Source organism: Streptomyces sp. NPDC058257 (genome assembly GCF_042881845.1).
Classification (GTDB): domain Bacteria; phylum Actinomycetota; class Actinomycetes; order Streptomycetales; family Streptomycetaceae; genus Streptomyces.
Genome location: NZ_JBHVXJ010000007.1, coordinates 106935 through 287604, shown reverse-complemented (window position 1 = coordinate 287604; position 180670 = coordinate 106935). Strand labels below are relative to the sequence as shown.

General features: G+C 70.2%; 164 protein-coding genes, 7 pseudogenes and 2 riboswitches (1 of these 173 running past the window's edge). Of the genes and pseudogenes, 82 read left to right on the top strand and 89 right to left on the bottom strand.

From position 1 onward, the window contains the following. The 4 genes from ACFVXC_RS19945 to ACFVXC_RS19930 all read right to left on the bottom strand — a co-directional run. On the bottom strand, positions 1-310 hold a 310-nt coding region (locus ACFVXC_RS19945; protein ID WP_389906939.1), incomplete at its 3' end, for an SDR family NAD(P)-dependent oxidoreductase. 121 nt (positions 311-431) lie between these two features. After that, positions 432-1910 (bottom strand): esterase, encoded by a 1479-nt coding sequence (locus ACFVXC_RS19940; protein WP_389906789.1) that lies wholly within the window; start codon positions 1908-1910, stop codon positions 432-434. Between the two features lie 435 nt (positions 1911-2345). Continuing rightward, positions 2346-3881: an alpha/beta hydrolase gene (locus tag ACFVXC_RS19935; protein ID WP_389906787.1), complete on the bottom strand. Its 1536-nt coding sequence runs from the start codon at positions 3879-3881 to the stop codon at positions 2346-2348. Positions 3882-4076: 195 nt separating this feature from the next. Continuing rightward, positions 4077-4754, bottom strand: coding sequence for a DUF4232 domain-containing protein (locus ACFVXC_RS19930; protein ID WP_389906785.1), 678 nt, complete (start codon positions 4752-4754; stop codon positions 4077-4079). Positions 4755-5025: 271 nt separating this feature from the next. Between ACFVXC_RS19930 and ACFVXC_RS19925 the strand changes: the two genes are divergently transcribed. Then, complete coding sequence (locus ACFVXC_RS19925) at positions 5026-5316, top strand: hypothetical protein (RefSeq protein WP_389906783.1); 291 nt, start codon at positions 5026-5028, stop codon at positions 5314-5316. A 493-nt stretch (positions 5317-5809) separates the two neighbouring features. On the opposite strand, the gene ACFVXC_RS19920 is transcribed toward ACFVXC_RS19925, so the two are convergent. From ACFVXC_RS19920 to ACFVXC_RS19905, 4 genes are all read right to left on the bottom strand, one after another. Beyond that, positions 5810-8212 (bottom strand): ATP-binding cassette domain-containing protein, encoded by a 2403-nt coding sequence (locus ACFVXC_RS19920; protein WP_389906781.1) that lies wholly within the window; start codon positions 8210-8212, stop codon positions 5810-5812. A 213-nt stretch (positions 8213-8425) separates the two neighbouring features. After that, the gene (locus ACFVXC_RS19915; protein ID WP_389906779.1) at positions 8426-8848 is read right to left on the bottom strand and encodes a VOC family protein; all 423 of its coding nucleotides are present in this window, start codon (positions 8846-8848) and stop codon (positions 8426-8428) included. 435 nt (positions 8849-9283) lie between these two features. After that, positions 9284-9361, bottom strand: coding sequence for a 50S ribosomal protein bL37 (locus tag ACFVXC_RS19910; protein ID WP_370443954.1), 78 nt, complete (start codon positions 9359-9361; stop codon positions 9284-9286). Between the two features lie 109 nt (positions 9362-9470). Further along, positions 9471-9710: a hypothetical protein gene (locus tag ACFVXC_RS19905; RefSeq protein ID WP_389906777.1), complete on the bottom strand. Its 240-nt coding sequence runs from the start codon at positions 9708-9710 to the stop codon at positions 9471-9473. 108 nt (positions 9711-9818) lie between these two features. On the opposite strand from ACFVXC_RS19905, the gene ACFVXC_RS19900 reads away from it, so the two are divergent. The 3 genes from ACFVXC_RS19900 to ACFVXC_RS19890 all read left to right on the top strand — a co-directional run bounded on the left by ACFVXC_RS19900 (position 9819) and on the right by ACFVXC_RS19890 (position 12529). After that, positions 9819-10472 carry a hypothetical protein gene (locus ACFVXC_RS19900; protein WP_389906775.1) on the top strand — a complete coding sequence of 218 codons (654 nt, stop codon included), beginning with the start codon at positions 9819-9821 and terminating at the stop codon, positions 10470-10472. A gap of 41 nt (positions 10473-10513) precedes the next feature. Continuing rightward, positions 10514-12196, top strand: a complete 1683-nt coding sequence (gene murJ / locus ACFVXC_RS19895; protein WP_389906773.1) for a murein biosynthesis integral membrane protein MurJ — start codon at positions 10514-10516, stop codon at positions 12194-12196. Between the two features lie 90 nt (positions 12197-12286). Beyond that, positions 12287-12529: a DUF6411 family protein gene (locus tag ACFVXC_RS19890; protein WP_389906771.1), complete on the top strand. Its 243-nt coding sequence runs from the start codon at positions 12287-12289 to the stop codon at positions 12527-12529. A 34-nt stretch (positions 12530-12563) separates the two neighbouring features. On the opposite strand, the gene ACFVXC_RS19885 is transcribed toward ACFVXC_RS19890, so the two are convergent. Then, positions 12564-13256: a TetR/AcrR family transcriptional regulator gene (locus ACFVXC_RS19885; RefSeq protein ID WP_389906769.1), complete on the bottom strand. Its 693-nt coding sequence runs from the start codon at positions 13254-13256 to the stop codon at positions 12564-12566. Positions 13257-13326: 70 nt separating this feature from the next. Between ACFVXC_RS19885 and ACFVXC_RS19880 the strand changes: the two genes are divergently transcribed. Further along, positions 13327-14793 (top strand): FAD-dependent monooxygenase, encoded by a 1467-nt coding sequence (locus tag ACFVXC_RS19880; protein ID WP_389906767.1) that lies wholly within the window; start codon positions 13327-13329, stop codon positions 14791-14793. Here the strand turns inward: ACFVXC_RS19880 and ACFVXC_RS19875 are convergent. Beyond that, entirely contained in the window at positions 14774-15397 is a 624-nt protein-coding gene (locus tag ACFVXC_RS19875) for a TOPRIM nucleotidyl transferase/hydrolase domain-containing protein (protein WP_389906765.1), read from the bottom strand. The two genes, ACFVXC_RS19880 and ACFVXC_RS19875, sit on opposite strands and share 20 nt — an antisense overlap. A 46-nt stretch (positions 15398-15443) precedes the next feature. Then, complete coding sequence (locus tag ACFVXC_RS19870) at positions 15444-16295, bottom strand: LysR substrate-binding domain-containing protein (RefSeq protein WP_389906763.1); 852 nt, start codon at positions 16293-16295, stop codon at positions 15444-15446. Positions 16296-16375: 80 nt separating this feature from the next. Here ACFVXC_RS19870 and ACFVXC_RS19865 point away from each other — a divergent pair, with 80 nt between their 5' ends. Together ACFVXC_RS19865 and ACFVXC_RS19860 are read left to right on the top strand one after the other, a co-directional pair. After that, entirely contained in the window at positions 16376-16885 is a 510-nt protein-coding gene (locus ACFVXC_RS19865; protein WP_389906761.1) for a cupin domain-containing protein, read from the top strand. Then, positions 16882-17244: a DoxX family protein gene (locus tag ACFVXC_RS19860; RefSeq protein ID WP_389906759.1), complete on the top strand. Its 363-nt coding sequence runs from the start codon at positions 16882-16884 to the stop codon at positions 17242-17244. The genes ACFVXC_RS19865 and ACFVXC_RS19860 overlap by 4 nt, the downstream gene beginning before the upstream one ends. Before the next feature lie 324 nt (positions 17245-17568). Here ACFVXC_RS19860 and ACFVXC_RS19855 read toward each other — a convergent pair whose 3' ends face one another. From ACFVXC_RS19855 to ACFVXC_RS19820, 8 genes are all read right to left on the bottom strand, one after another. Beyond that, positions 17569-18237, bottom strand: a complete 669-nt coding sequence (locus ACFVXC_RS19855; protein ID WP_389906757.1) for a class F sortase — start codon at positions 18235-18237, stop codon at positions 17569-17571. A gap of 98 nt (positions 18238-18335) precedes the next feature. Next, positions 18336-18725 (bottom strand): hypothetical protein, encoded by a 390-nt coding sequence (locus ACFVXC_RS19850; RefSeq protein WP_389906755.1) that lies wholly within the window; start codon positions 18723-18725, stop codon positions 18336-18338. A 182-nt stretch (positions 18726-18907) separates the two neighbouring features. Continuing rightward, a complete protein-coding gene (locus ACFVXC_RS19845; protein WP_389906753.1) occupies positions 18908-21319 on the bottom strand; it encodes a phosphoketolase in 2412 nt (803 codons plus the stop codon). A 41-nt stretch (positions 21320-21360) separates the two neighbouring features. Continuing rightward, positions 21361-22914, bottom strand: a complete 1554-nt coding sequence (locus tag ACFVXC_RS19840) for an MFS transporter (protein WP_389906751.1) — start codon at positions 22912-22914, stop codon at positions 21361-21363. Between the two features lie 75 nt (positions 22915-22989). Beyond that, the gene (locus tag ACFVXC_RS19835) at positions 22990-24486 is read right to left on the bottom strand and encodes a sialate:H+ symport family MFS transporter (protein ID WP_389906749.1); all 1497 of its coding nucleotides are present in this window, start codon (positions 24484-24486) and stop codon (positions 22990-22992) included. 61 nt (positions 24487-24547) lie between these two features. Then, a complete protein-coding gene (locus ACFVXC_RS19830) occupies positions 24548-25246 on the bottom strand; it encodes an N-acetylmannosamine-6-phosphate 2-epimerase (protein ID WP_389906747.1) in 699 nt (232 codons plus the stop codon). A gap of 19 nt (positions 25247-25265) precedes the next feature. Further along, positions 25266-26222: an ROK family protein gene (locus tag ACFVXC_RS19825; RefSeq protein ID WP_389906745.1), complete on the bottom strand. Its 957-nt coding sequence runs from the start codon at positions 26220-26222 to the stop codon at positions 25266-25268. Continuing rightward, positions 26219-27178 (bottom strand): dihydrodipicolinate synthase family protein, encoded by a 960-nt coding sequence (locus tag ACFVXC_RS19820; RefSeq protein WP_389906743.1) that lies wholly within the window; start codon positions 27176-27178, stop codon positions 26219-26221. Before ACFVXC_RS19820 ends, ACFVXC_RS19825 begins: the two co-directional genes overlap by 4 nt. Positions 27179-27363: 185 nt before the next feature. Between ACFVXC_RS19820 and ACFVXC_RS19815 the strand changes: the two genes are divergently transcribed. Then, a complete protein-coding gene (locus tag ACFVXC_RS19815) occupies positions 27364-28053 on the top strand; it encodes a FadR/GntR family transcriptional regulator (protein ID WP_389906741.1) in 690 nt (229 codons plus the stop codon). Here ACFVXC_RS19815 and ACFVXC_RS19810 read toward each other — a convergent pair. Further along, positions 28043-29482 (bottom strand): exo-alpha-sialidase, encoded by a 1440-nt coding sequence (locus ACFVXC_RS19810; RefSeq protein WP_389906739.1) that lies wholly within the window; start codon positions 29480-29482, stop codon positions 28043-28045. The two genes, ACFVXC_RS19815 and ACFVXC_RS19810, sit on opposite strands and share 11 nt — an antisense overlap. A gap of 435 nt (positions 29483-29917) precedes the next feature. Further along, entirely contained in the window at positions 29918-30649 is a 732-nt protein-coding gene (locus tag ACFVXC_RS19805; RefSeq protein WP_389906937.1) for a FadR/GntR family transcriptional regulator, read from the bottom strand. A gap of 108 nt (positions 30650-30757) precedes the next feature. Here ACFVXC_RS19805 and ACFVXC_RS19800 point away from each other — a divergent pair. Beyond that, positions 30758-30971 (top strand): annotated as a pseudogene (locus tag ACFVXC_RS19800) (dihydrodipicolinate synthase family protein); the annotation flags it as partial. Between the two features lie 3 nt (positions 30972-30974). Here the strand turns inward: ACFVXC_RS19800 and ACFVXC_RS19795 are convergent. Continuing rightward, positions 30975-31331: a hypothetical protein gene (locus ACFVXC_RS19795; protein WP_389906737.1), complete on the bottom strand. Its 357-nt coding sequence runs from the start codon at positions 31329-31331 to the stop codon at positions 30975-30977. A gap of 497 nt (positions 31332-31828) precedes the next feature. Between ACFVXC_RS19795 and ACFVXC_RS19790 the strand changes: the two genes are divergently transcribed. Beyond that, a complete protein-coding gene (locus tag ACFVXC_RS19790; RefSeq protein WP_389906735.1) occupies positions 31829-32326 on the top strand; it encodes a MarR family winged helix-turn-helix transcriptional regulator in 498 nt (165 codons plus the stop codon). A 69-nt stretch (positions 32327-32395) separates the two neighbouring features. Here ACFVXC_RS19790 and ACFVXC_RS19785 read toward each other — a convergent pair whose 3' ends face one another. Next, the gene (locus ACFVXC_RS19785) at positions 32396-33559 is read right to left on the bottom strand and encodes a PP2C family protein-serine/threonine phosphatase (protein ID WP_389906733.1); all 1164 of its coding nucleotides are present in this window, start codon (positions 33557-33559) and stop codon (positions 32396-32398) included. A gap of 307 nt (positions 33560-33866) precedes the next feature. Here ACFVXC_RS19785 and ACFVXC_RS19780 point away from each other — a divergent pair, with 307 nt between their 5' ends. After that, entirely contained in the window at positions 33867-34763 is an 897-nt protein-coding gene (locus ACFVXC_RS19780) for a SigB/SigF/SigG family RNA polymerase sigma factor (RefSeq protein WP_389906731.1), read from the top strand. 13 nt (positions 34764-34776) lie between these two features. Here ACFVXC_RS19780 and ACFVXC_RS19775 read toward each other — a convergent pair whose 3' ends face one another. Continuing rightward, positions 34777-35634, bottom strand: coding sequence for a DMT family transporter (locus ACFVXC_RS19775; protein ID WP_389906729.1), 858 nt, complete (start codon positions 35632-35634; stop codon positions 34777-34779). 73 nt (positions 35635-35707) lie between these two features. Here ACFVXC_RS19775 and ACFVXC_RS19770 point away from each other — a divergent pair, with 73 nt between their 5' ends. Next, positions 35708-36631: a LysR family transcriptional regulator gene (locus tag ACFVXC_RS19770; RefSeq protein ID WP_389906727.1), complete on the top strand. Its 924-nt coding sequence runs from the start codon at positions 35708-35710 to the stop codon at positions 36629-36631. 184 nt (positions 36632-36815) lie between these two features. Here the strand turns inward: ACFVXC_RS19770 and ACFVXC_RS19765 are convergent, their stop codons facing one another. Beyond that, a complete protein-coding gene (locus ACFVXC_RS19765) occupies positions 36816-37142 on the bottom strand; it encodes a plasmid stabilization protein (RefSeq protein ID WP_389906726.1) in 327 nt (108 codons plus the stop codon). 476 nt (positions 37143-37618) lie between these two features. Here ACFVXC_RS19765 and ACFVXC_RS19760 point away from each other — a divergent pair, with 476 nt between their 5' ends. The 4 genes from ACFVXC_RS19760 to ACFVXC_RS19745 all read left to right on the top strand — a co-directional run bounded on the left by ACFVXC_RS19760 (position 37619) and on the right by ACFVXC_RS19745 (position 40610). Further along, complete coding sequence (locus ACFVXC_RS19760; RefSeq protein ID WP_389906724.1) at positions 37619-38461, top strand: SigB/SigF/SigG family RNA polymerase sigma factor; 843 nt, start codon at positions 37619-37621, stop codon at positions 38459-38461. 310 nt (positions 38462-38771) lie between these two features. Next, positions 38772-39236, top strand: a complete 465-nt coding sequence (locus tag ACFVXC_RS19755; protein ID WP_389906722.1) for a peroxiredoxin — start codon at positions 38772-38774, stop codon at positions 39234-39236. A gap of 271 nt (positions 39237-39507) precedes the next feature. After that, positions 39508-39981, top strand: a complete 474-nt coding sequence (locus ACFVXC_RS19750; protein ID WP_389906720.1) for an ATP-binding protein — start codon at positions 39508-39510, stop codon at positions 39979-39981. A 32-nt stretch (positions 39982-40013) separates the two neighbouring features. Next, entirely contained in the window at positions 40014-40610 is a 597-nt protein-coding gene (locus tag ACFVXC_RS19745; protein WP_389906718.1) for a TetR/AcrR family transcriptional regulator, read from the top strand. A 66-nt stretch (positions 40611-40676) separates the two neighbouring features. Here the strand turns inward: ACFVXC_RS19745 and ACFVXC_RS19740 are convergent, their stop codons facing one another. Next, positions 40677-41696: an SMP-30/gluconolactonase/LRE family protein gene (locus ACFVXC_RS19740; RefSeq protein ID WP_389906716.1), complete on the bottom strand. Its 1020-nt coding sequence runs from the start codon at positions 41694-41696 to the stop codon at positions 40677-40679. A 133-nt stretch (positions 41697-41829) separates the two neighbouring features. Here ACFVXC_RS19740 and ACFVXC_RS19735 point away from each other — a divergent pair, with 133 nt between their 5' ends. Both ACFVXC_RS19735 and uvrA read left to right on the top strand, forming a co-directional pair. After that, positions 41830-43671 carry a flavin-containing monooxygenase gene (locus ACFVXC_RS19735; RefSeq protein ID WP_389906714.1) on the top strand — a complete coding sequence of 614 codons (1842 nt, stop codon included), beginning with the start codon at positions 41830-41832 and terminating at the stop codon, positions 43669-43671. Positions 43672-43680: 9 nt separating this feature from the next. Continuing rightward, entirely contained in the window at positions 43681-46149 is a 2469-nt protein-coding gene (gene uvrA / locus ACFVXC_RS19730) for an excinuclease ABC subunit UvrA (protein ID WP_389906712.1), read from the top strand. Positions 46150-46232: 83 nt separating this feature from the next. On the opposite strand, the gene ACFVXC_RS19725 is transcribed toward uvrA, so the two are convergent. The 3 genes from ACFVXC_RS19725 to ACFVXC_RS19715 all read right to left on the bottom strand — a co-directional run bounded on the left by ACFVXC_RS19725 (position 46233) and on the right by ACFVXC_RS19715 (position 51220). Further along, entirely contained in the window at positions 46233-47369 is a 1137-nt protein-coding gene (locus ACFVXC_RS19725; RefSeq protein ID WP_389906710.1) for a PQQ-dependent sugar dehydrogenase, read from the bottom strand. Between the two features lie 183 nt (positions 47370-47552). Continuing rightward, complete coding sequence (locus ACFVXC_RS19720; RefSeq protein WP_389906708.1) at positions 47553-50399, bottom strand: molybdopterin-dependent oxidoreductase; 2847 nt, start codon at positions 50397-50399, stop codon at positions 47553-47555. Beyond that, positions 50396-51220 carry an FAD binding domain-containing protein gene (locus ACFVXC_RS19715; protein ID WP_389906706.1) on the bottom strand — a complete coding sequence of 275 codons (825 nt, stop codon included), beginning with the start codon at positions 51218-51220 and terminating at the stop codon, positions 50396-50398. The genes ACFVXC_RS19720 and ACFVXC_RS19715 overlap by 4 nt, the downstream gene beginning before the upstream one ends. Before the next feature lie 231 nt (positions 51221-51451). Between ACFVXC_RS19715 and ACFVXC_RS19710 the strand changes: the two genes are divergently transcribed. Beyond that, the gene (locus ACFVXC_RS19710; protein ID WP_389906704.1) at positions 51452-52990 is read left to right on the top strand and encodes a PucR family transcriptional regulator; all 1539 of its coding nucleotides are present in this window, start codon (positions 51452-51454) and stop codon (positions 52988-52990) included. 83 nt (positions 52991-53073) lie between these two features. On the opposite strand, the gene ACFVXC_RS19705 is transcribed toward ACFVXC_RS19710, so the two are convergent. From ACFVXC_RS19705 to ACFVXC_RS19685, 5 genes and pseudogenes are all read right to left on the bottom strand, one after another. Beyond that, on the bottom strand, positions 53074-53472 hold the full coding sequence (locus tag ACFVXC_RS19705; RefSeq protein ID WP_389906702.1) for a molybdopterin-binding protein: 399 nt from the start codon (positions 53470-53472) through the stop codon (positions 53074-53076). Positions 53473-53526: 54 nt separating this feature from the next. Further along, positions 53527-54699: an NAD-dependent formate dehydrogenase gene (locus ACFVXC_RS19700; protein WP_389906700.1), complete on the bottom strand. Its 1173-nt coding sequence runs from the start codon at positions 54697-54699 to the stop codon at positions 53527-53529. Between the two features lie 107 nt (positions 54700-54806). After that, positions 54807-55730, bottom strand: coding sequence for a LysR family transcriptional regulator (locus tag ACFVXC_RS19695; RefSeq protein ID WP_389906698.1), 924 nt, complete (start codon positions 55728-55730; stop codon positions 54807-54809). A 114-nt stretch (positions 55731-55844) separates the two neighbouring features. Beyond that, positions 55845-56085, bottom strand: a pseudogene (locus tag ACFVXC_RS19690) (AraC family transcriptional regulator); the annotation flags it as partial. Positions 56086-56179: 94 nt separating this feature from the next. Further along, positions 56180-56398 carry a hypothetical protein gene (locus ACFVXC_RS19685; RefSeq protein ID WP_389906696.1) on the bottom strand — a complete coding sequence of 73 codons (219 nt, stop codon included), beginning with the start codon at positions 56396-56398 and terminating at the stop codon, positions 56180-56182. A gap of 361 nt (positions 56399-56759) precedes the next feature. Here ACFVXC_RS19685 and ACFVXC_RS19680 point away from each other — a divergent pair, with 361 nt between their 5' ends. From ACFVXC_RS19680 to ACFVXC_RS19650, 7 genes are all read left to right on the top strand, one after another. After that, a complete protein-coding gene (locus ACFVXC_RS19680) occupies positions 56760-57767 on the top strand; it encodes an Lrp/AsnC family transcriptional regulator (RefSeq protein WP_389906694.1) in 1008 nt (335 codons plus the stop codon). Positions 57768-57859: 92 nt separating this feature from the next. Beyond that, a complete protein-coding gene (locus ACFVXC_RS19675; RefSeq protein WP_389906692.1) occupies positions 57860-58816 on the top strand; it encodes a polysaccharide deacetylase in 957 nt (318 codons plus the stop codon). Further along, positions 58813-60141 (top strand): MFS transporter, encoded by a 1329-nt coding sequence (locus tag ACFVXC_RS19670; protein ID WP_389906690.1) that lies wholly within the window; start codon positions 58813-58815, stop codon positions 60139-60141. Before ACFVXC_RS19675 ends, ACFVXC_RS19670 begins: the two co-directional genes overlap by 4 nt. After that, positions 60141-60962, top strand: coding sequence for an SDR family NAD(P)-dependent oxidoreductase (locus ACFVXC_RS19665; RefSeq protein WP_389906688.1), 822 nt, complete (start codon positions 60141-60143; stop codon positions 60960-60962). Before ACFVXC_RS19670 ends, ACFVXC_RS19665 begins: the two co-directional genes overlap by 1 nt. Beyond that, a complete protein-coding gene (locus tag ACFVXC_RS19660) occupies positions 60959-63178 on the top strand; it encodes a M20/M25/M40 family metallo-hydrolase (RefSeq protein ID WP_389906686.1) in 2220 nt (739 codons plus the stop codon). Before ACFVXC_RS19665 ends, ACFVXC_RS19660 begins: the two co-directional genes overlap by 4 nt. 130 nt (positions 63179-63308) lie before the next feature. Beyond that, positions 63309-63989 carry a hypothetical protein gene (locus tag ACFVXC_RS19655; RefSeq protein WP_389906684.1) on the top strand — a complete coding sequence of 227 codons (681 nt, stop codon included), beginning with the start codon at positions 63309-63311 and terminating at the stop codon, positions 63987-63989. Positions 63990-65362: 1373 nt separating this feature from the next. Continuing rightward, entirely contained in the window at positions 65363-66097 is a 735-nt protein-coding gene (locus tag ACFVXC_RS19650) for an ankyrin repeat domain-containing protein (protein ID WP_389906682.1), read from the top strand. Between the two features lie 45 nt (positions 66098-66142). Here the strand turns inward: ACFVXC_RS19650 and ACFVXC_RS19645 are convergent, their stop codons facing one another. The 7 genes from ACFVXC_RS19645 to ACFVXC_RS19615 form a co-directional block, all read right to left on the bottom strand. Beyond that, positions 66143-67330 (bottom strand): GDSL-type esterase/lipase family protein, encoded by a 1188-nt coding sequence (locus ACFVXC_RS19645; protein ID WP_389906680.1) that lies wholly within the window; start codon positions 67328-67330, stop codon positions 66143-66145. Positions 67331-67439: 109 nt separating this feature from the next. Next, positions 67440-68009: a TetR/AcrR family transcriptional regulator gene (locus tag ACFVXC_RS19640; RefSeq protein WP_389906679.1), complete on the bottom strand. Its 570-nt coding sequence runs from the start codon at positions 68007-68009 to the stop codon at positions 67440-67442. 97 nt (positions 68010-68106) lie between these two features. After that, positions 68107-68889 carry an oxidoreductase gene (locus ACFVXC_RS19635; RefSeq protein ID WP_389906678.1) on the bottom strand — a complete coding sequence of 261 codons (783 nt, stop codon included), beginning with the start codon at positions 68887-68889 and terminating at the stop codon, positions 68107-68109. 218 nt (positions 68890-69107) lie between these two features. Beyond that, complete coding sequence (locus tag ACFVXC_RS19630; RefSeq protein ID WP_389906677.1) at positions 69108-69686, bottom strand: TetR/AcrR family transcriptional regulator; 579 nt, start codon at positions 69684-69686, stop codon at positions 69108-69110. Between the two features lie 46 nt (positions 69687-69732). Continuing rightward, positions 69733-71262 carry a DEAD/DEAH box helicase gene (locus tag ACFVXC_RS19625; protein WP_389906676.1) on the bottom strand — a complete coding sequence of 510 codons (1530 nt, stop codon included), beginning with the start codon at positions 71260-71262 and terminating at the stop codon, positions 69733-69735. 162 nt (positions 71263-71424) lie between these two features. Then, positions 71425-71628, bottom strand: coding sequence for a cold-shock protein (locus ACFVXC_RS19620; protein ID WP_100598391.1), 204 nt, complete (start codon positions 71626-71628; stop codon positions 71425-71427). 275 nt (positions 71629-71903) lie between these two features. Further along, complete coding sequence (locus tag ACFVXC_RS19615; RefSeq protein ID WP_389906675.1) at positions 71904-72332, bottom strand: MarR family winged helix-turn-helix transcriptional regulator; 429 nt, start codon at positions 72330-72332, stop codon at positions 71904-71906. 80 nt (positions 72333-72412) lie between these two features. On the opposite strand from ACFVXC_RS19615, the gene ACFVXC_RS19610 reads away from it, so the two are divergent. The 3 genes from ACFVXC_RS19610 (at position 72413) to ACFVXC_RS19600 (ending at position 75459) form a co-directional block, all read left to right on the top strand. Beyond that, entirely contained in the window at positions 72413-73411 is a 999-nt protein-coding gene (locus ACFVXC_RS19610) for an MBL fold metallo-hydrolase (RefSeq protein WP_389906674.1), read from the top strand. A gap of 199 nt (positions 73412-73610) precedes the next feature. Further along, positions 73611-74732, top strand: a complete 1122-nt coding sequence (locus ACFVXC_RS19605) for a sugar ABC transporter substrate-binding protein (RefSeq protein ID WP_389906673.1) — start codon at positions 73611-73613, stop codon at positions 74730-74732. A 235-nt stretch (positions 74733-74967) separates the two neighbouring features. After that, positions 74968-75459: a molybdopterin-dependent oxidoreductase gene (locus ACFVXC_RS19600; RefSeq protein WP_389906672.1), complete on the top strand. Its 492-nt coding sequence runs from the start codon at positions 74968-74970 to the stop codon at positions 75457-75459. A gap of 98 nt (positions 75460-75557) precedes the next feature. On the opposite strand, the gene ACFVXC_RS19595 is transcribed toward ACFVXC_RS19600, so the two are convergent. Next, entirely contained in the window at positions 75558-76490 is a 933-nt protein-coding gene (locus ACFVXC_RS19595) for a LysR substrate-binding domain-containing protein (RefSeq protein ID WP_389906671.1), read from the bottom strand. A 270-nt stretch (positions 76491-76760) separates the two neighbouring features. On the opposite strand from ACFVXC_RS19595, the gene ACFVXC_RS19590 reads away from it, so the two are divergent. Both ACFVXC_RS19590 and ACFVXC_RS19585 read left to right on the top strand, forming a co-directional pair. Next, positions 76761-77513, top strand: coding sequence for a sulfite exporter TauE/SafE family protein (locus tag ACFVXC_RS19590; protein ID WP_389906670.1), 753 nt, complete (start codon positions 76761-76763; stop codon positions 77511-77513). Between the two features lie 106 nt (positions 77514-77619). Continuing rightward, complete coding sequence (locus ACFVXC_RS19585; protein ID WP_389906669.1) at positions 77620-78096, top strand: carboxymuconolactone decarboxylase family protein; 477 nt, start codon at positions 77620-77622, stop codon at positions 78094-78096. A gap of 10 nt (positions 78097-78106) precedes the next feature. Here the strand turns inward: ACFVXC_RS19585 and ACFVXC_RS19580 are convergent, their stop codons facing one another. Further along, positions 78107-79045: a cupin domain-containing protein gene (locus tag ACFVXC_RS19580; RefSeq protein ID WP_389906668.1), complete on the bottom strand. Its 939-nt coding sequence runs from the start codon at positions 79043-79045 to the stop codon at positions 78107-78109. A gap of 49 nt (positions 79046-79094) precedes the next feature. Next, positions 79095-80018, bottom strand: a complete 924-nt coding sequence (locus ACFVXC_RS19575; RefSeq protein ID WP_389906667.1) for an NADP-dependent oxidoreductase — start codon at positions 80016-80018, stop codon at positions 79095-79097. A gap of 301 nt (positions 80019-80319) precedes the next feature. On the opposite strand from ACFVXC_RS19575, the gene ACFVXC_RS19570 reads away from it, so the two are divergent. The 3 genes from ACFVXC_RS19570 to ACFVXC_RS19560 all read left to right on the top strand — a co-directional run bounded on the left by ACFVXC_RS19570 (position 80320) and on the right by ACFVXC_RS19560 (position 82696). Continuing rightward, positions 80320-80667, top strand: a complete 348-nt coding sequence (locus tag ACFVXC_RS19570; protein ID WP_389906666.1) for a DoxX family protein — start codon at positions 80320-80322, stop codon at positions 80665-80667. A gap of 143 nt (positions 80668-80810) precedes the next feature. Next, positions 80811-81326 (top strand): lytic polysaccharide monooxygenase auxiliary activity family 9 protein, encoded by a 516-nt coding sequence (locus tag ACFVXC_RS19565; protein ID WP_389906665.1) that lies wholly within the window; start codon positions 80811-80813, stop codon positions 81324-81326. A 191-nt stretch (positions 81327-81517) separates the two neighbouring features. After that, entirely contained in the window at positions 81518-82696 is a 1179-nt protein-coding gene (locus ACFVXC_RS19560; RefSeq protein ID WP_389906664.1) for a serine hydrolase domain-containing protein, read from the top strand. Between the two features lie 30 nt (positions 82697-82726). Here the strand turns inward: ACFVXC_RS19560 and ACFVXC_RS19555 are convergent. The 7 genes and pseudogenes from ACFVXC_RS19555 to ACFVXC_RS19525 all read right to left on the bottom strand — a co-directional run. Then, positions 82727-83090 (bottom strand): annotated as a pseudogene (locus ACFVXC_RS19555) (DUF6745 domain-containing protein); the annotation flags it as partial. A 111-nt stretch (positions 83091-83201) separates the two neighbouring features. Continuing rightward, entirely contained in the window at positions 83202-86060 is a 2859-nt protein-coding gene (locus ACFVXC_RS19550; RefSeq protein WP_389906663.1) for an NHLP bacteriocin export ABC transporter permease/ATPase subunit, read from the bottom strand. Position 86061: 1 nt separating this feature from the next. Then, complete coding sequence (locus ACFVXC_RS19545; RefSeq protein WP_389906662.1) at positions 86062-88347, bottom strand: NHLP family bacteriocin export ABC transporter peptidase/permease/ATPase subunit; 2286 nt, start codon at positions 88345-88347, stop codon at positions 86062-86064. Continuing rightward, the gene (locus ACFVXC_RS19540) at positions 88344-89150 is read right to left on the bottom strand and encodes an HlyD family efflux transporter periplasmic adaptor subunit (RefSeq protein WP_389906661.1); all 807 of its coding nucleotides are present in this window, start codon (positions 89148-89150) and stop codon (positions 88344-88346) included. Before ACFVXC_RS19540 ends, ACFVXC_RS19545 begins: the two co-directional genes overlap by 4 nt. Before the next feature lie 110 nt (positions 89151-89260). Beyond that, a complete protein-coding gene (locus ACFVXC_RS19535) occupies positions 89261-89488 on the bottom strand; it encodes a type A2 lantipeptide (protein WP_383278155.1) in 228 nt (75 codons plus the stop codon). A 354-nt stretch (positions 89489-89842) separates the two neighbouring features. Beyond that, positions 89843-90850, bottom strand: a complete 1008-nt coding sequence (locus ACFVXC_RS19530) for a TauD/TfdA dioxygenase family protein (RefSeq protein WP_389906660.1) — start codon at positions 90848-90850, stop codon at positions 89843-89845. A gap of 153 nt (positions 90851-91003) precedes the next feature. Continuing rightward, positions 91004-91081: a putative leader peptide gene (locus ACFVXC_RS19525; protein WP_389906935.1), complete on the bottom strand. Its 78-nt coding sequence runs from the start codon at positions 91079-91081 to the stop codon at positions 91004-91006. Between the two features lie 249 nt (positions 91082-91330). Between ACFVXC_RS19525 and ACFVXC_RS19520 the strand changes: the two genes are divergently transcribed. Beyond that, positions 91331-91789: an RrF2 family transcriptional regulator gene (locus tag ACFVXC_RS19520; protein WP_389906659.1), complete on the top strand. Its 459-nt coding sequence runs from the start codon at positions 91331-91333 to the stop codon at positions 91787-91789. A gap of 142 nt (positions 91790-91931) precedes the next feature. Here ACFVXC_RS19520 and ACFVXC_RS19515 read toward each other — a convergent pair whose 3' ends face one another. Further along, entirely contained in the window at positions 91932-92153 is a 222-nt protein-coding gene (locus ACFVXC_RS19515) for a hypothetical protein (protein ID WP_389906658.1), read from the bottom strand. A gap of 217 nt (positions 92154-92370) precedes the next feature. Here ACFVXC_RS19515 and ACFVXC_RS19510 point away from each other — a divergent pair, with 217 nt between their 5' ends. The 3 genes from ACFVXC_RS19510 (at position 92371) to ACFVXC_RS19500 (ending at position 95462) form a co-directional block, all read left to right on the top strand. Further along, entirely contained in the window at positions 92371-93576 is a 1206-nt protein-coding gene (locus ACFVXC_RS19510) for an acyl-CoA dehydrogenase (RefSeq protein ID WP_389906657.1), read from the top strand. Positions 93577-93671: 95 nt separating this feature from the next. Continuing rightward, positions 93672-94454 carry a thioesterase family protein gene (locus ACFVXC_RS19505; RefSeq protein ID WP_389906656.1) on the top strand — a complete coding sequence of 261 codons (783 nt, stop codon included), beginning with the start codon at positions 93672-93674 and terminating at the stop codon, positions 94452-94454. Between the two features lie 186 nt (positions 94455-94640). Further along, positions 94641-95462, top strand: coding sequence for an endonuclease I family protein (locus ACFVXC_RS19500; RefSeq protein WP_389906655.1), 822 nt, complete (start codon positions 94641-94643; stop codon positions 95460-95462). A 100-nt stretch (positions 95463-95562) separates the two neighbouring features. On the opposite strand, the gene ACFVXC_RS19495 is transcribed toward ACFVXC_RS19500, so the two are convergent. The 10 genes from ACFVXC_RS19495 to ACFVXC_RS19450 form a co-directional block, all read right to left on the bottom strand. Beyond that, complete coding sequence (locus ACFVXC_RS19495; RefSeq protein ID WP_389906654.1) at positions 95563-96540, bottom strand: 2-hydroxyacid dehydrogenase; 978 nt, start codon at positions 96538-96540, stop codon at positions 95563-95565. Continuing rightward, the gene (locus tag ACFVXC_RS19490; protein WP_389906653.1) at positions 96537-97709 is read right to left on the bottom strand and encodes a lactate 2-monooxygenase; all 1173 of its coding nucleotides are present in this window, start codon (positions 97707-97709) and stop codon (positions 96537-96539) included. Before ACFVXC_RS19490 ends, ACFVXC_RS19495 begins: the two co-directional genes overlap by 4 nt. 281 nt (positions 97710-97990) lie before the next feature. Then, positions 97991-98755, bottom strand: a complete 765-nt coding sequence (locus ACFVXC_RS19485; RefSeq protein ID WP_389906933.1) for an ABC transporter ATP-binding protein — start codon at positions 98753-98755, stop codon at positions 97991-97993. 58 nt (positions 98756-98813) lie between these two features. Continuing rightward, a complete protein-coding gene (locus ACFVXC_RS19480) occupies positions 98814-99854 on the bottom strand; it encodes an ABC transporter substrate-binding protein (protein WP_389906652.1) in 1041 nt (346 codons plus the stop codon). Between the two features lie 78 nt (positions 99855-99932). Then, positions 99933-100802, bottom strand: coding sequence for an ABC transporter permease (locus tag ACFVXC_RS19475; RefSeq protein ID WP_389906651.1), 870 nt, complete (start codon positions 100800-100802; stop codon positions 99933-99935). After that, the gene (locus tag ACFVXC_RS19470) at positions 100799-101905 is read right to left on the bottom strand and encodes an LLM class flavin-dependent oxidoreductase (RefSeq protein ID WP_389906650.1); all 1107 of its coding nucleotides are present in this window, start codon (positions 101903-101905) and stop codon (positions 100799-100801) included. The genes ACFVXC_RS19475 and ACFVXC_RS19470 overlap by 4 nt, the downstream gene beginning before the upstream one ends. A gap of 390 nt (positions 101906-102295) precedes the next feature. Next, entirely contained in the window at positions 102296-103423 is a 1128-nt protein-coding gene (locus ACFVXC_RS19465; RefSeq protein WP_389906649.1) for an LLM class flavin-dependent oxidoreductase, read from the bottom strand. A 15-nt stretch (positions 103424-103438) separates the two neighbouring features. Further along, a complete protein-coding gene (locus ACFVXC_RS19460; protein WP_389906648.1) occupies positions 103439-104872 on the bottom strand; it encodes an NtaA/DmoA family FMN-dependent monooxygenase in 1434 nt (477 codons plus the stop codon). Between the two features lie 17 nt (positions 104873-104889). Continuing rightward, positions 104890-106155, bottom strand: coding sequence for an LLM class flavin-dependent oxidoreductase (locus ACFVXC_RS19455; RefSeq protein WP_389906647.1), 1266 nt, complete (start codon positions 106153-106155; stop codon positions 104890-104892). Between the two features lie 85 nt (positions 106156-106240). Then, positions 106241-106330: a putative leader peptide gene (locus ACFVXC_RS19450; protein ID WP_344519751.1), complete on the bottom strand. Its 90-nt coding sequence runs from the start codon at positions 106328-106330 to the stop codon at positions 106241-106243. Between the two features lie 110 nt (positions 106331-106440). Beyond that, positions 106441-106554: riboswitch (SAM riboswitch) on the bottom strand. A gap of 180 nt (positions 106555-106734) precedes the next feature. Beyond that, positions 106735-106879: riboswitch (SAM riboswitch) on the top strand. 324 nt (positions 106880-107203) lie between these two features. Between ACFVXC_RS19450 and ACFVXC_RS19445 the strand changes: the two genes are divergently transcribed. Then, positions 107204-107959: a cell envelope biogenesis protein OmpA gene (locus ACFVXC_RS19445; protein ID WP_389906646.1), complete on the top strand. Its 756-nt coding sequence runs from the start codon at positions 107204-107206 to the stop codon at positions 107957-107959. A 34-nt stretch (positions 107960-107993) separates the two neighbouring features. Here the strand turns inward: ACFVXC_RS19445 and ACFVXC_RS19440 are convergent. Together ACFVXC_RS19440 and ACFVXC_RS19435 are read right to left on the bottom strand one after the other, a co-directional pair. Beyond that, a pseudogene (locus ACFVXC_RS19440) lies at positions 107994-108255 on the bottom strand (beta-L-arabinofuranosidase domain-containing protein); the annotation flags it as partial. 183 nt (positions 108256-108438) lie between these two features. Beyond that, complete coding sequence (locus tag ACFVXC_RS19435; RefSeq protein WP_389906645.1) at positions 108439-110391, bottom strand: M13 family metallopeptidase; 1953 nt, start codon at positions 110389-110391, stop codon at positions 108439-108441. Positions 110392-110887: 496 nt separating this feature from the next. Between ACFVXC_RS19435 and ACFVXC_RS19430 the strand changes: the two genes are divergently transcribed. The 5 genes from ACFVXC_RS19430 (at position 110888) to ACFVXC_RS19410 (ending at position 116578) form a co-directional block, all read left to right on the top strand. After that, positions 110888-111712, top strand: a complete 825-nt coding sequence (locus tag ACFVXC_RS19430) for a hypothetical protein (protein WP_389906644.1) — start codon at positions 110888-110890, stop codon at positions 111710-111712. Further along, entirely contained in the window at positions 111709-112641 is a 933-nt protein-coding gene (locus ACFVXC_RS19425; protein WP_389906643.1) for a DUF6895 family protein, read from the top strand. The genes ACFVXC_RS19430 and ACFVXC_RS19425 overlap by 4 nt, the downstream gene beginning before the upstream one ends. Next, entirely contained in the window at positions 112638-113753 is a 1116-nt protein-coding gene (locus ACFVXC_RS19420; RefSeq protein WP_389906642.1) for a serine hydrolase domain-containing protein, read from the top strand. The genes ACFVXC_RS19425 and ACFVXC_RS19420 overlap by 4 nt, the downstream gene beginning before the upstream one ends. 272 nt (positions 113754-114025) lie before the next feature. Beyond that, on the top strand, positions 114026-115171 hold the full coding sequence (locus ACFVXC_RS19415; RefSeq protein ID WP_389906641.1) for a S1 family peptidase: 1146 nt from the start codon (positions 114026-114028) through the stop codon (positions 115169-115171). Between the two features lie 354 nt (positions 115172-115525). Continuing rightward, positions 115526-116578, top strand: coding sequence for a DUF3048 domain-containing protein (locus ACFVXC_RS19410; RefSeq protein ID WP_389906640.1), 1053 nt, complete (start codon positions 115526-115528; stop codon positions 116576-116578). A 104-nt stretch (positions 116579-116682) separates the two neighbouring features. Here ACFVXC_RS19410 and ACFVXC_RS19405 read toward each other — a convergent pair whose 3' ends face one another. Beyond that, positions 116683-118917 carry an MMPL family transporter gene (locus ACFVXC_RS19405; protein ID WP_389906639.1) on the bottom strand — a complete coding sequence of 745 codons (2235 nt, stop codon included), beginning with the start codon at positions 118915-118917 and terminating at the stop codon, positions 116683-116685. 369 nt (positions 118918-119286) lie between these two features. Here ACFVXC_RS19405 and ACFVXC_RS19400 point away from each other — a divergent pair, with 369 nt between their 5' ends. Beyond that, positions 119287-120477, top strand: coding sequence for a hypothetical protein (locus ACFVXC_RS19400; RefSeq protein WP_389906638.1), 1191 nt, complete (start codon positions 119287-119289; stop codon positions 120475-120477). A gap of 194 nt (positions 120478-120671) precedes the next feature. Then, positions 120672-121700 (top strand): tetratricopeptide repeat protein, encoded by a 1029-nt coding sequence (locus tag ACFVXC_RS19395; protein WP_389906637.1) that lies wholly within the window; start codon positions 120672-120674, stop codon positions 121698-121700. 9 nt (positions 121701-121709) lie between these two features. Here ACFVXC_RS19395 and ACFVXC_RS19390 read toward each other — a convergent pair whose 3' ends face one another. The 3 genes from ACFVXC_RS19390 to ACFVXC_RS19380 all read right to left on the bottom strand — a co-directional run bounded on the left by ACFVXC_RS19390 (position 121710) and on the right by ACFVXC_RS19380 (position 124385). After that, the gene (locus ACFVXC_RS19390; RefSeq protein WP_389906636.1) at positions 121710-122096 is read right to left on the bottom strand and encodes a PPOX class F420-dependent oxidoreductase; all 387 of its coding nucleotides are present in this window, start codon (positions 122094-122096) and stop codon (positions 121710-121712) included. A gap of 160 nt (positions 122097-122256) precedes the next feature. Then, positions 122257-122757: a hypothetical protein gene (locus ACFVXC_RS19385; protein ID WP_389906635.1), complete on the bottom strand. Its 501-nt coding sequence runs from the start codon at positions 122755-122757 to the stop codon at positions 122257-122259. Positions 122758-122963: 206 nt separating this feature from the next. Then, positions 122964-124385 carry a helix-turn-helix domain-containing protein gene (locus ACFVXC_RS19380; protein ID WP_389906634.1) on the bottom strand — a complete coding sequence of 474 codons (1422 nt, stop codon included), beginning with the start codon at positions 124383-124385 and terminating at the stop codon, positions 122964-122966. Positions 124386-124614: 229 nt separating this feature from the next. Here ACFVXC_RS19380 and ACFVXC_RS19375 point away from each other — a divergent pair, with 229 nt between their 5' ends. The 4 genes from ACFVXC_RS19375 (at position 124615) to ACFVXC_RS19360 (ending at position 128848) form a co-directional block, all read left to right on the top strand. Continuing rightward, positions 124615-125940 carry a M64 family metallopeptidase gene (locus ACFVXC_RS19375; protein WP_389906633.1) on the top strand — a complete coding sequence of 442 codons (1326 nt, stop codon included), beginning with the start codon at positions 124615-124617 and terminating at the stop codon, positions 125938-125940. A 45-nt stretch (positions 125941-125985) separates the two neighbouring features. After that, complete coding sequence (locus ACFVXC_RS19370; RefSeq protein WP_389906632.1) at positions 125986-126477, top strand: GNAT family N-acetyltransferase; 492 nt, start codon at positions 125986-125988, stop codon at positions 126475-126477. Positions 126478-126676: 199 nt separating this feature from the next. Beyond that, entirely contained in the window at positions 126677-127936 is a 1260-nt protein-coding gene (locus ACFVXC_RS19365; RefSeq protein ID WP_389906631.1) for an MFS transporter, read from the top strand. Positions 127937-127954: 18 nt separating this feature from the next. Next, positions 127955-128848, top strand: coding sequence for an aminoglycoside phosphotransferase family protein (locus tag ACFVXC_RS19360; protein ID WP_389906630.1), 894 nt, complete (start codon positions 127955-127957; stop codon positions 128846-128848). A 25-nt stretch (positions 128849-128873) separates the two neighbouring features. On the opposite strand, the gene ACFVXC_RS19355 is transcribed toward ACFVXC_RS19360, so the two are convergent. Further along, entirely contained in the window at positions 128874-129860 is a 987-nt protein-coding gene (locus tag ACFVXC_RS19355) for a GlxA family transcriptional regulator (RefSeq protein ID WP_389906629.1), read from the bottom strand. A gap of 161 nt (positions 129861-130021) precedes the next feature. On the opposite strand from ACFVXC_RS19355, the gene ACFVXC_RS19350 reads away from it, so the two are divergent. The 3 genes and pseudogenes from ACFVXC_RS19350 (at position 130022) to ACFVXC_RS19340 (ending at position 131536) form a co-directional block, all read left to right on the top strand. Further along, the gene (locus tag ACFVXC_RS19350; RefSeq protein ID WP_389906628.1) at positions 130022-130669 is read left to right on the top strand and encodes an HD domain-containing protein; all 648 of its coding nucleotides are present in this window, start codon (positions 130022-130024) and stop codon (positions 130667-130669) included. Between the two features lie 126 nt (positions 130670-130795). Then, positions 130796-131272: pseudogene (locus ACFVXC_RS19345) on the top strand (Clp protease N-terminal domain-containing protein); the annotation flags it as partial. Between the two features lie 42 nt (positions 131273-131314). Further along, entirely contained in the window at positions 131315-131536 is a 222-nt protein-coding gene (locus ACFVXC_RS19340) for a Clp protease N-terminal domain-containing protein (RefSeq protein WP_389906931.1), read from the top strand. A gap of 223 nt (positions 131537-131759) precedes the next feature. Here ACFVXC_RS19340 and ACFVXC_RS19335 read toward each other — a convergent pair whose 3' ends face one another. Further along, a complete protein-coding gene (locus ACFVXC_RS19335; RefSeq protein WP_389906929.1) occupies positions 131760-132662 on the bottom strand; it encodes a (2Fe-2S)-binding protein in 903 nt (300 codons plus the stop codon). A gap of 441 nt (positions 132663-133103) precedes the next feature. On the opposite strand from ACFVXC_RS19335, the gene ACFVXC_RS19330 reads away from it, so the two are divergent. Genes ACFVXC_RS19330 through ACFVXC_RS19310 form a run of 5 tightly spaced genes read left to right on the top strand, consistent with a single transcriptional unit; the run spans position 133104 to position 139414 of the window. Further along, positions 133104-134309, top strand: a complete 1206-nt coding sequence (locus tag ACFVXC_RS19330; protein ID WP_389906927.1) for an acetyl-CoA carboxylase biotin carboxylase subunit family protein — start codon at positions 133104-133106, stop codon at positions 134307-134309. Next, on the top strand, positions 134309-136195 hold the full coding sequence (locus tag ACFVXC_RS19325; RefSeq protein ID WP_389906925.1) for an IucA/IucC family protein: 1887 nt from the start codon (positions 134309-134311) through the stop codon (positions 136193-136195). Before ACFVXC_RS19330 ends, ACFVXC_RS19325 begins: the two co-directional genes overlap by 1 nt. Then, entirely contained in the window at positions 136177-136359 is a 183-nt protein-coding gene (locus ACFVXC_RS19320) for a hypothetical protein (RefSeq protein WP_389906627.1), read from the top strand. Before ACFVXC_RS19325 ends, ACFVXC_RS19320 begins: the two co-directional genes overlap by 19 nt. Continuing rightward, positions 136359-138212 carry an IucA/IucC family protein gene (locus tag ACFVXC_RS19315; RefSeq protein WP_389906626.1) on the top strand — a complete coding sequence of 618 codons (1854 nt, stop codon included), beginning with the start codon at positions 136359-136361 and terminating at the stop codon, positions 138210-138212. Before ACFVXC_RS19320 ends, ACFVXC_RS19315 begins: the two co-directional genes overlap by 1 nt. Continuing rightward, positions 138209-139414: a type III PLP-dependent enzyme gene (locus ACFVXC_RS19310; RefSeq protein ID WP_389906625.1), complete on the top strand. Its 1206-nt coding sequence runs from the start codon at positions 138209-138211 to the stop codon at positions 139412-139414. Before ACFVXC_RS19315 ends, ACFVXC_RS19310 begins: the two co-directional genes overlap by 4 nt. Before the next feature lie 27 nt (positions 139415-139441). Here ACFVXC_RS19310 and ACFVXC_RS19305 read toward each other — a convergent pair whose 3' ends face one another. Together ACFVXC_RS19305 and ACFVXC_RS19300 are read right to left on the bottom strand one after the other, a co-directional pair. Beyond that, entirely contained in the window at positions 139442-140440 is a 999-nt protein-coding gene (locus ACFVXC_RS19305) for a D-2-hydroxyacid dehydrogenase (RefSeq protein WP_389906624.1), read from the bottom strand. Between the two features lie 95 nt (positions 140441-140535). After that, complete coding sequence (locus tag ACFVXC_RS19300) at positions 140536-141045, bottom strand: hypothetical protein (protein ID WP_389906623.1); 510 nt, start codon at positions 141043-141045, stop codon at positions 140536-140538. Positions 141046-141326: 281 nt separating this feature from the next. Between ACFVXC_RS19300 and ACFVXC_RS19295 the strand changes: the two genes are divergently transcribed. Then, positions 141327-142265, top strand: a complete 939-nt coding sequence (locus ACFVXC_RS19295) for a GlxA family transcriptional regulator (RefSeq protein ID WP_389906622.1) — start codon at positions 141327-141329, stop codon at positions 142263-142265. A gap of 45 nt (positions 142266-142310) precedes the next feature. Here the strand turns inward: ACFVXC_RS19295 and ACFVXC_RS19290 are convergent, their stop codons facing one another. Continuing rightward, complete coding sequence (locus ACFVXC_RS19290; RefSeq protein ID WP_389906621.1) at positions 142311-143057, bottom strand: class I SAM-dependent methyltransferase; 747 nt, start codon at positions 143055-143057, stop codon at positions 142311-142313. Between the two features lie 78 nt (positions 143058-143135). Beyond that, positions 143136-143819 (bottom strand): alpha/beta fold hydrolase, encoded by a 684-nt coding sequence (locus tag ACFVXC_RS19285; protein WP_389906620.1) that lies wholly within the window; start codon positions 143817-143819, stop codon positions 143136-143138. A gap of 145 nt (positions 143820-143964) precedes the next feature. Here ACFVXC_RS19285 and ACFVXC_RS19280 point away from each other — a divergent pair, with 145 nt between their 5' ends. The 5 genes from ACFVXC_RS19280 to ACFVXC_RS19260 all read left to right on the top strand — a co-directional run bounded on the left by ACFVXC_RS19280 (position 143965) and on the right by ACFVXC_RS19260 (position 149449). Beyond that, positions 143965-146412, top strand: coding sequence for a polysaccharide lyase 8 family protein (locus ACFVXC_RS19280; protein ID WP_389906619.1), 2448 nt, complete (start codon positions 143965-143967; stop codon positions 146410-146412). A gap of 354 nt (positions 146413-146766) precedes the next feature. Continuing rightward, positions 146767-147156 carry a subtilase-type protease inhibitor gene (locus ACFVXC_RS19275; protein WP_389906923.1) on the top strand — a complete coding sequence of 130 codons (390 nt, stop codon included), beginning with the start codon at positions 146767-146769 and terminating at the stop codon, positions 147154-147156. 327 nt (positions 147157-147483) lie between these two features. Continuing rightward, positions 147484-147774, top strand: a complete 291-nt coding sequence (locus ACFVXC_RS19270; RefSeq protein WP_389906618.1) for a hypothetical protein — start codon at positions 147484-147486, stop codon at positions 147772-147774. Positions 147775-147863: 89 nt separating this feature from the next. Then, the gene (locus ACFVXC_RS19265) at positions 147864-148217 is read left to right on the top strand and encodes a YciI family protein (protein WP_389906617.1); all 354 of its coding nucleotides are present in this window, start codon (positions 147864-147866) and stop codon (positions 148215-148217) included. Continuing rightward, the gene (locus ACFVXC_RS19260) at positions 148214-149449 is read left to right on the top strand and encodes an RNA polymerase sigma factor (RefSeq protein ID WP_389906616.1); all 1236 of its coding nucleotides are present in this window, start codon (positions 148214-148216) and stop codon (positions 149447-149449) included. The genes ACFVXC_RS19265 and ACFVXC_RS19260 overlap by 4 nt, the downstream gene beginning before the upstream one ends. A 39-nt stretch (positions 149450-149488) precedes the next feature. Here the strand turns inward: ACFVXC_RS19260 and ACFVXC_RS19255 are convergent, their stop codons facing one another. Next, a complete protein-coding gene (locus ACFVXC_RS19255; protein ID WP_389906615.1) occupies positions 149489-149875 on the bottom strand; it encodes a hypothetical protein in 387 nt (128 codons plus the stop codon). Positions 149876-149966: 91 nt separating this feature from the next. On the opposite strand from ACFVXC_RS19255, the gene ACFVXC_RS19250 reads away from it, so the two are divergent. Beyond that, a complete protein-coding gene (locus ACFVXC_RS19250) occupies positions 149967-150497 on the top strand; it encodes a GNAT family N-acetyltransferase (protein ID WP_389906614.1) in 531 nt (176 codons plus the stop codon). 21 nt (positions 150498-150518) lie between these two features. On the opposite strand, the gene ACFVXC_RS19245 is transcribed toward ACFVXC_RS19250, so the two are convergent. The 3 genes from ACFVXC_RS19245 to ACFVXC_RS19235 all read right to left on the bottom strand — a co-directional run bounded on the left by ACFVXC_RS19245 (position 150519) and on the right by ACFVXC_RS19235 (position 153790). Beyond that, the gene (locus ACFVXC_RS19245) at positions 150519-151751 is read right to left on the bottom strand and encodes an epoxide hydrolase family protein (protein ID WP_389906613.1); all 1233 of its coding nucleotides are present in this window, start codon (positions 151749-151751) and stop codon (positions 150519-150521) included. A gap of 58 nt (positions 151752-151809) precedes the next feature. After that, the gene (locus ACFVXC_RS19240) at positions 151810-152685 is read right to left on the bottom strand and encodes a TauD/TfdA dioxygenase family protein (RefSeq protein ID WP_389906921.1); all 876 of its coding nucleotides are present in this window, start codon (positions 152683-152685) and stop codon (positions 151810-151812) included. A gap of 256 nt (positions 152686-152941) precedes the next feature. Continuing rightward, on the bottom strand, positions 152942-153790 hold the full coding sequence (locus ACFVXC_RS19235; protein ID WP_389906612.1) for an SAM-dependent methyltransferase: 849 nt from the start codon (positions 153788-153790) through the stop codon (positions 152942-152944). A 293-nt stretch (positions 153791-154083) separates the two neighbouring features. Between ACFVXC_RS19235 and lpdA the strand changes: the two genes are divergently transcribed. Continuing rightward, positions 154084-155487 carry a dihydrolipoyl dehydrogenase gene (gene lpdA, locus ACFVXC_RS19230; RefSeq protein ID WP_389906611.1) on the top strand — a complete coding sequence of 468 codons (1404 nt, stop codon included), beginning with the start codon at positions 154084-154086 and terminating at the stop codon, positions 155485-155487. 174 nt (positions 155488-155661) lie between these two features. Beyond that, positions 155662-157785, top strand: a complete 2124-nt coding sequence (locus ACFVXC_RS19225; protein ID WP_389906610.1) for an MMPL family transporter — start codon at positions 155662-155664, stop codon at positions 157783-157785. Here ACFVXC_RS19225 and ACFVXC_RS19220 read toward each other — a convergent pair. After that, a complete protein-coding gene (locus ACFVXC_RS19220; protein ID WP_389906609.1) occupies positions 157782-158588 on the bottom strand; it encodes an isocitrate lyase/phosphoenolpyruvate mutase family protein in 807 nt (268 codons plus the stop codon). The genes ACFVXC_RS19225 and ACFVXC_RS19220 overlap by 4 nt on opposite strands. Before the next feature lie 200 nt (positions 158589-158788). Here ACFVXC_RS19220 and ACFVXC_RS19215 point away from each other — a divergent pair, with 200 nt between their 5' ends. From ACFVXC_RS19215 to ACFVXC_RS19200, 4 genes are all read left to right on the top strand, one after another. Next, a complete protein-coding gene (locus ACFVXC_RS19215) occupies positions 158789-159205 on the top strand; it encodes a YciI family protein (RefSeq protein WP_389906608.1) in 417 nt (138 codons plus the stop codon). Between the two features lie 11 nt (positions 159206-159216). Then, a complete protein-coding gene (locus ACFVXC_RS19210; RefSeq protein WP_389906607.1) occupies positions 159217-160437 on the top strand; it encodes an RNA polymerase sigma factor in 1221 nt (406 codons plus the stop codon). A 14-nt stretch (positions 160438-160451) separates the two neighbouring features. After that, positions 160452-161135 (top strand): formylglycine-generating enzyme family protein, encoded by a 684-nt coding sequence (locus ACFVXC_RS19205; protein ID WP_389906606.1) that lies wholly within the window; start codon positions 160452-160454, stop codon positions 161133-161135. Between the two features lie 240 nt (positions 161136-161375). Then, positions 161376-161702, top strand: coding sequence for a hypothetical protein (locus ACFVXC_RS19200; protein WP_389906605.1), 327 nt, complete (start codon positions 161376-161378; stop codon positions 161700-161702). Positions 161703-161735: 33 nt separating this feature from the next. Here the strand turns inward: ACFVXC_RS19200 and asnB are convergent, their stop codons facing one another. Further along, on the bottom strand, positions 161736-163577 hold the full coding sequence (gene asnB, locus ACFVXC_RS19195) for an asparagine synthase (glutamine-hydrolyzing) (protein ID WP_389906604.1): 1842 nt from the start codon (positions 163575-163577) through the stop codon (positions 161736-161738). A gap of 165 nt (positions 163578-163742) precedes the next feature. Continuing rightward, positions 163743-164024 (bottom strand): hypothetical protein, encoded by a 282-nt coding sequence (locus tag ACFVXC_RS19190; RefSeq protein ID WP_389906953.1) that lies wholly within the window; start codon positions 164022-164024, stop codon positions 163743-163745. Here ACFVXC_RS19190 and ACFVXC_RS19185 point away from each other — a divergent pair. After that, a pseudogene (locus ACFVXC_RS19185) lies at positions 163996-164362 on the top strand (EamA family transporter); the annotation flags it as partial. The gene ACFVXC_RS19190 and the pseudogene ACFVXC_RS19185 overlap by 29 nt on opposite strands. Position 164363: 1 nt before the next feature. Here the strand turns inward: ACFVXC_RS19185 and ACFVXC_RS19180 are convergent. The 3 genes from ACFVXC_RS19180 to ACFVXC_RS19170 form a co-directional block, all read right to left on the bottom strand. Beyond that, positions 164364-164765 (bottom strand): cupin domain-containing protein, encoded by a 402-nt coding sequence (locus ACFVXC_RS19180; RefSeq protein ID WP_389906603.1) that lies wholly within the window; start codon positions 164763-164765, stop codon positions 164364-164366. Positions 164766-164870: 105 nt separating this feature from the next. Continuing rightward, positions 164871-165452, bottom strand: a complete 582-nt coding sequence (locus ACFVXC_RS19175) for a TetR family transcriptional regulator (protein ID WP_389906919.1) — start codon at positions 165450-165452, stop codon at positions 164871-164873. Between the two features lie 43 nt (positions 165453-165495). Next, positions 165496-166974 carry an MFS transporter gene (locus ACFVXC_RS19170; protein ID WP_389906602.1) on the bottom strand — a complete coding sequence of 493 codons (1479 nt, stop codon included), beginning with the start codon at positions 166972-166974 and terminating at the stop codon, positions 165496-165498. 222 nt (positions 166975-167196) lie between these two features. Between ACFVXC_RS19170 and ACFVXC_RS19165 the strand changes: the two genes are divergently transcribed. From ACFVXC_RS19165 to ACFVXC_RS19130, 8 genes and pseudogenes are all read left to right on the top strand, one after another. Then, positions 167197-168084: a Gfo/Idh/MocA family protein gene (locus tag ACFVXC_RS19165; RefSeq protein WP_389906601.1), complete on the top strand. Its 888-nt coding sequence runs from the start codon at positions 167197-167199 to the stop codon at positions 168082-168084. A gap of 332 nt (positions 168085-168416) precedes the next feature. Beyond that, positions 168417-168800: pseudogene (locus tag ACFVXC_RS19160) on the top strand (helix-turn-helix domain-containing protein); the annotation flags it as partial. Positions 168801-168923: 123 nt separating this feature from the next. Further along, on the top strand, positions 168924-169385 hold the full coding sequence (locus tag ACFVXC_RS19155; protein ID WP_389906917.1) for a hypothetical protein: 462 nt from the start codon (positions 168924-168926) through the stop codon (positions 169383-169385). Between the two features lie 109 nt (positions 169386-169494). Continuing rightward, on the top strand, positions 169495-170538 hold the full coding sequence (locus ACFVXC_RS19150) for a PhlD (protein WP_389906600.1): 1044 nt from the start codon (positions 169495-169497) through the stop codon (positions 170536-170538). Between the two features lie 85 nt (positions 170539-170623). Beyond that, positions 170624-171412 (top strand): GNAT family N-acetyltransferase, encoded by a 789-nt coding sequence (locus ACFVXC_RS19145; protein WP_389906599.1) that lies wholly within the window; start codon positions 170624-170626, stop codon positions 171410-171412. 103 nt (positions 171413-171515) lie between these two features. Next, positions 171516-172568: an ABC transporter substrate-binding protein gene (locus tag ACFVXC_RS19140; protein ID WP_389906598.1), complete on the top strand. Its 1053-nt coding sequence runs from the start codon at positions 171516-171518 to the stop codon at positions 172566-172568. Then, positions 172565-173563 (top strand): FecCD family ABC transporter permease, encoded by a 999-nt coding sequence (locus tag ACFVXC_RS19135; protein WP_389906597.1) that lies wholly within the window; start codon positions 172565-172567, stop codon positions 173561-173563. Before ACFVXC_RS19140 ends, ACFVXC_RS19135 begins: the two co-directional genes overlap by 4 nt. A 17-nt stretch (positions 173564-173580) precedes the next feature. Then, positions 173581-174639: a FecCD family ABC transporter permease gene (locus ACFVXC_RS19130; protein WP_389906596.1), complete on the top strand. Its 1059-nt coding sequence runs from the start codon at positions 173581-173583 to the stop codon at positions 174637-174639. Between the two features lie 15 nt (positions 174640-174654). Here the strand turns inward: ACFVXC_RS19130 and ACFVXC_RS19125 are convergent, their stop codons facing one another. The 4 genes from ACFVXC_RS19125 to ACFVXC_RS19110 form a co-directional block, all read right to left on the bottom strand. Next, positions 174655-175203 (bottom strand): isochorismatase family protein, encoded by a 549-nt coding sequence (locus tag ACFVXC_RS19125; protein WP_389906595.1) that lies wholly within the window; start codon positions 175201-175203, stop codon positions 174655-174657. A 52-nt stretch (positions 175204-175255) separates the two neighbouring features. Then, on the bottom strand, positions 175256-176653 hold the full coding sequence (locus ACFVXC_RS19120; protein ID WP_389906594.1) for an MFS transporter: 1398 nt from the start codon (positions 176651-176653) through the stop codon (positions 175256-175258). After that, positions 176650-177096: a MarR family winged helix-turn-helix transcriptional regulator gene (locus ACFVXC_RS19115; RefSeq protein WP_389906593.1), complete on the bottom strand. Its 447-nt coding sequence runs from the start codon at positions 177094-177096 to the stop codon at positions 176650-176652. The genes ACFVXC_RS19120 and ACFVXC_RS19115 overlap by 4 nt, the downstream gene beginning before the upstream one ends. A gap of 81 nt (positions 177097-177177) precedes the next feature. Further along, positions 177178-178404, bottom strand: a complete 1227-nt coding sequence (locus tag ACFVXC_RS19110; protein ID WP_389906592.1) for an acyl-CoA dehydrogenase family protein — start codon at positions 178402-178404, stop codon at positions 177178-177180. A 167-nt stretch (positions 178405-178571) separates the two neighbouring features. Between ACFVXC_RS19110 and ACFVXC_RS19105 the strand changes: the two genes are divergently transcribed. Next, positions 178572-179219 (top strand): TetR family transcriptional regulator, encoded by a 648-nt coding sequence (locus tag ACFVXC_RS19105; protein WP_389906591.1) that lies wholly within the window; start codon positions 178572-178574, stop codon positions 179217-179219. 21 nt (positions 179220-179240) lie between these two features. On the opposite strand, the gene def is transcribed toward ACFVXC_RS19105, so the two are convergent. After that, a complete protein-coding gene (def, locus tag ACFVXC_RS19100; RefSeq protein ID WP_389906590.1) occupies positions 179241-179780 on the bottom strand; it encodes a peptide deformylase in 540 nt (179 codons plus the stop codon). Positions 179781-179922: 142 nt separating this feature from the next. Here def and ACFVXC_RS19095 point away from each other — a divergent pair, with 142 nt between their 5' ends. After that, positions 179923-180670, top strand: the 5' portion of a protein-coding gene (locus ACFVXC_RS19095) for a MurT ligase domain-containing protein (protein WP_389906589.1). Its footprint extends 491 nt past the window's final position; 748 of the gene's 1239 nt are visible here — the first part of the coding sequence; the start codon lies at positions 179923-179925; its stop codon lies beyond the right edge, outside the window.

Sequence of the window (180670 nt, the reverse complement as noted above, 5' to 3'; positions counted from 1 at the left end):
GCGGGGGGCCCCCTCCTCGTGGGCTGGGGCCCCCGCGGCCCCCCCCGCCCCGCCCCCGGGGTTTCTTACCCCGCCGGCGGTGGGGGCCTGGGGTTCCCGGGCCCCCATCGACGAGCCCGGCGACCTCCGCGGGATCCCCCGCGTCGGCGGGATGGGCCAGCGCCCCGGTCTCCCCGGCGACGCGGCGCAGCGGCTCGGGGCGCCGCCCGGAGATGACGACATGGTGCCCGCTCGTACTCAGTTGCCGGGCCGTGGCGGCGCCGATGCCCGTTCCGCCGCCCGTCACGATGACAACTCGGCTCTCTGTCATGCCTGTTCGGCCTCCGAACGCAGTCGTGAGCACATCGCCGCGATCATACGTAGACAACCGCGGGCCGCTCACGACCACGTCCGGACGGCCTGCCGGAGGACCCGCCAAGGGCCGCCGGTTCCTACTCGTCGATCGCCGCGCCGAACGCCGCGGCCCTGCCCGGCGCGCCGAGCGACTCCGCGCCGTACGTCCAGGACCCCGACGCGGTGATACCGCTCGCCCCCGCGGACAGGACCCACACCGCTCCGTCACCGGCGTTCTCGCCGGGCGCCGCGGCCAGGAGGCCGAAGCGGCCGTCGCGGTTAGGGTCCGCCAGGCGCACCTGGGCGCCCCACTTGTCGCCCTTCTCGGGCACACCGGGGATGTCCGCGGAGTCCTGGTCCCAGGACTTGGCGCCGGTCGCCGTGAGGCCGGTGCCCGCGCCGCGCAGCACCCAGACCGCTCCGGCGTCCGCGACCGTCCCGATGTCCTCGCCGGGCGCCCCGACGGCGACGTCCGCATAGCCGTCGCCGTTCGTGTCCGCCACGGAGAGATCCGCGCCCCAGCCGTCACCGCGCTCGGCGGCGCCGGGCACGCCGGCACTGTCCTGCGTCCACCACTTGGCCTCGTCCTTGAGGCCGTCCGGGTCGCCGTAGCGGACGCCCACCAGGCCACCGGTCTGCGTTTCGCCCCCGTCGTCCGGGGAGTTGGGCTCGCCGGTCACCAGGTCGTCGTATCCGTCGTGGTCGATGTCGCCGGACGCCGCGACAGGGCCGCCGCGCAGATCGTGCTCGTACGCGAGGCCGTCGGCGTTCCCCGAGAAGTACGCGGACCAGCCGTGCCCCGGCTCATCCCCCACGGTCACGCCGGACACCACGAGATCGGCGAATCCGTTGTCGTCGTAGTCGCCGGTGGTGAGCGACTTCGGCATGATGTCGCGTCCGTCGGCCGCCGCGGAGAGACGCTCGGTGGCCTGCCGCCGCAGCGGTGCCTGCCCGGCCGCCTTCGGTGCGGCGTCGTACGCGAAGAGTTCCAGGTCGTCACGGTCCAGTACGGCCAGGACGTCTCCCGGCGTCTCACCGGTGAAGTGCGCCGCTGCGAGACCCAGGCCGAACTTCTCGTCCTTGGTGGGCTCCTGGGTTTCCAGCCAGTCGCTGTTGGCGCCGCTGAGGCCCTGCTTGGAGCCCCACAGGATCGCGACACCACCGGCGTCCGCCGTGTCGGCGATGTCCTCGCCGGGGATGCCGACGATCGCGTCGTCGTAGCCGTCGCCGTCCAGGTCACCGGTGGCGACGGCCGTCCCGAAGCCGTCGCCCGCCTCCGCGGCGCCCGCGACGCCCGCCGTCGACTGGCTGAACCTGTCCACAGAAGTGGTGCCGATGCCTCTGGATGAGCCGTACTGGGCCGTGACGAGACCGGCGCCCTTCTGGCCGCTGACCGTCGCCCCGGGGGCTCCGACCAGCACATCCTCGTATCCGTCGCCGTTGAAGTCGCTGTTGCGGTCGTCGGCGTGCGTCCCCCCAGGGGTGCCTGCGGCAGCGGAGGGGGCGGCGGCGATGCACGCCCCGGCCAGAAGGAGGAATGAGGCCGCGGTGAGGGCGGCCGAACGGTTCTTGCGCACGAGCGGCTCCTGTGAAGGAAGGTGGCCGGGCAAGCGCGAGGGTGTCCGGAAAGGGCCCGTTCCTTGTCCGGCGCCCTGTTCGACACCGGATGGGGCACAAGGGTTGTACGCGTCCTTCGTTTCCGTGGTTCCCTCTGTCCGGAATTGCCGCCTCCGTTGACTCGGCGGCCCTTCTTGGTGACCACGAGCCGGTCGATGACCAGATGCGCGGATGTTGGTGATGCCCTGGTGTCCTGGTGCCCTGGTGCCCTGGTGTCCTGATGTCAGGGAAGGCAGGGGCCAACAGGGGCCATTTGACACCGCATATACAAGATGAGGCAGGAAGAGCGCAGCGGTGCGGGCGCAACGGAGCGGATGGCGGTCGCCGCCACCCGCTCCGGGCAGCCGTCGGCTGTCAGCTGTCAGCTGTCAGCTGTCAGGACGTGGTTCCGGTCGTCAGCTCAGGAGCCCCGGTGCCGGGAGCGTGGACGCCACCCGCCGCTTGCCAGGGGTCGCACGGCACGTCGTATCGGAGGCCGGGAGTTTGCCGGTGGCCAGGTAGGAGTTGGCCGCGGAGTCCGCGCAGGGGTTCGTGCCGTAGACGCCGTGGCCCTCGCCCTCGTCGACCGTCACCATGCGCGAGCCCTTCAACTGACGGTGCATGGCCTGTCCGGTGAGCAGCGGGGTCTGCGAGTCCCACTCGTTCTGCACGATGAGCGTCGGGACCTTGTTGTTCACCTCGGTGGTGGGCTCAACAGGCTTGTCCCAGAAGGCGCAGGGCAAGATGCCTGCGGCGAAGTCCCCGTACAACGGATACTTCGCCGCGTCGCGGATCGAGTCCCTGCGGTAGATCTCGGGGTCACGCGGGAAGGAGGCGTCACCGCACACCACGGTGACGGTGGCCGAGATGTCGGGATCCGGCGAGGGCTCGGCGAGATCCAGGCCCCTGGCGCTCCCCCCGGCGGCGTCCTTCAGGCTCACCACCCGCTCGGCCGCCTCGCGGACGGTGAAGAACTCCCGGCGTAGCAGGTCGCGCACCCCGGCCCCGTCGAGCGGCTCCCCTTCGACGACGATGGGATCGCGGTCGGCCCTGGCGACCACATCCCAGAAGCTCTTGCTCACCGCCGCCGGTGTGTCACCGAGTCGGTACGTCGCGTCGTGCGCGGCGGTCCACTTCGTCCAGCGCTGGAACGCACGCTCGGCCTCCGGGCCCCAGATCCGGACCATCTCGCGCCACAGCCGCTTCGGATCGACGGCACTGTCGAGGACGAAGCGGTCGGCGCGCTTGGGGAACATCTGCGTGTAGACGGCGCCGAGGGCGGTGCCGTACGAGACGCCGTAGTACGAGATCTTCCGCTCACCCAGGACCGCCCGCAGGACGTCCATGTCACGTGCCGTGTTGCGGGTGGTGATGTGAGCGATGGTGCCCCCCGCCTTCGTACGGCACTTGTCGGCCACGCCCTTGGCCCAGACGACGTTCTTCTCGAACGTCCGCAGGGGGCGCAGCAGCGTGTTGTCCTCGGCGCTGAGGCCGCACCGGACGGGCGTGCTCCGGCCGATTCCCCGCGGGTCGAACCCGATGAGGTCGTACCGGTCCCGCACTTCCCTGGGCAGCTGCTGGTCCAGTTCGAGGGGTAAATCCAGACCCGGCCCTCCCGGGCCTCCCGGATTCGAGAGCAGCACGCCGTGGCGTTCGCCGGGAGCGCTGGTCCTGAGCCGGGATATCGCGACGTCGATCTTCTTGCCGCGGGGGTGGCGGTAGTCCAGCGGAACCTTCAGGGTCGCGCACTGGAAGGCGGCGGGGGTGTCGGTGCCGCACCGCTCCCAGGCCAACTTCTGCTGGGTGTAGGGGCGCAGGGCGTCGGTTGCGGTGGAGGTGGGTGCGGTCGAGCGGGCCGAGGGGCTCGCGGCGGCCGGAGCGGCGGCCAGGCCAGGGGCCAGTGCCGCCATCACGCTCACTGCGAGCAGTGGGACGAGCGGTCTTCTTTGCATGCGGATGGTCCTTCCGGTGGACATGCGGGACATGAGTGATGTTGTCCCGTCGGGCGTCCGAGCGACTCATCCCTAAAGTCCGAACTCCTCCGACTTGCGTGCCACACAAGGGCGTTGTGTCTACTCCGCTGGTATGAGCCGAGACCCTGGTGCGGGGCCCTGGCCGTGGGCAACGGGCACCGAACAACGGGTGACTCAGAACTCGTCGGCGCCGTCACGCAGTTGGGGCGTCCAGTAGCCGGTCTTCGCGACGGCGTCGTGGACCGCGATACCGCCCTTGGACGCGGAGACCCTCTTGCTGCCCTCGGCGGGCCCGTCGGCGGCGAAGAGGTTGACGTGGAGGGTGGTGACGGCGCGGTTCCTCTCGTCGATGCCGCCCTTGTTGATCCGCACGGCCGCATAGGCCGGGGCCCCGGCGTTCAGCACGACGGGAGCACCCGGCTTGCTCTTGGCGACGGCCGGAACGTCCTTGGCGGTCGGGATATCGCCGAACGCGATGAGCGGGTACCGCAGCAGCGTGCAGGAGTGACCCGAGATATTCGTCGCGGTCAGCGTGATGTGCGTGGTGGGTACGCCGTCCTGCTTGGCCGCAGAGATCTCCACGTCGTCAGCGGCACAAGTCGGGGCCTTGTTGGTGCCGATCTTCTTCTCGGTATCGGTCCGTGCGGCGGAGTTCCGCGGACCGGAGGCGGCCTCGCCCATCTCGCTGGACTCGCCACCGCTTCCGGTGCCGGCCTGCTTCGGGACCCAAGCGGCTCCCTCGTCCTGCACGCCCTCACCGCCGCCGCACGCGGTGAGCGTCAGGCTCAGCACGACGCAGGTGGCGCAGGCGACCGCGGCGAATGCGGCAGGACGTCGGATGGAGGTGCGCATGTGGGGGCTCCCCGTGAGGTGTGCTCGATGCCGATGGGTCGTCGACGCCGGTGTCGTCGACGCTGATGTGCCGTGTGCGGTCAACTGGTCCGCTCACAGCTTCGGTCCTCGCGCTGGCGCCCCGCTCACGTGTCGCTGATGCCTCGCCGCCGTCTCGCTGACGCTCCGATTACCGCGTTCGGGTGTCTTGGCGGGCACAGTGCAACCGGACGGCCACCGGACTGCTTCCTGACCGGCACAGGCATTGCCCACCCGTCGTGAGGAAGCCGCCATGACCGCACCTGCCACCATCCTGCCGACCGTCAGCTGGGACGCAAAGACCGAACTCCCGCTGCCCCCGCCCGACCCGACGCAGCGTCTGGACATGACGGCCCCGACCCTGCTGACGGCCCGTGACCAGCACCGTCTGACCCTGCACGCCACGCTCACGACGGCCGGAATCCCACCTCACCCCGACGACACCAAGGCCATCGACGCGCTGAGCACCCTCGACGACACGGTCGCTCTCGCGATCTGCCGTTGGCTCAACACCCATGCCCACCCCGCGACCCCGCTCACGTGACACGGGGAGGCACGGCATGGCGTGGCAAGGCACGGCGCGCAAGCCCACCGAACTCCCGTCAGTGCCTTCAGCCCCTGTGGAACAGGTCCTGCGGATCGACACGCTCCCAGCGCGATCGCGGGGCGGGCACGCGCGGCACCTCCCGGGCTTCAGCACGCCACTCACGCACCAGCGCGTCGTAGATGGGGGATTGCGAAGGAACTTCCCCGCCACCGGCCCTTGTATCGGCACGGGGCGGCCGCGGCGAAGGAATCTCATTCCCCGCATCGCTCATGCCCAGTACAACGATCCTCTCTGATCTCGGCAACGCCGCGAACAACTCCAGGAATTACTCAGTCGATAAGCCCGTGGCATGCGCATGCCACGGGCTTAATGGAGTATCAATCGCACGTTACTGACTTCGTGGATCGTCTGCCTGCGGTCTTCGAATTCGTACCCGAACGAGAGAAATCGAGCGGCGAGTGTTCACAACGGGTGCCCGCAGAGGGCTCGCTCAGGTGCCGACGTACGCCGAGAGGTGTTCGCCGGTGAGAGTGGAGTGGTCGGCGACGAGGTCGGCGGGGGTGCCCTCGAAGACGATCTTTCCGCCGTCGTGACCGGCGCCGGGGCCGAGGTCGATGATCCAGTCGGCGTGAGCCATGACCGCCTGATGGTGCTCGATGACGATGACCGACTTGCCGGAGTCGACGAGCCGGTCGAGCAGGCCGAGCAGCTGCTCGACATCGGCGAGGTGCAGGCCGGTGGTCGGCTCGTCGAGTACGAGGACGGGCTGGTCGCCGCTCTTCTCCGCCATGCGGGTGGCCAGCTTGAGCCGCTGCCGCTCGCCGCCGGACAGGGTGGTGAGCGGCTGGCCGAGGCTGATGTAGCCGAGCCCGACGTCGGCGAGCCGGTCGAGGATCTTGTGCGCGGCCGGCGTGTGCGCGTCCCCCGCACCGAAGAACTCCTCGGCTTCGGTCACGGACATCGCGAGAACTTCGCTGATATCCCGGCCACCGAAGGTGTATTCGAGGACCGAGGACTGGAACCGCTTCCCCTCGCAGTCCTCGCAGGTGGTCTCGACTCCGGCCATCACCGCCAGATCGGTGTAGATGACCCCGGCGCCGTTGCAATTGGGGCAGGCGCCCTCGGAGTTGGCACTGAACAGCGCCGGCTTCACGTCGTTGGCCTTGGCGAACGCCTTGCGGATCGGCTCTAGCAGTCCGGTGTACGTCGCCGGGTTGCTGCGCCGCGAACCCTTGATCGGCGCCTGGTCGACCGAGATCGCCCCGGCGGAGGCGGGGACGGAGCCGTGGATCAGTGAACTCTTGCCGGAGCCCGCGACGCCGGTGACGACACACAGCACGCCGAGCGGGATGTCGACGTCGACGCCCTGAAGGTTGTGGCGGGTGGCTCCACGGATCTCCAGCGTGCCGGTGGGCTCGCGCACCGGGTCCTTGAGTGCGGCCCGGTCGTCGAGGTGGCGGCCGGTGACGGTGTCGCTGGCCCGCAGCTCGTCGACGGTGCCCTCGAAGCAGACGGCGCCGCCCCCCGTGCCGGCGCCGGGGCCGAGGTCGACGACGTGGTCGGCGATCGCGATGGCCTCAGGCTTGTGTTCGACGACGAGGACCGTGTTCCCCTTGTCCCGCAGCCGCAGCAGCAGCTTGTTCATCCGCTCGATGTCGTGGGGGTGCAGACCGATGGTGGGCTCGTCGAAGACGTACGTGACGTCGGTGAGCGAGGATCCGAGGTGGCGGATCATCTTGACGCGCTGCGCCTCACCGCCCGACAGCGTGCCCGCGGGGCGGTCGAGCGAGAGGTAGCCGAGGCCGATCTCCACGAATGAGTCGAGGGTCTGCTGCACCGCGGTGAGCAGCGGCGCGACCGACTGCTCCTTGAGTCCGCGGACCCACTCGGCCAGATCGCGGATCTCCATGGCACAGGCGTCGGCGATGCTGATTTTCTTGATCTTCGAGGTGCGGGCCCCTTCGCTGAGCCGGGTGCCTTCGCACTCGGGACAGGTGGTGAAGGTGACCGCACGCTCCACGAACGCACGGATGTGCGGCTGCATCGCTTCCTTGTCCTTGGACAGGAACGACTTCTGGATCTTGGGGATCAGCCCCTCGTAGGTGAGGTTGACGCCGTTCACCTTGACCTTGACCGGCTCTCCGTAGAGGAAGGCCTGCAGTTCCTTCTTGGTGTACGCGCGGATCGGCTTGTCCGGGTCGACGAAGCCGGACTGGGCGTAGACCTGCACGGTCCATTGGCTGTCCGACTTCCAGCCCGGGATGGTGAACGCGCCGTCGGCGAGCGACTTGGAGTCGTCGTAGAGCTGGGTGAGATCGATGTCGGAGACCGAGCCCCGGCCTTCGCAGCGCGTACACATGCCGCCGGTGCGGTTGAAGGTCGCCTTCTGCGCCTTGGTCTGGTTGCCGCGCTCGACGGTGATCGCGCCGCTCGCCCGGACCGACGCGGTGTTGAAGGAGTACGCGCTCGGCGGGCCGATGTGCGGCTCGCCGAGCCTGCTGAAGAGGATGCGCAGCATCGCGTTGGCGTCGGTGGCGGTGCCGACCGTGGAACGGGGATCGGCTCCCATCCGCTGCTGGTCGACGATGATCGCGGTCGTCAGACCGTCGAGTACGTCGACTTCGGGCCGGGCGAGCGTCGGCATGAAGCCCTGCACGAAGGAGCTGTAGGTCTCATTGATCATCCGCTGCGACTCCGCGGCGATCGTGCTGAACACCAGCGAGCTCTTGCCCGAGCCGGAGACTCCGGTGAACACCGTCAGGCGGCGCTTGGGGATCTCGATGCTGACGTCCTTGAGATTGTTCACGCGCGCGCCGTGCACGCGGATCAAGTCGTGGCTGTCGGCAGCGTGGAGCGCAGGCGACTGCGTGTTCTTCCTCTTGGCGGGGCTCATGGTCTCTCCATCTGTCGGCCGGAGCCGCCTGCACGGTCTCCGTCGGTGTCGCCCGGCTCGATCTGATCAGCGTCGAGCAGTACGTCAGGTTTTACTTCTTCGGTGTGATCGCGGCAACGGTTCGCCGTTCAGCTGACCGGCTGACCGGCTGACCGGCTGACCGGCTCATCAGCGGTGCCGGTCCGGTCGCGGCCGCTCTCGCATCGGGTCGGCTCAGCGCAGTTCCTGGATGCGGAGCAGGTTGCCCGCGGGATCGCGGACGGCGCAGTCGCGGACGCCGTCCGGCTGCTCGGTCGGATTCTGGACGATCTCGGCGTCCCGGTCCCGCAGCAGCGCGTAGGCGCCGTCGAGATCGGCGGTGGCCAGGAGGATACCGGTGTAGGTGCCCTTGGCCATCATCTCGGCGATGGTGCGGCGCTCGGCGTCGGTGATGCCGGGGGCGGCGGCCGGTGGGCGCAGGACGATGGAGACGCGGGGCTGGTCGGCGGGGCCGACGGTGATCCAGCGCAGCCCGTCGTATCCGACGTCGTCGCGGACCTCGAAGCCGAGGGTGTCGCGGTAGAAGGCCAGGGAGGCGTCGGGGTCGTCGTGCGGGAGGAAGCTCGCGTGAAGGGTGACGGTGACGTTGGCGTCCATGGGCATCACGCTAGATCCGGCCCGGGGACCTGCGCTTCTCGATTCCTGACCGGTCTGGTCCGTACGGCACGCCACGCACGCGAGCGAGGCCGCCCATGGCACCGGCCGTCACGTCACCTCCGAGGCTGGTCAGTCTCGGAGAAGGGATTGTTGCGGGCCGCGAACGAGCTGTATGAAGCACGGTCGGCACGAGCTTGTTCCCGGCGGCTCTGCCCGAGGAGGAGACCGTCGGCGTTCTCCGTCGGTATGGGCCTCCTGCGCAGCAGCACGACGATCAGGAGCAGGGCCGTCAGCCCCATCAGACCGAGCACCGTCAAGATCGTTGCCCTGTCCGCCCCCTGCTGTTGCCTGAATTCCACAGTGTGGCGTTCCCGCCCTGGGAACGCCGCGAGGGCGGCACCACATTGGTGCCGCCCCCGGTGGCCGTCCCCGCCGTCAGGACTGGGGACGGCTGCCGTGGTTCGCGCCGTTCTTGCGGCGGGCCTTCTTCTTACGACGTCGCTTCGAGGACATGGATACCTCCGTGGTTCCTGTGGTGCTTCCCGGGCACGAGCCCGGGCGATCATGCGCCCCCTACCCAGATCGACGCCTGGTGATGACGTGACCTACGTCACTAGGACACTCAGGCCGGAATCGCGTCGACGGTGGGGACGACGGTGCCGAACAGGTCGGTGACGGCGGTCGGGGCGGCTGTCTGGAACGCGGCGGCGGCAGGACGACCGCGATGACGACACGGGGCGGCGGTGGGCATGAGCCCATCCCCACCGCCGCCCCGGCGCTCAGCACTCCCGGCCACCCGGCCACCCGGCCACCCGGCCACCCGGCCACCCGGCCAGGACATCACGCATCGCGCGTCACTCATCACGACATGATCACACCCTGCACGATTCAACCGCATGTGACGTACCGTATTCCGGCTAGCTCAACTCCGGGGGGACATATGCGCGTTCGCGCTGGTACGGCTACGGCTGTGGCTACGGCCGCCATGCTTCTGGCCGCTCTGACCGCATGCGGCGGCAGCGGCAGCGGCAGCGGCAGCGACGATGGCAGCGACAGGGCCGATGCGAAGTCGCAGGACGGCTCGAAGGCCTCGCCCTCGAAGAAGGTCGACTGCGCGGACGAGGACATCAGCCAGGCCGACTGGATGAAGCACTGCTCCGACGAAGGCGCCGGTGCCGGTACCGGCGGCGACGGAACCGAGGGGCAGGCGACGGGCCTGAAGTTCGGCGAGTCCTACACATGGCCGGACGGTCTGAAGGCGTCCGTCACCGAGGCGAAGGTGTTCGAGGACTACGACGCCGAGCTGCTGGAGTCCGCCAAGCCCGGCAACACCGACTTCCGCGTGAAATTGAAGGTGACGAACTCCGGCAAGTCCGCGGTAGCCCTCAACGACCTGTCCCTCATCATCGAGGGCGCCACGAACGGCGGCGAGGCCGCCTCGACCTCGTTCGAGAACGGCTCCGAGCCGCTGGAGGGGCGCCTGGCTCCCGGAGTGTCCGCGACGAAGACCGATGACAACGCGCTCGAGACGAAGTACGGCAAGAAGATCGTCGTCACCGTGCAGCGCGGCAGCGACGACTTCGACCTGGACTTCCCGGAGTTCACCGGATCCATCACCGGATGACCTGCCGGAGGCGCGGAACCCCGACAGCGTAAGTTGACCACATGGTGGAGGGGGCGAGCCCTGCGGCGAAGACGATGCCGCGGGAGCAGCGAACGGGAGGGCGGCATGCCGCCGGACCGAAGAAGGACCGGGGCGGACTGGCTCGTTCGTCGTTGCTGATGGCCGTCGGCACGGTGGTGTCGCGGGCCACGGGTCTGATCCGGCAGGTGCTGCAAGCCGCGGCGCTGGGAACGGGCCTGCTGGCCAGCACGTACAACACGGCGAACACAGTGCCGACGAGCCTGTACACCCTGTTGATCGGCGGCGCGCTCAACGCCGTCCTGGTTCCGCAGTTGGTGCGCGCCAGGGCAACGCAGCCCGACGGCGGCCGTGCTTACGAGCAGCGTCTGGTCACGCTCGTGGTGTGTGTCCTCGGTGTCGGGACGGCGCTGGCGGTATGGGCGGCCCCGCAGATCGTGGGCCTGTACATGCGCGACACCCCCGACAGCCACGAGGCCTTCGAGCTGACGGTGACGTTCGCCAGGTTCCTGCTGCCGCAGATCTTCTTCTACGGCCTGTTCAGCATCTACGGACAAGTCCTCAACGCCCGCGAGAAGTTCGGCGCGATGATGTGGACGCCTGTGCTGAACAACGTGGTGCTGGTCGGCATGTTCGCCACCTACCTGACGCTGATGACAGTTCCCGACCGGGTGGAGGACATCACCACCGACCAGGTGCGGTTGCTCGGGCTGGGCACGACGGCGGGCATCGCCGTACAGGCCCTGGCGCTGATCCCGTTCGCGCGGGCAGCGGGTTTCCGGTTCCGGCCGCGCTTCGACTGGCGAGGCACCGGCCTGGGCAAGAGCGTCCACGCGGCGAAGTGGACGCTGTTGTTCGTCCTGGCCAACCAGGCCGCCCTGACAGTGGTCACGAACTACGCCAACGCCGCCGACCAGAAGCTGCCGCACGCCGGCGCCGGCTACTCGGCCTACACCTACGCGCAGACCATCTGGTTGCTGCCGCAGTCGATCGTGACGGTGTCCCTGGTGACGGCGCTGCTGCCGCGCATGAGCCGGGCCGTCGCGGAGGGGCGTCTGCGGGACCTGCGCGGAGATCTGTCCCGGGCGCTGCGGATCAGCGGCGTGATCATCGTGCCTGCCGCCTTCCTCTTCCTCGCCCAGGGGCCGCAGATCGCATCACTGCTGTTCGCCCACGGAGCGGCGGACGCCGCATCGGCCCGCCCGCTGGGGTACATGCTGCAGGCCTTCGGGCTCGGCCTCATCCCGTTCTCCGCCCAGTACCTATTGCTTCGCGGCTTCTACGCGCTGGAGGACACGCGCACTCCCTTCTACATGGCGGCCTGGATCGCGGGGGTGAACATCGCCCTTGCCACAGCCTGTCACCTGCTGCTTCCCGTCCGCTGGGCGGTCGTCGGCATGGCGGGGGCCTACACCCTGTCCTACCTGGCGGGCCTGGCGCTCACCGCGTCCTTGCTGCGCAGGAGACTCGGAGGCCGCATCGACGACGGCGGCCTGCGCCGCACGTACATGAAGCTGCTGTGCGCTGCGGGCCCCGCCGCAGGACTCGGCTGGGCCGCAACACGGGCGTGCGCCGGGCTGGGAGGCGGAACGTGGCCGACCGCCGCCGCGCTCGCGGCCGGAGTGTTCACGACTGCGTCGGCATACGTCCTCCTCGCGCGGCTGATGAACGTCGGCGAGCTCCGACGTCTGCCCGCAATGCGCTAGTCCGACGAGGTGCCGGGACCGACGGGCCCGGCGCATACGCCTCACTCGACAGGGCACCCGGCAGACACGCCTCGACACAGGGAGTCCCTCGTGATCATTGTCGGCATAGTCGCTGTCTGTCTCGTCCTGGCCGTCCTCGCCTTCTTCGTGCCTCGCCTTTCCCGGCACCCCGAGCGCGGAACCCAGCGCACCCTGGGGGCCGGATCGCGCGTCGGCGGCAAGGCCCCCGGCATCCTGGGCCGGATCTTCAGCAAGCCCTTCCGCAGCAGCTCCAAGGCCGTGGGCCGCAGCGGCTCGGCCGGTCGGCGCACCCGAAGCCGTATGCCCTTCTGACGACCCATCGGCTCCCGGCCCGGGACGCCATCGCTCAGGGCGCGACCTCGCGACCCCCCTCGCCCGCGCGGGCCCGTACGCCGTCCATGAGGAGTTGGAGCCCCAGGGCGAAGTGCTGTTCGAAATCCGGGTCGGTGAGCGCGGGCAGGACCAGGGCGAGGTGCGCGTAGTCACCCTCGTGAACGGCACGGCCCAGCGCCTGCACCCCCTCGATCCCGTCGTCCTGTGAGGGGGTTGAGGCCTGCTCCTCCAGGGTGTGGCCGACGGTGTAGTTCACCACGGCCAGGAAGGCGCGACCGCTGTCCTGGACGGTGAGGCCGGTGCGCAGGAGAGCCGCCACCAGGCGGTCGCCGTAGGCCAGGGTGTTGGGTCCCACGGGGTGCGTTCCGGCGTAGACACGTGCCCCGTCCCGTCTGGCGAGCAACGCGTGGCGGAGCGCACGGGCCAGGTCGTCGACGGTTTCCGGCTCCTCTTGCGAGCCTGCCGCCCGGATGTCGTCGAGCATGCGCTCGGCCATGGCCGTGAGCAGGTCGTGCTTGGTGGCGAAGTGGCGGTAGAGGGCGCCGGCCTGAACGCCGACCCGTTCCGCCAGGCGCCTCATGGTGAGGTCTTCCACTCCCACGGCGTCAAGAAGGTCGAGCGCGGCCGTGGTCACGGCTGCGCGGTCCAGGCGTGCGGGGCGTCCGCGCCGCGGTGGTGCCGACGGATTCCTTGACTGCTTCATCATGCGTCCCAGTATAGTGAACATCGTTCACGTGAACACTGTTCACTAAATGGAGGTCGTTATGAACGTCGTCATGGACACAGACGTAGTCGTCGCCGGAGCCGGGCCCACGGGGCTGATGCTCGCCTGCGAACTCGCCCTGGCAGGCGTGAATGTGCGCGTGGTCGAGCAGAGGCTTGAGCGCCAGCTGAACTCCCGGGCCCTGACGCTGCACCCGCGGAGCCTGGAGATCCTGGACCTGCGCGGGCTGACCCCACGCTTCCTCGCCGCGGGGCGCACCGTGCCGGGCTGGCACTTTGCGGGCCTTGCCACGCCGCTCGACTTCGCCCGCCTCGACACACGTCAGGCGCACACGTTGTTCCTCGCCCAGGCCCGGACGGAGGCGCTCCTTGAGGAGCGGGCCCTGGAGTTGGGGGTCGCCGTCGAGCGGGGCAGCGAACTGATCACCGCGCGAGAAGGGGCCGACGGCCTCGTCGTCGGGGTTCGCGACGGGCAAGGGGGCGAGCGAAGCGTGCGCTGCGCCTACCTCGTCGGGTGCGACGGTGCGCGCAGCCGCGTGCGTTCGATCGCCGGCATTCCGTTTCCGGGCAGCGAGGAATCCCTGACCGGCGTCCTGGGCGATTTCCTGACGGTGGATACCGAGGCGCTCGTCGCGGCACGCGCCCAGGGGATCCTGGTGGCGCCGCTGGACGGCGGCGTGACCCGCCTGGTGTACATCGACCCCGAGCGGATGAGGGTCTCCTCGCGGGAGCCGGTGACCGTCGAGGAGTTCCGCGGCGCTCTGGTACGACTGTGCGGCAGCGACCTGGGGATCGACGAACCGGTGTGGATGTCCCGCTTCGGGAACGCGACCCGCGTGGCCGACCGGTACAGGGCCGGGCGCGTCTTCCTGGCCGGCGATGCCGCACACATCCACTTCCCGGCCGCGGGGCAGGGTCTCAACACCGGACTGCAGGACGCGATGAACCTGGGCTGGAAGCTCGCCGGAGCGGTGAAGGGGTGGGCGGGCGATGAGCTCCTCGACACCTATGACGCCGAGCGCAGGCCGGTCGGCCATTCCGTCGCACAGGACACCGAGGTGCAGGCGCTCCTCGGCGAACTCCCCCTTCTGGAGGGTCGTTCAGGGCCCGCGCACTCCTTGCGTTCGCTCCTGGACGAGCTCCTGGAGATTCCCGAGGTGAACCGCAAGCTGGCACGGCGGGTCTCGGCGCTCTCGACCGTGTACGCGGCTTCGGAGAACGAACACCCCTTGGTGGGCCACCGGATGCCGGATGTCGAGGTGCGCACGGGCGATGTGGTGAGCCATGTCAGCGGCCTGCTGACGGACGGCCGTTTCCTGCTGCTCACCCGCGAGGACTCGGGGGTGGCACCGGTCCCCCACGCACCGGCGGAGCGCGTACGCGTGGCCCCGGTGCGGGACTGGCCGGACCACCCCGGCCTCAAGGGCGTGGCCGCGGTCCTGGTCCGCCCGGACGGGCATGTCGCCTGGGCAGAGCGATCCGACGTGCCGGACGCCGCGCTCACGCTCGCAGGCTCGTAAGGAGGTCGTCGAGCGGGGCCGGTGTCAGTTCGGGGTCGAGGGCCTCGACCAGCAGGCGGCCGTAGCGGATCTTGCGGCCTTTCTTCGTGCCCAGGAAGCGTCGCAACTGCTGCTGGCGGAGCCTGCCGTGCTGTGCGGGCTGGCGCAGGAAGGTCTGCCAGGCCCGCAGGTCGCCCTCGGCCCGGACGGTCTCCTCGACCCTGGCCGCGCCAAGGGCGCGGATGAGCTCGTCCTCCAGGTCCGATACGCACACGAAGAAGCCCTGCCGCGGCGCTCCGGCCCGCTCCAGGCCACGGTCGTAGAAGCCTCGTTCGTTCTCGTCGCACAGTCCTGCAAGGCGCAGCCCGAGGCCGGGCGGCCCGAGGAGTTCGGTGTAGCGGCCGATGCTCATCGCCCCGCCCATCGACACGACGCACACCCCCTCGGCGGCCAGGTCGCGGCCCCGCGCCGCGGCCAGCGCCTCAACGGCCGCGAGGTCACTGGGTCCTTCGAGCAGCACAGCCGTCCGCACCCCCACTCGTACAGCCAGCTCGCTCGCAGGACCGCCGGGGCCACCGGCCGCCCAGTCACCGACCGCGTCCCGGAACGCCCGCATGTCCGCCATGGGGCGAGTCTGCCTCTTCGCCGTCGGCACGGCACGGGAATATCCGTCAGCCTCGATAGGCCGCGATGGCGATCCGCTCGAACGAGCGGATCAGCGGATTCGTGTCGCCCTCGTTCCATGCCGCCACCACACGGCTCGGAGGCATGTCGGTCAACGGCACCACCTCGAGCCCCTCCCCCGGCTCATGATCCAGGAGCGTCATGCCGACGGTGCCGTTCCAGAGCACGGCTTGTCGGCACTCCGCGACGGCGCGCACCACCGGGCCCTCGCGAGGCTCTCCGCCGTTCCAGTACGACTGCCAGAGGGGGTCGGTGCCCTCCGGGAAGACGAACCAGCGGCGGTCGGCCAGGTCCGCCACCTTCAGGCTGTCGCGGCGGGCCAGCGGGTCGTCGGCGCGCAGCAGAGCGCCCACCGGATCCGCGCGCAGCTCGTGCGTGGTCAGGCCCGTCCCGTCGAACGGCCCCCGGGTCAGGGCGACATCCACAAGTCCGGCGTGCAGCCCGCAGGTCGGATCGGTCAGGTCTGTCTCACGGATACGCACCTCGACCCGCGGGTGCCGTTGCCGGTAGGCGTCGGCGAGACGGATCGCGCCCGGATCGGCACTGTCCCCCAGGATGCCGACGGTGATGGTCGCGACGCCCGCGGCGGCGGCTACGCGCACCCGCAGCCGGCCGGCCTGGTCGAGCAGGGCGCGCGCTTCGTCGAACAGCACCGCGCCCACCGCGGTGAGCGTGACACCGGTGGACGATCGGTCGAAAAGCGCGGCCCCGACCTCGGACTCCAACCGCATGATGGCTCGGCTCAGCGGCGGCTGGCTCATGTGCAGCCGGACGGCGGCCCTGCCGAAGTGGAGTTCCTCGGCGACGGCCACGAAATAGCGCAGCGTACGAAGCTCCATGCTGGGACGATACCCGCTCGGTATCGAGGTCACAGAACAGGTCTTGGACGGTGACGGCGCCCTGGCGGTGGAATCGAAGCATGACCGACGAACCGAGAACGAGTGAGCCCCTTGCCGACCCCACCGTGTCGGTGGTCGGTCCGGATGACGGCGAGATGATCGTCCTGGGCACCACACGACTACGCGTCCTCGAAGACGGCAGCAACACCGAGCACCGTGTCGGACTCGCCGAATCGTTCCTCGCGCCCCACACCCCCGGGCCGCCGCAACACCGGCACGCCCAGCACGACGAAGGTTTCTACGTCATCTCAGGCTCGGTGCGGTTCACGGTCGGGGCGGAGGACTACGACGCGACTTCGGGGACGCTCGTGATGGTCCCGCCCGGCGCACCGCACACCTTCGCCAACGTGACCGACCAACCGGCCGTCATGCTCAGCGTCTTCACACCGGACCTGTACGTGCAGTACTTCCGAGACCTCCAGGCGATGATCGCCGACGGCCGGGCGCTGACTCCCCGGGCGAACATCCAAGTGATGAGCCGTTACGCCACCGAGCCCGCCACCGACTTCACCGTTGGGCGGGAATCATGAACGTCGCCTATTGGATCGTCGCGGGCCTGTTCTCCCTGTTCTACCTCTACGGGGGCGGGGTGAAGCTGGTGCGCAGCCGTGAGCAGCTCCGGCCGATGATGGCCTGGGTGGACAGCACGCCGATGCCCGCCGTCAGGGCCATCGGGCTGATCGAAGTGCTCGGCGCGATCGGTCTGATACTCCCGCCGCTGACCGGCATCGCGCCCTGGCTCGCCCTGGCCGCGGCCGCCGGGTTCGTCGTCCTGCAGATCGCCGCGACCAGGGTCCACCTGCGCGGCGGAGACCGTCAGATCGCCCTCAACCTCGCGCTCGTCGGCACCGCGGGCGTGACCAGCTGGCTGGCGACGACGTGGCTCTGAGCCCTCTCACCCTTGAGGACACCGCTCCGCCCTGAGAACACCGCGCTACTTTCCGTTGGCCGAGACGACCGTCGAAGCCCCAGTGGTTCATGCGGATGAGCCGAAGGTGTCCCGGTGGGACCGGGCATCCGGGGCAAGGGCCCGAGCTGGGGCGGAGGCACTGCGGGAGAGCGGGGCAGCGAGGCCACGCGCGCGTGCACCGCACCGCCTTCCACGCCGCCGATGAGAATCAGGGCCATGGCCACGGGAATCACGGGAGGTAGTATTTGCACTTTTCACCCTAAGTGCGCGCTACCTCGTTCCGGCGTAGGCCACAACAACGGTCTACTGAGGGCCGACCCCGGTCAGGTGTGCGTAGACGACGACGTTGCCGGAGTAGCCGTCGGTCTTGTTGTAGGTGCCACTACAGGTGATGAGGCGCAGTTCGGGGCGCGCCCGTGGTGCGTAGACCTTGCTGCTGGGGAAGTCGTCCTTCTCGTACTCCTCGACGCCGTCGACGGTGAACACCGCGGTGCGGCCGTCCTCGCGGGTCACCTGTACCTTGGCGCCCTTCTTCAGGGAGCCGAGTCCGAAGAACACGGCGGGACCCTCGTTGGTGTCGACGTGTCCGGCGATCACAGCGGTGCCGGTGCTGCCGGGCAGCGTGCCGGCCGCGTCCCAGCCCGCGAGGTTGGCGTCGTCGGGTGGTGGCGCGTTCAGTCCGCCGTCCTTGGTCCTGGACAGGGCGGTGAGGGCGGCGTCCACGCCTATGACAGGGATCTTGACGCGGACCGGGGGCGACTCGGACAAGGAGGTCACCGCGGGCACGGCTGCTTCGGCCGGGCGGCCGGCTTCGAAGGTCCTGGCCTGGGCGGCGGAGGGCTTGGGCGGCGTTCCGGTCTCCTCGGCGTCGGCTGTCCAGGACCACACGCCCACGGCGAGGGCCGCGAGCACACTCCAGGACCATATGTGGCGCCACGGGGAACGGGCCGACGATGCGTGGGGGTAGGTCATGGTGTCGCAGTTCCTGCTCAGATGGAGGGGGAAGTTCCGCGGCCCCGCCGGGCGAGTACGGGCTCGGTCGGCGGGGCCGGTTGACCGGTGACGGAAGGTCAGCGCTGTCCGGCGGTCTTGCGGCGGTGCATGTACACCGCGCCCGCACCGACGGCAAGGACCGCGGCCCCCGCGGCCAGCTCGGTCGGATTGGCGCTGCCCTGGGAGCCGCCCGAACCGGCGTGCACGCCGCCCCTGACGGCCGGGTCGGTGGAGTCGCAGAACCGCTGCGCGGTGGAGGCGGCCATGTTGGCCTCGTCCTCGGCGGCCTTCTTCTCCTCCTGGGATGCGTTCGGGTCGGCCTGCACCGTGTCGGAGTTCTTCTGCGTGATCTCCGCGTCGTCCAGCGCCTTCTGGCAACTCGGCGACACCGCCTGCGCGTTGGGGGCGGTGATCACCAGCGCGGCGCCCGCAACAGCCAGACCGGTCAGCACTCGGATGGAACGCATTTCTGTACCTCCAGTACGGACGCGGCCCCCGGAAGCTCTCGTGCCCCGGAACGTATTGCTGGCGTCGACCGCGCCTCTACCAAGAGCCATCCCGCCTCACGGCGTGTCGCTACCGGCAACACGCCGCAAGTCCCCCGCTCGGCCCATACACACCCACCCGTCTGGCCGGACGGCGAAGTCGGTCAGTCCTGCCAGGTCCAGTCCCGCACCTCCGGCAGGTCGACGCCGTGCGCCCGCACATAGGCATGGTGGCGCAGCCGCGTGTCCTGCATCTGCTGGCGCACCTCGACCGCGCGGACGCCGAGGCCCGGCACACGGTCGATGACGTCCATCACCAGGCAGAAACGGTCCAGGTCGTTGGCCACCACCATGTCGAAGGGCGTGGTGGTCGTGCCGCGTTCCTTGTATCCGCGGACATGCAGGTGCGGGTGGACCGCGCGCCGGTAGGCGAGGCGGTGCACGAGCCACGGGTAGCCGTGGAATCCGAAGATCACCGGCTTGTCGCGGGTGAACAGCGTGTCGAACTCCGCGTCCGGCATGCCGTGCGGGTGCTCCCCCTCCGGCATCAGCCGCGCGATGTCCACCACGTTGACCACGCGCACCACGAGCTCCGGCAGGTGGGTGCGCAGCAGGCTCGCGGCGGCGAGGACCTCCAGGGTGGGCACGTCCCCGGCGCAGGCGAGGACGACGTCCGGCTCCCGCTCGGGGGTCTCGCTGCCCGCCCAGGTCCATACCCCGGCGCCCCGCGCGCAGTGCGCCCGTGCCTCGTCCAGGCTCAGCCAGTCGAAGCCGGGCTGTTTGCCGGCCACGATCACATTCACGTAGTCGCGTGAGGTGAGGCAGTGCTCGGCGGTGGAAAGGAGCGTGTTGGCGTCCGGCGGCAGGTAGACCCGTACTGCCTCGGGGCTCTTGTTGAGGACGTGTCCGATGAATCCGGGGTCCTGGTGCGAGAAGCCGTTGAGGTCCTGCCGCCACACGTGGGAGGTCAGCAGGTAGTTCAGCGAGGCGATCGGCGCCCGCCAGGCCAGCTCGCGGGTGGTGCGCAGCCACTTGATGTGCTGGTTGACCATCGAGTCGACGATGTGCACGAACGCCTCGTAGCAGGAGAAGAGCCCGTGGCGCCCCGTCAGCAAGTATCCCTCGAGCCACCCCTGGCAGGTGTGCTCGGAGAGGATCTCCATCACCCGTCCGTGCCGGGAGAGGTGTTCGTCGACGCCGAGGATCTCCTCCTGCCAGGCCTTTCCGGACGCGTCGTAGACCGCGTCGAGCCGGTTGGAGGCGGTCTCGTCCGGGCCGACAAGGCGGAAATCGCGCCGCTCGGCGGTGTCGGCCATCACCTGGCGCAGGTAGCCGCCGAGGATCCGGGTCGGCTCGTTCATGGTGACGCCTGGCTTGTCCACGTCGACCGCGAACTCCTCGAGCGGCTTCAGCGGCAGCGAGCGCAGGAGCAGCCCGCCGTTGGCGTGCGGGTTGGCGCCGAGGCGCAGCGTGCCCCGCGGGGCGATGTCGACGAGTCCGGGCACCGGGCGTCCCGCGGCGTCGAACAGTTCCTCCGGCCGGTAGGAGCGCAGCCACTCCTCCAGTTGGTGGCGGTGTTCGGCGCTCTCCCTGACGTTGGCCAAGGGCACCTGGTGGGCCCGCCACGTTCCCTCGACCGGCTTGCCGTCCACCGTCTTGGGGCCGGTCCAGCCCTTCGGGGTACGGAGCACGATCATGGGCCAGCGCGGGGCGGTGGCGTCCGTGCGGCGGTCGGCGTCTCCGTCGGCTCTGGCCGTCCGCTGAATCGCGGTGATGCGGTCGAGACAGCGGTCCATGGCGACCGCGAAATCCCGGTGCACCGTCATGGGGTCGTCGCCGGTGACGTGCACGGGCTCGTATCCGTATCCGCGCATCAGGTCGTCGAGTTGGTTCTCGGGGAGCCTGGCCGGGATCGTCGGGTTGGCGATCTTGTAGCCGTTCAGGTGCAGGATGGGCAGTACCGCGCCGTCGTGCACCGGGTCCAGGAAGGTGTTGGAGTGCCAGGAGGCGGCCAGCGGTCCGGTCTCGGACTCTCCGTCGCCGATGACGCACACCGACAGCAGGTCCGGGTTGTCGAACGCGGCGCCGTAGGCGTGCGAGAGGGAGTAGCCGAGCTCGCCGCCCTCGTGGATGGAGCCGGGCGTCTCGGGGGCGACATGGCTCGGCACTCCACCGGGGAACGAGAACTGGCGGAACAGCCGGGCCATTCCCTCTCCGTCGCGGGTGACGTCGGGATAGGTCTCGGTGTACGTACCGTCCAGCCAGGAGTTGGCAAGGACCGCGGGCCCGCCGTGCCCGGGGCCCCAGACGCAGACGGTCTCCAGCCGCCGCGCCTTGATGGCCCTGTTGAGGTGCACGTGCACCAGGTTGAGCCCGGGCGAGGTGCCGAAGTGGCCGAGAAGCCGCGGCTTGATGTCCTCGGCTGCCAGAGGCCGCCGCAGCAGGGCGTTGTCCATCAGGTAGATCTGCCCCACCGAGAGGTAGTTGGCCGCCCTCCAATACCGTTCCAGCCCCTGGAGTTCAGCATCGGAGGGCGGTTCGGCGGACAGGGCCGGGTTCACCGAGGGATCGCCCATGGCTGCTCCTTACAAGGGGGACGGCTGGCAGGGAGGCGGCCTCAGACCGAGGTCACGTCAGGCGCTCCGGCACCTTCCTGGCGGTGGCGCGGCGCGGGGGCGTTGACGAGCAGGAAGGCGACCGCGGAGGCCGCGAGCATGATCAGGGCCGCCCACCCGATGGCCACGGTGAAACCGTGCACGACACCGGAGTCGACGATCTGGGCCTTGCGCTCCGGCGTCAGCCGTCCTGTACGGGCAACGTCGGCCAGGTGGGACGAGAGATACGTGGCGGTACTCGTCGTCGCGATGGTGTTGAGCAGGGCCGTGCCGATCGAACCGCCCACCTGCTGGGCGGTGTTGACCGTCGCCGACGTGACGCCCGCGTCCTTGGGGGCCACCCCGGCGGTCGCGGTCGCCATCACCGGCATGAAGGTGAGACCGAGCCCGAGACCCAGCATCAGCAGGCCGGGCAGGATGTGGCCGGCGTAGCTGGATTCCGTACCGAGGAAAGTCAGCGTGAACAGACCCGCCGCCCCGAGCAGCAGCCCCGGCCCCATCAGCAGCCGTGGGGGGACGTGATGCAGCAGCCGGGCCGAGATCTGCGTCGAGCCGATGATGATGGCCAGCGACATAGGGAAGAAGGCGAATCCGGTCTTCACCGGTGAATAGCCGAGGATGCTCTGCAGGTAGTACGTCATGAAGAGGAAAACGCCGAACATGCCGATCGTGGCGAGTCCCATGGTCAGCATCGAGCCGCCACGGTTGCGGTCCTTCACGATGTGCAGCGGCAGCAGAGGACGCGCCGTCCGTGTCTGCCACCACGTGAACACGGCAAGCAGGACGATGCCACCGACCAGCAGTGCGAGGACCATCGCGGAGGTCCAGCCGCGGGATTCGGCCTCGCTCAGCCCGTACACGACGGCGATGAGCCCTCCGCATCCCAGGATCACGCCGGGGACGTCCAGGCGGGCTTCCTTGTGTCCCACGCGGTCCTCGAGTAGGGAGAGCCCGCCGAAGACGGCGAGCACCGCGATGGGGACGTTGACGTACAGGCACCAGCGCCAGTCCAGGTACTCCGTCAGGATGCCGCCGAGCAGAAGGCCGAGCGCACCGCCCGCGCCTGCGATGGCGCCGTAGATCCCGAACGCCTTGGCGCGTTCCTTGCCGTCGGTGAAGGTGGTCGTCAGCAGGGACAGGGCGGACGGGGCGAGGACCGCGGCGAAGATGCCCTGCAGGGCGCGCGATGCGAACAGCATGGCAGGTCCGGTGGCGGCGCCGCCGAGCGCCGAGGCCGCGGCGAAGCCGACGAGTCCGATGATGAAGGTGCGTTTGCGGCCCAACAGGTCGGCGATGCGGCCGCCGAGCAGCAGCAGTCCGCCGAAGGCCAGCGTGTACGCGGTGATGACCCACTGGCGGTTGCCGTTGGTGAGGCCGAGTTCGCGCTGCGCGGACGGCAGTGCGATGTTCACGATGGTCGCGTCCAGGACCACCATGAGCTGGGCGAGCGCGATCACGGCCAGGGCCCACCAGCGGCGGCTGGAGGGAGGATCCGCCGCCGTGGGGACGTCGCGGCTCGCCCGGCCCAGGTTTGTCTGCTCCTCTGGACTGCTCATAGGTTCCAGAACACCACGCATCACGTACTCCTGCCGCTGGAGCGGGCCGCGATGCGGGTGCCCGGGCGGCCGGTGTCAGGTGCGGGCGGAGTCACCGGCCGTCGGCGCCTGCTCTTCCGCCTTCGGTGACGGCTGGGACAGCTGGGCCGCCTCCTCCGCCAGGTGGTCCCTCGCCCCCTCCGGATCCATGAGCCGGTTCAGCCTGGCCGGGACGTCGAAGCCCACCAGAAGCACCACGATCACCGTGCCCGCGAACGTCAGCACGGCGAGCGCCTGCCCCAGATCCATGCCGGACGCGAGATGCGCGCCGAGGACCGGTGCCACCGCGCCGCCGAGGGCGCCCACGTTGTAGGTGAAGCCGAGCGCCGCACCCCGGCTCTCCGTCGGGAAGTGACCGCCGATGTAGCGCGGGAGCAGACCGGAGATGCCGAAGCTGGTCGCCTGGAGCAGGAACAGCAGGGTGCCGAGCAGCAGCAGGTTGTCGTCCACGGCGAACACGGGATAGACGAAGGCGAGTGAGGCGAGGAGGGTGAGCGCGTACGCCTTCTTCGCGCCGATCCGGTCGCCCAGGAAACCCGCGGTCCAGCAGCCCACCATGGTGCCGAAGCCCGCGAAGTAGAGGACATCGGTGACCTGGTCCGTGCTGTAGCCCAGATCGGTCTTGAGATAGGTGGGCAGCAGCGCCTGGATGGGCCAGGAGTAGAGGAACGCGAAGAACAGCGTGACGATCATCGAGAGGTACAGCGCCCAGCCGCGCTTGCCGCCGAGCTGGACGGCGAAGGCCGCGAGCGAGAGACCGGCGACCACGGAGAGGACGGCCACCATGCCCGCACCGCCCGGCGTGAAGACCAGGAAGAGGGCGAGGGTGGCGACGACGGTCAGGACCACGTTGGCGGTGGCCCTGCCACGGGTCGCGAACAGCGGACGGAACGGATTGGGCTTGGCGCCCTTCTCGGCGACCGACTCGCTCCACTCCGCGGCCTCCGGCAGCGCGCGCCGCATCCACAGCGCGACGGCGATCGGGATCAGGCCGAGGTAGAACATCCACCGCCAGCCGAGCGAGGGCACCACCCAGTTGTAGACCTGCGCGGCGAGCACGGAGCCGACCGAGAAGCCGGAGATGAGGAACCCGCTCGCCCGGCTGCGCAGCTTGGCGGGCCAGCTCTCCATGACGTACGTGGCGCTCGCACTGTACTCCCCGGCCATGCCCATGCCGATGGCGAGCCGCGCGGCGAAGAGGCTGTGGTAGTTCCAGGCGAATCCGCAGGCGAACGTGCCCAGGGAGTAGAGCAGGATGCTCAGCACCATGGATGCCTTGCGGCCGTACCGGTCGCCCAGCGCGCCGAGGACCGCGCCGCCGAGCCAGCGGGTGATGAACGCGCCGGAGATCAGGCTGGCCGCCTGAACGGTACTGAGGCCGAACTCGTCACTGATCTCGGTGAGGACCAGCGTGATCAGGACGAAGTCGAAGCCGTCGAGGACATAACCGATCCAGGCGGCGAAGAACGACTTCCACTGGGTACGGCTGACTTCGCGGTACCAGCGGGGCTTGGCGGGTGATGAGGTCTGCACGGTGACTCCATGATGCGGGGCGGCGCTCGTCCTTGAGCGGCCGGTCGCTTGAAGGGGCAGGTCAGTGCTTGGTGAGGCCCGCGACGAAGCGGGCGGTCAGGGCCGTGGGTGCGGTGATGGCCGTTCCGACGACGACGCTGTGGGCGCCGCGGGCCAGGGCCGCCGCGGCGTCCTGCGGGGTGTTGACGCGGCCCTCGGCGACGACCGGGACATCGGTCGCGGCGGCGAGCTCGGCGACCAGCGTGAGGTCGGGGCCGGTCTGCTCGGGCGTCCCCGGGACGTAGCCGGACAGGGTGGTGGAGACGAAGTCGGCGCCCTGCTCGGCCGCGGTGACGCCCTCGGCGAGTGTGGAGACGTCGGCCATGACGAGCGCGCCCGCCGCGTGGACCGCGGTGACGAGGTCGGCGAACGTGGAGCCGTCGGCGCGCGGCCGGTCGGTGGCGTCGGCGGCGACGACGGCCGCTCCGGCCTCCACGATCGCCAGGGCGTGCCGGACGGTCGGAGTGATGTAGACGCCGGTGTCACCGTCCTTCCACAGGCCGATGACCGGCAGGTCGACGGCGGCGACGATGGCGGCGACGACGTCGGGTTCGTTGGCGCGGATGGCCGCGCCGCCTCCGGCCGCCCCCGACCGTGCGAGCCGTACGAGGGTGTCGGTCTCCCGCATCGGATCGCCGGGCGGTGCCTGGCAGGAGACGATCAGGCTGCCCCGGAGCTCGGCGGCGAGTCCGGCCGCGGTCCAGGTCTGCCGCGTGGTCATCGCAGGGCTCCTTGTGTGGTCATCGGAGGGCTCCAGGGTGGTGAAGGGGCAGGCTTGCGGTGAGGGCGGCGGCGCCGAGCACCGCCGCGTCGGCGCCGAACAAGGGGGCCCGCGGTACGAGGCCGCGCAGCGGCGGCATCAGTTCCGCGGCGAGGGCGGTGGCCAGGGCGTCCCCGTACAGGGCGCCGATCCGGGGGACGCCGCCCCCGACGACGATCCGGTCGGGGCCCAGCGCGTTGGCGAGCCCGCCGAGCGCCTGTCCGGCGGCGGCGGCACCGGTGGTGATCGCTTGGACGGCGTCCGCGTCGCCCTGCGCGGCGCGGGCCGCGACGGTCTCCAGGCGGTCCACCGTGGTGCCGGTGAGCCGCTGGTAGTGGGCGGTGATCGCGGGCCCCGACGCGATGACTTCCAGGTGTCCGGTGGCGCCGCAGGTGCAGGGCAGCCCGGCCGCCTGGGGGCTCGGCACATGACCGAGGTGTCCTGCGATGCCCGCCGCGCCGTGCAGCATCCGCCCGTCGACGGCGACGGCGCCCCCGACTCCGGTCCCGATCGCGGCGAACAGCAGCGAACCGTGCTCTGTATCCAGTGCCGCGAGCTCGGGACCGGCCGTGGCCCGTACGTCGTTGTCGCAGGCCACCGGAAGGCCGGTACGGTCCGCGAGACCGGCGCCGAGGACTGTGCCCGCCCAGCCGCTGATGGAGTCGGTGGCACTGGTGACCCGGCCGGTTCGGGGGTCGATGACCCCGGCGGCGGCGATGCCGAGCGCCGATGCGCCGCGGCCCGGGTCGACCTCGGCGGCGGCCGTCGCGAGGGCGTCGAGCACGGCGGCGGCGCCGCTGCCGGCCGGGGTGGGCCGGGTGTGCCGGGCAAGGACGGTGCCGTCCGCGCCGATGAGCGCGGCGGCGATCTTCGTACCGCCGAGGTCGAGGCCTATGAGCGCGGCGTTGTCGGAGCCCGGCAGGGAGCCGGAGCTCATCGGACCGGCGGCAGCCCGGCGGCGCGCAGCCGCCGCGCGACAAGAGCGACCGACTCCGCGGACAGCTGGATCTGGGGGAAGGCGGTGTCGCCGCACTCGATGATGCCGAGCAGCTGGAGCGCCGCCTTGAACGAGCCGAGCGCGGACGAGCTGCGGCCCATGTCCGCCTCCGGCCCCACGTCGACCATGCCGAAGAGTTCGACGAGCTGCTCCTGCTCCTTGGCGGCGAGCGCCCAGTCCCCGGCCCGCGCTGCCTCGTACAGCCGCACGTATCCGGCCGGGTCCACGTTGCCGATGCCCGGCACGACACCGTCGACACCGGCCAGCAGGGCCGCGTCCACGGTCAGTTCGGATCCGGTGAGCACGCTGAAGTCAGGGGCCGAGCCCTGGGCGCGGCCGTCGCGGCCGCCCAGTTCGACGATCAGACGGCGCAGTCCGCCCTCGTCGCCGCTGCTGTCCTTGAGCCCGGCGAGCGTGCCGTCCTCGGCCAGGGCGCGCACGAGGCCGGACCCCAGCTTGCTGTGGACGGCTACCGGGATGTCGTACGCGAACAGCGGGAGGTCCACGCTCGCGCGCAGGCGGCGGAAGTGCCCGGCGATCTCCTTCTCATGGGTGCGCGTGTAGAAGGGCGCGGTCGCGACCAGGGCGTCGGCCCCGAGGGCGGCGGCGGCCGTGGCGTGCTCGACGACGCGTGCGGTCGTCGTGTCGATCACTCCGGCGAGGACAGGGACCCGGCCGTCGGCGGCGTTGACCACGGTCTCCAGGACCGTGGCCCGCTGCTCGTCGGTGAGGTAGGCGACCTCGCTGGTGGAGCCGAGGGCGAAAAGGCCGTGCACTCCCCCGTCCACGAGGTGGTCGACGAGCCGGGCGAGGGACGCGGTGTCGACCTCTCCACGGGAGTCGAGCGGGGTGCAGACCGGCGGGACGACGCCGCGCAGCGGTGCGGACAGAGACATGGTGAAGGGCTCCAGCTCAGGTGGGTACGTCCGGCCGCCGTGCGATCCGCGGTTCGAAGCGGTTACGCGGTTCGAACCGCTGACGCGACCGAGAACATGGGACGTAAGATGTCCTACGTCTTGCCTCACCTTAAACAGATGCTCCCGCCACCGGTCAAGGGGCAATCGCACCTCAGGAGGATGTTGTGGCTCGCCCGACCATGGCCCAGGACACCGAGCGCCAGCTGAAGGAGTTGATCCTGGAGCGCAGGCTTGCACCCGGTGACCCGCTGCCCACGGAGACCGAGTTGTCCGAGCTCTTCGGAGTCGGCCGGGTGTCGGTGCGCGAGGCGCTCAAGGCGCTCCAGGCCGTCAACGTCGTCGAGATCCGCCGTGGCTTCGGCACGTTCGTCGGCTCGCTCTCGCTGTCCCCCTTCGCCGAAGGCCTCGCCTTCCGGGCCGCCGTACGTCACCGCCTCGGCGAGCCGGGGCTCTTCGAGCTGATGAAGGTGCGGGAGGCGCTTGAGGCGGGCCTTGTCGGCGCCGTCACCGCCGGGATCCCCGCCGAGGACCTCGCCGTGCTGCGCGCGCTCGTCGCCGAGATGGAGACAGAGGCGCGCGACGGCCGGGTGGCGCGCGCCACCGACCGCGCTTTCCATCTCGCGCTCTACGCCTCGCTCGACAGCCATCTGCTCAGCGAGGTCCTCGACGCGTTCTGGGCCGCCATGGACCGCGTACGCGAAGATCTCGACGACGGTCATCAGGATCCGGCCGTCACCTGCTCGCAGCATCGCGAGATCGTCGACGCGGTCGCGGCGGGGGACGGCGAACGCGCGGTGCGCGCCATGCGGACCCACTTCGACGGCATCCGCGCCCGCCTGGAACCTACGGAGTGATCGCCACCGTCGAGCGGCCCGAGGCCTGCTTGCCCCCGGTCCGGTAAGTGGCGGTGAGCTCGGCGCTGCCCGAGGCGTCCGCCGCGACGGTGACCGGGACCCTGACGGTGGCCCCCTCGCCCGGCTTGAGCGCGGGGACGGTGACCTGACGCGTGGTCCATCCACCGGGCACGGTGAGATCGAGGGTGCCCCGGTCGCGACGCGTGTCCATCCGGTTGACCACCCGGACCTCGACTTCCGCGCTCGCGTCCGCCTTCAGGGCCGTGGGCGGGGCGATCGTGATGTCCGCGCAGGTGCCGCCGAGCCAGTCCAGGTCGAAGGACGAGTAGGTGATGTGCGCGTAGTCGCCGCGCTCGTAGAGCATCCCGACGCGCCCGTTCGGCAGCCTGGTCAGCGTCGAGTAGGCCGCGGCGCCCGCATCGACGACCTTCCTGATCGGCCAGGTCCTGCCGTTGTCGCAGGACATCTTCACGGTGAGGTTGCGCCGCGCCGACGCGTCATCGGTGTTGCTGAACAGCAGCCACGACGACTGCGGGTCCGACGCCGCGGCCCCCGCGTCGTACCGCATGATCGAGGCGTTGTTCGCCGGGTCGGTGAGCTGTGTGTCCTGCTGGAACGGCGTGTAGTCGACCCCTCCGTCGGTCGAGTACGCGATCGTCCGGTACGGCTTCGAGCGGTTGTTGAGCATGATCCTGCCGTCGGAGAGCTCGACGGTCTTGTTCTCGTCCCCGCCGGGGCCGACCGGATTGCCCATCTTCCAGGTGGCTCCGTGGTCGTCGCTGTACGCGCTGGCCGCGTAGTTGGCGCCGTTGATCCGCACGGCGTACTGCTGGATCAACCGGCCCTTGTGCGCGCCGTGCCGCAGCTGGATGCCCTCGCCCGACGCCGCGAACATGCCTGCCCACGCGGGGTTCTTGAGCTGCTTGGTGATGCGGCGGTGGGTCCAGGAGAGACCGTCGTCGTCCGAGTAGCTGTAGTCGGCCTGGAGGATGTCCGGGTCGCTCTCGTCGTTGCCGGTGCCCGAGTCGGCGAAGCCCTGGTTCACCGAAGAGGCGTAGAACACGAAGATCCGGCCTGTCGTGCGGTCGACGAGCAGACTCGGATCGCCGTGGCCCTTGGGCGCGGCGTCCTTGCGCACCACCTGCTGCGCCTTCCATGTCGCGCCCCCGTCGGTGCTCCGGCGCAGCACGATGCCGAGGTTGCCCGGCAGGTCGCCCAGGGTGGGCCTGGCGTCGTAGGCCGCGAGGAGCGTGCCCTTGACCGATGTGGTCAGGGCGGGGATGCGGTAGTGGGGCGATCCCACTCCGTTGGCGGTCAGGTCCTGGGAGGTCAGCTCACCGGAGGCGGCGGGCGCGCCGTGTGCGGTGCCGGTCGCGGTGACGAGGAGCGCTGCGGCGGACAGCAGGGCGAGGAGGACTCTTCGCTGCATGGACGATCTCTCTTCTCGGAGGGGCTTGACCGGAGGGGGCTTGACCGGAGAGGGCTTGGCCGGAGGGCGCTTGATCATTTTCAGTACGAGGCGGTGACCACGCGGTGGTGACGGCCCCGCGCATCGGGGTGGAGGGAGCGCACCCGGGCGAGTTGCTCCCGCTGCTGGTACACCCCGCCGTGGTACGCCGTGGTATGCCCCGCCGCCCTCGTGCCCGTTGAAGGCGTGGATCTGCTTGCCCTGGGGATCCGCGTAGTGGTTGTCGGCGGTGAAGCAGGTGGAGGGCGGGCGGACTACGACGCCGGACCTTCAGACAGAAGACGTCTGATGTCCTGGTGGCAGACGGGACCCTAGGCAGCGCTCTCAGGGGTCGTCAAGGCTCCGCTCCGCCGGGCACTTGCCCCGACCGAGCCTCCAGGAGAACGAGTGTCCAGGTCAGACCTGGGCGGCGTCCCGGGCGCGGGCCTCAAAGATCCGTCGCCGCACCGGCGCGTAGTGCTCGCCGAGCGACTTCATGAAACCGGCGACGTCACCGGCCCGCGCGGCGTCCACGATGCTCTGGTGCGCGGCGATGGTCTCGGTCTCGTCGGCGTGCGTGAAGCCGTCCAGATGCGGCGCGACGATCGCGTACACGTCCCAGAAGGCCATCGAGAGCTGCTCGATGAGTTCATTGCCGAGCGGCTCGACGAGCAGCGCGTGGAACGCCCGATCCGCCTCCACGAAGCCGCGCCCCTCCCCCGCGCCCTGGTCGCGCATGGCGGCCACGAGGCGATCGAGTGCGTCGAGTTGGCCGACGCTGAGCGTCGTGACGATCCGGTCGGCCATCCCGCGCTCGACGAGTTCGCGTACGTCGACGAGGTCGGCGAGGACCTGGAAGTCGTCGCCCGGCGAGAGGAGACCACGGAAGGTCAGGCTCTCCACCAGGGCCGACAGACTCAGTCGGCCGACATAGGTGCCGTGGCCGTGGCGGACCTCGACGATGTCCAGGGCGTTGAGGATCTTGACGGCCTCGCGCACGCTGGAGCGGCTCGCGCCAAGCGCCTCGCACAGGGCAGGCTCAGTGGGCAGCGGGTCCCCGGGGCGCAGCCGCTCCTCCAGGATGTAGCGCTTGATGCCCTCGACGACTTCCTGCCGGAGCAGTTGCCGACCAGGCTTCGCACCGGACACGGGATTCGCACCGGACATGCGTGAACTCCCCACCTCTTGACCCCTTTCGATTATCAAGCTAAATTCCCACGCTATCAAGGCATCAGACATCTGACGTCTTACGCCTGCGATCCGCACGGCCATGTGCGTCTGCACGAGGCATCGGTGCGCGGCGACTGGGCGGCCGCGAAGCCCCAGCAGGACCGCCTGGTCGCGCTCTTCGACATCGTCCGCGCGGCATCATCGGCGCGCGGATGATGAGCCCCCGATGCCGACTCCGGACCAGGCGGAGACAGCGGCTATCGCCGACTGCCTGGTACGTGCGAGGTGGTCGCGAGGGTAGCGGTCAGCTGCGGCAGACCCAGCTGCGTACGAGGCGTCGCGTCACGCCCCAGGCGATCAAGAGGGAGAGGAAGAGGAGAACGACGTCCGCACCCGCGTGCACGAGACCGGCGGGGGCGGACCGGTCGACCAGGATCGAACCGGTCAGGCTGGTGAACCAGCCCACCACGGCCATCACGGTCGCCGCCGCGGCGACCGGCACGCCGCCCAGGCCCATCGCGCCGGCGTCCACGTCCGAGTCGAAGCTGTCGGCATCGGCGCCGCCGAGTGCGACGAGCAGCCAGAAGCACAGGACCACGGGGAGAGCGGCGCTGAAGAGGATGGCCGGGAACCCGGCAAGGGCGTGCAGGAATTCCCCCACCGCCCCACCCCGTTCGCGCTCGCTGCGGCCCCGGTCCCGGTGCCGGATCCCGCTTACGCGACCCGGCACCGGAACTCGCCCCCCGTTCCTGCCGTGGTCATCCTGGCCCGGAGGACAGTTCGGGCGCATTGCCGTGTTCCGGCAGTCTTCACGCCGTGTTGATGCCGGGCACCTGATCTCCGACGGGACGGAGTCGCGTCCTGGATGGGCGTGATCCTGCGATGCCCAGGCCGGTTTCCACTATGCTTCCCCGGGCGACCGCCGACGCCGAGATGCGGTCCGGTGCCGCGTGCACCACCAGCGCCTCCCATCGTGCCCCGTCCACTGCGAGAAGTTCGCCGGGGTCGACGCGTTTTCTCGGGGCTGTCACACCTCGCACGCACGGTCTTCGGCCTCCGCGACCCGGGTGTCCTTGTCAGCCGATCGGGACGATGTGTGGACCGTGCCCCGGTGGCAAGATGTACAAGAGAGACAACGCCGATCGGAGTGTCATCGCTATGGGTCTGAGTCCCGAACCGGATCGCAGGTCCCGGGATGCGGCTCATGCGGGTTCCGAGTTCGTCGAACTGCTCGAAGTCATGTGGGAGCAGGGACGTGAGGCCGTTCCGACCGGGCCTGTGTCTCCGTCCCAGTTGCGCGTGCTGTACGCGCTGGACCGCGAGGACGGCATCAATCTGCGGATGCTCGCCGAGGCCCTGGGGTCCGCTCCGCCGTCGGTGAGCCGGCTGTGCGACCGGCTGCAGGCCACAGGTCTCATCGAACGCACGCCGAGCCCGGTCAGCCGACGGGAACTGGAACTCCGGCTGACCAGCCTGGGCAGGGCCTACCTCACCGACCTGCGAAAACGCCGGGAAGGCATCCTGATGGCCACCATCGACGCGATGTCGCCCAAGGCTCGGCGTGCGCTGCTCGAAGGGCTCAGGGCTTTCCGTGACGTGGCGACCGCGCCGGAGCAGGGCGACGAGGGAGCCGGCGCCTGGCGCTCGGTCGGCTAGTCACGCCGCTGAGCGCCCAGGCCGGCCGTCGACCCGCACGCGCGATTCCCGTCGGCCACGCACGCGCGACTACCGTCCGAACCAGTCGAGGCAGACCACGAGAGCATCGTCGTCCAGAGGCAGCGCGCCCCGGTAGTCCGCGAGATCGCGCAGCACCGCCTGCGGCACCTGTGAAGCCGGCAGCAGACGGTGCGCGGACAGGGACCGTGCCAGCGCCCGCTCCCCGTAAGGCTCCCCCATCTTCGAGACGCTGTCGTAGACCCCGTCGCTGCCCACCAGAACGCGGTCACCCGGTTCCAGTCGCAGGCGCTCCGTGACATAGGCCGTCTCCTCGAACATCCCGAGGGGAAGCTGCGCGTCGAAGTCGACGCACGTGACCGCCCGTCCTCGGAGCCTCCACATGCGGGGGGATCCGGCGTCGACGGCTTCGACCTCGCCGGTGGCGAGATCGAAGCGCAGAAGCAGGACGGAGGCGTGCAGTTCACCCCGGTACTGCGCGTAGACGGCCTGGTCGGCGAGGCTCGCCTGGCCCGCCAGATCGAGTCCTGCCCGACGGGCGTTGCGCAGCGCGTTCACCACGAGGTTGGTGAGCAGCGCCGCTTCCATCCCCTGCCCCATTCCGTTGGTCACGGTGAGCGTGAGGTGGTGCGCCGAGACCGACCAGTCGAAGTTGTCCCCGAAGATCGCGTACGCGGGCTCCAGGTGGGCGCCCAACGCGAACTCGGGACGCGCCACCGAGTGACCGGGCAACAACTGCCACTGCATCTCGGCGGCGAGAGTGAGGCGGGCGGCCCGGCGTGCGAGGAGGTACAGATCGGTATCGCGTTCGGCGACCAGGATCTCGTGACCGAGCGCCTCGCAGATGCGCTGCATCTCCGTCAGGTCGTCCGGGGCACAGCGCTCTTCGGGAACGGTCAGAGTGAGTACGCCCATCCGGTCGCCCCGGACGGTCACCGGCAGATGTACGGTCGCCGCGCCCCGCACGGCCCTTGACTCGACATAAGGCTCCTGGGCACCGAAAGCCCTGCCCTGCGGACTGTTCCGCAGGGACACCGACTCGGTGGTGAACGGCACGTCCTCCACCATCTGGAGGGTGGTCAAGCCGTAGTCGGCGAGCCGCAGTTCCACCCGCTCGACCCCGTACTCCTCCCGCAACGCCCCCGTCACGACATCGAGCAACAAGTGGGGTGCCGCGTCGCGCAGCGCCCGCTCGACGGCAGCGAATCTGTCCACGTGATCCTGCTTCTCGTTAAGCCACGCCGAAGTAAGAGCCGCCTGACAGCGCCCCCGGTCCGTCGGCCTTCGGCGTAGGGGGACATGCACTCAGTCCAACACGGCACGCCCGAAGAGTCACTCCGGTGGCTGGGGCCGTCAGGTTCGGGCGAATGCCTGGCCGAAGCCGGGCAACCTCGCACATCGTACGATGCATGCAGACAACTATTTCCCCACAGCAAGAAAAATTGGGCCAACGCACATGCCTCCCGGATGCCGGGGCAGGGGCCGTACGAGGAAGCGTCATACGGCTAGGGGAGGTAGGGATATGTCACTGATCTCGGAACAGGTTGCCGGGACCGCACGGGAGCCCGAGGACGAGCTCTCGGCCCCGGGCGGGACGCCCGCCACCGAGGTCGCGCTGCCGTGGATCGAGGACACGGACAAGGTGGCCCCGAAGGATGCTCGAGCACTGTCGAAGATGTTCTTCGACCGCCTGCAGACCTTGGAGGAGGGCACGCACGAATACCAATACGCGCGCAACACCCTCATCGAGATGAACCTGACCCTCGTCCAGTTCGTGGCCCGGCGCTTCCGCAATCGGGGCAGCGGCGACATGGAGGAGATCATTCAGGTCGGCACGATCGGCCTCATCAAGGCCATCGACCGGTTCGACCTCACCCGCGAAGTCGAGTTCGCCACCTTTGCCGTCCCTTACATCCTCGGGGAGATCAAGCGGTTCTTCCGGGACACCACCTGGGCCGTGCATGTACCGCGCCGGCTCCAGGAGTTGCGCGTGGAACTCGCCAAGGCGAAGGAAGAGCTCTCCACCCGTCTCGACCATGACCCGACCGTCAAGGAACTCGCTGACCACTTGTCCATCACCGAGGAAGAGGTCATCGACGGCATCGTCGCCGCGAACGGTTACACCGCCGGTTCCCTGGAGGCGCCCAGCGACGGCGGTGACAGCGCGGCCACACCGACGCGCACCCTGGCCGATGTGATGGGCGAATCCGACCCGGCCATGGAGGCGGTGGAGAACATGCACACCCTTGCACCGCTCCTCGACGATCTCGACGACCGGGAGCGCCGCATCCTTGAACTGCGCTTCGGCCAGGAGATGACCCAGTCGCAGATCGGCGCCGAACTCGGCGTCTCCCAGATGCACATCTCCCGCCTTCTCACCGGCACGCTCAACAAGCTCCGCACCGGAATGCTGGCCTGACGCCGGCACACCATCACCCGGTATCGCGCGAAGGCCGCCTCCTCCGGCTCGCGCGGGGGGCCACCACCCCGGCGCTCGCCGCGCCCACGCACGCCAGGGCCGCCCACTGCACGAGGCCCAGGTCCTCGCCCAGGACCAGGACGCCCGCCAGTCCCGCGCTCGCGGGTTCCAGGCTGGTCAGAACGCTCACCGTCCGTACCGGAAGGCGCCTCAGGGCCGCCAGCTCCAGTGAGTACGGGATGACCGCCGAAAGCACGGCGAGCGCGGTGCCGAGCAGCAGAATCCGAGGATCGAGCAGTTCGGCACCCGCGCCCGCCATGCCCAGTGGCAGCGTCAGCACAGCCGCCCAGGTCACCGCGAGGGCCAGCGGGCCGCCTCCCGCGCTCCGGGCTCCCGCCTTCTTGCTCAGCAGCAGATAGGCGGCCATGGATGCCCCCGCGGCCAGGGCGAACAGGACTCCCAGGAGGGAGGAGCCCGTGCCGTGCGGGACGTGGAAGAGATACACCCCGCATCCGGCCAGGACGGCCCAGCACGCGTCGCGCGGGCGGCGCGAGGTCAGCACGGCCAGAGTGATCGGGCCAAGGAGCTGGAGGGCGCTGGCAAGTCCCAGGGGCAGCAGGAGAAGTGCCGGGTAGATCAGGTTCATCCCGGCGATGGCGGTCCCGAAGGCGAGGACCAGGCCTATGTCCGTGCGGCTGCGCGGCAGCGCGGGCCGGTACAGGAGCAGCAGGAACACCGCGGCCAGACCGAGGCGCAGGGTGACGGCCCCCGGCGCACCTGTCGCGCCCGCGAGTTGCTTGCCAAGGGCCTGCCCGAACTGGAGGCTCAGCACGCTGCCGAGCATCAGCGCGGGAGCGGGAAGTGTCGTCATGTGTCCAGGCTCAGCACCGGAAACGTACACGTCCAGCAAATGAATATGTACGTAACTGTTTAGGCTTGCCTGCATGATTGACCATCGGCTGCATGTCCTCCAGGCGCTCGCCGAGCACGGCACCGTCACCGCGACGGCCGGGGCGTTGCACCTGACGCCCTCGGCCGTCTCTCAGCAACTGCGGCTGCTGGCCCGTGATCTGGGGGCGGAGCTGTTGCGGCCAGAGGGGCGGCGCGTGCGCCTGACACCGGCGGCGCACATCGTGCTCCGGCATGCCGACGCGCTGAGGGAGCAATGGGAGGTGGCTCAGGCGGAGCTCGCGCGACAGGGCTCAAGCACCCAGGGCGCGCTGCGCGTGTGCGGGGTGTCGTCGGCGCTTGCCGCACTCGGCACTCCGGCCGCGGCCCGGCTGCGTGAGACACACCCACTGGTGGAGTCGCTGATCGTCGAGGAGGAGAGCGCCGAGTGCTACCGGATGCTCCTCGCGGGCGACACGGACGTGGCCCTGGTGCTGCCGGGGCCCGACGCGCCACCCGTCACGGACGCCCGCTTCGAGCAGACGCCGCTGCTGACCGACCGGCAGGACCTACTGGTCCCTGACGGGCACCGGCTCGCGCGGCCGGAGGGAGTCGAACTCGCGGAAGCCGCCGGGGAGTCGTGGATCGTGAAGAAGGCGAACAACGACACCTACCCGCTGGTGATGGCGGCGTGCACGGCGGCCGGCTTCACTCCCCTCATCACCCATCAGGTCAAGGAGTGGTACGCGGTCTCCTCGCTGGTCGCTGAAGGATTCGGCATCTGTCTCATGCCGCGGATCGTGCCGCTTCCCCGGCACGCGGTCACGCGGGTCCCGCTGCGGGGCACGCCCGTTCCCACGCGTCGATTCCTGACCGCGGTGCGGCGCGGCAGCGCGGCGCATCCTCTGGTGGCGGCGGGGCTGCACGCTCTGCGCGAGGCGGCGGCTGCCCATAGCGCGCCGTCGGCGGAGACGGCCTGACGCACTCCTGCGCGCCGGGGAAGGCCGCCGATCGGCCGCACCCCAATGCGGCCGATCGGCGAAGCCAAGCGTCCGAGGCCGTTCCGACGCTTCGCACCCCGCGTCCCGGGTGCCCCATGCGTTCCTCCGCATGCCCCCGGACCGGTGAAGATCCCCCGATCGGCGGCAACGCGCGTTGGCAACGTCACCGGCCGAGAGCCTGCTTGAGTTCCTTCTTGTTCATGGACGAGCGGCCCTCGATGTTCTTCTTCCTGGCCTCCGCGTACAGCTGGTCCTTGGTCGGACCCTGCGCACCGCTGTGTGAGCGCTCCCCGCCTCGTTCGTACGCCGATTTCTTGTCCTGCGTCGACGTCTTGCTGGCCGTCTTCGACTCCCCCGAGCGTGCCCGTTCCTTGTTGACCGTCCGGGAAGCGATCTCCTTCGCCCGCTTGGCCGAGGTCCCGCGGTCCTCGACGCTCTCCTTGATGTGCTCGTACTGGCGTTCACGCTTCTTGTTCGATCCGGCAGGCATGTGATGCCCCTCTCTCATATGTGTGTTGATCGCGGACGATTCGTCCTCATGATTCTTGGTGGTGGTGCGGGCCGCACGCCGACGGATCGGCCGGCCACGGCTCCGGCCCGGCTACGACCGCCCGGCGCGACGGCACCGGCGGCACCGGCGGCACCCGCGGTGAACTGCCGGTATGCGGGCCATCGGCTGATTCGCCGCGCACGCCCATGGCACATCCTTCCCCGCGTCCGCGGTGCTCGCACCCGGCGACGGGCACCTTCTCCGGGCTCGCCCAGACGGGCAACGGCAGCCGGCCGGGCGGCATGTCGGGGCGTGCGACTTGTTTCCCCTCCGAGTCGCGGGGCAGGCGTACTTCGTGCTTCGGACCGGAGGCGCATCCGCGGGGAGCGGTCTGTCCAATCCCGCTGGATGTCCGGCTCCGGGTCATCCCGTTCCTCGCGGTCACTTGTCGGCCCACCGTTGAGGAGCGATTCCTGATGCTTACCGATCTCAATGCACCCTCAGCACGTCGTCGTACGGGGACGCGACGCCCCCATGACGACGCTCCTGACACCAAGGCGGCCTCCGCCCACCTCGCCGCGCTCGATGAAGGACCCGAGCACGACCTGCTGTGCGAGGAGATCGTGACGGCCTGGCTGCCCATGGCGAACCGTCTTGCGGGCCGGTTCCGCAACAAGGGCGAGAACCTCGAAGACCTGCGACAGGTCGCGGCGATGGGCCTGATAAAGGCGGTCAACCGGTACGAGCCGGAGCGCGGGGCCTTTGAGAGCTACGCCGTGCCCACCATCACCGGGGAGCTGCGACGGCACTTCCGCGATCGCATGTGGGACGTACGGGTACCCCGTCGCGTCCAGGAACTGCGCAACAAGGTCCGTGTCGCGCGCCGCGACCTGCTGGACCAGCCGGGTCGCGACGCCGAGCCCCGCATCTCGGACATAGCCGAGCATGCCGGTCTGACCGAGGCCGAGGTCCGTGACGGTCTTGAGGCGATGACGAGCTACAGCGCCCTGTCCCTCGACGCCGAGATCTCCTCCGATCCCGACGGATTCAGCCTGGCCGACACCCTGGGCGCGTCCGATCCCGCCTACGACTTCATCACCGACCGCGAGGCCGCCAAGGAAGGTCTGCGGCGGCTGCCGGAGCGTGAGCGGACCATTCTGTACCTGCGCTTCTTCGAGGACATGACGCAGAGCAAGATCGCCGAGGAGCTCGGCATCTCGCAGATGCACGTCTCCCGCCTCATCACCACCAGCTGTGCCCGTGTACGCGCGGAGGCCGTCCGCGGGGACGAGGGCACCGGGCAGGCTCAAGCGGCCTGACGACGGGGCCCGCATGCGCATCGCGCGCATCGCCTGATCGGCCCCTGGGGCACCAGGGCGGCCCCAGGGGCTCAGGCAGGCCGGACGCACACCGCGAGGTGTGCGATGAACCAGGCCGACGACACCCTTCCTTACCGCCGAGTAGTATCGCGTGCCACCTGCCTTGTGCTGCCGTGCCGTGAGGAGACCTCGTGTCCGTCCACCCCCCTCGTCCACCGCTTGCTCCTGCTCCTGCTCCTTCCCCTGCTCCTTCTCCTGCTGCCACGCTTGTTCCGCCCGCCCGCGTCCACCACGGCAAAGGAGCGCAGCGATGACCCGGATCCAAGTCGGCTCCCTGGTGGAGGACTTCACGCTGCCCGACGAGACGGGTACGCCCACGACCCTCTCCTCGCTCCTGTCCGAAGGCCCGGTGGTGGTGTTCTTCTACCCGGCGGCGATGACACCCGGTTGCACCGCGGAGGCCTGTCATTTCCGTGATCTGGCGGCCGAGTTCGCGGCGGCGGGCGCGCGGCCGGTGGGCATCAGTTCGGACGCCGTCGAGCGCCAGCGCGAGTTCGCGGGGCTGCACACGCTCGGCTTCCCGCTGCTGTCCGATCCGGAGGGGGTGGTGCGCGGGCAGTTCGGCGTGGCACGCGGCTTCGGCCCCCTGCCGACCAAGCGGGCCACCTTCGTCATCGGACCCGACCGCCGCGTTCTCGAGGTGGTGCGCAGCGAGTTCCGGATGAGCGCCCACGCGGACCGGGCCCTGGCGGCTCTGCGCTCCGCCGTCGGCTAGGGCGCCGGACGGGACAGGCCCTCTTCAGCGGGCCTGTCCCGTGCATGCTTCAGGGGCCCTTTCCGCACATGGACGGGTCGCCCCCGCGACGGTCTGCCACCATGTTCTCGACTGCACTCGCCCAAGCGTCGCGGGCCGGGCGAACACCGGAGAACCGCCGGACGCAACACGCAGGCTCACTCGAACGGATTATCGATCCGGGGCGGAACAGTATGCGAAGCGTCGGACAGGGTAGGTGAGCGCAGACAACGGGGACGAAGGTGGCGAGGACATGGACTCAGCCGGCAGTGACGGCGAGGGGCCGACGGGAGCTCACACCATGGGGGTCGCCGTCCCTCTGAACGGCGGGGACGCCTCCATCGCCGAGGCACGTCACCTCGCGCTCGACTTCCTCACCCGCGCCCGGACGGGCCAGGACGTCGCCGTCTCCGCCCGCGCGATGGACCTCACTCAACTGGTCGTCAGCGAACTGGTCACCAACGCCCGCAAATACGCCCCCGGGCCGCTGTTCATGGAACTGATCATCGTGGACGCCGCAGTCGTGGTGACCGTGCACGACAGCGTTCCCGCCCAGCCTGTCGCCCGCCCCGAAGACCCGCGCAGAATAGGCGGGCACGGCCTGGAGATCGTCATGGCCGTCGCCCGGGAGTTCCATGTCCAACTCGAACCGGCCGGCAAACGCATCACCGCCCACATCGCCCTGACCGACGAACCGGCCACCGAAGCCTCCGCACAGCAGGCGTGAGCCGCCCCCGTCGCCGCCGGTAGGCTTCCGGCGTGACGCAGCATCCCAAGCCCGAGCCGGACGAACGGCGACCCGCGAACGACGGGCCGAAGGCTGCCGCACGCAACCGCTCCGCCCTGATCACCGCCGCCAGGGAGATCTACGCGACGTACGGTCTGGACGCTCCGCTCTCCGCGATCGCGCGTCGGGCCGGGGTCGGACAAGGCGTCCTCTACCGGCACTTTCCCGACCGGGCCGCCGTGGCGACCGCGGTTCTTGAGGAGAACGTACGGCAGGTCGAACAGGCCGCCGCAGCCGAGGACGCGACCTTGGCCGACGTTCTCGGTGTGATGACGTGGCATCTGACGGAGTCGGCAGCTTTCATCGGCCTGTTGCACGCCGAGGGAGCAGGCGGCCACTCCGACATCAGCGCGTACGCCGTGGACCTCTCCGAGCGAGTGGAGCGCGGCCTGCGCGGACACCTGCCGGAGGGGCACCGACTGGGCGCGGCCGACGACCTCATGCTCGCTGTCGCCATGGTCTCCGGCGCCGTCACCGGTCCCACTCGTGAGGAGCGGGAACGCCGGGCGATGGCTGCCTGGCGGCTGCTCGGCGTCGAGGTGGGACCGGTGCGGCCCTTCGAGGGGTGAACGCGGGGCGGTGCCACCACCGTTGGACTGCCGGGCGGTGTCACCGCTGTCGGACCGCCGGGCGGTTCAGCCGCCGTTGGACTGCCGGATGCCTGCCGCCAGGGCGTCGAAGGTGTACAGATACCCCCCGGCGGGCCCGCTGACGGTCATGTACGCCTTGTTCCCGCCGGGCGCTATCGCCACGTTCGTCGCCGATTCGAGTCCCGCCGCGCTGCCGGGAATCTCGACCGTCGCCAGGCGCTCACCGTACTTGTCGTACACGGCCATCGCGGGTCGGCCGTGCAGCCCCTGGTAGAGGTTGCCGTCCGCGTCCACGGCGATCGAGTCGGTCTGGGCGATCCCGCCGTCGACGCGGATGGCGGTGTGCCGGGACGCCACCCCTCCCTCTCCGTCGAGCTGAAGGTAGGAGATCCGGTTCTGGGTGAGCTCGCTGATCCACAGCCCGCGGTGGTCCACGTCGAACGAGATCCCGTTCGTCGATGCCAGGTCCTTGGCCAGGACCGTGGCCTTCTTGCCGTCGCGGTCGATCCGCACCACGCGCCCGTGCTCCTTCCCTTCGGCGAGACCACGTGAGTCACTGACGTACAGATCACCCTCCTCGCCGAAGGCGATGTCGTCGGGGTTCATCCGCGCGCCGTCGACCTCGCCGGAGAAGAAGGTCCGCGGATCGCTGCCGTCCGGAGCCAGGCTCACGACCTCGCCGTGCGCGTAGTCGGTCAGGTAGAGCCGTCCGTCCTTCGGGCCGAACTGCGCCGAGGTGTAGACCCCGCGCTCATCGGTATGGACCGCACGGGAGGTCTTCTTCTCCACGTCGACGCGCATCACCTTGGGCTTGCCCGCGGGCGCGGTGACGTCGACGACGTACAGATCGCCGTCCTCGCCGAAGGTCGGGCCCTCCAAGAGGGTCGTACCGGTCTCCTGGTGCACCTTCGTCAACCGCATGACCTTGTGCGCGCGGACCGTCTTGCCCGCGCCGACGGAGGCCGCCTGGTCACCGGAGTCACGTGTGTCCGTACCGCATCCGGTGAGGGCCAGCGTGCCGATGGCGGCAAGGACCGCGAGGGATCGGATCGGGATTCGCCGCATGAGGAGTCACTCTTCCTGTCCGCTGTGTGTGGGTGCCCGCCATCCAACCGGACAACGCTGTCCGGTTATTGCTACCGTAGCGGACGGCCGTTCACTCCGGGACGGCCCGACAGGCAGGATCGGGGTCCCCCACATGACCACCCCTCAAGCTCCGTCTTCTGACGAGCTCACCGACCTCAGGCAGCGTTACCGCCTCGAACGCGAGCGGCGCGTACGGCCCGACGGCGCCCTCCAATACCGCGCCACCGAAGCCGAGTTCGGCTACTACGCCGCCGATCCCTACGCGGGAGAGCCCACCGAGCGCGTTCCGCTGCACGACACCGTCGACGTCGCCGTGGTCGGTGGCGGGTTCGGCGGCATCCTCGCCGGGGCGCGGATGCGGCAGCAGGGCGTACGGCGCGTCCGTATCGTCGAGAAGGGCGGCGATTTCGGGGGCACGTGGTACTGGAACCGGTACCCGGGCATCCACTGCGACATCGAGTCGCACGTGTACCTGCCGCTGCTCGACGAGACCGGATACGTGCCGGAGTGGAAGTACGCTCCCGGCGAGGAGATCCGCCGCCACGCGGTGCGGATCGCAGAGAAGTTCGACCTCTACCCCGACGCCCTCTTCTCCACCGGGGTCACCTCCCTGACCTGGGAAGAGACCTCCGAGACGTGGATGGTCACCACCGACCGCGGCGACGCGTTCCGGGCCACGTACGTCGTCACGGCCACCGGCACCCTTTCCGAGCCGAAGCTGCCCGGGATCCCCGGCATCGAGGACTTCACGGGCCACACCTTCCACACGTCGCGGTGGGACTACGCCTACACCGGCGGCACCCCGGACGGCGGCATGACAGGCCTTGCGCAGAAGCGGGTGGGCATCGTCGGCACCGGGGCGACCGGCATCCAGGTCATTCCGATGCTGGCCGAGGACGCCGGACACGTCCTCGTCTTCCAGCGCACCCCCTCGACCGTGGACGTGCGCGCCAACCGCCGCACCACCGCACGGGATGTCGGCGCCGATCAGGACGGCTGGGCACGCGAGCGCCGCGAGAACTACCTCCGTATCGTCTCGGGCGAGAGCACCGAGCAGGATCTCGTGGCGGACCGCTGGACCATGTCGGCAGGCCTCCTGGAGAAGCTCCTGCCGAGCTTCCGCCGTCAGGGCGACCGGGCGGACTTCGAGGCCGCGTACGAGGCCGCGGACGCCGCCAAGATGAACGAGCTCCGCACCCGCGTCGAGCGGACCGTCACCGATCAGGACACCGCGGAGAAGCTCAAGCCCTGGTACCGGTACGCCTGTAAGCGGCCCACCTTCTCCGACAAGTACTACCCGGCGTTCAACCGGGACAACGTCACCCTCGTCGACACCGCGGACACCCACGGCATCGAGCGCGTCACCGAACACGGTGTCGTGGTCGGCGACACCGCGTATGAACTCGACTGTCTGATCTTCGCGACGGGATTCTCCGTCGGAACCTCCGGCATCCACTCCGGCAAGCTCCCCGTCCACGGCCGCTCAGGCACCCAACTGCTGCACGCGTGGGCGCGACAGGGCCCGCGCACACTGCACGGCTTCACCAGCAACGGCTTCCCGAACCTGGTCCAGATGGGCTCCCTCCAGAACGCCAGCAGCGTCAACTTCACCCACGTACTGGACGAGCAGGCCGTCCACGCCGCCGCCCTCGTAGCGGCCGCCGAGGCCAAGGGCGCCCTCTTCGAGCCGACCCGCGAGGCCGAGGACGCCTGGATCGCCGCCCTGGCGGAGGACTCCCCCGACCACGAGTGGTTCCACGCCGAGTGCACCCCCGGCTACTACAACCGCGAAGGGCGCGGCAGGCCGAACGGCCCGATCGCCTACCCCCACGGCGCATCCGCCTTCCACGAACTCCTGAAGCAATGGCGCGAGGAGTCCATGGGCGGAATCCTCCAGGCCAGGTCGACCACCCCACCCGCATGGCGGCCAACCTCGGTGGCTCCGAACGGTTAAAGACATGCCATGGAAGACAATTCGGCTGACCACTGCGTGCGTGTCCTGGGTGCCAATGAACACAATCTGAGAAACGTGGACGTGGACATTCCGCGGAACGCGATGGTCGCCTTCACCGGCGTCTCCGGTTCTGGCAAGTCCTCGCTCGCCTTCGGCACGCTCTACGCCGAGGCGCAGCGCCGGTACTTCGAGTCCGTCGCGCCGTACGCCCGTCGGCTGCTGCAGCAGGTCGGCGCTCCGCACGTGCAGGAGATCACCGGCCTGCCTCCCGCGGTGGCCCTGCAGCAGCGCCGCGGGGCGCCCGGTTCACGGTCGACGGTCGGCACCCTCACCACGCTGTCCAACCTGCTGCGCATCCTCTACTCACGTGCCGGGACCTACCCGCCGGACGCCGAGCGTCTTGAGGCCGAGGCGTTCTCGCCCAACACGTCGGCCGGTGCCTGCCCGCGGTGCCACGGCCTGGGCGCCGTGCACGACGTCACCGAGCAGCTACTCGTCCCGGACCCCTCGCTCAGCATCCGGGACGGCGCGATCGCGGCCTGGCCGGGCGCCTGGCAGGGTGCGAACCTGCGCAGCGTCGTGAGCGGTCTCGGCATCGACATCGACCGGCCCTGGCGCAGGCTCAGGAAGAAGGACAGGGAGTGGCTGCTCCATACCGACGAACAGCCGTCCGTGCTCATCGAACCCGAGCCGGGCCGTGTCGACTACGGCTATCACGGGAAGTTCTGGAGCGCCCGCAAGCACGTGATGCATGTCCTCGCCGACTCCAAGAGCGAGCGGATGCGAGAGCGCGCGATGCGGTTCGTCCAGAGTGTTCCCTGCCCGGCGTGCGACGGCAGCGGCTTGCGGCCCGAGGCACTCGCCGTGACCTTCGCAGGGCGCTCGGTCGCCGAGGTGAACGCGATGCCGCTGACGAAGGTCGCCACCCTGCTGCGGCCCGTCGCACAGCTGCGGGAAGCCTCGGCGGCCACGTCGACCGCCCGGTCCGGGGAGAGGACCGAGGCGGCGGTGCGGATCTGCGCCGACGTCGTCGCACGCGTCGAGGTGCTACTCGGCCTGGGCCTCGGCTACCTCAGCCTCGGTCGCCGCTCGACGACGCTCTCGCCCGGCGAGGCACAGCGCCTGCGAATCGCCACCCAGCTGCGCTCCGGCCTGTTCGGCGTCGTCTACGTGCTCGACGAACCGTCCGCAGGGCTGCACCCCGCCGACGCGGAGCCACTCCTTGACGTGCTCGACCGGCTGAAGGCCTCGGGCAACTCACTGTTCGTCGTGGAGCACGACATGGATGTCGTACGGCGGGCGGACTGGGTCGTCGACATCGGGCCCGGCGCCGGTGAGGCGGGTGGCCGGGTGTTGTACAGCGGTCCTGTCCCCGGGCTCGAAGAGGTGGCGGAGTCGGCCACCGGCCGCTACCTGTTCGGACGTGCCGAGCCGCTCGGACATCGCCCCCGCACACCGCGGGGCTGGCTGCGCCTGAGCGGCGTCTCCCGCCACAACCTGCGCGACGTGTCCGTCGACGTACCGCTGCGCGTGCTGACAGCCGTGACCGGCGTATCCGGCTCCGGGAAGTCGACGCTGGTCACGCAGGTGCTCGCCGAGGTCGTGCGCAGCCACCTCGGCCTCGCGCCCGATGAACCCGACGAAGCGCAGTTCGAGATCGACGTGCGGGACTCGGCCGGGGTCGAATCGTTCGACCGGCTCGTCCGGGTCGACCAGCGGCCCATCGGCCGCACACCCCGCTCCAACCTGGCGACGTACACGGGGATGTTCGACGCGGTACGCAAGCTCTACGCGGCGACGGACGAGGCCGAGGCGCGCGGCTACACGCCCGGCCGCTTCTCCTTCAACGTCGCCGAGGGGCGGTGCGAGACGTGCCAGGGCGAGGGGTTCGTCGCGGTCGAACTGCTCTTCCTGCCCGGAACCTATGCCCCGTGCCCGACGTGCCACGGCGCGCGGTACAACGCCGAGACACTCGAAGTGACGTATCACGGCAAACACATCGCGGACGTCCTGGCGATGTCCGTGGACGACGCCGCCACATTCCTGTCGGATGTTCCCGCTGCCTCCCGAAGCCTCGAAACGCTCCGGGAAGTGGGCCTCGGGTACCTGCGACTCGGCCAGCCCGCGACAGAACTCAGCGGCGGGGAGGCCCAACGCATCAAGCTCGCCACCGAATTGCAGAAAGCCCGCCGCGGCCACGCGCTCTACCTTCTCGACGAGCCGACGGCGGGCCTGCACCCCGCGGACATCGCCCTGCTGCTCCGGCAGCTCCACCGGCTCGTCGACGCCGACAACACGGTCGTCCTGGTCGAACACGACCTCGACACGATCGCCACCGCCGACTGGGTCATCGACCTCGGCCCGGGCGGCGGCGACGCGGGCGGCAGGGTCGTCGCCACAGGCACACCCTCGAAGGTCGCCAGATCAAAACGCAGCGCCACCGCGCCCTATCTCGCGCCGCGGCTGGTGCGCTCCTGAGCGCACCAGCCGGACAACGCAGTCGACAACGCAGTCGCCGGAGCAGCCGATGAAGCAGTCGATTAACCCGTCCTTGCGAATCCCTACGCAGGGTCGATACGGGAGATGCCGCCGCCGATGTCGAGCACGTACAGCTCGCCCTTACCGCCCTGCACGAAGGAGATGACCTCGCCACCGTTGACCCCGAGGTCGCTCGCGCCGGTCACCTTGCCGTCCTTCATCCGCAGGGCGCGGATGGCGCCGTCGCAGTAGTCGCTGAACACGTACTGGCCCTTGAGGGCCGGGATCGCCCCGCCCCGGTAGACGTATCCGCCGGTCACCGAGCAGCCGAGGCCGGTGCGGTCGTACTCGTGGACCGGCGGCACGTGGTTCGCGGGCTCGGTGCCGCCCCGGAAGGGATGGGTGCCCTCCATCTGGGACCAGCCGTAGTTCTCGCCGCCCTCGCTGTCGGCCGGGGCCCAGTCGATCTCCTCCCAGTCGCTCTGGCCTACGTCACCGATGAGCAGGTCCCCCGTTCCCGCGTCGAAGGAGAACCGCCACGGATTGCGCAGCCCGTACGCCCAGATCTCGCCCCTCGCGTTCGGGTCGCCCACGAAGGGGTTGTCCGCCGGGATCGCGTACGGCTTGCCGCCCCTCGGGTCGATCCGCAGGAGCTTGCCGAGCAGCGTGTCGAGCTTCTGCCCGTTGCCGTGCGGGTCACCTCCCGAACCGCCGTCGCCGAGCGCGATGTAGAGGTAACCGTCGGGGCCGAACTTGATGTCGCCGCCGTTGTGGTTGGAATAGGGCTGCGTCTGTGTGATGACGGTGCGCCGGGTCTCGGGCCAGATCTTGCCCTTCCGCACGGCGAACTCGTCCACGGTGCTTGTGCCTTCGAGGTTCGTGAACGAGATGTACAAGTGCGCGAACTTCTTGTCGAACGCGATCCCGAGGAGCCCGCGTTCGCCGTCGGTGGTGGCCTCCTTGGATATGTCGAGCACGGGGTCACTGAGCCCCTTATGGCTCAAGGTCCTTACGGTGCCCGCACGTTCGGCTATCCAGACCGTCCCACCGGGACCGGCGGTGCCCGCGGTCGGATTCGCGGCCGTCGTCACTTTCGTGAGCGCGACCTTCGGGGCCTGCTGTGCCGTGGCGGGCTCGTCCGCGGACGCCGTGGTCAGGGCGAGGGAAGCGACGAGACAGAGGGTGCCGAAGATCGCCGTGCTTCTGGTGCGAACTTTCACCGTGATCCTCCTGGAGGCGGCGAATGGGGAGGTCACCCAGTTGCGTGGGGGAAGAGTCAGGCGAGTGCCGCGCGCGCCGGCACGCAACCTGGGTGGGGGGATGGTGTGCTACTGGCCACGGATGAGGATACTGGGACAGGGATTGCTGGTATAGACCAAGACAGCGGTCATCTGCCGCCGTCGTTACCCTCCGACAGCTTCGTCGCCTCCGACACTTCCGTTGCTTCCGTTGCTTCCGTTGATCGCCGCCCAGACACGGTCCCGGGTCACCGGCATCTCCGTGAAGCGGATACCGGTGGCGTCGAACAGCGCGTTGGCGAACGCGGGGGCCACCGGGTTGAAGGGGCTCTCGCTCATCGACTTGGCACCGAGGGGGCCGATCGCGTCGGTCGTCTCCATGAAGTGGACCTCGGTGCGCGGCACGTCGGCGTACTGCGGGAGGCGATAGCGTCGGAAGGCCGCCGTGGTCACCTCGCCGCGCTCGTCGAGTCGTACGGTCTCGAAGAGAGTGGCGCCGAGCGCCTGGGCGACCCCGCCCTCGATCTGGCCGCGGCACTGCAGAGGATTCATGACCTTGCCCGCGTCGGCGGCGTGGACGCTGCGCAGGATCTTCATCTCGCCCGTGTCCGGGTCGACGGCGATCCGGAACCACTGGGCGTTGAAGGCGACCGAGCGCGGGCTGCCGCCCCAGTGCCCCTCCGCGGTGATCTCGTCCTGCGCCCCTTCCGCGTGGGCCGCCTCGTAGAGCTCTTTGAGCGTGACGGTCCGGCCCGCGCAGTCGAACACCTCCGCCTCCAGGGCGCACAGGTGACGGGCGACTCCCGTATGCCTGGCCGCGAAGGTCTTCAGACGCCCGGCCAGCGATTCCGCGGCGAGCAGCACCGCTTTCCCGGCCACGACCGTACCGGCCGAACCGAAGGCTCCGGTGTCGTGGCGGACGACGTCGGTGTCCGACTGACGGATGGCGATCCGGTCCACGGTGGTGTTGAGGGCCCCCGCGGTGATCTGCCGGTGGACGGTGGTGGTGCCGTTGCCGAACTCCGCCGTGCCGACCGCGATGTCGTACGTCCCGTCGCCGAGGAGACTGACGGTCGCGTCGGCGTAGTGGCCGCCGGGCGGTCCTGTGGCGATCATCGCCATGGCCGTGCCCTGTCCGGTCAGCCATCCCTCCGGCACGTCGTCGGTGCTCCGGTCCTCCGCGATGGCCGTGCGGACGATTCCCAGGCACTGGGCGAGACCGTACGAGGCGATGTGCAGATCCTCCTCCTCGCCGATCGGGCCGACCATGTGGTCGCCGGGCCCGATGATGTTCTTCTCCCGGAAGGCGAGCGGGTCCATGTCCAGGCGGCGGGCCATCTCGTCCATGGCGGATTCGACGGCGAAGGTGACCTGGCCGAGGCCGTAGCCCCGAAAGGCGCCCGCGGGGACGCCGTTGGTGTAGACGGAGTAGGCCTCGACCTTCTTGTTCGGGGCCCGGTAGAGGGCGAAGGACTCCCCGACGCTGTGGAACATCACGGCCGGTCCGTGGTTGCCGTACGCGCCGGTGTTGGACACCACCCGCATCTGGATCGCGGTCAGCGTGCCGTCGGCGCGGGCGCCCAGCTTGATGCGGATCGTGAACGGGTGGCGGGTGGTGGCGCCGTAGAACTGCTCGGCGCGGGTGTATTCGAGCTTGACCGGGCGGCGCAGTTTGAGCGCGGCGAGGACGACGATGTCCTCGGTCAGCATCTCCTGCTTGCCGCCGAAGCCGCCGCCGACCCGGCCGGCGACGACACGTACCTCGTCCTCGGGAAGGCCGTAGAGGGCACACAGCGCGCGGCGGGTGAGGAACGGAGTCTGAGTACTTGACCGCACGGTGAGCCGCTCGCCGGTGCCACCGTCGGAGTTGTCGCCGGAGTTGTCGCCGGAGTCGCCGTCCTTCGGCTCGAAGTAGGCGACGCAGCCGTGCGTCTCCAGGCTGGCGTGCTGGACGCGCTGGGTGCGGAAGGTCTCCTCGTGGACGACCGCGGCTTCGGCGAATCCGTCGTCGACGGAGCCGACCTCGCCGTGCGCCTCGCCTGCCACGTTGTTCTCGACGCGGGCGATCCGTACCTCCGGCCCCTTGCCTTCGTGGATGACGGGCGCGCCGGTGCGCATGGCCTCCTCGGGATCGGTGACGTAGGGAAGTTCCTCGTAGGTCACTTCGATCCGTCGGCACCCTTCCTCGGCCGCCTGCTCGCTGTCGGCGACGACTGCCGCGACGCGCTGGCCGATGTGGCGGACGGTGTCGTCCAGGACGCGGGTGTCGTCGGGGTCCTCGGTGGGGTGCTCGTGCCGGGCGCTGGAGTAGAGCGTGGCCGGGGCGTCCTCGTGGGTGAGGACGGCGTGGACGCCGGGGACCCGCAGGGCCGCGGAGGTGTCGATGGCGACGATGCGGGCGTGCGGGTGCGGGGAGCGCAGCAGCTTCATGTGGAGGAGCCCGGGGACCTCGACGTCGAAGGTGTACCGGGCGGCGCCCGTCACGACCTGCGGTCCGGCCGGCGCGCCAAGACTCTTACCCACCGCCTTCCCGGCGCAGGGACGTTCGGTGTGCTTCACGCCGCGGATGGCGTCCTCGATGGCGCGATATCCCGTGCAGCGGCAGATGTTGCCCTTGAGGGCCCGAGGCAGGTCATCCAGTTTGCCGTCGTCGTGCGGACCGCCCTTCTCCTGTTCGAGGGCGGCCGTCGTCATCAGGAACCCCGCCGTGCAGAACCCGCACTGGAAGCCCTGGGCGTCCAGGAACTTCTGCTGTACGGGGTGGAGTTCGCCGCCCTTCCCGGCAAGCCCCTCCACCGTGGTGACGGACCGGCCCTGCGCCCGCACCGCCGGATAGAGACAACTGTGCACCGGCTCCCCGTCCACGTGCACGGTGCACGCCCCGCAGTCGCCCGCGTCGCAGCCCTTCTTCACCCCGAACCAGCCGCGCTCACGCAGATACGTGCGCAGACACTGACCGGCGCGGGGCTCGGAGTCGAAGGGCTGCTCATTGACCTGGATGCTGAAGCTCATCGCACACCGTCCCGGGTGAGTTCGTGGCGGACCTGCTCCGCGAGGTGGAAGGCCATGTGCCGCCGCCACGCGGGCAGCCCGTGGATGTCGTCGAACCAGTCGGAGTCGTCCACGGCCGACCTGATCGCCGCGCGCAGCTCGGCCCGGTGCGGCGGCAGGGAGAACCAGAGACGGAACGGCCGACGGGTCGCGGCCGTGATGGTGACGGCGAGCGAACCGTCCAACGGATCCAGCGTCCCGATCACCAGAGCACCGGAGCGTCCGAGGCCGTAGAGCGACGCCTGCCGGAATGCCGTACGACACCGCAGCGACCGGGCGGGGACCGTCACCGAGCGCAGCAGTTCGCCCTCGGCGAGATTCTTGCGCCCGGCTCCGGTGACGAAGGAAGCAGCCTTCACCCGCCGGACCGAACCGTCCTGGGCCTGGAGCAGACACTCGCCGTCGAGGGCGGCGGTGAGGGAGATCATCGGTCCCGCGGGCAGGGCGTTGCACAGGTTCCCGCCGACGGTCGCCATGTTCCAGATCTTGAACGAGGCGAGGAAGGCCCGGCAGCACTGCTCGAAGAGAGGGGCGGCCGCCGCGTCGAGGGTCCGCCCGAACCGGGACAGCTGCGCGATGGTGCACGTGGCGGCGATCTCCACCGATCCGTCGGGCAGCGTGTGCAGCGGCTCCCAGCCCATCCGGCTCAGATCCACGAGGCGTCGCAGCTGCGGCTGGGGTTCGGAGAAGAGGTACGTTCCGCCGCCGAGCCAGGCGTCGCCGGGCCGCCAGGGCTCGTGACGGCGTGCGTCGCGCACGTCGAGAACCGTGTTCAGATCCATGTCTCCCCCGTCTTCGGTCTCTGCCTCCTCCGTCAGTGAAGCCCGGCGGCAGGCTGAAAACGACTGGTGCGCGGCACGGAAAACATCCCTCACGACCGGCCCTGCCCTGGTGAATCCTCCAAGGGGACCGCTGCCATCAGTACCTTGCATTTACGATGGCTCGACTCGCACCCACCTGGTGGATGTGAGAAGCCGGGGCGATGACCCGGTAGCCATGCAAGGAGTCAGCACATGCACGTCGGAGACCTCCTCCAGATCGAGGAGCTCGATCTCACCCTCATCTGGGGTGGCGAGAATCTGCTCAGCCAGGCGATCAGCGGAGTGACCGCGACCGACCTGGAGGACCCCACCCGCTTCCTCCAGGTCGGAGAGATCGTGCTCAGTGGCCTGGTGTGGTGGCACGAGGCGGACCGGCGGGCCAGAACCGAGCGCTTCGTCTCCGCACTCGCGGAGTCCGGTGCCACGGCACTCCTCGCCGGCGAAGAGACCCATGGCTCCGTCCCGGCCGACATCGTCGACTCCTGCCGCGAACACGGCATCGCGCTCCTTGCCGTACCGGCGCACACCAGCTTCCGGGCGATCACCGAGGCCGTGTACCGGCGCCAGTGGGGCGACCTCGACCGCCGCCCCGCGGACCACTTCGCCCTGCCCGAGAACGTACGGGGCGAGCTCGGCCGTCTCCTCGATCACGGCGCCGACGCCGGCGAACTGCTCAAGTGCGCGCTCGCTCCGTTCGGTACGCCGTCGTGTTACGTGCTCACCAGCAGCGGGCGCACGGTCGCCCGCACCCCGTCTGCCCTCGAACTCCCGGCCGAGCGGGCCGTGGAGCAGTTGCGCGGCCTCAGCGGTGAGACGCTGCGCGTCCAGGCCGAGACCTCGCCGTACGACGCCTGGTACCTCCATGTGCCGCAGGCCGGTGGAACACCACCCCGGGCCCTGCACGAGATAGCCGAGGTCGTGGGCCAGCATCGCCACCACTACGATCGCGCGGACGCTGCCCGGCGCCGGGCCGGTCAGGAGCTGATCGCCCTCATCGACAGAGGCGCCGCCGACGCCGGAGCTCTGACGAACGCCCTTGAGTCCTGCGGGCCGCTCGCGAAGGGGCCCTGGCAGGTCGTGGTCACGGCCACCGGCGGGCAGCTCACGGACAGTGTCGCCAGGGAAGTGCTCACCCCAGCTCTCACGGAAGCGCTCAGCCACCTCTCCTCCGCAGTCTTCGCGGTCGGCACAACCCTGGAAGCGGAATCCGTCGCAATCGTACGAAGCGACGGCGACGGCGACGACGGGGCCTCATCGCTCCGCGCGCTCTGGCCCCTCCTGAACGGCTGCCGGCCCGAGGCGCCGCTGCACGCAGGCGTCAGTGCGCTCACCGCCGAGCCCGCCGGCCTCCGCGCCGCCCTCGCCCAGGCCCGATACGCTCTCGCGGCGGCACGGCACGACTCCCCGACGACCGGCCGGGTGACCTCCGTCGAGGAACTCTCCTCCCTGGATTCACTCCTGGCCGGTGTCCCCGCCGACGTACGAAGCATCTTCAGCGCCACGACGCTCGGACCACTGGCCCGCGGCGAACCGGCCTCGCACCACAGGCTTCTGGAGACCCTGGAGGTCTTCCTCGCCCACAACTGCTCCTGGGCCCGCACCGCCGAAGCCATGCACCTGCACGTCAACACCGTCCACTACCGCATCGAACGGGTTCAGGACCTCACCGGACGGGACCTCTCACGGCTCGACCACAAGCTCGACCTGCGCGCCGCGCTCCTGTGCCGCTGAGAAGCCGAGACGGACGCCGAGACAGACGCCGAGACGGACGCTGGGTCGCTCGCCGGGGCGGTGTCGGTTCAAGGGGTGTCGCTTCAAGGGGTGTCGATGTGCACGTTGGTCGACTTCACGCGTGCGGTGACCGTGACACCGACCTCGATGCCGAGCTCCTCGACGGACTCCCGCGTCACCAGCGACACGATCCGATGCGCCCCCGACTGGATCTCGACCTGGGCGGCGACGTCGTCGAGCGCGACCCGGGTCACGATCCCGACGAACGCGTTCCGTACGGAGGTGGCGACGGTGCTCTCCGGCAGCGGATGCATCCCTTGGGCCCGCTCCTTCGCGAACGCCGCCAGACTCACCCGGTCGATCGCACGGTTCCCCGGCCCTTCCCTGTCCATGCCGAGCCGTCCGGAGTCCGCCCACCTCCGGACGGTCTCCGAACTCACGCCAAGGAGCCTCGCTGCCTGCCCAATGCTGTACGACGACACACAGCGCACTCTAGGGCCCCTGGCGCGCTCCGCCCGTACCGAGGCGGCAGGGTCTCAGCCCTGGCCGGTGGGGTTCACGGCGTACGAACGGGCACCCGTGCCGGCGAGGGCGCCGCCGGAGACGATGAGGTATTCGTCGCGTATGGGGGCCCCGTCGAGCCAGGACTCCAGGATCTCGCGGGTGCCCGCGGCATAGCGGGTCTGTGCCGAGAGGGAGGATCCGGAGATGTGAGGGGTCATGCCGTGGTGCGGCATGGTGCGCCAGGGGTGGTCGGCGGGCGCGGGTTGCGGGTACCAGACGTCGCCCGCATACCCGGCCAACTGGCCGCTCTCCAGGGCGCGTTGCACGGCCCCTTCGTCTACGATCTTCGCGCGGGCGGTGTTGATGAGGTACGCGCCGCGCTTCATGGTGGCGAGCAGCTTGTCGTCGAAGAGGTGCTCTGTCTCCGGGTGGAGCGGCGCGTTGATGGTGACGACGTCGCAGTGCGGGACCATGTCGGCCGCCGACTCGTGGAATTCCAGACCAAGTTCCTCCTCGACTCCGGCGGGCAGCCGGTGCCGGTCGGTGTAGTGCAGCTTCACGTCGAAGGGGGCCAGCCGGCGCAGGACCGCGAGGCCGATGCGTCCGGCCGCGACGGTGCCGACGTGCATGCCCTCCAGGTCGTAGGAGCGGGCGACGCAGTCGGCGACGTTCCAACCGCGGTCAAGGACCACCTGGTGGGCGGGCAGGTAGTCGCGTACGAGCGAGAGCGTCATCATGACCACGTGCTCGGCGACGCTGATGCTGTTGCTGTACGTCACTTCGGCGACGGTCACACCGTGCGCGATGGCGGCGTCCAGGTCGACGTGGTCGGAGCCGATACCGGCGGTGACGGCCAGCTTGAGGTTCTTGGCGGCGGCGATGCGCTCCGCGGTCAGGTAGGCGGGCCAGAACGGCTGCGAGACGACGACGTCCGCGTCGGCGAGCTCACGGTCGAAGACCGAGCCGCCGCCGTCCTTGTCGGAGGTGACCACAAGGGTGTGGCCCCGGCTCTCCAGGAAGGCCCGCAGGCCCAGTTCGCCGGAGACGCTGCCGAGAAGGTGTCCGGGCGTGAACCCGGTGTCCTTGGGCGTGGGCGCCGACTGACCGTCGGGGTAGGACTCGATGCGCGGCAGATCGTCGCGTGCGTAGTCGGTGGGATATCCGGTGGCGGGGTCGTCGTACAGGACGCAGAGCACCTTGGCCATGGTCACGGCTCCTCGTTGGGGAGGGCGGACGTGCGGGATGTCTCTCACGGTCCGCGCCTGACCCGCCGTGGTCAAAACGAAGTTTTCTATCCGCGGTGAGCCATGGGCTATGAGCCCAGGTGGGAGCTGAGCAAGTCGTCCAGGGCGTCACGCACCCCGGCATCGCGCGAGACGGCCAACAGGGCGCGCACCATCGGCGGTTGGGTGTCCTGCGCGACGACGGCCAGGCCTACCCGGGGGCCGCGGGCGGGTCCGGAGAGCCGCACCACGCGCATGCCGGGCGGGGTCGGGAACATGTGCAGCCAGGCATGCGAGATGACGCTCGACCAGCGGCCGGTGACGAGGTGCGCGTACAGGCCCGCGACGGTGTCGGACTCGACCGCGGGCGTCGCCGTCGCGTTGTCGGCGGCGAAGTTCTCGTCCAGGATGCGGCGGTTGCGCATGCGCGGCGAGAGGAGACACAACGGCAGCGCCGCCGCCTGGGCCCAGCTCACCTCGGTGTCCTTGGCATAGGGTCCGTCGGCCGGCGTGAGCAGCACGTACCGCTCCTCGTACAGCGGCAGACACCGCATGTCGCGCAGGGAGCTGTCGTCGAGGTAGGTGAGGGCCGCGTCGATGTCGAAGTCGGTCAGGCGGCGAGTGATGTCGCGCGAGGAGAGGGACTCCAGGCTCACCTTCACGCCCGGGTGGCGCTCGCAGAACGGCGTAGTGAGCAGGGAGGTGACGGTCAGGGCGGTGGGGATGGCACCCAGGCGCAGCGTTCCGGTCAACTCGCCCTGGAGAGCGGCAAGTTCCTGCCTCAGTGCGTCGCGTTCGGCGAGCGCGTGGTGTGCCCAGGCCAGGACGTGCTCCCCCTCGGGCGTCAGCCCCTGGAATCGGCTTCCGCGCCGGATGAGGGGGACCCCGAGCTCGGCCTCCAGCTTGCGGATCCCGGCCGAGAGCGATGGCTGCGACACGAAGCACGCGGCGGCTGCGCGTGCGAAGTGCCGCTCCCTGGCGAGCGCGACCAGGTACTCCAACTGTCGCAGCACTGTTCCCCCAAGGGTCTGCTCAGCGGGGCTTCACCCCCACGGACTGACGACTCCCGGGAACCGTACTGGCTGTCTCCCGGACGTGGTGGCGCCCGATCGGCAGCATCAGTGGTTTCCCGTCCCGGCGTGGAACGCCCGGGTCACCGTGCGCGTGCTCACCCCCAGCTCGGCGGCCCAGTCCGCCAGCGTCCTTGGATCACCGGGGTTCTCCCGTACGGCCGCGGCCACCGGATGCGGCAGGGTCGACGTCGGCACCGGGACCCGCAGCTCACGCGGGGAGGAATCGCAGTACGCCGAGCACCATCGCCTCGGTCACGGCCCGTGAGGCGGGCGGGAGTTGAGAGTCGCCCAGGCGGAGGTCAGTCAGGCACGGCCGGAACCGGCGAGGTTGTCCCACTTGCCGCCCCGGCCGTCGGCGTCCAGGTCGTTGCGGATGCGGCTGTCGCCTCTCAGCGGGCGTGGGCGATCTCCCAGCTCGTCGCCGCCACGTCCAGTCCCGTTCGCACCCCGTCGACGACCTCTCCGGGACTCTCGGGGATGTTGATCCCTCCATGGCCGTCGTTGCCATCGCTCGCATGAGCGGATCCGGTGGCGGCAAGGGCTGCGGTCGCAAGGGTCAGGGCAATGACGGCCCGCTTGGCGTTCTTCATGCCCACTTGAACGATCATGAGGTGCTCAGGTTGCGCTCATCCCGCAACTCAGGCGGCCCCGAGCCGGACAAGTACCCGTGTGCCGCAACGCCCGGCCACCCCTCTCGCGTCAGCGCAGCAGGCCAGGGTCGTTCCGGCCCGGCGCCGGATCGCGCGGGGATCACACCCCCCCATTCCCCGGGGCCGTAGATGCCAGAGGAACTTTTTCGGACACACGCTTGACGTAATCCGTCACGTTCCAGCCGCCGGTGTACGCGGGGCCGAGCTGCGTTGTTTATCCTTCCACAACGCTGCGGTTGCGGGATGGTAATGATCTGACCAGCGATTATGCAGGATTCCTTCATTGACGGTGGTCAGGGCACTCGATACCTTCGCCACCATGACGCACACAGCCCCCACGGACACCATCGACGAGCTGGACCAGCGCATCATCGCCGCGCTCCAGCTCAACGGTCGTGCCCCGTGGAGCGCTCTGGCGCGCTGGGTGGGTGCCAGCGAGACGACCGCCCAGCGGCGGTACCGCTCCCTGCGTGAGCGGGGGCTGCTTCGGGTCGTCGGCACCCTGGAGCTGGACCGGACGAGGGAGGGGTCCTCCATGCTCGTCCGGGTCCAGGCCAGGCCGGGCCAGGGTCTGGCCGCCGCCGACCGGCTCACCGAGAGTCCGGACGTCCGCTTCGTGGCCGTGGTCACCGGTGCCGCCGATTTGATCGTCGACTTCGTTGCCCGCGACAACGAGGAGATGATGCGGATTCTCTTCACCGACCTGCCCGCGGCCGACCTCATCACCAGCACCGAGGCCGTACCTGTCATCCGCGCCTTCGTCTCGGCGTCCATGTGGGACACCGGGCTGCTGTCCGCCGAGGCGGCGGCCGATCTGCGCCCCGCATCCCTGGCGTCCTCGTGCGACCGGGAGGACTGGGACATGACGCCACAAGCGCTCATGCCCCTGGAGCAGGATCTCGTCGCGGCGCTCAAGGAGGACGGCCGTACCCAGGTCAGCGCGCTGGCCCGGCGACTGGGTCACACCGAGTCCGGCGTCGCACGGGCCATGGAACGGCTCATCGCCCGCGGCGTCCTGCAGTTCCGCACCCTGGCCGATCCCTCGTTGCTCGGATACGACGCGGAGTTCATGGTCTGGCTCTCGATCGAGCCCGACCGGCTCGACGCGGCGGGACGGCAGCTCGCACGGCATCCGGGAACCAAGTTTCTGGGCGCGGCGACCGGGCGCTTCAACCTCGTCGGGCACATGGTGCTACCTCGCCGTGCCGACCTCTACCGCTACACCAGCGACGTCATCGGCAGACTGCCCGGCCTGCTCGCCTCCGACGTGACCCTGCATCTCGTCACCATGAAGTACTCCTGGCACCGGATGGTCCGCCCCCTCTGAGCGGGCTCCCCGCCCCGTATCGCGTCGGCTCACGCCTTCGCGCACTTCCTCTTCTCTCCCCCTGTACCTTCCCCGACCCTCGTGGAGTCACCATGCCCACAGACGACTCCGGCCTGCCCGCAGAGAGCTGGCGCTGGACCGAACAGACCTGGCGCGGCCACGTGGACGCCGTGCGCGCCGGACGGCGGCTGGTCCCCGACCGCTGGCCCGGCAACGCCCGGGTCGCGGTCGCCCTGTCCTTCGACTCCGACCACGAGACGATCCCGCTGCGCGACGGAGAGACAAGTCCTGGCCGACTCGCCCAGGGCGAGTACGGGGCACGCGTCGGCGCGGCGCGGATCCTGAAGCTACTCGCCCATCACCGTGTGCCCGCGACGTTCTTCATGCCGGCGGTCTCCGCCTTGATCCACCCCGAGGAAGCGCGCTCGTACACGTGCGACGGACACGAACTGGCCGTCCACGGCTGGATCCACGAGCGGAACATGCTCCTTGGGCGCGATGACGAGAGGGAGCTGACCGCCCGTGCCCTGGACACTCTGGAGACCCTGACCGGGCGACGGCCGGTGGGAATCCGCACACCGTCCTGGGACTTCTCGGGCTCCACCCTCGACATCATGCTCGAACTCGGCTTCGCCTACGACTCTTCACTGATGGCCGACGACGAGCCGTACGAGATCGTCGCTGAGGGCAGCCCCACCGGTCTGGTCGAGATCCCCGTGGACTGGATCCGGGACGATGCCCCCTACTTCACGATGGACCGTTACGGGTCCGTCCGCCCGCACAGCCGTCCGCGCGACGTCATGGAGATCTGGGCCGACGAGTTCGACGCCGCCTACCGCGACGGCGGCGTCTTCCAACTGACCCTGCACCCGCACGTCATCGGTCACCGCTCACGCCTGGTGGCACTGCGCGAGCTTCTCGACCACATCAGCGCCCACTCCGATGTCTGGTTCGCCACGCACGCCCAGCTCGCCGACTCGGCCCGCACCGTGCTGACCGGCCCGACGACCTCCCGTACCGTCCCCGACGCCCCGGAGCACACGCCATGAACACAGGATCCGCAGCGCCCGCAGATCCGCTGCCCCAGGACGGCGACTCCCGCTCCCCCGGCAGACTGAACGGCGCCCAGCGCAAGGCCATCGTCGCCGGCACCATCGGCAACACCGTCGAGTGGGTCGACTGGGCCCTGTACTCCATCTTCGCCAAGGTCATCGCCGACGAGTTCTTCCCCAAGGGCGACGGAGCGGTGGCCCTTCTGTCCACGCTCGCCGTGTTCGCCGTCGGCTTCGTGATGCGTCCGGTGGGCGCCGCCGTGCTCGGCGCCTACGCCGACCGGCACGGCCGCAAGAAGGGCATGACCATCACCGTCGCCCTGATGGCGGGTGCCGGGTTCGCCATCGCCATCACCCCGAACTACGAGACCATCGGCGTGCTCTCACCGCTCATCTTGCTCCTCGCACGGCTCGTGCAGGGCTTCTCCGCGGGCGGCGAGTTCGGTTCCTCCTCCGCCTTCCTCGTGGAGTCGGCTGCTCGGGGCAGGCGCGCGTTCGCCGGCTCCTGGCAGCAGGTCTCGGTGGCGGGCGGCGTCCTCATCGCCTCCCTCCTGGGCACCCTCACCACCTCGTTGCTGAGCGACGACGCCGTGCACTCCTGGGGCTGGCGCGCCGCGTTCGTCTTCGGCGGACTCCTCGGCCTGGTCGGTCTGTGGCTGCGGGTCTCCGTGGCGGACACCGAGTCCTTCAGCCAGGCCCAGGGCTCGGGCCGGACTCGTACCAACCCCGTCAAGGCCATGTTCGTCGAACATCCCGCGGCGACGCTGCGCGTGGTCGGCATCACCATCGCGGGCACTCTGACCTACTACATCTGGGTCAACTACCTGCCCACGTACGCGAATCTGACCACCGGCATCGCGCTGAAGACCGCCCTCCTGTCGCAGACTCTGTGTCTCATCGTCTTCGTCGTCGCGCTGCCGTTCGCGGGACTGCTCTCGGACCGGATCGGCCGCAAACCGACCATGGCGGGCTTCGCCGCCGGGTTCGTCGTCCTGGCCTGGCCCCTGCTGCATCTGCTCGACGGCAGCTTCCTCAGCCTGTTCCTGGTCCAGCTCACCGGCATGCTGCTGATCCTCGGCTACTCCGCCAACTGCGCCGTCATCATGGCCGAACAGTTCCCGCCGGAGGTCCGTGCCACCGGCATCGCCCTGCCCTATGCCCTGGCCGTCGCGGTCTTCGGCGGCACCGCGCCCTACCTCACCACCTGGCTGCACGAGAGCGGCCACAGCGACCTGCTGTGGATCTACGTCTCCGTCGCGGCACTGATCTCCCTCGTCGTCTACCTCACGATGCCGGAGACCAAGGACAAGGAGTTCGACTGATGACGACTCACGTGATCGTCACCGGCGCCGCGGGCGGCATCGGCGCGGCGATAGCCGCGGAGTTCGCCGCGCAGGGCGCACTGCTCACCCTCTCCGACCGCGATCCCAAGGCCCTTGAGCGGACAGCGGCACGGCTGGGCGGTGACACGAGGGCGCACACCGCGGACCTGACCGACCCGGACGCCCCCTCCGCCCTGGCCGAGAGGGCATGGACGGAGCACGGCCCTGTCGACGTCCTGGTCAACGCGGCCGGTGTCTACCCGTCCCTGGACATGGCGGACATCGACGCCCGCACCTGGGACCGGCTGTTCGCCGTCAACCTGCGCGCCCCGGTCCTCGCGACCGCCGCGTTCGCCCGGCTCGCCGTGGCAGCCGGCCGGCCCGGCACAGTCGTCAACATCTCCTCCGGTTCCGCACTGCGGTCGCGGCCCGGCGGAGGCCCTTACGCCAGTTCCAAGGCCGCCCTGGAGATGGCCACTCGCGCCGCCGCCCTGGAACTGGGCCCGCACGGCATCCGCGTGAACGCCGTCAGCCCCGGCTTCGTCCAGGTCGCCAGCGACTGCAACCCCGTGTCCGCCGAGTACGCGGCGGCCATCGGCACCAACCCACTGGGCCGCCCCGGCCGTCCGCACGACATCGCCCGTGCCGTGTGCTGGATCGCCGGCCCGGACGCCTCCTGGATCACCGGCGAGGTGCTGCGGGTGGACGGCGGATCCAGTACGGGCGCACTGCACCTGCCCCGCATCTGGCAGCCCGGCGACACCCCCGCCACCCCACTGCCCGCGACACCGGTCGCCCCCACGGAAGGACCCACCCCATGACCGCCCCCTCCCCCGAGCGAGCCGCCTACACCGTCGTCGGCGCGGGCGCGATCGGCGGCACGCTCGCCTTCGCCCTCGCACGGGCCGGTCACCCCGTCACCGTCGTCGACACCGACCCGGCCCATGTGGCGGCGATCCGAGCCGACGGACTCGTCGTCGAGCACGGCGGCACGCGCACCAGTGTGCCGGTCGCCGCAACCACGCCGGAGGAGTTCGACGGAACCCTCGGACGGGTCTTGCTGGCCGTGAAGGCTCAGGCCACAGCGACCGCCGCAGCCTGGATCGCGCCCCGCCTGGCACCGGACGGATGGGTGGTCTCCCTCCAGAACGGCTTCAACGAGGACCTCATCGCCCGGCACGTGGGCGCCCGCCGCACCGTCGCCGCGTTCGTCAACATCTTCGCCGACGTCATCGAGCCGGGGGTCATTCTGGACGGCGGCGCCGGCGCGCTCGTTCTCGGCGAGCCCGCAGGCGCCCCGGTCAGTGCCCGTGTCCGCTCCCTCGTGTCCGACCTGCACAGCTGGGGTCCGGCGTTGGCCAGCGACAACGTCGAGGGCTATCTGTGGGCCAAGGCCGGCTTCGGCGCGATGCTCGCCGCCACCGCTCTCGCCGACGCCCCCATGGCCGACCTCATCGACCGGCACCGGGCCACCATGACCGGACTGACGGGGGAGATCTTCGCCGTGTCCGACCGCCTCGGCGTCACCCTGGAGGCATTCGACGCCTTCGATCCGCACCCGCTGCAGCCAGGGCAGGACCCGGCCGCACGCGATGCCGCCTTCGACCGCCTGACCTCGTGGCTGCGTACGCAGACGAAAGACCGCAGCGGCATCTGGCGCGACCTCGCCGTACGCCACCGGCCCGTGGAGGCCACCACCCACTACACCGGCGTCTTCGACCATGCGGCCCGCGAGGGGCTGCCCACCACACTCCTGCGCACGGTCATGGACGGTCTGCTCGAACTGGAGGGCGCACCCCACCAGATGTCGGAGTCGCGTCTGGAGGACCTTGACCGCCTCGCCGAGCCCCCGATACGCGCGCGCCTGCCGGAGGCGGAGCAGGCCGAGGCGGTCCGGGGCTGGCTCGACGAGCACCGCGAGGAGATGGTCGCCGACCTCGCCGCGTACACCTCCCAGGGGAGCGCCAGCGACGACCCAGGGGAACTGGACGTCTGCCTGGGCTGGCTGCGTGGCTGGCTCGACCGGCGCCTTGGCGCACCGGACGCCGAGGAGGTCCTCCCCCGCGCGAGCACCGGGGACATACTCGTGCGCCGCTACCCGGCCCGTGACGCGGCCTGCGAGGACACCCGGCCGGTGTTGCTCCTCGGCCACTACGACACCGTCTGGCCGACCGGCACCCTCGGCGAATGGCCCTTCCGACGGGACGGCGACCACATCAGCGGGCCGGGTGTCTTCGACATGAAGGCCGGTCTGGTGCAGGCCGTGTGGGCGCTGCGCGCACTCGACGCGCTGGGCCTGCCCCGGCCGTCCTGCACCCTGATGCTGAACGGCGACGAGGAGACCGGCAGCCTCTGCTCCCACGAGGCCATCGTCGACGAGTCCCGAGGAAGCAGACTCGCCATGGTCTTCGAGGCGGCCGCCGACGGTGCGATCAAAACGGCCCGCAAGGGAGTGGGGCTGTTCACCGTCACGGTCACCGGGAAGGAAGCCCATGCCGGGCTCGATCCGACCGCCGGGGCGAGTGCGGTCGACGAACTGGCGCATCAGATCCTGCACTTGGCCGACCTGCGCGACGCCGACGCCGGCACTTCGCTCAACGTGGGCGTGGTGGAGGGCGGCACCCGTAGCAACGTCACCGCGGGAAGAGCCGTCGGCCGCATCGACGTACGTGTCGCCTCCGCGGCCGAGCAGAAGCGCGTCACCAAGGCCCTTGCCGCATTGCGCCCGGTGGACCCCCGGACCCTCGTGGAAGTCGGCGGGGACTGGAACCGCCCCGTCTTCGAGCGCACCGCACAAGTCGCCGCGTACGCGGAACTGGCCCGCCGGTGCGCGGCGCTGCTCGGAGAGAACCTGCGCGAGACGTCCGTCGGAGGCGCCAGCGACGGAAACTTCGTGGTCGCCGCGGGGACACCGGTCCTTGACGGCATCGGTGCGGTCGGCTCAGGCGCCCACGCCCGGTCGGAGAACACCTCGGTATCCGGCATGACCGAACGCTCCGCGCTGACAGCCACGGTGCTGGCATCTCTGGCCGGTTGACGCGGCACCGCCCGGCCGACACGAGAGGCACCCGTGGGTGAGGCGGCGGCGGATCGCCCGAGATCGCCCCCTATCGGCCGGGCGGCGCGTGCCCCCTCCGTATGCCTCAGAGGCAGGGCATACTGCAAGTATGGGCACTGACCCGCTGGACCGCCCGTCCGCTACGAGCGACGCCGCACAGCCCCCCGAGATACGCGAGCAAGAGGCCTCCGATGAACAACGGGTGGCCGACGAACGGGAGCGCACCGCTGACGCCCGGGAGGCCATCGCCGATGAGCGGGAAGCCGCCGCCGATGAGCGGGAAGCAATTGGGGACACGTGGCAGAACCAGCTCACCGCCAAGGAGAAACGCCTGGACGCACGGCGTCGTGCGGCGGGGGACCCGACTCCCAGCATGCGGACGCGCTCGTACGAGCAGCTCGACCGGGCCCAGGGCCTGCTGACCGCCAGCCAGGAGCGTCTGGACCGCAACGAGGCAGCACTGCGCCGGACGGATGCGACGGACTTGCGGGAGCAGGAAGCCATCGACCGGGAGACAAACGCCTCCACCACGCGGCTAGCCGCGCAGGGTCCGGCGCCGCTCAGGGCACTTCAGACGCAGGCAGACCAGCTTCGGGAGCAGGCCACAGCGGCGGCCGAGGAACTGGCCACAGCCGAGGAGTACCTGGCGCGCGAGCACGAAAAGCATCGCCGCGCTCAGCAGGCCGCCGAACACCGGCACCACGCCGCGCAGGCCCGCACCGCGGCCGGCACCCTGCGCGCCACCGACGGACCGCCCGACGGCGACGGCGGCCCATCGAAAACGCTATGACCCCGGCGGTTGGCCGTCAGCGTCTGGTGTTGGTGTGCACGGGTTCGGACCGACGCAGCGGCCCTTGCCACGGCAAAGCCCCCGAACTCACCTTCAGGTCGGGGGCTTTGCCGTGCGCCGGGCCCGCCAGGGCATCGGCGACCCTCAGCACCGCGCACAGGGCGGGATGGGGGGGATGCATGTCGAACCCCGTACCGGGCGTGGGGTGGTGGAGCGGTTCACGTCGAGAAGGGGACCGCCCCATCAGCGGTGCCCAATCACATGAAGCTGCGGGCGTTCTGTAGGTCAGGGCGGCTCTCCCGGCTCTTGTCCGAACCGGAGAGCCTGGGCGCGGCAGACCTCCGGAGGGTTTGATCACTGACCAGCGCCGTGAACATCGAGTCCCCTGTCGCGCGGCAACCACACATGCGCAACTCCGGCATCCGCACCAGTGTGCGCCGAGCGCGCCCCGGCTCGCTGCAGCGCTGATGGTCTCGCGACCGACATAAAGACGCCCGATGTCCGTCTGTTCTGGCGGAAGTTGCCCCGGGGCCACCAGTCGCACACCACCCCCGGCCCGACGCCCCCGACCAGCTCACCCATGCCCTCGGACTCGCCGACGCCCTCGGCCAACTCCTCATCGGCGTGACCGCCCGGTCGCCCGGCGGCCCACGGCGACACCGACGGGCCTGGCCGGACGAGCGGCGGGAATGCGCTGCCCCGTGGGCGCCCGGCCCGCTTCCCATCAGCCAGCCGCGGGCATACCATTCAGCCAGGATAGTTGGGCTAACGCCCTGCCCCGGACTCCCAGCCCCCGAGCCGTGACAGACTCCCACGCTTTCACGAGACCGGCTGGAGCCGCATCGCCGACTACACAGCTCCAGCCGCCGCCCTCCAGGGTGTGACGGCCAACGGGGCTTAATTCCGCAGCCCCTGCCGCCCGGAGGGCATCTCGCGCGAGGACCGATCGAGGGGGAGCCTCGGCGCCTCGCGCCCCGGCCGCCGCCGCACCCGCGCGGCGGCGGCCGAACATTCCAATCCTCCCACTACGGGCGCAGCATGTCCGTGATCCGGCACATTCCCCGGTGGAAGCCGCCATGGCCACGAACACCCCGCCGGACAACGGGCCTTCACCGCCTTGATCGACAGCCGGGACGGCGCCGCCCCTGGGGCGACTCCCGACCGTCCGCCGCGCCCGAGCTCTTCGGCGCGCGTGCGGACGACATGATGCGGGGCATCGTCTGGGGCGAGGGGCGAGGTTCGGGATGACACGCTTACCTCCTGGACTGTGCCGCCTGGAGATACAAGCGGTGCGACGCAGCACACCGTAAAGTGGTCCAGACCTGTCGCCAATGGATCTGGACCAGGCCGATCGAGCAGGAGGCCGCCCCCGCATGGACATCCTCGACTCACAGGATCCGCTTGCCCTCTCGGTGACCGAAGCCATCCGGAAGGGCGACGTCCCCGCTCTGCGTCAGCTGCTGGCCGACCACCCCGCGCTGGCCGCCGGGCGCATCAGCCAGGACGGTCCCACCGCGGGCCGGCGAAGCCTTCTGCACATCGCCACCGACTGGCCCGGCCACCACCCCCATACCGAGGCGGTCATCGCGACCCTGGCCGCGGCAGGCGCCGACCCCGACGCCCGCTTCGTCGGCGCTCACGCCGAGACACCTCTGCACTGGGCCGCCAGCAACGACGACGTCACCGCGCTGGACGCACTCATCGACGCGGGAGCCGACATCGAGGCCTCCGGCGCCGTCATCGGCGGCGGCACCCCGCTCGCCGACGCGCGCGGCTTCGGCCAGTGGCGGGCTGCCCGCAGACTCCTGGAACACGGCGCTCGCGCTGATCTGCAGGACGCGGCCACCCTTGGTCTGCTCGACCAGGTCGAGGTCTTTCTCGCCGCCCCCGACTCCCCCACCGGAGCCGAGATCACCAGCGCCTTCTGGGGAGCCTGCCAGGGCAGTCAACTCCCCGCCGCCCAGCGCCTGATGCGGGAAGGGGCCGACGTGAACTGGATCGGCTACGACCACATGACGCCTCTGGACATCGCCCGCTCGCAGAACGCCGATGATGTCGTGCGGTGGCTGCTCGACCAAGGTGCCAAGGGGCGCGCGGATCTCGCGTGAGTCACGCACGCACCCGGCGCACGCACCCGGCGCACCCACCCGACCTCAGGCGCCTCGGCCCGCGAAGGCGCCCTCGGCCGTGAAGGCCAGCTCGGCGAAGCGTTCGCCCATACGGCGGTGGGTGGCGGCGTCCGGGTGGATCCCGTCGGGCAGCGGCAATTCGGCGGAGTCGGCCTCCCCGTACATGTCGCGACCGTCCAGGTAGAAGAGGTACGGGTCCTCGGCCGCTCGCTGCTCCACGATCCGGGCCAACTCTTCACGGATCACGCCGAGGGTCAGCTTCCCGCTCCTGACCTCCTCGGGGTCTCCCATGGCGACGAACCCGAACCGTCCCTCGCCGAGGGCGCTGAAGTCCGGCGCGCTGGGGCCCGGCGTGTCCTCATGAATGGGACACAGAACGGGCGAGACGACCAGCAGTGGTGTGGTGGGGTGCCCTTCTCGAATGGTGTCGAGAAAGCCGTGCACGGCGGGACCGAAGGCGCGCAGGCGCATCAGGTCGGCGTTGACCACGTTGATGCCGATCTTGATGCTGAGCAGGTCGGCGGGGGTGTCCCGCAGGGCGCGGGCCGTGAACGGGTCGAGCAGCGCGCTGCCGCCAAGGCCGAGGTTGATCAGCTCCACCCCGCTGAGGGAGGCGGCGAGCGCCGGCCAGGTGGTGGTGGGGCTCGCGGCGTCGGAGCCGTGGCTGATCGAGCTGCCGTGGTGCAGCCACACCTTGCGGCCCCGTTCCGGTGCGGGCTCGATGGGCGCGTCGGTGCGCAGGGCGACCAGTTCGGTGGTCTCGTTGTGCGGCAGCCAGATCTCGATGTCCTTGACGCCGTCGGGCAGTTCGGTGAATCGCAGGGTGCCGACCGGGCCCGACCGGCGCTCGGCGGATCCGGCTTTCATGTCGATGGTCAGGGTGTTGCCGCCGCTCACAGCGGCCTGACCGGCGAGGCGGCCGTCGACGAGCAGGTCGTACAGGCCATCCGGCCTGGGCGGGGCGCCGACGTAGACGCGCTTGGTGGGCAGCGTGTCCAGTTCGACGGCGGTGGCCCGGGTGCGGAAGACAAGGCGTACGCCTGAGGGCTGGGACTCCGCCATGGCCAGCTGTCCGTCGGAGCACTGGGCGCGGGCGCGTGCGGGCAGCCGGTGCGGCAGGACGCCGTGCGCGGTCTGCTCCAGATCGAGTGCGCCGCGCAGGATGTCCGCGGTGATGGGTGTGGTGATCCAGTCGTGCTCGGTGCTGTCCATGGCCTCCGCCTGCTGATCAAGGTTTCCGAGTTGTCGCCGAGGAGCACCAACCAGTCGGTCGTACGTCGCCACTCGCGCGGGAGTCGACTTGGCCGGCGCGGGGCCCTGGTCAAGGCTGGGGCCAGTTCCGCAGCAGGGCGTCGAGAGCGTCCAGGATGCGTGACCACGTCTCCTGCGAGTCGGGTTGGCTGTGGCTGAACCCTCCTGCCATCTCCAGGCTTACGTAGCCGTGGAAGACGCTGCCCAGCATCCGGACCGCGTGGGTCTGGTCGGGCTCCGTCAGGTCGTAGCCGCGCAGGATCGCCCTCGTCATCTGTGCGTGCCTGCTGCCGGCGCTGGCGGCCGCCGCCTCCGGGTCGAGCCTCAGCTGAGCCGCGGCGTAGCGCCCGGGGTGCTCCCGGGCGAAGTCGCGGTAGACGTTGGCGAGCGCGGTCAGGGCGTCCTTCCCGGCCCGCCCCGCCAGGGCGGCGGCCCCCCGGTCGGCCAGTTCTTCCAGGGAGAGGAGAGCGATCCTCGTCTTGAGGTCCTGCGAGTTCTTCAGATGCGAGTAGAGACTCGCGACCTTGACGTCGAAGCGCCTTGCGAGCGCCGAGACGGTCACCTGGTCGAAGCCGACCTCGTCGGCCAACTCCGCCCCGGCCAGGGCCAGGCGCTCCGTGGTCAGTCCTGCGCGAACCATGCCCTTCCTCTCCCTCGGCATAACTGATTATGCATTTACCTAATACTTTTAGGCAAATCAGCTAGCCGCGCAGGACACAGGTGACACCCTGCCCCCCCTAGACCGTCTTGACCGTGCCCCCGTCGATCACGTGGTCCGCCCCGGTGATGTTGCCCGCCACATCGGAGAGCAGGAACGTGATCAGCGACGCCACCTCCGTGGGCTCGGTGATCCGCCCGGTGGTGATGCCGAACACCTCCGGGATCCGCTCGAGGAACGCCCCGTGCTCGGCCCCGAAACCAGCCGCGACCTTGCCGCCGAAGCCGTCGGGGTCCTCCCAGATGGCAGTGCGCACCACGCCGGGCGAGACGGTGTTGACCCGCACACCCCGCGGTCCGAACTCCTCGGCCAGCGACTTGCCCAGCGAGGTGAGCGCCGCCTTGGCCGCGCTGTACGCGACGGGACCGGCCGCGGGCAGACGGGAGTTGATGGACGAGACGTTGACGATCGCACCCCGGCGCTCGATGAGGCTGGGCAGTGCGGCGCGGCTGACGCGGACCGCGCTGAGCAGGTTGAGGTCGAAGACGCCCTGCCACTGCGTGTCGTCGGTGTCGAGGAAGCCGATCGGCTCCACGGCGTCACCGGCGCCGACGTTGTTCACCAGCAGGTCGACGCCACCCAGCTCGGCGAAGGCGACATCCATGAGCGCGCCCACCCCCTCCGGAGTGCCGAGGTCGGCCGAAACCGCGAAGGCTCCCGTTTCCTTGAGTTCGGGGGTGATGGTGCGCGCCGCACCCACGACGCGCACACCCTCGCCCACCAGCGCCCTGACAGTGGCCAGGCCGATCCCGCGGCTGGCACCGGTGACGACGGCGGTCTTGCCATTGAGGTCGAGCTTCATACTGTTCCGTCTCCTTCAAGAGAACACTTCTTGACCTGTAGGTACAAAACGTGGGCGCACGCCAGCGGTAACAGTGCAGAACCGCGGACCACCGAACGCCGAATTTTCGAGAACTGAATGTTGAAAACTGAATGGACGAATGGGTGAAGGGGTGAAGGGGCGAATTCCGCCGAGAACTCAGCGGCGACGGCTCGGGAAGCTCAGACGGCTCGGGAAACTCAGAGGGAGTCGACCATCACGTCGATCACCCTGGAAAGCCGCTCCGGCCCTTCCGCGACCCGCCCCACCAGCCGCAGACCGACGACCGTGGTCAGCAACAGGCTCCCGACGGCGCGAGCGTCACGGTCGGAGGCGATCTCCCCCGCCCGCTGCCCCCTCTCCACCAGCGTGGAGAAGGCTTCTTCGGTGCGGTCGAACATGCGCCGGACGAGGTCGGTCGCCATCTCGTCCGCCCCGGCCAACTCCGCCGCGGTGTTCACCGCCATACAGCCGCGCCGGTCCGGGTCGGCGAGGTCCATCTCGACGAGCAGCCACAGCGCCGCGCGCAACCGCTCCTTCACCGGCCCCGGCTCCTCCAGCATCTCGATGAGAGCCACGGCCTGACTGTCGCGGTAGCGGCGCAGCGCCCTTTCGAACAGCGCGTGCTTGCTGCCGAAGGTGTTGTAGAGACTGCCCTTGCCGATACCGAGCGCGTCAACGAGGTCCTGGGGCGTGGTGGCGGCATACCCCTTGCGCCAGAACACGTCCATGGCCCGCTCGACGGCGGAGTCCGGATCGAACTGCTTCGGCCTTCCCATGACCGGGAGCCTAGGCTGTTATTGACCTACAGGTCAAGAACTATCCTCAGGCAGCTCGCCGCACCCGTGCGGCCTTACGGGCCTCCGCCATCTCGCGGGACTCGGCGGTACGGCGAGAGCCGCCGCCGGAGCGACCGGGCTGCCCCGGACGCGTGCCCATCCCCCGGAAGGGGGCGCCGCCGCGCTGCTTGGGGCGCTCGGCGGGCGCACTGCCGGCGATCGGGACGCCGGAAGGCACCTTCGCGCCCGTGATGCGGCTCAACTCGGCCTCACCGGAACGGACTTGAGTGATCTGCGGCCGGATCCCGGCGGCGGACATCAGACGGCTCATGTCGCGGCGCTGGTTCGGCGTGACCAGGGTGACGACGCTGCCGGACTCACCAGCGCGGGCCGTACGGCCGCCACGGTGCAGGTAGTCCTTGTGGTCGCTGGGCGGGTCGACGTTCACGACCAGGTCGAGGTTGTCGACGTGGATGCCGCGGGCCGCGACGTTCGTGGCCACCAGGACCGTCACGGCGCCGGTCTTGAACTGGGCGAGCGTGCGGGTGCGCTGCGGCTGGGACTTGCCGCCGTGCAGCGCGGCAGCGCGTACGCCGCTGCCCATCAGGTGCTTGGTGAACTGGTCGACGGCGTGCTTGGTGTCCAGGAACATGATCACCCGGCCCTCGCGCGCCGCGATCTCGGTGGCGGTCGCCATCTTGTCGGCACCGTGCACGTGCAGTTCGTGGTGCTCCATCGTGGTGACCGCACCCTTGGACGGGTCGACCGAGTGGACCACCGGGTCATGGAGGTAGCTGCGGACCAGGAGGTCGACGTTGCGGTCCAGCGTGGCGGAGAACAGCATCCGCTGGCCGCCGGGGCGCACCTGGTCGAGCAGCTCGGTGACCTGGGGCATGAAGCCCATGTCGGCCATCTGGTCGGCCTCGTCCAGAACGGTGATGCTCACCCGGTCCAGACGGCAGTCCTTGCGCTCGATGAGGTCCTTCAGGCGCCCGGGCGTCGCGACGAGCACCTCGGCCCCGGACCGCAGCGCACCGGCCTGCCGACCGATCGACATGCCGCCGACCACCGTGGCGAGCTTCAGCTTCAGGGCACGGGCGTACGGAGTGAGTGCCTCGGTGACCTGCTGGGCGAGCTCCCGGGTGGGGACCAGGACGAGGGCGAGGGGCCGCTTCGACTCGGCGCGCTGACCGGCGGTGCGCACGAGGAGCGGGAGCCCGAAGGCGAGGGTCTTGCCGGATCCGGTGCGGCCCCGGCCCAGTACGTCCCGGCCCGCGAGGGCGTTCGGCAGCGTGGCCGCCTGGATCGGGAACGGCTCGGTCACGCCGAGATCGGTGAGTGTCTTCAGCAGCGGCGCGGGCATGTCGAGCTCGGCGAAGGTCTCCGCCGCCGGGAGGCCCGGGGTGATGGTGACCGGGAGTGCGAACTCACCCTGCGGGGCGGCGGGACGGCGTCCCTGGCCGCCGGAGCGGTTTCCGGGACGGGGGCCGCCACCGTTGCGGGAGTTGGCACCGCGGGGGCCGCCGCTGTTACGGGGATTGGAATAGCGGTCGTTCGTGCGAGCTGAACGGTTCACGTAGAACCTTCCTCGATATGGCACGCATCGAGGAATTCTCGGCGGATATCAACCGAAGGAATTGCAAGCACGAGCCGAATAAAAGACAAACTTCTGTAAACAGCAACGAGCTGGTGCCCGCACCGTGAGGTGCGGGCACCAGCGTCGTCTTACGCTTCAGCGTCAGGCAGGAACGATGTTCTCGGCCTGCGGGCCCTTCTGGCCCTGAGTGACATCGAAGTTCACCTTCTGGCCTTCCTGAAGCTCACGGAAGCCCTGGGTGGCGATGTTCGAGTAGTGGGCGAAGACGTCCGGGCCGCCACCCTCCTGCTCGATGAAGCCGAAGCCCTTTTCCGAGTTGAACCACTTCACGGTGCCAGTAGCCATACTAAATATCTCCTTCGGGGCAAGCCCGGGACCCGCACTGTGCGAACCCCGGCGTCGCCACGTTGATTGCCCCGTCCGGAAAACCTCTCCGGAAATACAAAAGTGCCCGGCGGAAATTTATCCACCAAAGGCACTTGAAGTCTTATGGGAACCACAACTGCAACTACGATCAACAGTAGCACGAGATGAGCTTCACGGCACGGGCAAGCTCCGCACATTTCGCCCGACCGGCCGAGAGACCGCACCACATTGCGGAAATATGCGGACCTCCGGTCTCACCCGGGGCCAGAAATGGCCCGCTGGAGCAGGCCGCGCAGGGCCTCCTGCTCCCTTTGCGTGAGACCGGCGAGGGGCGAATCCTCGGCGAGGAGCCCCAGGAGCCGCTCCCGCAGCGCAACACCCTCAGACGTGAGCACCAACTGCTTGGCGCGCCGGTCCGAGGGGTGCGGGCGACGTTCGATCAGGGCCTGCTTCTCCAGCTTGTCCACCACAAAGGTGGCGTTGGAGGGCTCACAGCTCATGCGCTCGGCCAGCTCTCGCATGGTCATGGGCCCCGACAACTCCCGCAGAGCGGTGGCCTGCGGCGCCGTGAGCCCCAGCCTGGCGGCGCGCTGACGGAGGTGCTCCGCGATCCGATCGGCCACCCCGTTCACCAGACCGCACAGCTGCCGCTCGGCGATGACCTGCGCTTCGAGGTTCGTCATACGGACCAGCCTAGCAAGTGCATCCAGTCTGCATATTATGAGCTTGAATGATTCAAGCTTGATGCGTATGGTCCTCCTCCATGAACCCCGTGAACCCAGAGAACCCAGAGAACCCAGAGAACCCAGAGAGCACTGCCGCCCAGCGCCGGACCGCGACCGCACGGCTGCGCCGGCCTTCCGGTATCCGCTCCCTGCGACTCGGCGAGACGAAGGTGACGTACGTACCGGACGGTGCCGTCCAGCTCACGCCGCGCGGTTGGCTGCCCGGCACCACCGACGAGGACTGGGCCGCCCATCCCGAGTACGTGGACGACACCGGTCACCTCGTGGCAGGCATCGGCGGCCTGCTCGTCGAGCACGGCGGCCGGGCTCTCCTGATCGACGCCGGGTTCGGACCACAGTCCTTTCCCGCCGAGCCCGGCAGCGCGATAGGCGCCATCCGGGGCGGCGCGCTCCTGGACAACCTCGCCGCGCTCGGCCGCGGGCCGCAGGAGATCGAAGCGGTCGCCTTCACCCACCTGCACGTCGACCACATCGGCTGGGCGTGGCACCACGCCCAGGACAGCGAAGGACCGGTCTTCACCCGGGCCGACTACCTGGTGGCCGAGCCCGAATGGTCGCAGCGCCATCTCCTGGAGGCGCACGGTACGAGCAAGGAGACGCTCGCCGCGCTCGCGCCGAAGGTGCGGACCGTGGCGGACGGCCAGGAGATCTTCCCCGGCGTACGTGTCCGGTTCATCCCCGGCCACACTCCCGGGCACGCCGCCTACGTCATCACGTCGGGCGGGCAGGGCCCGGATGGACAAGGCCCGGACGGGCCGGACTCGGGCGGGCAGCGCCTCATCGCCTTCGGCGACGCGCTCCACTCCCCCGTTCAGATCGGCCATCCCGAATGGTCCGCGGCCTCCGACCACGACTCCGCCCAGTCCGCGGACTTCCGCCGCCGCCTCGTCGGTGAACTCCAGGAGCCCGACACGATCGGCTTCGGCATCCACTTCGCCGACGTGGTCTTCGGACGGGTCCGTGCCGAAGAGGGCCTGGCCGCGTGGCATCCCATCGACGCCGAAGACGGCTCGTGAGGCTCGCCTGCGGATCGTGACCGACCCTGGTTTGTGCGCTTCGCTGTTGTCTCGTGTAAACGAAGGACAGTTCAACACTGAAACGCACATTCCATTGCAATCTTGTTATGTATTGACTCCTTGACGCCGGGAACGCCCCGGGGTTGGCTTTCAGCCACCTCGGATCACAACAAAGCGGTCCGATCGAGGAAGTGGGCGAATGAGAACCCGTACGCGTGAAGCCACCGTCGCCGTATCTGTCAGCGCCCTGGCACTCTCGCTCGCCGCATGCGGCAGCCTCCTGGGATCCGACGACGACGGAAACAAGACCGCGAGGAAGGGTGACGCGGTCACCGTCGGTCTGCTCCTGCCCGAAGCGGAGACGGCTCGCTACGAGAAGTTCGACCACCCCATCATCGAGAAGCAGGTCAAGAAGCTCACCAACGGCAAGGGCAAGCTCGTCTACGCCAACGCCGACGAGAACGCCGCCAAGCAGAGCGACCAGCTCGGCCAGATGGTCGCCGACAAGGTCGACGTGATCCTGGTGAGCGCCGTGGACGCGAAGAAGATCGCACCGGCGGTCAAGAAGGCCAAGGAAGCGAACATTCCCGTCATCGCCTACGACCGGCTCGCCGAGGGCCCCGTCTCCGGGTACGTGGCCTTCGACAACGAACTGGTCGGCCAGGTCCAAGGGCAGGCGATCCTGAGGGCGCTCGACAGCGGAAACCGCAAGAAGAGCAAGATCGTCATGATCAACGGTTCACCGACCGACCCGAACGCCGCCGTCTTCAAGGAAGGCGCGCTCTCCCAGCTCCGCAACCAGGTGGTCATCGCCAAGTCGTACGACACCCAGGGCTGGAAGCCGCAGACCGCCGGCGCCCACATGACCGATGCGATCACCGCGATAGGCAAGGACAACATCGCCGCCGTCTACTCCGCCAACGACGGTATGGCGGGCGGCGCCATCAAGGCCCTCAAGGCCGCCGGGCTCACCGACCTGCCGCCGGTCACCGGACAGGACGCGGAGCTTTCGGCCGTCCAGCGGATCGTCACGGGCGAGCAGTACATGAGCGTCTACAAGCCCTATCCGGAAGAGGCTGTCGGCGCCGCGCAGATGGCTGTCCGGATCGCCCAGGGACGCATGGTCGAGTTCGACGCCCTGGCCGGGGACAAGTCCGAGAACGCCACCACGAAGAACATCCCCTCCCTGCTGGTCTCCGTGCGCCCCATGACACGGGACACCATCAAGTCCACGGTCATCAAGGACGGCATCTACAAGACCAAGGAGATCTGCACGTCCGAGCTCAAGGCGGCGTGCGCGACGGTTGGCCTCAAGGGCTGAGGACGGGGTCCCTGGCATGGGCGAAGACGCTGAGGCGCTGAGCCTCGGCGCTTCAGCACCTCGGAGCCTCCGCGACCTCGCGCCTCGGAGGATGAACTGGAATTCGCCAGCCCAGTCTTCGTATCAAGCTCACAAGAGCAAGGAAAACGCGGGCATACAGGTCGCATCCACGATTCCCTCGAACGGCAGCCGGGTATGACTGGCGGCAGCCGCGACTGTCCGGAGGGGGAATCCGATGAGCCGACCCGGCACGTCCACGCGCCCGGTCCCCGTACGTGCGGGGGTCACGGGGGCCCTTGCCATGTGCGGGGAGATCGACCGCCCCACCACGCTGACCGTGGCCGACCTGCGGGAACAGTGGGAGCAGCACGAGGCGGACGTGGTCTTCGACTGCGCCACCAACGGGCCGCAGCACCACGCCTTCACCGGACCGCTGCTCCGCGAGGTCGTCGGCGACGCAGGACCCGCGTTCGATCCCCGGCGCCGCAAGGACCGTTCGCGCTTCCTGCTGGCCGTGAGGGGCGGGGACGGCCACCACACCGTCCTGTCCTGGGCGGAGATCGACGCGGACTTCGGCAATACGCCCATCCTGCTTGCCACCTGCCTCGACGGCCAGGATCTGGACGCCGTGGGGAGCCAGCTCGTGGTGCCGTCGGATCGCTGCGGGGCGCGCTACATCAGCGCGATAAGCAGCATCTGGATCGGTGCCTGCCGCGTGCCCGAGTAATCCATGAGCAGCTCATCGAACGCTACAGACGGCCAGACGGCCAGACGGCCAGACGGTCGGACGGTCAGACGGTCGGACGGTCAGACAGCCGCTGACAGTCAGCTTTCTCCGTGGCCCTCCGCGGACGCCTGCCCGCGGACGCGTCCGACAGGGCAGTTGTGGCCGACCGTGACGGCGAAGGACTTGGCCAAGGGGGACAGTGCGTCCCAGCGGCGTACCGCCCAGCCGGTCCACAGCGTGGGCAGCTCCGGTATGGGAATCAGGTGCAGATCGGGGTGGCCCGGGCCGCGCCACCCCGGCAGATCGGGGACGATCGCGTGGCCCAGGCCGAGTTCGGCGAGCAGGAGGGCGGTGTCCCAGTCGGCGACGCTGGTGTCGGAGGCCGGGCTGACGCCGTGCTCGGTGAACCAGGCGTCCAGGCGTGCGCGGGAGGTCGTTTCCTCCGGAAGCCCGATGAGCTGAATTTCGGCCAAGTCGGCTGTGGTGATCAGCGGCTTCGCCGCGATGGGGTCGTCACGGTGGACGGCGAGCACCCAGGGAAGTTCGATGACGGGGCGTTGCTCGATGCCCTTCACCGGTGCGCCGAGGGTGATCCAGGCCAGGTCGAGACCGCCCGCGATGAGGGCGTCGAAGCAGCTGCGGCTGGAGTGCGCGGTCTGGAATTCGAGGCTCACCTGGGGATGGCGGCGCCGGAAGGCAACGATCGCGTCGGAGAGGAAGTGCCGCACCGTCGTGGCGCCGGTGGTGATCCGTACCGATCCGGCCTCGCCGTGCGCCAGATCGTTCAGCCGACGCAGGGCGTGGTCGATGTCGCCGAGGCCGCCGGCCGCCGCGTTCTGCAGGAGCTGTCCGGCCGGGGTGGGTACGACTCCGCGCGGATGGCGTTCGAGGAGGCTGAGCCCCAGCTCCCGCTCCAGGCGCTTGATGTGCTGGCTGACCGCCGACTGCGTACAGGAGAGGTCGCGGGCGACGGCGCTGAGGCTGCCCGTTCGGCAGGCGGCCACGAAGACGCGTAGGTCGTCGAGAGTCATGGATGGTGAAGCTACAGCTTGGAGGTCTGCAAGGAAATCCGAGGATTGACTTGGGTGTTGGGTCGGCGGGACGATCTCCTCGGGCCCAAAGGCGGCAACCTGGCCCGGCCCGCACGTTCATCCGGAAGCGTGCGGGCCGGGCCGGGTGCCGACCTGCTCCAGACTTCTCCGTCCCGTCCGCTCCAGGCCTGCCCGCCCCGTCCACTCCACAGTTCTCCGTCCCGGGCTGCCCGCACTCCGGTACTCCGACCGCCCCGGGAAAGGCGATCCATGCACGCACTCGAGACAGTGGCCATAGCGGCCGCGGCCGTCGCGGCCGGCGGCATCAACGCGGTGGTCGGCTCCGGCACCATGATCACCTTCCCCACGCTGCTCGCCTTCGGATACCCGCCCGTGCTGGCCAATGTCTCCAACACCATCGGACTCGTACCGGGCGTGATCAGCGCGGCGTACGGATATCGCGCCGAGCTCAGAGGCCAGCGGCGCCGCCTCATCAGGCTCGGCCTCGCGTCGCTCCTGGGCGGTGTCACGGGAGCGGTGCTGCTCCTGAAGCTGTCCGCCGACACGTTCCGTTCCGCGGTGCCCGTCCTGATCCTGCTCGCCTGCGCGCTGCTGTTGTTGCAGCCCCGCCTCCAGAAATGGCTCGCACGGCGCGACAGCCGCGGCCGTGAGGACGGCGGCGTCCCCCTGTGGGCGGGCGTCCTGGGCACCGGCGTCTACGGCGGCTACTTCGGTGCGGCCCAAGGGGTGCTGCTCATGGGCCTGTTCGGGTCGTTCCTCCGGGATGACCTGCAGCGTCTGAACGCCGTCAAGAACGTCCTCGCGTCCATCGTGAACGGTGTCGCCGCGGTCATCTTCATCGCGGTGGCGAGCGTCGACTGGACAGTGGTCGGCGTGATCGCCCTCGGCTCGACCCTGGGCGGTCTGATCGGCGCGCGGGTGGGCCGCCGCCTGTCACCCGCCGTGCTGCGCGGGCTCATTGTCGCCGTCGGTGTGACCGCGGCCATCGCCGTGGCCGTCTGAGGGTCGCGCCGCGCGAAGGAGACGCGCGTCACAATCATCCCTGTCGAATCACGTCGACCCCATCCGTGTAGGAGGTGTAAACACTGACAACGCCAAGGAGCGCACCATGGAAGCCCGCTTGAACCTGCTCAACAGCCCGCTCGTGGCCAAGGCCTTCAAGCACCTCGCCTCGGCGAGCAAGGTGATCATCTCGGAGTCGACGCTGCCGTCGAGGACCCAGGACCTGGTGATGCTCCGGGCGAGCCAGATCAACGGCTGCGGATTCTGCACCGACATGCACACCAAGGACGCCGCGCACGCCGGGGAGACCCCGGTCCGCATCAACCTGGTCGCCGCCTGGCGCGAGGCCAAGGTCTTCACCGACGCCGAGCGGGCCGCCCTGGAGCTGACCGAGCAGGGGACGCGCATCGCCGACGCTGCCGGAGGTGTCACGGACGAGGCGTGGGCGAACGCCGCCAAGCACTACGACGAGGACCAGCTCTCCGCCCTGGTGACGCTCATCGCCCTCATTAACGCCGCCAACCGCCTCAACGTCATCGTCCAGCAGCCCGCGGGCGACTACCAGCCGGGCCAGTTCGGATGACGGGAAGCCACTAGGCCGCCCTGCTCTGGCGCCGGTATCCTCCCGGCGCCAGGCCGTACTCCCGTTTGAAGGCCTTGGCGAAGGCGAACTCCGAGCCGTATCCGGTGCGGGCGGCGACCGTTGTCAGCGGGGCGTCGGACTCGCGCAGCATGCGCGCGGCTGTCGTCATGCGCCAGCGGGTCAGGTACGCCATCGGCGGTTCGCCGACCAGAGTGGCGAACCTCCGGGCGAACGCGGCGCGGGACAACCCGGCCTGCTCCGCCAGGGACTCGACCGTCCACGAAGCCGCGGGGTGGTCGTGCATGGCCGTCAGGGCGGGCGCGACAGCCGAGTCCCGCAGGGCGGCGGCCCAGCCCTGTGCGGCGTCCGGGGGCTGGTCGTCGAGCCAGGCCCGCAGGATGTAGAGGAGGAGCGAGTCGATCAGGGTGGGCACGATGCCGTCCGAGCCCATGCGCGGGTTCTCCAGCTCGGAACCGAGGAGTTGGACGGCGGCGCTCAGCTCCGGATGGTGTCCGTGCCGCGTCGGGAGATGGATCACCTCGGGCAGCTGGCGCACCAGCGGGTGCGGTCGCCCCTGGTCCAGGTGGTAGCTGCCGCACAGCAGCCTGGTCTCGGCGCCCTCGCCGCCGAGCGTGATCGAGCCGATCGGTGAACTCCCGCGGAACTGCTCGCTCTCGCACTCCTCGGCCGAGGTCGAGGGATGGTCGGCGAGGACATGGCCCCGCCCGCCGCGCAGGAAGATCACGTCCCCTGGATTCAGCTGAATCGGCTTCAGGTGTGGGGGCACGTCGGGCAGCGGGACCAGCCAGCAGGTGCCGTAGAGGACGACGTGGAAGCTCGCGCCCGCGACGGGTGGCAGGGTCAGGCCCCAGGGGGCGCGGCCGTTGGTCCGCGCGGACGCCGGGTGTCCGGTGCGCATCGAGGCCAGTGCCTCGGTGAGGATGTCCATCCGGCCTCGCCCTTCCTGGTGCTGCTGCCGCCCGCCGCGGTCGGCCTGTTCAGACCGTCAGGACAATCTTGCCCTGTACGTGTCCCGCAGCGACGAGCTCGTGTGCCTTACCGGCCTCCGCCAGCGGAAACGTCTCCTCGACGTAGGGCCGGACCCGGCCCGCGTCGATCAGCTCGGCGAGCGCTTCGAGCCCGGCGGAGTCCGGTTCGACCATGACTCCGGCGAAGCGCCGCCCGGCGGCCTCGACGCGCGCGGCGAGCTCCCGGTCCTGGTGTTCCAGGATGCTGATGAGTACGCCGCCGGGGCGCACCACGTCGAGCGAGAGATCGCCCTGGGCCATGGAGTCGAGCACCACGTCCACGTCCTTGACCGCCTCGGTGAAGTCGGTGGTCCGGTAGTCGATGATCTCGTCGGCGCCGAGGCCGCGTACGAAGTCCTGTCGTGCCGCACTGGCGATCGCGATCACCCGCGCCCCACGCGCCTTCGCGATTTGCACCGCGAAGTGGCCGACTCCACCGGCCGCCCGCTGGATCAGCACCCGGTCGCCCTCCTTGATGTCCGCCGCCCCCACCAGGCCTTGCCAGGCGGTGAGCGCCGCGAGGGGGACGGCGGCGGCGTGCACGTGGTCGAGCGAGGCGGGCTTACGGGCGAGGTGGCCGGACGGCACGGCGACGTACTCGGCATACCCGGTGGCGGCACGGGGGAAGAGCGGCATCCCGTACACCTCGTCGCCCACCGCGAACCGGGCCCCGGCGCCCGCCTCTTCGACCACCCCGGAGATGTCCCAGCCCACGCCGAACGGCGGCTCACCGAGCAGCGGAAAGGCACCGGACCTGACGGCGATGTCCGCCGGGTTGACAGCACTGGCGTGGACCTTGACGAGGACCTCGCCGGCCAGTGGCTTCGGCCGTTCGGCCTCCACGACCTCGAGGACATCGGGCCCGCCGAAAGACTTCTGGATCACTGCGCGCACGGGGACTCTCCCTGGGTTGGATTCTGGGGGCGGACCGACTCCGCTGGATTGTGCTTGCTCGGTGTCCCCAACCCTAGGGAGATCGAATGAGCCGCAGAATGGCTTTCTGTCTCTGCCACATGTCCCATCGTCTTGATGCCCGGCACCCTCAGCCATACGTGTCCCAGGTCACACCGTTCGTGACGACACTCCCGGTCACATCCCTGCGGTGCGGCCCGTCAGGGAAGTGACGCACTCAAGCGCTCAAGACGCCCGGCCGGAGCAAGTCCGCCCAGGCACCCGTCCGATGGGAGCATTTCTGATGTCCACCGCCTACGTTGTCGTCACCGTCCTGGCCGCCGTCATGGTGGGCTTCTCGGCCGTCTCCGTCTTCCTCCGCGCCAAGTGGGTCGTGGACCCCATGGCCGACTACGGCGTCCCTCTCTCGTGGCTGCCCTGGCTCGGCGCGGCCAAGGCCGCAGGGGCGGCGGGACTGCTGGTCGGACTGCTCGTGCCGGCGATCGGAGTCGCGGCGGGAATCGGCCTGGCGCTGTACTTCACCGGCGCCGTCATCACCGTGATCCGGGCCCGCTGGTACGCGCACATCCCGTTCCCGCTCCTGTACGCGGCACCGGTGGTCGGGGCCCTGGCGCTCGGCCTTGCCGCCTAGCCCCAGTCGTAACTTCCGCAACGCGAGTGCTACTTGAAGGGTTGACTGAGCCCTGACAACCAGTATGGTCTAGGCCAATGAGTCGACCGAGGCGCCCGGTTGTCTCTCGCCCCCTCACCCCCCCCCACCCAGAGGGAACAGAGATGAACAAGAAGCAGAAGCTGGCAGCCGTTCTCGGCGCGGGATTCGCGCCGGTGCTCGTCCTGGCCTCCGTCACCCCGGCCAGCGCGCACGGCTACGTCAACTCACCCCCGAGCCGTCAGGCACAGTGCGCGGAGGGCACCGTGTCCTGCGGCGAGATCGCCAACGAACCGCAGAGCGTCGAAGGCCCCAAGGGGCAGACGACATGCAGCGGCGGCAACTCACGGTTCTCCGATCTGGACGACGACAGCAAGGGCTGGAAGGTCACCGACGTCGGCTCGTCACAGGAGTTCAGCTGGAAACTGACGGCGCGTCACAGCACCAGCACCTGGCAGTACTTCGTCGGCGGCAACAAGATCGCCGAGGTCGACGACGGGGGCGCCCAGCCGGGTGAGACCGTCACGCACAAGGTCGACTTCGGAGGTCTCAGCGGCAAGCAGAAGGTGCTCGCCGTGTGGAACATCGCCGACACCGCCAACGCCTTCTACGCCTGCATCGATGTGAACATCAAGGGCTGAGCTCCCCTGCGCGGGGTGGCTCCCCCACACCACCCCACCCGGTCTGCCGGGCCGCGGCGCCATCGCGCCGGGGCCCGACAGGCCGGGCTTTCGCGTACGCACCCCGCTGCCGGACGGTGCAGCGGCCAGGAGACGTGATGGACGGCGCGAAATGCTGCTCGATGCCGGGTCCTGGCTGAGATGGTGGGTGCATGGCCGATTTGCGCAAGACTCTGGAGACGCACGTCAGCAACAGCTCCGTGGCGGGAGCGGTGGGCCTGGTGGCCCGCGGTGACCGGGGCGAGGAGGTCGCGGCCGTCGGGTCCGTCGACGTCGAGGGCACTGCCCCGATGGCAAGGGATTCCATCTTCCGTATCGCCTCGCTGACCAAACCCATCGTCGCCGCCGCCGTCATGATGCTGGTCGACGAAGGACGGATCGCGCTGGACGATCCGGTCGGACGGTGGCTGCCGGAGCTGGCGTCGCCGAGCGTCGTCCGCACCCCGGCCGCACCGCTGGACGACGTGGTCCCCGCGGTCCGGCCCATCACCGTGTTCCATCTGCTCGCCTCCCGCTCCGGATACGGATTCCCTTCGGACTTCTCGCTGCCCGCGCTCGCACCGCTCTTCAGCGAACTGAAGCAGGGACCTCCCCAGCCGCAGGCCGTCCCGGCACCGGACGTCTGGATGGCCGCGCTGTCCCGTATCCCGCTGCTCCACCAGCCCGGGGACGGCTGGCTGTACAACCTCAGTTCCGACCTGCAGGGCGTACTGATCTCCCGGGTCACTGGAGTGCCGCTGCCCCAGTTCCTGGCCGAGCGGATCTTCGAGCCGCTCGCAATGACCGACACCGCGTTCTCGGTGCCACCGGGCAAGCTCGACCGGTTCACCAGTTACTACGCGGCCGGAGCCGAGGCAGGCCCCGAACGCGATCCCCGGAGCGGACTCGAACTGCTCGACTCCCCCGACGGGCAGTGGAGCAGCCCGCCCCCGTTCCCGTCCGGCGCCGGTGGTCTCGTCTCGACCCTCGACGACTGGCTCGCCTTCGGGCGCATGCTGCTGGCCGGGGGCACGGCCGCCGACGGGGATCGGCTGCTCTCGCCCGATTCGGTGCGGAAGATGACCACCAATCAGCTCAGCACGCCCGAAAGGCAATCCGCCGGTCTCTTCCTCGAAGGGATGGGCTGGGGGTTCGGCGGGGCGGTGGACGTCGAGACCGTGGAACCGTGGAACGTCCCGGGGCGCTACGGCTGGGTCGGCGGCACCGGTACGGCAGCGCACATCATCCCTTCGAGCGGCACGGTCACCCTCATGTACAGCCAGCTGCAGATGGGCGGGCCCAGCTTCCCCGAGCTGATGCGGGACTTCTGGCGGTACGCGGCCGGGGCCTGAGCCGGCCGACCCGCGGCCCCGTGATCCGCCTCAGGTCTGGCGCTCCGGCCCATAGACGTCCGGATGCAGTCCGAACGTCCACGCCACCCTCCTTGGCCGTCCGTGTGGTGGGCGGGACACGCAGCCAGTACGTACGACTCGTGCCGTCCGGCTCCGGGGTGGAGTTGACCACCTCGACCATCACCACGTCCTCGTCACCGGTCAGTTGGATCCGCCAGAGCACACCAGTCTCGTCGCGGTGCACGGGCACCGCGCCGGACTCGTCCAGATAGCGGTCGTAGCCGTAGTGCTCCAGCATGACGCGGCGCAGTTCGGCGTTGTCCTCGGCGCGTATCCGCTCGGGGGTCAACGCGGAGAGTTCGTGCAGGAACTCACCCGGCACCGGCATACGCCGTCTGCGACTGCCACATCGGCTACGTCCATCTGGAGACACTGCCGCTGTACGACGTCTTCGCGGGCGGGGTCCTGGAACGGATCCCCGGACACGTCACCGCATCTGCTGCATCTACTGCATCTGCCGCCGCACCAGCTCATGCAGCCGCCCGCCCGTGTCTGCCAACAGTTGCGCGGGCGGCCCCTGTTGGACGACTCGCCCCTCCGCCATGACGATGACGCGGTCCGCGTCCATCACCGTGGAGAGGCGGTGGGCGATGACGATGCGGGTGGCGTTGAGGGCGCGGGTGCTGTCGATGACCGTGCGCTGCGTCTCGTTGTCCAAGGCGCTGGTCGCCTCGTCGAAGAAGAGGACGCGGGGGCGGCGGATCAGTGCCTGGGCGATCATCAGGCGCTGGCGTTGGCCGCCGGAGACCGCCCCGCCTCCGGAGATCATCGTGTGCAGGCCCATCGGCATGCGCTTGATGTCCTCGGCGAGGCCCGCCATCGCCGCGGCCTCCCACGCCTCCTCCTGTGTGAACGTCTCGGCGCCGCAGATGCAGTCCAGGATCGAGCCGGTGAGCGGCTGCGCGTTCTGCAGGACGACACCGCACTGGCGGCGGACGGCGGCCTGGTCGAGGGCCGACAGGTCCTGGCCGTCGTACAGGACGCTGCCCGAGACCGGCTTGTCGAAGCCGATGAGCAGGCGAAGGAGCGTCGACTTGCCGCAGCCGCTGGGGCCGACGACCGCGACGAACTCACCCGGCCGGATGGAAAGGGACACGTCGTCCAGGACCAAGGGGCCGTCCTCCGAGTAGCGGAAGGAGAGTGCCCGCGCCTCGATCTCACCCTGCAGTTCGCCCGGCTGGGTGCTCGCGCCCCGCACCTCCGGCGCCTCGTCGAGCACCGGCTTGATCTGTTCGAACATCGGAAGCACCGCCGCCGCGGAGATGAGCGCTCCGGTGAGCTGTGTGACGGACGTCAGGAGCATCGTCACGGCGGTGCTGAAGGTGAGGAACTCGCCCGCGGTGAGGCTGCCGCGGGCCGGGCCCGCGAGGAGGATGAACATGATGAGGGTGCACAGCGGCAGATAGACCGAGTTGAGGACCGTCGTCACGTTCTTGATGCGGCCCGCGCGCTGCTGGAGTTCCCGGCTGCGCGCGAACTCCCCGGCCCAGGCCGCGTACGCGAAGCTCTCCGCCCCTGCGACGCGGAGTTTGGGCAGGCCGCGCAGCGTCTGGAACGCCTGGTTGTTGAGCTTGTTGCTGAGCTCGACGAGGCGGCGCTGCCAGCGCAGTTCCCACAGGCCCAGGGTGAGGAACACGGCCGCGATGACGGTCAGCATTCCCAGGGCCGCAAGGGCCAGGGGGACGCTGTAGAGGAGGAGCAGGACCAGGTTCATCGCGCCGACCGTGCCTGCGTGCAGCGCGACGGGACCGATGCCCGAGAGGACCCTGCGGATCGCGCTGACGCCCATCGCCGCGCTCGCCAGTTCACCGGTGGAGCGCGAGGCGAAGAAGCGCGTGGGCAGGCGCAGCAGCCGGTCCCAGACCGCTGGTTGCAGGGCGCTCTCCATGCGGCCCTCCATCCGCAGGATGGTGAGGTTCTGGAGCAGCATGAAGGCCGCGGAGACGATGCTCGTGATCATCACCGCCAGGGACACCTGGACGATGAGGCTCTTCTCGCCGTTCGGCACGAACACGCCGAGCACCTGCCCCGTGGCGATCGGCACGAGTGCTCCGATCGCGACCGTCACCAGACCGGCGATCGCCAGATTGCGCACGTCGCCGCCCGTGCCGCGCAGGCTGAAGCGGAACAGGTGCCAGGGCGTCAGCCCCTTCTCCGGCAGGGGACGGTAGAACATGACCCCCTGCGGCTCGAACTCCTCCGCGTTGCTCTGGTCGACGCGCGTGCGCCGCCCCGACACGGGATGCACGGACTCGTAGCCGCCGCGCCGCCACAGCAGCGCGACCGGCTGGCCGCTGGCCGCGCGGTGTCCCACCAGCGGGCCGGTGTTCTCGCGCCACCAGCGCCCGTCGAGCCGGACGGCCCGGGTGCGGATCCGCGAGGCCACCGCGACCTGCTCCACCGGGTCGATACGGTCGCTCACCGCACCGCCCCGCGCCGCGCCGGACAGCGTGATGCCCGCCGCCTCGGCGACAAGGCGGCAGGCGGCGTACGTCGCGTCGTCGTCGCCCCGCGACGGGGGACGGCGTCCACCGCCCCTGCCGGAGCGGCCAATGGAGGCGATCAGTGTCCGGTCGGCCTGCTCGCGGACGCTCTCGCCCGCTTTGATACCGGCTGCCGTGCGGTCCTCGTGGGCCCGCTCCAGGCGTTCGATCCAGCGGTCGAGGGTCGAGAGCAGCCGGTACTGCTGGTTGACCATGCGCTGCCACATGTCGGCGGCCACGAGCAGATCGCCCGCGGCCTCGGCGCTGTAGGCGGATCCGTACTGCACGCTGCCCGGCGCCACCGGCATCCAGAGGATGTCGTCGTCGGTCGCCACGTCGTCGCCCATGGTGCGGCCGTCGAGCGGTGCCTCGAAGAGCACCCGGTGGCTGCGTCCGATGCCGAGCGCGAAGGCGTGCTCGAGCAGGCTCAGGGACGCGTCCTGGGTGTCGTACTGACTGGGGTACTGCTGCTCGTAGGCCCAGGTGTCGCCGTAGTCGGGGCGGTACAGCTCGCGCAGCGGGATCCGGCGCAGCTCGCAGCCCTGGAGGGGGCGTCCGACGAGGGTGTGCTGGGGGCCTTCGACGGGGCCCAGGAGCAGGGTGCCCGGTTCGAGGCGGCCGAGGAAGTGCCAGTGGCCCTGCTGCACGGCGTCGACCGCGAACAGGTCGAGCGCGCCCGCCACGACGAGCCAGAGGACCTGCGGGCCTTCGAGGTGCACGCTGCGCAGGCCCGTGCAGTCGGCCGGGGTGCCGAGCGCACCGAAGGCGGCGGCGACCGAGTCTTGGGCGTAGGCGTCGTGCTGTTGCGGTACCGAGGTCACCTCAGTGCTCCTTGACCAGGTCGGCGTAGGGTCCGCCGGCGGCGACGAGGTGTTCGTGGCGTCCGCGCTCCACGACCGAGCCGTGGTCGAGCACGACGATCTCGTCGCTGTCGCGCACGGTGCTCAGGCGGTGCGCGATGACGACGCAGGCGCAGCCGCGGCGGCGCAGATTGTCGATGATGACCTGCTCGGTCTGCGCGTCCAGGGCGCTGGTCACCTCGTCGAGGACGAGGATGCTGGGGCGGCGGACAAGGGCCCGCGCGATCTCCAGGCGCTGACGCTGTCCGCCGGAGAAGTTGCGGCCGTCCTGCTCGACGCGGCCGTGGATGCCACCGGGCCTGCGGGCCACGACGTCGAACAGGCAGGCGTCCTTGAGGGCGGCCACGACGGCGTCGTCCGGGATGGAGGGGTCCCACAGTGCGACGTTGTCGCGGATGGTGCCCTCGAAGAGGAACACGTCCTGGTCGACGAAGGAGACGGAGGCGGCGAGCGCCCCGCGCGGGATGTCCTCCAGGCGCTGTCCGTCGATGCGGATCGTGCCCTCCCAGGGGCTGTAGAGCCCCGAGATCAGCCGGGAGACGGTCGACTTGCCACTGCCCGAACCACCGACGAGCGCGACCTGCTGCCCGGGGCCCACGGACAGCGAGAAGCCGGTCAGGAGCGGCTTGTCGAGGGGGCTGTAGCCGAAGGTGATGCCGTCGAGCGTGACGTGGCCCTTGAGGCGGCGGGTGCTCGCGGCCGGTTCGGGGCGGGAGTAGAGCGTGTCGACGGGAAAGTTCTCGACGTCCTTGAGGCGGGCGACGTCGGCGCCGAAGTCCTGGATGCGGCCCGCGACGCCGTTGAGGCGGGTGATCGGCGCGGTGAAGCGGGTGACGAGGGCCTGGAACGCGACGAGCAGGCCGATCGAGAGGTGTCCTTCCACCGCGCGCAGGCCGCCGATCCACAGGATCAGCGCGCTGTTGAGCGTCGCGAGGGTCGGTGCGGCGACGCCGAGCCAGGCGCTCGGCACACCGAGACGCTGCTGCTCCTCAAGGGTGGTGGCGTGCTGGCCCGCCCACCGCCGGAAGTAGCCGTTCTCGCCGCCGGTGGCCTTCATGGTCTCGATCAGTTGCAGGCCGGTGTAGGAGGTGTTGGTGAGCTTGGCGCTGTCGGCGCGCAGCTTCTGGGTGCCGGTGGCCCGCAGTCTGATGACGATGCGCATCGCGACGATGTTGAGGAGGGCGATACCGACACCGACGAGGGTGAGCTGAGGGTCGTACGTCCACAGCAGGGCCGCGTAGAGGAGTACGACGATGCCGTCGACACCCGCGGCCGTGAGGTCGCGGGCCAGAGTCTCGGCGACGGCGTCGTTGGAGGCGAGTCGCTGGACGAGGTCGGCGGGGCTGCGCTGGGCGTAGAACGTGACGGGCAGACGCAGCAGATGGCGCAGGAAGCGGGCGCTGCTCAGCGTTGAGGAGATGATGCGCCCGCGGAGCAGATTCGCCTGTTGCAGCCAGGTCAGGACCACGGTGAGCGCCACCATCGCGCCCATCGACGCGAACAGCGCACCGAGGAGGGAGGTCTGGTTGCCGATCAGGAACAGGTCGATGTACGTGCGGCTGAGCGCGGGCAGTGCCGCGCCGACCGCGACGAGCAGCAGGCTGGCGAAGAGCGCGGCGAGCATGGTGCCCGTGGTGCCGCGAAGCCGTGCGGGGAGCGCCCGCATGACGCCGGGTCTGCGCCCTCCGGTGCGGAAGTTCTCACCCGGTTCGAGGACCAGGACGACACCGGTGAAGCTGGTGTCGAAGTCCTCCGAGGGGACGAAGCGGCGCCCCTTGTCCGGGTCGTTGATGTGCACGCCCCGGCGGCCGAGGCGGCGCCCCGAGCCGTCGTAGACGACGTAGTGGTTGAACTCCCAGAAGAGGATCGCGGGCGCCTTCACCTCGGCGAGCGCGGCCGGTTCCATCTGCATGCCCTTGGCGGTCAGGCCGTAACTGCGCGCCGCCTTCAGGAGATTGCTGGCCCGTGAACCGTCGCGGGAGACGCCGCACGCTATGCGCAGCTCCTCCAGGGGGACATGCCTGCCGTAGTGGGCGAGGACCATGGCGAGTGCGGCGGCGCCGCACTCCACTGCTTCCATCTGCAGGACGGTGGGGGTGCGGACGGTTTTCTGCCGCTTGCCCTTCGACGCCGGTCGCGGCGCGGCGCGGCGGCGGCCGCGCTGCGGGGGCTCGGGGCGGTGCCTGCGACGGCCGCCGGGGGGCGGCAGTTGCCGCTGGTGTGCCGGGGAGGGTTGTGGTGCGGTCACGGAAGCAGCCAATCGATCGGGCGCTGCTCGGCGAGGTGGAAGGCGCCGTCGGCCACGGTCATGGAGTCGAGCGCGAAGGGCGGGCCGCCGCCGGATGACCACTGGTAGCCGGACTTGGAGGACGAGGAGCGTTCGAGCTCCACGAGGACGCCCACGGGTGGCCCGTCCTTGGTGAACTGCCCGGCCAGTTCCTTGTCGCCGAGGAACCCGCTGATCTTCTGTTCGCTCTGGGCGGCTCGCCCGATCGCCTTCACGCGGCCGCGCAGCATGCCGTACTCCTGTGTGGGCACGGACTGGACCGTGAGGTCCACCGAGGCGCCGACGGGTACGGTGGCCGCGCTGTCCGCGGGTACGTAGAGCATCGCCAGGAGCGGGTCGTCGCTGCCCGAGACACGCTCGACGGTCGCGACGTCGGCGCCGGTGGTGACGACGGTGCCGATCCTGGCGACCAGCGTGGTCACCCGGCCCGCGGCGATGGAGCGTACGACCTTGTCGCCCTGGTCCGTACGGACTTTGAGCACGGGCGCTCCGGCGGCGACCCGTTTCCCCTCTTCGGCCAGGACGCGGGTCACCTGTCCGGTGACGGGGCTCTGCAGGACGTAACTGCCCTGGCCGTGGGTGAGGATGCCGGGTGCCCGAAGTGTGGAGGAGATCGAGCCGGTCACGGCCCAGACGCTCGCGGCGATCATGACGACGACGGTGACGGCGAGTACGAGCAGGCCCTGGGGCCGGGCGTAGCGCACGGGAAGGTCGAGTTCCTCGGGCGACTGCAGCTTGGACAGAGCCTGTTGGCGGAACTGCACGGAACGCTTCCCTTACTTTGCCTGTGGCGTCTGGTTGCCCGTGGCGTTCGTGAGCCCCGGAACCAGTGGTTCCGGGGCTCACGAATCATGGCGTCTCAGTGAGCTGAGGCTCAGAGACCAGCGGTCAGACCGCCGGCGAGGCCCGTGACCGCGCCGGTGTTCAGGCCGGTGGCACCCTCGACCGTGCCGACGACGCCGCCGACGACGCCCGAGACCGGGGCGATGGAGTCAACGGTGTCCGTGACGTTGCCCGCGACACCGGCGACGAGGCCACCGGAGACGTTGTCGAGGTCGGCGTCGGAAATCTCGAGGGTCTCGACCTGGGGGGTGTAGTTCATGGTGTGAGCTGCCCTTCTCATGAATGTTGCAAAAGTGTTTCCAACACCGCGGAACCTGATGTGCGAATTCCGCGATGGCGAGGATCAAAGCACGTTCGCACGTCGTACATCCAATCGACGAGGCAACGACCAACGGCACTCACGACGTCACATCACCGCTGGGTGCAGGCATGTTCACTACGTGGGGGCAGCTCCTTCACAAGATTCACAGAAGGAAATCCCGCGACCGGAAGGACTCCTTCCAACAAAGCGGACACTCTCGCACCAAAGCGCGAGTTCTGTGGTCAATGCACAAGACTCGGTGTGGAGTATTCGCCGAATAGCGTGACTGCGCTGCGCATTCGATGTGCAGGTTTATTGAAGGCGTGCCGAATCGTCGCCGAAGGGGACACCGAGGCCCCCCTCCGCGACCGCGCCGTCGGTGGAGGCGCCGGAGGCGATCCCGTGAACGGGCTCCGGCACCGCGTCCGGGGCGAGCAGCACCGAGCGGCGGCCGTCGACGCCGACCGGCACGTCGCCGTCGATGGTGACGCGGCGCAGGGTTCGCTCGTGGTCGTCGGAGTCGTCGACTCCGTAGTGCTGCGTGGCCCGGTTGTCCCAGATGGCGACGTCACCCGCGCGCCACTGCCAGCGGACCGTGTTCTCCGGCCGCTCCACGTGCGACTGGAGTACGCCGATCAGGGCGCGGGAGTCGGCGGCACGGAAGCCGCTCAGCTTCTGCAGGAAGTTGCCCAGGATCAGGGTGCGTTCACCGGTCTCGGGGTGGACGCGGACCACGGGGTGCTCGGTCTGGAACTTGACCGCGGTGAACACCTTCCGATGCTGGTCGAGCGCGGCGGAGGAGGCTCCGGGGCGCGATGCCGCGTAGTCGTAGTCGTTGGTGTGCACACCGCGCACGCTGTCGGCGAGCACCCGCAGCGGCTCGGGCAGGTCCTTGTACGCGGCCGCCGTGTTGGACCACAGGGTGTTGCCGCCGTACGGCGGGATGACCTCGGCGCGCAGGATGGAGAAGGCCGGGTAGGCGGGCACGAACGTGACGTCGGTGTGCCATTGATTGGCGCGGCCGCCGTGTTCGTTGTCGATGCCGAGGGCGTAACGGCCGTCCACGGAAGGCACGGTGGGATGGGCGACGGGAGTACCGAGCAGGCGGGCGAAGGCCTCGTGGCTCTCTTTGTCGAGGTGCCGCTGATCGCGGAAGAAGACGACCTTGTGCTCGAGCAGCGCGGCGCGCACGGCGGCCACGGTCGCCTCGTCCAGGTCACCGCCGAGGCGGACTCCGGAGAGGACGGCGCCGATCCGGCCGCCCACTTTCTGAACGGTGAGGGTGGGGGTCTCCAGTGCGGGGGCGGGTGCGGACGTCATGGGGTGAGATCCCTTCGGTGGATGACATCGCTGTCCGGCCGAGTCGAGGCGCGCGGACGCGAGGGAGAGAGGGCAGGGCGAGAGGAGAGGGAAGTCCGGCTGACCGAGCGTCAGCGGCAGCGGTGGCAGCCCGGCGAAAGGCGCGGGCGGCGCTCAGGCCACGCGCGGACGACACGCCGCGGAGGCGAGGCGGCCCAGGTCCACGTGGAGCCGCGGGACGAGAAGGGTCATCGCGGTCATGTCCAGGAGCATGGTCGCCCGCCGAAAGCGGGGCAAGACCTTCCCCGCCCGCTTCACGACCCTGCAATGAGCCCGGTGCGCCGGGCGGCTCTCTCACCCCCGGGACATCTGGCCGTCACCCGGAGCGTCCGGCCGGGTTCCGCGCGGCCCGACGGGTCACTCGCCGGCCGGCTCTCGACGACATCACTCCATGACCAGGGGCGATACGTTCCGTTCAGGGCGGTGCAGCATAATGCGGCCATGCGGATCTCAGCCAGGGCGGACTACGCGGTACGTGCCGCGCTGCAACTCGCCGCGTGCCAGGACGACGGGCCGCTGAAGGCCGAGGCCATCGCAGAGGCCCAGGACATCCCGCACAAGTTCCTCGAAGGCATCCTCAACGACATGCGGCGCGGCGGTCTCGTCCTCAGCCAGCGCGGCGGCAACGGCGGCTACCGCCTGGCCCGGCCCGCGGGCAGCATCAGCATCGCCGACGTCATCCGCGTCGTGGAGGGCCCCCTCGTGTCGGTGCGCGGCGTCCGGCCTCCCGAGCTGACCTACAGCGGGCCCGCGGAATCGCTGCTGCCGCTGTGGATCGCGTTGCGGGCGAATGTCCGCCAGATCCTCGAGGGCGTGTCCCTGGCCGATGTCGCGGGCGCCGAACTGCCGAACCCCGTCACAGAGCTCGCCGCGGACCCCGCGGCTTGGACGAACCCGTAGCCCCCGAGCCCTCCAGGCAAGCGCGGGCCTGCCGGTGAGGCCGAGGACCGACTGGTTCCCCCCAGCCGCTGGTGAAGACCGCGCTCACTCCTTCAAGGCGCACGCCCACGAACGGGTTGGAGCGGAGTATCACGGCAACCGATCAACGCCGGTTGCGTGGGTGGTCGCGCGCCGTGCGCTCATTGCCGTGCTTGTACGCACCTGTCCAGCGGGCCATCACCAGCTGGGCGTCGCCCGACTCGACCTCGGCGAGGAACTTCTCGGCGCGCGCACCTCGCAGCGTGCCGGCCACACGGCCGTGGTGGGTGATCGTCACACCGGCCTCGGGACGCTGCTCGTAGGTGAACCCGGAAGGTCTTGGCATACCCCGATGCTAGGCATCCGGGCTGTGGTTCCGTAACCGAATTTCGGTGCGGCGGCGGGGCGATCGGCGGGAGCGGCCCGTGACGGTCCAACCGTCGAGATCCCACAGGGCGAGACACCGCCGTCCGCCTGTTGAACACCCCCTTGCCGCTACAGGAGTTCGAGCACACTATTCCTATCAATCAGGTAGGGAAACTAGGAATCTGTGAGGCGTCCCCGTGACAACGCTGATCCCCTCCGCCTCGCCGCGCGTCGTCCGGGAACTCGCCGATGACCTCGCCGTCGACGCGGACCTGCGCGACCGGGCGGGCAAGCCCCCGTTCGACGAGGTCTCGCGGCTCCGTGAGGCGGGACTGCCCGCGCTCCTGACGCCGTCCGGCCAGGACAGCCAGGGCGGCAGGGGCAGCGACTGGCGTACGGCCTGTACGGCGGTCAGGGACATCGCCGCGGCGGACAGCTCCATCGCCGAACTCCTCGCGCACCATCACGCCCTGTCGTGGAGCCCCCGCCTCTTCGCCGCCCCGGAGGACGCCGCCGCGCTCGAACTGCGCGCCGTGCACGAGCAGTGGCTCTACGGCGGTGACATCGAATTGCCGGACGCGCAGACGGGCACCGACCTCGCCCTCACGCCGACCGCCGACGGATACGTCCTGCACGGGCGCCGACCCCTCACCGCGGGTGTCGCCGTCGCCGACCGGCTCGTCCATACGGCACGGCGCACGGACACCGGTGAATGGGTGGTCGTCCATGTGAACCCCGCCCACCCCGGCGTCTCCACGGAACCCGCGCACGACCCGCTCGGGCAGCGCCTCAGCGGCGCGGGCGGCGTCAGCTACGACGACGTACCGGTTTCGGCGGACCAAGTGCTCGGCACGGTCCCCGTCGACGAGCACGAGATCTCGCCGTTCACCGCGCTCGCCCCACTGACCCGCCGTCTCCTTCTCGTCCAGGTCGGCCTGGGCAACGCGGAGGGTGCCCTGGCCGAGGCGCGGGACATCAGTCGCGCCCTGCCGCGCCCGGGCCCGCTGGCGGCGCTCGACACCGGCGGCGACTGTGGGCCACCGCCCACGGACCCCTATCTGCTGCTCGCCTACGGGGAATTGGCCACGGCCGCACACAGTGCGGCGGCGGTGGCGGAACGCGCGACGGAGGCGTTGGCCCAGGGTCTTGGGACCGGCCCCGCGCTCGGCGCCGACGAGCGGGCCGACATCGCGTTCCTCGTGGGCGCGGCCGAAGCGGTCACGGCCCAGGCCGCCCTGCACATCACCACCCGCGTCCTCGAAGTCACCGCCGACGCGCCTCCGTCTTCGACCGACCCCGGCCTCGACAGGTTCTGGCGCAACGCCCGCGCCCTGACGGCCCACGGCTCCGCCGCGCACCGCCTCCGCGACATCGGCGAGCACTACCTCAACGGGCTTCAATAGCCGTCCGGGCTCGACCTCTGCGCAGCCTTTCTCCGGCCCGTACGATCTTCGGATACTGGGACCCAGCATCCGCGAGGCCGAGAGGGAAGCGTCCGTTGAACACCGGCAGCTATTACGAGCCCATCGACGAGCACCGCTACAAGCCCACGCTCCACGCTGGCGGCGCCTGGGACATCGACGAACAGCACTTCAGCCCGCTCGGCGGCCTCATCGTGCACGCCATCGACCGGCACCTGGCCGCTCGGCCGGACAGTGGCCTGGTCCTGGCCCGGATCAGCTTCGACATCCTCGGGCGCCTCGCCCTCGACGAGTGCGAGATCAGGGTGGAGACCGTCCGCCCCGGCCGCACCATCGAACTGGTCGAGGCCGTCCTGCTGATGGCCGACCGCCCGGTGGTGCGAGCCAGGGCCTGGCTCCTCGCGTCCGGTGACACCAGCGCCGTCGCGGGCGGCGGTGCCGACGAGCTCACGCCGCCGGACGCGCTCACGCCATGGCACATGGCCTCCGTGTGGCCCGGCGGATACATCGCCTCGCTGGACGTCCGCCCGCTCGCGCCCCCGCAGCCGGGTCGTACGACGGCGTGGATCTCCACCGGTCTCGACCTCGTCGCCGGGCAGAGCGCGAGCCCGCTGGCGTCCTACATCGCACTCGTCGACACCGCCAACGGCATCGCCGTCCGCCAGTCGCCCACCGCCTGGATGTTCCCCAACGTCGACCTCACCGTGCACCTGCACCGGCAGCCTGAAGGGCGCTGGACCGGACTCGACACCACGGTGACCTTCGGACCGACCGGCCAGGGCATCACCAGCACCGTCCTGCACGACATCAACGGCCCTGTCGGACACGCGCAGCAGATCCTCACCGTCCGTCCCCTGTAGAGGAGATGACCCCTCCGCCCCGCATGTCGCGTCCATGACATCGTCACAGACTCGACGCACAACGTTCATACAGTGATGCGCCCACCCGTGCCACTCTCCGGTTTACCCACTTGTCAACTCGCGTAGAACGGCGGTCCTGTTGGAGGGATCCGCGGTGCGCGAGTCTCCGGGAGAGGACACCCCCACATGCCCGTCCCTCACATACGTCGCTGGAAACCACTGGCCATGACGGCCGCCGCGCTCCTCGTCGGGATCACCGTCCCGGCCGCCGCCGACGCCGCGACCACGGCCCCCACGCCGTCGGCCGCATCCGCCGGCGCCTATGACGACACGTACTACAAGGACGCGCTCGGCAAGACCGGTCCGGAGCTGAAGAGCGCCCTGCACACGATCATCAGCGACCAGACCAAACTGTCGTACAGCCAGGTCTGGGACGCGCTCAAGGTCACCGATCAGGACCCGGACAACAGCGGCAACGTGATCCTGCTCTACACCGGCCGCTCGCAGAGCAAGGACAGCAACGGCGGCGACCCGGACCAGTGGAACCGTGAGCACGTGTGGGCCAAGTCCCACGGCGACTTCGGCACCTCGACCGGTCCCGGCACCGACATCCACCACCTGCGCCCTGAGGACGTCTCGGTCAACAGCGTCCGTGGCAACAAGGACTTCGACAACGGCGGCAGCGCGGTCGGTGAGGCGCCGGGCAACAACACCGACTCCGACTCCTTCGAGCCCCGTGACGCCGTCAAGGGCGACGTGGCCCGCATGATCCTCTACATGGCCGTGCGCTACGACGGCGAGGACGGCTTCGCCGACCTGGAGCCCAACGACAAGGTCTCCAACGGCAGTGCCCCCGCGATCGGGCGCCTGTCCGTACTGAAGCAGTGGAGCGACGAGGACCCGCCGGACACGTTCGAGAAGAACCGCAACCAGGTCATCTTCGACAAGTTCCAGCACAACCGGAACCCGTTCGTCGACCACCCCGAGTGGGTCGAGTCGATCTGGTAGAGCAGGGACGGCTGTTGAGGCAGGTTGTGGCAGCGCCCTCCTCGGGCGCTGCCACACCCCCGTGACCCCATGGCCGTCAGGACGTCAGGACGTCAGGACGTCAGGAGACGATGTCGCCGAGCGGCTTGCCCTCCAGGTGTCCTGCGACGTTCTGGATCGCCGCGAGGCCGATGCGGACGAGCGTCTCGCGGGTGACGCCCGCGACATGCGGTGAGAGCACCACGTTCGGCGCCCTCAGCAGGCGCAGGGCCGCGGTGGGCGGCTCGGGGTCGAAGACGTCGATGCCGGCCCCGGCCAGCGTGCCGGCCGTCAGCGCGTCGGCGAGGGCGTCCTGGTCGATGAGTGCGCCCCGCGAGGTGTTGATGACGAACGCCGTCGGCTTCAGGAGGGCGAGGCGTTCGGCGTCCAGGAGGTTGCGGGTCTCCTCCGTGAGCGGGGCGTGCAGCGAGACGTAGTCGGACGTGCGGAGCAGTTCGTCGAGTCCGACGTGGCGTGCGCCGCCGAGGCGGGCCTCCTTCTCCGCTGCCGCCCGCCTCGGCCCGGCGTAGACGACGCTCATGTCGAACACGACCGCGCGGCGGGCGACTTCCTCGCCGATGTGGCCGAGTCCGACGATTCCCAGGGTCTTGCCGGAGAGCTCGGTGATGGACTGCTGGAGGCGCGGGAGCGCCCAGTCGGCCGCGGTGAGGGCGGTGTGCGCCGGGATCAGCTGCTTGGCGAGGGCGAGCATGAGGGCGAACGTCTGCTCGGCGACGTTCTGCTTCTCGGCGCCGCTCGAACCGATCGAGCAGACGTGGATGCCGCGTGCGCGCGCCGCGTCCACGTCGACGTAGTCGAAGCCGTGGCTAGCGCACTGGACGACTTCGAGGTCCGGCGCCGCGGCGATGTGCTCGGCGGTGACGGGCGCGAGGCCGGTGACGATGACGTGCGCCGCGCGCAGGGCCGCGGGGTCCTCGTCGGCCGACTCGACGACGGTGACGTGCGCCGACGCGGGAAGCAGCCCGGCGAGAGCGCCGCCCGCCGCGCGGCCGCCCACGTGGGGCGAGACGATGGCCAGGACGTTCTTCACGGTGGTCATGCGGTCTCCTCGATCAGGTCGTCGGGGGTGAGGGTGGCGGGCCCCGCGTGTCCGGACAGGGCGAGGGTGAGGTCGAGTTCGGCGAGCAGACAGCGGATCACGTGGTCGACGCCCGCCTGGCCGTCGAGGCCGAGCCCGTAGGCGTACGGCCGTCCCACGAGCACCGCCCGGGCGCCGAGGGCGAGCGCCTTGAAGATGTCGTCGCCGGTGCGGATGCCGCTGTCGAACAGGACGCTGAGCCGGTCGCCGACCGCCGCCACCACGCGGGGCAGGGCGTCGGCGGCCGCGACGGAGCCCGCGACCTGGCGGCCACCGTGGTTGGAGACCACCACCCCGTCCATGCCCGCGTCGGCGGCGCGGCGCGCGTCGTCCGGGTGCAGGACGCCCTTGAGCACGATCGGGCCGTCCCAGTTCTCGCGCAGGAACGCCAGGTCCGGCCAGGTCTTCGCGGGGTCGGCGAACATGCCGACGAAGTGCGTCACGGCCGCGTTCGGGTCCTCGTGCACCGGCTTGGCGAGGCCGGCCTGGAACGCGGGATCACTGAAGTAGTTGGCGGTGCCAACTCCGTGCAGGAAGGGCAGGTACGCCTGGTCGAGGTCGCGCGGCCGCCAGGCGAGGAGCGGGGTGTCGAGCGTGACGACGAGCGCGGTGAAGCCCGAGGCCTTCGCACGGTCCAGGAAGCTCTTGGTGACGTCGCGGTCCTTGGCCCAGTACAGCTGGAACCAGCGCTGCGCGTCCCCCATCTCCTTGGCGACCTGCTCCATGGGCGTGCTGGAGGCCGAGGACAGGATGTACGGGACGCCGCGGGCCGCTGCCGCGCGGGCGGCGGCGGACTCGCCCTCCGGGTGCATGATCGACAGAACGCCGACGGGCGCCAGAGCGAGCGGCGCGGGCAGCCGGTGGCCGAGCACCTCCACGGACAGATCGCGTTCGTGTACGTCCCGCAGCATGCGCGGCACGATCCGGCGCCGCTCCAGTGCCGCGCGGTTGGCGCGTGCGGTGCTGCCGTTGCCCGCGCTGCCGGATACATAGCCGACGGGGCCCGGGCCGAGCCGCTGCTCGGTCAGCTCCTCCAGGCGGGTCAGGTCGGTGGGCAGCCGGGGCACGGCACCAGTCATGCCGTTGAGATAGATCTCGTACTGGAAGTCCGCCCAGTTCGGCGTCGTCATGTGAGGGGTCCCGTCCGGTATCCGTTGAGACTGCGTGAGGCAGCGTCAAAGAGCACTGTCTACCCGACGATCCTTGCCACAGTGGCAGGACGGTGACAAGCCCCGTCCATGGTCGCCCTTCGTCGACCGCGACCAGCGCCACCTCGTACCGGACATCACATCCCGCGGTCCCCCGGACCCTTGGCGGCGCCTCACGCCGGACATCGCCCGCACACACGATCGTGCTCGGGGCCGGAACGGACAACTGCCGATGTCAGGTGTGAGGTGTCAGGTGTGAGGTGTCAGGCAACCGCCGCGTTCCGCGTGGCGGTCGCGAGTTCGGCGCGCAGGGCCGCGAACCGGGGCGCGCCGCGCAGGGCGGCCACGTCGGTCGTCGCCGCTCGCGGCAGCGGGACCTCCACCTCGTCGATCACGCGCCCCGGCCCCGCCGCCATCACCAGGACCCGGGAGCCGAGGAGGACGGCCTCCTCCGCCGAGTGCGTGACGAACAGGACGGTCGTTCCCGTGACCGCCGCCAGCGTCCTGACCTCCTCCTGCAGGCGTTCGCGGGTGAGCGCGTCCAGGGCGGCGAACGGCTCATCCATGAGGAGGATCTGCGGTTCGGTGGCCAGGGCCCGCGCGATGGCCACGCGCTGCCGCTGTCCGCCCGAGAGTTCCCAGGTACGGCGCCCGGCCATGCCCGGCAGTCCGACCAGGGACAGCAACTCCTTTACTCGGGACGCGCGTTCGGCTCGTACGAGACCGTGCCGTGCCAGTGCGAAGGAGAGGTTCCCGCCCACCGTGCGCCAGGGGAAGAGGCGCGGCTGCTGGAAGACGACACCGACCTTCCGGCGCACTTGCACCGTCCCCGTGGCGGGTCGCTCGAAGCCGGCCACCAGGCGAAGCAGCGTCGTCTTGCCGCACCCGGAGGGGCCGACGAGCACCACGAACTCGCCGGGCCGCACCGCCAGGGACACGTCGGAGACCGCCGTCACGAGGGTCTTGGCCGTGCCGTAGCGGACGCTGACGCCGGACAGTTCGATGTCGGGGTGTTCGTTGTCGGGCAGTTCGTTGTCAGGCAGTTCGATGTCGGGCAGTTCGATGTCGGCCGGGTCCGACCCGGTCTCAGCCCGCGGCACGGGACAGCTCCTTCACCGCGAGGTCCTTCTCGAAGGCCGACCGGCCCGGGACCTTGTCGATGGCCTTCTGCCCCTTGAGGAAGACGGCCGCGTCATACAGGTTCCCGGCCAGTGCGCCCGGCGCACCGGGTTTGCCGAGATAGTCGGCTCCCCGCTGCTGCTCCGCGGTGAGCAGCACCAATTGGGCGAGCTGCCTCTTGCCGTCATCGGGGCTCAGATTCAGCTCGGCGCCGATGGCCTCGGCCGCCTTGCCCGGGTCGCTCTTGGCCAGCTTGACGGCCTTGTCCTGCGCCGTGAGCCAGGCGTCCACGATCTTCGGGTGCTCGGCCGCGAACGCGTCGGTGACTACGCCCAGGTCGGCGGTGGGCTTGCCCCGCTCGGCGACCTCACGGCTGGTGACAAGCACCTTGCCGCCCTTCTCCAGCTCGGTGAGGCTGGGCGTCCACACGTACGCGGCGTCGATGTCACCCCGCTGCCAGGCACCGAGCGCGTCCTGCGGCTGGAGGTCGACCAGCTTCACGTCGGAGGCCTTGAGACCGGCGTCGTCGAGGGCCGCGAGGAGGGAGTAGTGCGAGGTGGATCCGAAGGGCGTGGCGATCTTCTTGCCCTTGAGGGCCTTGACGGACGTGACGCCCTTCTTGGCGACGAGCGCCTCGTTCTCACCGATCAGGTCATGGATCCACAGCACCTTGTACGGAATGTTCAGCGGCGCCGAGAGCCCCTTGGTGACCGGGCTCGATCCGGCCAGCGCGAAGTCCACCGCCCCGGCGATCACCGCCGTGTTGACGTCCGCGCCCGAGTCGAACTTCACCCACTTCACCTCGGCGTCCGGGAGCGCTTTCTCCAGAAGCTTGTGGTTCTTGACCACCAGATCGGCATTGGGTATCGCCTGGTACGCGATGCGGACCTGGGTCTTTCCGCCGGCGGATCCGGCGTCGTCGCCGCCGTCGCCGCAAGCGGTCGCGTTCAGGGCGAGCAGGGCGCAGGCCGAGGCGAGGAGGGTGGTGCGGCGGATGCGTGAGTGCATGACAGTCCTTCGTACGTTGACGTGGAGCGGGCGGCCCGGGAAGGGGAGGGAAGTCGGGGGTGCGGGGCGAGTCGGACGTCAGACGCGGCCGCGCCACGGCACCGCCACCCGCTCCACCCCCTTGAACATCGCGTCGAGAAGAATCCCGGAGATGCCGATGGCGATGATCCCGGCGATGACGACATCGGTCTGGTTGTAGCGCTGGGCGTCACGGATCATGCCGCCGATGCCGGGCACTCCGTTGACCGTCTCGGCGGCGACGACCGAGGTGTAGGCGATGCCGACCGCGATCCGTACCCCGGTGAGGATCTCCGGCAGGGCGGCAGGCAGACGCACGGACAACAGCAGCACCACGGGTCCCGCACCCAGCGCCCGCGCGGCCTCCACCAAGTCGCCCGGCACCCCGCGGACCGCGGCCGCGGTGGCCGCCGCGATGGGCGGCAGAGCGGCGATGACCAGCAGCCAGATCTTCGGGGTCTCGTCGATGCCGAACCAGATGACGAGGAGGGAGAGGTACGCCAGCGGAGGCAGCGTACGGAGAAAGGTGACGGCCGGTTCCAGGACCACCGCGAGCGGTTTCACCACTGCGATCAGCAGTCCCAGCGGGATGCCCGCGAGGGCCGCGTACGCGGTGCCGATGCCGATCCGGCGCAGCGAGACGGCCAGGTGCTCGATGAGCAGATGTCCGCTGAAGCCGCGCACCCCGTCGTGGACGGTCGAAGCCTGCACGAAGGCGTGCCAGACGTCCCCGGGGGACGGGACGAGCACGCGCGGCCAGACATCCGCCGCGACCACCGCCTGCCAGGCGGCGAGGAGCACGCCGAGCGCCAGGAGCCGCAGTGCCGTCCAGCGCAGGGGCGCCGCCGTGGCCCACCCACGCCGTACCGGCCGCCGAGCGGCCACGCCTGCGGGCTCCGTGGGCGCTTCTGTGTTCTTGAGCAGGGTCACGCCGCCTCCGTGAGTGTCCGCAGCCGGGGAGCGACTTCTTCGCCGACCCGGTAGGCCTCTTCGAGGTGCGGGTAGCCGGACAGGATGAACTCGTCGATGCCGAGCCGCCGGTACTCGAAGAGGCGCTCGGCCACTTCGTCGTGCGAACCGACCAGCGCGGTGCCCGCGCCTTCGCGGACGAGTCCGATGCCCGCCCACAGGTTGGGCGCGACGGTCAGGTTCCCGGCCGATCCGCCGTGCAGGGCGGTCATCCGGGCCTGCCCGGTGGAGTCCATGCGGGCGAAGCGCTCCTGGGAGGCCCGGACCGCCACGGGATCGAGCCCGGCGAGGATGCGGTCGGCCTCCGCCCATGCCTCGGCGGCGGTGTCGCGGGTGATGACGTGGAGCCGGAGGCCGAAGCTCAGGGTGCGGCCAAGGAGCGCGGCTTTGCCCCGCACCCTGGCGATGCGTTCGGCGAGCGCGGCCGGGGGCTCGCCCCACAGCAACTGCACCTCGGCATGGCGTGCCGCGACCTCCTCGGCGGCCGGCGATGCGCCGCCGAAGTAGAGGGGGATGTGTGGCGCCGAGTCGGACGTGTCGAGCCGGGCGCCTTCCACCCGCACATGACGGCCGTCGAGGTCGACCGGTTTGCCGTCGAGCAACTCGCGCACCACCTGCATGAGTTCACCGGTCCTGACGTACCGCTCACTCTTGGCCAGGTGGTCGCCGTACGCCCGCTGTTCGGCCGGGTCGCCGCCGGTGACCACGTTCAGTGCGATGCGGTCGCCGAACAGGCGGCGGAAGGTGTCGGCCTGCTGGGCGATCAGCGTCGGCCGGGCGAGACCGGAGCGGAAGGCGACGAGGAAGCCGATCCGCTCGGTGACCGCGGCGACGGCCGGGGTGAGCACCCAGGGGTCCACACAGCCCAGCCCCACGGGGGTCAGCAGCTTGGCGAAGCCCGACTGCTCGGCCGCGCGGGCGACTTGGGCGAGATACCCGAGGTCGGCGCCGCGCCGGGTCGCGGTGGCGGTGCGGCCCTGAACGGCGGTGACACCACCGGGGTCGCGGCCGTCGCCGCCGGTGGGCAGGAACCAGTGCAGCACGGGGGCGGCAGGGGAGGACATGCTGGGGCACCTCGGAAGGGAGCGGACACGGGCGGGCCGCCCCGCGCCGGGCGCGGGGACGTGCCGGGATGCCCGGATGTCCAGGGCTGAGGAAGGAGTCAGGTGCGGCGGCCGACGACCGGTCGAATGACGGCGTCAGCGGCGTGCGGAGTCAGCCGCGTGCAGGGGTGCGAAGGCTCGGTGGAGCGCTCAGCAACAGGCCGCGCGACAACAGGAGACGGCCCGACACAGCATCGCCGAGACACGCAGAAGGTCCACGTGGCGACGGGATACGAGGGCGGGGTTCATGCCTGCATCCTGACCGGGCGCCGTGCGACCGACAAGCGGGTTCCGCCATGTGGACAGGGCAGTCCGTCCGCCGGACGTGGGGACGCCCGGCGGACGGACAAGTCACCTGCGGCGCCACTCCTCGGCGAGCAGTTCGTAGGAGCGCACCCGGTCGGCGTGGCCGTGGGTGATGGTGGTGATGAGCAACTCGTCCGCCCCAGTGGCTTCTTGGAGCTGTTCCAGGAGGTCCGCCACGCGCCCGGGGGAACCCGTGAACTGGGTCTCGGTACGGTCCTGGACCAGCGCCCGGTCGGCGTCGGTCCAGTTGTGGCGGCGTGCCTCTTCCGGCGTCGGGTACTGGATGGCGCCCTCGGCCGTGCGGATGCTGCGGACCCATGGGCCGTAACCCTCGGCGAGTTCGCGGGCCCTCTCGTCGTCCTCGGCGACGACGACGTCCGCGGAGACGCTGACATAGGGCTTGTCGAGTACGTCGGAGGGTTTGAACGCGGCGCGGTAACCCTCCGCGGCTTCAAGCACCGTGCCCGGACTGACGTGGTAGTTCGCGGCGAAGGGCAGGCCGCCCCGACCGGCGACGTCGGCGCTCTGGCCGCCGCTGCTGCCCAGGATCCACACCTGGATGTCGGCGCCCTCGCCGGGCACGACATGCGCTTCGATGCCGTCGTCGGAGCGGTACGTTCCCGCGAGCAGCGCCAGGATGTCGTCGACCTGCTCCCCGTAGTCCTGCGACTCGGCGTGCGGCTGCTGGAGCAGCTTGCGCTGGAGGGCGACGCGGGGTGAGCCGAGCAGGTGCTCGTAGGAGAAGCGTGCAGGGATGCGCAGCCCGCCTGGCGCGCGGCCGTCGACGACGGGCGTCGCGGTCGGCGGCGTGGCGGCGGGTGTACCCGGCGGTCGGCCGCCGGAGCGGCCCAGGCCCAGGTCGAGGCGCCCGGGATGCAGCGCGTCGATCAGGCCGAACTCCTCGACCGTGGAGAGCGCGGTGCGGTGACCGAGCTGCACCGCTCCTGCCCCGAGCCGGATCGTCGAGGTCTCGGCGGCGGTCAGGGCGAGGACGACCGCGGGTGATGTGCCCGCGACACCCGGGTTGAGGTGGTGCTCGGCGAACCAGTAGCGGGCGTACCCGAAACGCTCAGTCTGCCGGGCCAGGTCGATGGAGTTGCGCAGCGCCAGGGTCGCGGTGGAGCCGGACGAGATCGGGACCAGGTCGAGGACGCCGAGCGGGATGGTTGACATGGGCGGTGATCCTCCTCAGTGGTCGGCCGACGCGGGCACGGGCGTGGGCAGGGAAGCGGGTTCGGGGAAGCGCGCCCCGGCGTCCGCGTCGGCGTCGGGGTGCGCCAGGCCGAGGTGGTCGCGCAGGGTGGTGCCCTCGTACTCCGTGCGGAAGACGCCCCGTTCCTGGAGCAGCGGGACCACGGTGTCGGCGAAGGCGTCGAGGCCGCCGGGGGTGATGTGCGGAACGAGGATGAAGCCGTCGCTCGCGTCGGCCTGGACGAAGGAGTTGATCGTCTCGGCGACGGTGGCCGGGGAGCCGACGAAGGACTGACGACTGCCGGTCTCGATGACGAGGTCACGGATGGACCACTTGTTCGCGGCCGCGAGCTCGCGCCACTCCCGAGCCGTGGCCAGCGGGTCGCGGTACATCCGCACCTGGGCACGCCCGCGGGCGATGGTGTGCTCGCCGACGTCCGGATCGATGTCGGGCAGCGGGCCCTCCGGGTCGTACGCGGAGAGGTCGCGGTTCCAGACGAACTCCAGGTGCTTGATCGCCGTGGCGCCGCTGACCTGGCGGCGCCGCACCTCCCGGGAGAGCTCCTCCGCCTCGGCATCCGTGTCCCCGAGGACGAAGGTCGCCGCGGGCAGGATGAGCAGCTGGTCGTGGGTGCGGCCGTGACGGGCCAGGCGGCCCTTGACGTCCGTGTAGAACGCCTGCCCTTCCTTGAGCGTGCTGTACCGGCTGAAGATCGCGTCCGCGCCTTCGGCAGCGAACTCGCGCCCCTCCTCCGAGTCACCGGCCTGGAAGATGACAGGTCGCCCCTGTGGACTGCGCGGGACGTTGAACTGCCCCTGGATGTCGAAGTGTTGCCCCTGATGGACGAAGGCGCCCGCCTTGGCGTCACTCAGGAACGTGCCGGTCCCCTGGTCGGCGACGATCTCGTCCCCGCGCCAGGAGTCGAAGAGCTCGCCCGCCGTGCTGAGGAATTCCTTCGCCCTGGAGTACCGCTCCTCCTGCGGGAGGAACCCGCCGCGCCGGAAGTTCTCGCCGGTGAAGGCGTCCCAGGAGGTCACGACGTTCCAGGCGGCGCGCCCGCCCGAGAGGTGGTCGAGGCTGGCGAACTGGCGGGCCACCTCGTAAGGCTCGTTGAAGGTGGAGTTGATGGTGCCGGTAAGGCCGAGGTGTTCGGTGACGGCGGCGAGCGCGGTGAGCACGGTGAAGGTGTCGGGGCGTCCGACGACGTCCAAGTCGTAGATCTCCCCGCCCTGTTCGCGCAGCCGCAGCCCCTCGGCGAGGAAAAGGAAGTCGAATTTGGCACGCTCGGCGGTCCGAGCGAAGTGCGCGAAGGAGCTGAACTCGATGTGACTCCCGGCCTCGGGGTCGCTCCATACGGTGGTGTTGTTGACGCCGGGGAAGTGTGCCGCGAGGTGGATCTGCTTGAGCGGCTTGTCCGGTGACTTGCTCATGTCGGGTTCCTTCCGGCTCAGGCGGTGGCGTAGCGGCTCGTGGGGCGGGCGAGGCCGAGGAGACCGCGCAGGGTGTCGGCTTCGTACGCGCGCCTGAAGGCGCCGCGGCGCTGGAGTTCCGGCACCAGGCCCCGGGTGATCGCCGGGAGGTCGTGGCCGGCGACGGCGGGGCGCAGCCGGAAGCCGGTGAGTCCGGACCGGCTCAACTCCAGGAGCAGGTCGGCGAGTTGGTAGGGCGTGCCGGTGAACACACGGGCGTCGCTGGTGTACGGGTGCCCTGCGAGGGCGTCCAGACGCTCCCGGCGGTCCGCGGCGGCGGCCGGATCGTCGTCGAGGAACACCACCAGGTCGCCGAAGAGGTGGAGGGGCTCGTCGGCCCGCCCGGCGGTGTCCTGTTCGCCGCGGACCGCCGTGACGATGTCGCGTGCGTGCCCGGCGTCGCGCGGGGTGACGTATCCGATGTCGGCGGAGCGGCCGAGGAGCCGGAACGGGGCCTCGGTCGGGGTCTCGTGGGCGAGCGCGCTGACGACGGGACGGCCCTGTGGTGGCCGTGGGGTGATCGAGGGGCCCTTGACGCTGAAGTGCTTGCCCTCGAAGTCGATGTAGTGCAGTTTGTCGCGGTCGACGAAGCGGCCGGTGGCGACGTCCCTGATCTCCGCGTCGTCCTCCCAGCTGTCCCAGAGCCGACGCACGGCTTCGACGTAGTCGGCCACCTCGTCGAAGAGGTCGAGGGTCAGTTCCCGTACGTCCGGCCTGCCGAGGTCCTCGACGGCCTCAAGGGCGGGAAGCGTGCGGCGCCCGAAGTGCGCGGCCTCGTTACGGCGTGCTGACACCTGCACCCGTACGCCCGCGCGGCCCGCGCTGACGTAGTCGAGCGTGGCGATCGCCTTGGATATGTGGAAGGGCTCCGTGTGCGTGGCCACCACCGTCGGCACGAGTCCGATGTGGCTGGTCAGCGGGGCGACACGGGCGGCGATGAGCACGGCGTCGAGCTGCCCGCGTACCTGATCCGTGCGTCCGTCGGGCTCGGTGAAGTGGGATGACTGGAGGCCGAGCCCATCCTCGATCGTCACGAAGTCGAGCAGGCCGTGTTCGGCCTCGGTGACCAGATCGGCCCAGTATCGGGCGGTGAGCAACTCGCCCGGGCGGGCCACCGGTTCGCGCCAAGCGGCCGGGTGCCAGCCCGCGCCGTCGAGCGCGACGGCGAGGTGCAGCGAAGTGGCGGAGTCGGCGGAAGAAGCGGAGGAATGAGATGAATGGGGCAGCGAAGGTGATGACGACACGAAAGGTGTGCCTTCCTGATCGACCGTACGACCGTACGAGAACACCGGCCCCTCGGATCCGAGGGTGCGGCGGCGGGGTGACGGGTCAGGAACGACAGAGCGCGCCGGCGACACGCTGCAGATCGATGTGCGGCCGGGAGTAGAGATGCACCTGGCGGCTCGGGGCGATCACCATGACGCGCGGGGCGGGCGGGAGCGGCATGGGCGACAGGGGCGGTACAGCTGACACAGGTGGCACGTCCGTCACCTCCGCCCTTCCGACTCGGCGGGCCTGGGGCCTCGCCGGTCTCGCGCTTGCGGAACCCTGGACGGGCCCCGCCTGGTCCTCACCTGGAGCACCCCGCCGCGTGGGAGGGTTGCCGGTCAGCAAGCCAGGGCTTGACGCTGACACTCGTAACCTGCTCGGGACGTTACGTGAGGTCGTAGCGGTGCGCAATGCCCGTGGATCATGGGCGTTCTCACATCGTCGTACGTGCCTCGTCGCCTGTCTCCGTCAAGTCAACCACCGGACCACTCCGTCTGTTCCTGGTGCGGGCCTTCTTGACGGAGCCGGGCCCCCGGACTCAAACTTCCGGGGACGGTCACGATTGTCAGCGCCCGCCCGGCAGCGTTCCTGCCCGAGCGGGTCATCGGCCCCGGCCCGCTGGCGGGCAACCCTTCCTCCGCGACGGGGTGCCCCGGGTGACGACCGGGTCCCGCCGTGGCGGCGGGGCAAGCGCGGCCCCGGGTACAACGGGCCTCGACGGCAGGGCTGGTGGACATGTCCAGGGCGGTCGGTGAGGGGAACAGCATCCAGCGGCCTCTCCTGTCCGCGCCCCGGCCCCGCCCTCGCGTCCTGACCAGACGTCTGCACATCGACCTGCTGCGCGTGTGCAGCGCCTCGGTGCCAGCTGTCTGATGTCCGCGCGGCGTTCCCACACCAGCGACGCCTCCGGACAGGAAGCCTCATCACTGCGGCCCGCTGTGGCCACGGATCCCTCCTCTTCCCCGCTGTGTCACCGGCCCCGTGCGTGCCGCCGGTCGGCGCCCCTGCCCTCCTTGGAGAGCCATGCCCGAGATCACGTCGCACCGTTCCCGTACCGTCTCCCGCCCTGCTTCCCACCTGACTTCCTACGCGGATTCATGCGCTCCGCGCGACACCGGCCCACGCGCCGCCTCTTTCGCGCCGATCCGCAGCCGCATCGGCGACGACGTGGCGGGCGGCTTCTACCCGGCGCCCCACCGCTACCACCTGTATCTCTCGGCAGAATGTCCGGACTCCTTGCGCGTCTCGATCACCCTCGACCTGCTCGGCCTCAGGGAATCGGTCACCACCACCCTCCTGGCACCGCACACCGCCGCCGCGCTCGACTCGCTGCACCGCTATTACGAGGCCACCGAGCACCGCTTCGAAGGGCCGCTGACCGTTCCCGCCCTGTGCGACCGGTGGAGCGGTCACGTCGTCAGCAACCACACCCCGGACATCCTGCGCGACTTGGCGTGCCGCCTTGCCGCACACGGCAGCGGCCCGCTGCCCGTCCTGCGCCGACCGGCCTTGGCAGCACGGATCGACACCTGGCACGAGCTACTCGCCGGGCCGCTCGCCCCCGCGACACTGGACAGGATCGACTGCCGTCTTGCCGCCCACTCCTACCTCGTGGGCGACGAACTCACGGCAGCGGACGTGGACTTGTGGGCGAGGCTCGTCCACCTCACCCCGGACGCGGCTGAGTCGCCCGGCTCCCAGCCCCACGTGCGCGCCTACGCGCGCCGCCTGCACGACCACCCGGCCTTCCATGCCAACCACCCCTATCACCTCGTGTAGGAAGCCTTTTTCACCGTGCGCACCACCTTCCGGGCGCCTTCCAGAACTCGCCGGTGCTTGTGCCGCCGATGCCGTACATACGGGTCGGCACGACCATGCCCAGAAGTTCTTGGCGGCGGTGAGGTGGGGGCGCTCCTCCGTCTCGTCGTAGAGCCGCAGCAGTCCCGTGAAGATGGGGTTGTGCTGGTTGGCGTGCGGCCCGTCGAGGGCGTCGCCGCCCGCGGCGCACGCGCTGATCGCCTCGACGATGCCGCCGAACTCCCGCTGGAGAAGATGCCCCACATGCGTTGCAGGGTGCGCCCATCTTGGTGTGGGCACCGCTCGTCATCGACTCCAGGGCGGTGAACCGCCGACCAGAAAGCATGACCGTGACAAGGGCACGTCAATTCTTCAGTCGGGATTCGACGATCATCGGCCGACGGCGCCGGGTGGTGGGTCAGGCCGACGGCCGCGGCAAGAACGCCGCGGCCGCCGGGAGTTCACCAGATCCTGACGCGCTCCGCGCGGTCCAGCCAGAGCCCGTCGCCCTCCGCCGTCGCGAACGCCTCGTGGAACTCCTCGAGGTTGCGCACGATGTTGGCCCGGAACTCGGGCGGCGAGTGCGGGTCGATGGTGAGGTACTGCTGCTCCTGCTCCTTGCGGCGCTTGGTGCGCCAGCAGTAGGCCCAGTTCATGAAGAGCCGCTGGGATCCTGTCAGACCGTCACTCTCCGGCATCGGGACGCCGTCGAGCGCGATACGGAAGGCCGTGTGCCCGATGGTCAGGCCACCCAGGTCGCCGATGTTCTCGCCCACCGTCAGCGAGCCGTTGACGAACTCGTCGGGGAGGTTGCGCGGCGAGAAGGCGTCGTACTGCTTCACCAGTGCCTTCGACTTGGCCTCGAACGCGGTCTTGTCGTCCGCGGTCCACCAGTCGTTGAGGTTGCCCGCGCCGTCGTACTGAGCGCCCTGGTCGTCGAAGCCGTGGCCGATCTCGTGGCCGATGACCGAGCCGATGCCGCCGTAGTTCTCGGCCGGGTCGGCGTCGGGCGAGAAGAACGGCTTCTGCAGGATGCCGGCGGGGAAGCAGATCTCGTTCGTGCCCGGGTTGTAGTAGGCGTTGACCGTCTGCGGCAGCATGAACCACTCGTCACGGTCGACCGGCGCGCCGATCTTGGCGAGCTGCCGGTCGGACTCGAAGGCGTCCGCCGCGTGCGCGTTGCCGAGCAGGTCGTCGCCGGAGACCTCAAGAGCCGAGTAGTCGCGGAAGGTGTCCGGGTAGCCGATCTTGGGGCGGAACGTGGCGAGCTTCTCGTACGCGCGCTCCTTCGTCTCGTCCGTCATCCAGTCCAGGCGGGCGATCGACTGGCGGTAGGCCTCCAGGAGGTTGCCGACGAGGTCGTCCATGATCGCCTTGGAGCTCGGCGGGAAGTGCCGTGCCACGTACTCCTTGCCGACGGCCTCACCGATGGAGCCCTCGACGAAGGCGACCGCCCGCTTCCACCGGGCGCGCAGCTCCGGAGTGCCGTTGAGGGTGCGGCCGTAGAACTCGAAGTTCTTCTCCACGAACGCGTCCGTGAGGTAGGGCGCGCACGAGCGCAGGACCCGGACCAGTGCCCAGTCGCGCCACTGCTCGATCGGCACCTCGGCGAGGGCCGTGGACAGGTGGGCGAGGTAGGACGGCTGACGGACACACGTCTCGGCGATGGTGGCGTCCGAGCCGCCGAGCCCCTCGACATAGCCGCGCCAGTCGAACTCCGGTGCCAGGGCGATCAGTTCGTCCAGGGTGGTGAGGTTGTAGGTCTTCTGCACGTCACGCGTCTCGGCCCGCTCCCAGTGCCCTGCGGCAAGACGGGTCTCCAGGGCGAGGACCGTCTTCGCGGCTTCCTCTGGCGAGGCGTGCTGCCCGAGGGTGAGCAGGTCGGTGAGGTAGGCGACGTACTTCTCGCGGATCTCGGCGAACTTCTCGTCGCGGTAGTACGACTCGTCGGGCAGGCCGAGTCCGCCCTGGAGGACGTTGAAGAGGTAGCGGTCGGAGTCGCGGTCGTCCGAGTCGATGTAGGAGCCGAAGAGACCGGAGCCGCCGATCCGCTCGAAGCGGCCGAGGAACGCCGCGAGCTCCCGGTTGTCCCGCAGCCCCGCGACGGCGTCGATCAAGGGCTGCGCGGGAGCGAGCCCGCGGGCGTTGATCGCCTCCTCGTCCATGAACGAGGCGTACAGCGTGGCGATCTTGCGCGCGTCATCCGAGCCTGCGCCGTCCGCCGCAAGCTCCTGGATGATCACCTTCACTTGTTCCTCGGCAGTGTCGACCAACTGCACGAAGGGGCCCCAGCTGGAGCGATCGTCGGGGATCGCCTCGGTCTCCAGCCAGTGACCGTTGACGTGGCCGAACAGGTCGTCCTGCGGCCGGATCTCAGGGTTCATGCCCGCGCGGGCGTCATCCAGCATGCTCATTCACGCACCCTACGCGGACACCACGCCCGAGCACGATCGGCTTGTCGACGCGGACCGGACGCGGACCCCGACTCAGCTCTCGACGTACTCCCGCAGATGCCGCGCCGTCACGGTCCGCGCCCCGGCCACCGGGGCCACGGGCGTAAAGGGAAAGGCGTAGACCGCACCCCAGTCTCGCTCGGCGCCTTTTCCGCACCGGGCACGCCCGCTGATACGGGGCCGACCGCCCCGAACAGACATAGAGGATGAACTGCCCTAAAATTATTCGGGGGTGGGCGCCACTGGACAGAGTGGCGACTTTCAACGAGGAGGCACTGATGCTTGCTCAGCACACACCACTTCTGACAACTTCGACGGACGCAACCGCGCTCAGTACGGCCATGGTGGAGCCAGAGGCCATCCTGAGCGACGCGCCGACGTACGCGCCGGAGGCCTCCGCCGCGCTGCTTCTCCTGGCGCTGCTCTCGCCGAAGGAACCGAAGGAGCCGAAGGACAAGTGAGTCCTGATCGGTCAGAGGCCGCGTATGCGGGGTCTGCCGCCGATCTGGCTCTCCGTGCCCTCGATGCCCTGCGCGGCATCGAGGGCACGGCCACGATCGCCGAGCACGTCGAGACGGCGCACGACCCCCAGGCCGCCCTCGCAGCCATCCGTATCCTCGGGGCCGACACCTTCGCCCCCTATCTTCTGGCCGAGGCCGTGTTCCACCCGCAGGACGCGGCGGCCGTGACCCAGTCCTTCGAGGTGTTTCCGCCCCCGCTGAGCACTCCCGCCCCGCCCCCGGCCGGAACCGTCGAGCCCTGGCTCGTCGCCTGGCGGGACTGGGCCACGACGACGCTGCTCGCCCGGTTCACGGGAGCGGGGACCGCTCTCCCCGACGTCGCCGGACACGGAGCCGACGGAGGCCTCGACCCGGGCACCGCCCTCGTGCGCCGCCCCACCGGAGCACCCGAGCTCACGGAGCCGGAACCCCCTGTGGCCACCGGCGCCACCGATCGTCCGGGCGTCCCCTGGCAGATCTGGTCCGTGCGGATGGGCCAGCTCTCCCCGCTCGCGCTGCCCGGACTCGACGGGCCCGTACACGACGCGGCGCGTGCGGCGCCACTCGTCCTCGCGCGGGGAGCCACGCGCGCCGTGCTGCGGCGCGACTTCTCCACCGCCGCCCGCATCACCCGCTGGCTCGCCCTGCTGGCCGCCGAGGGCGCCCGCCTGCCGCTCGACCCGGTGCCCCTGGTCGAGCACATCGGCCTGCACGGCGGCGGCTCGCGGCTCGCTCTCGACGTCGCGATCAGCCGGCGACTCCTTGCCCTGGAGGGCCTATGACGACGTCCGTGACTCAGACCGCGCACGAGGTCAGCTCGCGGGCGCTCGCGTGGCTCCACACGCAGCGGGAGCTCGGCGCCCTGCCCGCCGACTCCACCGCCGACCTCGGCGAACCCGACAGCGTGTACAAACCGCTGGCCGAGAGCGCGCTCGCCGCCTCGCTCGTCCTGCGGGAGTCGGTGTCCGGCAGCACCGAGCTCCGGTTCGCCCGCGAGCTCATGGACTTCTGCTGGCGCCAGCTCGGCGATGGCGACATGCTCTACGAACGGCAGCTGCGGTACTCGATGATGACCGACCCCCTGGAAACGTACGCCCCCTTCGCTCGCGGCGGGCTCCGCCACGAGCCCCTGGAGAACCTGCTCGCCCACACCGGGGCACTGCGCTCCGTACGGGCTGTCGAGATCCTGCCCAACCGGCGGCTCGCCGTCGCCAACGCGGCTCGCGTCGTGGGCCTCGACCAGGACGGACGCTCGTACGACTGGCCGACGCTGACCCGCGCCACCTGGCTCGGCGCGACTCCCGAGCCCTGGCTCATCGACTGGATGACCGGCTACTGCCTCACCCACACGGTGTTCCACCTCACCGACTGGGGTGCCCGCCCTTCCGGCCTGACCGAGGAACTCACCGCCTACGTCGCCACCTGGCTGCCCGTGTGGATCGACATCTGGGCCGAGATCGAGCAGTGGGACCTGGTCGCCGAGCTGATGATCGTCGGCTGCTGTCTCACGGAGCCGTACTGCACGGCCTCGGACTGGGAACGACTGGCCCGGGTCCAGCACACGGACGGTCTGATGCCCCGCGACGGCGACCCGGTCGCCGACGATCCGGAGCGCCGCTTCGCCGACCATCAGCACACCACCGTGGTCGCCGCCGTCGCCGGGACCCTCGCCGTGTCCCGGGCACTGGGCGGCGAAACAGCGTACCGGTGAGCCCCCGCGGCGCCGTGCGAGCCGGACAGGAGTCGGCTGTCGCGGGGCCCGCATGGGCGACGGACCTGCTCGGCGGCCTGCGCGGCGCCGCCGGGGCCAGCACAGTGGCCCTGGCGGTGCGGCGCGGCTGCGAATACGTCGTGCTCGTCACCGGCGACACGGCATGGCGCGGCGGGGCACCGGCAGGTCCGGACACACGGTTCGAGATCGGTTCGCTCACCAAGACGTTCACCGCCCTCCTTCTGGCCGAGATGGCGGCACGCGGCGAAGTCGCTCTCGACGACCCGATCTCCCGCTTCCTGCCCCGTGCCGCCGCTCCCCATCTCCAGGACAGCCGCATCACCCTCCTCCATCTGGCCACCCACACCTCGGGCCTGCCCCGCCTGCCGCCCGGCTTTCTGCGCCGCGGCGCACCGTCCTGGTTCAGCAACCCCTACGCCGGCTACTCCCCCGCCGATCTGCGCCGCGCCCTCACCCTCACCCGGCCGCGGGCCGCGCCCGGCACCCGGGTGCACTACTCCAACTTCGGCGTGGGCCTGCTCGGTGATCTGCTCACCCGTGCCGTGGACGGCCCCACCGGTCCTGCCCCCGCCGACGGAGGCTTCGACCGGCTGCTCTCCGAGCGCGTCCTGAGGCCGCTCGGGCTGACCCGTACCAACTGCGCCGCCGACCAGCCACAGGCCATCGGCCACTGGCACCGCAGAGAGCGCCCCGCATGGCAGATGCCCGTCCTGCCCGCCGCCGGCGCCGTCCGCTCCAGCGCCCGCGACCTGCTGACGGCTCTCGACGCCCTCCTCGAGCCCGCCGCTCCGCCCGCCGTCCCCGACACGCTGCGGACCGCCCTCACCGACGTCACGAAACCCAGGATCGCCCTGCCGCGCACCGGCAGTCGCATCGGCCTGATCTGGAACATCAGACCCCGCCCGGGTCACGACCTCTATCACCACTCCGGCGGCACTCGGGGCTTCACCGCCTTCGCGGGGTTCAGCCCGCAGACCGGCGTGGCTCTCACCGCGCTGGCCAACACGAGCCCGGCGCTCACCGGCGCCTTCATCCAGCGCGCCTATCTGGACCTGCGGGCTCTCGCCCACGACGCGTCCGCCGCTGCCTGAGCACGCGCGACACCGGCCGCCGCACACCCCGCCCGGAAGGGCCATCAGCGCCGAGCAGTCGACCCCGCTCGGCCGGTAGGCGACGCCGCCCGGTTCGGGCACGAACAGCGAGACCGGAAACGGCACCCCTGCGCCAATTGCCTTCCGATGGCGCCTAGTTGGTATGGACATGACCGCCAGGCCACTCCTATGCTCCGCCTGAACTCATCGTGAGAGCGCTCTCATCACCCTGTTCCTCCCCACCCCGATGGAACGACAGAAAGGGCACTGCCATGAGACACAGAACCGGAGCCCGCATCGCCATCTCGTCCTTGCTCCTGGTCGGCGCCTGGGCAAGCGCCTCGCTCACCTCCACCGCGGGCGCCGCCCCCGCACCCAGCGCTCCCCCGGCCTCCGCGGGCATGCTCACCGCCCTGCAGAACGACTTCGGGCTCACCGCGAGCCAGGCACGCGAACGCCTCGCCTCCGAGAAGACCGCGATACGCGTCGACCGCGCGGCACAGCGGGCCGCCGGTTCGGCATACGCCGGATCCTGGTACGACGCGGACACCGAAAAGCTGACCGTCGCCACCACCAGCGCGGGCAGGACCGACGCTCTGCGCGCGACCGGCGCCACCGTCCGCGTGGTCCGCCACAGCGCGAAGGAACTCGACGCCGCGAAAGCACGCATCGACGCACTGTCCGCGCCCAAGGGCGTCAGCAGCTGGCATGTGGCACCGCGAAGCAACAAGATCGTGGTGAACGTCGTCGCCGCTCAGAAGGACGACAACGATGTCCAACGCTTCGTCGAACGCGCCCGGCAGTCGGGCCCCGTACAGGTCGAGACGGTCGCCAAGGCGCCGGGCACCTTCGCCGCGGGGACCGTGGGCGGTGACCCGTACTACACCGGCAACGTCCGCTGTTCCATCGGCTTCTCGGTGCACGGCGGGTTCGTCACCGCGGGCCACTGCGGGCAGGCGGGAGCCGCGGTGCGCGGCTGGGACAATTCGAACATCGGCAACTTCCAGGGTTCCTCGTTCCCCGACAACGACTACGCGTACGTCAGCGTGGGCAACGGCTGGTGGACCGTCCCGGTGGTGCTCGGCTGGGGCACCGTCTCCGACCAGCTCGTCCGCGGTTCGGCGGAGGCGCCGATCGGGGCCTCGATCTGCCGCTCCGGTTCCACCACGCACTGGCACTGCGGCAACGTGCTCGCCAAGAACGAGACCGTGAACTACAGCCAGGGCGCCGTCCACCAGATGACCAAGACCAGCGTGTGCGCCGAAGGAGGCGACTCCGGCGGCTCGTTCATCAGCGGTGACCAGGCCCAGGGCGTCACCTCCGGCGGCTGGGGCAACTGCAGCAGCGGCGGTGAGACCTGGTACCAGCCGATCAACGAGATCCTGAACCGGTACGGCCTCACCCTGCACACCGCCTGACGGCGAGACGGCTGACCGCGCCGGACCCGCGGGAGGGTCCGGCGCGTACGCCGCTGCGGTGAGTCCTGGCGGCTGGATGGCCCCAACCGGGTTCACCCCGGGCACCGGGGAGGAAGGACTGCGGCTGCCACTGCCAGGAACGACTGGTCCCGGAACCGCGCGTTCGGGGACGAACGGAGAACCGCGATGACAGCTAGGGCCTCTCGTGTGGATCAGGCCGGAGCAGGGAGCGGGGGCCGGTGCGTGCGGCCGCACGGCGGAGGGGGGCGTGGGCACGGAGCGAATGGGGCCTCCCCTGGTCGAGCGAAAGCCGAGAGCTTGGGGAAAACCGAGAGCCTGGGGAAAACCGAGAGCTTGGGGAAACCCGACGTCAACGCCGCAGATGTGCGTGCCAGCCCCCGCGAGCCCGGCCTGATCCACACGAGAGGCCCTGGGTCCGCCGGGGCTCGGCGCCGCATCCGCATCGGCACAAGACTTCTTGCCACGGTCGCCGTGGGCGCGCTCACCATGGGTGCCGCCCAGGGGAGCGCACCGGCGGACGACAGCGCCCCGCAGCGCGACCGGTCGCCCTTCACCGGCCTGAGCGCCCATCAGGGCCCGGTACTCGCGGTCAAGTTCGACAACGCGCGCGGGGCCCGCCCGCACACGGGTCTCGCCCAGGCCGACATCGTGTACGTGGAGAAGGTCGAGGGCGGCATGAGCAGGCTCATGGGGGTGTACTCAAGCCGGCTGCCGCGCTACGTGGGGCCGGTGCGCAGCGCCCGTGAGTCCGACGTCGAGCTCCTGAGGCAGTTCGGCCGCCCCGCGCTCGCCTACTCGGGCGTGCGCAGTTCGCTGAACAAGATGCTCACGCGTTCACCGCTGTACGCCCGCTCGCACGGCCGGGTGCCGGGCGCCTACTTCCGCAGCGACAGCCGCCCCGCCCCGCACAATCTCTTCGTCCGCCCCAAGTCCGTGCTGCGCTCGGCCCCGAGGGCCGACCACCCCACCGACATCGGCTTCCGCTTCGGCCGGGCGCCGGCAGGCGGCTCCGCCGCCACGACGCGGACCGTCCGCTACGCGTCGGCAAGTCACACCTTCCGCTGGTCGCCTCAGCAGCGCCGCTGGCTCGCGTTCTTCGACGGGGCGCCGGCCCGCAGCACCTCGGGGTCGCAGCTCGGCGCGAAGACCATCGTGATCCAGCACGTGAACATGCCTCCGTCGCGCTACAAGGACGTCAACGGCGCGGCGACCCCGTACATCAAGACGGTCGGCAGCGGCAGGGCGACCGTCCTGCGGGGCGGCAAGGCGTACAAGACCCATTGGAAGCGGTCGAGCGCCACGAGCGGCACGTCCTTCACGCTCTCCAACGGCCGGCGGATGCCCTTCGCTCCCGGTCAGGTCTGGATGGTCTACGCGGAGCGCTGAGCCCACCGTCGGTAAGCCGCCCCGAGCAGGCGTCAGCCCGGTGACCGTGATCGGCCACCGGGCTGACGGGGTCACTGCTCGTGGAGCGTCGACGCGTCAGGGGCTCAGCCGCGTACGGACTCGAGCTCCCGGTCCTGGTCCTGGTCCTCCTGGCGTGCCGTGGGGAAGTCACCGAGCTGCTTGTGCAGCTTCTCGCCCTCCACGTCGACGTTCGGCAGCAGCCAGTTCAGCCACTTCGGCAGCCACCACGCCGCCTTGCCCAGGAGGGCGAGCACAGCGGGGACGATGGCCATACGGACGACGAAGGCGTCGAAGAGGACCGCGATGGCCAGGCCGAAGCCCATCATCTTGATCATGTCGTCGTTCTCCATGATGAAGCCGGAGAAGACGCTGATCATGATGACCGCCGCGGCGGCCACGACCCGTCCGCCGTGCGTGAAGCCGGTGACGACGGCCTCGCCGGGACGCGCACCGTGGACGTACGCCTCACGCATGCGCGTCACGAGGAAGACCTCGTAGTCCATGGCGAGACCGAAGACCACGCCGATCATGAAGATCGGCATCATGCTCATGATCGGGCCCGGTTGGTCCACACCGACGATGTCGGCGAGCCAGCCCCACTGGAAGACGGCGACGACGGCGCCGAGCGCGGCGGCCACCGACAGGAGGAAGCCGAGCGCCGCCTTGAGCGGTACGAGGACCGAGCGGAAGACCAGCATCAGGAGCAGGAAGGCCAGGCCGACGACGAGTCCGAGGTAGGGCAGGAGCGCGTCGTCCAGGGTCTGCGAGAAGTCGATGGTCATGGCGGTCGCGCCGGTGACCAGGACCTCGGAGCCCGTCTTGTCCCCGAGGCCGTCGACCGTCGAGCGGATCGTCTTGACGACCTCTTCGGTCTTGTGGTCGCTGGGGCCGGTCTTCGGTACGACGTTGAAGATCGCGGTGTCGTCGGACTTGTTGCCGTTCGCCGGCGTGACGGCGGCAACGCCGTCGATCTTGGCGACCTCCTTGCCGACGGTACCGGCCGCGGCGGCCGCACCCTTGTCCTTGCCCGTGTCGACGGTGACCATCAGCGGGCCGTTGAAGCCGGCGCCGAAGGACTCGGACAGCATGTCGTACGCCTTGCGCTGCGTGGTGTCGGGCGCGGACGTGCCCTCGTCGGGCAGGCCGAGCTCCAGGCTGGTCGCCGGTACGGCGACCACGCCGAGGCCCACCACGGCGAGCAGAAGCACCGGGACCGGGCGGCGCAGTACGAAGCGTGCCCAGCGTGTGCCCAGCTTCGGCTTGGCGTTCTCGTCCCGCAGCTCGCTCACGGGCTTCTTGCGGTCCTTGCGGCGCAGCACCTTCTTGCCCGCGAAGCCCAGCAGCGCGGGGATCATGGTGAGTGCGATGAGCACGGCTATGGCGACCGTACCGGCCGCGGCCAGGCCCATCTTGGTGAGGATCGGGATGTTGACGATCGCGAGACCGGAGAGCGCCACGATGACGGTGAGTCCGGCGAACACCACGGCGGATCCCGCGGTGCCGGTGGCACGGCCCGCCGCCTCCTCCGGTTCCCGGCCGTCCGCGATCTCCGCTCGGAAGCGGGAGACGATGAAGAGGGCGTAGTCGATGCCGACGGCGAGGCCGATCATCATGGCGAGCGTCGAGGTCGTGCCGGACAGGTCGAGGACGCTGCCGAGGGCCGCGATGCCCGAGACGCCGATGCCCACGCCGATGATGGCGGTGAGGAGCGGCATGCCCGCGGCGACCATCGAGCCGAAGGTGATGATCAGGACGACCGCGGAGACCGCGATGCCGATGAGTTCGGCGGATCCGCCCATCTCCTGCTCGGCCATGACGGCGTCGCCGCCGGTCTCGACGGTGAAGCCGTCCTTGCGGGTGTCGTCGGTGGCCTCGGTCAGCGCGTCACGCGCCTTGTCGGTCAGCTCGGTGGCGGCCACCTTGTATGTGACGGACGCGTACGCGGTGGTGCCGTCCTTGCTGACGGCGTTGGCCTTGAAGGGGTCGGCGACCTCCGAGACCTGCGGACCGGCGCCCAGGGTCTTGACCAGCTTCTCGACGTCGGCCTTGGGGCCGGTCTCGGTCAGCTTCTCGCCCTCGGGGGCGCGGATGACGACACGGGCCGTGGCGCCCTCGGCGCTGGCCGCGGGGAACTTCTCGTCGAGGAGGTCGAAGGCCTTCTGGGACTCCGTCCCCGGCATGGAGAAGGAGTCTTCGGGCGGTGCGGGTGCCGCGCTCGCGGAGAAGCCGACGCCGGCGAGCAGCACCACCCACATCAGTGCTACATAGCGGCGTCGCCGGAAGGCGAGGCGGCCCAGTTTGTAGAGGAACGTAGCCACGGCGAAAGGGGCTCCCGTCGAGTTTGGCAGGCAGGGTGACACCCCCCGCGGCACGATCAGCGCACGTCAGGGCGGTCAGCAGGTTTCCTCTTAATAGTCCAGGGCTCGAACGGCCCGGAAGTCAGACTCAGAGTCGGACTCTGCGCCCACGGGCGCTGTAGTGCCGCGCACGCCAGGTCATCCTCGGGTAGGAGATGTGGTCAGAGTGTGTAGACCCCACATCACACCCTTGATCACCGGAGGCTTCACCTCCGTACCGTGGGACACCTGTTCACCCCGCAACAACTCGCCCTCATAACACCGCAATAGGAGAGATAAGGTGTCGAGTCAGCTCTCAGATACTTGTCATCACCATCCAGGAGAACCTTCGTGACTCTTGCCATCGCGCCGTCTGAAGCCGCCGACTCCTCCGACGACCCCTCGGTGGACGCCCCTGCGGCCGTCCCGTCGGACGACCCCGCGGCGGTCCTGTCGGACGACTCCGCCGCGGACCCGTCGGACGACTCCGCCGCGATCCCGTCGGACGGCGCGCCCGAGGCGGTGGCCCAAGACGCCCGTGATTTCGGAGCCTACGCACGGACCGGCGGCTGGACCTTCGCTCTGAAGGTGGCGCGCAGTGTGCGCCCCGGCGGGATGGGCGCCGACGAGACGCCGAAGGTCTCGGCGAAGGAGTTCAGCGATCTCGCCGACTGCTCCGCCGAGCGCGTCATGCGCTACTACAAAGCCTGGGACAAGGCCGCTGACGACGGTCTCGTACCCCACTTCGAGGCGCTCACGCCCGGCGAGGACATCGAACTTCCGGACTCCGACGCCTGGTTGATCTACTACACCTCCCGCTCCAGCGCTCTCTCCCCGCGCGGCACCGCGATCACGGAGGCCGCCGAGGCCGAGGGCATCCGCCCCACCAAGGCCCTGGAGGTCGCCGAGAACCCCACCGCGCTGCGGGCCGCGATCCTCGCCGACCCCGGGACCGCCGAGGCGGCGCGGCGCGCGCTGATGGACCGGCTCGGCGAGGACCCGGCGCTGCGCACCGAGCTCGTCCGCGACATCGTCCGGGCCGACGACCTCAAGAAGGCCGTCGCCGCCGAGGCGAAGGCGGGCGACCGCGTCGACTACGTACGCCAGATCGTCGACAAGGGGCAGGTCAAGACGCCTGCGGGCCAGCTGATCGACGCGCCCGCGGAGCTCAAGGAGGAGGCCGAGCGCCACCTGTCCCTCATCGACGAGCTCGACGAGGGCGAGGACTCTGGCGAGTGGGCCCGCGAGGCGTACGACACCGTGAAGGACCTGGTCGCCCAGACCGTCCAGAGCGACCCGCAGCTGAGGGTGCAGGAGCGCCGCGCGAAGTTCTACAGCAGCCTGCAGAAGGCGACGAAGGTCTTCGAGGAGCTGACCTTCGACGACGCCGAGGTCGACGACATCTACGAGGACGACATGCTGCGACGCCTCGAGGAACTGCAGCAATCGATCGCCGCGTGCATCACGGCGCTGCAGACGGCGACGGCGGGCGCCGCCGATTCCGCTGCCGCCGATCCCGCTGCCGCCGAGGAAAGCAGCTAGAGGAGACCGGCTGACCGCCGCCGGTCCCCCGCCCTCCCCGTACGTCCCGATGATGACCATGGCCCCGCCCGTACCCCTTGAGTCGTACGGCATGACCCATACGCGGAGGGATTCGCCGGACCCCGCCTCGCTCGTAGCTTCTTGATCAACGTACGAAGACCGACGTACGGAGTTGATCGAGGGGTCATGGAGCTATGCACGGCAAGGCATTCGCGCCTGAATATCAAGGCGAGTTGGGTTCGGCACTCGGGGTGAACTCCTCCTACGAGGAGGTACTGACGCAGGCGGGCCGCGCCCTCGCCGAGGCGGACACCGCGCTGGAGAGGTCGCGTGCCGCACTGGCCCTGGCCGAGGCCAACCGGCGGCTCGGCCAGGTGGACGACGCGGGCGACGCCTGGCGGCAGAGCTACCGCAGCGCACGCGCCGCGGGGGAAGCGGGCGCCATGGCCTGGGCTCTGTGGAGCGGCGGTACGCTCGCCCGCCAGTGCGGCCGGCTGCGGCTCGCCCGGCGGCTTCTGACCTGGGGAGTCGCGCTGGCCGCCGACAGCGGGGAGCGCCTCGCGCACGGCTACGCGCTCGCCGGGCTCGCCGAGACCGGACGCATCCAGGGGGACTACGCGGCGGTGGCGGCGCTCCACGAGCAACTGCTCGAACAGGGCCGGAAGCACGGCGAGGCGCGGCACATGGTGTGGGCGATGTCCGGCATCGCCCAGATGCGGCGGAACACCGGCGACTACACCGAGGCGCTCCAGCTGTTCGAGGAGTGCGTCCGGATCGCGGGCGACGCACAGGACGCGCGGGGGCGCGCCTGGTCGCTGCGCGGGGTCGCCGACGTCCTCTCGCTGCGGGGCGAGGCGGAGCGCGCGCTCACTCTGCTCTCGGAGGCGGAGGTCATCTGCCGGACCATGGATCTGGCCGGCGCACTCGCGTACAACCACAAGATGCGCGGCAACGTCCTTTACCGGGACGGGAGTTACGACGCGGCACGCGAGATGTACGCCATTGCCCTGGAGGAATTCAGCGCCATGCGCGAGCCGCGTGGCGTGGCCCTGTCCCGGCTCGGCCTGGTCAAGTCCCGTGCCAGGCTCGGCCGCGACCGGAGCGAGACGCTGACCGAGCTCGCCGAGCTGGAAAGGGACTTCGCGCGCATCGGCCTGCGGCAGGCACGGGACGGGGCCATCGCCTTCAGGAACGAGCTGGCCCCGGAGCCGAGCATGACGTGACGTGGGGCGTCACCCGGCAGGCGTGATGCGGATGCCCACCGTGCTGCTCGCGCCGCGCCGGAGCTTGCTGCCGAGCAGGGTGAGGCGGCCGACCAGGCCGTACTTGCGCGCGATGAGGGTGCGGTAGCGCGCCGTCACCTTGGGGTCGCAGATCTCGGCGGTGGCGGGGATCTGCTCGCCGGTCGGGTTGCCCCGCAGGTCGCAGGGGCCGATCAGGACGTCGGCGCGGTTGCGGATCCGCTTGACCTTCCAGGAGTCCGTGGCCGTCCAGGCACCCAGCGCGGCGCCGTCCTCGACGACCCAGACGGGGGTCGGCACCGGGGTGCCGTTCTTGCGGTAGCTGGTGACCAGCAGGTACTTACCGGCGCCGAGTCGCGTCTGTGCTACCTCGTCCACGTGCCGCTCCAGACCTCTTGTCGCCTCAGACTGTCGCCTCAGACTCAGGCTCAGTCAGCCTGTGGGGCGGATGCTACTAGCGATCAGGTTCGCCGCACGATCAAGCGTGCCTCCGGGGCCCGGACGGATCAGGGCCCCGGAGGTGTGAGCTGCGCGACGGTCAGGCGCCCCACGTGCCCTGGTTGACGGCGCAGTTCCAGCCGTTGCCGTGGACCTTGAACTTGACCTTGTAGGACCTGGTGTTCAGCAGGCGCGTCTTGACCCTGACCCCGAGGCTGGCCTTGCCCTTCAGGCTCTTGTCGTAGACGGAGACGGTCTTCGAGGTCTTGTGCGAGACCTTGCCGCCCTTCGCCTTCGCCGTGCCGAAGCGCACGTTCTTCACGTTGGTGACGGTGAAGGTGACCTTCTTGAAGCTCTTGGTGCTCTTGTTCTTGAGGCCGAAGTACAGGCCGTCGCCCTTCACCCAGCCACCCGCGCCGATGTAGAACCGGGACGTGTAGACGATGTCGATCGGGCAGCCGGAGCTCTGCGCCGAGGCAGCCGACGCCTTGGGCGCCTTCGGTGCGTCCGCTGCGGACGCGGATCCGGCCAGGCCGAGCTGAGCGGCGGTGAGAGCCCCCGCCGTGGCCAGTACCGCGGCGGTCGTACGTGCGTGGTTCATCAGACTGTCGCCTTTCCCCCTGTGGCCCTCGCGGGCCCAACTTTCGAAACGGTGCGATGCGTTCGCACAGGTCCGTCTTCGTCGCTGTGCCGCCCGTATTTTTAGCAGGCGGAGGGACATGAGGGGACATCAGTTGCCTGAGTGCACAGCACCGTGACAAAAGCCGGACAATCGCCCAGTAGACCGGAATTAGGACTTCCGCCCGCTCACATCGGCGGTGGCGCGGGGGCGGAGCCCAGCGTGGTCGTGCCCGGGGTCGCCCGGTGGGCGAGGCCGGTGCGGTAGACATCCAGGGCGGCCTCCGTCCGGCCCGTGCGCCGGAGCAGATCACCGAGGAGGCAGCACAGTGCGGCCACGTCCCCTGCCGCGCCCGCGCGTTCGAGCAGCGGCAGTCCGGCGCGGTAGTGCTCCTCAGCCGCGGCGGTGTCACCGCACTCCTCCGCGATGAGGCCGAGCAGCCGGTGCGCGGCACCCACGTGCACCGCGCCGCGTCCGGACCTGAGGACCGGGGTCCGCGCGGTCTCCGCGGGTTCTCTGTCTCCTGTCAGCAGCGGCCTCAGCAGCGCCTCGGCCTCTTGGACCTTGCCTCGTCGGCGCAGCACGTCCGCGAGTTCCACCTCGACCTGGTCGGCGTAGAGCGCGGCCCGCTTGGCGGTGAGCATGTCGTGTGCGGTGCGCAGTTCGCTCTCGGCGCGTTCCAGGTCGCCGTCCTGGGCGTGCACATAGCCGCGCATCCAGTGGCAGTGGGCGAGTTCGGTGCGGATGTGCAGCTGCTGATAGAGGCCTTGGGCTCTGGCAAGGGATGCGTCGGCCTCGGCGATACGGCCCTGGGCGATGAGCGTACGGGCCACCCCGCGATGCATCCCGGCGAGCAGCGCCGGATCGTCCACACGCGGCGAGAGCGCGAGGGCGAGTTCGGCGGCGTGTGCGGCGCGCTCGTGTGCGCCCATGTCCATGTACGGAGCGATGGACGCCGAATAGAGGAGGAGCAGCGCGTCGGGGTCGTGCAGGCCGGAGGCGTTGAGCTGATCGAGAGCGGTCTCCAACAGATGACAGGCATAACGGAGTTCACCCGTGAGCCGGTGGGCGTTGGCACGGCCACGGATCGCGGGAACGCGGCGGGGCAACGGCTCATCGGCGAGCAGCCGCTCCACGGAGGTGAAGCACTCGTGCGCGTCGTCGAGATCGCCGGATTCGAGGAGGCACTCACCGAGACCGAGGAGCGCGGCGGCCCGCTCCTCGGGCAGCGCGTGCTCGACGGCCTCGCCGCACACGGCACGGAAGAGCGCGGCAGCGTCCTTCGGAGTTCCGGTGGCGAGGGCGCGTCGCGCGTCGGTCAGACGCAGCCGCAGTTCGGCGGCGAGGCGGGCGGGGCGACCCGTCGCGAGCTCCTCGGGAGTGACGCCGAGACGCTCCGCCAAGTACCGCAGGGCCGCTTCGGAGGGCCTCGCCTTGCCGGACTCCACCGTGGAGACGTATGCGGGTGTGTACGCGGGGCGGGCCAACTGCTTCTGAGTCAGGCCGAGTTCCGTACGCAGCCGCAGGACACGGCGCCCGATCTCGGCGGCCTCGTCGAGCCGCACTCCTCCTCCAGGTCGCCCTGGCCCGCCAAGTCCACTCTCCGTCATCTCTTCGTCGCCCTCTCCGAATGCGAGCCGATCCCATCCAGGCCTGGAACACGTGGACTTGGAACGGCGTGGCGCGAACTCACCATTCCCAGCCTCACCTTGCGCCTCGGGCATTGCCTGCCTTCCCGACACCCCCTACATTGAACCGCGCCTTAAGCTCCCTTAACCCCCCACTTACGTCGCGGACTTGCCGACCGTCAGGTCCGCGCAGATCCCCGGGAGATCTTCCATGCGTAGACACGCGTCCCACATATCCCGCATATCCCGCAAGCGTCTCGCCGTGGCCGCAGGTGTCGCCCTGGCGGCAGCGCTCGCCGCCACCGCGCCGGTCGCCGCGGACCAGGGCAAGGACGGCGGCGCCGATTCCGCCGACCCCGTCGAGGTCGAGTACTTCAACGGCCCGGACAGCCACCCGCGCCACACCCAGGTCCCCGCCTCCGCCCCGCTCGACAGGAAGCAGCAGGCCACGATCAAGGACGACGGTGACGTCCTGCCGATCGTGGAGGCCGGACCGAGCGACACCAAGGTCGACGTCGTCTTCATCGGCGACGGCTACACCGCGGCCCAGCAGGAGGACTTCCACGCCGACGTGCGCACCAAGTGGAAGGAGATGGCCGCCGTCGAGCCGTACGCCGAGTACGAGGACCTCTTCAACGTCTGGGCCGTCGACGCCCACTCGCAGCAGTCCGGTGTCTCGGGCGACCCGACGAGCGACGTCCGCAAGAACACCGCCCTGGACTCGGCGTTCTTCTGCGACGACATCGAGCGGCTGCTGTGCGTCGACACCAACAAGGTCGAGGCGTACGCCAGCAAGGCCGCCGACCCCGACCTCGTCATCGTGCTCAGCAACTCCACCAAGTACGGCGGCGCCGGCTACAACGCCATCACCTCGCCCTCCGGGTACGACGGCATAGGCACCGCCTCCTCCGACCACCCCGACTCCGATCAGGTCGCCGTCCACGAGACAGGTCACTCGCTCGGCAAGCTCGCCGACGAGTACTGGTACGACGACAGCAGCTACACCGGCCCCGAGCCCGGCGAGCCCAATCTCACCAAGCTCAGCGCCGACGAGATGGCCGCGCGGAAGACGAAGTGGCACAACTGGCTCGGCCAGGAATCACCCGACGGCGGCAAGGTCGGCGCGTACGAGGGCGGCGGCTACCACGGGCGCGGCGTCAACCGCCCCACCGAGGACTCGATCATGCGCACGCTGGGCCGCGAGTTCAATCTCCCCGGACGCGAGGCGATGATCGCGGGCTTCCACAAGCACGCGCCCGTCCTCACCGGTGTCACACCCACCGACCGGCAGCTGCGCGGCACCGAGCGGATGCGCGTCGAGGCGTCCTCCCACGCACGGGTGCGCTGGTACGTCGACGGCCGCGAGGCACGGCAGGCGCGGGGCGAGAGCAGCGTGACCCCCGGCTCGCTCGGGGTACCCGCCGACGGCCAGGCGCACACCGTCACGGCACGCGCCACCGACCCGACCGACGCGGTCCGCGCCCCGGAACCACTAAGGCTCCTGACCGGCTCGCTCAGCTGGCAGGTCATGCGCTGACAGGCCGCAGCGGTCACCCAGCGGTCACCAGGGGATACTTCGGCCATGACCACGCATGCGACGCAGTCGCCGGAGGCGGCGGCACCTACGGCACCCGTCCCGGGATGGGTGCTGCGGGCCGCCGAGTTCACCGACCTCGAACCCATGGTCGAGCTGCGTGCGATCGTGATGCGACCGGATCTTGAGCGGCTCGGCCGGTTCGACGAGGTTCGGGTTCGCCAGAGACTGCGGGACGCGTTCACTCCCCGGCACACCTCGATCGTCGTCGCCGACGGCGCCTTCGCGGGCTGCGTGGCCCTGCGACCGGACGAGGACGCGCAGTGGCTCGAACACTTCTACCTCGCCCCGGCCCTCCACGGTCGCGGCCTCGGTTCGGCCGTGCTGCGCGAGCTGCTCGACCGGACCGACGCCGAGGGCGCCGACGTCCGCCTGAACGTCCTGCGGGGCAGCGCGGCCCGGCGCCTCTACGAGCGGCACGGTTTCAGCGTCGAGAGCGAAGACCCGGTCGACGTCTTCATGGTGCGCCGACCGGGCTGACTCAGCGGCGGCAGGGAGGCGAGCGCCAGGGGCGCCCGACAGAGGCGCCCGACAGAGGCGCCCGGCAGAGGCGCCCGGCAGGGAAGAATTGGCCCAGGCTTCCGATGCGTAAATGGTCCACAGGCTCGACCATTTGGCTGGCTAGCCTCCCCTCATCAGTGAAGAGACGGCCCAGCGGCCGCCTGCCCGGGGGAGCCTTGTGCCGATTCAGATCCTGCCGCCGACCGGAGCGCCACGCGTGCTCGCCGCCGCCCAGCTGAGCAATTCGCTCGGCGACGGCGCCTACTACGTGACATCGGCCCTGTACTTCACCCGGGTCGTCGGCCTCTCCCCCACGCAGATCGGGCTGGCCCTCACGGCTGCCTGGGCCATCGGTTCCGTGACGGGTGTACCGCTGGGCGCGCTGGCCGATCGCAAGGGGCCGCGCGGCACGGCGGTGCTGCTCGCCCTGGTCACCAGCGCGTCGGTCGCCTCCTTCCTGTTCATCCGCTCCTTCGTCCCGTTCCTCCTCGCGGCCTGCCTGTACGCCGTCGCCCAGTGCGCTCTCGCCGCGGCACGGCAGGCGCTGCTCGCGGGTCTGGTGACCCCCGCGGCGCGTACCGGCGTACTGGCCCACCTCCAGTCCACGCTCAACGCCGGTCTCGCCGTCGGTGCCGCGCTCGGTGGCCTTGCCCTGCGGCACGACACGCGCGGCGCGTACCTGGCGGTCTTCGCGCTGGACGCGGCCAGCTTCCTGCTCTGCGCACTCGTACTGCTCCGGCTGCCCGCGGTGCCGCGGACCGCGGCCCGCGAGCAGGGCGAGCCACGCCTGGCCGTGCTCCACGACCGTCCGTACTCCGTCATCACCGCGCTCAACGCGATCCTGCTGCTGCGAATGCCGCTGCTGAGCCTCGCGATTCCGCTGTGGGTGGTGGACCGGACGGACGCGCCGAGCTGGCTGGTCTCGGCGCTCTTCGTCCTCAACACCCTTGCGGTGATGGCCTTCCAGGTCCGTATGGCCCGTGGCGTCAGCGGACCGCGCACGGCCACGCGCGCGGTGCGGCACTCCGGTCTCGTCATGCTCGCCTCGTGCGTGGTCTTCGCGTTCTCCGCCACGGGGCCTCCGGTGTGGGCGACCGTGGCGATCCTGGTGGCGGGTGCGGTGCTCCAGGTCATCGCGGAGATGCAGCAGTCCGCGGGCTCCTGGCAGATCAGCTTCGACCTGGCACCCGCGCACCAAGTGGGCCAGTACCAGGGGTTCTTCGGCACCGGAGTCCCCGTATCCCGTACCCTCGGCCCGCTCCTGCTGACCTCGCTCCTGGTGGTGTGGGGCGTACCCGGCTGGCTGCTCCTCGGCGGGATCTTCCTCGTCGCGGGCCTCGCGATGGGTCCCGCGGTGCGGTGGGCGGAGCGCGCGCGGGCCGAGGCCGGGGCCGGGGCTGCGGAGGGTATATTCACCGGCCGACTACCGGCAGGCTGAGGAGTGGGTTCCGCGCACATGAGCGATGTCGCCGAGATCGATGAGGCAATGGTCCGCTGCCTGCTCCATGAGCAGCATCCGGACCTCGCGGACCTTGTCCTCCACGGCACGGTCACCGGCTGGGACAACCAACTCTGGCGCCTGGGCGATGATTTGGCCGTACGACTGCCGTGCACGGAACGCGCTCCGGATCTCCTGCGCAAAGAGCACCACTGGCTCCCCGCTCTGGCCCCGCGCCTTCCGCTCCCGGTGCCGACACCCCTGCGGATCAGCGCACCGTCCGCGCGCTTCCCGAAGCCCTGGACCATCGCCACCTGGGTCCACGGCGAACCGCTCGACCGCGCCACGATCAGCAGGGCCGACCACGCCGCCGACGCCTTGGCGGAGTTCCTCAGGGCGCTCCACGTGGACGCGCCCGCCGACGCACCGGCCAATCCCTTGCGGGGCGTTCCCCTCAGCACTTTCGCGCACGAGTTCACGCAGGGCTTCAAGTCCGTCGCCTCCACCGTCGATTTCACCGGTGCCCCCGACATCTGGGAGGACGCGCTCTCAGCCCCCGGCCCGGCGGGTCCGCCCCTCTGGCTGCACGGTGACCTTCATCCCGCGAACGTCGTCGTATCCGACGGCACGCTGTCCGGAGTGATCGACTTCGGTGAACTCTGCGCGGGCGACCCGGCGACCGACCTCTCGGCCGCGTGGCTGCTGCTCCCCGCGGGCGCGGCGGCACGGTTCTTCGACACGTACGCCCGCGCCGACGAGGCCACCATCCGACGCGCCCGGGGCTGGGCGCTGTACCGGGCCGTCGGGCTCGTCCACATCGGCCAGGCGGGGGAGCAGGGTCTCCCCGGCGGGAAGCCCACCTGGGGAGTCGCGGGCCGGGCAGCGCTCGCTCGTGTGCTGGCGGACAGCTGACGGCTGGCACCTGACGGCGCGCGTCTCACGTACCCACCCGCGTCGTGCGGAAGCGTGCGGCGTACGCGGACGGCGTCGTCCCCAGATGCCGGGCGAAGGCCCTGCGCAGCGTCTCGTCACTGCCCAGGCCACTGCGCAGGGCCGCGTCGGTGACGCTCGCGCCGCTTTCGAGGAGCATGCGGGCCGCCTCGAGCCTGAGGGACTCCACGTACGCGGCCGGGCTGGTGCCGAGCTGCCGCGAGAAGAGGCGGGTCAGATGCCGGGGGCTCACGGCGGCCCGCCCGGCCAGGGTCGCGAGGCGGTGGTCGGCCGCCGGGTCGGCGGCGATGGCGTCGAGGAGCGGGCGCAGCACCGGATGGCTGGTCGCCGGGGTGCGTGAGGCGGCGGAGAACTGGGACTGGCCGCCGGGCCGCTGCAGGAAGACCACGAGGTCCCGGGCGACCCGCCGCGCGGCGTCGGGGCCGTGGTCCTGCTCCACGAGAGCCAGGCAGACGTCGATACCGGCCGTGACCCCGGCCGAGGTGAGGACGGGCCCGTCCTGGACGTAGATGGCATCCGAGGTGACGGTGGTGTCGGGGTGGAGCCGGGCCAGCTTCGCCGCGTGCTCCCAGTGCGTGGTCGCCCTGCGCCCGCGCAGGAGTCCCGCCGCGGCCAGGGCGAAGGCACCGGTGCACACGGCGGTCACCCGCCCGGCCCCGCCCGCCAGTCGGGCCACGAGCTCGACCAGCTCGGGCCGTTCGGCGAAGGTGACGAGTTCGGCGTGGCCGGGAACTACGAGCGTGTCCGCGGCGCCCACGTCGTCCGCCGGCAGGTCGGCCGCGATCCGCAGTCCGGTGGAGGTCCTGACGTCCTGCCCGTCGGGGGTGCAGACCCGCACGGTGTAACCGCCGCCGGTGTACCGGGCCGCGGTGGCGAAGACCTCCAGGGGAGCCGCGACGTCGAGAAGGCGCACGCCGTCGAAGGCCAGTACGTAGACGTGGTGGGGGCGGGGTCCGTCCGGCGGTTCGGGCACGGCTCCACGGTAGCGGCAGAGCGTGTCCAGATGTGTGGGGTACCTGTCCGCAGGGACATCGCCGTCGGACGTGTGCGTCGAGCAGGCTGGTGCCAGCAGCCGACAGAGACCCGCACACCCCCGCCCCCTCCCCCGCCCTCCTCGACGACAGGAGTCACGCCATGACCGTCCACACTTCCTCCGCCGCCGGAGTGTCCGTGCCGGACACCAAGCTGGCCGCCGCGGCCACCGAACTGGTCCGGGACACGACGAGCGAGCTGATCTATCACCACTCCCGCCGTGTCTTCTGGTTCGGCAGCCTGCAGGGCGGCCGGCGCGGGCTGAGCTTCGACCCCGAGCTGCTCTACATCGGCGCGATGTTCCACGACCTGGGCCTGGGCGAGCGGTTCCGGGACAGCGGCCGCCGCTTCGAGGTGGACAGCGCCGAGGAGGCCCGCGACTTCCTGCACGGACACGGCGTACCGGAGGACAGCGTGCGCCGGGTGTGGACCGCCATCGCCCTGCACACGACCCCGGGCATCCCCGAGTTCATGGAGCCGGAGGTCGCCCTGGTCACGGCGGGGGTGGAGTACGACGTCCTGGGCATCGGATACGACGACCTGACCGCCGAAGACCGCGCCGAGATCACCGCGCTGCACCCCCGTCCCGACTTCAAGCGGCGGATCCTGGAGGCATTCACCGAAGGCATCGCCCCCAAGCCGGAGACCACGTTCGGAAACGTGAAGGCCGACGTCCTGGAGCACTTCGTCCCCGGCTACACCCGCGGCGACTTCGTCGAGGTCATCCGGAACTCACCTTGGCAGGAGTAGAGGAGGAGCGGAGGAGCGGAGGGGGAGCCACGGCGCGGCGCCGCCCCGCCCACTCCACTCGTCGGAGTGAGTCCACCTGTCAACTCAGGGTTGACACCCTTTCAACTGTCAACCTAACGTTGACATATGACGCAGCCCCTGCAGCCCACGCAGCCCATCCGTCTCGACGATCTGATCCAGGCCATCAAGAAGGCCCACCCCGAAACGCTCGACCAGCTCTCCGACGCCGTGATCGCCGCCGATCACCTCGGTGATGTCGCCGACCATCTGATCGGCCACTTCGTGGACCAGGCACGCCGCTCGGGCGCCTCGTGGACGGAGATCGGCAAGAGCATGGGGGTCACCCGGCAGGCGGCCCAGAAGCGGTTCGTGGCCAAGGACCCCGGCGAGATGTCCGACCTCGACCCGCGACAGGGCTTCAGCCGGTTCACCACCCGGGCGAAGAACGTCGTCATGGCATCACAGGAGGAGGCCCGCGCGGCGGGCAACGACGAGATCGGTCCCGGCCATCTGACACTCGCCCTGCTGACCGAGCCGGACGCTCTCGCCGCGAAGGCACTGGCAGCACAGGGGAGTTCGCTCGACGCCATCCGCGAGAGCGTCACCGAGGCGCTGCCTCCCGCGGTCGGCGAGGTGCCCGACCTCATCCCGTACGACGCGGGGGCGAAGAAGGTCCTGGAGCTCACTTACCGCGAGGCACTCCGGCTCGGCCACAACTACATCGGAACCGAGCACATCCTGCTCTCACTCCTGGAGGCGGAGGGCGACACGGGCACCCTCGCCCGACTCGGCATCGACAAAGCGGCCGCCGAGACGAACATCATCGAGGCCCTCGAGGCGATCCGCAGCTCCCTCAACCAGGTGTGACGGAACCCCAGTCGGCCGCGCAGCCGCCCGTCCCGGGCTCCCGCCCCGCCGCCGCGCGCGCCCGCGCCGCCTCCCGGACGGCCGCCCGGCGTGATATCGACGACGGGAACCTCCAAGGGCACGGAAGGCGAAGGCGGCTCGGTCGGGGACGGGGACACAGGCGTCATCCTGTCGTGAGCGAGGGACTACGCCAGATTCCCTGTCACGATCTCAGCGCCTGGGCTCACTGCCCGGTTCCACCGCCGACTTCCGAGGGCACATCAGCCGGGGCGATGTCCCCCTCCAGCCTCCGCAGCCGCTCCGAGTCGCAGACGCGCGGGCAGGTGCCGCATGCCTCGGCGGCACGGATCGTGTAGTACAGGCAGCAGCCGAGACGGGTACGGGTCGGGTGCCGCTCGCCGTCGCGGGTCGTCAGGTGGCGGAAGTCGGCGCCGCCCGGGAAGGGGGCGACCGGGCCGGGGAGCAGGGCGTCCACCGCCCGCAGCGCCTCGTCCTCCTGGCCGAGCATGCGCCCCAGGTACCAGATCCCGGAGATGAGATCGTCCCCTGCCATGCCCCACAACACTCGTTGCCTGCGACGGAGTTGAGGGCCCATCGCTGTGAGCAGCGGCCGCATGTGCGCGACGACGACGGCGCGGAGTTCGACGCGGAGCGCCTCCTCGTCGGGCAGGACCCGGGTTCCGGGGAGCCCGGCCGCCGGGTCGTCCGGGAGGCAGGCGAAGGAGCCGGGGACGACCTCGAAGGTGCCGGTCTCCATGTCGACGCGCACGTCCTGCGGCCGGACCCGCGGCACACGCCGTTCCAGGTACCAGGCGCCGCTCATCAGCAGCGAGACCGACCAGAGGTAGCCGTGCAGGGCGCGGGAGGCGGCGACATCGGGGCGGGGGGTGTGGTCGTGGCCGACGCGGACGCGGGCGGCCTCCGCGTCGACGAATGCTTCCCGGGCATCTTGACGCGACGTCAGTTCGGCACCGGTGAACCACCCGTACCCCGCGACGGAACCGGGTCGCACCACCGTGACGGCGAGCGTCTCACAGTGCGCGGCGAGCCGTTGGTAGGTCGCGGCGAGCAGGTCGGCGGGGATCAGGGCGGTGGCGGTCGGCGCCAGGTCCGGGGCCACGGTCAGCGGCACTGGTACTCCTCGGAAAGCAGGTCCATCGATGGCTCGCCGGTGGATCCGTCCACCGCGAACTAGGTAAGGCTTACCTTATTTTCCTTGAGTTTGCCTCATCGCGAACGGCGCGCCGCGCACCTTCCCGTGGCGAGTGGTCCGACCACCACGGCGAATTGACATCATTAGGCATACCTAACCTAAACTCTCACCCCGTGTCCAAGATCGCTAGGGCCGTCCCGCCAGACAGCCTTTCCGCGCGGCGGTTCCGTCTACTCGCCGCCGGATTCGGTGCGTTGGCGCTGTGCGCACGAGACGTGGATGTCGGGCATCAGTGTCCAAGCCGTGGAGTACGTCCTTGAGGACGTGGCCAAGGCGACAGACATCGAACCGCCGACGAGATCGGCGCCCCTCCCTGCCATCCTCATCCGCTCGCACCCTGAAGTGGACTCACCCATGCGGCTGTACGTCCTTGCCCGCAACCCCACCGACTCCGTCACCGAAGGCTTCCTGCCCGCCGCGCACGGGCTCGGCCTCGACGTCACCCTTCTCACCGATCAACCGGACGCCCACCGGCGCGGTCCCGCCCAGGAGATCCTGAGGGGCCTGGAGATCCTTGAGTGCGATGTACGCGATTTCCGCGCCGTCATCAGCCGGATCTCCGCACACCACTCCCCCGGCGCCGTCTTCACCAACAGCGACCATCTGCAGACTGGGGCCGCGCTGGCCGCCGAATACTTCGGGCTGCCCGGCAAGGACTGGCGGACGGCGTTGCGCACCAAGGACAAGGCGCAGATGCGGCGCCATCTCGCGGCCGCGAGCGTCGACTCCGTCTGGTCGGCGGAACTCTCCGCGGGACAGGATCCGGCGGAACTCCGCGCACTCGACGTGCCGTTCCCGTGCGTGGTCAAGCCGCGGGAGGGCGTGGCGAGCGAGGACGTGGTGCTGGTCGACGGGCCCGGGGAGCTGGAGCGGCGGTGCGCGGAGATTCAGACACGGCGGCCGGGCGCCGCGCTGGTCGTCGAGGAGTATCTCGCCGGGGAGCTGTGCACCCTGGAGACTCTGGGCGATGGCCGGGTCCGGCACGTCCTGGGTGGCTTCCGTACCGAGGTGTCACCGCCGCCGTACTTCATCGAGGAGCGGATGACGTTCGTCCCGGCGCATCCGGAGGCGGTGACGGCTCAGGTCCTCGCCCAACTGGACGCGCTCGGTGTGGGGTTCGGCGCCTGCCACACGGAGTTCGTCGTGGCGGCGGGACGGGCACGGCTCATCGAGGTCAACTACCGCGCCATCGGCGATCAGTGCGACCTGCTCCTCGCCCAGCTCCTGGACATACCCCTCTTCGAGTACATCCTCCGTACGCATCTGGGCGAGCCGCTCCCCTCGGACCTGGGCGCGCGGACGGACGGCAGGGCCCGGCTCGACTACCCGTGCGCGCGGAGCGCGGGAACGCTGACAGCCGCTCCGCGTTCGTGCGAAGTGACGCTGGGCGGCGTACGGCTGACGTACCGACCGCTGCGGGAAGTCGGTGAGCGGCACGAACTGCACGGCACCAACCGGGACTTCCTTGGCGTGGTCCGCGCCACCGGCACCGAACAGGCAGCGGTGGACCGAGCCGTGGCGGACTTCCTGGCCGAGCATCGCTGGGAGATCACACCGTGATGGGAGGTACGGGCAGTACGGGAGGTACGGCCGGGGCCGCTTCCCCCACCGACAGCGTAGGTGCGGGCCTGGACGTCGAGGGTGAGCTCCTGTTACGCGTGCTGAGCGCTCTCCTGCGCGAGGACGTGGTGGGGTGGCGCACCGGGAGCGGCGTGGTGCGGCATTCGGACGGCTTGTGGCTGAGGCTGCCGGTGGGAGCGACGGTGCGGGACGATTCCGCGACAGCTGAGGCCACCGCCAGGATCCCCGCACCCCGGCCCGGCGACGCTCTGCTGATGCCCGTCCGCGCGGACGGCTATCAAGGGACGTACGCGGCTCGGCTCCCGCTGCTGCGGCGGGAGTCCGACGGCTCCGAGCTCACTGACGCGGGTGGCATTCTGTCCGCCCTGCGTGACCTCGCCGACCCCGTGGACCGTGGTGGGTTCGATGCCTTCGCCGCGGAGTGCGGGCAGGCGCTCGACGCCATGCGGCTGCACGCCGGAACGAAGGACGAGGCGGACACCCTGCTCACCGGCCGTCACGGCGCGGACCCCGCCGCCTGGAGCGGACTCGCGGGAGGTCTCGGCTACGACACACTCGCCGCGCGGGCGGATCATCCTGTGTATCCGACCTCGCGCGGCCGGTCCGGGCTCTCCGTTGCCCAACTGCGCGCGTACGCACCCGAGTTCCACCCCACCTTCGCGCTGCGGCAGCTCGCCCTGCCCCGCGAGGCCGTCACCGTCGGCGGAAGCACCGATGCCTGGCTCTCCCCCGGCGCAGCCGGAGCACCCGAGCTCGAAGGGAGCCATCTCCTGCTCCCCGTGCACCCCTTGACCGCGGATGGCCCCCTGCGGGACGCGCTGCGGGAGGCGGGGCTCGCCGGACGGGCCCAGCTCATCGACGCCCCCGGACCCGATGCCGTACCGACCCTGTCGATGCGTACCGTCGCTCTCTCCCGCGATCCCACGCGGCACCTCAAACTGCCGCTCGCCACCGCGACACTGGGCCTGCGCAATCGGCGTACGATCAAGCCGGGCACCCTCACCGACGGTGCCGCGGGCCAGCGCCTCATCGAAGCCGTCATCGCCCGCGAGCCCAGGTTTCAGGGGGTCGTCCTGCACGCGGACGAAACCCGCTTCGCCCACGCCGGGCATGAACTCCTCGCCGTGCTGCTGCGCCGCTACCCCGCCGGGCTCGAAGGCGCCGTCGTCGTACCGATGGCCGCGCTCATGTGCCCGGCACCCGGTGGCGGCGGCCGGCTGCTGATCGACCACCTCGCCGACCGCTTCTACGGCGGCGATCCCCTCGCCCTCCTGGACGCCGTACTCACCCTCCTCTTCGACTGGCAGACCACCCTCTTCGCGTACGGGATCGCTCTGGAATCGCACCAGCAGAACATCTCCCTGGTGATGGACGAGCACACGGGCGACGGCCGGGGCCGCCGCACGCGGCTGCGGCTGCTGTTCAAGGACAACGACGGGCCGCGCGTCAACCTCGCCCGGCTGCGGGACGTCATGGGGCGACAGGCGCCGGGCCGTGCGGAGTTCGACGACAAGAGGATCTTCGTCGACGGGGATCGTCCCGTGCTCGATCTGTTCACCACCATCACCGTCCACCTCTGCGCGGGCGCCTACGCGTTCGGGCTCGCCCGGCACGGCCACGCCCCGCTGGAGCGGCTGCTCCGGCTGGTGCGCGAGAGACTCACCGAGGCCGTCGAGCGGCTCGGCACGGGTCCCGGCGAGCCGGGCGCGCTCCTGCGGGCGTATGTCCTTGACGCTGCGGCACTGCCCGTCAAGGCAATGGTCACCGCGGGCACCCTGCTCTCCAAGGAGCGCTCCGGGGCCGCCGACATCAACAAGCACTACACGACAGGGCCCAACTACCTCCGATGGACGGCAACTTCATGATGGCCGGCGCACCGTCGGCACCCGCCCCAACAGAGGGCTCGACCGTGGGCTTCAGCCTGTCCGCGCCCCTGCCGACCGGCACCGCGATCGCTCTGATACCCCTGGCCGCCGCCACTCTTCCCGCCCTGTTCCGCCGCTCGCCCCGCATCCGCTGGAGCCGTTGATGTCCTTGCCGACCGGCACGTTCACCGCCCCGTCCGCACTGCCCGCCAAGGCCGCCGCCCTCCCCGCGGGCACCCCCGTCGCCGGCGCCGCGCCCACCCGTCTGCCCAGCGCCGACCAAGCGGTCACGCACACCCTCCTCAACTGCCTGCTGCGTGAGGTCTCGGGGCCCGAGCACCAGACCGCCGTCGTCGACGGCGATCTCCTGCTCAGGCTGCCGCGCCGCGGAGTTCTCCTGCGCGTCGCACTGCGCCGGACGTCCCTCCTCGGCGCCCATCGCTTCACCGGTCCCGTGACCGAGCAGCGGGACGGCGGCTGGAGGGAGGTGGACTGGCCGCGGCTCGCCGAGTACACGCACGCCGAGCTCTCGCTGCGCACGGGCGTGAGCAACGAGGAGTTCCTCGATCAGATCGCCTCCAGCCATGAGGGCGTCAGCGCCGCGATCGCCGCCGACCGCCCGGCGCCCGCCACGGCGACGGCGCCCGCCACGAGAACCGCCACCGCCACCGATGCGGACCCGAAGTGGCTCGCGGACTACCTCGCGTCCGAGCAGTCCCTGCTGTTCGGCCACCGCTTCCACCCCACCCCCAAGGCCCGCGGCGGCGACCTCGCCGACTGGTCCGCGTACGCCCCCGAAGCCGCGGCCGCCTTCCCGCTGCGCCACCTCGCCGTACGGGACCATCTCATCGCCGAGGAGTCGGCGCGACCGGGTGCCACGGACCCGCTGGACCGGCTCGGGGCCGTGCCGGACGGCTACCGGCTGCTTCCCGTGCACCCCTGGCAGTACGGCCTGCTGCGGGAGCACCCGGGGCTGCGCGCTGCCCTGGACCGCGAGGACGTCGTCGACCTGGGGCCAGGCGGCTCCCCCTTCGCGGCCACCGCCTCCGTACGCACGCTGTACGACGGTGACACCTTCCTGAAGTTCAGCCTGAACGTCCGCATCACCAACTGCCTTCGAAAGAACGCGCGTTACGAGCTGTCGGGCGCCGTCGCTCTCACCCGCGTACTCGAAGGCGCCCTTGACGATCTCGCCGTCCGCTTCCCGGACAGCGCCGTGCTCCGCGAGCCCGCCTACCGCAGTCTGGCGCTCGCGGACCCCGACGGCAGCCTTGACCTCGCCCTCCTGGAGGGCTTCGGCGTCATCGTCCGTGAAGGCCTGACCGGGCGGCTCCGTCCCGGTACGACGCCGCTGCTCGCCGGGGCCGTCGCGGACGAGTATCCGACGGGGCCGGGCCATATCTCCCGCCTGCTCGGCGGCGCGGGGCCGCAGCGGGCTCTCCAGTGGTGGCGGACGTATCTGCGGCTCCTGCTGCCGCCTGTGCTCGCCGCGTACTTCGACCACGGCCTGGTGCTCGAACCGCATCTGCAGAACGTCCTCGTCTGCGTGGACGACGACGGCATGCCCGCCCAGGTGCTCTTCCGCGACCTAGAGGGCACCAAGCTCCTCCCCGAGCGGCATGCCAAGACCCTGGCCGCGCTCCCGCCCGAGGTCGCGGGCCCGATGACGTACGACGCGCAGCGCGGCTGGGACCGGGTCGTGTACTGCCTCCTGGTCAACCACGTCGCCGAGCTGCTCGCCGCCCTCGCCGACCTCCATCCGCACACCGAGCCCGCCCTGTGGTCCGAAGTCCGTTCCGCTCTCCAGGAGTTCGCCGACACGCACGGCTGCCCGCCCCGGCTCAGCGCCCTGCTCGCCGGAGTGCCACTGCCCGCCAAGGCCAACCTGCTCACCCGCTGGGAGCGCAAGGCCGACCGGGACGCGGGTTATGTCCGTCTCACCTCCCCCTTTCCGCTCGCCGAGCATGTGCGGGACCCGGGCGCCCGCACCGACGCACCTTGGAGCACCGCCGGATGACCGTCCCCACTCCCGCCGTACGTGAGCGTGCCCTCGATCTGGCTCCGGAGGAACTGCCCGCCTACCTGTACGACCTGTCGGCCCTTGACGCCCATGCCGCCGCCGTGCGCGCCGCGCTCCCCCGGCAGGTCGAGCTCTACTACGCCGCCAAGGCCAATCCGGAGCCGGAGATACTGACCGCGCTCGGCCCGCACGTCGACGGCTACGAGGCCTCGTCGGGCGGCGAACTCGCCCATGTCGCGAAGGCGGCGGCGGGGCGCCCGCTGGCCTTCGGCGGACCCGGCAAGACACCGGACGAGATCACAGCCGCCCTTGAGCTGGGCGTTGAGCGCTTCCACGTGGAGAGCCCGTACGAGCTGCGGATGCTGGCCGCGCTGGCCGCCCGCGTCGTGCCGCACACCAGCGTCGGCGTCCTCCTGCGGTTCAACCTCCACCTGAACGACGCGTCTGTGGCCGGAAGTTCACTCACGATGGGCGGGCGCCCCACTCCGTTCGGCATCGATCCGGTCGACGCGGACGGTGTGGTCTCCGGCTTCAGCGGCGGCGGCTTCCCTCAGCTTCATCTGCTCGGCGTGCACGCCCATTTGGCCAGCGGGCTCGACGCACCGCGGCAGCTCGCGGTCGCCGAGTCCGTCGTGGCCTGGTCGCAGGCGCTCTCCCGGCGGCACGGCGTCCGGCTGACGGAGGTGAACGTCGGCGGCGGAATGAGCGTGGACTACGCCGACCCCGGCGCGCGCTTCGACTGGGCCCGGTACGGCGACGGCCTAGCCCGGATCTGCGCGGCGCATCCTGAACTCACGCTCCGCATCGAGCCGGGGCGGGCACTGACCGCGTACTGCGGTTGGTACGCCACAGAGGTTCTGGACGTGAAAGAGAGCCACGGCGAGGAGTTCGCCGTGGTGCGCGGCGGCACCCACCACCTGCGCACCCCCGCGGCCAAGGGCCACGACCAGCCCTGCGCCGTGCTCCCGGCGCGGGAGCCCTGGCCCCACCCCTGGCCACGGTCCGAGGCGCTGCAGAACCGGGTGACGTTCGCGGGGCAGTTGTGCACTCCCAAGGACGTCCTGTCCCGGCGCGTTCCGGTGGCGGGGCTACGGGCCGGGGACCGGGTGGTGTTCGCGATGGCGGGCGCGTACGCGTGGAACATCTCGCACCACGACTTCCTCATGCATCCGGGACCGGGCTTCCACTTCCTCCCGTAGCACCGCTCAATACCTCTTTGGTGCCCCTCAATACCCCTTGGACCATCGCACGACGTTGCGCAGCGGCTCTCCGCCGACGAACCGCCGCCAGTTGTCCTCGAAGAGATCGAGTATCCGCTGGGTCTCGTCGCGTGAGCCACCCGCGGTGTGCTGGGTGAGGATGACGTTCGGGCAGCTCCACAGCGGGTGTCCGGCGGGCAGCGGCTCCTCGCGGGTGACATCGAGGGCCGCGCCGCCGAGTCGGCCCGAGCCCAGGGCCGCGACCAGTGCGTCCTCGTCGGCCAGGGTGCCGCGCCCGGCGTTCACGAAGACCGCGCCGGGGCGCAGCCGGTCGATGCGCCGCCGGTCGAAGAGGTCGGCGGTCTCGTCCGTACCCGGCAGCAGACCCACGACGATGTCGAAATCGGGCAACCGGGCGTCGAGTTCCTGCCGGGTGCGGATGTCGCCGTCACCGCGTGCGAAGTGCGCGACGGAGCAGCCGAAGGGCGCGAGGAGTTCGGCGAGACGCAGGGCGATGGCTCCCCTGCCCAGGATGAGGACGTTCGCGCCGCCCAGGAGTCGAAGCCCCGGCCGTACGTCGAGTCTCGACCAGGTCTCCCCCGCGCGGAGTCCGGTCAGCACGTCGATACCGCGGTAGAGCGCGAGGATGCCGGCGAGGCAGGTCTCCGCGACCGGATCGGCGAAGAGCCCTCCGAGATTGGTGACGGCGAGGCGCTGCCCCAGGACAGGCCAGTCGAGGCCGGTGTACCGGTCGATGCCGACGGACGTCAGCTGCATCCACCGCAGGTGCGGCGCTTTCGCCACCCAGTCCGCTCTCGGGTTGCCGAGTGCGATGTGGGAGTCGGCGAGGACCTGCGCGTCGCCGATCGAGTCGGAGTCCGGTTCGGTGAACCAGACATGCCCCGGTGCGATGGCGCGCAGCCGCTCCTGTTCGGCGGTGTCGAGCGCCAACTCGACATAGAGGACGGCGTCCGGTGGCAGGGCAGCCCGGTCGGCGACCTGCGGAGCGTTTGGTGCACGGACCATTCCTGATACCCCCGTGGTAAGGAAAGTGCTGGTGAACGCACGTTCACCGAATTTAGGGCTTCCGCTCCACGGAGGTCAACAGCGGGCCTGCGGGGTCAGGCTCCTGTCGTGGAGCCGGGCCTGATGATCATGAGTACGGTGACGGTGGCCCAGAGCAGGTTGAATACGCCGGTGTACATGGCGAGTCGGGTACTCGCGCGCTCGCCCAGGACCACCGTGCCCGCCCCGTCGGCCAGTTGGCCGCCCTCGCCGTCACCGCCTTCCCCTGCCACCGCCGCGAGTGCCGCCTCCTGACGTGGCAGAACCAGGATGATGAGCACCACAGCCGCGGCCATCGTGAGGACGATCGATGCGATCAGCCAGGCGCTGGTGAGCACGTTCAGGCTGCTTGCGGTCGCGAACCCGGTGACCGGGACGGCGACGCCGACGAACGCGTACACGGAGCAGATCCGCTGCAGCAGACGCAGCGAGGAGACGGCCGCCGTGTCCTGCGGGTCGGCCCGCGCCCGGCGCAGGGTGGCGGGGAACATGCTGGAGGCCACGGTGACCGGGCCGATGGCGATGATGGCGGCCAGCACATGGAGCGTCAGGAAGAACTTGGTCACGGCAGAAGCCCTCGGGATTCCGGAGAACGGGGGAACGGGGGGAACGGGGGGAACGGGGGGGAACAGAGAACGGGCAACGAGGACCGGGGAAATCTGGCGGCTCCCCGATCGGGGCCCAGAGGCCGAGACTAGCCAGCGCCCGCATCCGTCGACAGTGGCATTAGTGACATGCTTCGCACAGATAACGCCATCGGCTCTTCAGGCAGCTCATGAGGTGTGAGCACGTCACATCTCCAGGCCGCAGGCTTGGCGGGATGGTGACTCTGGCTTACATTTCCGCCATGCACACCGTGGCCGTCCTGGCGCTTGACGCCGTCATTCCGTTCGACCTGTCGACCCCCATCGAGGTCTTCAGCCGCACCCGGCTGCCGGACGGGCGGGCCGGCTACCGAGTGCGGGTCTGCGCCGCCGCGCCGCGGATCGACGCCGGTCTGTTCACGCTCCAGGCGCCGTGGGGCCTGGAGGGGCTCGCGGACGCGGACACGATCATCGTGCCCGGCATCTCCGACGTCTCCCGGCCTGTTCCCGACGCGGTGCTCGACGCACTGCGGGACGCCGCGGCCGACGGGACGCGGATCGCCTCCATCTGCGTGGGCACCTTCACGCTCGCCGCGGCCGGCCTGCTGTCCGGGCTCCGCGCCACCACGCACTGGCTGGCGGCCGGCAAGCTCGCCGAGTGCTACCCCGACATCGACGTCGACCCGGATGTCCTCTACGTCGACAACGGGCAGATCCTGACGTCCGCCGGTGCCGCCGCGGGCCTCGATCTGTGTCTGCACCTGATCCGCCGCGACTACGGGTCCGCCGTCGCCGCCGACGCGGCCCGCCTCTCGGTGATGCCTCTGGAACGCGAGGGCGGCCAGGCCCAGTTCATCGTCTCCGAGGCGCCGCCCACACCACAGGGATCGGAACTCGAGCCACTCCTGCGCTGGCTGGAGGAGAACGCCGAGCGCGAGCTCACTCTGGAGGACATCGCGGGCCGGGCGGGCATGAGCACCCGGACCCTGTTGCGCCGCTTCCGTGAGCAGACGGGCAGTACGCCGCTGCAGTGGCTGCACCGCACGCGGATCCGGCAGGCCCAGCACCTGCTCGAAACGACGGGGCACTCCGTCGAGCGCATCGCCGTACAGGTCGGCTTCGGCTCACCCACTGCCTTCCGTGACCGCTTCAAGCGTGTCGCAGGGGTCAGCCCGCAGGCCTATCGCAAAGCGTTCCAGTGACCGATGGCCTGTGACCGCTGCCCCTGAGGTCTCGATGTGCGGCGCTCAGGCCTTCCGCGCCTCGACGAGGCACCAGTTGGGGCTCCCGTCGGCACGGCGACCGAACTCGTCCAACGCGTGCAGCCGCACAGTGAACCCGGCCCGGCGCAGGTCCTCAAGCACGCCTCGCAGCGGGAAGGTCCGGTAGTACATGACGAACGGCGGACGCCACAGCAGATTCCGCACCCGCATCACCCCGTCGAAGCCGAGCAGCGCCCAGTACAAGGGCGATGTCATGGGCTGCGGCGCCCCGATCGGGAAGGCGAAGACCCCTCCGGGCCGCAGCACCCCGCGGATCTCCGCGAACAGCCGTGGCCGCTCGGCGGGCAGGAAGTGCCCGAACGCCCCGAAGCTCACCGCCAGGTCGAAGGCCTCGGCGAACGGCAGGGCACGGGCGTCGGCCCGCACCCACTCCACCGCGGGCCCACCGTCTTGATGCTCCACGCGGCCCCCATGCTCCGAAGCGGCCTGCGCCCGGGCCAGCATCCCGGCGCTGAAGTCGACGCCGGTCACCCGCTCCCGGCACAGCGGCAGCAGCGTCTCCACGCCCGCGCCGGTGCCGCAGCAGACATCCAGACCCGCGTCGAAGGGCCCGAGGCCACGCAGTGAATCCGCGACCGCGTGCAGCATCCGGGCGGGCGTGCGGAACGGGGTGTGGTCGAACTTCGGGGCCAGCAGGTCGTAGCCGTCCTCGATGGAGGAGAGCGCCTGCACGGCCAGTTCCCGGAGTGTGGGTCCCTGAGAGGTGAACACCGTCCCCACCCTAGTCAGCGGCGGGGCGTGGCCGGACCACGCCCCGCACCGCCGTCTGTCGAGGAACCAGCTGCGGAACTAGCTGGTGAAGAACTCGCTGACCTGCTCCGCGAACTGCTGCGGGCTCCCCTCGTGCACCGAGTGCCCGACCGGGATCGTGATCATCCGGGAGTCGGGGATCGCCGTGGCCATGTCGGGGATGTGCTCCTGCGGCATGCTGCTGTCCGGGCCGCCCGCCACGATCAGGGTCGGTGCGACGATCTCACCGAGGCGCTCGGCCCACTCCGGGTCCGGGTCGAAGATCTGGGCGCGGACCGCGGGGGACACGGGCCAGTCGAAGTCGATGGCCTCGTCGGGGCGGGGAGCGTCGACCATGTCGCGCGGATAGGGCGGCGGCGTCTCCTCCAGGACGAGACGCTCGACGCGGTCAGGGTGATCCTCGGCGAGCAGGTACGCCACGACCCCGCCCATGGAGTGGCCGACGACGCCGACGCGGTCGAGGCCCAGCTCGTCCAGGAAGCCGAGCACGTCGTCCCGCATCAGCTCGACCGAGTACTCGTCCGGCCAGTCGCTCTCCCCGTGCCCGCGCAGATCAATCGCGTACACCCGCCACTCCTCGCCGAGCACCTGCCCGACCTGCTCCCAGGTCGCCGAGGAGCCGCCGAGCCCGTGCAGCAGCACGACGGGCGCTCCGTACGAGTCGCCCCAGGTCCGATAGGCCAGGCGTACGTCGCCCACATCCACCACTGCGTGATCGTTCATGGCCCTGACGCTACAGCGCATGGCCCGACCCATTGAGCAGTGGCCTGGACCCATGCTAGAAAGCGCTTGCTCTTTCAGCTTCCCGCGGATCCCACCCGCCCCATCCGCTCCCCTGCCTCTCCCCGCCTCCACCATCGGAGACCCCATGCACTCTCCCTGGTCCCGCCGTACGTTCCTGCTCACCACCGGCGGCTCCGCTCTCGCCCTGACGGCCTCGGGGCTGCTGCCCTCCGACGAGGCGGAGGCGGCGGTGGCTGCCGACGAGTACGCGGCGCTGCGCGCCAAGTGGCGCACCTTGATACTCGGCGAGGGGTTCTCGCCCACGGCCGAGCCCTTCAAGAGCCGCCTCGCCGCACTCGGCACCACCGCGAGAGAGCTGCGTGCCACCATGGCCCCGGCCGCGGGCTCCCTGTGGCCGGACGCCTCCTACGCCGATCCCGATCCGGACACCGACCAGGAGTCCTACGGCTACTCGGCGAACATGGTGACCGGCTACAGCAGGCTCAGCACCATGGCCCAGGCCTACCGGCAGGAGGGGACGGGCCTGACCGGCGACGCGGGTCTGAAGGCCGACATCCTCACCGGTCTCGACCATCTCCATACGCAGGTCTACAACGAGACCCAGGCGCGCTTCGGCAACTGGTACAGCTGGCAGATAGGCGCCCCGCAGAGCCTCCTCGATATCTGCGTGCTGATGTACGACCAGCTGTCGGCGACCCAAGTGGCCAACTACTGCAAGACCGTGGACCACTTCGTGCCCGACTCGGCGGTGGGCAGCTACACCGGGACGAGCACCGGCGCGAACCGTGTCGACCTGTGCCGGGTGCTCGCGCTGCGCGGGGTCGTCGGCGCCGATGCCGCGAAGATCGCGCTGGCCAGGGACGCCCTCTCCCCCGTCTTCCCGTACGTGACGTCCGGCGACGGCCTCTACACCGACGGCTCGTTCATCCAGCACACCACCGTGCCCTACACGGGGTCGTACGGATCGGTGATGCTCGGCGGGCTCGGCATGCTCTTCTCCCTGCTGCGCGGCTCCAGTTGGGAGGTCACGGACACCAAGAAGCAGATCATCTTCGATGCCGTGGAGAAGGCGTGGGCCCCGTTCATCTACAACGGTCTCGTCATGGACGGCGTCGCGGGCCGGGCCATCAGCCGCGGCCTCTCCATCTCCGACGCCACCAGGACTCAGGCCGACGACCATCGGCGCGGCCACCCCATCATGTCCGCCGTGGTGCTGCTCGGTCAGGGTGCGAGCGCCGCGGAGAACGCGCGCTGGCGCGGTCTGGTCAAGGGCTGGATGCGGCGCGACTACTACAGCCCGCCGCTGAGCGACTCCTCGCTCGGCCTGACAGCGCTGGCCCGTCTGAAGGGGGTCGAGGACGACGCTTCGGTGAGCGCGATCGCCGAGCCCACCGGCCACCGGATCTTCCCCGACATGGCCCGCGCCACACACCGGCGCCCCGGCTGGGCGGCTTCGATCAGCATGGCCGATCCCCGCATCACGTACTACGAGACGGGCAACGGCGAGAATCTGCGCGGCTGGCACACGGGCTCCGGCATGCTCTATTGGTGGGGCGACACCTACGCCAACGGGCAGTACAGCGACGCCTTCTGGCCCACCGTCGACCCGTACCGGCTGCCCGGCAGCACGGCGTCGCGCAAAGCGCTCGCGGACGCGGCGGGTGGCGACTGGGGCGCGTCGCGGCCGGACGTGAAGTGGGTGGGCGGCGCGAGCGACGGTCAACGCGCCTCCATCGGGCAGTACTTGAAGGGCCTGCAGAGCACCCTGCGCGCGAAGAAGTCCTGGTTCTGCCTGGACGACGCGATCGTCTGCCTGGGCGCGGGCATCGTCTGCACGGACGGCACCGCGGTCGAGACGACCGTCGAGAACCGCAACCTCGGCCCGACGGGCACCGCCCCCTTCCAGGTGGACGGCCTCACCAAGCCGACCACCGCCCCTTGGTCGGCGAGCCTGAGCGGCGCCAAGTGGGCACATATCGGGGGCCACGGCGGTTATGTCTTCCCGCGCGGCGCGACGGTGAAGGCGCTGCGCGAGGAGCGCAGCGGCAAGTGGAGCGACATCAACAAGGGCGGCGCCACGACCGCGCTCGCCCGCAAGTACCTCACGATGTACGTCGACCACGGCACCGCCCCCACGAACGGGACGTACGCCTACGTCCTGATGCCCGGCGCGAGCGCGGCGCAGACGGCGGCCCGGTCGGCGGACGCCGGATGGCTTCAGGTCCTGGTCAACTCCGACAGTCAGCAAGGGGTTTCCGTGCCCTCGATCGGCTTCACCGGGGTCAACTTCTGGCTCGGCGGCACCGCGGGCAAGCTCACCGCGAGCGCGCCCTGCTCGGTGCAGATCAGTGAGAAGAGCGACGGCACGGCGGTCATCTGCGTCAGCGACCCGATGCGCGCGCGGACCTCCCTGACGCTCACCTGGAACCGCGCCGTGTCCGCGGTGACGGCCAAGCCCGCCACGGTCACGTCGGCGGTTACGGGTGCCTCCCTGCAGCTGACCTTCGGGGATCTCAGCGGCACGAAGGGGGCCGGTCAGCGGATCAGCGTCAAGCTGGGCAGCAGCTCGTAGCACCGATGCTTTCCGGTCGACCCTGGATTCCGGTAGAAAATCAGATCAACTGTCGTTGCAGGTCAGGCGGTTGTTCTTACTTGCACCATCCCCTCCGGTCCATATGTTGGACGCCCTTCACCCACCTCCCCCGCACCGGCTTCGTCCGCCCTGAGCTGCCCGAACGGTCATTCGGTGACCGCTGAGCGGACACAGGCATCCGGAAATCGACCACACATTTGGTGATCACTCTCCGCACCGGCAAAACTCCCGTCTGCAAGCAGAAAGTCAGGAAACCCCCCGCAACAAAGGAGAGTTGACGTGCGTTTCTTCCTCAAGACGGTGGGCGCCACCGCTGTCGTGGCCGCCTGTGTGATGTCCGGAACCTCTGGTACGGCGCTGGCCCAGTCCAAGGCCGCCCCCGCCGGCCTCTACGCGCCCTCGTCGCTGGTCCTCGCCGTCGGCCAGGGCGAAGAGGCGGACACCGCGACCATGCAACGTGCCGTGACCCTGACCTGTACGCCCAAGGCCTCGGGGAGCCACCCCTCGGCCTCCGCCGCCTGCGCGGAACTGCTCGCCACCAACGGCGAGTTCGACCAGTTGGTCGGCGAGTCGTCCGGCATGGCCTGCACGAAGGAGTGGAAGCCCGTCGTGGTCACCGTCGACGGTGTGTGGCAGGGCAGACGAGTCGCATGGTCCACGACCTTCGGCAACAGCTGCGAGATGCGGGCGAGTGTCGCGGAGGGTGCCGCCCTCGCGTTCTGAACCCCTTCGCCTCCGCGACCGGAGGTCGCGGAGGTAAATGAGTGGACGCGGCCTCGGACCTGACGGTGGGATGAGGCCTCGACATCCACGACAGCGCCTTGGACGGCGCCCCGAGCGACGTCCAAGGCGCTGTCCATGAACGGGGGTTGCACACATGTCATCGGAGAGACCCGACGAACGCGACGTCAGCCGCGAACGCGACGCCGGTCACGCGCTCGATCGCGATCCCTCCATCGACGTGGACCTGGTCCGCCGGTTGCCCGCGGCGCAGTTGCCCCCGTGGGCGGACCTGCCGCTCGCGCCTGTCCGGCTGTTTGGCTGTCCGGCATGGACAACGCGACGTACCGGCCCGGCGACGACATGTCAGTACGGCTGCCGCGCTACCGCCGCTGGGTCGGGCAGGTGGAGGCGGAGCAGCGGTGGCTGCCGTGGCCGCGGGGGCGCGGGCTCGCGCTCGCGGGGTCACTGCCCGTCCCCGACGACCCGTTCTTCGACGATCCGGTGAGGGTGACGGCGGCGCTGCGGCATCTCGACGCGATCGTCCGCGACCGCTGGCCGAGAGCGCGCGGCGAGAATGTCCGGCGGGCCTCCTCGGTCATGCCGAAGGCGTGTCGATGACATGTCGATCCGTCCGGTCGCCGTTCGTATAGACAGTGAGAGGTCGGCACAGGGCCGGCCCCGGGGTGATCCGCCAGGGAGAGGCAGCCATGAATCAGTACCTGCTCAGCATCTATCAGCCCGACGGCGACATACCGGCGCCGGAGGTCCTCGAACCGATCGTGCGTGACCTCGAGGCCGTGAAGACCGAGATCCGGGAGGCGGGCGCCTGGGTCTTCGGCGGGGGCCTCTTCCCGCCGAGCACGGCGACCGTGCTGCGGCTCAAGGGCAGCGAGGTGCTCACGACCGACGGGCCGTACGTCGAGGGCAAGGAGCATCTCGGCGGGTTCACCGTCATCCAGGCGGCCGATCTGGACGAGGCGCTCGCCTGGGGGCGCAAGGTGGCCCGTGCCATCACCCTGCCCATCGAGGTCAGGCCGCTGCAGGACGGATCCCGCCAGTGACGTCGGATGTCCCCCGGGTCACGTCCGAGGTGACCGAGCGGGTCTTCCGCGCGGAGTACGGGCGCGCGGTGGCCGTCCTGGTCCGCGTCTTCGGCGACATCGACATCGCCGAGGAGGCGGTTCAGGAAGCGTTCACCACGGCGGTGCAGCGGTGGCCGTCCGACGGACTGCCGCCGAGCCCGGCGGGCTGGATCATCACCACCGCACGCAACCGTGCGATCGACCGCCTCCGCAGGGAGGCGTCCCGTGAGGACCGGCACGCGCAGGCCGCGCTGCTGCACGCCCACGAGACACCGGCCGGGGAGGGACCCGTGCGCGACGACCGACTGCGTCTGATCTTCACCTGCTGCCATCCGGCGCTCGCCCCCGCGGCGCGGGTCGCCCTCACACTGCGGCTCCTCGGCGGCCTGACCACCACGGAGATCGCGCGTGCCTTCCTGGTGCCGGAGCCGACCATGGCCCAGCGGATCGTGCGGGCCAAGGGAAAGATCCGCGACGCGCACATCCCGTACCGGATCCCCCACGAAGCCGATCTGCCGGAACGGCTCCGCGCGGTGCTCGCCGTCGTCTATCTCGTCTTCAACGAGGGGTACACGGCCAGTGCGGGGGACGCGCTCGTCCGCGACGACCTCTGCGCCGAGGCGATCCGCCTGGGACGGCTCCTGACCGAGCTGATGCCCGACGAGCCGGAGGCCCTGGGGCTGCTCGCGCTCATGCTGCTCTCCGAGTCGCGGCGGGCGGCCAGGACGACCGAGGACGACGAGCTCGTCCTCCTCGCCGACCAGGACCGGGGCATGTGGGACCAGGCCCTGATCGCCGAGGGACAGACGCTCGTCCGCCGCTGCCTGCGCCGCGACCGGCCTGGGCCCTACCAGATCCAGGCCGCGATCAACGCCGTACACAGTGACGCGCCGAGCGCGGCGGACACCGACTGGGGCCAGATCCTCCAGCTGTACGACCAGCTCCTGGCCGTGGCCCCGAGCCCGGTCGCGGCCCTCAACCGCGCCGTCGCGGTGGCCGAAATCAAGGGCCCCGAGCGGGCGTTGCCCCTGGTCGACGAGCTCGCTCTCGACAGCTACCACCTCTTCCACGCCATCCGCGCCGACCTGCTCCGCCGCCTTGGCCGCACCGAAGAGGCGATCCGCGCCTACGACGCCGCACTCGCCCGCACCGAGAACACCGCCGAGCGAGCCTTCCTGCTCGGCCGCCGCCAGGACATGCCCGGCACGTGACCGTCAGTCATGCGACCGCAGGGCGGGGCCTCTCCTGCCTCACCATGGGCCGCCCAGCTTCTCCAGGACGCGGCCGCGCAGCAACTCGTACTCCTCGCGGAGGCGGTTGACCTGCGCGGGGCGTGGGACGACGATTCCCCCGCTGACGATCTCCTGCGCGGTGAACTGCTCGCGGGTGAGGTCGACTTCCAGGCCCATGCCGAGACGGTTCCACCAGTGATGGTCGGTCCACTCGCCGCCGACACGCACCTCGCCCCGTATCAACTCGCCGCCAAGGAGGTCCTGGAGGAGCAGCGCGGTGACGCCGCACTGGCCGCGGGCCGGGTTGTCAGGGGGCCAGGTGCGGGAGGAGTCCGACGGGTACGTGTCAGGGCCCCAGCTGCCGCGCACTGCCTCTTCGAGGTCGGTGAGGTGGAATGGGTTCATGGCCGGGATACTCGCAGCCACCACTGACAATCCCGCCCCTGCTCCCTCTCTCGCCCCGCCCGGCCGCACGGGTACGCCCAAGGAGTCATCGATGACCACGGTCCTCGCCCAGGAGATCGGCACCGCCCGCCTCGTCCTCGTACCTCTTGAGGTCGACCACGCGGACGAGATGGCCGTCGTGCTCTCCGATCCGGGCCTGCATGCCTTCATCGGAGGCGCTCCCGACGATCCGCAGGCCCTGCGTGCCCGCTACCGGCGGATGACGGCGGGGGCCCCGGACCCGGCGGTCTCCTGGTACAACTGGGTGCTGCGGCTGCGCGATGAGGGCTGCCTGGCGGGGACCGTCCAGGCGACGGTCGTACCCGGCGCTGACGGCAGCGGCGGTCTTGTCGCCGAGATCGCCTGGGTCGTGGGGACTCCCTGGCAGGGGCGGGGCATCGCGGTGGAGGCGGCCCGCGGCCTCGTCGGCTGGCTGACGGGGCAGCCGGACGTGCGCGGCATCATCGCGCACGTCCACCCGGACCACCGGGCATCGGCCGCCGTCGCCACCGCCGCGGGGCTCTCCCCGACGGACGAGCGGCAGGACGGCGAGGTCAAGTGGCAGCGGGTGCTCCGGCGTTGAGCGACGTGGCGTGACAGCGCCTCAGCGTCGGCCGCGGAAGGTGCGCCGCAGGTCGTCCACCCAGCCGTCGGGGATCTCCCACGGGATGAAGTGGCCGCCGCTCTCGTGCGCGGTGAGGTTGACGTGGTGGTACCAGTCGGCACGGTCGCCGGCGAGCCAGCTCTGGACGCGCTGCTCGGTGGTGGTGACACCGGGCGGGTTCTCGTGGCCGACGAAGGTGATCCCGGTCGGCGCCTCGATGACCGGTCGGCGGTCGTGCGAGGGCGTCCAGGGGTAGCGGTTGTTGTTGGCGTAGTAACGCACCGACGTTCCGATGGCGTTGTTCACCCAGAAGATCATGGCGTGGGTGAGGAGATCGTCCTTGGAGAAGACGCTCTCCACGTCGCCGTGGTTGTCGCTCCACTTGTCCCAGCGCTCGAGGATCCAGGCGAGCAGACCGACCGGCGAGTCGCTCAGCCCGTAGGAGAGGGTGCTCGGTCCGAGCACGTGCACAGCCAGGTGGGCGGCGAACCGCCGCTCCAGGGAGAGGAATTGGCGGTGCCCGGACTCGGAAAGACCCTCGGGGACCGGCTGTCCGCCGCTGAGGTCCCAGCCCCGGTCGCCGTTGAAGAGGGTGAGCTTGAGGCCGGAGCCGATGTGGATGCCGTGCAGTTCGTCGGCGTACTTGTGGCCGAGCTGACCGGTGACGAGGGCGCCGACGTCACATCCGGCGGCGGCGTACCTCTCGTGGCCGAGCGTGTCGGTCATCAAGGTGTGCCAGAGGTCGGCGACCTTCCAGAAGTTCATCTCGGGGTGGTCCGGCAGCGGCGTGGAGAAGCCGAAGCCCGGCAGGGAAGGGACGATGACGTCGAACGCGTCGGCCGGGTCACCGCCGAACGCGGCGGGGTCGGCGAGCCGGTCCACGACCTTGGACCAGTGCCAGAAGGTCCAGGGCCAGCCATGCGTGAGGATGAGCGGAGTAGGGGCGGGGCCGACGCCGGGCCTGCGCATGAAGTGCACCGGCACGCCGTCGACCGTGACCCGGTAGTGCTCGTAGGAGTTGATCGCCGCTTCGGCCTTGCGCCAGTCGTAGTGGTGCAGCCAGTGGTCGGCCAACTCCTGGAGGTAGCCGCGGCGGACGCCGTAGTACCCGTCCTCGTTTCCGATGTCGTCGGGCCACCTCGTCAGCCGCAGTCGCTCCCTGAGGTCGTCGAGCACCGCGTCGGGCACGTGGATCGGCTCGGGCGTCAGCGGGAAGCGCTCTGCGGCTGTCATCAAGGTCCTTCCGAAGCGAGGACGAATCTCAGTGCTGAGCGGTACCGCTCAGCACTGCTCAGTACGGACGGTCTCCCGCGATCGCGACGCGCTCGGCCACGCGACGGTGCGGGGCGTAGTCGTCGACCGCGTAGTGCTGGGTGGAGCGGTTGTCCCAGAAGGCGACGTCACCGGCCTGCCAGTGGAACCGCACCTGGTACTCCGGGACCTGTGCCTGACGGACCAGGTAGCTCAGAAGGCGGTCGCTCTCCGCACGCTCCATGCCCACGATGTGCGTGGTGAAGGAGGTGTTCACGAAGAGCATCTTCCGCCCGGTCTCCGGATGCCTGCGCACCACGGGGTGCGTGACCGGCGGGAACTGCTCCTGGAGCGGGATCAGCTTCTCGGGGCCGTAGAAGCGGATGAAGCCGGGGATGAAGTCGTGCACCGCCTGGGCCCCGTCGATGCGGGCCTTCACCTCGTCGGGGAGGTTGTCGTACGCGGCCGCCATGTCCGCCCACATCGTGTCGCCACCGACCGGAGGCACCTCGCGCAGCTGCAGGACGGCGCCGAGCGCGGGGTTCTCGCGGAAGGTGACGTCGGCGTGCCAGACGTTCTCGTACGTGGGGATGCCGCTGCCGCCCTTGTCGAACCGCACGACGTCGTCGGCCGAGCCGCGCGCGAGCAGCGGGTTGGTCTCCAGGTCGCCCCAGTTGAGGGCGAAGGCGCGCTGCTGCTCGGAGGTGATGTCGGCACCCCGGAAGAAGAGCACCTTCCACTCCAGGAGGGCACGGCCCAGCTCCTCGCGCAGCGCGGGCGTCAGCGGCTCCGCGAGGTCGACGCCGCGGATCTCGGCGCCGATGAGACGCCCCTGGGGGACGACGTCCATCAGCTCGTAGGGACGCTCTTCCCAGCCTTCGGGTACGCGGCGCAGGGTGCGGCGGCCTTCGTACATGCCGTCGGCGGGGACGCGGGCGTCGCGGAGAGTGGGGGCGACGGCGGGGGAAGCCGCGGTCGCGGGAGAAACCACAGTCATGGTGATCCTTCAGTTGTGAGTGAACGGGTGGCGTCACGGAGGCGGAACTCCGGACAGTCGGGAACGGATTCCCGGGCAGCTAGCGACCCGATCGCTCGCACCCACGACGCCACGGGACCCCGAAGGTCCTCACGGCGGCGGTCAGGTGCTGGATCATGCACACCATTGTGTATGGCTATGCCTTGCGGAGCAAACCCCCGTACTCGTAGATCCCCTTGTTCTGCTCGGTGGCTCCCAGGTAGGGGGCCAGGTCCTCGTGGACCGGGGCGAGCGGGGGCTGGCCGGCGTCGGGGCGCCAGTCGACCAGGTTCACCAGGCCCGGCTCGACCGGCTCCAGACCGTTCAGGAGGGTGTCGAGTTCGGCCGGGGTGCGGGTCTGCCAGGGAACGCCGCCGCCGGAGATGTGCGCGGTCATCGCGGCGCCGCGGGCCGGGTCGTCCGCGACGACCTGTGAGACGCCGAGGTAGCTGCCGGGGGCGGCGCGGTCGATGATCGTGCGCAGCACGCGGCGGGGGCCGTCGGCGTCGGTGAGGTGGTGCACCACCGAGAGGAAGAGCACCGCGACCGGCTCGTCGAAGTCGATGAGGCGGGTCATGTCGGGGTGCTCCAGGATCGCGTCCTGGTCGCGCATGTCGCCGTTGATGACAGTGGTGGTGGAGTCGTCGGCGAGCAGCGCCCTGCCGTGTGCGAGGACGATCGGGTCGATGTCCACGTAGACGACACGGGTGTCCGGTGCGAAGCGCCCCGCGACCTGGTGGACGTTGTCGTCGGTCGGCAGACCGCAGCCCATGTCGATGAACTGGCGGATCCCCGCCTCGGTCAGATGACGCACGACGCGGAACAGGAACTCGCGGTTCTGCCGGGCGATGTCGACGCACTCGGGGAAGTCGGGCAGCGTACGCAACAGGAATTCACGGTCGACCGCGTAGTTGTCCTTGCCTCCGAGCATCCAGCCGTAGGCACGTGCCGACGTCGGCACGTCGAAGGGGATGGACGTTCTTTCGGACAGCTCGTCTGCGGCCACAGTGCGTTCTCCGCCTCTCCCAGAGGGATATGGGTGCCTCACGGGGACATGGGGTGCTGCTCCGTCACGGCGACACTATCCCGTGGCCCACGGCCGGGTGAACCTGGTACCGATCCCCAACGGGCTTGCCCACGGTGGTGGTTGAGGACACGGCCGGGGAGGGACGGCATGACATCGGACACCCGGCCGCCCGCGAGGCGGCCGGATGGCGCATGATCGGACGTGCGCGAGTCACGTACCACCCGATACGCACCAACAGACACCCGATACGCACCACCAGAGAGGACCTCCCCATGGAAGACCGCTTCGACGTCGTCGTGCTCGGAGCAGGACCCGGCGGCTATGTGGCCGCCATCCGCGCCGCCCAGTTGGGCAAGCGGGTAGCGGTCGTCGAGGAGAAGTACTGGGGAGGTGTCTGCCTCAACGTCGGCTGCATCCCGACCAAGGCGCTGCTGCGCAACGCGGAACTGGCACATCTGTTCACGCACGAGCAGAAGACGTACGGCATCAAGGTCGACGGCAACGTGTCCTTCGACTACGGCGAGGCGTTCAACCGCAGCCGCACGGTAGCGGACGGCCGCGTCAAGGGCGTCCACTTCCTGATGAAGAAGAACAAGATCACGGAGTTCGACGGCCGGGGCACGTTCCTCGACGCGAACACGCTCCAGGTGGCCAAGCCGGACGGCACGACGGACACGATCACGTTCGAGAACTGCGTCATCGCCACCGGCGCCACGCCGAAGCTGCTGCCCGGCACGCGGCGCTCCGAGCGCGTCGTGACGTACGAGGAGCAGATCCTCGCCGACAGCGTGCCGCAGTCCATCGTGATCGCGGGCGCGGGCGCCATCGGTATCGAGTTCGCCTACGTCCTGCACAACTACGGCGTGAAGGTCACGATCGTCGAGTTCCTCGACCGCATCGCGCCCCTTGAGGACGCGGACGTCTCGACGGAGCTTGCCAAGCAGTACCGCAAGCTCGGCATCGACGTGAAGACCTCGACCCGCGTCGAGTCGATCGACGAGTCGGGCCCGCAGGTCAAGGTCACCGTGACCGGCAAGGACGGCAAGCAGGAGGTCCTGGAGGCGGACAAGGTCCTTCAAGCCATCGGCTTCGCCCCGAACGTCACCGGCTTCGGCCTGGAGGCGACGGGTGTGGCGCTGACCGAGCGCGGCGCCATCGACATCGACGGCCGCGGGCGGACGAACGTGCCGCACATCTACGCCATCGGTGACGTCACCGCGAAGCTGATGCTCGCCCACACCGCCGAGTCCATGGGCGTCGTGGCCGCCGAGACCCTCTCCGGCGCCGAGACGATGGAACTCGACTACCCGATGATCCCGCGCGCCACCTACTCCCAGCCGCAGATCGCCAGCTTCGGCTGGACGGAGGCGCAGGCGAAGGAGAAGGGCTTCGACGTCAAGGTCGCCAAGTTCCCGTTCATGGCGAACGGCAAGGCGCACGGCCTCGGCGACACCGTCGGCTTCGTCAAGATCATCAGTGACGGCCAGTACGGCGAGATCATCGGCGCCCACCTGATCGGCCCCGACGTCACCGAACTGCTTCCCGAGCTGACCCTGGCCCAGCAGTGGGACCTGACGGTGCACGAGGTCGCGCGCAACGTCCACGCGCACCCGACGCTCGGCGAGGCGGTCAAGGAAGCGGTGCACGGCCTGGCCGGGCACATGATCAACTTCTGACGGCGCGCGGGCGCCCCCAAGCGTCCGCGGGCGCTCGGGGGGGGGCGCCCAAGCGTCCGCGGGCGCGCCCCGCCGCTGCGCCGAACGGCTCAAGTGGCGGGGTCGCCCGGTCCGGAAGATCCTTGGTCGGAACGCATCTGTTACGCCTCGGGGGCGAGGGAGAGGCAGCAGCCGATGTTCTCTGGCCTGGGCCGATTCGTGGTCCGTCGCCCGTGGTGGATCATTCTGGCGTGGGTGGTGGCGGCCGGTGCCGTGATCTCCCTGGCGCCGAAACTCACCTCCAGCAGCGACGAGGCGAGCTTCCTTCCTGACCATTACGAGTCCATCCGCGCGGCGGACATACAGGAAGCGGAGTTCCCCAAACAGCAGAACGTCGGCGCGATCATCGTCTTCCGGCGTTCCGACGGCGGGAAGCTGACGGCGGCCGACTCCGCGGACGTCACCCGTATCTCCAAGGGCCTGCGGGCCAAGAAGATCCCCGAGGTACAGGCGGTCGTGCCCGGCGCGGTCTCGCCCAACAAACTCGTGCAGACGTCGGTCGTCGCGATGCCGAAGCTCACCGACCCCGAGGACACCGCACAGCAGGACGCGGTCAAGGACCTGCGGTCCGATCTCAAGCCCGAGCTGAAGGGCACGGACCTGTCCGCGGGGATCACCGGCTCCGCCGCGCAGGCGCTCGACGAGAGCGACGCGTCGGAGCGGGCCGGACTGCTCGTCGGGGTCGGCACGATCGTGATCATCATCGTGCTGCTCCTGGTGATCTTCCGGAGCCCGATCATCGCGCTGCTCCCCGTGGTCCTGATCGGCCTCATCTCGCCGATGGCGACCGGTCTGATCGCCTCCGCGAACAAGGCCTTCGACATGAAGGCCGACTCCTCCATCCAGCAGTTGCTCACCGTCGTCCTGTTCGGCGTCGGCACGGACTACATCCTGTTCCTGCTCTTCCGCTACCGAGAGGCCCTGCGGGCGGGCGAGGATCCCAAGGGCGGCATGGTGCACGCCGTCGAGCGGGTCGGCGAGGCGATCACCTCGGCGGCGGGCGCCGTCATCGTCGCGTTCGCCGCCCTCACGCTCTCCTCGCTCGGCATGCTGCGGTCGATGGGGCCCGCCCTGGCCATCGCGGTCTTCGTGACGCTGCTGGCCGGGCTCACACTGGTCCCCGCCGTCGTCTCGCTGCTCGGCACGAAGGTGTTCTGGCCGTCGAAGTCGTGGCAGCGGGAGCCGCAGGGCACCGGGTTCGCGCGCCTTGGCGCCTCCATCGCGCGCAAGCCCGCTGTCTGGGCCCTGGTGTCGGCGGTGTTCATGGCCGCACTCACCCTCGGCGCCCTCGGCTACCGGGCCAACTTCGACCTGGCGGGCTCCTCGCTGCCCAAGGACAAGGAGTCGATGGTCGCCCTGGAGAATCTTCAGAAGGGCTTCCCGGCGGGCTCCACCGACCCGACCTCCGTCTACCTCACCTCGACCGACGACGGCCCGCTCCCCAAGGCGCGGGCAGCCGCCTTCCGGGGGCAGCTGGACGACGTCCGGGGCGTGGGCGAGGTCTCCGGCCCCCGTATGAACCCGGACGGCACGACTGCGTCGTTCGACGTGATCCTCACGGACCCGCCCGCCTCCGACAAGGCCCTTTCGACCGTCAAGGACCGGCTGCGCCCGATCGCCCACGAGGACGCTCCGGCAGGCACCGAGGCACTCGTCGGCGGTACGACGGCGGTGTACGTCGACATCAACAAGGCCGTGGACCGCGACTACTCGGTGGTCTTCCCGGTGGCCGCCCTTGCCATCATGGTCATCCTGGGCCTGCTCCTGCGGAGCCTGGTGGCGCCCTGGTACCTGATGGTGTCCGTCGCCCTCGGCTTCGGCGCGACCCTGGGCGCGACCTCGCTGCTCTTCCAGCAGATCGGCAGTCAGCCCGGGCTGATGTTCATGCTGCCCGTGATCATGTATCTGTTCGTGGTCGCCCTCGGCACGGACTACAACATCCTGATGGTGTCGCGGCTGCGCGAGGAGGCCCGCGAGGGCCGCACCCCGCACGACGCGGCGGGCACGGCGGTGCGCCATTCGGGCCCGACGATCGGCTCGGCGGGCGTGATCCTGGCGGGTACGTTCGCAACGCTGATGCTCGCGGGCAACTCGACGCTCTCCCAGATGGGCTTCTCCCTCTCCTTCGGCATCCTCATCGCCGCCTTCGTCATGGCAATGATCTTCACACCCGCGCTGACCGCCCTGATCGGGCACGCGGCATGGTGGCCGGGGCACGGGGACGAGAAGGGCGAGCGGGACAAGAAGCCTGCGGCCTAGCCGCCCTCGCCGTGGGCCGCGGAGAGGGCCTGCGTGTCAGCGTACGAAGGCAGGTCCTCCGGCACGGAGCCGCCCCGGGCGATCGAGCGGGCCGTCCCGACGGCGGCGTGCAGCGCGGCGCGGAAGAGCAGCGAGCCACTGCTCACCCGGCGCACGCCGAGTTCCGCGAGGCGCCGGTAGGTCAGGGCGCCCGGCGCGTAGAGGATGTTGAGCGGGATGTCGATCACCTCTGCGACAAGGCCGCCGATCGCCTCCTCGTCCTGCAGGCCCGGGACGAACAGGCCGTCGGCGCCCGCGAGTCGGTAGGCCGATGCCCGGCGCTCGGTCTCCCCCGCTCCCCCGGCGCCCAGCCAGTACGTGTCCGTGCGCGCGTTGACGAACAGGTCGGGGACGGTCTCCTTGATGGCGCGGATCAGCTCGCACTGCTGTGCCGTGCCGGTCAGCGTCCCGTCCGGGCGCCCGTCCTCGATGTTGACGCCCACGACGCCTGCCCGGACGAGTTCCGCCGCGAGCGCCGCGACCTCATCGGGCCGCTCGCTGAAGCCGCCCTCGATGTCCACGGTGAGCAGTGCGGGCAGTCGGGCCAGGCCGCGGGCCAGGTGCAGGGTCTCCTCCCGTGTGCCGCCGGTGGCGTCCGCCTTGCCGGCTGCGGCCGCCACACCGAGGCTGGTGGTGCCGATCGCGGGGAAGCCTCCGTGGGCGAGCGCGGCGGCGGAGGCGTGGTCCCACGCGTTGGGCAGCAGCAGGGGCTCACCGGCGCGGTGCAGGGCGCGGAACTGATCGGCTCGTTGTGCGTAGGTCATGCCCGGACCGTAGCCGCGCGTCGATTCGGCGACCACCGAAACGTCCTGGTGGGAGAGGGGTCGCGACGGCAGCCTGAGACGTCCCTGCGGATGTCCTCGGAAATCTTGCGGCGTAATGTCGAGAACAGGTGGTCGGCCCCGACGTCCCCTGTGAGAGTTGCCCACCGAGGGTGACCACCGCACAGTCGAGGAGTGACGTCATGAAGTACCTGGTGATGGTGCAGGGCACGCAGGCGGACTACGAGGCGCAGAGCGGCAAGGCGAACGCGACGAGCCCGTCCTGGAGCGAGAAGGATCTGCAGGCGATGTTCGGCTTCATGGGCGCGCTCAACGACGACCTGGCCGAGTCCGGCGAGCTGGTCGACGCGCAGGGTCTGGCCGAGCCCGCCCGGACCCGCCTGGTCGGCGTGGACAAGGATGGCCGCCCGGTCATCACGGACGGTCCCTACGGCGAGACGAAGGAAGTACTCGCCGGATTCTGGGTCCTGGATTGCGCGAGCCTGGACCGTGTGACCGAGATCGCCAACCGGATCCAGCAGTGTCCGGTCCCCGAGGGCGCACCTCTCTATCCCGTGGTGATCCGCCCCATCATGGGCGCCCCCGACGACGCGTCCTGAACGGCGAAGCCGTGGTCGAGGACCTGCTGCGCCTGCACGCGCCGCAGGTCCTCGGCGCGCTCCTGCGCCGGTACGGGCACTTCGGCGAGGCCGAGGACGCCGTACAGGAGGCGCTGCTCGCCGCGGCACGGCAATGGCCGAAGGAGGGCGTTCCCGAGAACCCGCGCGGCTGGCTGATCAGGGTCGCTTCGCGACGGCTCATGGATCAGCTGCGCAGTGACGAGGCGCGGCGCAGACGTGAGGAGGAGGCGGCCCAGCTGTCGCCCCGGGACGCCTTCACGGCGTCCGCGCCGGGCGAGAGCCGCGCGCCGTCCGACGACGACACCCTGACCCTGCTCTTCCTGTGCTGCCATCCCGTGCTCAGCCCCGCCGCGCAGGTCGCGCTCACGCTGCGCGCCGTGGGCGGCCTGACCACGGCCGAGATCGCCCGCGCCCATCTGGTGCCCGAGGCGACGATGGCGCAGCGGATCAGCAGGGCGAAGGCGAAGGTCAAGGGGGTGCCTTTTCGACAGCCGTACCCGAAGGACCGTGATCAGCGGCTCGCGGTGGTGCTCCAGGTGCTCTACCTCATCTTCAACGAGGGCTATACGGCGACCTCCGGCAGTCGCCTGCACCGCGCGGATCTGGCGCGCGAGGCGATCCGGCTCACTCGGTCCGTGCGCCCCTTGCTGCCCGATGAGGGCACGGTGACCGGGCTGCTCGCCCTCATGCTGCTCACCGAGGCCCGCAGCGCGGCCCGCACCGGCCCCCACGGGGAGCTCATCCCCCTCGACGAACAGGACCGCTCGCGCTGGGACCGGCGCGCGATCGAGGAGGGCTCCGCCCTTGTCGAGAAGGCCTTGTCCCAAGGCCCCGCGGGCGCGTACCAGCTACAGGCGGCGATCGCCGCGCTGCACGACGAGGCGGCGCGCGCCGACGACACGGACTGGCCGCAGATCCTCGCCCTCTACGACATTCTCGTGCGCCGTACTCCCGAGCCGATGGCCGAACTGAGCAGGGCCGTAGCCGTCGCCATGGTGCACGGGCCGCGTGCCGGGCTGGCCGAAGTCGCTTCGCTCGAGGACCGGTTGGCGGGCCATCACCGGCTCGACGCCGTACGCGCCCATCTCCTGGAGCGGGCGGGCGAGACCGAAAGGGCCCGGGAGGCGTACCAGTTGGCGGCCAAGCGTACGCTGAGCGTTCCCGAGACGCGCTACTTGCAGATGCGTGCGGCCCGCCTGCTGTCCACCTGAGTACGGAGAACGAGATGATCAGCGTCCCGGCGGGGCAGGTGACGCTGTCGGACCGGCGGACGCGGCGCAGCTGGACGGTCGAGGTCGCGGCCCACGAGCTGTCGGCGTTCCCCGTCACCCAGGAGCAGTACGCGCGAGTCACCGGCGAGCGGCCGAGCACCGCGACCGGCGAGGGGCTGCCCGTCGAGGGCGTCTCCTGGCTGGACGCGGTCCGGTTCTGCGACGCCCTGTCCCTGCGGGAGGGACTGACACCCGCCTACCGGCTCGGCACCGACGGAGAAGGCGCCGAAGGCGCCGAGTGGGACACGTCCGCCGACGGTTACCGGCTGCCGACCGAGGCCGAGTGGGAGCACGCCTGCCGGGCCGGTACGACCGGTGCGCGGTACGGGCCGCTCGACGAGATCGCCTGGCATGGCGGCAACGGCTCCGGACGGATCCACGAGGTGGGCGGCAAGCAGCCCAACGCGTGGGGCCTGCACGACATGCTGGGCAACGTCTGGGAATGGTGCTGGGATCTCTACGACGCCGAGGTGTACGGCACCTATCGGGTGCTCCGTGGCGGTGGATGGTTCGACGAGCACTGGAGCTGCCGGGCCTCGGTGCGGCGCCGCAGCCATCCGACGTTCCGGATCGACGATGTGGGGTTCCGCGTCGCGCGTTCTACCGCGGCGTTCGACCCGGGCCCTCAGTCGCGGTAAGTGCCCTTCCCGACACCGTCAGGGACGTAACGCAGCTCACAGCGACAGAGCCCCGACCTGGGAACACCGGCCGTTGGTTCACCGTTGAACAGTACGTAGGTCCCGATCGCGATTCCCCCGTCCGGTCGGGGCCTACATCTCTTTCCGACCGTTCATGTCGATACCGTTCCGTTTCACGCCTTCGAGCGCGAATATGCCAACCGCACCGCGCGGCGGACGATCGGACGGCATCATGCGTTCATGGACGGTGCCAAGCCTGTGCAGGTCTTGTTCACGCCCGACGAGTACGAAGCGGTCCTGCGGAACGCGGACCAACTCGGGCTCCCGGTCGATGAGTTCATACGCCGGGCCGTGATCGTCGACGCGACGCAACCCCCCTGCCCCGCGGCCAAGGCCAGTCGCGGCTCCGGCGCTCCGGCGGCCGTGCCGCCCGTCCGCCGGAGCCTGGGCCCCGGTGGCGCACCCGCGCTCCAGCGCTTCCTCGACACCCTCGCGACCTCGGCGGAACCCGACCCCGAGGAACGGGTTCCACCGCAGCCGACGGTCCGCAGCTGCTCGGGGCAGTGACGGCCGGGGCGGCGACACTCAGGACAGCGACGCTCAGGTCAGGACGATCTCCGGCTTGTACAGATCGAGCCAGAGCGCCAGGTCCAGCGTGCGTTCGAGCCCGCGCCGGGACGCCTGGGTGATCTGCGGTACGTCACGTACCGCCGCCCGCGTCACCCGGTCCCGGTCGACGATGTCGAAGACCGGGTGCGCGGGCTGGGCGAGGAGATCCCTGACGTGCCCCTGGAGGGCGATGGCGTACTTGGGGTCCTGGGTGGAGGGATAGGGGCTCTTCACCCGGTCGTACACGGAGCGCGGCAGGACGTCCGCCGTCGCCTCCCTCAGGAGGGTCTTCTCCCTGCCGTCGAAGGACTTCAGGGACCAGGGGGCGTTGTAGACGTACTCGACCAGGCGGTGGTCGCAGAACGGCACCCGCACCTCGAGCCCGACGGCCATGCTCGCGCGGTCCTTGCGGTCGAGCAGGACACGCACGAACCGGGTCAGGTGCAGATGGCAGATCTTCCGCATCCGGAACTCGAAGTCGCTCTCGCCGTCGAGGCGTCGGATCCCGGCGACCGCCGTGTCGTAGCTGTTCTGGATGTACGAGGGCAGGTCGAGAGCGTCGCTCAGGTCCGGGCGCAGCACGTCCGCGTCGTCGCCGAAGTGCTCGGCGAACCGCACGAGCCAGGGGAAGGTGTCGGCACGGCGGGCATCCTCATCGAAGAACTGCAGGTAGCCGCCGAAGACCTCGTCCGCCGACTCCCCCGACAGCGCGACCGTCGAGTGTTCGCGGATGGACTGGAAGAGGAGGTAGAGGGAGGCGTCCATGTCGCCGAAGCCCATGGGCAGGTCGCGGGCTCGGATCATCTTGGCCCGTACCTCGGGGTCGGCGAGGGCGTGCGAGTCCAGGACGATGTCGCGGTGATCGGTGCCCGAGGCCTTGGCCACGTCGTGCACATAGGGCGTGTCCGGGGTGGAGCGCAGCGCGTCCGCGACGAAGTTCTCGCTCTGTCCGACGAAGTCGACGGCGAAGCTGCGTACGGTCTCGCCCGCCTCGCCGAGTTGACGTGCGGCGATCGCGGTCATGGCCGATGAGTCCAGGCCCCCGGACAGGAGCGTGCAGCGCGGCACGTCCGAGACGAGCTGGCGGCGCACGATGTCGTCGAGGAGCTCGCGCACCTTGGCGACGGACTCCTCGCGGCCGTCGGGGTGGGGGCGGGTCTCCAGCTGCCAGTAGGTGTGGCGGCGCAGACCGCTGCGGTCGACGGTCACGACCGTGCCGGGTTCGACCTCGTTCATGCCGTCCCACACGGCGTGGCCCGGCGTCTTGACGAAGGTGAAGAGCTCTCGCAGACCATCGGTGGTCACCCGGGCACGGGCCAGCGGGTTGGCGAGGATCGCCTTGGGCTCGGAGCCGAACAGGACGCCGTCCGGGGTCTCGTAGTAGTAGAAGGGCTTGATGCCCATCCGGTCGCGGATCATGACGAGCTTGTCGTCACGTCCGTCCCACACCGCGAACGCGTACATGCCGTTGAGCCGTTCGGCGACCGCCTCGCCCCACTCCAGATAGCCGCGCAGGACGACTTCGGTGTCGGATTCGGTGGTGAACCGATGGCCGCGCCCGGTCAGTTCGCGGCGCAGTTCGGTGAAGTTGTACGTCTCCCCCGAGTAGACGAGGGCGACGGTGCCGCGCGGCGTCCGCGCGGTCATGGGCTGGCGCCCGCCGGGCAGGTCGATGATGGCGAGCCTGCGGTGCCCGAGTCCGGCGGGTCCTTCGATCCAGGTGCCGCGGTCGTCGGGGCCGCGGCAGGACATCGTCTCGGTCATCGCGTTCAAGGTGTCGGACACGGACCGCAGATCACGGTCGAAGGAGACCCAGCCAGTAATGCCGCACATGCGCTACCTCCTGCTTCACGCCGCCTGCGAGCCACCACCCGACGAAAATAGGTGTAGCTAGCAGCTATTTGGCCAGAGTGCTCCCGCCGACTGCATACGGTCAATGCCCCCGTAACACGGAACAGCGCATTCCGGCCAACGGCAAAGACTTCCCCAAAGGGGCTCTCACCTGCGCTTTTCTTGAGTGGAGGAGGCAGCACGGAGAGCGTCACCGACCAGCACCGCCGCGTCGTCGCGGGCGTGATCGATCGTGTCCGGGACGATGTGCAGACCGTGCGCGACCAGGCCACCCTCATGCGGCAGCATGAGCGTCCTGCCGAGCTGCGCCGCCCCACGGGGCGCGATGCCACGGACGAGGCCGGTGAACAGGGCGAGCATCCAGGCCTTCTGGCCGGTGATGACCTGGTATGCGGGGTGCGTCCGCTGCGTGACCAGCGTCGTCTTCACGGCGCTCGCGGCGGGCGCGGGCGCCGCGAGCGCCGTCGGCGGAGGCGTCGTGCTGGGTGACGATCAGCTGGCTGGTGGCGCTCTCCACCTTCGGCGGGTACGGGCCCTACTGGCTGATCCTGCGTCACTCCGGGGCCACGCAGGTCAACACGCTCATGTTCCTGATGGCGCCGGTGACGGCCCTGAGAGGCGCCCTGATGTTCGGCGAACCCTTCGGCGTACAGACGGCATTGGGGCTCGCGGCCGGACTCGCGGCGGTCGCCGTCGTACACCGGGGGGGAAGGGCTAGCCGACCACAGTGGTGTGCGCGCCGCAGGACGCGCCGCAGGACGAACAGCCTCAGTCCGCCAGCCGGAAGTCCGCGTAGTCGAAGCCGGGCGCGACGACGCAGCTCACCAGGACCGGTTCGTCCCCGGCAGGGCGCGCGGCCTGCCACACTCCACCGGGCACCAGGATCTGCGGGCGCTCACCGTGCTCGACCCCCGGGCCAAGACGCATGGGCGCCGAACCCTCCTTCGGAAGATCGCCGTCACCCCCCAGGCGCAGGTCCAGGGGGCCACCACGGTGCCACAGCCAGATCTCGTCGGAACGCACCACGTGCCAGCGGGACTCCTCTCCCGGACAGAGCAGGAAGTAGATGGCGGTGGCGGCCTTTCGCGCGCCGGGGTAACCCGTGGGCGTGAAGGAGTGGCCCGAGGCCCAGGTCTCCACGAACCAGCCACCTTCCGGATGTGACTCCATACCCAACTCACATGCCAAGGCAGGGCGTTCACTCGCGTCACTCACGCGCGCTCTCCGTTTCCGAATGTCGATGGGGACGAATCCGGCGCCGGGGACGACGCGGACTCAAGGCGTGAGAAAGCCTTGCACAGTGGACGCGTACCGCTCGGTGATCTCGGCGATCGGCGCGCCCCGCACATGCTGCCCGCGGGCTATCCCGTACATCACGCCAAGACCGAGCAACATGCTCACCGCAAGCTCCGCGCGCACACCCGCATCCCGTCCCGCGAGGCGCTCACTGAGGCGTTCCACCACCTGAGTCCGGAAGTTGGCGCGCAGGATGTCGCCCTGTTCGCGGTGGAGCGGGGCGAAGACGATCCGCAGGATGGGGTCGGCGCCGTGCTCGGCCTGGCCGGTGAGGAGGTGGTGGACCATGTGGTGACCGAGCTCGGCCAGGGGCGCGTCGAGGAGTGCCTCGGCGTCGGTCTCGAAGGACATGACGCGGGCGAAGAGCGCGTCCTTGTTGCCGAAGTACTTCAGGATCAACGGCGCGCTCACACCGGCCCGTTCGGCCACCGCTTTGAGCGTGATGTCGGCGTGTGCGTGCCGGGCGAGAAGGTGGCGGGCGGCGCGGATGATGACGGCCTTCGTCTCCTGGGCGTCGCGGCGGGCGGGCCCGGTGGCAGCCGCATCGGGCCGCGCCGCCATACCGGAGGCCGGGCTGGTCATGGCGTCAGAGGTGTTCAAGGTGTCAGCTTCTCCCTTCCAGGGCCGTCTCCTGCGTGGGCCCTGGCCGCCCGACGGTCCGCTCCGGGCCGTCCGGTGACGGGTCCGAGGGTATGGCGACGGCCGCGGCGCAGGCGACGAGTGCGACGCTTCCGCCCATGGCGAAGGCCAGTTGATAGCCGGGCAGAGTCGGCACATGCACCCCGTCGAGGACGGTGGTGTGCCGGACGAGCACGGCGGCGACCGCCGCGCTGCACACGCTCTGCCCGATGGTGCGCATCAGGACGTTCACGCCGTTCGCGGACGCGGTCTGCGCGAGGGGCACCGCCCGCAGGATCAGGGTGGGCAGGGCCGAGTACGCGAACGTCGTTCCCGTCGAGACCACGGCCGCCCCCAGCAGGATCACCCAGAGATCGCGGCTGTCGGCGATACGCACGACATAGCCCAGAGCCATGGCCGCAGCCCCGATCGCCAGCGTCACGCGGGCGCCGTACGCGGTGGAGACCCGGGCCGAAACGGGCGAGAGCACCAGCATGATCAGGCCGTTGGGCAGCAGGCAGAGCCCGGTCGCCACGATCGACAGGCCGAGGCCGTAGCCACTGGCGACGGGCGCCTGCACCAGCTGGGCGGTGACCAGTGAGTTGGCGTAGAAGGCGAACCCCGCCAGAAGCGCCGCCACGTGCGGCAGCGCCACGCGCCGCCCGGAGGCCAGACGCAGATCCACCAGGGGCTGCTTCGAGCGGAGTTGCTGCCTCCACCACACGGCAAGGACGACGAAGGCACCGGCGAACAGGCCGAGCACGGGCGCGCTGCTCCACCCCCACTGCCCGCCCTGCGACACCGCGAGCAGGAGACAGACCAGACCGACGGCAAGCCCCAGCGCACCCCCTATGTCGAAGCGTCCCGGCGAACGGACCGGCGACTCGCGTACGGTCCACCAGGCGAGGGCAAGACCGAGGGCGCCTAGAGCGCTCGTCGCCCAGAACATGGCGTGCCAGTCCGCGTACTGCACGATCAGCGCGGCGAGCGGCAGGCCGAGCGCCGCCCCGATCCCGACCGTCGAACTCATCAACGCCACCGCCGAACCGGTGCGCTCCGGCGGGAGCTCGTCCCGCAGAATGCTGATCGACAGCGGTACGACGGCAGCCGCGGCGCCCTGCAGCGCGCGGGCCGCGATCAGCAGGCGGATGTCGGAGGTGAGCGCGCAGAGTGTCGAGCCCACGGTCATCAGGCCGAGCGCGGCGAGCAGCACCCGCCGTTTGCCGTACATGTCGCCGGCCCGGCCGAGTACGGGTGTGAGGACGGCACCGGCCAGGAGCGTGGCGGTGACCAGCCAGGACACCGCACCCGGTGAACTGCCGGTCAGCCGCGGCAGATCGGGCAGCAGCGGCACGACCACCGTCTGCATGACCGCCATGAGAATGCCGCCGAAGGCCAGAACCGGAACCGTCAGGCGGGCGCCTATGCCTGTGCCGGCCGAAGAAGATATCGGGACGAGCTTCATGATCACTCCAGCGCGGACACGCAGTGCAGAGAAGCGAATGGAAGGCGAAACGAAGTGAATGAGAATTCACCATAGCGGGTGAATGGGCTTTCACCGCCGCTGAGTTCGGAAACCAGTTCCAGCCATCCCAGGCTTGAACACCACAGCGAAGAGCGGCCAACTGCCTTGTGGGCCGCGGGTACCGCCACTGCGGACGGTATGGAGTCAGCCATAATGCCGCTCATGAAGAATCTGCGAATTGGACTGGTCGGGACCGGCCCCTGGGCCTCGTCCACGCACGCTCCGGCGCTCGCCGCGCACCCGGACGTGGAGTTCAGCGGCGTATGGGGACGGCGGTCCGACGCGGCGACCGCGCTGGCGTCGGGGCACGCGACCACGGCGTACGCGGACGTTGATGAACTGTTCGCCGCGAGCGACGCCGTGACGTTCGCCGTGCCGCCGGACGTGCAGGCGCCGCTGGCCGCACGGGCCGCCGCGGCGGGGTGTCATCTGCTCCTGGACAAGCCGGTGGCGACGACCGTGGCCGCGGCACGTGACCTCGCGGCGGCGGCCGAGGCGGCCCGGGTGGCGTCCGTCGTCTTCTTCACGCTGCGCTTCGCCGGGCCGACGTCGGCCTGGGTGGCTCAACAGGCTGCGATCGAGGGCTGGTTCACGGGGCGCGCCGACTGGTACGGCTCGTTCTACTCGGCGGACGGGACCAGCCCGTTCCCGTCGCCGTGGCGAGCGCGGCGGGGCGGTCTGTGGGATGTCGGCCCGCACGCCCTGTCCGTCCTGGTGCCGGTGCTCGGCGATGTGACCGACGTGACGGCGGCGGCGGGCCCGGCGGACCTGGTCCATCTGGTCCTGCGACACAGCGGCGGGGCATCGAGCAGCGCGACGCTGAGCCTGAGCACGCCCGCGAAGGCTTCGGGGGTGACGGTGGAACTGCGCGGCGAGGCGGGAACGGCGCTGATGCCGTCCGGGGGCGAGGCGCTCGGCGCGTTCCGCTCGGCGGTGGACGCGCTGGTCGAGTCGGCGCGATCCGGTCGGCCGCACGCCTGCGACGTGCGGTTCGGACTGCGCGTGACGGAGATCCTGGCCCTGGCCGAGAAGCAGCTTCCTGCCGAATGAGGTGACCGGCTCCCCGCCGGATGAACGCGACTGCCGATCGTGTCGCTGGACCGCCCGGCACAACCGCGGGCGGCCGGTACCGTGGCCGCTACGTAATGGCGAGTGACGGCACCGGCCGCAGCCAGTGGACCCAAGAACCGATTCGGGAAGTCATGCGCCGTACGTCCCGAGTGTGCCGTTACCGACCACACACATCGGAATACGAACAAGCGATCCATACACTTCCCGCAGCGGCCCAATGGGCCTAGGGGGTACCCAACGCCGGGGAATTTCAGCCAATTTCAGCTCCCCGGTCAAGATGCCCCACACTTGTGTCCGCGTGCCCGCCGACGATGGAGCTTGCAGGTCGGCGGTTCCGCTCCATCCATGATGCCGCATCGGCTGATCGTTTTTCTTCGGGCAATCTTTACTACCAAAGTCGCTGCGAATATTTAGACTGGAGGCGCTCAACTCGGCGTGTACAAGAGGGATTAGCCACCATGAACAAGACGGCGCTCCGCGCTCTGCTCCGCGAACGACGCGCCCTCATTGCCCCCGAATCGCACGGCTTCAGCCGCCCCACGGGCCAGGGGCGACGGGCCCGCGGGCTCTCCCAGCATCAGGTCGACCAGCTGTTGCACCGGGCCATTGGGACGTATCACCGGTTGGAGTCGGGGAGTTATCCCAATCCGCCCGCTTCGCTGTTGCGGGATGTCGCACGCCTGTTTGGGCTCAATGAGCAGGAGTGGGTTTCGCTCTGCCGGTACGCACTGCTGCAGGAGCCACCCGGTCCACTTCACCAGTCGTCCGGGAAAGAAGTGCCCGGGGTGTGGCAGGAGGCGGTCGACGGCGTCCGTCACATGGCTTACATCACTGATGCGTCATGGGACATGCTCGCCTACAACGAAGCCCTCACCACCATGTTCCCCGACAGGAAAGTCCCCGGCAACATCATGCGGTGGATGGTCCTGGACCCCGTCGCCCGCCGGACACTGATGGACTGGCACACCGCCTGGGCCCCCATGGTGCTGCCGCAGCTTCGAGCGGCCCTCGCGTCCCGGCCCGAGGACGGCACTCTGCGCCAGATAGAGAAGGAGGTCCTCGCCGACCCCGAGACCGCCGCCCCCTATGACGCCGGCAACCCCTATCCCCACCCGGACGGCGACGAGCGTCCGCTGCTGCACGCCGAACGGGGTCCGGGCTGGGTCACCATGTGCGCCGCCCAACCCTTGACCGCGCCCGGAGCCCGGCTCATGATCCTTGTGTTCCACCCCGGCGCACAGCGCTCCCACACGCGTGCGCCCATGCTGCGCGCCCACTGACGGGACGTCAGCGGCCTCCACGGTTCGGAGAGGGGGACGACTTCAGCACCTTGAAGTACGTTGTGCCCCACCCCCCACATCCGACACGACCGCCCGTGGGAGTCGCCTCGTGCCCGTTCATGTCTCCAGACCCAAGACAGTCCTGGGTGACCACAAAGTCACTACCGCCGAGATAGCCGACGACATACTCGCCCATCATCCCGACCACCCCCGGCTCCGGGCGATCCTTCGCGTGGTCGGCAACTGCGGTGTCCTGACACGCCACTTCACCCGGCCGCTGGACTCCCCCACCGTCTCCGGCTCGGCCGACATGGGCGAACGTGCCCGCGTCGCCTTCGGTGACGCTCTCGCCATGGCCGAGCGTGCCGCCATCGCAGCCCTCGACACGGCCGGAATCGCCGCCGGTGACATCGATGCCATCGTCACCACGCACACCACCAGCTGGGCGATCCCGAACCTCGACGTCAACCTCATCGAACGTCTCGGCCTGCGCCCTACAGTGCGCCGCATAGCACTGACCACGGTGGCCTGCCCCGGGGGCGCCCACACTCTCATCCGTGCCGCTGAACTGGTCGGCGCGCACCCCGGGAGCAAGGTCCTCGTGGTGGCCGCGGAGGTCCTGTCGGCCATCTACCAGCACTCCGACACCAGCATCGAATCGATGATCTACAAGGCCCTGTTCGGGGACTCGGCCTCCGCGGCGGTCGTCACGGACACCCCCCTCGGCCCGGGACTCACGATCGACGGCACCTTCGAGTACGTCCTGGCTGACAGCCTCGATCGGCAGCGCGGTCGAATCGACGTGGAGGGCATCCACTTCGACTCCAGCAAGAAGGCCCTCAGCGCGGCCGCGGAAGTCCTGCCCCACTTCAAGAATTGGTACGGCCCGGAAGAAGCACCCGACTTCGCCGTCATCCACCCCGGCAGCCCCCGCATCCTCTCCGACACCGCCACCTCACTCGGCCTGGCCCCCCACGACACCCGCCACTCCACCGACACCCTCGCCGACGAGGGCAACCTCGGCGGCGTCAGCGTCCTGAGAGTCCTCGAACGCACCCACGCCGCTCCTCCCGCCGACGGCGCCCGCGGTGTCATGGTCGCCTTCGGACCCGGCTTCGCCACCGCGGCGCTGCGCTGTCGCTGGCAGGCGTGACCCTGGCCGCTCCCGGGGATGGAGCCGGAGCTCCACCAGCGGTAATTCGGTTGTCACACCCCACCCTCGGTGCTGAAGTACCCGCATGGACCATGTAGAGGTACTGGCGGCCTACGACCGGCAGATTCGGCGCGGCGCGCAGACGGAAAGCCCCGGTGCGCGCGTCGAGCGGGCCGGAGCCGTCGTCCGGCAGATCGGCCCGGAGCACGACTGGAACGGCGTCCACTGGGCGGACGTCGACGCGGCCACGGCGGATGCCGTCATCGCCGAGCAGGTGCGGTACTACACGTCCCTCGGGCGCGAGTTCGAGTGGAAGCTGTACTCCCACGACCGCCCCGCTGACCTCGCCGACCGGCTGCGGGCGGCCGGCTTCGTCCCCGAGCCGCCGGAGACCGTGATGGTGGCCGAGGTAGCCGACCTGTCCACGGAGCCCGAACCGCCCGAGGGAGTCCGCCTGCTCCCGGTGACGGACGCGGCCGGCGTGCGACTGATGGCGGACGCCCACGAGATGGCGTTCGGCGATGACGGCTCGGGACTCGCCAAGCGGGTCCTCACCCAGCTGACCGAGACCCCGGACGCCGTCGTCGCGGTGGTCGCGATGGCGGGTGACGTGCCGGTGAGCTCGGCGCGGATGGAGTTCTACCCCGGCACCGACTTCGCCGGCCTCTGGGGTGGCGGCACCGCACCGCAGTGGCGGGGCAAGGGCATCTACCGCGCCCTGATCGCCCACCGCACCCGCATCGCCGCCGAGCGCGGATTGCGCTACCTCCAGGTGGACGCCACCGACGACAGCCGCCCGATTCTGCAGCGCCTGGGGTTCGTACCGCTGAGCGTGACGACGCCGTTCGTCTACGAGCCCCAGAAACATCAGTAGCGGTGATCACCCTCCGGGTTCCACACACGCCGGGCGGCCGGTGACTTCACCCTCGCGACAAGAGATAAGGTAAGCCTCACCTAATCTCTCCGAGGGGATCATTGTGCGTGCGTGGGACGTGAAGGCCGTCGTCGGCCTGTCCGTGATCGGGATGCTGCTGACCGGCTGCTCGTCGGGCGGCGGGAGCGGGGCGGATGGCAAGGGTGCGGCCGAGGGGTCCCGCAACAAGGTGGCCGGAGCCGTCGAGGGGCCGACCGCGGCCCCCGCCGAACTGACCGGCACAATGGGCTCGAAAGCCACGGACGGGGACTTCCCGCGCACCGTCGGCCACTACGAGGGCAAGACCGAGATCTCCGAACAGCCGAAGCGGATAGCCGCCCTCAGCACCGGCCAACTCGACGACCTCCTCACCCTGGGCCTCGTCCCCACGGCCACCACGCGCGCCGACAACGCCGGGCTCGTGCCCGACTATCTGCGCGACGCCTTCCCGCGTGAGGAGTCCCGGCTCACGAAGATGACCGACGCGGGCACCCGCTCCGCACCCAACCTGGAAAGCCTGGAGGCGGCCGAGCCGGACCTGATCCTGGTCAACCAGTCGCTCGCGGACCTCTACCCCAAGTTGTCGAAGATCGCGCCGACGGTCGTGACCAAGGGGCAGGGCATCAACTGGAAGCGCGACCTGCTCCTGGTCGGCGCGGCCGTCGGAAAGGGCGAGCAGGCCAAGAGCCTGCTCGACGACATCACCGACGAGGCGGCCGCCGAGGGGAAGAGGACCGACAGCGCCGCCAGCACCGTGTCCATGGTGCGCTTCACACCCGACAGGACCCGGATGTTCGGCGTCTCCTCCTTCACCGGGTCCCTCGCCGTCGACATGGGCGTCGGGCGGCCCAAGCCCCAGAAGTTCAGGGCGATTTCCGAGGACATCAGCACCGAACGCATCGATCTCGCGGACGGCGACTGGATCTTCTACTCGGTCCAGGGCGACCCCGAGAAGACGGACGCCGGAAGCGTGCTCGCCGGGCCGCTGTGGAAGTCCCTCAAGGGGGTCGAGTCCGGACACGCCGTCAAGGTCGACGACGACCCGTGGTACCTCAACGCGGGCCCGACGGCGGCCCGGTTGGTGGTCAAGCAGCTCGCGGCGTCGCTCGGCTCATGAGCTCCCGTACAGCTGGGGCGAGTTGGCTGGCGGTCGCGCTGGGGCTCACCGTCGCCGCCGCCGCCCTCAGCCTGGCCGTCGGTACCCGGTCGGTGCCGCTGTCCACCGTTCTCGACGCGGTGGCGCACCATGCGGACTCACCGGACGCTCTCGTGGTGCGGTCACTGCGGGTGCCCCGCACCGCTGTGGGACTCGCCGCGGGCGCGGCCCTCGGTCTGTCCGGGGCCGCCCTCCAGGCCGTCACCCGCAATCCGCTCGCCGACCCGGGCATCCTCGGGCTGAGCCAGGGAGCGGCGGCCGGGGTCGTCCTCGCCATCGCGACCGGCCTGGCGAGCGGGTTCTCCGGGTACGTCTGGTACGCCTTCGGGGGTGCGGTCGTCGCCGCCTGCGTCGTGTACGCCATTGCCGCACGCGGCCGGGGCGGGGCCTCACCGGTCAAGCTCGCGCTCGCCGGGACGGCGTTCTCCGCGATGGTGGCGGGCGCCACCACCGCGCTGCTGACGTCGAGTTCGGCCACCCTCGACCAGTTCCGGTTCTGGCAGGCGGGTTCGCTGGCCGGCCGCGACGCCGGGATCGTCACGCAGATGCTGCCGTTCATGGCAGCCGGGGCGCTGCTCGTACTCGGCTGCGCCCGGGGCCTCGACGCGCTCGTCCTCGGTGACGACACCGCGCGGGCTCTGGGCCACAAGGTGCACACCGTGCGGATCTGCGCGGCGCTGGGCGCCACCGTCCTGACCGCGGCGGCCGTCGCCGCGTCGGGCCCCATCGCCTTCGTCGGCCTGGCCGTCCCGCACCTGGCCCGCCGCATGGTCCGCGGCGGCCACCGCACGATACTGCCGCTCTCCGCCCTGCTCGGCGCCTGTCTGCTGCTCGCGGCCGACGTGGCGGGGCGGGTGGTGCGGGCGCCCGCGGAGGTACCGGCCGGGGTGATGACCGCGCTGGTGGGGGTGCCCGTACTGATCGTGCTCGTACGGAGGAAGGCAGGGGCTACGTGAAAGGTAACGGTGGCACGATGACCGCCGCCCGCCCGCCCGCTGCCGGTCAGACGGTCCTGCGCCGCCACCGCGTGTCCCTCCTCCTGCACCGGCGTTCCGCCGCCACGGCCACCGTGCTCCTGGTCCTGCTCGCCGTGGCGATGGCCGTGTCGGTCTGCGCGGGCCAGAACTATGTCGCGCCGGGCGACGTGTGGGACGTCCTGCGCGGCAGGACGAGCCCGTACACCCTGGTCGTCTCGGAACTGCGCGTCCCGCGCATCGTGCTCGGGGCACTGGTCGGCGCCGCGCTCGGGGTCTCCGGCGCCCTGGTGCAGACGGTCACCCGCAACCCGCTCGCCAGCCCCGACGTCCTCGGCGTCGGACACGGCGCCGCTGCGGCGACCGTGCTCCTGCTCGCCACCGGCACGGTGACCTCACCGGGCGCCCTGCCCGCCGTCTCGGTCGCGGGCGGTCTGGGTGCGGCGGCGCTGGTGTACGCGGTGGCGTGGCAGCGGCACGGAATGCGGGCGAACCGCTTCGTCCTGACGGGAGTCGGGATCGGCGTGGCCCTGTCCGCGATCGTCCAGCTCTACCTCACGGACAGCGACCAGGCCGCCGCCGAGCAGGTCAAACTGTGGCTCGCGGGCAGCCTCAACGGACGCGGGTGGGAACAGGCGGTACCGCTCACCTGGATCCTCCTGTTGTGCCTGCCCGCCCTGCCCTGGGCCGCGCGTGCGCAGCGCTATCTGAGCCTGGACGACGACACCGCGGCGGCCCTCGGAGTACGGGTACGGCCGACCCAACTCGGCCTGACGGTACTGGGCGTGATTCTCGCGGCGACCGCGACCGGGGCCGCGGGACCCATCGGTTTCGTCGCCCTCACCGCGCCACAGCTGGCCCGCCGTCTCACCAGGACCGCCCATCTCCCGCTCGTGTGCGCCGCGTTGACGGGTGCGATCACCGTGGTGGGTGCGGACCTCGCGGCCCGTACCCTGGTGCCGCCGCTGGAGATCCCGGTCGGCGCGCTCACGGCGCTTGTCGGCGGCCCGTACCTGCTGTGGCTCCTCGGCAAGGGGGATGGCAACGGCGTGCGGTGAGGGTGTCCTGACCGGCTACAGCAGCTTCGCGATCGCCTCCGCCGTGTCCGTCTCGCCGAGCCTCGGGAAGATCTTCTCGACGCTGTTGCGGTGTGCGTCGGCGTCCATGTCGGTCACGGCGTCGACGGCGACCGTGACGTGGTAGCCGTGCTCGTGGGCCGCGCGGGCCGTCGACTCGACGCCGATGCTCGTCGCGATGCCGGCGACCACGACCTGGGTGACGCCTCGGCGGCGCAGCTGGAGGTCCAGGTCGGTGCCGTAGAAGGCGCCCCACTGCTGCTTGGTGACGACGATGTCGCTGTCCTTGCGCCCGAGTTCGGGAACCAGGTCCGCCCAGTCGGCGGGCACATCGCCGCCGCGAGCCGGCCCTTCGGTGCGCCCGGGGGCGCCACCGGTGACACGGACCAGGACGACGGGCAGACCGCGCTCGCGGAAGGCGCCGGCCAGGCGGGCGGACCGCTCGACGATCTCCGCGGAGGGGTGGGCCGTGGGCAGGCCGGTGATGCCCTTCTGGAGGTCGACGAGGACGAGCGCCGTGGTGGGGTCGAGAGTGGTGGCAGTCATGGATCAGATCTCTTTCCTACGTGGGTCGTACGGGGATGGGGCCGGGAGTTGGTCAGGTGCGGGCGCGCAGGGCCCGGTCCGTGAGGGTCAGGGCGACCAGGGCGAGCGCGAGGACGGCGCCGACCGCACCCATGAGGTGCAGTCCGGCGTCGTCGGCACGCTGCCCGTAGGCGAGGCCGATCAGACCTGACGCGGCGATGGCGCCGATGTACTGCGCCGTGCGCTGCAGCCCGGCGGCGGAGCCGATCTCGTCGGCCGGGGCGAAACTCTGCACGGCTGCTTGGTTGCTGGTGCCCATGAGGCCCTGTGGGATGCCGAAGCAGGCGCCGGCCAGGAGGAGCACGGCGAGCGGTGTACTGCCTGAGGTGAAGAAGAGCAGCGCGCTGCCCACGACGAGCAGGACGGAGGCGATGCCCAGCGGGGCGCGGATGCCCCTCGTACGGGCACCGAGCAGCGAACAGGCAAGGGCGGCAAGGGACATGGGCAGCATGACGAGCCCGGTGTGCAGGGACGACAGGCCGCGGGCCTCTTCCAGCCACTGGGTGAAGCCGTACATCACGCAGTACACGACCAGGTAGCTCAGGCCGTGCCGCAGGTAGGTGCGGGCCAGTGCGTGGTTGCGGCCGAGCATGCGCAGGTCGATGAAGGGGCGCGGGTGGCGCAGCTGCCACCAGGTCAGCACGGTGGAGAGCGCCGCCACGGGGGCGAGCAGCCACCACAGGGGGTGCGCCAGATCGAGCAGGAAGACGACGAGGCAGGTCAGCGCGCCGGTGAAGAGCAGGGTACCGAGCGGATCGAGGCCGCCCGCCACGGCCTTGCCCGGCCGCTCCCCGCGCGGCGGGTCCTTGGGGATCCAGCGGAGCGCCGCGCCGTACGCGAGGAGTGCGACGGGGACGTTGACGGCGAAGATGCCGCGCCATCCGGCGGTCGCGACGAGGAGTCCGCCGAGCGTCGGTCCGATCGCCGCGCTGCCGAGCGCGGCGAAGGAGAGCCTGCCGAGGACGGTGCGCGGGGTCGTCCTGCCGAGCCTGCGTGACTCGTCGCGCAGGACGGCCATGGCGGCGGGGTAGGCCGCCGAGGTGCCTATGCCAAGGAGCAATCGGGAGACGAGCAGCCAGGCGAAGCCCGGGGCGAGCGTGCCGACGAGCCCGGAGGCGACGACGACCACGAGTCCGCCGAGGAAGACCCGGCGCGGCCCGATGCTGTCGGCGAGCTTGCCGAGCACGGGCTGGGAGACGGCGCTCGCGAGGTAGAGGACGGACACGAGCCAGGCGGTGTCGGCGGCGCCGACGCCGAAGTCGTGCCCGATCGCCACCAGGGCGGTGGAGATCATCGTGGTGTTGAGCGGGTTGAGCAGTGAGCCGAGGAGAAGGGGCGCCGTGAGCCGCGCCCCGAAGGCGGGAGGCTCGGCCGCCGCGGGGCGGGCCGGGGCGTCCGCCTTCGTCCTCACTTCTGCACCAACCGCTCCAACAGCACGATGGCGTCGGCCAGTTGGCGGCGCTCCGCCGGATCGAGTCCGTCGGCGAGGACCGTCGAGAGCCAGTCGTGCTTGGCGGCCCGCATCTCGGTGAGGGTGCGATGCCCCTGATCGGTCACGGAGACGACGGACTGCCGCCCGTCGTCGGGGTCGGGGGCGCGCTCGACGAGCCCCATCTCTTCGAGGGCGCTCACGGTCAGCCGCATGGACTGCGGCCGGACGAGCTCCTCGCGGGCCAGACCCGCGGTGGTGGCGGGGCCTTTGCGGTCGAGGCGGGCGAGCACGGAACGCTGCGTGGGGCTGAGTCCGGTCGCCGGTGTCACCCCGCGCAGGCGCCGCACGAGTCGCCGGACGACGTTCGACAAGTCGGCGGCGATCTGCTCGGGAGCCGAGTCGCCGGAGGGGGGTGCGCTCATGTACGCCACCGTATGAGATAGGCAGGCAACCTTGCAAGGTTGCCTGCCTATCACCCCTGTACACGTACCAGCGGACGCGTACTAGCGGATCGGCATCCCCGACAGTGTCCGCGCGATCACCAGACGCTGGATCTCGCTCGTGCCCTCGAAGATCGTGTAGATCGCGGCGTCCCGGTGCATGCGCTCCACCGGGTACTCACGCGTGAAGCCGTTGCCGCCGAGGATCTGCACCGCCTGGGCGGTGACCTTCTTGGCGACCTCGCTCGCGTACAGCTTCGACATGGAGCCCTCGGCCGACTCGAACTTCTTGCCCGTGCTCGCCATCCACGAAGCGCGCCACACGAGCAGACGGGCGGCGTCGATCTGCGTACGCATGTCGGCGAGCTGGAAGGCGATGCCCTGGTTGTCGATGATCGGGCGACCGAACTGCGTACGCGTCTTGGCGTACTCCAGGGCCTCTTCGTACGCGGCTCGGGCCGTGCCCACGGCCATGGCGCCGACGGCCGGGCGGGAGGCCTCGAAAGTGGCCATCGCGGCGTTCTTCACGCGCTCGCCGCCGGTCTTGGCGCGCTCCCTGGCGCGGGCGAGGCGCTCGTCCAGCTTCTCCTTGCCGCCGAGCAGGCAGTGACCGGGGACACGGACGTCCTCAAGGACGACCTCGGCGGTGTGCGAGGCGCGGATGCCGTGCTTCTTGAACTTCTGGCCCTGGGAGAGGCCGGGGGTGTTCGGCGGGACGATGAAGGAGGCGTGACCCTTGGAGCCGAGGTCGGCGTCGACGACCGCGACGACGACATGGACGTTGGCGATGCCGCCGTTGGTCGCCCAGGTCTTGGTGCCGTTGAGGACCCACTCGTCCTTGGCCTCGTCGTAGACGGCGCGGGTGCGCATGGCCGCCACGTCGGAGCCCGCGTCGGGCTCCGAGGAGCAGAAGGCGGCGAGCTTGACGTCGTTCACGTCGCCGTACATCTGCGGGATCCAGGTGCCGATCTGCTCCTCGGTGCCGTTGGCGAGGACGCCGACGGCGGCCAGGCCCGTGCCCATGATGGACAGGCCGATGCCCGCGTCACCCCAGAAGATCTCCTCGGTCGCCATCACGATGCCCAGGCCCGTGGGGTCGAAGAACTGCTGGGCGTAGAAGTCGAGGGAGTAGATCCCCAGCTTCGAAGCCTCCTGGATGATCGGCCAGGGGGTCTCCTCACGCTCGTCCCATTCGGCGGCCGCGGGGCGGATCACGTCAGCGGCGAACCCGTGGAGCCAGTCCCGGACCTCCTTCTGTTCGTCGTTGAGCTCCATGGTGAACTCGGCCATGACCCCTCCAGGACCTGCGGTGAAGACATACGTTACTTGCGGTAACTGGAGTCTGTTACCGGCCGGTAGCCGATGTCAACTCCCGGCCGCCCGTTCGATGGGCGCCGAGCGCGGGGTGTTACGTTGCGCATGCGTAACGCAATCGCATGGGCGGGGAGAGAATCGCTATGGAGACCACCACAGAGCAGACCGATCAGCAACGGTCTGCGGAGCGCCGGCGGCGCGAGTTGCTGGAGGCCGCCGACCGGGTGGTGCTGCGTGACGGGCCCGGCGCCTCGATGAACGCCATCGCCGCCGAGGCCGGCATCACCAAGCCGATCCTGTACCGGCACTTCGGCGACAAGGGCGGACTGTACGCCGCGCTCGCCAAACGGCACACCGACGCGCTCCTCGACTCGCTGCGCGCCGCCCTCGACGCCCCGGCCGAGCGCAGGGAGCGGGTCGAGCAGACGCTTGACACCTACCTCTCGGCGATCGAGGCCCGCCCGCAGGTCTACCGCTTCCTGATGCATCCCTCGGACGCCGCGAGCCCCGGCGAGCAGGGCTTCGACGTGGGCCTGCACTCCGCCCCCGTCCTTCGGCGCATGGGCGAGGAGCTCGCGCAGGTCATCGAGGAGCGGGTCGACCTCGGCCCTGGCAGCGCCCAGCTCGCACGCGTGTGGGGGCACGGCATCGTCGGCATGATGCACGCGGCCGGTGACTGGTGGCTCGGCGAACGGCCCTGCCCGCGCGCGGAGTTGGTGAGCAGCCTGGCCGACCTGCTGTGGGGACGACTCGCCGCGGCGGGCAACCGCATCGGCGGCCCCGGCTTCTGAGGTTCGGGAGCCCGCGGGAAGTCAGCTGCGCCAGGGCGCCTTGGCGGCGGCCCGCAGAACCTTGCGCCGCCGCCAGCCAGTGACGTGATCGGTGTAGACGCCGCCCTCCAAGTGGTCGCACTCGTGCTGCAGGCAGCGCGCGAACCAGCCGGTCCCGTGCACCCGCACCGGCTCACCGCGCATGTCGACGCCCTCCACCACCGCGTGGTCGAAGCGCGGCGTACCCGCCTCAAGGCCCGGCAGCGAGAGGCACCCCTCGGGACCGCGCACGCTGATGCCGTCCGCCTCCACGAGGCGCGGGTTCACCACGTGCCCGAGATGACGCACATCGTCGTCGTCCGGGCAGTCGTACACGAAGACCCGCTGGTTCACGCCGATCTGGTTGGCGGCGAGGCCCACGCCCTGGGCGGCGTACATCGTGGCGTACATGTCCTCGATGAGCCGCACCAGTTCGGGGCCGAAGTCGGTGACCTGCTCGCACGCCTTGTGCAGCACGGGGTCGCCGAGCAGAGTCAGGGGTCGTACGCGCCCTGAGGCGCCCGGGATCGAGCCGTGTCGCATGGCCGCAAGGGTACGGTCCTTGGAAAGCCCCGGGGTCGGGGTGGTGCCGCGGTTCGGGCTTGTGAGTGGATCTCGATAGGCTGAGGTTCATCGCGTTGCCGGGGGCAGTCGCGGCGCCGTACGCAAGGAGGATCCAGAACTGATGGCAGGCAACACGGACCCGCTGTCGCCGCGGGCCAAGCTGGCCGTGACGGCGGGCAAGGCGGCCGCGGCGGTGTCGCGCGCGGCGGGCCGCGGCAGCGGATCGGTGATCGGCGGCCGCGTTTCGCTCAAGCTCGACCCCGACCTGCTCGGGCGTCTTGCCACGCACCTCGATGTGGTGCTCGTCTCCGCCACGAACGGCAAGACGACCACGACCCGGCTGCTCGCGGAGGCGCTGCGCGCCAGCGGGCCCGTGGTGTCGAACGCCCTTGGCGCGAACATGCCGGCCGGGATCACCTCGGCCCTCGCGGGCGGCTCGGATGCCAGGTTCGGCGTGATCGAGGTCGACGAGAAGTACCTCGCCGGTGTCGCCCGTGATGTGACACCGAAGGCGATCGCGCTGCTCAACCTCTCGCGCGACCAGCTGGACCGCGCCGGTGAGACCCGCATGATGGCGGAGAACTGGCGCGAGGGCCTGGCCGGTTCCAAGGCGGTCGTGATCGCGAACGCGGACGACCCGCTGGTCGTCTGGGCGGCGTCCTCGTCGCCGAACGTGGTGTGGGTGGCCGCGGGACAGGAGTGGAAGGACGACGCCTGGTCGTGCCCCTCCTGCGGCGGTGTGATGCAGCGCCCCGGGGACGACTGGTTCTGCGGCGAGTGCGGCTTCCGCCGTCCCGCGCCCAGCTGGGTGCTCTCCGGCGACCACGTCCTCGACCCGCACGGCTCGGCCTGGCCGATCCATCTGCAGC

What these genes read in the sequence shown, in the direction of transcription:
- ACFVXC_RS19435 (WP_389906645.1), bottom strand. Translation starts at nt 110,391, where the DNA reads ATGAGCATGCTGGATGACGCCCGCGCGGGCATGAACCCTGAGATCCGG.
- ACFVXC_RS19500 (WP_389906655.1), top strand. Translation starts at nt 94,641, where the DNA reads ATGCCCGTCCCTCACATACGTCGCTGGAAACCACTGGCCATGACGGCC.
- ACFVXC_RS19305 (WP_389906624.1), bottom strand. Translation starts at nt 140,440, where the DNA reads ATGGTCCGTGCACCAAACGCTCCGCAGGTCGCCGACCGGGCTGCCCTG.
- ACFVXC_RS19395 (WP_389906637.1), top strand. Translation starts at nt 120,672, where the DNA reads ATGCACGGCAAGGCATTCGCGCCTGAATATCAAGGCGAGTTGGGTTCG.
- ACFVXC_RS19685 (WP_389906696.1), bottom strand. Translation starts at nt 56,398, where the DNA reads ATGATCGTTCAAGTGGGCATGAAGAACGCCAAGCGGGCCGTCATTGCC.
- ACFVXC_RS19700 (WP_389906700.1), bottom strand. Translation starts at nt 54,699, where the DNA reads ATGGCCAAGGTGCTCTGCGTCCTGTACGACGACCCCGCCACCGGATAT.
- ACFVXC_RS19775 (WP_389906729.1), bottom strand. Translation starts at nt 35,634, where the DNA reads ATGACGACACTTCCCGCTCCCGCGCTGATGCTCGGCAGCGTGCTGAGC.
- ACFVXC_RS19650 (WP_389906682.1), top strand. Translation starts at nt 65,363, where the DNA reads ATGGACATCCTCGACTCACAGGATCCGCTTGCCCTCTCGGTGACCGAA.
- ACFVXC_RS19580 (WP_389906668.1), bottom strand. Translation starts at nt 79,045, where the DNA reads ATGGACATCCTCACCGAGGCACTGGCCTCGATGCGCACCGGACACCCG.
- def (WP_389906590.1), bottom strand. Translation starts at nt 179,780, where the DNA reads ATGCGACACGGCTCGATCCCGGGCGCCTCAGGGCGCGTACGACCCCTG.
- ACFVXC_RS19330 (WP_389906927.1), top strand. Translation starts at nt 133,104, where the DNA reads ATGCGGCTGTACGTCCTTGCCCGCAACCCCACCGACTCCGTCACCGAA.
- ACFVXC_RS19105 (WP_389906591.1), top strand. Translation starts at nt 178,572, where the DNA reads ATGGAGACCACCACAGAGCAGACCGATCAGCAACGGTCTGCGGAGCGC.
- ACFVXC_RS19770 (WP_389906727.1), top strand. Translation starts at nt 35,708, where the DNA reads ATGATTGACCATCGGCTGCATGTCCTCCAGGCGCTCGCCGAGCACGGC.
- ACFVXC_RS19850 (WP_389906755.1), bottom strand. Translation starts at nt 18,725, where the DNA reads ATGCGTTCCATCCGAGTGCTGACCGGTCTGGCTGTTGCGGGCGCCGCG.
- ACFVXC_RS19630 (WP_389906677.1), bottom strand. Translation starts at nt 69,686, where the DNA reads ATGGGAAGGCCGAAGCAGTTCGATCCGGACTCCGCCGTCGAGCGGGCC.
- ACFVXC_RS19175 (WP_389906919.1), bottom strand. Translation starts at nt 165,452, where the DNA reads ATGGCGGCGCGGCCCGATGCGGCTGCCACCGGGCCCGCCCGCCGCGAC.
- murJ (WP_389906773.1), top strand. Translation starts at nt 10,514, where the DNA reads ATGGTGGAGGGGGCGAGCCCTGCGGCGAAGACGATGCCGCGGGAGCAG.
- ACFVXC_RS19425 (WP_389906643.1), top strand. Translation starts at nt 111,709, where the DNA reads ATGACGACGTCCGTGACTCAGACCGCGCACGAGGTCAGCTCGCGGGCG.
- ACFVXC_RS19605 (WP_389906673.1), top strand. Translation starts at nt 73,611, where the DNA reads ATGAGAACCCGTACGCGTGAAGCCACCGTCGCCGTATCTGTCAGCGCC.
- ACFVXC_RS19930 (WP_389906785.1), bottom strand. Translation starts at nt 4,754, where the DNA reads ATGCGCACCTCCATCCGACGTCCTGCCGCATTCGCCGCGGTCGCCTGC.
- ACFVXC_RS19360 (WP_389906630.1), top strand. Translation starts at nt 127,955, where the DNA reads ATGAGCGATGTCGCCGAGATCGATGAGGCAATGGTCCGCTGCCTGCTC.
- ACFVXC_RS19295 (WP_389906622.1), top strand. Translation starts at nt 141,327, where the DNA reads ATGCACACCGTGGCCGTCCTGGCGCTTGACGCCGTCATTCCGTTCGAC.
- ACFVXC_RS19780 (WP_389906731.1), top strand. Translation starts at nt 33,867, where the DNA reads ATGTCACTGATCTCGGAACAGGTTGCCGGGACCGCACGGGAGCCCGAG.
- ACFVXC_RS19855 (WP_389906757.1), bottom strand. Translation starts at nt 18,237, where the DNA reads ATGACCTACCCCCACGCATCGTCGGCCCGTTCCCCGTGGCGCCACATA.
- ACFVXC_RS19125 (WP_389906595.1), bottom strand. Translation starts at nt 175,203, where the DNA reads ATGACTGCCACCACTCTCGACCCCACCACGGCGCTCGTCCTCGTCGAC.
- ACFVXC_RS19220 (WP_389906609.1), bottom strand. Translation starts at nt 158,588, where the DNA reads ATGACCTACGCACAACGAGCCGATCAGTTCCGCGCCCTGCACCGCGCC.
- ACFVXC_RS19385 (WP_389906635.1), bottom strand. Translation starts at nt 122,757, where the DNA reads ATGAACCACGCACGTACGACCGCCGCGGTACTGGCCACGGCGGGGGCT.
- ACFVXC_RS19470 (WP_389906650.1), bottom strand. Translation starts at nt 101,905, where the DNA reads ATGTCCTCCCCTGCCGCCCCCGTGCTGCACTGGTTCCTGCCCACCGGC.
- ACFVXC_RS19415 (WP_389906641.1), top strand. Translation starts at nt 114,026, where the DNA reads ATGAGACACAGAACCGGAGCCCGCATCGCCATCTCGTCCTTGCTCCTG.
- ACFVXC_RS19255 (WP_389906615.1), bottom strand. Translation starts at nt 149,875, where the DNA reads ATGAACCCATTCCACCTCACCGACCTCGAAGAGGCAGTGCGCGGCAGC.
- ACFVXC_RS19495 (WP_389906654.1), bottom strand. Translation starts at nt 96,540, where the DNA reads ATGACCACCGTGAAGAACGTCCTGGCCATCGTCTCGCCCCACGTGGGC.
- ACFVXC_RS19445 (WP_389906646.1), top strand. Translation starts at nt 107,204, where the DNA reads ATGCCCGAGATCACGTCGCACCGTTCCCGTACCGTCTCCCGCCCTGCT.
- ACFVXC_RS19875 (WP_389906765.1), bottom strand. Translation starts at nt 15,397, where the DNA reads ATGGCGGACATGCGGGCGTTCCGGGACGCGGTCGGTGACTGGGCGGCC.
- ACFVXC_RS19915 (WP_389906779.1), bottom strand. Translation starts at nt 8,848, where the DNA reads ATGGACGCCAACGTCACCGTCACCCTTCACGCGAGCTTCCTCCCGCAC.
- ACFVXC_RS19380 (WP_389906634.1), bottom strand. Translation starts at nt 124,385, where the DNA reads ATGACGGAGAGTGGACTTGGCGGGCCAGGGCGACCTGGAGGAGGAGTG.
- ACFVXC_RS19110 (WP_389906592.1), bottom strand. Translation starts at nt 178,404, where the DNA reads ATGGCCGAGTTCACCATGGAGCTCAACGACGAACAGAAGGAGGTCCGG.
- ACFVXC_RS19310 (WP_389906625.1), top strand. Translation starts at nt 138,209, where the DNA reads ATGACCGTCCCCACTCCCGCCGTACGTGAGCGTGCCCTCGATCTGGCT.
- ACFVXC_RS19740 (WP_389906716.1), bottom strand. Translation starts at nt 41,696, where the DNA reads ATGCGGCGAATCCCGATCCGATCCCTCGCGGTCCTTGCCGCCATCGGC.
- ACFVXC_RS19530 (WP_389906660.1), bottom strand. Translation starts at nt 90,850, where the DNA reads ATGACGTCCGCACCCGCCCCCGCACTGGAGACCCCCACCCTCACCGTT.
- ACFVXC_RS19595 (WP_389906671.1), bottom strand. Translation starts at nt 76,490, where the DNA reads ATGACTCTCGACGACCTACGCGTCTTCGTGGCCGCCTGCCGAACGGGC.
- ACFVXC_RS19590 (WP_389906670.1), top strand. Translation starts at nt 76,761, where the DNA reads ATGCACGCACTCGAGACAGTGGCCATAGCGGCCGCGGCCGTCGCGGCC.
- ACFVXC_RS19610 (WP_389906674.1), top strand. Translation starts at nt 72,413, where the DNA reads ATGAACCCCGTGAACCCAGAGAACCCAGAGAACCCAGAGAACCCAGAG.
- ACFVXC_RS19285 (WP_389906620.1), bottom strand. Translation starts at nt 143,819, where the DNA reads ATGAACGATCACGCAGTGGTGGATGTGGGCGACGTACGCCTGGCCTAT.
- ACFVXC_RS19320 (WP_389906627.1), top strand. Translation starts at nt 136,177, where the DNA reads ATGGACGGCAACTTCATGATGGCCGGCGCACCGTCGGCACCCGCCCCA.
- ACFVXC_RS19660 (WP_389906686.1), top strand. Translation starts at nt 60,959, where the DNA reads ATGACCGCCCCCTCCCCCGAGCGAGCCGCCTACACCGTCGTCGGCGCG.
- ACFVXC_RS19645 (WP_389906680.1), bottom strand. Translation starts at nt 67,330, where the DNA reads ATGGACAGCACCGAGCACGACTGGATCACCACACCCATCACCGCGGAC.
- ACFVXC_RS19860 (WP_389906759.1), top strand. Translation starts at nt 16,882, where the DNA reads ATGAACGTCGCCTATTGGATCGTCGCGGGCCTGTTCTCCCTGTTCTAC.
- ACFVXC_RS19600 (WP_389906672.1), top strand. Translation starts at nt 74,968, where the DNA reads ATGAGCCGACCCGGCACGTCCACGCGCCCGGTCCCCGTACGTGCGGGG.
- ACFVXC_RS19135 (WP_389906597.1), top strand. Translation starts at nt 172,565, where the DNA reads ATGAGCTCCCGTACAGCTGGGGCGAGTTGGCTGGCGGTCGCGCTGGGG.
- ACFVXC_RS19735 (WP_389906714.1), top strand. Translation starts at nt 41,830, where the DNA reads ATGACCACCCCTCAAGCTCCGTCTTCTGACGAGCTCACCGACCTCAGG.
- ACFVXC_RS19920 (WP_389906781.1), bottom strand. Translation starts at nt 8,212, where the DNA reads ATGAGCCCCGCCAAGAGGAAGAACACGCAGTCGCCTGCGCTCCACGCT.
- ACFVXC_RS19165 (WP_389906601.1), top strand. Translation starts at nt 167,197, where the DNA reads ATGAAGAATCTGCGAATTGGACTGGTCGGGACCGGCCCCTGGGCCTCG.
- ACFVXC_RS19460 (WP_389906648.1), bottom strand. Translation starts at nt 104,872, where the DNA reads ATGAGCAAGTCACCGGACAAGCCGCTCAAGCAGATCCACCTCGCGGCA.
- asnB (WP_389906604.1), bottom strand. Translation starts at nt 163,577, where the DNA reads ATGTGCGGCATTACTGGCTGGGTCTCCTTCGACCGTGATCTGCGGTCC.
- ACFVXC_RS19215 (WP_389906608.1), top strand. Translation starts at nt 158,789, where the DNA reads ATGAAGTACCTGGTGATGGTGCAGGGCACGCAGGCGGACTACGAGGCG.
- ACFVXC_RS19680 (WP_389906694.1), top strand. Translation starts at nt 56,760, where the DNA reads ATGACGCACACAGCCCCCACGGACACCATCGACGAGCTGGACCAGCGC.
- ACFVXC_RS19670 (WP_389906690.1), top strand. Translation starts at nt 58,813, where the DNA reads ATGAACACAGGATCCGCAGCGCCCGCAGATCCGCTGCCCCAGGACGGC.
- ACFVXC_RS19130 (WP_389906596.1), top strand. Translation starts at nt 173,581, where the DNA reads ATGACCGCCGCCCGCCCGCCCGCTGCCGGTCAGACGGTCCTGCGCCGC.
- ACFVXC_RS19870 (WP_389906763.1), bottom strand. Translation starts at nt 16,295, where the DNA reads ATGGAGCTTCGTACGCTGCGCTATTTCGTGGCCGTCGCCGAGGAACTC.
- ACFVXC_RS19865 (WP_389906761.1), top strand. Translation starts at nt 16,376, where the DNA reads ATGACCGACGAACCGAGAACGAGTGAGCCCCTTGCCGACCCCACCGTG.
- ACFVXC_RS19375 (WP_389906633.1), top strand. Translation starts at nt 124,615, where the DNA reads ATGCGTAGACACGCGTCCCACATATCCCGCATATCCCGCAAGCGTCTC.
- ACFVXC_RS19675 (WP_389906692.1), top strand. Translation starts at nt 57,860, where the DNA reads ATGCCCACAGACGACTCCGGCCTGCCCGCAGAGAGCTGGCGCTGGACC.
- ACFVXC_RS19765 (WP_389906726.1), bottom strand. Translation starts at nt 37,142, where the DNA reads ATGCCTGCCGGATCGAACAAGAAGCGTGAACGCCAGTACGAGCACATC.
- ACFVXC_RS19205 (WP_389906606.1), top strand. Translation starts at nt 160,452, where the DNA reads ATGATCAGCGTCCCGGCGGGGCAGGTGACGCTGTCGGACCGGCGGACG.
- ACFVXC_RS19565 (WP_389906665.1), top strand. Translation starts at nt 80,811, where the DNA reads ATGAACAAGAAGCAGAAGCTGGCAGCCGTTCTCGGCGCGGGATTCGCG.
- ACFVXC_RS19880 (WP_389906767.1), top strand. Translation starts at nt 13,327, where the DNA reads ATGGACACAGACGTAGTCGTCGCCGGAGCCGGGCCCACGGGGCTGATG.
- ACFVXC_RS19200 (WP_389906605.1), top strand. Translation starts at nt 161,376, where the DNA reads ATGGACGGTGCCAAGCCTGTGCAGGTCTTGTTCACGCCCGACGAGTAC.
- ACFVXC_RS19620 (WP_100598391.1), bottom strand. Translation starts at nt 71,628, where the DNA reads ATGGCTACTGGCACCGTGAAGTGGTTCAACTCGGAAAAGGGCTTCGGC.
- ACFVXC_RS19820 (WP_389906743.1), bottom strand. Translation starts at nt 27,178, where the DNA reads ATGTCTCTGTCCGCACCGCTGCGCGGCGTCGTCCCGCCGGTCTGCACC.
- ACFVXC_RS19270 (WP_389906618.1), top strand. Translation starts at nt 147,484, where the DNA reads ATGGACAACGCGACGTACCGGCCCGGCGACGACATGTCAGTACGGCTG.
- ACFVXC_RS19280 (WP_389906619.1), top strand. Translation starts at nt 143,965, where the DNA reads ATGCACTCTCCCTGGTCCCGCCGTACGTTCCTGCTCACCACCGGCGGC.
- ACFVXC_RS19240 (WP_389906921.1), bottom strand. Translation starts at nt 152,685, where the DNA reads ATGTACGAAGGCCGCCGCACCCTGCGCCGCGTACCCGAAGGCTGGGAA.
- ACFVXC_RS19935 (WP_389906787.1), bottom strand. Translation starts at nt 3,881, where the DNA reads ATGCAAAGAAGACCGCTCGTCCCACTGCTCGCAGTGAGCGTGATGGCG.
- ACFVXC_RS19840 (WP_389906751.1), bottom strand. Translation starts at nt 22,914, where the DNA reads ATGAGCAGTCCAGAGGAGCAGACAAACCTGGGCCGGGCGAGCCGCGAC.
- ACFVXC_RS19665 (WP_389906688.1), top strand. Translation starts at nt 60,141, where the DNA reads ATGACGACTCACGTGATCGTCACCGGCGCCGCGGGCGGCATCGGCGCG.
- ACFVXC_RS19885 (WP_389906769.1), bottom strand. Translation starts at nt 13,256, where the DNA reads ATGATGAAGCAGTCAAGGAATCCGTCGGCACCACCGCGGCGCGGACGC.
- ACFVXC_RS19560 (WP_389906664.1), top strand. Translation starts at nt 81,518, where the DNA reads ATGGCCGATTTGCGCAAGACTCTGGAGACGCACGTCAGCAACAGCTCC.
- ACFVXC_RS19755 (WP_389906722.1), top strand. Translation starts at nt 38,772, where the DNA reads ATGACCCGGATCCAAGTCGGCTCCCTGGTGGAGGACTTCACGCTGCCC.
- ACFVXC_RS19635 (WP_389906678.1), bottom strand. Translation starts at nt 68,889, where the DNA reads ATGAAGCTCGACCTCAATGGCAAGACCGCCGTCGTCACCGGTGCCAGC.
- ACFVXC_RS19520 (WP_389906659.1), top strand. Translation starts at nt 91,331, where the DNA reads ATGCGGATCTCAGCCAGGGCGGACTACGCGGTACGTGCCGCGCTGCAA.
- ACFVXC_RS19115 (WP_389906593.1), bottom strand. Translation starts at nt 177,096, where the DNA reads ATGAGCGCACCCCCCTCCGGCGACTCGGCTCCCGAGCAGATCGCCGCC.
- ACFVXC_RS19640 (WP_389906679.1), bottom strand. Translation starts at nt 68,009, where the DNA reads ATGGTTCGCGCAGGACTGACCACGGAGCGCCTGGCCCTGGCCGGGGCG.
- ACFVXC_RS19790 (WP_389906735.1), top strand. Translation starts at nt 31,829, where the DNA reads ATGGGTCTGAGTCCCGAACCGGATCGCAGGTCCCGGGATGCGGCTCAT.
- ACFVXC_RS19830 (WP_389906747.1), bottom strand. Translation starts at nt 25,246, where the DNA reads ATGACCACGCGGCAGACCTGGACCGCGGCCGGACTCGCCGCCGAGCTC.
- ACFVXC_RS19370 (WP_389906632.1), top strand. Translation starts at nt 125,986, where the DNA reads ATGACCACGCATGCGACGCAGTCGCCGGAGGCGGCGGCACCTACGGCA.
- ACFVXC_RS19315 (WP_389906626.1), top strand. Translation starts at nt 136,359, where the DNA reads ATGTCCTTGCCGACCGGCACGTTCACCGCCCCGTCCGCACTGCCCGCC.
- ACFVXC_RS19265 (WP_389906617.1), top strand. Translation starts at nt 147,864, where the DNA reads ATGAATCAGTACCTGCTCAGCATCTATCAGCCCGACGGCGACATACCG.
- ACFVXC_RS19710 (WP_389906704.1), top strand. Translation starts at nt 51,452, where the DNA reads ATGCACGTCGGAGACCTCCTCCAGATCGAGGAGCTCGATCTCACCCTC.
- ACFVXC_RS19490 (WP_389906653.1), bottom strand. Translation starts at nt 97,709, where the DNA reads ATGACGACGCCGAACTGGGCGGACTTCCAGTACGAGATCTATCTCAAC.
- ACFVXC_RS19350 (WP_389906628.1), top strand. Translation starts at nt 130,022, where the DNA reads ATGACCGTCCACACTTCCTCCGCCGCCGGAGTGTCCGTGCCGGACACC.
- ACFVXC_RS19535 (WP_383278155.1), bottom strand. Translation starts at nt 89,488, where the DNA reads ATGAACTACACCCCCCAGGTCGAGACCCTCGAGATTTCCGACGCCGAC.
- ACFVXC_RS19925 (WP_389906783.1), top strand. Translation starts at nt 5,026, where the DNA reads ATGACCGCACCTGCCACCATCCTGCCGACCGTCAGCTGGGACGCAAAG.
- ACFVXC_RS19170 (WP_389906602.1), bottom strand. Translation starts at nt 166,974, where the DNA reads ATGAAGCTCGTCCCGATATCTTCTTCGGCCGGCACAGGCATAGGCGCC.
- uvrA (WP_389906712.1), top strand. Translation starts at nt 43,681, where the DNA reads ATGGAAGACAATTCGGCTGACCACTGCGTGCGTGTCCTGGGTGCCAAT.
- ACFVXC_RS19655 (WP_389906684.1), top strand. Translation starts at nt 63,309, where the DNA reads ATGGGCACTGACCCGCTGGACCGCCCGTCCGCTACGAGCGACGCCGCA.
- ACFVXC_RS19810 (WP_389906739.1), bottom strand. Translation starts at nt 29,482, where the DNA reads ATGCAGCGAAGAGTCCTCCTCGCCCTGCTGTCCGCCGCAGCGCTCCTC.
- ACFVXC_RS19180 (WP_389906603.1), bottom strand. Translation starts at nt 164,765, where the DNA reads ATGGAGTCACATCCGGAAGGTGGCTGGTTCGTGGAGACCTGGGCCTCG.
- ACFVXC_RS19910 (WP_370443954.1), bottom strand. Translation starts at nt 9,361, where the DNA reads ATGTCCTCGAAGCGACGTCGTAAGAAGAAGGCCCGCCGCAAGAACGGC.
- ACFVXC_RS19155 (WP_389906917.1), top strand. Translation starts at nt 168,924, where the DNA reads ATGGCTTACATCACTGATGCGTCATGGGACATGCTCGCCTACAACGAA.
- ACFVXC_RS19450 (WP_344519751.1), bottom strand. Translation starts at nt 106,330, where the DNA reads ATGGTGATCGCCCCGAGCCGCCAGGTGCATCTCTACTCCCGGCCGCAC.
- ACFVXC_RS19245 (WP_389906613.1), bottom strand. Translation starts at nt 151,751, where the DNA reads ATGACAGCCGCAGAGCGCTTCCCGCTGACGCCCGAGCCGATCCACGTG.
- ACFVXC_RS19570 (WP_389906666.1), top strand. Translation starts at nt 80,320, where the DNA reads ATGTCCACCGCCTACGTTGTCGTCACCGTCCTGGCCGCCGTCATGGTG.
- ACFVXC_RS19250 (WP_389906614.1), top strand. Translation starts at nt 149,967, where the DNA reads ATGACCACGGTCCTCGCCCAGGAGATCGGCACCGCCCGCCTCGTCCTC.
- ACFVXC_RS19225 (WP_389906610.1), top strand. Translation starts at nt 155,662, where the DNA reads ATGTTCTCTGGCCTGGGCCGATTCGTGGTCCGTCGCCCGTGGTGGATC.
- ACFVXC_RS19825 (WP_389906745.1), bottom strand. Translation starts at nt 26,222, where the DNA reads ATGAGCTCCGGCTCCCTGCCGGGCTCCGACAACGCCGCGCTCATAGGC.
- ACFVXC_RS19145 (WP_389906599.1), top strand. Translation starts at nt 170,624, where the DNA reads ATGGACCATGTAGAGGTACTGGCGGCCTACGACCGGCAGATTCGGCGC.
- ACFVXC_RS19515 (WP_389906658.1), bottom strand. Translation starts at nt 92,153, where the DNA reads ATGCCAAGACCTTCCGGGTTCACCTACGAGCAGCGTCCCGAGGCCGGT.
- ACFVXC_RS19720 (WP_389906708.1), bottom strand. Translation starts at nt 50,399, where the DNA reads ATGAGCTTCAGCATCCAGGTCAATGAGCAGCCCTTCGACTCCGAGCCC.
- ACFVXC_RS19615 (WP_389906675.1), bottom strand. Translation starts at nt 72,332, where the DNA reads ATGACGAACCTCGAAGCGCAGGTCATCGCCGAGCGGCAGCTGTGCGGT.
- ACFVXC_RS19715 (WP_389906706.1), bottom strand. Translation starts at nt 51,220, where the DNA reads ATGGATCTGAACACGGTTCTCGACGTGCGCGACGCACGCCGTCACGAG.
- ACFVXC_RS19525 (WP_389906935.1), bottom strand. Translation starts at nt 91,081, where the DNA reads ATGACCCTTCTCGTCCCGCGGCTCCACGTGGACCTGGGCCGCCTCGCC.
- ACFVXC_RS19275 (WP_389906923.1), top strand. Translation starts at nt 146,767, where the DNA reads ATGTCCGGAACCTCTGGTACGGCGCTGGCCCAGTCCAAGGCCGCCCCC.
- ACFVXC_RS19750 (WP_389906720.1), top strand. Translation starts at nt 39,508, where the DNA reads ATGGACTCAGCCGGCAGTGACGGCGAGGGGCCGACGGGAGCTCACACC.
- ACFVXC_RS19325 (WP_389906925.1), top strand. Translation starts at nt 134,309, where the DNA reads ATGGGAGGTACGGGCAGTACGGGAGGTACGGCCGGGGCCGCTTCCCCC.
- ACFVXC_RS19465 (WP_389906649.1), bottom strand. Translation starts at nt 103,423, where the DNA reads ATGTCAACCATCCCGCTCGGCGTCCTCGACCTGGTCCCGATCTCGTCC.
- ACFVXC_RS19585 (WP_389906669.1), top strand. Translation starts at nt 77,620, where the DNA reads ATGGAAGCCCGCTTGAACCTGCTCAACAGCCCGCTCGTGGCCAAGGCC.
- ACFVXC_RS19760 (WP_389906724.1), top strand. Translation starts at nt 37,619, where the DNA reads ATGCTTACCGATCTCAATGCACCCTCAGCACGTCGTCGTACGGGGACG.
- lpdA (WP_389906611.1), top strand. Translation starts at nt 154,084, where the DNA reads ATGGAAGACCGCTTCGACGTCGTCGTGCTCGGAGCAGGACCCGGCGGC.
- ACFVXC_RS19480 (WP_389906652.1), bottom strand. Translation starts at nt 99,854, where the DNA reads ATGCACTCACGCATCCGCCGCACCACCCTCCTCGCCTCGGCCTGCGCC.
- ACFVXC_RS19905 (WP_389906777.1), bottom strand. Translation starts at nt 9,710, where the DNA reads ATGAGTGACGCGCGATGCGTGATGTCCTGGCCGGGTGGCCGGGTGGCC.
- ACFVXC_RS19845 (WP_389906753.1), bottom strand. Translation starts at nt 21,319, where the DNA reads ATGGGCGATCCCTCGGTGAACCCGGCCCTGTCCGCCGAACCGCCCTCC.